Source organism: Candidatus Mycobacterium wuenschmannii (genome assembly GCF_030252325.1).
In the GTDB taxonomy this organism is placed as follows: Bacteria; Actinomycetota; Actinomycetes; order Mycobacteriales; family Mycobacteriaceae; genus Mycobacterium; species Mycobacterium wuenschmannii.
Genome location: NZ_CP126981.1, coordinates 4,736,422 through 4,965,388, shown reverse-complemented (window position 1 = coordinate 4,965,388; position 228,967 = coordinate 4,736,422). Strand labels below are relative to the sequence as shown.

Below are 228,967 nucleotides of genomic sequence, written 5' to 3'. Positions count from 1 at the left end.
GCTCCTCGCGGGTCAGCTCACCGGGCTCGCCGACCGCGTCGTCGTCGATCAGCGTGTGGTGGTCGATGCCGACCGGATACAGCGTCTTGAGGGCCTCCCACAGCTTCTCCAGGTCCCAGTCCTCGGCGTAGCCCGTGGCGGTCGCACCGTCGACATAGGCGGTGATCACCGCGACGAGCATGTCGTGCGCCTGCTGCTGCAGGTTCTCGCCCTCGAGGATGCGGCGGCGCTCGGCGTAGATGACCTTGCGCTGCTGGTTCATCACCTCGTCGTACTTGAGGACGTTCTTGCGGACCTCGAAGTTCTGCTGCTCGACCTGGGTCTGCGCGCTCTTGATCGCGCGGGTGACCATCTTGGCCTCGATCGGCACGTCGTCGGGCAGGTTGAGCCGGGTCAGCAGCGACTCCAGCGCGGCGCCGTTGAACCGTCGCATCAACTCGTCGCCCAACGACAGGTAGAAGCGCGATTCGCCCGGATCACCCTGGCGGCCGGAGCGGCCGCGCAACTGGTTGTCGATGCGGCGCGACTCGTGCCGCTCGGTGCCCAGCACGTAGAGCCCGCCGGCCTCGGTCACCTCGGTGGCCTCGGCGGCGGCTTCTTCCTTGACGATCGGCAGCACTTCGTGCCAGGCCGCGTCGTACTCGTCGGCCGTCTCGACCGGGTCCAGGCCGCGGGCGCGCAGCCGCAGGTCGGTGAGGAAGTCGACGTTGCCGCCGAGCACGATGTCGGTACCGCGCCCGGCCATGTTGGTGGCGACTGTGACGGCGCCGCGGCGGCCGGCCTCGGCGACGATGCTGGCCTCCTGCTCGTGGTACTTCGCATTGAGCACGTTGTGCGGGATGCGGCGCTTCTGGAATTGCCGCGACAGGTATTCCGAGCGCTCGACGCTGGTGGTACCGATCAGCACCGGCTGGCCCTTTTCGTAGCGCTCGCTGACGTCGTCGACGACGGCGATGTACTTGGCTTCCTCGGTCTTGTAGATCAGGTCGGTCTGGTCGGCGCGGACCATCTCTCGGTTGGTGGGAATCGCGACCACGCCGAGCTTGTAGATCTCGTGCAGCTCGGCGGCCTCGGTCTCGGCGGTGCCGGTCATGCCGGAGAGCTTGTCGTAGAGCCGGAAGTAGTTCTGCAGCGTGATGGTGGCCAGCGTCTGGTTCTCGGCCTTGATCTCGACGCGCTCCTTGGCCTCGATGGCCTGGTGCATGCCCTCGTTGTAGCGGCGGCCGACCAGCGTGCGGCCGGTGAACTCGTCGACGATGATCACGTCGCCGTCGCGGACGATGTAATCCTTGTCGCGGGCGAACAGCTCCTTGGCCTTCAGCGCGTTGTTGAGGTAGCTGACCAGCGGCGAGTTGGCAGCCTCGTAGAGGTTGTCGATGCCGAGCTGGTCTTCGACGAACTCGACGCCGAGTTCGTGCACGCCGATCGTGCGCTTGCGGATGTCGACCTCGTAATGGGTGTCCTTCTCCATCAGCGGGGCGAGGCGGGCGAACTCGGTGTACCAGTTGGATGCGCCGTCGGCCGGTCCGGAGATGATCAGCGGGGTGCGGGCCTCGTCGATCAGGATCGAGTCGACCTCGTCGACGATCGCGAAGTTGTGGCCGCGCTGCACGCAGTCGTCCAGGCTGTGGGCCATGTTGTCGCGCAGGTAGTCGAAGCCGAACTCGTTGTTGGTGCCGTAGGTGATGTCGGCGGCGTAGGCGACGCGGCGCTCGTCGGGCGTCATGTGCGCCAGGATGACGCCGACGTCGAGGCCGAGGAAGCGGTGCACCCGGCCCATCCACTCGCTGTCACGTTTGGCGAGATAGTCGTTGACCGTGACGATGTGCACGCCCTTGCCGTTGATGGCGTTGAGGTAGGCCGGCAGCACCGAGGTCAGGGTCTTGCCCTCACCGGTCTTCATCTCCGACACGTTGCCGAAGTGCAGTGCGGCACCGCCCATCACCTGCACGTCGAAGTGCCGCTGATCGAGCACCCGCCAGGCCGCCTCGCGGGCCACCGCGAACGCCTCGGGCAGCAGGTCGTCGAGGCTCTCCCCACTGGCGCGACGCTTCTTGAACTCTGCGGTCTTGGCGCGCAGCTCGTCGTCGGTGAGCTTGGCGATGTCGTCGGAGAGCGTGTTGACGTATTCGGCCACCCGCTTGAGGCGCTTGACCATGCGACCTTCACCAACGCGCAGCAACCTACTCAGCACAGCTTTGTCCCCTAGATCAGATGGCGGTCTTCAAGCGTCTCCCATCCTAGGTGACGAGCTTGTTTACCCATCGAACGTCGACTCGTTGGGCGATATGGCGTGAAATCCCCTCAACAAGTCGACGCTCGGCGTCGTGATCAGGCCAGGCGGATCAGCCCGTAGTCGTAGGCATGCCGCCGGTAGACCACGGTGGGTCGTTCGGTCTGGCTGTCGTAGAACAAGAAGAAGTCGTGGCCGACGAGCTCCATCTCGTAGAGCGCGTCGTCGACCGTCATCGGCTTGGCCTCGTGCTCCTTGGTGCGCACCACCCGACCGGGCTGGTGATGCCCGTTGGTGTCGGGCTCGCCGAAGTGCGGGGTCTCGATGTCGTCGAAGACCGGCTCGGGGTCGGGCAGCACGGCGGTCGCGGCGGCCAGCGATGTCGGCGTCTTGTCGCCGTAGTGCACCTTGCGACGGTCCTTGACCTTGCGCAGCCGTCCTTCCAGCTTGGCGACGGCGGCCTCGAGGGCGGCGTAGAAGCTGTCGGCGCAGGCCTCGCCGCGGACCACCGGTCCGCGGCCGCGAGCGGTGATCTCGACGTGCTGGCAGGACTTACGTTGACGGCGGTTGCGTTCGTGGTCGAGTTCGACGTCGAACAGGTACACGGATCGGTCGAATCGCTCCAGGCGGGCGAGTTTCTGCGAGACGTACAAGCGGAAGTGGTCCGGAATCTCGACGTTGCGGCCCTTGACGACGACCTCGGCGTGCGCCTCCGGTTCGTGTTCGTCGGCGTCGATCGGACGTTCAGCTAGCAGCTGCCCGGAATCCACGGTTTGCCTTGACATACTTGACAACTCGCCTTCTCTCGCATTGCGCGCGTGCTGGCGCGCCCGGCTATCAGATGATCGCGTCGACGGGTTTGTCAGATGTCCAGTTGGCCGCCCGCCGATGCAAGGTGTCGAAGATTCACCCCCTACCGCGACGGTGGCGCTTCGAGGTGCGGTCAGATGCGCTGCCCCGAAGCGTTGTGGTGCTTGCGATCGACGGTAGACCGTCTGGCGGCGGTGGTGCCAGCATTTCGCCCGACCTGTTGCGAGTTCTTCACAATCGCTCACGCCGCTGCTAGCGCCAACACAGCCGTCACTCGTGCACCCGCCGCATGCAGCACCCGGACCGACTCGCGGGCCGTCGCCCCCGTCGTGACGATGTCGTCGACCAGCAACAGGTCGGCGCCAGGCGGCAGGCGGCGGCGCGTCAGCACGACCCGGCCGGCGATATTGCGTTCGCGCGCCGCGCTGTTGAGCCCCGCCGAGTCGCGCGCCAGCGCCTTCATCCGCAATGCGCGGACCACGTCGATGCCGGGGTGCGCCGCGGTGGCCAGGGTGGCGATCCGGGCGACCGGGTCTCCCCCGCGCCGGCGTGCCGACCAACCACGGGTCGGCGCCGCAACGATCGTCAACGGCGTGTCGAGCAGACCCCAGCGCAGCAGCCGGTCGATGCCGAGCGCCAGCGAACGGGCCAGCGGTGCCTGCAGATCGCTGCGCCCGCGGTCCTTCATCGCGACGATCGCGCGCCGCCTGGCGCCGGCGTAGCGGCCCAGCGCGAACACTGGAACCTGTGGGTCGATTCGCGGGGTGATCACCCGCGGCGCGTCGGGACCGGGCGCCCACTCGTCGGCGCAGGCCGCACACCACCGGGTCGACGGCGCGCCGCAGCCGCCGCATTCCAAGGGGAGGATGAGGTCGAGCATGGTTGCAGTGTGGCGGCGGGGTATGACACGGAGGCGAGTATGCGCGCGGACAGAAGGGGTCATTCATGGCTCTGCGGGAAATCGAAAGTCAACATAGCGCACAGCGGAATTCTTGGTTGCGACCGTAACCAGTTCGGCAAAACCTTAAAACACCGGCGTCAATCGACTGTGGTTTGCAGATCTAAGCCCAAATCCTGCAAGCTTGCACGCACTTCAACCGGGTCCGAAGGGCTATACACGTCGACATTTGGCTGGGCTAGTGAGCCGATACGCAAGCCAACTATTTGGCCCGACCGCAGACGTAGGATGAGGATCCGTAATTCTTGGCCGCCCCATTCATAATGGGCGAAGCTACGATAAAGACGACCCTGAACATCTACCGGCCGCGCTGGTATCTGGCCGATTTTCGGCGCTGCCGCTATCGCGCGCCATTCCTCAACCGGCAGTGCCTTAAATGCCGGCTCCGGCCAAGGTCGGCGTTCGTCGAGCACGACCAGCAGGCGCGTAAGCAAATCATGTACAGCGCCTTCGTCTTGGCTATCGTCGAGCCGAATATCCTCGCCAGACTTCAGCGCATCGACCGCCGCTTTGTAGTAGCTCTCGACGGGATCCCTGAAGTAGCGCTGTCGGATCAGTTCATCAGCGAGACGATTGAGTAAATCATCATCGATCGGCGACTGAAGTTCAGTCCCATAAACTATCTGGTTTGTATATCCCCGCCACGGCGATGCTGACTGCCTGGATGACACAGTCCTAGAACCCACTTTCGAAGATTATTCCGCCGATGTCTATTCCCTGCTCGCTGAGCATATCGCGGACCTGTGATAGCTGTTCCTCTGTCGGCAGGTAGTGGCCGCTTTTTCGGGTGATCAAAGTCGCAACGCCGTCGATCACCTCAATCTCTCCCGCTCCCGCCACTGGAGCGCCACCTAGGAAGCTTGAATGGTGAAGTCGGCCCACATCTTGTTCGAGCGACGCGTAGATGTTGCCATGCTCGTCCATGACGAACATGGCTCGCCCATCTCCAGACCAGTGGGTTGCAGCGTTTCGCGTATCGAATGGCATTCCGTCAGATACGCCGTATAGCAAACCATTCCGCGCGAAAAGACGACTCTCTTCTAGTTCGCTGGGCGTCATGTAATGCACCGTCTTTGGCGCGAAAAACCGACCCGGGTTGGTTGGATCGTCTTCGCCTTTGTACTGGTCGAGCAACTCCCCCGTATCTAGTGGTTCATCTCGATAAAGAGGCTCCGGGATCTCGTCGCCCGACCCGTCGGGGCTTAGCGGGTCGCCCTCCCCGGGATGGTGATCGTGATCTTCTGAATGAAGGTGTCCGCCATCGTGGTCACGCCTCGCCCCACCCGACGGATCACCGCCGCTGGCAGGGCCAACGCCATCGGCGCCGTGCGGACCGCCCTCTGTGGGCACAGAGTGCGGTGCGCCCGCACCATGCTCCGCGGGCGACCCGCTGAGGTCGTGGGGTGCACCCGCGGGCGCATACTCGGCGGGCGCTGCAGCAGAACCAGCCAGCGCCGGCTCATGAATGCCGGGCTCGGCCGGCTTCGCGGCACCGGGTTCGGCCGGTTTCACTGGCGACCCAGGCTCTCCCGACTTCGCAGCGCCGCTGAGGTCGGACGGCCTGCCTGGCGCGGGATCGGCCGGCTTCACAGCACCCGGATCGACGGGCTTTACAGCACCGGGCTCCGCCGGGGTGGCCTTGATGCCGTCCAGATCGTGCGCGATCCGCGAACTTTGGCCGACCACATCGGATTTCAAGCCACCGCCGAGCAGCCCCTCCGCCGCCTTCCCGTCGGCTTTGGCCGCTTGCGCGGCCTCGTCGGCAGCCCGGGCGCCTTCCGCGCCAGCCTTGGCCTCACCGGCACCCGGAATGAGGAACTGCAGCCCGGTTCCGACGTTGTCGCCGAGCCCCCGCATCGGATGGTCGCTGGTCCAGTCCTTGGCGTCGACAAGGCCCTTGACCGCGTCGAGGTTGTGCTCGAACGTGCCTTTTGGATCGGCCACCCAGCGAGCGATCTGGTACTCGGGATTGGCCTGCTTCAGCAGGTCGAGAAGCTGCTGGGGGTGGGTGGCCAAATCGCCCAAGCTGCCCACAGTTTCGAAGACACTCTTCCCGAGACCCTCCACGATGTCGACATCGGAGTTGTAGAAGTCGGCGACTGCATTGCCAACCCGATCACCCAGAAAATGGGTGAACTCCTTGCGCGTCCAGTTCTCGAAATCCGTTGTCAAAGTGTCTAGTTCACCCATCGCCGCCTTGAACAACGCCGAGCTGCCGTCCGCCTCGCGGCTGAGGGTATGCAAGATCTGTTTGATGTCGTCAGCGATCTTCTTGATGTCGTCCAACGGATTATGGCCGCTGAAGATGCTGCCCAGTTCCTCCAGGATTCCCGACAGGCTCAATCGGTGCAGTAGGTCGCGGATCGCCTGCTGCGACGCCTCCACCTCGCCGGCGAAGGAGTCCAGCGACGATGCAATCGACTCGCATTGTTTGCCCAAACCACCTACGCCGGAACTCAACTGCGTGACGGCGTTGATGATGCCGGCCAATTCGGGTATGTCGTGTCCGCTCAGTTCCGCCGAACAGCCGCTGATGGCACCCTTCACTCCCGTGACGGCAGCGCCGAAGGTCCGCCACGCGCCCGCCGCGTCACGCAGGGTCTCGGGGTTGCCATCCGGCCAGGGGCTGCCCACGAACTCAGCCACCACCGCCCACAGCAGCGGCTCGCCCACCGCAGGGCCGAAGGGATTGGGCATTTTCGGACCTGAGAACTTGGACGGCTGACCGGGCGGTTGAACCGAAGGTTCGCCACCGCCGATCGTCGACGCCGCCTCGCTGTGGGCGTAGTTCGACGCAGACACTTCTATCCCATATCCGACGTTGTGGCACGCGTTCACGGCCGCCTCTGCCGCCACAAAGACCCCTTGGCCGCCTTGGCGATAACTCAGCGCGAAAGCTTTGCCTGCCGGGTCGTTGCCGCACATCTGACCCGACGACGACAAGGCCGACTCGAGTGCCCGCACGGCGGATGCCAAAGCGTCGGTCTTGGAGTCGAGGCTTCTGCCGGCGCCGGCAAGGCGCGGCGGATCGACGTCGAGCCTAACCACCCCACGTCACCCGCACATCCGACACAGAAAAACCGTAGCCAAAGATTCCGGGCCGACAAGTCACCCAATGTGCCGCCGGGCTGACTCAGCCGGGCATCACCGGCATCGCCCCGCCGGCCATGAACGGCGGCACATCCAGCCAGCCCGACAGGCCCTCGGCACCCGAGATCGACAGCTGCATCACCCCGCGCGGGTCGGCGACGTAGACCGTTGACGGGTTGGCGGCGATCACCCCGACCGGCTGCTGCAAGTTCCCGCTGGGCGCATCGGAGTTGACGCCGTCGATGTTGACATAGGACACCGGGTGCTCGGCGTCGTTGCGGCTGACCGCGATGTCCTCGTCGGTGCGCCAGGCCAGCGACACCACCGACGAACCCAGCCCGAAGCCGAGCCGCCGCGGGTAGGTCAGCGCGAACTGGCCGCCCTGGGTCTGTTCGACGCTGGCGCAGATCACCTGACCGTTGATCACCATCGCCGCGCGGGTGCCGTCGCGGGACAGCTGCAACTCGGCGATCACGCCCGGGAATCGGCTCGACACCCCGGCCGAGTCGACCGGCAGCCGCGCGGGCTGTCCCGACGCGGTCTCCTGGATGGCCCGCAGCACGGTGTTGCCGTCGGCGACCACCCACACCGCGTCGTCCAGCGACCAAGTCGGCCGCGAAAGGGTATGTCCGTCAGCGGCTTCCGCGGCCTCACCGCCGAGGTCACCGATCCACAGCGACGACGCCATGTCCGGCGCGCCTGGCCGCTGCACCACCACCGAGGCCGCCTGATGCCCGTTGCGCGACAACGCCGCCGACGCCTGGTCGGTGGCCCGGCCGAACGCGCCTGGCACCGGGTCGGAGTGCTGACCCTCGAGCGCGACGATCCGCCCGCCGATCAGCGCGTGCACGCCGGCGGCCGCACCCTCGGCAACGCCCGGGTCGGTCGCGGCGACGTCGGTGGTGTTCCAGCCGTCGGCGAACCGCTCGTCGAGCGAGGCGCCGTCAGCCTTGATCACGTACGGGCCCTTGATGTCGGCGCGCGCCAACGTCCAAATGATCTGCGCGGCAACCAATTGCCTGCTGCGCGGGTCGGCGACGGTCATCAGTTCCAGGTCGATGCGGGCACCGCCGTAGCCGCGGCCGATGCCGCTCTTGCCGCCGTCGGCGCGGGTCACCGGGCCGCGCAGCCGCACCGGCGGGTTGAGCATGTTGTGCACGCTTCTGGCCATCTCCGGACGTGGGCCGGCGATCAGCTTGGACACCAATTCCGTTGCCAGCTGGTCACGGTCGGACACCGCGACGTAGCGCGGGTCCGGCACCATCGTCTTGCCGGTCGGGTCGGAGAAGTACAGCGTGTTGCGTTTGTAGGTGGCCTGGAACTGCTGCCAGTCCAGAAAGACCCCGTTGGGCAGCTTGTCGATGCGCCAACCGCCCGGCGTCTTGACGAGTTCGATCGGGCCGGGGTCGGGCAGTTGGCCCTCGGCGGTCTCGAACACCCCCATGTCCGAAAGCGATCCCAAAGTCTCGGCGCGCATCGTGACCGAAACCCGTTCGGCGCTATGGGTTTCGACGAACACCACATGGTCGATCAGCAGCGCACTACCGGCGTCGTCCCACCCGTTGGAGGCCGACTGGGTGAGGAACTGCCGGGCGGCCAGGTGCCGGTTGGCGGGATCGGCGGTGGCCTTGAGGAATTCGCGGAGCAGCACGTCGGGATCCATGCCGGGGGTCGGCTTGGGCAGGTTCGCCGGCGCGGGCCGGTCGACGGTGCCGATGGCTTGCGGCGCCGACCCATTCGGCACGCCCGCACAGCCCGAGAGCACCACCGCGAGCGAGCACAGCAGCGCGGCGATAACTCGCATCAAACGCCCCTCTCGGCGTGCTCGCGTTGCCGCGCCGGGCGCTCTTTGCGGTCCGGCGCAACGGGTTTCATCGGCAGCGGACTGGTGGTGACCTTGTGGCCGCGCACCAGCGGCAGCGTCAGCCGGAAGCAGGCGCCGTTGCCCGGTTCTCCCCAGGCCTCCAGCCGGCCCTGGTGCAGACGGGCGTCCTCGACGCTGATCGCCAAGCCCAGACCGGTTCCGCCGGAGCGGCGCACCCGCGACGGGTCCGAGCGCCAGAATCGGCTGAACACCAGCTTCTCCTCGCCCGGCCGCAATCCGACGCCGTAGTCGCGGACGGTAACCGCGACGGTGTCCTCGTCGTAGCCCATCCGGATCCGCACCGGCTTGTGCTCGGCGTGATCGATCGCGTTGGCGATCAGGTTGCGCAGAATGCGCTCGACGCGGCGCGGATCGACCTCGGCGATGACGTCTTCCTCCGGCATGTCGACGATCATCTGCACGCCGGCGTCCTCGGCCAGGTGACCGACGTTGCCCAGCGCGCTGTTCACCGTCGTCCGCAAATCGACTGCCTCGACCGACAATTCGGCGACACCGGCGTCGTGGCGGGAGATTTCCAGCAGGTCGGACAGCAGCGACTCGAACCGGTCCAGTTCGTTGACCATCAGCTCGGTGGACCGCTGCAGCGCCGGCTCGAGGTCCTCCATGTGGTCGTGGATCAGGTCGGCGGCCATCCGCACGGTGGTCAACGGCGTCCGCAGCTCATGGCTGACGTCAGAAGTGAAGCGGCGCTGCAGGTTTCCGAACTCCTCCAGCTGGGCGATCTGCCGCGACAGGCTTTCGGCCATGTCGTTGAACGACACCGCGAGCCGGGCCATGTCGTCCTCGCCGCGGATCGGAATCCGTTCGGAGAGATGGCCGTCGGCGAATCGCTCGGCGGTCCGGGCCGCCGCCCGCACCGGGACCACCACCTGCCGCGTCACCATCCACGCGATGCCGGCCAGCAGCACCATCAGCACCACACCGCCGGTGGCCATGGTGCCGCGGACGAGCGCGATCGTGCTCTGCTCGTTGCCGAGCGGGAAGACCAGGTACAGCTCGAGGTTGTTCACCCGTGACGTCGTCGGCGTGCCGATCACCAACGCCGGCCCCGAGAAACCGTCGGTGTGCACGCTCGCGTATTGGTAGGCGACCTGCCCGGCCTTGACGAAATCCCTGAGTGAGTCCGGCAATTGGTCGACCGGCCCGGCCGAGGCGGCGGGCCGCGGACCCTGGCCCGGCACCATCAGCACGGCGTCGAACGCGCCGGCCAGCCCGGCCCCGGAGGTCGGATCGGTCTTCGACGTCAGCGTGTTACGGGCCAGCTGCAGGCTGCTGTCCAGCGAGCGCGCCTCTTCCCCGCTGACGATTCCGCTGACCGTGCTGCGGGCCCGCTCGATCTGCTCGGTGGCGGCGCGCAGCTTGACGTCGAGGACGCGGTTGGTGACCTGGCTGGTCAGCACGAAGCCCAGCGCCAGGATCACGGTGAGCGACATGCCCAGAGTCAAGGCGAGAACCCGCAGTTGCAGCGAACGACGCCAGGCGACGCCGAAGGCCCGACTCAGCGTGCCCATGCCTCGCATGACCGGGCCGGAACGGCCCGAACGACCACGAAACCGTGGCCTCGATCCCCAAATCAACGACGCCGCTCCCGGTTGTTGCGGCCTCGATCAGTGTCGCCGCTCCTCCGTCCCGCGCCGCTCATGCGGCGCACGGCACGTCGACGGCGGGGGATCACGGAGGTCCGGCCTTGTAACCCACTCCTCGAACGGTCAGTACAACGGTCGGGTTCTCCGGGTCTTTCTCGACCTTCGCCCGCAGACGCTGGACGTGCACGTTCACCAAACGGGTGTCCGCGGGGTGGCGGTAGCCCCACACCTGTTCGAGCAGCACATCACGAGTAAACACCTGGCGCGGTTTGCGCGCCAACGCCACCAGCAGGTCGAACTCCAGTGGCGTCAGCGAGATCTGTTCGCCGTTGCGGGTCACCTTGTGGGCGGGCACGTCGATGTCGACGTCGGCGATCGACAGCATCTCGGCCGGCTCGTCTTCGTTGCGCCGCAACCGCGCCCGCACGCGGGCGACCAGTTCCTTGGGCTTGAACGGCTTCATGATGTAGTCGTCGGCACCCGACTCCAGCCCAAGCACCACGTCGACGGTGTCGGTCTTGGCCGTGAGCATCACGATCGGGACCCCGGAGTCGGCGCGCAGCACGCGGCACACGTCGATGCCGTTCATGCCCGGCAGCATCAAGTCCAGCAACACCAGGTCGGGCCGCAGTTCGCGCACGGCGGTCAGCGCCTGGGTGCCATCACCAATGACTGCGGTGTCGAATCCTTCTCCCCGCAGCACGATGGTCAGCATCTCGGCCAGCGACGCGTCGTCGTCAACCACGAGAATCCTTTGCCTCATGGGGACCATGGTGTCACCAGATCTTGATAAAACCCGGCTACCACACGCGTGTTTCGTGCACCTTTTACCACAGGAGTCTCAGACGCGGGTGGCAACTAGGGCATTAACTGCCCCGCCAACCCCTGCGGATCGACCGTTTCGTCGACCACCAGCCAGCGTCCGCCCCAGCCCGCCGCGGCTAGACCGGCGTACACCGCGCCGGTGCGCTGCTGCAATCCGGCATCGCGTTCGTAGGCGTCGCGCTCCCGGCTGGCGTCGACGCTGGCCCGGTGCCGGGCCCGCTGGTCGGCCAGTTCGGCCGAGACCCCGAGATACACCTGCCAGTCCGGCGCGGGCAGCCCCAACCGGCCGTACTCGATGTCGTGCACCCAGCCGACCGCATCGCCGTCGGCCGGTTGGTGCAGGCGCGCCGCGCTGTAGGCGGCGTTCGATGCCACGTAGCGGTCGAGGAGCACGACGTCGTGGCCGTCGCGCAGCGCCGCGATCTCGGGGCGGGCATCGGCACGGTCCAACGCGAACAGCATCGCCATCGCATACACCGACGACGCCAGGTCGCCGTGTCGGCCGTGCAGCGCCTCGGCTGCCACGTCAGCGGTTACCGATCGGCCGTAGCGCGGAAAGGCCAGCGACGCCACGGATTTCCCGGTGGCCTCGAAGGTGTTGCGCAGCCCGTCGGTGAGCGTCCGCTTGCCGGCGCCGTCGACGCCCTCGATAGCAATCAGCACGGCGCGAGCCTATCTGCGCCGTGCTGATTGGTGGGCTCGAGTGCCCTGCTCGGCGGGCACTCGGCACCGAACGCCCGGCTGGCCGGGCGGTCGGCACCTGACTCAGTAGCGGTAGTGGTCCGGCTTGTACGGGCCGTCGACGTCGACGCCGATGTACTCGGCCTGATCCTTGGTGAGCTTGGTCAGCTCGCCGCCGAGCGCCTCGACGTGGATCTTGGCGACCTTTTCGTCCAGGTGCTTGGGCAGCCGGTAGACCTCGTTGTCGTACTCGTCGTTCTTGGTCCACAGCTCGATCTGGGCGATGACCTGGTTGGAGAAGCTGTTGCTCATCACGAACGACGGGTGGCCCGTCGCGTTACCCAGGTTCAGCAGCCGGCCCTCGGACAGCAGGATGATCGACTTGCCGGTGTCACCGAACGTCCACAGGTCGACCTGCGGGCGGATGTTGGTCTTCGTCGCACCCGACTTCTCCAGGCGCGCGACCTGGATCTCGTTGTCGAAGTGGCCGATGTTGCCCAGGATCGCCTTGTCCTTCATCGCCTTAATGTGCTCCAAGGTGATGATGTCCTTGTTACCGGTGGTCGTGATGATGATGTCAGCCTCGCCGATGATGTCCTCGACCCGCTTGACGTCGAAGCCCTCCATCAGCGCCTGCAGGGCGTTGATGGGGTCGATCTCGGTCACGGTCACGCGCGCGCCCTGGCCGGCCAGCGACTCCGCCGAACCCTTGCCCACGTCGCCGTAGCCACAGATCAGGGCCTTCTTGCCGCCGATCAGCACGTCGGTGCCGCGGTTGATGCCGTCGATCAGCGAGTGCCGGCAGCCGTACTTGTTGTCGAACTTCGACTTGGTCACCGAGTCGTTGACGTTGATGGCCGGGAACGACAGCTCACCGGCGGCGGCGAACTGGTAGAGCCGCAGGACGCCGGTGGTGGTCTCCTCCGAGACACCCTTGATGGACGCGGCGATCTTGGTCCACTTGTCCTTGTCGGTCTCGAACCGCTTGCGCAGCAGGCTCAGGAAGACGCGGTGCTCGTCCGAGTCGTCGTCCTCGTCGGGCGGAACCACGCCGGCCTTCTCGTACTGCGCGCCGCGCAGCACCAGCATGGTGGCGTCGCCACCGTCGTCGAGGATCATGTTGGCCGGCTCATTGGGCCAGGTCAGGATCTGCTCGGCAGCCCACCAGTACTCCTCGAGGGTCTCGCCCTTCCACGCGAACACCGGCACACCCTGCGGCTTCTCCGGGGTGCCATGCGGGCCGACGACCACCGCGGCGGCCGCGTGGTCCTGGGTGGAGAAGATGTTGCAGCTCGCCCAGCGAACTTCAGCACCGAGGCTGGTCAGAGTCTCGATCAGCACCGCGGTCTGCACGGTCATGTGCAGCGATCCCGAGATGCGGGCGCCCTTGAGCGGCTGGACGTCGTGGTACTCACGACGCAGCGACATCAGGCCGGGCATTTCCTGTTCGGAGAGCTCGATGTCGCGGCGGCCGTAGTCGGCCAGCGACAGGTCGGCCACCTTGAAGTCGAGCCCGTTCACCACGTCGGGCTTCAGTTCGGTCGTCATCTACTACCAATTCCTCCGGTCAACTAATTAGCTTGGGTACATATTAATCGCGACGCGTTCTTGGCCACGATCTGAGGTCAGTCGGAGGTCTAGCCTATTCGCTGGCTTCGCCGCCCTCGCCGGTGGTCCCCGGCTGGTAGTCCTCGCGGAGCTCACCGTAGCGTTCGGCCGCCGGCGTCATCAGTCGTGCCAGGTCAGCTGCCACGTCATGGTCGGCCTCCGGCGGCATCGACACATAGCTCAATGCCAGCCGCACGATGGCGCGCGCGATCATGCCGGCGTCTTCCTCGCTGGCACTCACCCAGCTGTGCATGAACGACGACGTCAGCCGCGCCGAGCAGTGCGTGATGATCGGCCCGCTGTCGGTGGTGATGATCTGCAGCAGATCGGGCTTCGCGACGCCGGTGAGCAGCGAGATCACCAGCGGGTCGGCCGCCGAGTCCGCGAAGAAGGCCCGGAAACCCTGCAGGAAGGCTTCGTAGACGTTGCCGACGTTGGCGTAGATGGCGTCCTCGACCGCGCCGGCGAGCCGGTCGGCCAGCCGCATCGCGTAGCCCTGGGCCAGGCCCTGCCGCGAGCCGAACTCGTTGTAGATGGTCTGCCGGCTGACGCCCGCGGCGCGGGCCACGTCGGCCAGCGTGATCGCCGACCAGTCGCGGCTGGCGAGAAGTTCGCGCATCGCGTCGAGCACCGAGTCGCGCAGCAGGGCCCGCGACGCCTCGGCGTACGGGACCCTTCGCATATGCGCGACCCTAACGCCTGGACCGCCGCGACTATGTATCGCGGCGGTCGGCGTCGGCATGCCGAATGGGCTCACGGGCGGGCGACTTCCACCATCTCGAAGTCCGACTTCGCGGCACCGCAGTCGGGGCAGCTCCAGTCCTCGGGGATGTCGTCCCAGCGGGTGCCCGGGGCGATGCCGTCTTCCGGCCAGCCCTTGGCCTCGTCGTATTCGAAGCCGCACTGCACGCAGACGAAGAGTTTGTAGGCGTCCATGTCGTTGGTCCTCTCTTGCGGGTACTAGATCGGTTGAAAGTCGGGCTTTTCCACTACGGCGCAGTCCGGGCAACCCCAGTCTTCGGGTAGCTCCTCCCAGCGGGTACCCGCCGGAAACCCTTCCCGCTCAGCGCCTTTCGTTTCGTCGTAGACGTAGTCGCAGCCGATGCAACGGTACGCGGCCATCAGGCCGCGGCGCCGTAGCGGGCCAGCACCTTGTTGCGCAGTCGCGGCTGGATGTTCATCCGGGTGACGTCGCCGTCGTAGTGCTCGATGACCCGGTGGTCCATCAGCTTGCGCCACAGCGGCGGAAAGTAGGTCACGCCGATCAGCGCCGCGTAACCGCTGGGCAGGTTCGGCGACCCGTCCATGCTGCGCAGGGTCTGGTAACGACGGGTCGGGTTGGCGTGGTGATCGCTGTGCCGCTGCAGGTGGTAGAGGAACAGGTTCGTGACGATGTGGTCGGAGTTCCAGCTGTGCTCGGGCGTGCAGCGCTCGTAGCGGCCGTTGTCCTTCTTGGCCCGCAGCAGGCCGTAGTGCTCGAGGTAGTTGACCGACTCCAGCAGGCTGAACCCAAAGATGGCCTGCACGATCAGGAACGGGATCAAGGCGGGCCCGAACGCCACGAGCAGCGCGGCCCACAGCACCACCGTCATCAGCCACGCGTTGACGACGTCGTTGGACAGGTACGTCTTGGGGTTCCACGGGTTGCCGCCCTGCCGGCGGATCCGCTGGGCCTCCAGGTGCAACGACGACTTGGCGCTGCCAATCACGCTGCGCGGCAAGAACTCCCAGAACGTCTCACCGAAGCGGGCCGAGGCGGGGTCTTCCGGCGTGGCGACGCGGACGTGGTGGCCGCGGTTGTGCTCGATGTAGAAGTGGCCGTAGCCGGTCTGGGCGAGCGTGATCTTGGACAGCCACCGCTCCAGCGTCTCCTTCTTGTGCCCCATCTCGTGGGCGGTGTTGATGCCGACGCCGCCCAGCGTCCCGACCGACAACGCGAGACCGACCTTGGCCGGCCAGCTGAGCGACCCCTCGAAGCCCAGCCAGCTCAGGTTCGATGCGGTGAACAGGTACGCGCCGAGCACCAGGCTGATGTATTGGAACGGGATGAAGGCGTAGGTGCAGTACCGGTAGTACTTGTCGTTCTCCAGGTACTGCATGGCCTCGTCGGGCGGGTTCTGACCGTCGGCACCGAACCGGAGGTCCAGAGCCGGCAGGACGACGTAGAGCAGGATCGGGCCGATCCAGAACCACACCTGCGAGGCGGTCTGCCAACCGGCCTGGTTCATCGCCCAGACGATCGGCAGGATCGCGATCAGCAGCGTCGGGACGATGAGCCCCATCAGCCACATGTAGCGCTTTCGGTCCTGCCAGACGTTCGGGCCAAGTGCCCCTGCTGCCGCGGTCATATCGCCAACCTCCTTGTGAGCCATAACACCTTGAGGTTGGACATTAGCGCTTTCTGCGTCCCCTGTCTAGACACGAAGGCATAGTTTGTAAAGCAATTGGCCGCAGCACTCTACTGACGTGCGTCGATAGCGAGGAAAAAGAGCGGAAAAGTTGCCGCTAGACCGCGGCGACGGCAGGCGCGACAGTTCGCCGAACGTGCATCCAGTGCGATAAATCGGCGGGAAAACCGCCCTCAGTGCACGCTCGGCGAAGCCGAGTCGTCTGGCCCGCCTCAGATGACCGTCGGGCGGTGGCTACGCGGCGACGGCCCCGTAGCGGGCGAGGGCCTTCTTACGAAGCCGCGGTTGCATGTTGACCTGCGTGATGTCGCCGCCGTAATGCTTCAGCACCCGGTGGTCCATCAACCGGCGCCACAGCGGCGGAAGGTAGACGACCCCGATCAGTGCCCCGTAGCCGCACGGCAGGCTGGGCGACCCGTCCATGCTGCGCAGCGACTGGTAACGCCGCGTCGGGTTGGCGTGGTGATCGCTGTGCCGCTGCAGGTGATACAGCAGCAGGTTGGTGACGAGGTGGTCGGAGTTCCAGCTGTGCTCGGGCGTGCAGCGCTCGTAGCGGCCGTTGGGCCGCTTCTGTCGCAGCAGACCGTAATGCTCGAGGTAGTTGACCGCTTCGAGCAGGCTGACGCCGAACGCCGCCTGGATGAGCAGGAACGGCAGCAGCGCCCAGCCGCACAGCGCCAGCAGCCCGGCCCACAGCACGGCGGTCATCAGCCAGGACGTCAGCGCGTCGTTGGACAGGTAGGTCTTCGGGTGCCACGGATTACCGACCCGCTGGCGGATCCGTTTGGCCTCCAGCTTCAGCGCCGAGCGCAAGCTGCCGAAGACGCTGCGCGGCAAGAACTCCCAATAGGTCTCGCCGAAGCGCGCCGACGACGGATCCTCCGGCGTCGCGACGCGCACGTGATGGCCCCGGTTGTGCTCGATATAGAAGTGGCCGTAACCGGTCTGCGCCAGCGAGATCTTGGACAGCCAGCGCTCCAGCGACTCCTTCTTGTGTCCCAGCTCGTGCGCGGTGTTGATGCCGACGCCGCCGAGCGCGCCGATCGACAACGCCAGGCCGATCTTGGCCGGCCAGCCCAACGGGCCCTCCTGGCCCAGCCAGCTCAGGTTCGGCGCGGTGAAGACACCTGCGGCCATGAACAGGCTGAGGTACTGCAGCGGCACGAACGCGAAAGTGCAGTAGCGGTAGTACTTGTCGTTCTCCAGCTGCTCCGCGATGTCGCCTGGCGGGTTCTGCCCATCCGCCCCGAACTTCAGGTCGAGCGCGGGCATCACGATGTACAGCAGGATCGGGCCGATCCAGAACAGAACCTGGGACGCGGGGTACCAGCCCAGCTGATTCATCCCCCAGATGAACGGCGTGACGGTGATCGTGAGGGTCGGAAAGACCAGCCCCATCATCCAGTAGCGGCGCTTCTTGTCCCGCCACTCGATCGTGCTGCCGACGGATCCATCTGGCATATCGCTAACCTCCGGGCGACTCGTTCCCCCCGAGACGCGACGAGGCGCAACGGCACCTCGAATTGATCTTGAAGCAGCGATATTAAATCGAAGTACCGTCTGGTTAAAGTCCGGTATTCCCCAGTTGGACACCACGTTTGACATCGGCGTCGCGCCTGGCCAGCACCGAATTCCGGCGTCCGTAGGCGGCGTAAATGACGACGCCGGCGGCCATCCAGACACCGAAACGCACCCAGGTGACGACTGTGAGATTGATCATCAACCACACGCACGCGCACACCGAGGCGATCGGCAGCAGCGGCACCAGCGGCGCGCGGAAACCGCGCGGCAGATCCGGGCGGGTGCGGCGTAGGACGATGACGCCCGCCGACACCAGCAGAAACGCGAACAGCGTCCCGACGTTCACCATCTCCTCGAGCTTGTCGGTGGGAAACGCCGATGCTGTCGCGGCGACCAGCACCGCGACCACGGCGGTGATCCGGACCGGGGTGCCGCGGCCGCCGGTCTTGGCGAGCGGTCGCGGCAGCAGGCCGTCACGCGCCATCGCGAACAGCACCCGGCAACCCCCGAGCAGCAGCACCATCACCACGGTGGTGAGCCCGGCGAGCGCGCCGATCGAGATGATGCCCGAGGCCCAGTGCACGCCGTTGGCCGCAAACGCGGTGGCCAGGTTGGCGTGGTGGCCATCGGAGGTGGTGAGTTGGGTATAGGAAACCATGCCGGAGAGCACGACCGACACCGCAACATAGAGAACGGTCACGATGCCGAGCGTGGCGAGGATGCCGCGCGGGACATCGCGCTGCGGATTCCGGGTCTCCTCAGCCATGGTGGCGACGATGTCGAAACCGATGAACGCGAAGAACACGATCGACGCTCCGGCCAGTACCCCGTACCAGCCGTAGTGACTGCTGTGCGCGCCGGTGAGCAGCGACAGCAGCGACTGGTCGATGCCGCTGCCGGAGCGGTCGGCCTGCGGCGGCGGGATGAACGGTGAGTAGTTCGCGGGCTTGATGTAGAACGAGCCGACGACGATCACCAGTAGGACGACTGCAACCTTGATGGCGGTCACCACGGTGGAGAAGTGCGACGACAGCTTGGTGCCGAGCGCGAGCAGCGTGGACACCAGCGCGACGATCAGCAGCGAACCCCAGTCGATGGTGACCGGACCCAAAGTGACTGTGTCGCCGGCGAATCCGAACACGGTTTGCAGGTAACTGGACCAGCCCTTGGCAACGACGGCCGCCCCGATCGCCAACTCCAGAACCAGGTTCCACCCGATGGTCCAGGCGATGAACTCGCCGAACGTCGCATAGGAGAACGTGTACGCGCTGCCGGCCACCGGGAGCATCGACGCGAACTCGGCGTAACAGAGCGCGGCCAGCCCGCAGGTGACGGCGGCGATCAGGAACGAAATCCAGATCGCCGGCCCGGTGATGTCTCCCGCCGTGGAGGCGGTGACGGTGAAGATGCCCGCGCCGATCACCACCGACACCCCGAAGACGCAGAGATGCCACCAGCTGAGGTCTTTCCGCAGCTGCGTGTCGGGATCGTCGGTGTCCGCGATGGACTGCTCGATCGACTTGGTGCGCCAGCGATCAGCCATGTCGCCGGACAGTACCGAGTACGTTGGCGGCATGGGTGGGGAAAACGCACGGAAACATGCAGTGGTCATCGGCGCCAGCATCGGCGGACTGTGCGCGGCCCGGGTGTTGTCGCAGTTTTTCGACCGGGTCACGGTTTTCGAGCGCGACGAGTTGCCGAACGGACCCGGAAATCGCACCGCCGTCCCGCAGGGCCGGCATGTGCACCTGCTGATGGCCCGCGGCGCACAGGAGTTCGACGGCCTGTTCCCGGGTCTGCTCGACGAGATGGTGGCTGCCGGGGTGCCCATCCTGGAGAACCGGCCGGACTGCATCTACTTCGGCGCGGCCGGCCATGTGCTGGGCACTGCGCACACCCTGCAGGACGAGTTCACCGCCTACGTGCCGAGCCGTCCGCAGCTGGAATGGCAGATCCGCCGCCGCGTCCTGGACATTCCCAACGTCGAGATTCAGCACCGCTCGGTCGCACAGCCGAGCTTCGAGGTCGACACTCAACGGGTCACCGGCGTGCTACTCGACAGCGATGACGGCCGGCCCGACTATGTAGCTGCGGACCTGGTGGTCGACGCCGCCGGGCGCGGTACGCGGCTGCCGGTCTGGCTGGAGCAGTGGGGCTACGAGCGGCCGCCGGAGAAGACGGTCGACGTGGGCATTCACTATGCCTCGCAACAGTTTCGGCTGCCGGAGGGCGCGATCCGGGAGCGGGTCGTCGTCGCCGGCGCGTCTCGGGAACAGCCGGTCGGGCTGGGACTGCTGGGCTACGAGGACGGCACCTGGACGCTCACCTCGTTCGGTGTCGGCAAAGTCGAACCGCCGCATACCTTTTCGGAGATGCTGACGCTGGCTGACACGCTCTTGCCGGCGCGGATCGCCGGCGCGCTGCGGGGGGCCGAGCTCGTCGGCGAGGTGGCATTTCACCGCTACCCGGCCAGCCGGTGGCGGCGTTATCACGAACTCGATCGGTTCCCGGCCGGGATCCTGCCGCTCGGCGACGCGGTGGTCAGCTTCGACCCGACGTACGGGCAGGGCATGACGATGACGTCAATCCAGGCGGGGCACCTGCACCGCGCGCTCGCCGACGGCGTCGGCGACGATGTGGCGCGCAGGGTGAACAAGGCAACCGCCAAGACCACCTTCCCGGTGTGGATGATGACGGCGATCGGCGATCACGCGTTCCATCATGCGACCGGCGAAAAACCGTGGTGGTTCGGACCGGTGGGCAATCTGTTCGACCAGTTCCTCGGCGCCGCGGAGACGGATCCCGTTCTGGCCGAATGGTTTTTGCGCCGGTTCTCACTGCTGGACAGCCTCTACATGGTGCCGTCAGCGAAGCTGGTGGGACGCACGATCCGGCACAACATGCGGCTGTGGCTGGCCGAGCGCCGCGCCGGAAAGCCGGCGGGCGAGCTGGTCAGAAGCGCCGCTCCTCCTCATCGCTGACGCTCTGCATCGTCGCCGGCGCGCTACAGGCCGACGGTAGCCCGGAAGATCTTCGTCGGCTGCTGCGCGACGAGCCGGATCGGGCCGTCGTCGGCGGCCACCCAGGCGGCGGCGCCGCGGGCCAGTGTCAACTTCCCGGACTTGCCGTGCACCGCGGTCTCACCCTCGACGCAGAGCAGGATCTGCGGACCGTCGTGGCGGGACGGCGCATCGACCTCGTGGCCGATCTGGTCGTCACCGAGAGTCAGCATCGACGCCGCGAATTCCGTTGTGGGCGTGTCGTAGAACGACGCCAGCCCGTCAGGATGGGTGTCGGCCCGCAACTGCGCCACGGGCGTCGGAGTGAAATTCAAGACGCGTAGCAACTCGGGAACGTCGACGTGCTTGGGGGTCAGACCGCCGCGTAACACGTTGTCGGAGTTGGCCATTACCTCCAGGCCGACGCCACGCAGGTAGGCGTGCAGGTTTCCGGCGGACAGGAAGATACCTTCGCCCGGATTCAGCGTGATCCGATTGAGCAGCAGCGCAGCCAGTACACCGGCATCACCGGGGTAGCGCTCCCCCAGCTCCAGCACGGTTCTGGCCTCGGCCGCGAATTCCGTTGCGCCCGAACTCAAATAGGTGATCGCACCGTCCAGCACCGCGCTGACCAGAACGTCGATGTCGGGCTGCGGCGCGGTGATCCAGGTGGTGAACAACGCCCGCAGCCCATCGGCATCGGACTGGTCGTTGAGCAGGTCGATGTACGGGTCGAGGTCGGACACCGCCAGCGCCCGCAACAGCTCGATGGTCTGCGCTGCGGGCCGGAATCCGGCGAGCGCCTCGAATTGCTGTAGCGCGACCAACAATTCGGGCTTGTGGCTGGCGTCGCGGTAATTGCGCACCGGCGAGTTCACCGGAATCCCGAGCCGCTCCTCGCGCTGGTACCCCTCGGCGGCCTGCTCGGCGCTGGGGTGGGCCTGCAGGGACAGCGGTTCGTCGGCGGCGAGCACCTTGACCAGGAATGGCAGCACATCGCCGAATCGCGCGCGGGCCGCGGCACCGAGTTGGCCTTCGGGGTCGCCGACCACCGCCTGTAGCAGCGAGACCTCGCCGTCCGGTTCCTCCAGCCAGGAGGGATCACCGGGGTTGGCGCCCAGCCAGAGCTCGGCCTCGGGGTGCGCGGCGGGCACCGGGCGACCGGTGAACTCCGCGATGGCGGTCCGTGACCCCCACGCGTATGTCCTAATCGCTCCGCGTAGCAACTGCACTTGGCATTACCTCAGAACCAGTTATCCCCGTACCAGCCGCAAATAAACCGCAGCCATCTCCAACCGGAGAGCTAATATAGCCAGCTGCTGCTCGGCCCGTTGGACCCCCGGTCGAGCGGTCGGGACATCCTGGAGGTCAGGCACGTCTTCGGCGCCGACGAGGTCGACGTCGTCGAACCCGGCCACCCGCGCCGCGACGACGGCCCGCTCCACTTCGAGCGTCAGCAGCAAAATCCGCAGCCGGTCGGCGAGCGGTCCGTCGATCTCCTCGTCGTGGAACAGCGCCTCGGTCGGGTCGACGAAGGCCGGGCCGGCTCCGGTGCGCAACGCGGTCAGCGCGTCCGCCAGCCCGGTGGCCGCGGCCACCTCGTTCGCCGCGCGCAGCAGCACGCCCGATCCGTGCCGGGCCAGCGCCAGCGTCGCGGCGTTGTCGCCGGCGAGCACCACGCGCCGCCTCAGTATGCGCTCGACCAGCGCCTTGGCCGGATTGGTGAAGACTTCGCGACTCGCGCTGTTGCGCAGCGCTTCTGCGTCCAGTTCGTCGGCCAGCGCCGCCAGGTCCACCCGCAACCGTGCGTCGACGCCGCCCAATACCGCGAGCCCGGCGGCGAGGTAGCGGCACAGTCCGAAGTCGCCGACGATCGGCAGCCGCGGCTCCAACACCGCGACTCGGCCGGCGGTGCTGTCCCGCAGCGGACCCTCGAACGGCGCCGCAACGACCACTCGCGCGCCGCGCCGTACCCCGCTGGCGGCGGCGCCGACCAGCGCGGGATCGCCGGGGTCGTCGCCGGCCACGATCAGCACGTCCAGCGGCCCGATCCACGGCGGAGCCTCCGAGGCGGTGACGATCGGCGCGGGCGCCGACCCCCCCGCAGTGGCGGCCAGCATGGATCCAGCGGTCTCGGCGGCGCCGCGACCGGCCACCCAGATCACCGTGCGTGGCCGGTCGTCGGCGCTCAGTACATCCAGCGCGCCCTCGTCCACGGCGGCGGCGACCGCCCGCACGTGCGCGCCGGCCATCGACGCCGCCCGCAGCAGTCCGTCGCGGTCGGCGCCCAGCAGGCCTTCGGTGTCGTCGAGGTCGATCACGGCCTGGACCGCATTCACGTGACGGCCTCCGGCTGGCCGACCTGCCGCTTGATCTCGACGCCTACCTGCTCGACGACGGCGTCGACGTCCTCGACGCATCGACCCTCGACGTTGAGCCGCAACAGCGGCTCGGTGTTGGAGGTGCGCAGGTTGAACCAGCTGCCCTCGCCGAGGTCGACGGTCACGCCGTCGAGGTGGTCGATCGACTGGATCCGGGTACCGAACGCCTTGAGCACGGCCTCGACGCAGGACGCGGAATCGTGGACGGTGAAGTTGATCTCGCCGGACGACTCGTAACGCTGGTAGTCGGCGGTCAGGTCGGAGAGCGGTCGTTCCTGATTGCCGAGCGCGGCCAGCACGTAGAGCGCGGCGAGCATGCCGGAGTCGGCACCCCAGAAGTCGCGGAAGTAATAGTGCGCCGAATGCTCGCCGCCGAAGATCGCGCCGGTCTCGGCCATCAGCGCCTTGATGTAGGAGTGCCCGACCCGCGAGCGGACCGGCGTGCCGCCGCGCTCGATGACCAGCTCGGGCACGGCCTTCGACGTGATCAGGTTGTGGATCACCGTCGCGCCGATCTCACGGCTGAGTTCGCGGGCGGCGACCAGCGCGGTCACCGTCGAGGGCGAGACGGGCAGGCCGCGCTCGTCGATGACGAAGCAGCGGTCGGCGTCGCCGTCGAAGGCCAGCCCGATGTCGGCCTTGGTCTCCCGCACGAAGGCCTGCAGGTCGGTCAGGTTGGCCGGGTCGAGGGGGTTGGCCTCGTGGTTGGGGAACGTGCCGTCGAGCTCGAAGTAGAGCGGCAGCAGTTCCAGCGAGTCGATCGCGCCGAGCACCGCGGGCGCGGTGTGGCCGGCCATTCCGTTGCCCGCATCGACTGCCACCCGCAGCGGCCGCAGCCCGTCGGTGTTGACCAGCGAGCGTAGGAACGCGCCGTACTCGGTCAGCACGTCCCGGTCGGCGACGGATCCGGACGTACCACTGGGCGCCGGGACGCCGGCGATCACCTCGTCGCTGATGGTGGTCAATCCGGTGTCGGCGCCGACGGGTTTGGCGCCGGCCCGGCACAGCTTGATGCCGTTGTAGGCGGCGGGGTTGTGACTCGCGGTGAACATCGCGCCCGGGCAGTCGAGCAGGCCGGAAGCGAAGTACAGCTGGTCGGTCGATGCCAGTCCGATGCGGACCACGTCCAGACCCTGGCCGGTGACTCCCTCGCCGAAGGCCGCCGACAGCGACGGCGAGCTGTCCCGCATGTCGTAGCCGATGACGACCTGGCGGGCGCCTTCGCTGTGCATCAGCCGGGCGAAGGCCGCGCCGACGTCGCGGACGAACGGCCCATCGATCTCTGAGCCGACCAGACCTCGTACGTCATATGCCTTGATCACACGGTGGACAGCCGCAGCGGGCCGAGACATCGAGAAGGCTCCTGACGACGACTGATAGGACGCCGCCAAGTTTAGCCGGGGTGACGCACCCAGTTGGACGCCCCGATGCGCGGCCGCTACTCCGCGGGGTCGGGCAGCACGCGGAGGTGGCCGCGGCGACGGCCGTTGGTGGCCGGGCGGGCTGCGGTCGAGGTCAGCACCCCCGCGGCCGGCACCTCGGCCGGAGCGGCGGTCAGCTGACCGGCGGACTCGTGGAAGCCGTTGAGGGTGCCACCGCCGGCGGCTGCGATGTCGCGGCCCTCCCGGACCGCCTCGGCCAACGCGATCAGGTCGTCCTCGTCGGGGTTGGTGGCCAGCGGGCCGGCGTGCCGAACCAGCTCCCAGCCGCGGGGGGCGGTGATCCGCCCGGCGTGGCTCACGCAGAGGTCCCAGGAGTGTGGCTCACTCGCGACTGCCAGCGGGCCAACCACGGCGGTGGAATCCGAGTACACGAAGGTCAGCGTCGCGACCGCATAATGCGGACACCCTGGCCTGCAGCAGCGACGCGGAACGTTCACGATCGAGAGGTTATCGTGCGAAAACGATCATCCGGCGGCGGACACGCGCATACATCGAAGGCAGGATGCCCAACCGTTACCATCGCCGGGTGAGCGATTCGCGCAGCTCCCCGCGCGGCCGCCGCTCGAGGGGCACCCGGGTCTCGCGCCGCGGCCGGGACATGCGCGGCCCACTGCTGCCGCCGACGGTTCCGGGCTGGCGCAGCCGGGCCGAGCGCTTCGACATGGCGGTGCTGGAGGCCTACGAACCGATCGAGCGACGCTGGCAGGATCGGCTGTCCGGACTCGACGTCGCCGTCGACGAGATCCCGCGCATTTCGGCGAAGGATCCGCACAACGTGCAGTGGCCGCCGGAGGTGGTCGCCGACGGGCCGATCGCGCTGGCCCGGCTGATCGCCGCGGGCGTGGACGTGCGCGGCAGCGCCACCCGGGCGCGAGTCGTGTTGTTTCGCAAGCCAATCGAGCGACGGGCAAAAGACACCGTCGAGCTGGCCGATTTGCTGCATGAAATCCTGGTGGCCCAGGTGGCGACCTATCTGGACGTCGAGCCGTCGGTCATCGACCCGAACATGGAAGACGAATAGCGAGCGACCGCGAGCGCGGCTGCTGCACGCTCAGCGGGTCACCCGCTATTCGATAACCCCGTTAAAGTCAGACGATTCCGCGCTTGAGGCGACGACGCTCGCGCTCGGATAGCCCACCCCAAATGCCGAAGCGTTCGTCATGCCCCAGCGCGTACTCCAGGCATTCGCTCCGAACCTCGCAGCCAAGGCAGATCTTCTTGGCCTCGCGGGTGGAGCCGCCCTTCTCGGGGAAAAACGCCTCTGGATCCGTTTGAGCACACAACGCACGGTCTTGCCACTGATCTGTTGCCTCCTCGATCGCCACGAACTCGTCTTCGATGGCGTCGGGAACCAAACTCAAATGGGGCCTTTGCGATACCCCTGTCAACGGCAGACCGGGAGCGGTGTGCGGTGTTCCTCCCATTAGCCCCCGAAGGTGTTCATAGGACATGCTCCGCCTCCTCACCTGGTTTCGTAGATCGCGAATGTCAACACTGTTCTGATATCGGCCATCTCGATTCGAACATTTGATCGAATCTCGGTCTGCGATACCGAATCCGGCCGGCCAACCGAAATGACACTGCTGTGATTACACACGGGTAAGAACGGATTCGCAAGCGATTCGCGAGATTTCCATATCATCCCGTGACCAATTTTTTGCGGCACTGAGGCCTCCGGGCGAGTGGTGTGTCGGTCACACCTGTCACACAAGGCATTCCGGCATCATCCCGGCGCGTCGTGCACCCGACTCACCTGCGCGTCTGCGCCGTCGTCGCGCGTACTGTCGTGCGGTGTGAAGGTGACGGTTCTGGTCGGCGGCGTCGGCGGTGCGCGCTTCCTGCTCGGGGTGCAGCAGTTGTTCGGACTGGGCCAATTCGCCTCGGGCCCTGCGGGTGACCACGAACTGACCGCGATCGTCAACATCGGCGACGACGCCTGGATGCACGGCGTGCGCATCTGCCCTGATCTGGACACCTGCATGTACACCCTCGGTGGCGGCGTCGACCCGGAGCGCGGCTGGGGGCATCGCGGCGAAACCTGGCACGCCAAAGAGGAACTCGTGGCTTACGGCGTCCAGCCGGACTGGTTTCAACTCGGCGATCGCGACCTGGCCACCCACCTGGTGCGCAGCCAGATGCTGCGGGCCGGCTACCCGCTGTCCGAGGTGACCGCCGCGTTGTGCGACCGCTGGCAGCCCGGCGCTCGGCTGTTGCCCGTCAGCGACGATCGCTGCGAAACACACGTCGTAGTTACCGATCCCGAGAGCGGCAACCAGCGCGCGATCCACTTCCAGGAGTGGTGGGTGCGCTACCGCGCCCAGCTGCCGACCCACAGCTTCGCCTACATCGGGGCCGAAAAGGCGCACACCACAACCGAAGCCACCGACGCCATTGCCGACGCCGACGTGGTGCTCATCGCGCCCTCGAACCCGGTGGTGAGCGTCGGGGCGATCCTGGCGGTGCCGGGCATCCGGGCGGCGCTGCGGTCCACCGGCGCCCCGATCATCGGCTACTCGCCGATCATCGACGGAAAGCCGTTGCGTGGCATGGCCGATGAGTGCCTCAAGGTCATCGGCGTGGAGTCGACCGCCGAGGCGGTCGCGCGCTATCACGGGGCGCGCGCCGGAACCGGGATCCTCGATTACTGGATGATTCACGAGGGCGATCGTGCCGAGATCGACGGCATCGGAGTGCGGTCGGTGCCGCTGCTGATGACCGACCCGAAGGCGACGGCCGAGATGGTCAGTGCCGGTCTCGATCTCGCGGGCGTGGCGGTATGACCGCTTCTCCCGAGCCCGCCGGCGACCCGCCCGTACGCCGCATGAGCGGCGCCGCTGAGGAGGAGCGGCGTGACTGAGCACGGCACCGCGTCGGCGATCGAGATCCTGCCGGTGGCCGGTCTGCCCGAATTCCGGCCCGGCGACGATCTCGGCGCGGCGCTCGCGACGGCCGCACCCTGGCTGCGGGATGGTGACGTCCTCGTCGTCACCAGCAAGGTGCTGTCCAAGTGTGAGGGCCGGCTGGTCTCCGCGCCGGAGGATCCCGACGAGCGAGACACGTTGCGCCGCAAGCTGGTCGATGCGGAGTCCGTGCGGGTGCTCGCTCGCAAAGGCCGCACGCTGATCACCGAGAACGGCCTGGGCGTGGTGCAGGCGGCGTCGGGCGTGGACGGCTCCAACATCGGCACCGACGAATTGGCCTTGCTGCCAGTCGATCCCGACGGTAGCGCCGCTGCGCTGCGCGCCGCGCTGCGCGAACACCTCGGCGTTACTGTCGGCGTCGTCGTCACCGACACCATGGGCCGCGCGTGGCGCAACGGCCAGACCGACGCGGCGATCGGCGCGGCCGGCGTCTCGGTGTTGCACGGTTACCTCGGCGCCGTCGACGGACACGGCAACGAATTGCTGGTCACCGAGGTCGCCGTCGCCGACGAGATCGCGGCGGCGGCCGATCTGGTCAAGGGCAAACTGACCGCGATCCCGGTCGCGGTGGTCCGCGGATTACCGTCCGGCGTGGTAACCGAGACCGACGCCACCGCGCGTCATCTCGTACGGTCCGGAACCGACGACCTGTTCTGGCTGGGCACCGCCGAGGCCCTGGAGCAAGGCCGCCGCGAGGCCCTACTGCTGCGCCGCTCGGTGCGCCAATTCGCCACCGAACCGGTGCCGCCGCAGCTGATCGAGGAATCGGTCGCGGAGGCGCTGACCGCGCCGGCCCCGCATCACACCCGCCCGGTGCGCTTCGTCTGGCTGCAGAACCGCGCGACCCGCGACCGACTCCTCGAGCGGATGCGGGACAAGTGGGTGGCCGACCTGACCGCCGACGGTAAGCCCGCGGACGCGGTGCAGCGGCGGGTGGCCCGCGGCCAGATTCTCTACGACGCACCCGATGTCGTGATCCCGTTCCTGGTGCCCGACGGCGCGCACAGCTATCCCGACGCCGCGCGGACCGACGCCGAGCACACGATGTTCACCGTCGCGGTCGGTGCCGCGGTGCAAGCGTTGTTGGTGGCGCTCGCCGTGCGCGAGGTGGGCAGCTGCTGGATCGGGTCGACGATCTTCGCCGCCGACTTGGTGCGCGACGAACTGGAGCTACCCGCCGACTGGGAACCATTGGGCGCCATAGCCATCGGCTATGCCGTCGAGCCGTCCGGCCCGCGTGATCCGGTGCCCGTCACCGACCTGCTGGTGCGCAAGTGAGCCTACGCGGCTCGGCGATCGCGCTGCTGGCCGACTGGCATCCGCCGGACCACTCGCAGGATTCGCTGCGCAATGCGGTGCTGGCATTCCTCGACGCCCGCGAGGACGCCTGCCTGCGCGCGTGCGTGCCCGGGCACATCACCGCGTCGACGTTGGTGCTCGACGAGACCGGCGGCCGCGTGCTGCTGACGCTGCATCCGCGGCTCGGCCGATGGGTCCAATTGGGCGGGCACTGCGAGGATTCCGATATCGACATCTTCGGCGCGGCGCTGCGCGAGGCCATCGAGGAGTCCGGCGTCGACGACCTGCTGCTCTCCCCCGACCTTGTCGCGATCAACGTGCACGCGCTCACCTGTTCGCTAGGTGTGCCGACGCGGCATCTCGACCTGCAGTTCGTGGCTCGCGCGCCGGCCGGGGCGCAGATCGTGGTCAGCGACGAGTCGGTGGACCTGCGGTGGTGGCCGATCGACGCGTTGCCCGACGGCACCGACGACGGCCTGAGATACCTTGTGTCGCAGGCGGTGTCCCGCGCTCAGACGTCGCTGGAGTAGCGGATTCCGCCGTCGGGAATGCTGACACCGGGCCACACCCGCGCGCCGCGCAACAACTCGCACCGCGCGCCGATGTCGGCGCCGTCGCCGATCACGCCGTCGCGGACCAACGCCCGCGGGCCGATGCGCGCACCGAACCCGATGATCGAGCGTTCGATCACGCTGCCGGCCTCGATGCGCACGCCGTCGAAGACGACCGCGCCGTCCAGCCTTGCGCCAGGACCGATTTCGGCGCCGCGTCCGACGACCGTGCCGCCGATCAGCAGCGCGCCCGGCGACACCGCGGCACCGTCGTGCACCAGCGACTCGCCGCGTTGGCCGCCCAGCGCCGGCGACGGCGCGATGCCGCGAACCAGGTCGGCCGATCCACGGACGAAATCCTCGGGGGTGCCCATGTCGCGCCAATAGCTGGTGTCGACGTAGCCGCACATCTTGATGCCGTCGGCCAGCAGCGCGGGAAACACCTCACGCTCGACGGAGACCTCGCGACCCCGCGGGATCCGGTCGATCATCTCGCGGGAGAAGACGTAGCAGCCGGCGTTGATCTGATCGGTCGGCGGGTCCGCGGTCTTCTCCAGAAACGCTGTGACACGGCCGTCTTCGGTCGGCACGCAGCCGAAGGCCCGCGGGTCGCCGACGCGGACCAGATGCAGGGTCAGGTCGGCCTGCTGCTCGTTGTGATAGTCCAGCAACTGGCCTAGGTCGGCCCCGGAGAGCACGTCGCCGTTGAACACCATCGCGGTGTCGTGGCGCAGATGCTCTGCGACGTTAGCGATTCCACCACCGGTGCCCAGCGGGTTCTGCTCGGTGACGTAGTCGATCTGCAGACCGAGTTTCGACCCGTCGCCGAACTCTGCCTCGAAAACCGTTGGCTTGTAGGACGTTCCGAGGATCACGTGCTCGATGCCCGCCGCGGCTATCCGCGACAGCAGATGCGTCAGGAACGGCAGCCCGGCCGTCGGCAGCATCGGCTTGGGCGCCGACAGCGTCAACGGTCGCAGCCGGGTTCCCTTGCCGCCGACCAGAACAACCGCGTCCACTTGCTTAACCATCGGCGCCGCTCCTCCTCATCGCTGCGCTCTGCATCGTCGTCGGCGCACTCATCGGCGCCGCTCTTCTTCAGCGTTTCGCATCATCAAGCGCGACCGCACCGCCAGGCCGGCCCGGAAGCCCCAGCGCAGCGGCGCGCGCCACGGTCCAGAATGCCGGTCGGCGAGGTAGGTGTAGGTGCTTTTGTGATGAGCGGCCAGATTGCGCGACGACTCCCGTGCGGTGGCGTGGCCCTTGTGGTGCAGCACCTCGGCCATCGGCGCGTAGACGTTGAGCCAGCCGGCCCGGCCCATCCGGTCGCCGAGGTCGACGTCCTCCATGTACATGAAGTAGCGCTCGTCGAAGCCGCCGATCTGCTCGAAAGCGGCTCGACGCACCAACAGGCATGAGCCGGACAACCAGCCGACCGGTCGCTCGCTGGGCTCCAGACGTTCCTGCCGGTAGGCCACCGACCAGGGGTTTTTCTTCCACAACTGGCCGAGCACCGCGTGCATGCCACCGCGGATCAGGCTGGGCAGCTGGCGCGCCGACGGGTACACCGACCCGTCAGGGTCGTGGATCAACGGACCGATGGTGCCCGCACGCGGCCAGCGGGTGGCGGCGTCCAGCAACGCGTCGATGCTGCCGGGGCCCCACTGCACGTCCGGGTTGGCGACGATGATCCATTCGTCGGCGGCATCCCCTTGCTCGTCGAGCAGGGCGACCGCGCGGTTCACGGCGCTGCCATAGCCGAGGTTGGAGCCGGTGGAGTACAACCGCACGCCCGGGTAACGCTCGACCGCCGCCTGCGGCGTGCCGTCGGTGGACCCGTTGTCGGCCATCAGGACGCTGACCGGCCGCTCGGTCGCGTGCGACAGCGACGCCAGGAAACGGTCCAGGTGGACGCCCGGCGAATAGGTCACGGTCACCACCGGCAGGACGTCACTCACGCGTTGAGGGTAACGGTCAGGTGGCCAGCGCCTCGACCAGAGCATCGCGCCACGACCGCAGCGGCGACAGCCCGGCCTCCGCCGACTGCCGCGCGCCCAGCGCCGAATACGTCGGCCGCGGGGCCGGCCGCGGATTGTGGTCGCTGCTGACCGGCCGGATCCGTTCCGGGTCGGCGCCGAGGATCTCGAACACCGCGCGGGCCTGCCCGCAGCGGGTGACCTGGCCGGCATTGGCGGCGTGCACGACGCCGTTCGGGGCGTGTACGCGACCGTCGGCCGCCTCGAGCAGCGCGCCGACGAGGTCACCGGTGTAGGTGGGCGAGCCGGTCTGGTCGTCCACCATGTCGACGATGCCGTCCCCGGCGGCCAGTCGGCGCATGGCCGCGACGAAGTCCTTGCCGTCACCGCCGGTGTAGACCCAGGCGGTGCGGACCACGACGGCCCCCGGCAACGCCTCGAGCACCGCCTGTTCGCCGGCCAGCTTGGTCTGCCCGTAGACGCTCAGCGGCCCGGTCGGGTCGGTCGGCTCGTAGGGGCGCGACCCCGAGCCGTCGAAGACATAGTCGGTGGAGATGTGCACGAGCTGCGCGCCGACCCCGGCGCAGGCCCGCGCGAGGTGACCCGGCCCGGCGGCGTTGATCGCGTGCGCCCGGTCGCGGTCCTGCTCGGCGTCGTCGACGGCGGTGTAGGCCGCGCAGTTGATCACCACGTCGCCGGCCTGCACGATCTCGGTCGCGCGCCGGGGATCGGCGATGTCCCACTGCGACGACGTCAGCGCCAGCACGTCGCGGCCCTGCCTGTCGGCCTCGGCCGCCAGGAAGCTTCCTACCTGTCCCCCGCCGCCGACGATCACAATTCGCTTTGACATTGACTACGAGTCTGGCACGCCGGGAGTTGGCTACCCGAGTTACCGCTGTTACGCAAGTAATCTGTTGTGATGCCTGAGCAACGGGTGACTCGTGTGATTGCGTCCGTGACGGCCGTGCTGGTCGTCCTTGTGACGGGGCTGGCGTGGAGCCAGGTCCGCTCCTTCGAGGACGGGATCTACCACGTGTTCGCGCCTTCGCTGGGTCACGGCGGCGACGACGGCGCGCTCGACATCCTGCTGGTCGGCATGGACAGCCGCACCGACGCGCACGGTAACCCGCTCAGTCAGCAGGAACTCGCGTCGCTGAAGGCCGGCGACGAGGTGGCCAGCAACACCGACACGATCATCTTGGTCCGCATCCCCGACAACGGGAAGTCGGCGACCGCGATCTCCATCCCGCGCGACACCTATGTCTCGGCGCCCGGGCTGGGCAAGACCAAGATCAACGGCGTCTACGGCCAGACCAAGGAGGAGAAGCGGGTCAGCCTGGTCGAATCGGGCGCCGCGCCCGACGAGGCCGAGCGTGAGGGCACCGAGGCCGGCCGTGAGGCGCTGATCAAGACCGTCGCCGACCTGACCGGCGTCACCGTCGACCATTACGCCGAGATCGGCCTGCTTGGCTTCTCGCTGATCACCGACGCTCTCGGCGGCGTCAACGTCTGCCTCAAAGAGCCTGTCTTCGAACCCATGTCGGGTGCGGATTTCCCGGCCGGGCCGCAGAAGCTCACCGGCCCGCAGGCGCTGAGCTTCGTCCGGCAGCGGCACGAACTCCCCCGCGGCGACCTGGATCGCGTCGTACGTCAGCAGGTCGTGATGTCGTCGCTGGCCCACCAGGTGATCTCCGGCAAGACGCTGTCCAGCCCGGCCACACTGAACCGGCTGCAGTCGGCGATCCAGCGCTCGGTGGTGCTGTCATCCGGTTGGGACATCATGGATTTCGTCAACCAGTTGCAGAAGCTGGCGGCCGGCCGGGTGGCCTTCGCGACCATCCCGGTGCTCGACGAGTCCGGGTGGAGCGACGACGGCATGCACAGCGTCGTGCGGGTCGACCCGCATCAGGTGCAGGGTTGGGTCGCCGGCCTGCTCGAGGGCCAGGCCAAGGGCAAGACCGAGGAACTCACCTACGCGCCGGACAAGACCAGCGCCAGCGTCCTCAACGACACCGACATCAACGGTCTCGCCTCGTCGGTGTCACAAGTGTTGAGCTCCAAGGGGTTTGGCGCCGGCAAGGTCGGCAACAACGACGCCGCGCATGTGAAGAACACCCAGGTGCAGGCCGCCAGCGCCGACGACCTCGGCGCCCAGGCCATCGCCAAGGAACTCGGCGGGCTGCCCGTCGTCGCGAACACGTCGGTGCCGCAGGGCTCGGTCCGGGTCGTACTCAGCAGCGACTACACCGGCCCGGGTTCGGGCCTGAGCGACGGCGGCCCACGGCTGGCGGCCGCGTCGCACCCCGACTCGGCCGGCGAGGCTCCCCCGCCATCGCCGATCCTGACCGCCGGCAGCGATCACCCGGAGTGCGTGAACTGATTGACTAACGCGGTGAGCACTCTCAGCGCCGCGATTCTGGATCCGATGCTGCGCGCCGACCCAGTCGGCCCGCGGATCACCTATTACGACGACGCGACCGGCGAGCGCATCGAGTTGTCCGCCGTCACGCTGTTCAACTGGGCGGCCAAGACCGGCAACCTGCTGCGCGACGAGCTGGGCGCGGGCCCCGGCAGCCGGGTGGCGGTGCTGCTGCCGGCGCACTGGCAGACGGCATCGGTGCTGTTCGGGGCGTGGTACATCGGCGCCGAGGTGGTCTTCGGCTCCGACGCCGACGTCGCGCTGTGCACCCTCGACCGGTTGGACGAGGCCGACGCGACGGGTGCGGGCGAGGTGGCGGTGCTGTCGCTCGACGCGTTCGGCCGTCCCGTCGACGACCTGCCGGTCGGCGTAACCGACTACGCAACGGCGGTGCGGGTGCACGGCGACCAGATCGCCGGCGAGCAGCGGCCGGGCCCGGCCTTCGACGGCAGGTCCGTCGATGAGGTGCTGACAGCGTGCCAGAACGCCGCTGCGGCAAAGGGTTTGGCGGGCGGCGACCGGGTGCTCTCGACCGCTGCGTGGGAGTCGCCGGACGACGTGATCGGCGGATTGCTCACCGTGCTGTCGGTGGGCGGGTCGCTGGTCTACGTCGCCAACCCCGACCCCGCCGCGCTGGCCCGCAAGACGGAGACCGAGAAGGTGACGCGGAATTTGTAGCGATGCACTTTATGCCCACCTCTGAGCGAATTCGTCAGCAAATTTCGCTCGAAGGCGGGCACATCGGGTCCCCCGACCCCGGCGAGACGCGTGTGACGGATGGGATTCCAAGGCCGCGCGCGAATCCATGTTGATATCGCTATATGTCGATGCTACGGTCGTCGGAGGGCATAGGCTCGTGCCTACGAGACAACGGGAGGACGTTCGCGATGGTGGTGTCAGGCCTACTGGGAAAGGCAGCCGGGACGGTGGTGACCGGCGTCGTCGGCGTCAGCGCGTACGAACTCCTGCGGAAGGCCCTGAACAAGGCCCCCCTGCACGAGGCCGCGGTGTCCGCGACCGAGTGGAGCCTGCGCGGTACCCGCAAGGCCGAGGAGGCCGCCGAATCCGCCCGGCTGAAACTGGCCGACGTGGTCGCCGAGGCCCGCGAGCGCATCGGCGAGGAGGCCCAGCCGCCCGCGATCGGCGAGCACGATCACGACCACGACCACTGATCGCCGTGTTAGATCGTCCGCCTCCTCTTCATCGCGCTGCGTGCTCTGCATCGTCGGCGGACGCGTGACCGATCTCCAGGTCGTGTCCGACGCCGCAGGGCGGATGCGGGTGAAAGTGCCGTGGGTGCGCGCGAATTCGCGACGCGCGGTCGCGGTGGAAGAAGCCGTCGACCGCGAGCACGGCGTTCGGGCGGTGCACGCCTATCCGCACACCGGGTCCGTCGTGGTCTGGTACTCGCCGAAGCGCACCGATCGCGACCAGGTTCTGAAGTCCATCGCCGAAGCCGAACATGTTGCCGCCGAACTGATTCCGGTGCGCACCCCGCGCTCGGCGGACATCCGCAACACCGAGGTCCTGCGGATGGTGATCGGCGGCGCCGCGCTGACGCTGCTCGGGCTGCGTCGCTACGCATTCAACCGCCCTCCGCTGCTCAATGGGTCGGGCCAGTTGGTCGCCACCGGCGCCACGATTTTCATGGGCTATCCATTCCTGCGCGGCGCGCTGCGCGGGCTGCGCAACGGGCGCGCGGGCACCGACGCCCTGGTGACCGCGGCGACCGTCGCCAGCCTGGTGCTGCGCGAGAACGTCGTCGCGCTCACGGTGCTCTGGCTGCTGAATATCGGTGAGTACCTTCAGGATCTGACGCTGCGCCGGACCCGCCGCGCCATCTCGGACCTGCTGCGCGGCACCGCCGACACCGCCTGGGTCCGGCTCGACGACGGTAACGAGGTGCAGGTGCCGATCGACACCGTGCAGATCGGCGACGACGTGGTGGTGCACGATCACGTGGCGATCCCGGTCGACGGCGAGGTCGTCGACGGCGAGGCGGTCGTCGACCAGTCGGCCATCACCGGCGAGACGCTGCCGGTCAGCGTCGTCACCGGCGCGGCCGTGCACGCCGGGTCGGTGGTGCTGCGTGGGCGGCTGGTGATTCGGGCCCGCGCGGTCGGCAACCAGACCACCATCGGGCGCATCATCTCCCGCGTCGAGGAGGCTCAGCACGACCGCGCGCCGATCCAGACCGTCGGCGAGAACTTCTCCCGCCGCTTCGTCCCGATCTCGTTCATCGTCTCCGCGGTGACGCTGGCGCTGACCGGCGACGTCCGGCGCGCGATGACGATGCTGCTGATCGCCTGCCCGTGCGCGGTCGGCCTGTCTACCCCGACGGCGATCAGCGCCGCGATCGGCAACGGCGCGCGCCGCGGCATCCTGATCAAGGGCGGCTCGCACCTCGAGCAGGCCGGCCGAGTCGACGCGATCGTCTTCGACAAGACCGGCACCCTCACGGTGGGCCGCCCCGTCGTCACGAACATCATTGCGCTGCACGATGATTGGCAGCCCGAGCAGGTACTGGCCTACGCGGCGAGCTCCGAGTTGCACTCCCGGCACCCGCTGGCCGAGGCGGTGATCCGCTCGACCGAGGAGCGCCGCATCACCATCCCGCCGCACGAGGAGTGCGAGGTGCTCGTCGGCCTCGGCATGCGGACCTGGGCCGACGGGCGGACGCTGCTACTGGGCAGCCCGTCGCTACTGCGCTCGGAGAATGTCGCGGTGTCCCAGGAGGCCTCCGACTGGGTCGACAAGCTGCGCCGCCAGGCCGAGACTCCCCTGCTGCTGGCCGTGGACGAGACGCTGGTCGGGCTGATCAGCCTGCGCGACGAGGTGCGGGCCGAGGCACCCGAGGTGCTGACACAGTTGCGCACCAACGGTATTCGCCGCATCGTCATGCTCACCGGCGATCACCCCGACATAGCCACGGTGGTCGCGAGCGAACTCGGCATCGACGAGTGGCGCGCCGAGGTGATGCCCGAGGACAAACTCGAGGTGGTGCGCCAACTCCAGGACGAGGGCTACATCGTCGGAATGGTCGGCGACGGCATCAACGACGCCCCGGCCCTGGCCGCCGCCAACATCGGCATCGCGATGGGCCTGGCCGGCACCGACGTCGCCGTCGAGACCGCCGACGTCGCGCTGGCCAACGACGACCTGCGCCGCCTGCTCGACGTGGGTGACCTGGGCACCCGCGCGGTCGAGGTGATCCGGCAGAACTACGGCATGTCGATCGCCGTCAACGCCGCCGGGCTGCTGATCGGCGCCGGAGGTGCGCTGTCGCCGGTGCTCGCCGCGATCCTGCACAACGCCTCGTCGGTGGCCGTCGTCGCAAACAGTTCACGCCTGATTCGGTATCGCTTGGACTGAACAAGTACACCGACCGTCCGATCGGTGTCATGATGCCCCGATGTCTACTCCCCTCGACCCCGTTGCCAGCGAACGCCTCTCGCACGCCGACAAGGTCTTCACCTCCGACCTGTCCATCAACGAATTCGCGCTCCTGCACGGCGCCGGCTTCGAACCGCTCGACCTCGTGATGGGCGTCTCGGTCTATCACGTCGGGTACCAATTCACCGGCATCCGACAGCAATCCGAGTTGCCGGTGCTCACCGAGGCGACGTACCGGGCGCGCTGGAACGCGATGGCCCGCATGCAGGCCGAGGCCGACGCTCTGGGCGCCGACGGCGTCGTCGGCGTCCGGCTGGAATGGCGTCAGCACGGCGCCGAGGCCGAGCATCTGGAGTTCATCGCGGTCGGCACCGCGGTGCGCTACAGCCCGAAGCCCGGGTCGTTCAAACGCAACAACGGACAGGCGTTTTCGAGCCACCTGTCCGGACAGGATCTCGCCACCCTGCTGCGATCCGGCTGGGCGCCGGTCGCGTTCGTGATGGGCAACTGTGTGTTTCACATTGCCGCGCAAGGCTTTCTGCAGACCCTGCGGCAGATGGGCCGCAACACCGAGATGCCGCAGTGGACGCAGGGCAACTACGAAGCCCGCGAGCTGGCCATGTCGCGGATGCAGGGCGAGGCCGAACGCGACGGCGCCAACGGTGTCGTCGGCGTCCACTTCAACATCCAGAATTACGCGTGGGGCTATCACACCGTCGAGTTCTACGCCGCCGGAACGGCGGTGCGCCGCATCGGCACACCCGAGACGATCACGCCGCAGTTCGTGCTGGCCATGAACGACTGATGGTGGGGTTCGACGCCGACCGGGTCAGCCGCACCGTCCACCACGCCCTTGCCGGACCGGGTGGAATCGGGTTGGTAATCAACGTCTTTGCCGGGTTGCCCGGCGTGACGCACACCGCCGCCAAGCGTGGAATGTTCAAGTCGCAACCGGCGCGACTGCAGATCGGCGACTGGCGCTACGAGGTGACTACCGACCACCGACTCTCGGCGGCACACGTGGTCGGCGGCGTGGTGATCGGCGAGGAGGTGCTGCTGGCCGACGCGGTGGGGCCGCACCTGGCCCGCTCGCTGGGCCAACTGGTCGCCCGCCACGGTTCCGCGGTGGTCCCGAACATCGACGCGGCTGTGGATGCATTGAGCGCCGGCACGGCGTAGCCAACGCAGCGACGTGCGATACTGCCCCGGTAAGGCGACGACGACGTAGGAAGCCGGTGCGAATCCGGCGCGGTCCCGCCACTGTCATCGGGGAGCGAACCTCACGAGCCACGGCCCACCCGGCTGGAAGGCGAGGCGAGCGGCGATCCGAGAGCCAGGACACTCGCGTCGTCGCACACGACCAACCCGGGGCGGTCGACCCCGAGAGAGCTGGCGAGATGTCACGCCGTGCCTGGGTGGCGCTCATGGTGAGCGCGTGGCTGCCGGTGGCCTGCGCCACGCATCCCACCACCACCGCCCACCCCGGACGCGACTGCATCACCGACTTCCGTTCCGGCGCTGACTATTTCCCGGACAAGTCAACGGTCGTCGATGCCACCAACTTCACCCTCAGCTACCACGACAGCTATCAGGTGCTGACCGTCAAACAGCCCTACCCGCACGGCAAGTCCCAGTCCTACGTGCTGGTGCGCTGCGGGGCCCCCGCCCCCGAACTGAGCGGCGATCTGGCCGGGGCACAACGGATCACGGTCCCGGTCGCCGGCCTGTACTCCGGCTCGATCACCCAACTGGGCATGCTCGCCGAACTGGATCGCACGGACACCGTCACCGGAGTCGCCGACGCCGCCGGTGTCGTCGATCCCCAACTGCGCCAGCGGATCAGCAGCGGCGCGGTGGTCGGCTACGCCACGGGCAACCAGCTCAACATCGAAAGCGTCGTCGCCGCCCACCCCGACGTGCTGGTGACCGCCGGCATCGACCAGCCCGCCTACCCGAAGTTGCGCGACGCGGGCGTGCCCGTGCTGGCCGACGCCGAATGGCTGGAGGCCACCCCGCTGGGCCGCGCCGAGTGGATCAAGGTGCTGGCCGCGCTCACCGGGACCGAGAAGAAAGCCGGCGAGGCCTACGCCGCGCTGCGCGGCAACTACGCCGCGGTGGCCGCGAAAACGAGTGGCGCGCGGCCCGTCGAGGTGCTGACGGGGGCCATGTATCAGGGCACCTGGTTCATGCCGTCGGGTGCCGACTACGCCGGGCGCCTGATCGTCGACGCCGGCGGCAGCTATCCATGGGCGAGTGACACCAGCGGCGGTTCGCTGCAGCTGAACTTCGAATCGGTCTATGCCCGTGCCGGGCAGGCGCCGACGTGGTTGGTCGCCAACGACTGGAAGACCACCGGCGACGCCATCGCCGACGACAACCGGTACGGCGAACTCGCGGCGGTGCGCGGCGGTCAGGTGTGGTCGGCGACCGGGGCGGGCAGCGACTACTGGGAGCGCGGCCCGGCCCGACCCGACCTGGTGCTCGGCGATCTGGTCGCGATCCTGCACCCCGAGTTGGCAGCGCAGCACGAGTTCAGCTTCTACCGCCAGGTGCAGCGCGCATGACCGCCGCGGCATCGCCGATCTCGTTGCGGCTCAACCGAACCGCAATCGTCGTGGGCACCCTGACCGCCGCGGTGGTGGTGCTGACCATGCTGGGCCTCGCGCTGGGTCCGGTGCGCGTGCCGCTGCTCGACACCGCCCGAGCGCTGGTGGGCGCGCAGGCGTCCGACCCACGGTGGCAGGTGATCGTGCACTCCGTGCGACTGCCCCGCGTGCTCACCGCGATCGCCGCGGGCGCCGGTCTCGGTGTCGCGGGCCTGCAGATGCAGACCCTGTTCCGCAACACCCTCGCCGACCCCTACGTGCTGGGCGTCAGTTCCGGTGCGGGCTTGGGCGTCGCGGCGGTGGTGATCGCCACCGGATCCGGTTTCACCGCGGGCCTGGCCGGCGGTCGCGCGGCGATGGCCGTCGCCGCCGCGGTGGGCGCCGCGGCCGTGCTGGCACTGATCCTGGTGCTGGCCCATTGGGTCCGGTCGGCGGCGACGCTGCTGCTGATCGGGGTGATGGTGAGCGCCGCGGCTACTGCCGTGGTCAGCGTGCTCCTGGTCTATGCCGACCCGCTGCGGGTGCAGCAGTACCTGCTGTGGGGGCTGGGCAGCTTCGCGGGCACCACCTGGTGGGACCTGAAGCTGCTGCTCCCCGTCGTCGCGGCGGGAATCGCGGTCGCGGCCCTGGCCGTGCGCGCGCTCAACGCGCTGCTGCTGGGCGAAAACTACGCCCGCACACTCGGAATCGACGTGCGGCAGGCGCGACTGATCACGGTGGCGTCGGCGTCGCTGCTCACCGGCGCGACGACGGCGTTCTGCGGGCCGATCGCGTTCCTCGGGCTCGCGGTGCCGCACCTGGCCCGGTTGGCGCTCGGCACGTCGGACCATCGCGCGGTGTTGCCGACGACGGCGTTGATGGGCGCCGCGGTGGCCCTGGCCTGCGGCATCGTCAGCCAGGTACCGGGCAGCGACGCGGTGCTGCCGGTCAACGCGGTGACCGCCCTGGTCGGGGCGCCGATCGTGGTGCTGGTGCTGGTGCGCAGTCGCCACGGCGTGGGGATGCAGCGGTGAGCCTGACCATTCGCGACCTGACGATCGGCTACCGCAACCGGCGACGGGCCACCATCGTCGCCGCGGGGTTGTCGGCGACGGCACGCGGTGGCGAACTCACGGTGCTGCTGGGCCCCAACGGCTGCGGGAAGTCGACGCTCATCCGCACCCTGTGCGGGCTGCAGCCGCCCCTGTCTGGCCAGGTGCTGTTGGACGGCACGCCCCTGGCCGGCGTGCCGGCCGACCGGTTGGCCCGCCGCGTGGCGGTCGTGCTCACCGACGCGATAGACCCCGGGCTGCTGTCGGCCCGCGAACTCGCCGCGCTGGGCCGCATTCCGTATCTCACTGTCACCGGCCGACTTTCGCGCCGTGATTACGAGATCGTGGAACAGGCGCTGGCCGCCGTAGACGCCTTGCACCTGGCCGACCGGCCCGCCGCCGACCTGTCCGACGGTGAACGGCAACGCGTCATGACCGCCCGCGCGCTGGCGCAGCAGCCCGAGGTCCTGGTGCTCGACGAGCCGACCGCGTTTCTGGATGCGCCCTCACGTGCCGCGCTGACCGAGATGCTGCGCCGGCTGGCCCGCGAGCAGGGCCTGACGATCCTGCTGTCCACCCACGACCTGGAACTTGCTCTGCGCCATGCGGATCGGGCCTGGCTGCTCGACGGCGACGGCGCACTCGTCGATGCGAGTCCCGGCGAGCTCACCTCTGACGGGCGGGTCAACACCGTATTCGGTTGCGAGATAACGCCTTCCAGCGACCCGGCGGCGGTCTCGGCGCTTGCCGAATTGGCCGGTGTCAGCCCGTATTTCGCGCTCGGCACCGGACCGCTCGACGGGGGCTGGCGTCCGGTGGATCGGCTCTACCACGATCCCGCGGTACTGGCCGAGATCGTCGAGCGAGTCAGAGCGCGGATGGAGGTCACCGAGCAACGCGTCGCCGCATCGACCTTCTATCTCGGATTCGCCGCGCGACTGTGGTCCATCGGGCTGGGCGCGGCCGCCGGCTATGGGATGGTCGTCGACCTCCCCCCGCAGCAACTGCTGTTCCGCGAGAACGACGGTCAGATCGCGCTGCACCTCGAACACCCCCGGGCGAAACAGGCCGGGGATCTTCGAATCGAGTTGACCGACATGCTCTTCGAGCGTCATCTCGACCCGCTTGCGGCCGCGCTGCGCCGGCTCGGCCCGATCTCCTCGGGACTGCTGCGTGGCAATGCGGCGTCGGCCCTACTCGGCGCCGCGCGGGTGTTCGACAGCGGCGGCGCCACCACCGCGGGATGGCTGCTCGCGCGCGACATCTGCACCGACCCACGGCTCAGCACCGCGGTTCGTTTCAGCGATACGGGCTACCGCCGCACCAGTTGCTGTTTGTATTACCGCACGCCTCGTAGCGGGCTCTGCGGAGATTGCGCCCTGAGCAGGGTGCCGGAAAGGGAACTCGATGATCGACTTTAGCCCCGCCATTCAGGACACCGAGGACAACGGCCGCGAGCAGGTCTGGCCGCTACCGACCGACGAGCAGAATCTGCTCAGCCTGATCACGCTGTGCTTCGAAGAGTATTGGGACGACATCTGGTTCGGCGTGCTGGTCGAGGGCGCCGCCTGGGAGGTCGCCGCGCCCAACCCGCCGAAGCGGATATCGATGTACGACGGGTACGCGACGGTCGACTTCGGCCGCTGGCACTTTCACCTGTGCATCGGGGAGCACAAGGACAGCGGTCCCGAGCTCGGCCGCATCCGTCGCTGCGCGCGCGCCGAGTTGTACCGCCGGATCGGCAAGGACGGCGCCCCGACGTCGTGGGGCGTGCGCCTGTTCAACGGGCGCGACGACCAGCTGATGACGCTGATGCTGCCCGGGCCGTTCCTGACCAACACACAGCAACTGCGCGACGAGCCCGACTGGACGCAACTCGAACTGTGGGACCGCCTGCGGGCCAAGTTCCTCGGGTTGGACCCCGACCCGATTGACCGTTCCGGCAAGGGGTTTCGCCATGGCTGACGCGCGCCACGGCTGAGCCGTCAGCAGCAGTCCTCGCCGCGCCAGGACTTGACGCCCTGCCAGATCGCGGCGGCGGCGATGCCCAGACCGATCGCCGGGTCGAACCACCAGACGCCGGGCCAGATCGCGGCGACCGCCAGGCCGACCAGGACGGCCGCGGCCTGGGCGCCGCACAGGTAGTTCTGCGTGCCCTCCCCCGCGGTGGCCGCCGAGCCCAGTCGCTCGGCCAGCGAATGCTTGGCGCGCCCCAGAATCGGCATCAACACCAGCGACAGGGCCGTCAGGACGATGCCGACGATCGACGTCTCGGCGTCGTGCCGGTCCAGGATGTGGTGGACGGATTCGGCGGCGATGTAGGGGGCGGTCAGCCAGAACGACCAGGCGACACCGAGCTGGGCGCGGCGTTCGGCGGTCGCCGAAGCGGTGCGCGAACCGGAGAATCGCCAGGCCACCATCGCGCTGGCCAATGCCTCCGGCAGGCTGCCCAGCGCCCACCCGGTCAGTGCGATCGACCCGACCGACAGGCCCTGCCACAGCCCGACCACGCCCTCGGTGAGCATCGCGACCATGCTGACCCAGGCCAACCGGTAGGCCCATTTCGCACCGTGCTGCCAGCGCGAATCGTGCGCGACGGCAGGCGCGTGCCCGTGCTCGTGGCCGCAGGCGTCGGCGACGAGGCCGGCCTGATCGGCCATCGAACGGGATTCGGTCACCCAGCGATGTTAGGTCAATTCGCGGCGCCGACGGGACAGCCCGACCGTCAAGCGGGCGTCAAAGGCCGCTTCAGGGTGCAGACGATGCTCCACTCGAAGTAGAACTCGCCACCCTTGTCGTACCCGGCGAAGTGGTGCGACACCTGGACCCGCTGAACCGAGGAGTTCACCACCTCCCAGCCCTCCGCACCGTGGGTGTTGAGGGCCCGGTTCGCCTCGTCGATGACAACCTGCAGGGACTCATTGGTCACGCTGATGAAGGTGGTCTCCCACCGCTGCGGGGACCAGTTGCCGTCCGATGCCACCCCTGAGGCAGGCGAAGGTGCGCTCATAAGGCCGTACCTTATGCCGCCGTAGGCCTCGAAAAGTGAATGGCAACTGACCGGTGCGTTAAGTGATGTCGCTGAATTGTGGCCCAGCGCCACAAGGTAATTGCCAGCATCGGATGGCTACCCTGGCTGGCATGGCGCGCACCGACAACGACACCTGGGATCTGGCAACGAGCGTGGGAGCCACCGCCACCATGGTGGCCGCGGGCCGCGGCCGGGCCACCCGCGAGGGCCAGATCGACGACCCGTTCGCCGAACCGCTGGTCCGCGCGGTCGGCGTGGACTTCTTCACCCGCTGGGCCAACGGCGAGATCAGCGGCGACGAGGTCGACATCCCCGGCCACCCGTGGGGCATGCGGCCGATGACCGACCTGCTGGCCGTGCGAACCCGCCTGATCGACCAGTTCATCGCCGACGCGACGGCCTCCGGCATGCGTCAGGTGGTGGTGCTGGCGTCCGGCCTCGACGCGCGCGGCTACCGACTGTCCTGGCCCGACGACGCCGTGGTGTTCGAAATCGACCAGCAGCAGGTGACCGATTTCAAGACCGCGACCCTGGCCGCCGCCGGCGCCGAGCCCACGGTCGACCTGCGCGCGGTCCCGGTCGATCTGCGCGACGACTGGCCCGCGGCGCTACGGCAGGCGGGCTTCGACGCCGGGGCGCCCACCGCGTGGGTTGCCGAAGGTCTGTTGGCGTTCCTGCCGCCGGATGCTCAGGATCGCTTGCTGGACAACATCACCGAGCTCAGCGCGCCAGGCAGCCACCTGGTGGTGGAGATCTTCCTGAGCACGCCGGAGTCGCTGGAGGTCATGCACGCGACGTCGGAGAAGTGGTATCAGCACGGCCTCGACGCCCGCCTGGACGACCTCTGGTACGGCGGCGAGCGCCATGATGTCGCGCCGTACCTGGACGCGCGCGGCTGGCGGACGACGCGGCACCGGTCGGCTCAGTTGCTGGCCGACGCCGGGCTGTCGGTACCGCAGCGTAACGACGGTCAGACCGAAAACTATTACTGCACAGCGCAACTCGGCTAGTTGCCGGCCAGCAGGCATTGCCAGTAGCCGACGTCATGCCAGGCGTCGTGCTTGAAGCCGGCCTCGCGGACCCGGCCGACGAACTCGAAGCCGTGCCGTTCGTGTAGTCGCACGCTCGGATCGTTCGGCAACGCGATGAGCGCGACCGCGCTGTGAAATCCGCTGTCGCGCAGCCGATTCAGTAGCTCGGCGTAGAGCGCGTCACCGGCGCCCCGGCGATGCGCCGAGGAGTCGACGTAGACGGTGGATTCGACGGTCCATCGATAGGCGGCGCGCTCGTTGTACGGCCCCGCGTACGCGAAACCGATCACCCGCTCGTCGGCGACGGCCACCAGCCACGGGAAACGCTGGTGCCGCAGCGTCCACAGGGCGCGCACCTCGTCCAGGCTCTGCGGCTCCGTCCGGAAATTGAAGACGGAGTGCTCGATGTAGTGGTTGAGGATGTCGCGAACCCGCACCAGGTCGTCCTCGGTGGCCGACCGAATCCGCACGCCGCTCATGTCGGCTTGCCCGTCACGGAGTCACCGTACATTGGCCGCGATACCGGCGCCGGTGTGGCAAAATCATCCCGTTAGGCGATGACGACAGAGGAAGCCGGTGCAAATCCGGCGCGGTCCCGCCACTGTCATCGGGGAGCGACCCTCACCAGCCACGGCCACCCGGCCGGAAGGCGAGGCAAGCAGCGATCCGAGAGCCAGGAGACTCACGTCCTCGCATCCTGCAACCCGGGGCGGTCGACCCCGAGAGCGAGGGTCTCCCATGGCGCGGTTGTTGACTTCACTTCTCGGCGGCCGAAAATGACCGCCCCGATCTGGATGGCGGCGCCACCTGAGGTGCACTCGACGCTGCTCAGCAGCGGGCCGGGGCCGGCGTCGCTGCTCGCGGCCGCGCAGGCCTGGACGACGTTGAGCACCGAATACACCGAGGCCGCGGCCGAACTGACCGCGGTGCTGGACGGCGTACTGGCCGGCGGCTGGGAGGGCCCGAGCGCCGAGTCCTACGCGGCGACGCACGCACCGTACCTGGCGTGGCTGGCGCAGGAGAGCGCGAACAGCGCCGCGATCGCCGCCGAGCAGGAGACCGCGGCAGCCGCCTACACCGCCGCGCTGGCCGCGATGCCGACCCTGGGCGAACTGGCCGCCAACCACACCACGCATGCGGTGTTGTCGGCGACGAATTTCTTTGGCATCAATACGATTCCGATCGCACTCAACGAGGCCGACTACGTCCGGATGTGGGTGCAGGCCGCGACGGTGATGGCCACCTACGAGGGCGTCTCGGACGCGGCGGTCGCGGCGGCGCCGCACTCGCAACCCGCACCGGTGATCATGAAGGCCTCGGCGGCCGATGCCACGACTCCGTCGGCGCCGCCAGCGTGGTTCACCCAACTGCAGCAATATCTGGAAGGCCTGTTCCCGCAGCCGCCGTACCCGAACACCGGCGACTTCCCGCTCTACCAGCAGCTACTCGACTTCTTCAACCAGATCGGCTACACCGGGGTCAACGACCCCATTGGCGCGTGGCTTCAGGGACTCGACCCGTCCTGGTTGCCGCCGATCGGGGTACCGGGGTCGTGGCTGGCCTACACCGGCAACCCGCTGAGCTACCTCAATCCGTTCAGCCTCGCCTACGTGCTGTCGGTACCGCTGGATCCGGGGTCCTACATCGCCTTCACCAGCATCGTCATCATCGATGACCTGCTGGCGATCGTCTACACCGCCGCGGTCAATCCGCAGGCGTTGATCCTGGTGGCACCGTTGGCGCTGGTCGAGATCGTCGGGTCGACGATCGGCAACACCATCCAGGTGTTGCACTACATCCTCGAATCGACGCTGATCCCACTGCTGCCCGCCCTGCTGCCGGCCACGGCCGCCCTGGTTCCGCTGGCCGCCGCCCCGGCCGGGCTGGCGGGACTCGCGGGCCTGGCCGGCCTGGCGGGTCTGGTGCCGCCGCCCACCGCGCCGATCTTGGCTCCCGCCTTCGCGATGGCCCCTACCCCGCCGCCGCCGCCCGCGCCCGCACCGATGGCCCCCGCGGCCGCCCCCGTGACGGTGGCGCACGCCCCGGTCACGGCGCCCACGCCGCCTCCCCACCCACGCCGGCGGGCCCGACGGGCGTGACGATGCCCGCGTACATGTACATGGTCGGCGACCTTGGCCTCGCCTCCCAGGCCGCGAGGGGTGCCAGCAAGCGCGTCGCCGAGACCGCCGTCGACGATGCCGAAATACCCGCTGCGGCAGCGGCTCTCGAGGACAAGCAGCCGGTGCAGCGTCGCCGGCGTTCGAAGGCCACCATGATCGGCCGCGGCTACGAGTACATGGATATCGACCAGGATCTGACGGTGACCGCGTCGGACAGCGGCGCCGGCCCGCTCGGGTTCGCCGGCAGCGCCGCCCGCGCGGGCACGACCGAACCGGGCGGGTTGGCCACGCTGACCAGGGACCAGTACGGCGGCGACTCGACGGTGCCCATGCTGCCGGGGACGTGGAACCCGGACGTCGACTGAGGCCGCCGGGCGGCAGGTCGCTGTAGCGTGCAGCCATGGTGGATTTTGCGCTGCGCTCGTGCGGATTGCGTGGGCACGCGACTTTTGCTCCGGACGAGCCGGAGCTACGCGAACGCTTGACGGTCGAGACCCCGGTGGGTGAGGCGTGGCGGTGCCTGCGGTGCGAAACGTTCGTGGTGGGTCCGCCGCGACGCCGCGGGCCGGCGAACACCGCACCGGAGATCCCCCGCGGGCGGTTCCTGCGCGACCGCACGTTGATGCGTTTGCTCGCCGTCGAGCGCGCATTTCGTGCGGTGATCTTCCTGGTGGTGGCCGCCGGTGTGCTCAAGTTCAGCGGATCACGCGAGCATTGGCAGCGCGTGCTGGACAAGGACATGCCGTTGCTCAAGCCGCTGGCCGACCAGATCGGCTGGAATCCCAAGCATTCGAAGCTCGTTCACCAGATCACCCACGCCTTCGCGTTGTCGTCGTCGACGCTGCAGTGGATAGCGATCGGCCTGGTCGGCTACGCGCTGATCGAACTCATCGAGGCGGTCGGGCTCTGGCTGATGCAACGCTGGGGCGAGTACTTCGCGGTGATCGCCACCAGTGTCTTCCTGCCGTTGGAGATCTACGAGATCACCGAAAAGATCACCGCCCTCAGGATTTTCGCGCTGGTGGTGAATATCGTCGCGGTGGTGTGGCTGTTGTGGAGCAAACGGCTGTTCGGCCTGAACGGTGGCGGCAAGGCCTACCGAGCGGATCACGAGGCGGAGAGCCTGCTCAGCGTCGAGACCGCAGGGCTGAGCGGAATCGCCTCGGGCGCAACGGCCTGACTACGACTCGGGCTGCAACACGTGCGCGACCGCCTGGGTGCGGTTCTGCACGCCCAGCTTCGCCAGGATCGCCTCGACATGGTGGCCGACGGTCTTGGGGCTGATGTGTAGTTCGGCGGCGATCCCCGGGTTGCTCAGTCCCGCGGCCAGCAGATCGAAGACCTGGCGTTGCCGCCCGGTCAGCGCGTGCGGGTCAGACAGCTTGTCCGCCTGCCTTGTTCGCGGTGCCGGCTCGCGCAGGCCGGCCACCCGCTGCTGGGCGCGCCGCGCGGCGGCCTTGGCGCCGAGATCGCGGAAGGTCTCCAGCGCCTGTTTCACCGCGGGCATGTCGCCACCGAGCCTGGCCAGGGCAGCGTCGTAGGCGCAGCCGCGGTCGGCCCACTCCCGGGCGGCGGCCGCCCAGTCGCCGCGGATCTCCAGGTCGAACGGGGTGGGCGCGTCGCCCTCGACGGCATCAATCGGCCTGCCGGACAAATGGATCCAACGACGCAGGCTTCCGAGCAACCACGGGTCGGCGTGCTCACCGGCCGCGGCCAGCCCTGCGCGGGCCTCTGCGACGGCCCGTTCGTCGTCGCCGGCCAGCCAGGCCACCTCGGCCCGCGCCGCCCACACCACGCCGAGATGCACCACATCGCCCGGTGCCGCGCCGTTGACGGCCTCGGCCACCACCGCGACCGCCGGTGACTGGCCGCGCCGCGCCCGCAGCAGGGTCAGCGCCACCAGCGGCAGAATCCGGTGCTGCGGGCTGAGTTCGGGCCGGGTCAGAATCTGCTCCGCGGTGGCGGCGGCGAGATCCCAGTCGCCGCGATGCAACGCGACCAGCGCGGCCGCCGACGTCAGCAGCGAGCTGAACATGTCGAGGTCGTGGTCGTCGCAGAACCGCATGGCCTGCTCCACATAGCTGTCAGCGCGGGCCAATTCGCAGCGCAGCACCGCGTACCAGTAGATCAGCACGCCGAGCACCCCGGCGTGCTCTTCGAGCCCCGGCGCCGACAACGCTTCGTGCCAGACCGCTTCCAACTCCTCCCAGCCGGCGCCGGTGCTGAACACCGTGGTGAGCGCCAGGTACCCGCGAGCCCGCACATCGACTCCCGCATCACGTAATTCGCGGCCCAATGCGTGCGCCCGCATGGCGTAATCGGCGCAGGACGGGTCCAGGGCGAGCGCACTGATGTGGGCCATGTTTATCAGCGACCACGCCAACTGCGGCGACGGGCCGAGGCCTTCGAGCAGCCGCAGCGATGCATGCGCGGCCTCGATCGCCTCGGCGGCGCGCCCCAGCGGCTGCAGCAGCCGCGACAGCCAACGCAGGTCGTCGCCCTCGGCGATCGGGTCGGAAAGCTTGCGGCGCAACTCGATTGCCTCGCGCAGCGAAACGACCGCCGGGTCGGCCTGCCCGCTCAGGTAGCACGCGAAGGCGTGTCGCTCGAGCCAGCCGACGCGCTCGTCGTCGGTCGCGGCCGCCCGCCGAAGGGCGAGCGCGTAGAGGCTCGCCGCCTCCCGGTTGGCGCCCAGTGCCGCGGCCCGCTCGGCCGCGGCAATCGCGTAGCGGACCGCCGCATCGTCGTCACCGGCCTCGTCGGCGTGAAAGGCCAACGCCGCCAGCGTGTTCGGATCGGCCGGCGATTCGGCCAGGACGGTCAGGGCGCGGCGGTGCAACTCGATGCGGTCGAAGTCGGGAATCTGCGCCCGGCCGGCCCGGCGGGCCAGCTCGTGACGGAACCGGATGTGGTCCCCGTCGGCGACCAGCACCCCGGCGCCGAGGCATTCATGCAGGGCCGGGCGGGCACCCGGGCACATCCGATCCAGCAGGGTGATGTCGGTGCGGGGACCGCACACCGCGACCGCATGCGCGATGTCGCGAGCCGGCGCCGACAGCTTGGCAAGTCGGCCACAGACCGCCTCGGAAAGGCTGCGCGGCAACGCTTCCCGTGTCAGCGCGGTCGGCCCCGCCGCCAGCACCTCGGTGACGAAGAACGGGTTGCCGCCGCTCACCGAGTGCAGCTGAGCGGCGTTCACCCCGCTGCCGGCAGCCAGCGTCGCGACCGCCGTCACGCTCAACGCCGCCAACTCGATTCGGTGCACACGGTCGCAGTTCGACAGGTCGCCCAGCGTCACCGCCAGCGGATGGGTCGGCGTCAATTCGTCGTCGCGGAACGAGATCACCAGCAGCAGGCGCAGCGCGCCGATTCGCCGCGACAGGAATCGCACCAGGTCAAGCGTGGCGCCGTCGGCCCAGTGGGCGTCTTCTATCACCCACACCCAGCGACCGCCATTGCCCAACGCGGCCAACAATTGTCGATAGATCCGTGCGGTGTCGCCCGAGTCGACCGCGGCGGCCAACACGGCCTCGGCACCCGCGTCCAAGCCCGACAGCGTGTCGGTCAGCGGACCCAACGGGCGTGGTGTCCCCAACGGGTCACACCAACCGCGCAGCACCCGCAGCGGCGGCTCGAGTTGATCGGCGAACCGGGCCAGCAGCGCGGTCTTGCCGACGCCGGCCTCACCCCGCAGCAGCACGACTTCCCCGGGACCGCCGCGCGCGACGCGGCGCGCCGGCGCGGTCAGCTGCGCCAATGGCGCCTCGCGTTCCAGCAAGGCATTCACCAGAGGGGACATGATGCAGTGCGACTGTAACGCCACCGGCACGCGGACGCTTGCCAACTGCACATTCGTCCAGAATCAGCGCAGCAGCGCGCGCGACATCACTACGCGTTGAATCTGGTTGGTGCCCTCGTAGATCTGGGTGATCTTGGCGTCGCGCATAAAGCGCTCCACCGGGAAGTCGATGGTGTATCCGGCGCCGCCGAAGAGCTGTACCGCGTCGGTGGTGACCTCCATCGCCACGTCGGAGGCGAAGCACTTCGAGGCCGCCGAGATGAAGCCGAGGTTGCCCTCGCCGCGCTCGGCGCGGGCGGCGGCGTTGTAGACCATCAGCCGTGCGGCCTCGACCTTCATCGCCATGTCGGCGAGCATGAACTGCACGCCCTGGAAGTCGCTGATGGATTTGCCGAATTGCTTGCGGTCCTTGGTGTATTCGATCGCGGCGTCGACCGCGCCCTGCGCGATGCCGACGGCCTGCGCACCGATCGTGGGCCGGGTGTGGTCCAGCGTCGCCAGTGCGGTCTTGAAGCCGGTGCCCGGGTCGCCGATCATCCGGTCGCCGGGGATGCGACAGTTCTCGAAGTACAGCTCGGTGGTCGGCGAGCCCTTGATGCCGAGTTTCTTCTCCTTGGGGCCGATGGTGAAGCCCTCGTCGTCGATGTGCACGATGAACGACGAGATGCCGCCTGAGCCCTTGTCGGGGTCGGTCACGGCCATCACGGTGTACCAGGATGACTTGCCGCCGTTGGTGATCCACGCTTTGGCGCCGTTGAGGATCCAGTCGTCGCCGTCGGCCTTCGCGCGGGTCTTCATCGCCGCCGCGTCGCTGCCGGCCTCGCGCTCGCTGAGCGCGTAGGACGCCATCAGGCCGTCCTCGGCCAGCGTCGGGAGCACCTTCTTCTTCAATTCTTCGGAGCCACGCAGGATGAGTCCCATGGTGCCCAGCTTGTTGACGGCGGGGATCAGCGACGCGGAAGCATCGACGCGCGCCACCTCCTCGATCACGATGCAGGCGGCCACCGAGTCGGCGCCCTGACCGCCGTACTCCTCGGGTACGTGCACGGCGTTGAAGCCGGACGTGTTGAGCGCCTTGAGCGCCTCCTCCGGGAAGCGCGACTGCTCGTCGACGTCGGCGGCGTGCGGCGCGATCTCCTTTTCGGCCAACGCGCGGATCGCCGCCCGCAACTCGTTGTGCTCGTCCGGCAACTGGAACAGATCGAACGACGAATCTCCGGCCCACTGCGCCATTGCTGGCCTCCCTCTTTTCTGCCCGACCGCGGGTGCTACTCGCCGGTAACTTTACCGTGACGCTGCTGCAGAGCCGAATCCTTGGCCAGCACCGACTCCGCCAACTCCTTCTGAAAAGCCACGACCCGCCCGCGCAGGGCGGCATCGGACGCGGCGAGGATGCGCACCGCGAGCAGGCCGGCATTACGCGCGCCGCCGATCGACACCGTGGCCACCGGAACCCCGGCCGGCATCTGCACGATCGACAGCAGCGAGTCCAGGCCGTCCAGCTTGGCCAGCGGTACCGGGACGCCGATCACCGGCAGCGGCGTCGCCGAGGCCACCATGCCGGGCAAGTGGGCCGCGCCCCCGGCGCCGGCGATGATCACCTCGATGCCGCGATCGGCGGCTTGCTGCGCGTAGTCGAGCATCCGCTGCGGGGTGCGATGCGCCGAATACACCCCGATCTCGTGGGCGATGTCGAACTCGGCCAGAGCATCCGCTGCGTCGGACATCACCGACCAGTCGCTGTCGCTGCCCATGATCACGCCAACGCGAACAGGCTTACTCATGCGTGCGGGTCCCATCCGTCCGTCCACTCACCGTGTGACAACCAGTGTGCCGCCAGGTCGCCGCGTTCACGCAGAGCCGCGACGTCCTGACCGAGAAAGTTGATGTGACCGATCTTGCGGCCCGGCCGCTCGTCCTTGCCGTACAGGTGCACCCGAGCGTCGGGCATCCGCGCGAACAGATGGTGCAACCGCTCGTCCATCGCCATGGCAGGCGCGTGCGCGGCCCCGAGGACATTGGCCATCACGGTCACCGGGGCGATCACGTCGGTGTCGCCGAGCGGGTAGTCCAGCACGGCCCGCAGGTGCTGCTCGAACTGGCTGGTCCGCGAGCCATCCATGGTCCAGTGCCCGGAGTTGTGCGGGCGCATCGCCAGCTCGTTGACCAGCAACCGCCCGTCGGCGGTCTCGAACAGTTCCACGGCCAGCACGCCAACCACGCCGAGGTCGGCCGCCAGACCCAGGGCCAGCCGCTGCGCTGCGGCGGCGGCGTCGTCGGGCAGGTCCGGGGCCGGCGCGATCACCGTCACACAGATGCCGTCGCGCTGGACCGTCTCGACGACCGGCCAGGCCGCGCCCTGTCCGAACGGTGAGCGTGCCACCAGCGCGGAGAGCTCGCGGCGCATCGCGACCCGCTCCTCGAGCAGCACCGGCACACCAGAATCCAGATACTGACCGGCGATTTCGCGGGCCTCGGCGGCGTCGGCCGCCATCCGCACGCCGCGGCCGTCGTAGCCGCCGCGGCTGGCCTTGACCACGAGGGGGCCGCCCACCAGCTGGGCGAACGCCTCCACCTCGTCGACGTTCTCGACGGCCGCGTGACGCGGCACCGGGGCGCCGAGGGCCTCCAGGCGTCGCCGCATGACGATCTTGTCCTGCGCGTGCACCAGCGCCTCGGGCGGCGGCGCCACATCGATGCCTTCGGCGACCAACTTCTCCAGCAGCTCCGAGGGCACGTGCTCGTGGTCGAATGTCACGACCGTCGCGCCCTCGGCGACCCGGCGCAGGGCGTCGAGGTCGGTATGCGAGCCGATCACCACGTCGGGGCTGACCTGGGCGGCCGGGTCGGCGTCCGATTCGGCAAGCACCCGCAGCGTCTGGCCCAGCGCGATCGCCGCCTGATGGGTCATCCGGGCGAGCTGGCCGCCACCGACCATGGCGACCGTGGGCGCAGCGTTCGGGGTCTTCCGCACGGCAATCATGGTGTCATGGCCGCTAGATGAGTCGTAGAACACAGTCACAGAGCACCCTTAACCACTAGTACGTACACTCCGTCATTGTGTCCTTTGCCGATGCCACGATCGCCCGACTGCCGGGGCCGATCCGCCCCTACGCCGAGCGTCATCACGAGCTGATCAAGTTCGCGATCGTCGGCGCGACGACGTTTGTCATCGACTCGGCGATCTTCTACACCCTGAAGCTGACGATCCTGGAGCCCAAGCCGGTGACCGCGAAGGTCATCGCCGGCATCGTCGCGGTGATCGCGTCCTACATCCTGAACCGGGAATGGAGCTTCCGCGACCGTGGTGGCCGCGAGCGTCACCACGAGGCGCTGCTGTTCTTCGCGTTCAGCGGGGTCGGCGTGCTGCTGAGCATGGCGCCGCTGTGGGTCTCCAGCTACGTGCTGAACCTACGGGTACCGGCGGTGTCACTGACCGCGGAGAACATCGCCGACTTCATCTCCGCCTACATCATCGGCAACCTGCTGCAGATGGCGTTCCGCTTCTGGGCGTTCCGACGCTGGGTGTTCCCGGACTCCTCGGCGCGCAGCGGCGACAAGGCGCTGGAGTCGGCGCTCACCGCGGGCGGCATCGCCGAAGTCTTCGAAGACGTCGAAGAGTCCGGCAACGTCACGCTGATGCGGGCCTGGCGCTCACGCCGCCGGGAGACTCAACTCGGCGATTCCTCGGATCCGAGGGTGTCGAAAACCTCGTGATACAGCAGCGCGTGGACCTGTTCCACGCGCGGAATGTCGTGGAACTCCAACGGGTCTTGTGACGCCGACTCGATCACCAGCGTGCCGGTGCGCAGTATCCGGTCGATCAGCCGGTGCCGGAATTCCACGCTGTTGATGCGGGCCAGTGGAATGTCGATGCCGCTGCGGCTGAGCACCCCGTGCCGGAACATCACCCGGCGATCGGTGATCACGAAATGCGTTGTGAGCCAGTCCAAAAACGGCCACAGCGTCAGCCACCCGAGCAGCACCAGCCAGACCGCCCCGATGACCCAGAACACCACCTGCTTGGCGCTGTGGTCCCAGGCGGTGCCGTTGACCACCGCGCACCCGAACGACGCCGCGGCGCTGGCCAGGATCAGGACGGCAACCGGCCAGAACAGCCGCTTCCAGTGCGGGTGACGATGCAAGACGACCTGCTCGTCACCGGCCAACACATTGTCTGGGTAGCCCACGCTGGCACTTTAAACGCTGGGACGCAGGTGCGTGATGTCTCCGGCAGATATCGCCACCACGTCTGCGCCGGTGTCGACGCACAACCGCCCGGTCTCGTCTATCGCGTTGGCCACGCCGACCACTTCGCGGTCGCCAGGCATGCTCGCCCGCACCCGGGAGTTCAGGGTCAGGCTGTGCCGCTGGTAGTCGGCGAGCAGCGCCGCGTCAGCGCCGCCGGCGGTTCGCCATTGCTCCACCCGCCTCGCGATCTCGCGAAGTATGCTGCGCACCAATGCGTTTCGATCGGTGGCCGGCGATCCGAGCATCAGTAGTGAGGTGGCCCGCGGGTCCGGCGCCTCGTCGGCGGTCAGCGTCACGTTCAGGCCGAGGCCGACGACGATCGTCGGCGACGGCGCGGCCACCTCGGCGAGGATCCCGGCGAGCTTGCCGTCACCGACCAGCACGTCGTTCGGCCACTTCAGGCCCGCATCGACGCCCACCGCCGCCAACGCGTCCGCGACGGCGACGCCAACGGCCAGCGTCAACCACCCCCAGCCCGGGCGGGGTACCGAGGCACCCGCCACCCCGACCGACAGCGCGACCTGAGTCCGCGGAGGCGCCGACCACTGGCGACCATGCCGGCCGCGGCCGGCGCTCTGGTATTCGGCGAGTAACACCGAACCGTCGATGTCCGCGCCTGCTTCGGCTCGCGCGAGCAGATCGGCGTTGGTGGAGCCGGTTTCGGCGACGACGTCGAGCTCGCGCCACGGCAGGCCGGGTCCCACGAGACCGTCGCTCAGGGCGGCGGCATCCAGCGGCGCGCGCGACTCCATCCGTCAGGCGCCGATCTCGGTTTGCTCGGTGAGACCCGTTGGTCGGAAGGGTATTTCGTCCTTCACGCCGTCTTGAGCCACGCCGTCGATCGCACCGGCCAGCGCAATGCGGTTGCCGCCGTTGCGCTTTGCTGCGTACATCGTCTCGTCGGCGGTGGCGTGAATTGCCTCAAAGGCCGCGACGGTGTCGATGTCACCGGTCGCGACCCCGATGCTCGCGGTGGCCTTCGGCGTCTCCGGCGCCTCGATCGCGGCGCGCATGCGCTCGGCGATGCCGGCCGCGGACTGCAGGGTCAGCAGGTCGAGAACGACGAACTCCTCGCCTCCGGTGCGCGCGACGAACGCCGATGGGCCGACCGCGATGCGGATCTGGTCGGCGGTCCGTGCGATCACGGTGTCGCCGATCTTGTGGCCGTAGATGTCGTTGATGTTCTTGAACCCGTCGAGGTCGATCACGAACACGCACAACGGCTGTGACGACGCGGCCAACGTGTCGAGCTTGCGGTCCAGGTAGTTCGCCAGCCCGCGGCGATTGGCCAACTCGGTGAGCGGGTCGGTGAGCGACTCGATCGAGTTGCTGCGGATCAGCCAGAAGCCGAAGTGGATCGGGGGAAGGATCGCGACCGCGACGGTGAGAGCGACGAGTCCTTTGGCCAACGCCACCGCTATCGAGTCCGGGCGATCGGAGAGCGCCAGCCACGTCGCCGCGGACAGGATCGTCGCTGACGCGAAGGCCATGTGCGCGGCATTGGTGCGCGCCCCGAAGTAGAACATGATGCATGCGCCCGGCAGGGCGAACAGCGGCGTGGTGCTCAGCGCCGCCAGCGGGTCGGCGTGCAGACCGGTCGCGATCGCGACGCCGACGTCGGCGAACGCGAATAACAGCGCCGCCTGCCGCGCGCTCGGCCACGGGAAGAACCACCAATACAGTGCCCAGCCCACGGAGCTGACCACCATCCAGGCGACTATCGCGTGACTCAGCCAGTGGGGCTGAATCAGGTCTTCGAAATAGAGGTAGACCGTGCCCAGCGCAGTCACCACACCACCGGCGACATTGGCCCCGCGGAGCGCTTTCATCAGGCCGCGTCGCCGATAGAACTCGACCACCCAGCTGTAGTCGCCAGGTTCGTCCCACCACTGTCGCAGCAGGCGTGCGCTCTCCGACTTCACGGGCGTTCCTCCGACCCTGATCCCACATGGGACAAACAAGGTGACAAGTGACGAAGATTACCTTCGCTGGTCAGCACAACCAAACATCCGGTCCGCGGACACGGCGTCGCGTCGCGGGTGCGGGGTGAGGGCCGGAATTTAAGGGACCGCTAAGATCGCAGCCATGACGAGCACCTCCGATACTTCGGTCGAGGCACACGCCGAGCACGAGATCGACATCCACACCACTGCGGGCAAGCTTGCCGAACTGCGCAAGCGCAGTGAAGAGTCGCTACACCCGGTCGGTGAGGCCGCCGTCGAGCGAGTGCACGAAAAGGGCAAACTCACTGCGCGCGAACGCATTACCGCGCTGCTGGACGAGGGCTCGTTCGTCGAACTCGACGCGCTGGCCCGCCACCGGAGCACCAACTTCGGGCTGGAGAAGAACCGGCCGCTCGGCGACGGGGTGGTCACCGGCTACGGCACCATCGACGGCCGCGACGTCTGCGTCTTCAGCCAGGACGCCACAGTCTTCGGCGGCAGCCTCGGCGAGGTCTACGGCGAGAAGATCGTCAAGGTCCAGGAATTGGCCGTCAAGACCGGCCGCCCGCTGATCGGCATCAACGACGGCGCCGGCGCCCGGATCCAGGAGGGCGTCGTCTCGCTCGGCCTCTACAGCCGGATCTTCCGCAACAACATCCTGGCCTCCGGCGTCATCCCGCAGATCTCGCTGATCCTGGGTGCCGCCGCGGGAGGCCACGTCTACTCCCCCGCGCTCACCGACTTCGTCATCATGGTCGACCAGACCAGCCAGATGTTCATCACCGGACCCGACGTCATCAAGACCGTCACCGGCGAGGACGTCACGATGGAGGAACTGGGTGGCGCGCACACCCACATGTCCAAGTCGGGCACGGTGCATTACGTCGCCTCCGGCGAACAGGACGCCCTCGACTACGTCCGCGACCTGCTCAGCTACCTGCCGCCGAACAACTTCACCGACGCGCCCCGGTATCCGGCGGCCATCCCCGAGGGCGCCATCGAGGACAACCTCACCGAGGAAGACCTCGAGCTCGACACATTGATCCCGGACTCGGCCAACCAGCCGTATGACATGCACGAGGTGATCCGGCGGATCCTCGACGACGACGAGTTCCTGGAGATCCAGGAGGGCTACGCCCAGAACATCGTCGTCGGGTTCGGCCGCATCGAGGGCCGGACGGTGGGCATCGTCGCCAACCAGCCCACCCAGTTCGCCGGCTGCCTGGACATCAACGCCTCCGAAAAGGCCGCCCGTTTCGTGCGCACCTGCGACTGCTTCAACATCCCGATCGTCATGCTGGTCGACGTGCCGGGCTTCCTGCCGGGCACCGGCCAGGAATACAACGGCATCATCCGCCGCGGCGCCAAGCTGCTGTACGCCTACGGCGAGGCCACCGTCCCCAAGATCACCGTGATCACCCGCAAGGCCTACGGGGGCGCGTACTGCGTGATGGGGTCCAAGGATATGGGCTGTGACGTCAACGTGGCCTGGCCGACGGCGCAGATCGCGGTGATGGGCGCCTCGGGCGCGGTCGGCTTCGTCTACCGGCAGAAGCTCAAGGAGGCCGCCGCCAACGGCGAGGACGTCGACGCGCTGCGGCTGGAGCTGCAGCAGGAGTACGAGGACACGTTGGTCAACCCGTACATCGCCGCCGAGCGCGGCTACGTGGACGCGGTGATCCCGCCGTCGCACACCCGCGGCTACATCGGCACGGCGCTGCGGTTGCTCGAGCGCAAGATCGCTCAGGTGCCGCCGAAGAAGCACGGGAACATTCCGCTATGACGGACGAAAACGCGGCCCCCGAGGCCGAGCAGGCGCAGGCACCGCACATCCAGGTGGTCAAGGGCAACCCGACCGACGTCGAGGTCGCCGCGCTGATCGCGGTGCTGGCCGGCGCGTCCGGCGGGCCGGGCGTCCAGGGCGAGCCGGAGTTCTCCCGGTGGGGAATGCCTGTCGACAAGCTGCGCTACGCCGTCCACAGCTGGCAGCGCATGAGCCTGCAGCAGCGGGCCCACTTACGGGGTCGGTGACTCCTCGCCTCGTCCTCGGGTCGGCGTCCGAGGGTCGACGACGAGTGCTGCGCCAGGCCGGGGTCGACCCAATTGTCGTGGTCTCCGGCGTCGACGAGGATGCGATCATCGCCGCTCTGGGCACTGGAGCCGCCCCAGGTGATGTGGTGCTCAGCCTCGCGCAAGCGAAAGCCGAGCACGTCGTGACGCTGCTTGACGCCGACGTGGCCGCGAATTGCGTTGTCATCGGCTGTGATTCGATGCTCTACATCGACGGGCGACTGGCCGGCAAGCCCGCGTCGATCGATGCGGCGCGCCGGGAGTGGCAGTCGATGGGCGGCCGGTCCGGCCAGCTGCACACCGGGCACTGCCTGATCCGACTGCTCGACGGCCTGACCACCCAGGCGGCCGAATCCTTCTACACCACAGTTCATTTCGCGACGCCGACGGCGGCCGACCTGGACACCTACCTGGCCAGCGGCGAATCCCTCGGCGTCGCAGGCGCATTCACCATCGACGGGCTGGGCGGCTGGTTCGTCGACCGCATCGAGGGCGACCCGTCCAATGTGATCGGCCTGAGTCTGCCGCAGACCCGGGCGCTGCTGCAGCGCGTCGGCGTCTCGATCGCCGACCTGTGGGCGGGCAACCCGGTCGCAGGCTAGGGCGTGCCGGCCAGCTTCGGTACGGCGTTGCCCGCTGCCGCCTTGGCCACGACCTGGCCCTCGTAGTTCACGATGTCGCCGTTCGTGAAAACGCTTGCCGCCGGGTCGATTTCAGTACTGACCATCGTGCTGGCCCCGTACGGCGACCAGCGGCCTGTCACCCGACAGCGCTCGTCGTCGCGTGCCGTGTAGTAGCCGTTCGGGTTCGACCAGGACAACCTCAGATCGACGGTGACCGTGCCGGTTCCGATCCCGTTGACTGTTTGCACCACCTCGCACCCCCGGTTCGGGGCGGTGTTCATCCCTCCGGCAACGGCATCGGCATCCTGGGGTGTCAGGTAGGAGATGGTGAGGTACTGCTTACCCTTGTTGGTAGCCATCAACTGGTAGCCCACTATCGGGATCTCGCCACGATCCTGCGGCGCATAGGTCTTGGTCGCCGTTGGACTCGTCGGCGTCGTCGACCGCACCGGCGGCGCGAATCGCTGGCTCGGCGTGCGCGCGGTCAGCATCACCAAGAAAATGGCAACGCCGATCGTCATGATGCCGCTCAATCGCGTCATCAGGTAGCCGGCCTCGCTGGGCTCGTTGGCTTCGGGATTCTTGAACTTCCACGACGACAGCGCCCACCACATCGGCTTCGGTTTGAAGATCATGACCAGCCCGAGCGGGACGAAGATCAGCAGCATCACAATCGCAAGGGCCACGCACGAAATCGTAAGACGGACAGACCCGCAGCCCCATCGGCAACTTCGCGCCGGCAGGTAGGCTCACAACGTGCCACTACCAGCAGATCCCAGCCCGACGCTGAGCGCCTACGCCCACCCGGAACGGCTGGTCACCTCCGACTGGCTGGCCGGCAACCTGGGCCGGCCCGGACTCGCCATCGTCGAGTCCGACGAGGACGTGCTGCTCTACGACGTCGGCCACATTCCCGGCGCGGTCAAGATCGACTGGCACACCGACCTCAACGACCCGCGCGTGCGCGACTACATCGACGGCCGGCAGTTCGCGGAACTCATGGACCGCAAAGGGATTTCGCGTGACGACACGGTCGTCATCTACGGCGACAAGAGCAACTGGTGGGCCGCCTACGCGCTGTGGGTGTTCACGTTGTTCGGTCACCCCGATGTGCGACTGCTCAACGGCGGACGCGACCTGTGGATCCACGACGGGCGCGACACCACGCTCGACGTCCCGAACCGGGCGTCGTCCGGTTATCCGGTCGTCGAGCGCAACGACGCCCCGATCCGCGCCTACAAGGACGACGTGCTCGCGGCGCTGGGCACCGGGCCGCTGATCGACGTGCGGTCCCCCGACGAGTACACCGGCAAGCGCACCCACATGCCCGACTACCCGGAGGAGGGCGCGCTGCGCGCCGGCCACATCCCGTCGGCGCGCTCCATCCCGTGGGCCAAGGCCGCCGACGACAGCGGCCGCTTCCGCAGCCGAGCCGAACTCGAGGAGCTCTACGGCTTCATCGAGCCGGACGACAAGACCATCGTCTACTGCCGCATCGGCGAGCGATCCAGTCACACCTGGTTCGTGCTGACCCATCTGCTGGGCGTCCCCGGCGTGCGCAACTACGACGGCTCGTGGACCGAGTGGGGCAACGCGGTGCGGGTGCCGATCGTCGCCGGCTCGGAACCTGGCCAAGCCGCGGGCGCCGTCCCGGCCTGATGAGCATGCCCGCACCGCTGGCCGAGGTGCTCTCCGACTTCGCCGAAGTCCAAGGCCAGGACAAGCTGAGGCTGCTGCTGGAATTCGCCGACGAGCTTCCCGCGCTGCCGTCCTCGTTGGAGGAGGCCGCGATGGAGCCGGTGCCGGAGTGCCAGTCACCGCTGTTCCTCCATGTCGACGCCGACGACCCGGACCGCGTACGGCTGTATTTCAGTGCGCCCGTCGAGGCCCCGACCACCCGCGGTTTCGCGTCGATCCTGGCGACCGGTCTCGACGAGCAGCCCGCCGCCGACATCCTCGCGGTGCCCGAGGACTTCTACAGCGATCTGGGTTTGGCGGAGTTGATCAGCCCCCTTCGGCTGCGCGGAATGTCGGCGATGCTGGCCCGAATCAAGCGGCGACTGCGGGAGTCCGCGTCGAAGTAGACACCGGGTCTCGCCTCTCACGGCGCGCCGCATAAGCTACCCCGGAAACGACTTGTAAGAATTTCTCTTAGACAACACGAAGACGTGCGCACCAGGAGGCGAAGTGGCCAGTCACGCCAGCTCGACGATCTCGAAAGTTCTTGTCGCCAACCGCGGTGAGATCGCGGTGCGGGTCATCCGCGCGGCCAAGGACGCGGGACTGCCCAGCGTGGCGGTGTACGCCGAGCCCGACGCCGACGCCCCGCACGTGAAGCTCGCCGACGAGGCGTTCGCCCTTGGCGGCCAGACGTCGGCCGAGTCCTACCTCGACTTCGGCAAGCTGCTCGACGCCGCCGAGAAGTCCGGCGCCAACGCGATCCACCCCGGCTACGGCTTCCTGTCGGAGAACGCCGACTTCGCCCAGGCCGTCCTCGACGCCGGCCTGATCTGGATCGGGCCGAGCCCGCAGTCGATCCGCGACCTCGGCGACAAGGTCACCGCGCGCCACATCGCCGCCAAGGCGCAGGCGCCGCTGGTGCCCGGCACCCCCGACCCGGTCAAGGACGCCGACGAGGTGGTCGCCTTCGCCAAGGAGTACGGCGTACCGGTCGCGATCAAGGCCGCGTTCGGTGGTGGTGGCCGCGGCATGAAGGTGGCCCGCACCATCGAGGAGATCCCCGAGCTGTTCGAGTCGGCGACCCGCGAGGCGGTCGCCGCGTTCGGTCGTGGCGAGTGCTTCGTCGAGCGTTACCTGGACAAGCCGCGCCACGTCGAGGCCCAGGTCATCGCCGACACCCACGGCAACGTCGTCGTCGCCGGCACCCGCGACTGCTCGCTGCAGCGCCGCTTCCAGAAGCTGGTCGAGGAGGCCCCCGCGCCCTTCCTCACCGACGCGCAGCGCAAGGAGATCCACGAGTCCGCTAAGCGGATTTGCAAGGAGGCCGGATACTACGGCGCCGGCACGGTTGAGTACCTCGTCGGCCAGGACGGCCTGATTTCCTTCCTCGAGGTCAACACCCGCCTGCAGGTCGAGCACCCGGTGACCGAGGAGACCGCAGGCATCGACCTGGTGCTGCAGCAGTTCAAGATCGCCAACGGCGAGAAGCTGGACATCACCGAGGACCCGACCCCGCGTGGACACGCCATCGAGTTCCGGATCAACGGCGAGGACGCCGGTCGCGGCTTCCTGCCCGCGCCCGGCCCGGTCACCCGTTACGACATCCCCACCGGCCCCGGCGTGCGGCTGGACTCCGGGGTCGAGGCCGGATCGGTGATCGGCGGCCAGTTCGACTCCATGCTGTCGAAGCTGATCGTGTACGGCGCCACCCGCGAAGAGGCGCTGGCCCGCTCGCGTCGTGCGCTGGCCGAGTTCCACGTCGAAGGCCTCGCGACCGTCATCCCGTTCCACCGCGCCGTCGTCTCCGACCCGGCGTTCATCGGCGACGACAACGGCTTCACCGTGCACACCCGCTGGATCGAGACCGAGTGGGACAACACCATCGAGCCGTTCACCGGCGGTGTGCCCATCGATGAAGACGAGAACCTGCCGCGGCAGACCGTCGTCGTTGAGGTCGGTGGCCGACGCCTCGAGGTGTCGCTGCCGGGTGACCTGGCGCTGGGCGGTGGCGGCGGTCCCGCGACCGATTCCGTCGGCGCGATCCGCAAGAAGCCGAAGGCGCGCAAGCGCGGTGCCGGCGGCGGCGCGGCCGCGTCAGGTGACGCGGTGACCGCGCCGATGCAGGGCACCGTCGTGAAGGTGGCCGTCGAAGAGGGCCAAGAGGTGTCGACCGGCGACCTGGTCGTGGTGCTGGAGGCCATGAAGATGGAGAACCCGGTCACCGCGCACAAGGACGGTGTGATCACCGGCCTGGCCGTCGAGCCCGGCGCCGCCATCACTCAGGGCACGGTGCTCGCCGAAATCAAGTAGCTCGGTTTACCTCCGGCGACGATGGATCCGATCGAGATCAACGCCGGGCAGTGGTACCTGCGCGGGCTGCGCGCCGACGACCGTATCGACGACCGGCCCGCGCTGGCCGAACTCGGTGCGTCCGATCCTGACCATGTCGCGCGCAGCGACGCCGCCTGGGCATCGGATGCGCGTTACGCGTGGGCGGTGTGCGAACCCACGACCGGCGAGTTGCTGGCCGAGGTGACGCTGGATCCGGCCACCGGCGACGTCGCCGCGCGGGCGCGCATCGGCCACCGTGACGCGGCCGATGCCGCCGTCGAGTCGGTCCGGCGGTTCGCCGCCGCGGTCGCCCCGCCCCCGAAGAATTCGCGCTGATCAGGCTTTCTTTGAAAGACGCTCAGATGTTGTCGGCCCACAGTGGCCGGAGTAGTGTTTTAACGAGGTTGAGTTTCCAGCCGCCGGAAAAAGCGTTAATTGACGTAAGGGGAGATCGGCCTCCCGAACTCTCCTCGCGCGCGGCACCAAAATCCGCTTGACGTGATCCACAGCACGCTTTGTCGACTGATGGAGTCACACGATGTTTGTTTTAGGTCCTATTTCAGCGACGCCGGTTCGAGGAACGAACGTGGCGCTTCCACCACCCGCATGGGAGGACCACTCGGCGCGCTTCAGCGCCGAGTGGGACACCGCCCGGGTAATCGTCACCGCTCACGGTGAGCTCGACGCGTCCAACGCCACTCACCTCGCCGACTACTTCGATCTCTGCATCACGCACTCGACACCTTTGATCCTGGACCTAAGTGGCCTGAAATTCTTTGGCACAGCAGGGTTTTCGGCGCTGCACCTGATCAACGTCAAGTGCGCGGGCGCCAACCTGCGCTGGGCGGTGGTGCCGAGCAAGGCGGTGTCACGGCTGCTGCGGATCTGCGACCCCGACTGCACCCTGCCATTGATCAAGTCGGTGCATGCAATGCCGGACACGGACGGAGACGAGCCGGGTCGGCTATTCGAGCTCGTCCCGTAGTCGCGCAAGCGATTTCGCCAGCAGCCGCGAGACGTGCATTTGCGAGATGCCGACGCGCTCGGCGATCTGAGTCTGCGTCATCGAGTCGAAGAACCTGAGGACGAGCACGGTGCGCTCCCGCTCCGGCAGTCCCTCGAGGAGGGGCCGGAGCGCCTCACGGTTCTCGATGCGTTCCAGGCCGGTATCCACGTCACCGAGGGTGTCAGCGATCGCCCGAGCCTCTTCGTCGCCGCTGCCGCCGCCGCTGTCGATGGACAGTGTGTTGTACGAGCTGCCCGCCACCAGGCCTTCGATGACCTCGGTGCGGTCCATCTCCAGTTCCTGCGACAACTCGGTCGCCGTCGGCGCGCGGCCCAGCCGTTGCGACAGGTCCGCGGTCGCGGTCCCCAGCCGCAGGTGGAGTTCCTTCAGGCGGCGCGGAACCTTCACCGACCAGCTGTTGTCCCGGAAGTGCCGGCGGACCTCACCCATGATCGTGGGGACCGCGAACGAGACGAAGTCAGAGCCGGTTTCGACGTCGAACCGGGCCACCGCATTGACCAGCCCGACGCGCGCCACCTGAACCAGGTCGTCGCGCGGTTCGCCGCGTCCTTCGAAGCGGCGGGCGATGTGGTCGGCCAGCGGCAGGCAGCGCTGAACGATCTTGTCGCGGTGGCGCTGGAAATCCGATGAGTCGGCGTCGAGCGTAGCCAGCTCACGGAACATGTCGGGAACGTCGGCGTACTCGTTGGGTCGTGAGGACTTCGAACTGCCGACAGCTCGCGCTGTCACCTGGGAGTGCCCGCCCGTCGCGCGGTCAGGGTGACGCCGAATACGCCGTCGCCGTTGCGGGATGTCTGCACGTCGTCGGCCAGCGAGGTCAACACATGCCAACTGAAACTGCCGGGGGTCACCACGTCCTCGGTGGTGCACGCCGTCGATGCCTCGACCCGCAACTCGTCGTCGTGCGGATCGATGACGATTTCCAGGGTGGCGCCGGGGACGGCCGAGCGAATCAGCCTCGTGCAGACCTCGTCGACCGCGAGCCGCAGATCGGCCACCGCGTCGAAGTCGAGATCCTCGAAGGTGCCGACCGCGCCGACCAAGGTGCGCAGCACGGCCAGGTTTTCTAGAGTCGCTGCCACTCGGAGCTCGATGGCGCGATCGCCGCGTTGCTGATCTTTCGCCGGCTTCGCAGCAGCGGTCATCGAGCCTCCCAGCATTGTTTGACTGACAGTACCCTCGCGTTCGAGCTGGTTAGTCATGATCGCCGCCAGGTAATACGCATGCCATTCGTTTCGTCGCATTCGTGATGTCGTCACCCGTTACTCAGGTGACCAGCGGACCATCCGCCGAAATGCTCTCGTGTTCGCCGAGCAGGTACCCACAACCGCGTTGACATCAAACCAGAACGAGCTGTGATGTGCGCGAGTGGAGGCTTCAGCCGGCGAGCACCGGTCCGACGATCGGTGCACCCATCGTAAGCGTCACCAGCATCAGGACCATCAGCAACCAGCCGGCACCCTGCCAGGCCCACCAGGTGCCGTGGTCACGCCAGACGCGGTAGGTGCGGACGAACGCCCAGACCGCGGCAACCAGCAGAATTACCGGGCCGCCGAACGCCAGGATGGTCAGTTGCGGCGCACCGCAGGCGGCGGTGTCGACGGAGAACTTGCCCTGACACGTGCTGTCCCACAGGGCTCCGACGATGAGGTATCCGACGCCCGTCAATCCGGCCAGCACCGCATAGCGAATGGCGTGGTGCACTTCGTTGTCGACTCGCCCGAGGCGGTCGCCCGTGCTGGAGTGTTGTTGAGTCGTCATCTCGAACCTCTATCGCCGCTACACGCATCCCCTTGCGCGAATCGCATATACCCAGCGCAACGGCGGCGAAAACCAGCGCACGCGCGTGTCCGCCGTCACCCAGCGGAGCGCGGCGGGTGACGGACCGCCCAAGCGCCGCGCGGACGTCGGTGCGCGTCGACCGGACGACGTTAGGAAGCCGCGTTCGGCATGGTTCGAACGTTCGCTGAGCGCATCATTTCTTCGGTAGACATGCGACTACAGCCCAGGATGCGGCCCACATTGCGCGGTACACGTGGACAAATGGAAGTTTGCAGGACTTCGGCGAGCGTTGCGGGCCAGCGCAAAGCATCGACAAGTACCATCTGCTCTATGCGAACGCCAAGGCGCCGGTTATCCCCGGACGATCGCCGCGCCGAGTTGCTCGCGTTGGGCGCGGAAGTCTTCGGTCAGCGGCCCTACGACGAAGTCCGCATCGACGAGATCGCGGAGCGCGCCGGTGTCTCGCGGGCGTTGATGTACCACTACTTCCCGGACAAGCGCGCGTTCTTCGCCGCCGTCGTCAAGGGCCAGGCCGACCAACTCTTCGAAACCACGAATACGCCACCGACTCCCGGGCAGAACCTCTTCGAGGAGGTTCGGGGCGGCGTCCTCGCGTACATGCAATATCACCAGGAGCACCCGCACGCGGCGTGGGCGGCGTACGTGGGCCTCGGCCGGTCCGACCCGGTCCTGCTCGGCATCGACGACGAGGCCAAGGACCGCCAGATGGAACACATCATGAGTCGCATCGTCGAGGTCGACGGGTCGGGCAGCAGCCTGGAGCCCGACGTCGAACGCGACCTCCGCATCGTCATCCACGGCTGGCTGGCGCTGACCTTCGAGGTCTGCCGGCAGCGGATCATCCATCCAGAGACCGACTCGGGTCAGCTCAGCGACTCCTGCGCGCATTCGTTGCTCGACGCGATCACCCGAGTGAAGGACATCCCCGGCCCGCTGGCCAAGGCGGTGGCTCCCGACCAGCGCTGATGGTCACTTGTCGGACCCCGTTGTCATGATGTCCGGGTGACATCTGTACCTGCTGGGCTCGAGCGGTTCAGCGTCGTCACCCGCGACTGGTTCGCCGGGACGTTCGCCGAACCGACACCTGCGCAGGCCGACGCCTGGTCGGCGATCGCCGACGGCCACAACACCTTGGTCATCGCGCCGACCGGTTCGGGCAAGACGCTGGCCGCATTCCTGTGGGCGATCGACGCGCTGGCCGCCGCGCCGCGTAGCGAGCGGGAACCCGGCACCCGGGTGCTGTACGTGTCACCGCTCAAGGCGCTGGCCGTCGACGTCGAACGCAACCTGCGCACGCCACTGGCCGGCATGGCCCGCGTCGCCGCGCAGAAGGGTCTGCCGACGCCGGAGATCACCGTCGGCCTGAGGTCCGGCGACACTCCCCCGGCCCAGCGCCGCCAACTGATCAGCAATCCGCCCGACGTGCTGATCACCACGCCCGAGTCGCTGTTCCTGATGCTGACTTCGGCGGCGCGGGAAACCCTGGCCGGCGTGCAGACGGTGATCGTCGACGAGGTCCATGCCATCGCCGCAACCAAGCGCGGCGCACATCTGGCGCTGTCGCTGGAGCGGCTCGACGAGATGCTGCCGAAACCGGCGCAGCGCATCGGTCTGTCGGCGACGGTGCGGCCGGCCGAGGAGGTGGCCCGCTTCCTGTCGGGGTCGTCGCCGGCGACCATCGTCTCCCCGCCCGCGGCGAAGACCTTCGAGCTGGCGGTGCAGGTCCCGATTCCGGACATGGCCAATTTGGAGAACGGCAGCATCTGGCCCGACGTCGAGGCGCAACTGGTCGACCTGGTCGAATCGCACAACTCGACGATCGTGTTCGCCAACTCTCGACGGCTCGCCGAGCGACTGACCGCGCGGCTGAACGAGATTCACGCCGAGCGGATGGATGCGGAGGCGTCGGCGGACGATGTGTCGGCCGTGGCCAACCCGCGCGCGGCGACGCCGCAGAGCGCGGAACGCGATGAGGAGAAGCCGCGCAACCCGAAGGTCGCCGGCGGCGCGCCCGCCCACCTGCTGGGCAGTGGCCAAACCTACGGCGCCCCAACCCTGTTGGCGCGGGCACACCACGGCTCGGTCAGCAAGGAACAGCGCGCAATCGTGGAAGAGGACCTGAAATCCGGGCGGCTCAAGGCGGTGGTGGCGACGTCGAGCCTGGAACTCGGCATCGACATGGGCGCCGTCGATCTGGTCATCCAGGTCGAGGCCCCGCCGTCGGTGGCCAGCGGCCTGCAGCGCATCGGCCGCGCCGGCCACCAGGTCGGCGAGATCTCGCACGGGGTGCTGTTCCCCAAGCACCGCACGGATCTGATTGGTTGCGCGGTGACCGTACAGCGCATGCTGACCGGACAGATCGAAACCATGCGGGTGCCCACCAACCCACTCGACATCCTGGCCCAGCACACCGTGGCGGCGTCGGCGCTCGAACCGCTGGACGTCGACCGCTGGTTCGACACCGTCCGGCGCAGCGCGCCTTTTGCGACGTTGCCGCACAGCGCATTCGAGGCCACTCTGGACCTGCTGTCCGGGAAGTATCCGTCGACCGAGTTCGCCGAACTGCGGCCGCGGCTGGTGTACGACCGCGACAACGGCACCGTCACGGCGCGCCCGGGCGCGCAGCGGCTCGCAGTGACCTCCGGCGGCGCGATCCCCGACCGCGGCCTGTTCACCGTCTACCTGGCCACCGACTCTGAAACGCCCTCGCGGGTAGGCGAACTCGACGAGGAGATGGTCTATGAGTCGCGGCCGGGCGACGTCATCGCGCTGGGTGCCACCAGCTGGCGAATCACCGAGATCACCCACGACCGGGTGCTGGTGATCCCGGCGCCGGGCGAGCCGGCCCGGTTGCCGTTCTGGCGCGGTGACGACTCCGGGCGCCCCGCCGAACTCGGACGCGCGGTGGGCGCGTTCACCGGCGAGCTGGCCGCCCTCGATCGCGGGCCCTTCGAGAGTCGTTGCGCGGAACTGGGTTTCAACGAGTACGCCACCGAGAACCTGTGGCGGTTGCTCGACGATCAGCGCTCCGCGACCAACGTGGTACCCACCGACGCCACCCTGTTGGTCGAGCGGTTCCGCGACGAGCTGGGCGACTGGCGGGTGATCCTGCACTCCCCCTACGGCCTGCGCGTGCACGGTCCGCTCGCCCTGGCGGTGAGCCGACGGCTGCGTGAGCGTTACGGCATCGACGAGAAGCCGACCGCCTCAGACGATGGCATCGTGGTGCGGCTGCCCGACACACCTTCCGAATCCGGAGCCGAAACTCCGCCGGGTGCAGAGCTTTTCGTGTTCGACGCCGACGAGATCGATCCGGTCGTCACCGCGGAGGTCGGCGGCTCGGCGTTGTTCGCCTCCCGCTTCCGGGAATGCGCGGCGCGCGCCCTGCTGCTGCCCCGGCGGCATCCGGGTAAGCGCTCGCCGCTATGGCATCAGCGGCAGCGCGCCGCGCAACTGCTCGACGTGGCCCGCAAGTATCCGGACTTCCCGATCGTGCTGGAGACGGTCCGCGAATGCCTGCAGGACGTCTACGACGTGCCGACCCTGGCCGGGCTGATGACCGACATCGCCACCCGCAAGATCCGCGTCGTCGAGACCGAGACCCAGACCCCGTCACCGTTCGCCGCCTCGCTGCTGTTCGGCTACGTCGGCGCGTTCATGTACGAGGGCGACAGCCCGCTGGCCGAGCGCCGCGCGGCGGCGCTCTCGCTTGACCCCACGTTGCTGGCCGAGTTGCTCGGCCGCGTCGAGCTGCGCGAGCTGCTCGACCCCGAGGTGGTCGCCGGCACCGGTCGACAGCTGCAGCACCTGACGGCGGACCGGGCCGCCCGCGACGCCGAGGCGGTCGCGGACCTGCTGCGCCTGCTCGGCCCGCTGACCGCCGACGAAATCACCGCGCGCGCCGGCGGAGCCGACGTCGGCGGCTGGCTGGAGGCGCTGTACGCCGCCAAGCGGGCGCTGCCGGTGTCGTTCGCCGGCGGCAGCTGGTGGGTGGCGATCGAGGACATCGGCCGACTGCGCGACGGCGTCGGGGTGGCGGTGCCGGTCGGGGTGCCCGCGAGCTTCACCGAGGCGGTGGCCGACCCGCTGGGCGAGCTGCTGAGCCGCTACGCGCGTACCCATGCGCCGTTCACCACCGCCGACGTCGCCACCCGGTTCGGGCTCGGCGTGCGCGTGGCCGCCGACGTGCTGGGCCGGCTGGCCGCCGACGGGAAGCTGGTCCGCGGCGAGTTCTCCACCGACGCGGCCGGCGACGAGTGGTGTGACGCCGACGTGCTGCGGATTCTGCGGCGCCGCTCGCTTGCGGCGTTGCGCGCCCAGGTCGAGCCGGTCACCACCAGCGCGTACGCGCGATTCCTGCCGGCCTGGCACGGGGTGGGCGCGGGCTCGGCGCCCAACTCGGGACTGGACGGCCTGCTCGCGGTGATCGACCAACTCGCCGGAGTGCCACTGCCGGCGTCGGCGGTCGAGTCGCTCGTGCTGGCGCCGCGGGTGCGCGACTACTCCCCCGCGCTGCTCGACGAGTTGCTGGCCTCCGGCGAGGTGATGTGGTCGGGCGCCGGTTCCATCTCCGGCAGCGACGGCTGGGTCGCCTTCCACGCCGCCGACGCCGCTCCGCTGACGCTGGCCGCGGGGTCGGGAATCGAATTCACCGCAACCCACCGGTCGATCCTGGACCTGCTCTCGGGCGGCGGCGCCTTCTTCTTCCGGCAGCTGGGCCAGCCGGGCATCGGCGAAGCCGAGCTGAAAACCGCGCTCTGGGAATTGATCTGGGCCGGCTGGGTCACCGGCGACACGTTCGCTCCGGTGCGCGCGCTGCTGTCCGGCGGCCCGGGTCGCAAACGCTCCGCGCCCGCCCACCGGCAGGCCCGCACCAAGCGCCCACCGCGGCTGAGCCGCTACAGCGTCGCCAACCCACAGGCACGGGCCGCCGATCCGACGGTAGCCGGCCGCTGGTCGGCGCTGCCCGCGCCCGAATCGGATTCCACCACCCGCGCCCACCACCAGGCGGAGCTGCTGCTGAACAGGCACGGGGTGCTCACCCGCGGCGCGGTCGGTGCCGAAGGGATACCGGGCGGCTTCGCGATGCTCTACAAGGTGCTGACGGCGTTCGAGGACGCCGGCCGCTGCCAGCGCGGCTATTTCGTCGAGTCACTGGGCGGCGCCCAGTTCGCGGTGGCATCGACCGTCGACCGCCTGCGCAGCTATCTCGACGGCGTCGACCCCGAGCGGCCGGAGTACCGCGCGGTGGTGCTGGCCGCCGCCGATCCGGCCAACCCGTACGGCGCGGCGCTGCCCTGGCCGACGCGGTCGGCCGAGGACGACGCGGCCCGCCCGGGCCGCAAGGCCGGCGCGTTGGTGGTGCTGGTCGACGGCGAGCTGGTGTGGTTCCTCGAACGCGGCGGCCGGTCGATGCTGAGCTTTGCTGACGACGTCCCGGAGGCCAACCACGCCGCGGCGGCCGCACTGGCCGGGCTGGTCTCGGGCCGCCAGGTCAACTCGATCCTGATCGAGCGGATCAACAGCACCCCGGTGCTGGCGCCCGAGGCACCGGGCGCGGTTGCCACGGCCCTGGCCGAGGCCGGCTTCTCCCGGACCCCGCGCGGTCTGCGGCTGCGGTAGCCGATGCCCGAAGGTGACACGGTCTTCCGGACCGCCGACAAACTGCGTGCGGCCTTGGTCGGGCAGACCCTGACCCGCTGCGACGTCCGGGTGCCCCGGTACGCGACCGCCGACCTCAGCGGCCTGGTCGTCGACGAGGTGCTCAGCCGCGGCAAGCACCTTTTCATCCGCGTCGGACCGGCCAGCGTCCACTCGCACCTGAAGATGGACGGCGCCTGGCGCATCACGTCGAAAGCGCGGCGCGTCGACTACCGCGTTCGAATCATCTTGGAAACAGCCGAGATTCGCGCGATCGGCATCGACCTGGGCATCCTGCAGATCCTCGAGCGCGACCACGACGGCCAGGTCGTCGACCATCTGGGCCCCGATCTGCTGGGCGACGACTGGGACGCCGCGCGGGCCGCGGACAACCTGGTCGCGGACCCGAACCGGCCGATCGCCGAGGCGTTGCTCGACCAGCGGGTGATGGCCGGCATCGGCAATGTGTTCTGCAACGAACTATGTTTCGTCAGCGGGCACCTGCCGACCGCACCGGTGAGCGCGATCCGCGATCCGCACCGCCTGGCCGTCCGCGCTCGCGACATGTTGTGGGTCAACCGGTTACGCCGCACTCGATGCACCACCGGAGATGCCCGGCCCGGACGGCAGTTCTGGGTGTACGGTCGCCGTGCCGAGAACTGCCGTCGCTGCGGATCGCCGATCACCTACGACGACAGCGGCGATCGGGTGGCGTATTGGTGCCCGGCCTGCCAACGCTGAATGCCCAGAGCATGTCCATTCGGTAAACGATCGGAGTTACCTGCGCCGGCACCAGCGCGCGCTTCAAAAGTCCGGGTACGGCATGCAATGATCGCAATGTCAGCAGTCTCTGCTTGCTGCGATGAATACTCGCGATTCTGCTCAGCGGACCGGATGAGAAAGGACGACCACCCGAGTGCGCTTGATCAATCATGTGCGGTCACTGGTGACCGGCTCGGTCCTGGTGGCCCTACCGCTCACTGTCTCAGCCATCGTCGCGCCTGCGGCGCACGCCGACAACGTCGACGCGAGCTTCTTGAATGCGTTGCAGTCCAAGCAGATCACATTCGCTTCCGGCCAGGCGGCGGTCATCGCCGGTCACCAGGTGTGCGACGCGCTCGACGGCGGCAGGCCCTCCGGCGATGTCGCCAACGACGTGATGCAGCAGAGCGGCCTGGACGGCTATCACGCCGGGTTTTTCGTCGGCGTCAGCATCGCCGCGTTCTGCCCGCGGCACACCGGCGCCTGACTGTCGAATTATGGCCTGCTGCAGGCCTTTTGAAGGCTAGCCCGCCGACGGCGGCGGTTTCATCACGTTGCCCTTGAGCTCGGCGCCGATCGAAATGTCTTCGTACTTCTGCGACTTGCGCTTGCGCCAGCCGCTGCCCGCCGAAATCGGCGGCGCCATCAGCGGTGGCAGCATCGGCCCGCTCGCCGCCACCTCACCCGCGCCGAGTGGCGTTGCCGCCGAGGCGAGTTGTACGGGCGCTTGCGAGGTCGCCAGCAGCGTGCCGGCGGCCGGGGGCGCCATCAGGCCGCCCATCGGTACGGCCACACCCGTCGCGGCCGCCGCCGCGGGTGCCGAAAGCCCGGCCGCACCCAGCGCGCCCAGGCCGCCGCCCCCGGCGCCCAGCGCCCCCAATCCTGCTGCCGCGCCGCCTAATCCGCCGCCCAGCGCTTCTTCGCCCTCGGACACGCCCTGGCCGACCTGAGCGCTCACCCCCGACAACGCCTGCGCGGACTGGCTCTGCGCCAGGTAGCTGAGCAGGTTGATCGGGAAGCCGGACGACACGAACTGGTTGGCGTAAGTGTTCGCCAGCCCGATGTACCCCTGGTTGGGGTCGACGGCGATGGGGGCGGCCGGCAGAGCCGAACTCGCCGCCGACTGCGCGGCGGTCTGGGCCGCGTTCGAGCCGGCCGAGTTGGCGGTGGCCGCGTTCTGCGCGGCGGCCTGATCGGCCTGCGCCGACGGGTTGGTCGTCGAGTTCGGCGAGGTGAACTGCGGCAGGTTGGTGGCCTGCGCCGTGGCGGCCTGATAGCGGGTCATCGCGGCGGAATTATTCGCCCACATCTGCTGGTAGGCCGCCTCGTTGGCGGCGATCGCCGGCATGTTCCGGCCGAAGGTGTTGGTGGCCAGCAGCTGCGCCAGTTGCGTGCGGTTGGCGAACACCGTCGCGGTCGGGACCACCGATGCGCTGGCCGCGTTGAACGCCGTCGCCGCGGCCTGAGCCGACGCCGCGACCTGCTGGGCCTGCTGCGAGGTGGTGCGAAGCCAGGTCAGATAGGGCGCGACGGACTGGTTCATCGCCGCCGAGGACGGGCCGTGCCAGGTGTCGGCCATCGACGACACCGCGGCGGCGTAGCTGTCGGCGGCGTCCTCCAGGTCGGCCGCGAGCTGACGCCAGGCCGCCGCCGCATCAACCAGCGACTCCGAGCCGGGCCCGGAATGGATCAACGCCGAGATGACCTCCGGCGGCAGCGTCGTGAACTCCATGATGCAAAACTCAGGAGATCGCGTTGATGGAGTTCAGCAACCGCGGCTTGAACTCGTCGGGAATAGGAATGTATCCGGCGCTGGTCAGGGTTTTCTGACCGGGCCCGATGGCGCTCTGCAGGAAGGCCCGTACGGCCTCGCCCACCTTGGGATCCGGGTATTTGGAGCAGACGATCTCGTAGGTCGCCAGCACGATCGGATACGAGCCCGGCTGATTCGGCCGATAGAACGAGATGGTGTCCAGGGCCAAGTCGTCGCCCTTCTTGATGAACCAGGCCGAGGAGATCGTCTTGCCGACCGACTCCGGGCTGATCGACACCGGCTCGGGGCCGGCCGAGGTGATGATGCTGGCGGCGTTGAGGTGCTGCGCCTGGGCGAACGACCAGGCGAGATAGGTGACCGAGCCCTCGGTGCTCTTGACCTTCTCCGCGGCGCCGTCGTTGCCGACCGCACCCTCGCCGACGCCACCGTTGAACTTCCGGCCGGCCGGGAATCCCCACGTGCCGCGGGAAGCGGTGTCGAGGTAGCGCTGGAAGTTGTCGGTGGTCCCGGACTCGTCGCTGCGGTAGACGACCTTGATCGGCTCGTTGGGCAGCTTCACCCCGAGGTTCTGCAACTGGATGGCGCCGTCGTTCCACATGTCGATCTGGCCGTTGAAGATCTGGGCGGCGGTGAGGCCGTCGAGGTTCAGCGACGTGACACCGTTGACGTTGAAGGCGATCGCGATCGGGCTCACGACCATCGGCAGGTTCCAGGTGGGTGACCCGCACCGCTGCTGGGCACGGTCGTATTCGACACGTGACAGCACCGAGTCCGACCCGCCGAAATCGTTTTTGTTGTCCAGGAATTCGTTGATGCCGGCGCTGGAGTCGTTGGCCGCATAGTCCAGCGACTGCCCGGGGCAGGCGGCGGTGTATGCCTTGACGAACTCGGTCATCGCATTCTTCTGAGCCGTCGAGCCACTGGCCTTCAGATCCGGCTTGCCACCGCAGGTCACCTTCACCGGCGGCACCGTCGTGCTCGAACTGCCGCTTGCGGCGTTGTCGTGACTGCCACACGCCGACAGGATCAGCATGCCTGTCGCGAGAATGCTCAGCGCGGCGCTAAATCGGTTGAAATTCAATCCAATTCCTTCAGACGGTCAGCGGAGTCAATCGCACTGGCGACATGTACGCCACACTGCTGTGTCGCTCGCATCCATGAGGCATGGTAACAAGATTCGCACCGCGGACATTATCCCCGGCAAGCACCGGAGCAGGCGGGTTTTACGATTTCAGCCGCCGTTTGCCACCCGTTCACGCTCGGTGACGGCCGGCGAATTATTCACGCGTTGTTGACGCGTGCCTTCGACCCATCCCTGGCGTACCGAATATTGTGGAATACCAGCAGTCGACTTCTTGTTGTAGTTCACGTGACCTGCGTCGCACGACCCATATGACATGGGATTGATCACAAAAGTCGGCCCTTTTGAGCCAAAGACGGCTCCCCAAACGTTGATGAATTGCCCGCCACTTAGCAAAGGACGGACCTCGTGGTAACACTTCAAGACTTTGTCAGCGCACGATTCGCTGAGCTGACCGCCGCTACCGGCCTCTCCGACTGGGCGCGACAGGTGCTCAGCGCGGTGACCTCGGCCGCTTCGTCGGTGCGGGGGACCCCCGCACCCACCGTGTCAGCCCGGCCCGGCCACATCGTCATCGGCCATGACCTGCCGCTGCTCAGCCCCGGCATGGAACGCTGCTGACAACCGTCGGCGACTGACGAATTCGCGGCGCGCGCCGCTGAGCGGATCTTCGAATTCGATGCGCTGCGCCAGCAATTGCAGCGGTGTCGAGAAATCATCGGCGGCGACGTCAATCACCCTGGGATACAACGGGTCTCCATGAATGGGAAGGCCCAGTGACGCCATGTGCACGCGCAGCTGGTGTGTCCGCCCGGTCCGCGGCGTCAGGCGGTACAGTCCGTCGGCGGACACCAGCTCCACCAGAGTTTCGGCATTGACCTCACCGTCTTCTTCAAAGGCCTGGAAGACGCTGCGCCGCTTGATGATTCGACTGCGTAGTAGCCGCGGCAGCGTGACACCCGGATCGACCGCGGCTCGGGCCAGGTACGTCTTGCGCACCTCGCCGCGGGCGAACATGGTTTGATACGCGCCGCGGACTTCGCGGCGGGCGGTGAACAACAGCACCCCGGCGGTCAGCCGGTCGAGTCGGTGGGCCGGGCTCAACTCGTCGAGTCCGAGTTGGCGCCGCAGTCGCACCAGCGCCGTCTCCGCGACGTGTCGGCCGCGGGGCATGGTGGCCAGAAAGTGCGGCTTGTCGGCGACCACGATGTCGTCGTCGCGATGGAGCACCGGAATGTCGAACGGCACCGTAACCTCGTCGCGCAGATCGCGGTAGAGGTAGACGGCCGCACCGGCGGGCAGTTCCGTCGTCTCGTCGACAACCGAGCCGTCGGCGCACACCACCTCGCCCGCCACCACTCTCGCCCGCGCGCGGTCGCCGAACCGGTCGTGTAGCTCGTCGATCACGGATCCGCCGCGCACCAGCACCCGCGCGGGCCCCAGCCCGTCGCGCACCGGCAGTGGGGCGGGGCGGCGCATGGGCCCAGGTTATCCGCTAGGTCAGTGGCACCGGCTCGAGGATTTCGGCGCGCGCCTCGGGTGCGCTGGCGCGCAGCGCGTCGGCGGAGGCGTCGTCGGGCTGGGCCTGCGAGAGCACCTCGGCCTCGACGCGGGCGACGTAGGTCTCCACCTCGCGGTCCACGTCGGCCGCCGACCAGCCCAGGATGGGCGCGACGATGTCGGCCACCTCGCGGGCGCAGTCGACGCCCCGATGCGAGTACTCGATGGCGATGCGGGTCCGTCGCGCCAGGATGTCCTCGAGGTGCAGCGCCCCCTCGGCGGCGGCGGCGTAGGCCGCCTCGACGCGCAGGTAGCCCGGCGCGGCGGCGATCGGGTTGAGCAGGTCGCGGCGCTCGCCCGCCATCGCCAGCACCTCGTTCATCAACGACCCGTAGCGGTCCAGCAGGTGGCGGACCCGATACGGGTGCAGGCCTTCCTCGGCGCCGACGTGTTCGGTCTGGTTGATCAGCGCGAAGTACCCGTCGGCGCCCAGCAGCGGCACCTTCTCGGTGATCGACGGCGCCACCCTGGCCGGAACGTATTGCGCCGCAGCATCAATCGCGTCCTCACCCATCACCCGGTAGGTGGTGTACTTGCCGCCGGCGATCGCGACCAGACCCGGGGCGGGCACCGCGACCGCGTGCTCGCGGGACAGCTTGGACGTCTCGTCGCTCTCCCCGGCCAGCAGTGGCCGCAGCCCGGCGTAGACGCCGTCGATGTCGTTGTGGCTCAACGGAGTAGCGAGCACGGTGTTGACGGTGCCCAGGATGTAGTCGATGTCGGCCTTGGTGGCGGCCGGGTGCGCGAGGTCGAGATTCCAGTCGGTGTCGGTGGTGCCGATGATCCAGTGGTTGCCCCAGGGGATCACGAACATCACCGACTTCTCGGTCCGCAGGATGATCGCCACATCGCTGACGATCCGGTCCCGTGGCACCACGATGTGCACGCCTTTGGAGGCGCGCACCCGAAAACGCCCGCGCTGCTTGGACAATGCCTGAATCTCGTCGGTCCACACCCCGGTCGCGTTCACCACGACGTGGCCGTGCACGTCTGTGACGGCGCCGTCCTCGGAATCGCGCACCCGCACGCCGGTGACCCGGTCACCCTCGCGCAGTAGCGACACCACCTGTGTCGACGACCGCACCACGGCGCCGTAGTGGGCGGCGGTACGTACCACCGTCAACGTGTGCCGGGCGTCGTCGACGACGGTGTCGTAGTAGCGGATTCCACCGATCAGCGCGCTGCGCTTCAGCCCCGGCGACAGCCGCAGGGCACCGGCCCGCGTCAAATGCTTCTGCGCGGGAACGGATTTCGCGCCGCCGAGTTGGTCGTAGAGCATGATGCCGGACGCCACGTAGGGGCGTTCCCACCACCGGTTGGTCAACGGGTAGAGAAACGGGAGCGGCTTGACCAGGTGTGGCGCGAGCGTGGTGAGCGAGAGCTCGCGCTCGAAGAGCGCCTCGCGGACCAGTCCGAATTCCAGCTGCTCGAGGTAGCGCAGTCCGCCGTGGAACATCTTCGACGAGCGACTCGACGTGCCGGAGGCGAAGTCGCGAGCCTCGACCAGCGCGACCTTGAGGCCGCGAGTGGCGGCGTCGAGCGCAGCTCCCGACCCGACCACTCCGCCGCCGATGACCACCACGTCGAACTGCTCGCTGCCGAGGCGGTTCCAGGCCGCGGCGCGCTGTTCGGGTCCGAGAAACGAAGCCGGATCGCTCACGGCACAGGTCTCCTGTCGGTTACTCGCCAGTAGGTCGCTGGTCCAAGGCTACCGGGTCGGTATTAATCCAGGTCATCGTGCGCCATCAGCCTGCGCGCCGCCTCGGTGATCGATCCGGACAGCGAGGGGTAGACGCTCAGCGTCTGCGCCAGATGGTTGACGGTCAGCCGGGTCTGTACGGCCATCGCGATCGGCAGGATCAGCTCGGAGGCGATCGGCGCCACCACTACCCCGCCGATCACCACGCCGGTGGCCGGACGGCAGAACAGCTTCACGAAGCCGTGCCGCAGGCCGGACATCTTGGCCCGGGCGTTGGTGCGCAGCGGCAGCATGATCGTGCGGGCCTGGACCGTCCCGTCGTCGATGGCCGATTGCGGGACGCCGACGGCGGCCAGTTCGGGCCGGGTGAACACGGCGGCGGCGACGGTACGCAGCCGGATCGGGGTGACGGCCTCACCGAGCGCGTGCCACATCGCGATGCGGCCCTGCATCGCGGCGACCGAGGCCAGCGGCAGCAGCCCGGTGCAGTCGCCGGCGGCGTAGATGTTGGTCACCGGCGTGCGGGACACCCGGTCGACGGTCAGGTAGTTGCCGGGCCCGAGTTCGATGCCGACCCGGTCCAGGCCGAGGCCGCCGGTGTTGGGCACCGACCCGATCGTCATCAGCGCGTGGCTGCCCTCGACGGTCCGGCCGTCCTGCAGTGTGACCAGGACGCCGTTGTCGGTGCGGGTCACCGAGTCGGCGCGGGCGTTCTTGACGAGCTGCACGCCGCGTTCGGCGAAGATCCGTTCCAGCACCTCGGCGGCGTCGGCGTCCTCGTAGGGCAGGATCTGGTCGCGGCTGGCGACCACCGTCACGTCGACGCCCAATTCCGTGTAGGCGTGCACGAATTCGGCGCCGGTGACGCCGGAGCCGACCACGATCAGGTGCTCCGGCAGCGCGTCGAGGTCGTAGAGCTGCCGCCAGTTCAGGATGCGTTCGCCGTCGGTGCGAGCGGTCGGCAACTCGCGGGGGCTGGCGCCGGTGGCGATCAGCACGACGTCGGCGTCGTAGATGGTGGTGCTGCCGTCCGGCGCGGTGGCCTGGACACGGTGTGCGGCCAGGCCCGGTGCCGTGTCGACCAGTTCACCCTTGCCCTCGACGACGTCGACGCCGGCGCCGAGCAGTTGCGCCTTGACGTCAGCGGACTGCTCGGCGGCGAGCCGCTTGACGCGCTGATGGATCTCCGGCAGGGAGATCTTCGCGGCTTCGATGTCGACGCTGAAGCCCAGGTGCGGCCCGCGTCGCAATTCGGTGCGCACGCCGGTCGAGGCGATGAACGCTTTCGATGGGACCACGTCGAACAGCACGGCGGCACCGCCGATGCCCTCGGAGTCGATGACCGTGACGCTGGCGCTGCGCGCTGCCGCGATGAGCGCCGCCTCGTAGCCGGCCGGTCCTCCACCGATGATCACGATGCGGGTCGCCACGTCAACAACCTAGCCCGGCGACGATGCAGCCGCTCAGCGGCTGAGGAGAAGCCGGGCCATCAGCCGAGGAACGTTGCGGATATGCGCCGCGTCTGCGGACGCCGTTTAAGATTTCCCCGTGCCGCTCTACGCCGCCTATGGCTCGAACATGCATCCGGAACAGATGCAGCAGCGTGCACCCCATTCGCCGATGGCCGGAACCGGCTGGTTACACGGCTGGCGGCTGACTTTTGGCGGCGAGGACATCGGCTGGGAAGGCGCGCTGGCCACCGTCGTCGAGGACCCGACGTCGAAGGTGTTCGTCGTGCTCTACGACATGACCTCGGCCGACGAGAGCAACCTCGACCGCTGGGAAGGCTCCGAACTCGGCGTGCACAAGAAGATCCGCTGCCGGGTCGAGCGCGTCGCATCCGACACCGACACCGACCCGGTGCTGGCCTGGCTTTACGTGGTGGACGCCTGGGAGGGCGGACTGCCCTCGGCGCGCTACATCGGCGTCATGGCCGACGCCGCCGAAATCGCGGGCGCGCCAAGCGATTACGTGCACAAGATCCGGACCGGACCGGCCCGCAACGTCGGCCCGGGTCACGGCGAATAGCGCCGTAGTCCCACCCGCCCCACCAGTCCCCCGCCGGTCGGGGCACTCGATGTGCCCGCCTTCGAGCGAAAATCCGGAGCGCCGACGGTGAAATTCGCTACGAGGCGGGCACAGCGGTCATGCCGACCGCGCTGTGACGGGAGTGAAAGCGCTAGCCCAGGGCCGCGGACTGCTCGACGATGTTGACCATCAGTCGCACCCCGATCCCCAGCGCTCGCTCATCGAGGTCGAACGTCGGTTGGTGCAGGTCCAACTGAGGACCGTGGCCCGGCCACACCCCGAGGCGGGCCATCGCGCCGGGCACCTCCTCCAGGTACCAGGAGAAGTCCTCGCCGCCGCCGGACTGTTTGGTGTCGGCCAGGGCTTCCGGGCTGATCGCCTCGATGGCGTGGGTGAGGATGCGCGTCGAGACCTCTTCGTTGACCACCGGCGGCACGCCGCGGTTGTACCGCAGGTGGTGCTCGACGTGTAGCGGGTCCAGCAGCGACGTCACGGTCTCGCGGACGATGGCCTCCATGCCCAGCCAGGCCTCGCGGCTGGCGGTGCGGACCGTGCCGTCGAGCGTCCCGGTCTGTGGGATCGCGTTGGCCGCGACGCCCGCGTTGACCGCGCCCCACACCATGATCGTGCTGTTGCGGGGATCGGTCCGGCGGGACAGCACCCCGGGCAGCCCGGTGATCAGCGTGCCCAGTGCGTAGACCAGATCGCCGGTCAGGTGTGGCCGCGACGTGTGCCCACCCGGTGACGAGAGGCTGATGTGGATCATGTCGGCCGCCGACGTGATCGGCCCCGGCTTCACGGCGATCTTGCCGACCTCCAGGCGGGGGTCGCAGTGCAGCGCGAAGATGCGGCCGACGCCGGACATCGCACCCGCGGCGATGGTGTCGATCGCGCCGCCGGGCATCAACTCCTCGGCGGGCTGGAAGATCAACCGGATCCCGATCGGCAGTTCCGGCGATTGGGCCAGGGCCAACGCCGTGCCCAGCAGGATCGCGGTGTGCCCGTCGTGGCCGCAGGCATGCGCGGCGTTGGGCATCGTCGAGGTGAACGGGAGCGCCGTGCGTTCGGCCATCGGCAACGCGTCCATGTCGGCCCGCAGCGCGACCCGCGCGTCGCCATCCGGGCCGAGGTCGCAGGTCAGCCCCGTGCCGCCGGGCAGTACCTTGGGGTTGAGGCCGGCCTCGGCCAACCGCTCGGCGACGAACTGCGTGGTGGCGAATTCCTGGCGCCCCAACTCCGGGTAGCGGTGGATGTGCCGCCGCCAGCCGACCAGGTCGTCGTGGTGGCCGGCCAGCCAGGTGGTAGCGAGATCCGACAGGCTCATGAGGCCACCCGCTGGGCATGCGCGGCCAGCACCCGGTCGCGTTGCTCGCCGCACTCGGCGAGGTGAACCACTGTGCGCGCCAACATCATCGCGCCGTCGAGCACCGCCTTGTCGGCGCTGGGACTCGCGGCCGCCGCGGCGAAATCAGGCTGATGCAAAGACGCGCCACCGGCATCGACCGCGACCATCGGGTGGATGCCCGGCAGCAACTGGGTCACGTTGCCCATGTCGGTGCTGCCCAGCGGCAGGGCCGCTTCCAGCGCGGCGTCGACGGGGGCGCGGCCCAGCCGCGTCATTTCCGCGCGAACGGTGTCGGCCAGCCACGGATCGGGCTTGAGCGCGTCGTAGATCGGCTCGGTTTGTTCCACCGCGTAGTCGCAGCCGGTGGCCACCGCGCCGGCCAGAAAGCAGTTGTTCACTTTGGTTTCCAGGTCGGCCAGCGATGTCGCGTCGGTGGCCCGCAAGGTGTACTGCAATTCGGTCCGCCCTGGAATGACGTTCGCCACCTGCCCGCCCTGCGTGACGATGCCGTGCACCTGCTGCCCCGGCGCCAGTTGCTGGCGCAGCAATCCGATCGCGACCTGTGCGACGGTGACCGCGTCGGCGGCGTTGATTCCCAGGAACGGCGCGGCTGAAGCGTGGGATTCCTTGCCGCGGTAGATAACTCGCACCGCGGACAAGGTCAGCGAGCGAGCGGCGGCGATGTCCACCGGGCCGGGATGCACCATCACCGACACGGCCACGTCGTCGAACACACCGGCGTTGAGCAGCAACACTTTTCCGCCGCCGAACTCCTCGGCCGGCGTGCCCAGCAGCGACACCCGCAGCCCCAGTTCGTCGGCGACGTCGGCCAGCGCCAGCGCCGCCCCGACCGCCGAGGCCGCAATGATGTTGTGTCCGCAGGCGTGCCCGATCTCGGGCAGCGCATCGTATTCGGCGCAGATGCCGACGGTCAGCGGGCCGCTACCGAAGTCGGCGCGAAAAGCGGTGTCCAGTCCCCCCGCAGCGGCGGTGACGTCGAAACCGCGCTCAGCGACCAGTGTTTGAGCCTTGGCGCAACTGCGATGCTCGGCGAACGCCAACTCCGGCTCGGCGTGAATCGCATGCGACAGCTCGACGAGGTCGGTGCCGCGACGCCGCACCGTGTCGTCGACGCGATCCAGCGCCGGGGTGGAAGCCATCGTCGCAGTATCTCACCGCCGGTCGGGCTCCCACCGCGGGGCGCGACCCAGATGGGCGACGATGCGGTCGAGGTCACTCCCCGAATCAGACGCCGCTACCGCCGGGCCGAACGGCGCGTTCGCGACGGCGCGAAAGTCGCCGTCCGGAACGAAGAGCGCCAACGGCAACGCGGCAGCCAGCACGTCGGCCGGCAATTCGTAGCCACGCCGCAGGCTGCGGGCCACGTCCCAGCCGTGCACGACGTAGTCGATGTAGTGAAAGCCGATCGCCATCGCGCCCGGGAAGGGCGCGTCCGGCGCTAACTCCGGCAGCCGGAACGGCGCCTCGAGCACGTCGCCGGCGAAGGCGTCGAGAACGTCGGCGGCGGCCGCGGCGTAGGCACCCGCGGGATCGGCCAGCACCTGCGCCCTGACGGTCTCGGGATCCCACAACCCAACCTGCGCCCCGTTGCCGCGGGCCGCGGCGGCAAAGCCGAGGTGCTGGACGGTCATGTGTGCGAGTAGCTCGGCGAGATCCCAGCCGGTGCAGGGGGTGGGCCGGGCCAGGTCCTCAGCGGTGACTTCCGAGACGACGTCCACGGACGTCTGCACGACAACGTGGTGCAACGGGCGGAGGTCTTCGTTCGTATGCATTTGCTTATCGTATGTACGCGCATACGATATGTCCAGCTCTATCATCACCGGATGGCGCGCAGGGCATCTCGTCGGGACCTCGCGGAGATGCTGGCGGAACTGGGCCGCCAGGCCGTGGCGGCCGAGCTGCCCGTGCTGGAGTCGCACGGATTGTCGATGTGGGGCTACGTCGTGCTCACCGCGTTGGACCGCTCCCCGATTCGCACCCAGGCGGCGCTCGCGAAGGCGATCGGCGCCGACAAGACCCGCATCATCCCCACACTCGACGAGCTGCAGCGGCACGGACACATCGAACGAGCGCCCGATCCCGACGACCGTCGCGCCCGGTTACTCGCCATCACCGAAGCGGGCCGCGCCGTCAAGGACGCGGTGCAGGCGGACATCCAGCGCGGCGAGGAGCACTGGCTCGGGCAGCTCTCCGCCGACGAGCGCAACGTCTTCTTGCGCGTGCTGAACCAACTCAGCGAACGCGTCGCCGATTAGGCTGCCCTCTGTGTATGACGTTCGGCTCGGCCCTGACGCGCTCGCGAGCACCGCGGCACAGTTCATCGCCGACCACATCGGGTTTACCGACCACAGCGTCGCGATCGTGTTGGGATCCGGCTGGGCACCCGCGGTGTCCGCCCTGGGTCGGCCGATCGCGACCGTGCCGATGGCCGAGGTGCCGGGATTCACCCCGCCCTCGGCCGAGGGCCACACCGGCCAGGTGCTGTCGGTGTCGATCGGCGTGCACCGCGTGTTGGTGTTGGCCGGTCGCGTGCACGCCTACGAGGGCCACGACCTGCAGCACGTGGTCCATCCGGTGCGCACCGCCTGCGCGGCGGGCGCACGCGTCGTCGTGCTGACCAACGCCGCCGGCGCCGTGCGCCCGGATTTCGCGGTGGGCCAGCCGGTGCTGATCAGCGACCACCTCAACCTGACCGCGCGGTCGCCACTGGTCGGAGCGCAGTTCGTCGACATGGTCGACGCGTACTCCCCGCGGCTGCGCACGATCGCCCGGACGGTCGACCCGAACCTGGCCGAGGGCGTGTACGCCGGCCTGCCCGGCCCGCACTTCGAGACGCCCGCCGAGATCCGGATGCTGCGCACGCTGGGCGCCGACCTGGTCGGCATGTCAACCGTGCACGAGACGATCGCGGCGCGCGCCGCCGGCGCCGAGGTGCTCGGCATATCGCTGGTCACCAACATGGCCGCCGGAATCACCGGCGGGCCACTCAGCCATGTCGAGGTGCTGGAGACCGGCGCCGCATCGGCGGCGCGGCTGGGCGCGCTACTCGCCGACGTGGTCGCGCGCCTGTAGTGCACCCCACCGAGTGGATCGCTCACGATCCCGACCCGGTGACGGCGGCCGAGCTCGCCGACTGCGACGCGGACGAGCTGGCCGCGCGATTCGCCCGCCCGCTGTCCTTCGGCACCGCGGGCCTACGCGGCCCGATCCGTGGCGGCCCGGACGCGATGAACCTCGCGGTGGTGCTGCGGGCCAGCTGGGCGGTGGCGCGGGTGCTCACCGAGCGGGGCGCGGGCGGGTCGACGGTGATCGTCGGTCGCGACGCCCGGCACGGGTCCGCGACATTCGCCACCGCAACCGCCGAAGTGTTTGCCGCCCAGGGTTTTTCGGTGACACTTCTGCCCCATCCGGCGCCGACACCGGTGCTGGCGTTCGCGGTCCGGGAAACGAACGCCGCAGCCGGAATTCAGATCACCGCCTCGCACAATCCGCCCGCCGACAACGGTTACAAGGTCTACCTCGACGGCGGCATCCAGATCGTCCCTCCCGTCGACCGGGACATCGAAACCACCATCGCCGCAGCGCCGTTCGCCGACCAGATCGCCCGCACCCCCGTCAGCCCCACCGACGCGGGCCTGCTGGAGCGCTACATCGAGCGCGCCGCGCGAGTCCGGCGCGGCACCGCGGGCGCGATCCGCGTGGCGCTGACACCCCTGCACGGCGTCGGCGGGCAGGTGGCCGTCGAGACGCTGCGGCGCGCGGGCTTCGACGACGTGCACACGGTCGCCGCCCAGTTCGCACCCGACCCGGACTTTCCCACCGTCGCGTTTCCCAACCCCGAGGAACCGGGCGCCACCGACGCGCTGCTGACACTGGCCGCCGAGATCGGCGCCGACGTGGCGATCGCGCTCGACCCCGACGCGGACCGATGCGCAGTCGGCATCCCGACCCCGGCCGGTTGGCGAATGCTGTCCGGTGACGAAACCGGTTGGCTCCTCGGCGATTACATCTTGTCGCAGCTCGACACCGCGCACGCCGTGGTGGCCAGCACGGTGGTGTCGTCGCGCATGCTGGCGGCGATCGCCGCGCGGTACGGGGCGCGGCACGTGGAGACGCTGACCGGTTTCAAATGGCTGGCCCGCGCCGACGCCGACCAGCCCGGCAGCACGCTGGCGTATGCGTACGAGGAGGCCATCGGACATTGCGTCGACCCCGAGGCGGTCCGGGACAAGGACGGGATCAGCGCCGCGGTGCTGGCCTGCGACCTGGTCGCGACGCGCAAGGAGGCTGGCCGCCCGGTGCTCGATGCGCTCGATGACCTGGGCCGCCGCTTCGGGTACCACCTCGGCGGCGCGGTATCACGTCCGGTCGCCAACGCCGACGAAGCCGCCGCGCTGATGCGCCGCCTGCGATCCGACCCGCCCGCTCGAATCGCCGGATTCGACTGCACGACAGAGGATCTAGTGCCGCGGACCGATGCGCTGCTCTTCACCGGCGGCGACGACGCCGCAACGGCCCGGGTGGTAGTGCGGCCGTCCGGGACCGAGCCGAAGGTCAAGTTCTACCTGGAAGCCTGCTCGGGCGAGCGCCGTCGCGCCACCGCGCTGCGCGACGAGCTGAACGCCGCCGTCCGCGACTGGTGATCCTCAGCGGGGTCCGAATTGCCGGTCGCCGGCATCACCGAGCCCAGGCACGATGTACGCGTCGGCGTCGAGACCCCGGTCGACGGCCGCGGTGAACAGCCGCGCGGTCGGTGCCGCGTTCTCCAGCGCCGCAACACCTTCCGGCGCCGCGACCACGCACAACACGGTGATGTCGTCGGCGCCGCGACGCTGCAGCAGCGCAACGGTGTGGGCCATCGAGCCGCCGGTGGCCAGCATCGGGTCCAGCACGATCACCGGCCGGCCGGCCAGATCGCCCGGCAGCGACTCCAAATACTCTGTGGGAAGGGCGGTCTCCTCGTCGCGAGCCACACCGACGAATCCGACCGACGCTTCCGGCAGCAGCACATGGGCCGACTCGACCATGCCCATGCCGGCCCGTAGCACCGCGACCAGCAGCGGCGGGGTGGCCAGCCGCGCGCCGGTGGTCTCGGCCAATGGTGTTCGGACACTGATGTTCTCGCGTGCCAGCCCACGGGTCGCCTCGTAGACCAGCATCAGCGTCAACTCGCTCAGCGCGGCGCGAAACGTCGCACTGTCGGTGTTCGCGTCCCGCAGCGTGGTCAGCCGGATAGCGGCCAACGGGTGATCGACGACGCGCACATCCACGCGTCAGACCCTAGCCCCCTAGGCGCCGAACCCGTTGAAGATGTCGAACCCGTATCCGACGAGGTCGATCAGCGGCTGAGCGGAGATCAGCGGGGAGCCGTCGAAGAGCACGTCAGGCGCCAGCGACGGGAAAGTTGCCGACAGCATCTCGAGCTGGGCGAGAAACATCGTGTCGAGCTGGTTTGTGAAGTCGTAGCCCGACATGAGCGAGTCGACGACGGACGGGGACAGGTCTGGCTGCCCGAGAGCGGAGAGGATGTCGTTGGTCGGGCCGATAATCGTCTGCGCCGCAGCGTATTGCATCCCGGCGAGCATCTGCAGCGGGTCCATCTTCAAGAAGAACCCGGCCACACCGGACTCCATCAGCTGGCCGTACGCATCGACCTGCCACGGTCCGATCGCATCGGTGCCGTTGACGCCGACGAACGGGTCGCCCGGGTTGCCGTAGGCCCAGTTGTTCATCAGCGTCGCGTACGGGCTGAAGCTGTCGTAGAAGAACCGACCCACGGGCCCGCCGTCGTACATGAAGGCCAACGTCGGCAGGGGCGCGGGAATCGAATAGAAGTTGGTGTCGCCGATCTTGCCGAGGTCGATGACGTTGCCGATGTCGAGGTTCACGCCCGCCTCGGGATCCGGGTAGTACGGGTGCACCGTCTGGATGCCGATCAATGCGTTCAGCACCGCGTACAGGTTGCTCGGGTCGGACGGGAAGCTGTTCCAGCCGTCGTACTGGCCGATGAAGACATCGGTGTCGATGCCCTCGGTCGGCGTCGGGCTGAGGTCCAGCGGAATGTTGAGGAACGGAAGATGCGTGCCGTCGGCGAATTGGAAGCGGTCGAGGATGCCGCTGACCACGTTGTTGGGATCGCCGAGCAACGTGACGTGCAGGTTGTCCAGGTTCGGGTTGTTGCTGTCGATCAGTTGGTTCATCCACACGGTGGCAACGGTCGCGCTCTGCGAGTAGCCGAGCACCGAGACCTCGTTGTCGGCCAGAGCCGGGAGGACGGTGGTATTCAGGTTCCCGACGCCCACATCGACCGAGTCGCCAAAGGTCAGGTAGGGCTGGTCGGGCGAGCAGATGATCGGGCAGAACTGCTCCGGTGTGGTCAGTCCGACGAAGGAGTAGCTGTCCGCATTGGGCAGATAGCTGTCGTTGAGATAGAGGGTCTCGACGTTGCCGAGGTAGTTCGAGTCCGGGATCGGGTTGCCGGTGCCGCCCATGATCCAGCCCAGGTTGGCGGCCAGGCCGACCTCGGTGGCCAGGGTCCGAAGGCCGGACTGAACGGCCGGGGTCATGCCGATCGCGGTGGCGCACGCCGCGGCCAGCACTACAGCGCTCATCGAACGGGTCCGGACAGCCGTCGTCATCGGATTCTCCCTTGTCCGCGGACGGCACCCCCGACCCTGCGTGGCTGAATCTTAAACGCCGCACGGCAAATCCACAGGTATTTTTCATTAAAATGCCAGCCGCGGACACCCGCCCGAGCGCGTGTTCGCCGCGGCCCTCGCTATTGTGTGCCGCATGGCTGCTGACCTCGTGCCTATCCGCTTGAGCCTGACCGACGGCGACCGTTACACCGTGTGGGCGCCCCGCTGGCGCGACTCCGGCGACGAGTGGGAGGCGTTCCTGGGCAAGGACGAAGACCTCTACATCTTCGAGTCGCCCGCCGATCTGGCCGGGTTTGTGCGGACCAACTCCGACAACGACCTGGTCGACCACCCGGCATGGCCGGCGCTGACCGAGGCCAACGCCCACAAGCTGGATCCCCCCGAGGACAAGCAGTTCGACCTCGTCGCGGTCGAAGACCTGGTGTCGGACAAGCCGACCGCCGAGTCGGTCGAGACGCTGGCCAACGCGCTGACGATCGTCTCGTCGATCGGGTCGGTGTGCGAGCTGCCCGCGGTGCTGAAGTTCTTCAACGGCAATCCGACGTTGGGCTCGCTCAGCGGCGGCATCGACCACTTCAGCGGCAAGGCCGGACTCAAGCGCTGGCACGCGATCGCCGACGTCGTCGGACGCGGCTGGGACGACGTGCTCAGCGCCGTCGACGCGATCGTCAGCATCCCCGACGTCGACTCCAAGGCTTCCGAAGCGGCGGCGGCGGAACTGGCCGAGCCGTACGAGGAAGAGGTGGCCGAACCGGAGGCCGAGACCGCGGTCGAGCCCGAACCCGAGCCCGTGGTCGACGAGACCGCCCGCGCGGCCGGCGACCCGGTGGTGCTCGGAGCCGACGAGGACTTCTGGGCCAAGGTCGGCATCGACCCGATCCGGATCATGACCGGCACCAGCAACCACTACACGCTGCGGTGCTACTTCGACGATCGACCGATCTTCTTGGGCCGCAACGGAAGAATCAGCGTGTTCAGCTCGGAGCGCGCCCTGGCCCGTTACCTCGCCGACGAGCACGATCACGACCTGTCCGACCTGAGCACCTACGACGACATCCGTACCGCGGCCACCGACGGCTCACTGCACGTCGACATCACCGAGGACAACGTCTACGTGCTGAGCGGGCTGGCCGACGACCTCGCCGGCGGACCCGACGCGGTCGACCACGAGCAGCTCGACCTGGCCGTCGAGTTCCTCCGCGACCTCGGCGAGTATTCCGAGGACACCACGGTCGAGAAAGCGCTGGCCGCCGATCAGCCGCTGGGCACGCTGATCACCTACATCCTCGAACCCGACTCGGCCACAAGCAGGCCCGCGTCCCCATACCTCGACGCGGTCGAGGCGTGGGAGGAACTCGAGCGCTTCGTGGACTCACGGCTCCGGAGCGAGTGACGCCGGGCGCGAAAACGCCCTACGGGTCCGGGAAGTTCACGTCCTTGGTGACCGCTTTCCACTCCTCGATCGACGCGGACAGCGCGGTTATTTTGTCGCGCATCGCCTTGAGTACGTCGCGGCCGAGCAGCAACCGAAGCGGAGGCTCGTCCAGCTTGGTCACCATCAGCACCGCTTCGGCGACCTTGCGCGGGTCGCCCGGGAGGTGGTCGGCGAACTGCTTGATCAGATCCTTGCGGGCAGCCACGTCGTGATAATCGTCGATCGGGCGGCCGGACTCCTTCATCGACCGCGTTGCCCAGTCGGTGCGAAAGGCACCCGGCTCGATCGCGGTGACGTTGATACCCAAGGGCCGAACCTCGGTGGCCAACGCCTCGGTCACGGCCTCCAGCGCGAACTTGGTCGAGGAGTAGTAGGCGTTGGGCGGATTGGCCACCAGCCCGGTCATCGACGACATGTTGATGATGTGCCCGGACCCCCTCGCCCGCATCCCCGGCAGCACCGCCTTAATCATGTCGACCGAACCGAAGAAGTTGACGTCGAACAACTTTCGGACTTCGGCATCCTCGCCCTCCTCGACGGCGGACAGATACCCGTGGCCGGCGTTGTTGACCAGCACGTCGATTCCACCGAACGCCTGCTCGGCCGCCGCGATCGCGGCGGCGATCTGTCCGGCGTCGGTCACGTCCAGAGCGACGGCAAGCGCACTGTCGCCGAACTCGTCGACCACATCCTGGACCGCCTCGGCCCGTCGCGCGGTCACCACCACACGGTGGCCGTCCGCGAGCGCGGCCCGGGCGATTTCGCGACCGAAGCCGGTGGAGCATCCGGTGATCAACCAGCGTGTCATCAGGCCGTTCCCTCCGGCAGCCGGCGCAAATACGACCGGCGTCGCTCGGCAAGCTGAGTCGCCCTGTCCTGCGGGCTGATTCGCGGCAGGTGCGGCACCTCGTCGTCGAGCCGATCCAGCATGATGACCCGTCCGTGGGCGCCGAGATCCGGCTGTGGACCGGCGTCGCCGAACTCGGCCATTCTCAGCGTCAGGATGCCTTCCCGCAGGCCGTCGGAGTCAATCCAGTTCGCGACGCCCGGGTCCTCGGGCGAGATCACGTAGGTGTAGCTACCGTCTTCGTTGGCGACCGACTGGGCCTTGTTCAGGCTGCCGGTGCGGTCGACGAGCTCGAGCGTGGTGCCCCAGATGTTGCTCAGCGGAACGGTGAAGTACTCGGCCCCGCCGTCGCTGACGTCGACCACGAACGCCTCGCCGGGGGCGAGCTCGAAGCGGCCCATCACGTACACCTGGTTGCGCATCGCCCCGACCCTGTCCGCCGACCAACCCAGGTCGAAGTGGTTCGGCGGCATCTTGTAGACGCCGTGACTCAGCTTCCCCGTGAAGTTGGCGAAGTACGACATCATCGCCGCGGTCGCGTCGGCCTGTTCGTCGAGCGTGCGGGCCGGCGTACTGGACGCGCCGCCGAGTCGTTGCACCTCAATGTGATTCGGGTCGTCGTGAGCCCAGTCGAGCAGCACGTCGCGAATGTAGAACTCGTGTGCCGCGGCCGTGCTGCGCACATGGTTCGGCCGACCGTCGGCGGGTTCGGAGTCCACCGTGATCGTGTAGCTGCCGTCGGAATCAATCTGCATGGTTCGGCCATTGAGGACGTCGACAGTGCCCATGTTGGCGTCCCAGAGCGTGAAGTAGTTCTCGGTCATGCGGTGCTCGCCGACCCTGCCGTGAATCTCGTAGCGCTCGTCACCAGATATCGGAATGACTCGATACACGCTGTCGGGATTGTCGATCCCCCAACGTGATCCGGGAATGCGGTGGCCGTCGAGCGGGTGGGCCAGCCGGGTGATGCAGCTGACTTTCGGCCGCAGCTTGTCCTGGTTGGACGACCACATCGCGGCCGAGAACATCACCTCGGCGAAGGCGTCGTCGAAGCGATCGCGCATCGCGTCGGACGCTTTGGCTCGACCCAGCCACGTTTCGGCGACGCTCTTGTAGGCCGCCGCGACGACGGGATGCTTGATCAACTCAAGCGCGGCAAGTTCCTGCTCGTGCTGGGCTTCGGTCGCAACCGGATCGACTGTCATACCACTCCTCGCTTACCGATGTATTCATCAAACCTCTTGTTGTACAACGCAAACCGATCATCGACCTGATCTGGACGCAGCCCGTAGGCGTCCAGGGCGTAGGGCGGGCGCGCCGCTTCCCGGGGCCGTTCATCGAGCCAGCGCCGCATGGCGACCTCCGCCTCGGCGGTCAGCTCCAGGCCCGCTGCGGCATAGACCCGGGCCACCTGCCCGATCGGATCCCGGACCGCGTCCTCGAATCCGATGTCGGTGACGCGGCCCGCCTCATCGGGCCAGCCGGCGCGGACGGCCATCGCGCGGTCGTTGGTCCAGCCCATCCGCTGCAGCCATTGCGCGCCGACCCGGTGCGGGTCGACGCGATCGGCGTGCATGGCGTGCAGGGTCGAATTGAGGCTCGCGCCCGACGCGATCGTGGCGCAGGGATCGCGGTGCATGTGCACGAGGTGCAGGTCCGCGAACTGCGCTCGCAGCGCGTCCAGATAGCCGAGGTGGGCCGGCGACTTCAGCACCCAGCGCCGCGCCGCGGCTTCGCCGTCGCAACGCTGCCGCTTCTGCCATTGCAGGAATTGCAGCATCCGGTGCAGGTAGCTGTAAGCGGGGGCGAAATCCTGCGCGTCGAGCCACGATCGGTACCGCGGCAGGTGTGCGCCGGACTCGGGCACGTGCGACAGGAACGCGTCCGCGAGGAACACGATCTCCTCTTCGGCCTCGCGCGCATACATCGGGTGGATGACGAACAGGTCCGGCGCGAGTTCGCGGGACTTCGCCTCGCGCAACTCGCTGACCGCGATGCGCGGATCGGTGCCGCCGAAACGGTAATCGAGGCGCGGAGCGACCTCCACCACCTCCCAGCCGTAGGCACAATGGAACCGCGGATCGGCGGCCAACAGCCGCTGCAGCAACGTGGTGCCGCTGCGCATCATGCCGACGACGACGATCGGCGCCAGGATGCGCTCCTGCAGAATCTCCGGGTGCCGCCGGACCCACTCCTGGGTACGCAGCCGCATGCGCAGGCTGTGCACAATGCCCGAGCGCAGGATGTGCTCCCCGACGGCGTTCAGGTCCGCCGCGGCGTAGTCGTCCAGCAACACGGTCAGGGCGGGCGCGAAATCGCCGGGCCCCCAATCGGTCAGCGACTCCTTGCGCTGCGCGTCCGCCAGCACGGTGGCGATGTCGAAAGTATCGGCCACGCGGTCAGAACTTCAGGTGCTGACTGACGTCGCCCAGCTGGTCGACGAACATGGTGCGGGTGTCGAACCACCAGTCCCCGTCGACGCGGTGAAAGGTGTCCTTGTAATGCCCGGTGACGATCACCTGCAGCGGTAGCGTCGGCGTCGCCTGAGTGACGCTGTAGTACGACGTACTGCGGGCACTGCCGCCATCCTCGTCGATGTCCAGCTGCACATTGCTGGTGTGGTGCTTGGTCTTTGGCGTGCCGTCGTCGTAGATGCGGGTGGCCATCTCGTACATCTGTCGCACTCCGGCGGCGCCGGTGAACACCGTCTCCGGCGGACCGTCCTCGACGCCGCAGATCCTGCCGTGCGTGAACAGACCGGCCACCCCGTCCAGATCGCCGGAGTCCAGGAGTTCGGCGTAGCGGTAGATCAGGTTGGCAATCCGCACTGCGCTGCTGTCCGTCATATCTCTGGCATCGTGACAGACCCCGTCCCCGATCTCGGCCGGTTTGGGTCGAATCGACAGGTACGTTTCCGGTCATGGGTGAACTCGAGAACACCGTCGCGGTCATCACCGGCGCCGCGCGCGGCCAAGGGCGCAGCCACGCCGTCGCGCTGGCGGAACAAGGCGCCGACATCATCGCGGTCGACATCTGCGCCGACGTCGAGGCAATCCCATACCCGTTGGCGCGCCGATCCGACCTCGACAAGACGGCGCAGCTGGTGCGGGACGCCGGTCGCAGAGTGGTGTCCGTCGTCGCCGACGTCCGCGACCTGACTGCACTGGAGGCCGGCGTGCAGGCGGGCATCGACGAGCTCGGCGAGATCGACATCGTCGTCGCCAACGCCGGAGTGGTGGCCATCGGCGACCCGGCAGCGCGCGCCGAACCGGTGTTCGCCGCTGTCGTCGACACCAACCTCACCGGGACGTGGCATACGTTGTTGGCTACCGTGCCGTCGATCATTCGCAAGGGGCGCGGAGGCTCGATCGTGCTGGTCAGCTCGTCGCAAGGGCTGGTGGGCCGCGGCGGCGACGGCAGCGCCGCGATGTTCGCCTACGCCGCGTCCAAGCACGGCGTGGTCGGCATGATGCGGTCGGCCGCGAATGCCTATGCGCCGCACAAGATCCGCGTCAACTCGGTGAATCCCAGCGGTGTCGCGACGCCGATGATCATCAACGACTTCGTGATCAACGGAATGACGGCGAACCCCAACCCGGCGATCTCGTCGACTCTGCTGCCCGACGTACCGCTGGTGGAGGCGCAGGACGTCACCGAGGCGGTGCTCTGGCTGGTCAGCCCGCGGACCCGCTACGTCACGGGCATCGCGGTGCCTGTCGACGCCGGCCACATCGTGATGTAGCCGGGTCAGCCCACCAGCACCGCGTAGCGCGGCTTGATCACCTCGTCGATGAGCGCCAGCCGCTCGTCGAACGGGATGAACGCCGACTTCATCGCGTTGACGGTGAAACGCAGCAGATCACTCCACCCGTAGCCGAAAGCATCGACAAGCAGCGCCATTTCGCGGGTCATCGTCGTGTCGCTCATCAACCGGTTGTCGGTGTTGACGGTGACGCGGAACCGGGTGCGGGCCAGCAGGTCGAACGGGTGCTCGGCGATGCTGTCGACCGCACCGGTCTGCACATTCGAACTCGGGCACATCTCGAGCGGAATCCGCTTGTCCCGCAGGATCGATGCGAGCCGGCCGAGCCGCACCTCGCCGTCATCGGCAACCTCGATGTCGTCGACGATCCGCACACCGTGGCCGAGGCGGTCGGCGCCGCAGAACGCGATGGCCTCCTGAATCGACGGCAGTCCGAACGCCTCACCCGCATGAATCGTGAAGCGCGCATTGTAATTTCGCATGTACTCGAAGGCGTCCAGGTGCCGGGTGGGCGGATACCCGGCCTCGGCGCCGGCGATGTCGAAACCGACCACGCCCTTGTCGCGGAAACGGATCGCCAGCTCGGCGATCTCCCGGGACAGCGCCGCGTGTCGCATCGCGGTGACCAGGCAGCGCACCACGATCGGACGGCCGGCGGCGGCGGCGGCCTTTTCGCCGTCGGCAAAACCGGCGAGCACCGCGTCGACCACGGCGTCGAACGACAGGCCGCGGTTGATGTGCAACTCGGGGGCGAACCGCACCTCGGCGTAGACCACGGCGTCCGCCGACAGGTCTTCGACGCATTCGAAGGCCACGCGGTGCAACGACTCGGGGGTCTGCATCACCGCGACCGTGTGCGAGAACGGCTCGAGGTAGCGCTCCAGCGATCCGCTGTGCGAGGCCGTGCGGAACCACTCCGCGAGGGTGTCGACGTCGGTGGCAGGCAGGCCGTCGTACCCGATCTGGCCGGCGATGTCGAGGACGGTCGAGGGCCGCAGGCCGCCGTCGAGGTGGTCGTGCAGCAGCGCCTTCGGCGCCCGCGTGATCGTCTCGAGGCTCGGCGGCGTCGTCATGGCGTGATCCGATCGATGATCAGCGGCCGTCCGGCCGGCGGCGTGTCGGTGATCGCGTAGCCCGCGCTCAGTTCGGCCAGCGCGGCCGGCAGGCGTTCCGGGGTGTCGGTGTAGAGGGTGAACAAGGCGTCGCCGGCCGATACCGGGCTGCCCGAGCGGCGGTGGATCTGTATCCCGGCGCCGGCCTGAACCTGTTCACCCGGGCGGGATCTACCCGCGCCGAGCCGCCACACCGCGAGCCCCACTGCCATTGCGTCGATGTCTCCCATTGTGCCGTTGCGATTGGTGGTGACGGTTTCGGAGTGCTGACCGACCGGCAACGGGACGGACAAGTCGCCGCCTTGGGCGGCGATCAACGCGCGGAACCGGTCCATCGCGGTCCCGTCACGCAGCGTCTGCTCGGGATCGCGCCGGTCGATGCCGGCCAGTTCGAGCATCTCGCGGGCCAGGCCGATGGTCAGGCCCACCACGTCCGGCGGGCCGCCGCCGGACAGCACCTCCAGCGCTTCGGCGACTTCGAGCGCGTTGCCGACGGCCGCGCCCAGTGGCCGGTTCATGTCGGTCAGCACCGCGCTGGTCGGCAGGCCGTGCTCGGCGCCCAGCGCGACCATGGTTTCGGCTAGCTCGCGGCAGCGCGCTTCCGAGCTCATCAGTGCGCCCGAGCCGACCTTGACGTCGAGCACCAGGGCGCCGGTGCCCTCGGCGATCTTCTTACTCATCACCGAGCTCGCGATCAGCGGCAGCGATTCGACCGTGGCCGTGATGTCGCGCAGCGCATACAGTTTCGCGTCCGCAGGAGCCAACTGCCCGGCCGCGAAGATGGCCGCGCCGACGTCGCAAAGCTGTTGACGGACTTGCGCATTGGTGATCGACCCGGTGAATCCGGCGATCGACTCCAGCTTGTCCAGCGTCCCGCCGGTGTGGCCGAGCCCGCGCCCGGACGCCTGCGGCACCACCCCGCCGCACGCGGCGATCACCGACACCAGCGGCAGCGTGATCTTGTCGCCCACTCCGCCGGTCGAGTGCTTGTCGACGGTCTGCACGGGACGTCCGTCGCGGCGTAGGTCGCTGAAATCCAGTTGCGCACCGGAGTTCACCATCGCGGACGTCCAGCGCGCGATCTCGGCGTAGTCCATGCCGCGCAGAAAGATCGCCATCAGCAAAGCCGACATCTGCTCGTCGGCGACCTGCCCACGGGTGTAGGCGTCGATGATCCAGTCGATCGCGTCGTCGGTCAGCCGGCCGCCGTCGCGTTTGGTGCGGATCACCGTCGGCGCGTCGTGACTCACCCGCGGCTCCGGTAGTTCGCCAGATCCTGCGGGCCGAAGGCGTACGGCAACAGATCGCCGAGTCGCCGAGGGCCGTCGGGGTGGCCGATCAGCAGGTCAGGTCCGCCGTGCTCGAGCAGCACCTGACGGCATCGGCCGCACGGCATCAGCGCGGCCCCCCCGCCATCGACGCATGCGACTGCGATGAGCCGGCCGCCTCCGCTGGCATGCAGCGCGCAAACCACAGCGCACTCCGCGCAGAGACCTAGGCCATATGAGACATTCTCCACATTGCAGCCCGTGACCAGGCGGCCGTCGTCGACCAGCGCGGCCGCGCCCACCGGGAAACCCGAGTAGGGCGCGTAGGCCCCCCGTGCCACCTGAATCGCACTGTCGCGCAGCAACTTCCAGTCAATCGCGTCAGCCACGGCCGCGACCCTCCGCGCCATTGCACTGCATCCGGCAAACCCCGTCCACTGTTGGCTAATTCACATGGCCAGCCTAGATTCTGCGCGGCCAAAAGCGCGGGGGGACACGAAGCGCTTCATTCGGCCGCAAGAATGGGCAGTCGGCCGTGAAAGTTGGGGCTACATTGAATTGCCCGCCACTACAGGGGAGACGCTGATGACGACGACGTCCGCGAATCCGGCTACACCGGAAGAGTCATCGCGGCTACGGCGTCTGCGTCGCACCCTCTATCGCGGTGATCCAGGAATGTGGTCGTGGGTGCTGCACCGGATCACCGGCGCCACCGTCTTCTTCTTTCTCTTCATCCATGTGCTCGACACCGCGTTGGTACGCATCAGCCCGCAGGCCTACGACGAAGTCATCTCGACTTACAAGACCCCACTGGTCGGATTGATGGAACTCGGACTTGTCGCCGCGGTCCTGTTCCACGCGCTCAACGGCATCCGCGTCATCCTGATCGACTTCTGGGGTCAGGGCCCGCGCTATCAGCGACAGATGCTCTGGGCGATCGCCGTCGTCTGGATCCTGGTGGTGGTGCCCGCCGCGGTCGTCGTCGGCATCCACATGACGGAGCACTTCCGATGACCTCACCTGATCTTCAACTCGGCCGGGGTGACGCAGCGCCGATCCGTCAGCGCAGCCACGACCGCCCGGCCAGCCTGGACAACCCACGATCCCCGCGGCGTCGCGGTGGCATGCCGAACTTCGAGAAGTACGCGTGGTTGTTCATGCGGTTCTCCGGCATCGTGCTGGTGTTCCTGGCGCTCGGGCACCTGTTCGTGATGCTGATGTGGGAGGACGGCGTCTACCGCATCGACTTCAATTACGTTGCGCAGCGCTGGCATTCGCCATTCTGGCAGACGTGGGATCTGCTGCTGCTCTGGCTGGCTCAGCTGCACGGCGGCAATGGGTTACGCACCATCATCGACGACTACAGCCGCAAGGACTCCACCCGTTTTTGGTTGAACAGCCTGCTCGTGCTGTCGATGGCCTTCACGTTGGTGCTCGGGACCTACGTGCTGCTGACGTTCGACCCGAACATTTCCTCCTGAGATAGATCGAGAGCGGCGACATGATCAGCGAACACCGATACGACGTGGTGATCGTCGGGGCCGGCGGCGCCGGGATGCGCGCCGCCGTCGAGGCCGGACCACGGGTCCGCACAGCGGTTTTGACGAAGCTCTACCCCACCCGCAGCCACACCGGCGCGGCCCAGGGCGGCATGTGCGCGGCGCTGGCCAACGTCGAGGACGACAACTGGGAGTGGCACACCTTCGACACCGTCAAGGGCGGCGACTACCTCGCCGACCAGGACGCGGTCGAGGTGATGTGCAAGGAAGCCATTGACGCGGTGCTCGACCTGGAGAAGATGGGGATGCCGTTCAACCGCACCCCCGAGGGTCGCATCGATCAGCGTCGTTTCGGCGGGCACACCCGCGACCACGGCAAGGCGCCGGTGCGCCGATCCTGTTATGCCGCAGACCGAACCGGCCACATGATCCTGCAGACGCTGTACCAGAACTGCGTCAAGCACGACGTCGAGTTCTTCAACGAGTTCTACGCGCTCGACCTGGTGCTCACCGACACCAAGAACGGCCCGGTGGCCACCGGAGTCGTCGCTTACGAATTGGCAACCGGGAATATCCATGTATTCCACGCCAAGGCCGTCGTGCTCGCCACCGGCGGATCGGGCCGGATGTACAAGACCACCTCCAACGCGCACACGCTGACCGGCGACGGCATCGGCATTGTGTTCCGCAAGGGACTTCCGTTGGAGGACATGGAGTTTCATCAGTTCCACCCGACCGGCCTGGCCGGCCTGGGCATCCTGATCTCCGAGGCCGTGCGAGGCGAGGGCGGCCGGTTGCTCAACGGCGAAGGCGAGCGCTTCATGGAACGCTATGCGCCGACGATCGTCGACCTGGCACCGCGCGACATCGTCGCCCGTTCGATGGTCCGCGAGGTCCTGGAAGGCCGCGGCGCCGGTCCACACAAGGACTACGTCTACATAGATGTCCGCCATCTCGGCGAGGAGGTGCTCAACGCCAAGCTGCCCGACATCACCGAGTTCGCCCGCACCTACCTCGGCGTCGACCCGGTCAAGGAGCTCGTCCCGGTGTACCCCACCTGCCACTACGTGATGGGCGGCATTCCGACCACGATCACCGGACAGGTGTTGCGGGACAACACCAATGCGGTGCCCGGCCTGTACGCCGCCGGCGAGTGTGCGTGTGTGTCGGTGCACGGCGCCAACCGGCTCGGCACCAATTCGCTGTTGGACATCAACGTATTCGGCCGTCGCGCCGGAATCGCCGCGGCCGCCTACGCCAAGGGCCACGACTTCGTCGAGATGCCACCGGACCCGGCGACCATGGTGGTCGGCTGGGTCGGTGACATCCTGTCCGAGCACGGCAACGAGCGGGTCGCCGACATCCGTGGCGCGCTGCAGCAGACGATGGACAACAACGCCGCGGTGTTCCGCACCGAGGAGACGCTGAAGCAAGCGCTGACCGACATTCACACGCTCAAGGAGCGCTACTCGCGAATCTCGGTGCACGACAAGGGGAAGCGGTTCAACAGTGACCTGCTGGAGGCCATCGAACTCGGTTTCCTGCTGGAGCTCGCCGAGGTCACCGTCGTCGGTGCGTTGAACCGCAAGGAATCCCGCGGCGGTCACGCCCGCGAGGACTACCCCAACCGCGACGACGTCAACTTCATGCGCCACACCATGGCCTACAAGGAAATCGGGTCCGACAAGCAGCGCCCCGACCTGCTCAGCGACATCCGGCTGGACTTCAAACCGGTGGTGCAGACCCGATACGAACCCAAGGAGCGTAAGTACTGATGGATTCGGAGTACTGATGACCGACCTCCAGGAAGCGCCCGCCGGCGATCCGCCGCTCCCGGCCGTCCCCGAGGGTGCGGTCATGGTTACGCTCAAGATCGCCCGGTACAACCCGGAAAATCCGGAGCAGTACGCCGATTCGGGTGGCTGGCAGAGCTTCCGGGTGCCGTGCCTGCCCACCGACCGCGTGCTCAACCTGCTGATCTACGTGAAGAGCTACCTGGACGGCTCGCTGACATTCCGCCGGTCCTGCGCGCACGGTGTGTGCGGCTCCGACGCGGTGCGGATCAACGGCCACAACCGCCTGGCCTGCAAGATGCTGATGCGCGATCTGCTGCCCAAGAAGCCCAGGAAGGACTTCACCATCACGATCGAGCCGATCCGCGGGCTGCCCGTCGAGAAGGACCTGATCGTCGACATGGAGCCGTTTTTCGACGCCTACCGCGCGATCAAGCCGTATCTGATGACGAGTGGCAATCCCCCGACGCGGGAACGGATTCAGAGCCAGACCGACCGCGCCCGCTACGACGACACCACGAAGTGCATCCTGTGCGCGGCGTGCACGACGAGTTGCCCGGTGTTCTGGAACGAGGGCAGCTACTTCGGGCCGGCCGCGATCGTCAACGCGCACCGGTTCATCTTCGACAGCCGCGACGAGGGCGCCGCCGAGCGACTCGACATCCTCAACGAGGTCGACGGGGTATGGCGCTGCCGCACGACGTTCAACTGCACCGACGCCTGCCCGCGCGGCATCGAGGTGACCAAGGCGATCCAAGAGGTCAAGCGCGCGCTGATGTTCGCTCGCTGACGGCTGACGAGTGCGCGGCTGGCTTCACATTCGACGCGGCACCGCCGTCAGGCACGCACTCATCACTGATTCATAGCTTCCCTATCGAATTGCCATAGCTGCGGCCCATACCGTTGTCGGCATCTGTGACAACGAGGTCGATAAAGGAGAGCAATATATGCGCGGCGCAAGGGTTTTCACCAAGTACACGTGGTTCACGATTCCTGCGACGACGGCATGGCTGCTGTGCGGCGCCACCGCTCAGGCGTTCGCATCGCCTCCCCTGGACGATCCCATCACCGGTCCGGGAGACCCGCGATGCGTGGCGAACCCCGCCATCTCGATCCTGTGCGCGAGCGACCATCGCATTCCCCCGGATAATTCGCCGCAGGTCATCCATCCCACCGGTCCCCAAGACCCGGCATGCATCGGCACCGGTAACGCGGTATGCGTTGGTGGACCATACGATTCGTCACGCCAGCAGCCGATGCCACAGCCGGTGACCGGAGGGGGTCCGGCGCCCGGCGATCCTGGACACCACACGCCACCACCCGCCGACGGCGGTCACCCCGGCGGCGGCACCCCGCCCGCTGACGGCGGCCATCCCGGTGGTGGTGGCGCTTCAGCGGGCGGCGGAGGCATGTCCGGCGGCGACGGCGGCCACGCCGGCGGCGGCGCATCAGCAGGTGGCGGTGCCTCGGCAGGCGGCGGCATGTCGGGTGGCGGCGCCTCGGCAGGCGGCGGCATGTCGGGCGGCGGCGGCGGCGGGATCTCCAGCGGCGGGGGCAGCACGTCCTCCGGCGGCGCTGGAGGCAGCCACAAGTAGCCCGCGCCGTCGACGCGGCAGCCTGTCACACAGTGGCGGGCTGCCTCGTCTGATCTGTATGACACAGAAAACGCGAATCGAACCCCTGCCACCCAACCGCGCGAACTGGCTGGTCCGCGCAATGTACCGGTACACCAAGCGGCGCTTCGGCGAAGTGCCCGAGCCGTTCGCCGTCGAGGCACACCATCCCCGGCTGATGGTCGCCAACGCCGTCCACGAGGCGATGCTGCAGTCGGCGTCGCGGCGGCTGCCCGCCAACGTCCGCGAACTGGCGGTGTTCTGGACCGCGCGCTCCATCGGCTGCTCGTGGTGCGTCGACTTCGGGTCGATGCTGCAGCGCCTCGACGGGCTGGACATCGACCGTCTCAAAGAGATCGACAACTACGCCACCTCAGCGCTTTTCACCGACGACGAGCGCGCCGCGATCGCCTACGCCGACGCGATGACGGCCGACCCACACACCGTCACCGACGAGCAGGTAGCCGACCTGCGCGCCCGCTTCGGCGACGACGGGGTGATCGAGCTGACCTACCAGGTCGGTATCGAAAACATGCGTGCCCGAATGAATTCCGCGCTCGGCATCACCGAGCAGGGCTTCAACTCCGGCGACTCCTGCCGGGTGCCTTGGACGACTGCGCCTGATCCTTCAGAGGCGAACCACTGAACTTCTCGGGGTTGGCGATATCCCAGAGGGCGATGACCTTGCCGTCGCGCACGGTCATCGCGGTGATGCGCGGCATCATCGGCTGATGCCCGTCGTCGCCCGGCGACCCTGATGTGTACGCGCCGAGTTCGCCGTTGATCAGCGCCAGCTGGCTCGCCGTCATGAACGAAGGCCCGTACCGCTGAGCGAGACCGAACAGGAACCGCGCGACCTTGTCCGGGCCGTGGATGACGCGGGCCGCCGTCGGTGCCGCGCGGTTGGAGTCGCCGGTGAATGTGACGCCCGGGTGCAGCAGCGCGACGGTGGCGGCCATGTCGCCGGACATGATTGCGGCCATCAGCTTGCCGACGACCTCGTCGTGGGCCGGGTCGGGCGTCGGCGGCGGTTCGGCGCTCACCGCCCGGCGCGCGCGCGACGCCAACTGACGGGCCGCGGCCGCGGTGGTACCCAGCACCTCGGCCACGTCGGCGAACGGCACGGCGAACCCGTCGTGCAACACGAACGCGACCCGCTGATCTGGCGACAGCCGCTCCAGCACGACCATCGCCGCGAAACGCGCATCCTCGTGGGAGACGACCACCGAAAGCGGGTCGCTGCCGTCGAAACCGGTCACGACCGGCTCCGGTAACCATTGGCCCACATAGCTTTCCCGGCGCCGAGGCGCCGACCGCAGCCAATCCAGCCCTAGCCGGCTGACGATCGTCGTCAACCACGCCCGCAGATCCCGGATGTCGTCGTCGCGCCCCGCCCAGCGCAGCCACGCGTCCTGCACGATGTCTTCGGCGTCGGCCACCGAGCCGGTCAGCCGATAGGCGACCGACAGCAGATGCGGCCGCAACGCCTCGAATTCGGTGACCTGCTGCGCGGAGGTCATCTGACGAGCCTAACCCCCAATCCGTGGCACCTGGCGCCGCTATGGTGGACGAATGCACGTCTTGTCGGTCAACGTGGCGCGGCCGCGCACCAACCCCGATCCTCGGGCCCAGTCGCCGCTGACCGGGATCGACAAAAAGCCGGTCGAGGACGCCGTTGCGGTTCGCGCGCCGGGACATTCACAGAGCGACGCCAGCGGGCTGATCGGCGACACCATCGGCAACCCGAAGCTGCACGGCGGACCCGACCAGGCGGTCTACGCCTACGCCCGCGAGGATCTCGACACCTGGCAGGACCAGCTCGGGGTCCGACTCGACAACGGCATGTTCGGCGAGAATCTCACCACCGTCGGTGTCGACCTCACCCAGACCCGCATCGGCGAACGATGGCGGATCGGGTCCGGCACATTGCTATTGGAAGTCACCGCGCCCCGCACGCCGTGCCGGACGTTCGCCTCGTTTCTGGACCGCCCGAGGTGGATCAAGACCTTCACCGACGCCGGCGTGCCCGGCGCCTACTTCCGCGTCCTGAACCCCGGCGAGGTCCGCGCGGGTGACGCCATCACGATCGAATACCGCCCCGAGCACGACGTGACGATCGGACTGGTCTTCACCGCCCGGATGAAAGACCCCAGCCTGGCGCCCGAACTCCTGAAGGCCGACGCGCTGTCTGCGGAGCTGAAAAGCTTTGCGCGGCAACGTGCCACATGAGCGATCACCTCTGGCTGCATTTCGCCAAGCACGGGCCTGGCATCACACCTCCGGTCATCGTCCGCGGCGAGGGCGTGACGATCTTCGACGACGCCGGCAAGAGTTACCTCGACGGGCTGTCCGGGCTCTTCGTGGTGCAGGTCGGGCACGGCCGGGCCGAGCTGGCCGAGGCGGCCGCGCGGCAGGCAGGCACGCTGGCCTATTTTCCGCTGTGGGGATACGCCACCCCGCCCGCGATCGAACTGGCCGACCGGATCGCGGGCTACGCCCCGGGCGACCTGAACCGGGTCTTTTTCACCAGCGGCGGCGGCGAAGCGGTCGAGTCAGCCTGGAAGCTGGCCAAGCAGTACTTCAAGCTGACCGGCAAACCCGGCAAGTACAAAGTCATTTCGCGCGCGGTGGCCTACCACGGCACCCCGCAGGGCGCACTGGCGATCACCGGCCTGCCGGCCTACAAGACGCCGTTCGAACCGCTGACGCCCGGCGGCTTTCGCGTACCCAACACCAATTTCTACCGCGCGTCGGACCTATTGCGTTCGGATGCAAAGGAATTCGGACGATGGGCCGCGGACCGCATCGCCGAGGCGATCGAGTTCGAGGGGCCCGACACCGTCGCCGCGGTGTTCCTCGAACCGGTGCAAAACGCGGGCGGCTCGATCCCGCCGCCGCCCGGCTACTTCGACCGGGTCCGGGAGATCTGCGACCACTACGACGTCCTGCTGGTCTCCGATGAGGTGATCTGCGCCTGGGGTCGCATCGGATCGATGTTCGCCTGCAACGACTTCGGCTATCAGCCCGACATGATCACCTGCGCCAAGGGGCTGACGTCGGGCTACTCACCGATCGGCGCGATGGTCGCCAGCGACCGGCTGTTCGAACCCTTCGACGACGGCGCGACGGTGTTTCCGCACGGCTACACCTTCGGCGGCCATCCGGTGTCGGCGGCGGTCGCGCTGGCCAACCTCGACATCTTCGAACGCGAAGGCATCAACGCCCACGTCACGCGGCAGGCACCGGCCCTGCGGGCCACCCTCGAGCGGCTCTACGACCTGCCGATCGTCGGCGACGTGCGCGGCGAGGGCTACTTCTACTCGATCGAGTTGGTCAAGGACCAGGCGACGCGGGAGACCTTCACCCGCGCCGAGGCCGCAAAGCTGTTGCCGCACATCGCATCGTCGTTGTTCGCGGCTGGGCTGTACTGCCGCACCGACGATCGCGGCGACCCGGTGGTCGTCATCGCTCCCCCGCTGATCAGCGGGCAAACCGAGTTCGACACCATCGAGAGCATCCTGCGCCGGGTGCTGAAGGACGCGCCATGAGTAAACCGCGCCAGCGACGATGCAGAGCGAAGCGATGAGGAGGAGTGGCGCCATCAAGCCCAGTATCGATCCGATCCGCTGGCAGCCGCCGGGGTCACGCCCGCTGCCCGAGCCGAGCTTCACTGCGGCGCTGCACATTGTCGACATCCCCGGCACCGCCGCCGAGGACGTCGTGGCCGACGCCGACGGCAACATCTTCACCGGCGTCGAGGACGGCCGCATCGTGCGGGTCAGCCCCGACGGCGGCTCCGTGGACGTAATCGCCGACACCGGCGGTCGCCCGCTGGGGTTGGCGGTCGCCCACGACGGCCGACTGCTGATCTGCGACAGCCACCGCGGTCTGCTGCGCTACGACCCGACCGGCGACGCCATCGAGACCCTGGTCAGCGAAATCGACGGCCGGCCGCTCACTTTCTGCTCGAACGTCGTTGAATCATCAGACGGCACAATCTTTTTCACCGAGTCGACCAGCCGCTTCTACTATGAGCACTACAAGGGCTCAGTCATCGAGGGCCGCCCGACCGGCGCGCTGTTCCGCCGCGACACCGACGGCACCGTCACCCGACTGGTCGACGACCTGTACTTCGCCAACGGCGTCACGCTGACCGCCGACGAATCCGCGGTGGTGTACGCCGAGAGCGCCGGCTGTCGGGTGTCGAAGTACTGGCTGACCGGTGAGCGGGCCGGCACCGTCACCGCGCTGGTCACCGAATTGCCGGGCTTCCCCGACAACATCTCCACCGGCCTGGACGGCCGGATCTGGGTGGCGTTGGTCTCCGACCGCAACGCGTTCAACGAATGGCTGGGCCCGCGGGCGCCGATCATCCGCAGCATCATGTGGAAGCTGCTGCCCTACAGCTGGCTGCCCAACCCGAAGGCCACGGTGTGGGTGGCGGGGTTCGACCCCGACGACGGGCGCGTGGTGGCCCAGGCGCACACGCAGCATCCCGACTTCGGGTTGGTCACCGGACTGGTGGAAGTGCCCGGTCGGTTGTGGCTCGGTCGCATCGCCGGGCCCGGCATCGCCTACCTCGATCTGCCACATCCGTAACACCAGTCACAGCGCGGCTCCCCGGAATCGGGCGGCCGATCGCCTACTCTGCACACATCATGGCGATCTTCAGGACTGCGTCGTGCCTGGCAGCAGCGGGTTTCATGCTCGGCTCCCCGGCTCTGCTCGGCATGCCCGTGGCGTTCGCGGAGCCCAACCCCGGGCCCGGAGTCGTCCACGACCTCTGCCCCTACAAGGTGGCGACCCCGGCGGCTGTCGACTCATCGGAGGTCCCGCAGGCCGGCGAGCCGCCGTTGCCGCTCCCGGTGCCGACGAAGCCGATCGGCGGTAACGAACTCAGCGGCTGCGGCGTCGTCACAGCGGCCGGCACGCCGCCGGTGCCCGGCGACATCTCCGCCGAAGCCTGGGTGGTGGCCGACCTCGACACCGGCGCGATCGTCGCCGCCCGTGACCCGCACGGGCGACACCGCCCGGCCAGCGTGATCAAGGTGCTGGTCGCGACAGCGGCACTGCGCGAACTCAACCTCAACAAGATTGTCGACGGCACGCCCGAGGACGCCTCCGCGGAGGGCACCAAGGTCGGCGTTGCCCCGGGCGGCATCTACACCGTGAACCAGTTGCTGCACGGGCTGCTGATGCACTCCGGCAACGACGCGGCGCACTCGCTGGCCATGCAACTGGGCGGGATGCCGGCGGCGCTGGACAAGATCAACGCACTCGCCGCCAAACTCGGCGGCAAGGACACCCGCGCCGCCACACCGTCGGGCCTGGACGGCCCCGGCATGAGCACGTCGGCGTACGACATCGGACTGTTCTACCGATATGCCTGGGAGAACTCGACTTTCGCCGACATCGTGCACACCGAGAAGTTCGACTTCCCCGGCCACGGCGACAGCCCCGGCTACGAGCTCGAGAACGACAACCAGTTGCTCTACCACTACCCGGGCGCGCTCGGCGGCAAGACCGGATACACCGACGACGCCGGACAGACATTCGTCGGCGCCGCCAACCGGGACGGCCGCCGGCTGATGGCAGTGCTGCTGCACGGCACCCGTCAGCCGATCGCGCCGTGGCAGCAGGCCGCCCATCTGCTGGACTACGGCTTCGCCACCGCGCCGGGCACCCGGGTCGGCACGCTGATCGAACCCGACCCGTCGCTGGTGGCCCCGAAGGCCGCCGCTGCCGGTGACTCCGGGCCCGCGACAAATGCGGCCGCGCTAATACCGAGCGTCGACGCATTGCCGGTTAGGGTCGGTGTCGCGGTGATCGGTACGGTCATCGTGTTTGGCTTGATCATGGTGGCGCGCTCGATGAACCGACGGCCGCAGCACTAAGCAGCGGCCTGGAGAACCCGGGGCGGCCCACTCCGGAGGGGAGACTGTGAGCCGCATCGGCGAGTCACTGCGCACGCGACGGCGATTACTCATCGCCGTCACCGCGGCGGCTCTCGGAATCATCTGCGGCTACGACCTGTCCAACATCGCCGGTGCCTTGCTGTTCATCACAAACGATTTCAGCCTGACCGTTCGCAAGCAGGAACTGCTCACCACGATGGTGGTGATCGGCGAGATCTGCGGCGCCCTGAGTGGCGGGTTTCTGGCCAACGCCATCGGTCGCAAGAAGTCGATGATGCTGGTGGCGGGCGGCTACGCCGTCTTCTCGCTGCTCGGCGCGGCCGCGGTGTCCATGCCGTGGCTGATGACGGCGCGGATGCTGCTGGGCATGACGATCGGACTGTCCGCGACTGTGACGCCGGTGTACATCGCCGAGTCGGCGCCGGCCCGGCTGCGGGGTTCGCTGTTGGTCACCTACCAGGTGGCGACCATTCTCGGGATCATCGGCGGGTACCTGTCGGCTTTCGCGCTTGCGGATTCGGGCAGCTGGCGATGGATGCTCGGGCTGGCGGCGGTGCCGGCGCTGCTCGTACTCCCGCTGCTGGCGACGATGCCGGACACCGCGCGCTGGTATCTATTCAAGAACCGGGTCGACGATGCCCGCACCGCGCTGCTGCGGGTCGAGCCGAATCGGGATGTCGAAACGGAGCTGGCCGAGATCGCCGACGCGATGCGCGAGGAGCGCGGCGGCTCGCTGCTCGAGATGCTGCGCCTGCCCTACCTGCGCGCCACCGCCTTCGTCGTCGGCCTCGGCTTCTTCGCGGAGCTCAGTGGCATCAACGGGATCATCTATTACAGCCCTTTGTTGTTCCAGGCCATGGGATTCGAAGGCAACTTCTCCCTGCTCGTGCTGCCGGCGCTCATTCAGCTGGCCTCGCTGGGTGCGGTGTTGACCTCCCTGGTGCTGGTCGACCGCGTGGGGCGTCGACCCATCCTGTTGTCCGGCATCTCCGCGATGATTCTCGGCGATTTGGTGCTGGTCGGCGTGTTCGCCGCGAGGTCGGAAGCGACCTCCGGGCTCGGCTATGCCGGCCTGTTGCTGTTCACCATGGGCTTCACCTTCGGCTTCGGCGCGCTGGTCTGGGTCTACGCCGGCGAGAGCTTCCCGGCGCACCTGCGATCGCTGGGGTCGAGCGCGATGCTCACCGCGAACCTGACAGCGAACGCCTTGATCGAAGCCGTCTTCTTGACGATGCTGAATTCACTCGGCGGCGCCGGGATGTTCATGGTGTTCGCCGGCCTCGCGACCGTCGGGCTCTTCCTGGTCTATCGGTTCGCCCCCGAAACCAAGGGCCGACAGCTCGAGGACATCCGCCGCTTCTGGGAGAACAACGGCCACTGGCCCGACGAAACCGCGGACGCGGCAACGGATGTGCCGGCATGCCGCTGATCGCGGCCGGCACCGTCGTACTCGAACAAGGCATCTGCCACCCGGGCTGGGTGCAGACCATGGACGCCGCCATCACCGGATGCGGCGCGGGTGCACCGCCGCGAACCCCGGACGTCGATCTGCCCGACGGGCTCGTGGTCCCGGGCTTCGTCGACATCCACGTGCATGGCGGCGGCGGCGCGTCCTACCTCACCGGCGACGCCGCGGAGGTGTTGCGGGCGGCCGACTTTCATCGTCGGCATGGCACCACCACGACATTGGCCAGCCTGGTCACCGCGTCGCCCGCGGACCTGCTGGCCGCGGTGCGCGGACTCGCCGACGCCACCCGCGACGGCGTCATCGCCGGCATTCATCTCGAGGGGCCCTGGCTGAGCGCGGCGCACTGCGGGGCACACGATCGCGCGCAGATGCGGGACGCCACCGCGACCGAGATCGACGCCCTGCTGACCGCCGCGGACGGCGCGATCCGGATGGTCACGCTCGCGCCCGAACGTCCCGGCAGCGACGACGCGATCCGCCGACTGATCGACGCCGGAGTGGTTGTGGCGCTGGGACATACGGACGGCACGTACGACCTGACCCGGCACGCCATCGGCCTGGGCGCCACCCTCGCCACCCACCTGTTCAACGCGATGCGGACGCTGCATCACCGCGAACCCGGGCCCGCGCTGGCGCTGCTGGAAGATCAGGGAGTGACCGTCGAACTGATCGCCGACGGCGTGCACGTCCATCCGGCAATGGTGCAGGCGGCGATCGCGACGGCCGGCGCCGACCGGGTCGCGCTGGTCACCGACGCCACCGCCGCGGCGGGCCTGCCCGACGGCGAATTCGCGCTCGGGTCGGTACCGGTCGACGTGGTCGACGGGGTGGCCCGGGTCCGCGGCACGTCGACCATCGCGGGTAGCACCGCGACCATGGATCGACTGTTCGCCACCACCGCCGGGTTCGGACCCGATCGCGATGCCGCGCTGTTGGCGGCCGTAACGATGTCGTCGACGACGCCCGCGCGGGCCGTCGGTCTCGACACCGGCCTACGCGTCGGCGGTAGGGCGAATCTGGTTGTGCTAGAACACGATATGACGGTACACCGCGTGCTGGCCCACGGCGACTGGGTCGGCGAGACATGAGAAGGAGCGTGCGATGGCCTGGCTGATCCTGGTGGCCTCCGGTGTGCTCGAAGCGGTGTGGGCGACGGCACTGGACCGCTCCGACGGGTTCACCCGGCTGGTCCCCTCGCTGATTTTCGCTGCGTCCCTGGTGTTCTCGATGGCCGGGTTGGCCTTCGCCATGCGCAGCCTGCCCACCGGTACCAGCTACGCGGTCTGGGTCGGCATCGGTGCGGCGCTCACCGTCGGCTACGCGATGGCGACCGGCGCGGAGCCGTCGTCGCCGGTGAAGGTGCTGCTGATCATCGGCGTCATCGGCTGCATTGCGGGCCTGAAACTGGTGGGCTAGCTAGCCGTCCTTGCCGCGCCGGGTGAGCCGCGAAAGACCAAGCGCGCCAATGGCGCCCACCACCGCAGCAGTGGTGATTTGCCGCGCCTTGAGTGCGTCGACGGGTGGCAGCCTCGGCACCGTCACCGAGATCTCCGGCGAAGCCCGGGGCGGATCTTCGCGATCCGCGAGCGGATGACCGTCGGCCGTCGCCGCCCAGGCCGTCGCGTACAGCAACAGCCGCGCGGTGACGTACGCGAACACCATCAACCCCAGCACCGGGCCGAAGGTCGCGCCGGCCGGACTGCGCAGCACGGATTTCAGATAGATCGTGGCGACCAACTTGAACAGCTCGAATCCGACCGCGGCGAGCAACGCCGCCCGGACGGAACTGCGAAAGTCGACCGGATACCGCGGCAGCCGCGCGATCATCCAGCCGAACACCAACCAGGACAACAGGAATGACACCAGCAGCGAGGCCCCACGCAGCAGCGCGTCCAGGACCGGCAGGTCGTGGACCCCCACCGTGCGCAGCAGTCGGGCCATCGGCGCCGCCCCGGCCAAGGCGCTGAGCGCCAGCGTCGCGAAGATCGCCACGAACGACGACACCATGGCGCCCAGGTCGGAGAACTTGGTGCGAACGTAACCGTGCGACCCGTTGCTCTGCCGCCACAGTTCGGTCAGCGCCACCCGCAGATTGCTCATCCAGCTCAGCCCGACCCAAACCGCGACGGTCAGGCCGATCACCCCGACCGAGGTGCGGGCCTCGATCGCCGAGTTCATCAGGTCGAGCATCTGCTGCCCCAGCACGCCGGGCACCGCGTGCCGGACCTTCTTGTCGATCGCATCCAGCACCTCAGGATGCTGAAACAGCAGGAAGCCGGCGACGCTGAAACCGACCATCAGCAAAGGGAACAACGCGAAGATGGTGTAGTACGTCAGCCCGGCCGCGAAGAAGTTGCCCTGGCATTCGTCGAACCAGTCATTGGCCCGAATGGCGTGGTCCAGCCAGGCATACCGCGTCCGGAGTCGCTGCAGAACGCTTGCTTTGGCCGGTTCGCTCATGCCCCACTCGCTACGGACGTCTTGGTAGAAAGCCTAACCGGTCGTATACCCGGTCCACGGTCTTGCTAGCCACGTCCTCGGCGCGGGCGGCGCCGGTGGCGAGCACGCCCTCCAGTTCGGCTGGATCGGTGAGCAATTCGTCCACCCGCGTCTTGATCGGGGTGACGAACTCGACGACGGCCTCCGCGGTGTCTTTCTTCAGGTCGCCGTAGCCGCGGCCGGCATAGCCGTCGACCAGCTTCCCGATGTCGGCGCCGGTGACCGCGGCCTGGATGCTCAGCAGGTTCGAGACGCCGGCCTTGGCCTCCGGGTCGTAGCGGATCTCGCGTTCGCTGTCGGTCACCGCGGAGCGAATCTTCTTGGCGGACTTGGCCGGATCGTCCAACAGGCTGATCAGTCCGGCGTCGGTGGCCGCCGACTTGCTCATCTTCGACGTCGGGTCCTGCAGGTCGTAGATCTTCGCTGTCGCCTTGGGGATCAACACCTCCGGCACCACGAACGTGTCCGGGTAGCGGCTGTTGAAGCGCTGCGCCACATCGCGGGCCAACTCCAAGTGCTGCCGCTGGTCTTCCCCGACCGGCACCAACTCGGCGTCGTAGGCCAGCACGTCGGCGGCTTGCAACACCGGATAGGTGAACAGGCCGACCGTGGTCGCGTCGCTGCCCTGCTTGGTCGACTTGTCCTTGAACTGCGTCATCCGGGAAGCCTGACCGAATCCGGTGAAGCAGCCCAGCACCCAGGCCAGTTGCGTGTGCGCGGCGACGTGGCTCTGCACGAAGATCGTGCTGCGCGCGGGGTCGACCCCGAGCGCCAGGTACTGAGCGGCGGTGACCAGGGTGCGACGTCGCAGCGTCGCGGGATCCTGCGGGATCGTGATCGCGTGCAGGTCGACGACGCAGAAGAACGCGTCGTGGTCGTCCTGCAGCTGCGCCCACTGGGTAACGGCGCCCAGCGCGTTTCCGAGGTGGAGCGAGTCGGAGGTGGGCTGCACACCGGAGAAAACCCGGCTGGCCCCAGAGGCGCTACTCATGATGGTCCAATCTTTCCACGCCCACTTGAACCCTCCTTGCAGTACCGGCGGTATCGCCCCTACTGTCGCTGCATGACCAACCGCGCGCCCATCCACGTCGGCTCTGGCGAACCGGTCCTGCTGCTGCATCCGTTCCTGATCTCCCAGCTGGTCTGGAACGACGTCGCGCAGCAACTCGCCGACACCGGCTCCTACGAGGTGTTCGCCCCGACCATGGCGGGCCACAACGGTGGTCCCAGGTCCGGCACCTGGTTCCTCAGCTCGTCGGTGCTGGCCGATCACGTCGAACGTCAGCTCGACCAATTGGGTTGGGAGACGGCCCATATCGTCGGCAATTCGCTCGGCGGCTGGGTTGCGTTCGAACTCGAGCGGCGCGGGCGGGCCCGCACCGTCACCGGCATCGCCCCCGCCGGCGGCTGGACCCGCTGGACGCCGGCCAAGTTCGAGGTGATCGCGAAGTTCGTCTCGGGCATGCCGTTCTGGGCGTTCGCCCGGCTGCTGGGAACGAAGGCGCTGCGCCTGCCCGGCACCCGCTCGCTGGCCACCCTGCCGATCAGCGGGACCCCCGACGGCGTCACCGACGAACAGCTGGCTGCCATCGTCGACGACGTGGCGCACTGCCCGGCCTACTTCCAGCTACTGGTCAAGTCGCTGTGGAACCCCGGCCTGCTCGAGCTGGCCCGCACCGACGTGCCCGCGCACCTGGTGCTCTGCCAGAAGGACCGGGTCTTCCCGGGGCCGCGCTCACATCGCTACTTCCAGGCCCAGTTGCCACCCGGCACCCGCATCACCGAGCTCGACGGCGTCGGGCACATCCCCATGTTCGAGGACCCGGACCGGGTGACCAAGGTGATCAACGACTTCCTGAGCGAGCACATCCAGCGCCCGCGGGCGGTCGACAGCCCGCCCGCCAGCTAGGCGCCGGCAGGTACGACGTGCGGTCGCGCGGCCGGAGCCGTCCACCTGGCCAGCGCGTCCAGCCACCGCGAGCAGTCGGCCGAGTCACCGGCCCACGCGATGTAGCCGTCGGGCCGCACCAGCACCGCGGGTCCGGCGTCGGCCCGCTCCGCCTGGTGCAGATCGGTCACACCGATTGCGGCCCGGCCACATTCGCGGATCAATACGAACCCCGGTTCGCGCTGGATATGCGTCAACCGATCGCCGATCAACGGGATTTGCGTCGCGCGAGTGCCGACCAAGGCGTTCTCGTCGGCCCGGTGCCCGTAGCGCAGCGTGGTGCCGGCGAAGCTGCCGGCGAACGCGTCGCGCACCTTGGATACCCCAAGCAGTCTGGGCACCAACATGTTTCGGATGGCTCGCGCAATTCGCGGATGTAGCGTGACGCCGCGCGCCATCATCCCGGACTGCAGCAGCACCCGCTTGCCGATCGGATGCCGCTCGGTCTGATAGCTGTCCAGCACGGCGTCGTCGGCTCCGGCCAAAACGGCGTCGATCTTCCAGGCCAGGTTGGCGGCGTCCTGAATTCCAGTATTCATCCCCTGACCGCCCATCGGCGAGTGCACGTGTGCCGCGTCGCCGGCCAGAAACACCCTGCCGTGCCGGTACTGCACGACTTGCCGTTCGTCGCAATGGAATCGGGAGGTCCAACTGACGTCGAGCAGTCCGAGGTCGGCCTTCATCGCGCGGGCAAGTATCCGCGCGATCTCGTCGCGCTGCACAGGCTCGCCGTCCGGGACCTGATGATTGCGGTCCCACACCATCGCCCGGTACCAACGACCATCCCCCTCGTGACGGTCGTAGGGCGCCAGGAACCCCAACTCGTTGCGGGTGCTCCCCACTGTCAGCCCGCCGGTCGGGCCGTGGGCCAGCTTCACGTCGGCCAGCACCACGGACCTCAGTACCGTCTTGCCTGGGAAGTCGACACCGAGCAATTTGCGGACCGTGCTGTGCGCCCCGTCGGCGCCGATCAAATACTCTGCTCGCCAACGGTTCTGGTCGCTGGTGGTCACCCACACCCCGTCGGCGTCCTGCTCGACACCGACGACCTCGGTGCCGCGGCGGATGTCGACGCCCTGCGCGACGGCGTAGTCCGCGATCGCCTGGTCGACGTTGGTCTGCGGGGTGATCATCGCGAACCGATAGGGCGAATCGAGGTGAGTCAGGTCGAGCCGGGCACCGCCGAAAAGCGTTACCCCCGAAGCCTTGTACGAGCGGGCCAGCAGATCGTCGGCGAGGCCGCGAGCGTCCAGCACCTCCAGCGTGCGGGCCTGGGTGGCGAACGCGCGGCTGGACGGGTTGACCGATGGCCAGCGCTCCAGCACCACGACCGACCGTCCGGATCGCGCGAGATCACCGGCCGCGGTCAGGCCCGTCGGGCCCGCACCCACCACCACGACGTCGAATTCGAAGGCCGTCATCACGCCACCGCCTCGGGGTTGGGGTACCAGCGCCGGATGTCGTCGGGAGTGGATACCGCCGCGCGGTTGAACACGAACCGGCAGCCGGGCTGGGTCTCATGGGCGGCGTTGACGATCGCCTCGAACAGCAACGTGTTGCCCGGCACCAACCGCACCCCAGCGCCGATCAGCACGGCGTCATAGCGCTTGGCCGCCAACGACTTCCGCGCCTTGTCGACGCCGGCCGCACCGAAATCGATGAGGCAGTTGTCGACGTCGTAGCCGGCGGCGCGCAGGCCGGCGAGGTTCTCGTCGTTGGCGGTTCGGAGTTTCTCCTTCGACAGGCCCGGAAACTGCGCGAAGTCGGCCGAGGAGTAATCGATGACGTCCGGGTCGAGTCCGATCTGGATGGCGGTGACGGTCATGAGCGTGACCTCTCGTCGGAGTGGTTCAACAACTGTTGAACTCGAAGCTAGGCCGATTCGCCTCCGATGTCAACAGTTGTTGAATACACTGCGGCGCATGCCTTCGAAAGCGCGCGACGGCCGCGACGGCCCGGCCACCCGGGCCGCGATTCTGGACATCGCCCGAACCCAGTTCGGCATGCACGGATTCGAGCGCACCACAATCCGTTCGGTCGCGTCCGCGGCCGAGGTCGACCCGGCGCTGGTCATGCACTACTTCGGCAGCAAATCAGGGCTGTTCGCGGCGGCGTCGCAGTTCGTCATCACATTCCCGGACCTGGCCGGGGTCCCGCCCGATCAGCTTGCCGACGTGCTGCTGCCGGTGTTCGTCGACGCCTGGGGCCCGCAGGGCCCGCTGCTCCCACTGCTGCGCGCCGCAGCGACCAACCGGGCCGCCGCGGACGCGCTGCTGACCGTGTTCGTCAGCCAGGTGGCGCCCGCGCTGGCGGCTGTCACCCCCGACCGCGCAGCCGAGCGGGCCTCGCTGGTCGGCTCGCAACTGCTCGGCGTCGCAGTGGCCCGCTACATCCTCGGCGTCCCACCGCTGGTCTCGATGTCCGATGCCCAGCTCGTCGAGTGGCTGCGCCCCGTGCTCGCCCGCTACCTGACCGAGCCGGCGCCCTGACGCTGCTCGACGATCGCCAGCGCCCGCTCGGCCCACCGGACGTTCTCTTCCTCGTAGGAGATGCCCCGCAGCAGCGTCAGATATGGGCCGACCCGCGGCGCGTCGGCGAGGAACTCGTCCTCGCTGCGGCCATCCAGAATCCGCGACCGAAGCCGTTCGTACCGTTCGACTTTCGCCACGGCCCGGTCGCGGCGCTCGGCGATCAGGTCGCGCACGGCGGCCGCATCGCCAACATCGAAGGCCGACACCTTGATCAGTAGTTCGTCGCGGATCGCCGACGGCTTGGGCGATCGCGCGGTGAACTCGCGGATCGCCTCGTAGCCGGCCTCGGTCAGCGAGAACATCCGCTTGTTGGGCCGACGCTCCTGCTCGACGACGCGGGCCTGGATCAAGCCCTGCTCGGCGAGGCGCTCGAGTTCCTTGTACAGCTGCTGCGGCGTGGCCATCCAGAAGTTCGCCACCGACGCGTCGAAGTCCTTGGCCAAGTCATAGCCGGACGACTCCCCCGCCAGCAGGGCGGCCAGCACGGCGTCACGCAGCGACATTTGTCGATCGTATCTCAGTGATAGTAAAAAAGTTGATTAATCACCTATGGACATATCGAGGTCTACGTTCTACTGTCGAGCAGACCCAACTCCACACATTCGAGGTATCCGATGCATCCGTTCCGCAAAGCGGTCGAAGATCGCGACGAAGACGCCATCCAGGCCCTGCTCGCCGACGACGTCGTGTTCACCAGCCCGGTCGCGTTCAAGCCCTACGAGGGCAAGCCGATCACGGCGGCGATCCTGCGCGGTGTGCTGCGGGTGTTCGAAAACTTCAGTTACGTACGCGAATTCGACGACAGCGCGCACGGCCTGCATGCCCTCGAATTCGAGACCGGCATCGTCGGCGCCCCCGGCGTCACGATCAACGGCTGCGACTTCATCCACGTCAATGCGGACGGCCTGATCGACGACTTTAAGGTGATGGTGCGACCGCTTTCCGGAGCGACGGCCTTGTCCGAAGCGATGGGCGCACAATTTCCGAGAATTCAGCAAGAAGCCGTCGAACTGGCCGGCCAGTTCGCTCAGGCTTAAGCGTTAGGGAGCAGCCAGACATGCGAATCGGACTAGGGATCAACTACGCGGGCGGCTTCAAAGAGGTCGCCGCCGAGGTGGCCGACCTCGAGCGCGCCGGCCTCGACATTGTCTTTGTCCCCGAGGCGTATTCGTTCGACGCGGTGAGCGCGCTCGGCTACCTGGCCGCCAGCACCGAGCGGGTTGAACTGGCGTCGGGCATCCTGCAGCTCTACACCCGCACGCCCACCCTGACCGCGATGACCGCCGCCGGTCTGGACTACGTCTCCGACGGTCGATACACCCTGGGCCTCGGCGCGTCCGGCCCGCAGGTGATCGAGGGTTTCCACGGCGTCCGCTACGACGCACCGATCGCCCGCACCCGCGAGGTCATCGAGATCTGCCGCCAGGTCTGGCGGCGCGAGAAGCTGCAGTATCAGGGTGAGCACTACGAGATCCCGCTTCCGGCCGAGCAGGGCACCGGCCTGGGCAAGTCGCTGAAGCTGATCAACAAGCCTGTCCGCGAACGCATTCCGATCCTGATCGCCGCGCTCGGACCCAAGAACGTCGAGCTGGCGGCCGAGCTCGCCGAGGGCTGGCAGCCCATCTTCTTCCTCCCCGAGAAGGCCAACGACGTCTGGGGTAAGGCGCTCGACGCCGGCAAGGCCAAGCGCGACGCCGCCCTGGGCGACCTCGAGGTGTTCGCCGGCCCGACGCTCGCCATCGGCGACAACGTCGAGCCGCTGCGCGAGATCGTCAAGCCGCACCTGGCGCTCTACATCGGCGGCATGGGCGCCAAGGGCAAGAACTTCTACCACACGCTGGCCACCCGCTACGGCTACGGAGCGCAGGCCGACCGCATCCAGGAGCTGTATCTGGACGGCGACAAGGAAGCCGCCGCCAAGGCGGTGCCCGACGAGTTGGTGCGCGACGTGTCGCTGATCGGCACGCCCGGATTCGTCAAGGAGCGCATCGCCGCGTTCCGCGAGGCCGGCGTCACCACACTGAACGTGGTGCCCGTCGCCGAGACCGCCCACGAGCGGGTCAAGCTGATCGAGACCCTCCGCGGTTTGGTCGACTGAGTCAGTCGCGGACGTCCGCCAGGGCGGCGTTCAGCGTCTTGCTCGGCCGCATCACCGCGGTGGTCTTCTCGTCGTCGGGCCGGTAGTAGCCGCCGATGTCGACGGACTCTCCCTGTACCTCGTTGAGTTCCGCGATGATGGTGTCTTCGTTCTTGGCCAGTTCCTCGGCCAGCGGGGCGAAGTGCTTGCGCAGTTCCTCGTCGTCGTGCTGGTCGGCCAGTTCCTGCGCCCAGTACCGCGCCAGGTAGTACTGGCTGCCGCGGTTGTCCAGCTCGCCGGTCTTGCGCGACGGACTCTTGTTGTTGTCCAACAACTTTCCGATCGCATCGTCGAGCGTCTTGCCCAGGATCTTGGCCCGCTCGTTGCCGGTCTTGATCCCGATGTCCTCGAAACACGCACCGAGGGCCAGGAATTCGCCGAGCGAGTCCCACCGCAGGTGGTTCTCCTCGACGAGTTGGTGTACGTGCTTGGGCGCCGATCCACCCGCGCCGGTCTCGTACATCCCGCCGCCGGCCATCAACGGCACGATCGACAGCATCTTGGCGCTGGTGCCCAGCTCCAGGATCGGGAACAGGTCGGTCAGGTAGTCACGCAAGATGTTCCCGGTCGCCGCGATGGTGTCCTGTCCGCGCATGGCGCGTTCGATGCTGTGCCGCATCGCCCGCTCCTGCGACATCGTCTGGATGTCAAGGCCTTCGGTGTCGTAGTCGGCCAGATACTTGTTGACCTTCTTGCGCAGTTCGTTCTCGTGCGGACGTTCCTGGTCCAGCCAGAACACCACCGGCATCCCGGAGTTCTTCGCCCGGTTGACGGCCAGCTTGACCCAGTCGCGGATCGGGTCGTCCTTGACGATCGGCATCCGCCAGATGTCACCGGCTTCGACGTTCTGGGTGAGCAGCACCTCGCCGGTCTCGATGTCGACGATGTCGGCGACACCGGCCTCAGGGATCTCGAAAGTCTTGTCGTGCGAGCCGTATTCCTCGGCCTGCTGCGCCATCAGGCCGACGTTGGGCACGGTGCCCATGGTGGTCGGATCAAACTGCCCGTGAGTCTTGCAGAAGTTGATGATCTCCTGGTAAATCCGCGAGAACGTGGACTCCGGGTTGACCGCCTTGGTGTCCTTCTGGCGGCCGTCGGCGCCGTACATCTTGCCGCCGGCGCGGATCATCGCCGGCATCGAGGCGTCCACGATCACGTCGCTGGGCGAGTGAAAGTTGCTGATGCCCTTGGCCGAATCGACCATCGCGAGCTCCGGCCGGTGCTCGTGGCAGGCGTGCAGGTCGCGGATGATCTCGTCGTGCAGTGACGCCGGCAGCGACTCGATCCTGTTGTAGAGATCGACCAGGCCGTTGTTGACGTTGACGCCGAGTTCCTCGAACAGGTCGTGGTGCTTCTCGAAGGCTTCCTTGTAGAAGATCTTCACCGCGTGCCCGAACACGATCGGGTGCGACACCCGCATCATGGTGGCCTTGACGTGCAGCGAGAACATCACGCCCGTCTTGTAGGCGTCGTCCATCTCGGCTTCGTAGAACTCGCAGAGCGCCTTCTTGCTCATGAACATGCTGTCGATGACGTCGCCGTCGAGCAGCGACACCTTCGGCTTGAGCACCAAGGTCTCGCCGCTGTCGGTCTTGAGCTCCATCTTCACGTCGCGCGCGTGATCCAGAGTCATCGACTTCTCGCCGTGGTAGAAGTCGCCGTGCCGCATCGTCGCCACGTGGGTGCGCGAGGCCTGCGACCAGTCCCCCATGCTGTGCGGATGCTTGCGGGCGTACTCCTTGACCGCCTTGGGCGCGCGACGGTCCGAGTTACCTTGCCGGAGAACGGGGTTCACCGCGCTACCGGTGCACTTGGTGTACCGGTCGCGAATTTCCTTGTCCTCGTCGGTCTTCGGGCTCTGCGGGTAGTCGGGGATCTTGAATCCCTTGCCCTGCAGCTCCTTGACCGCCTCGACCAACTGCGGCACCGATGCGCTGATGTTCGGCAGCTTGATGATGTTGGTGTCGGGTTCCTTGGTCAGCCGGCCCAGCTCGGCCAGGTTGTCGGGCACCTTCTGCTCGTCGGTCAGGTAGTCCGAGAACTCGGCAAGGATGCGGGCGGCCACCGAGATGTCGCTGGTCTTGACCGTGATTCCGGCGGGTTCCGCGAACGCGCGCACGATCGGCAGGAAGGCGTAGGTCGCCAGTAGGGGCGCCTCGTCGGTCAGCGTGTAGATGATGGTCGGCTGGTCGGCGCTCACGGTGTTTCTCCCGGTGTCGGTCAGATCCTGACGGGGTTCGCGGTGAATCTGGCTGTCACGTTATCAAGGGTGTTTCCGCTGTTGTCGACCTCGATCGGGGGTCGAGGTGACGGCTGGCACCGGATCGCCTTGATAAGCTAAGCTTCTTTTCGGTCATGAGTGCCAGCGTTTAGCCCCGGCTTGCTGGCCGGCAACCCTCCAACCGCGGTGGGGTGCTCCGGGTGAGGACCAGGTTTCGTAGCCGAGCAGCGGCTACGCGGCAAGCGCGGGTCCGCCGTGATGGGCCCCTGAGTCAGACAGGGAACGCTTCACATGAGCATCGATGACAGCTCCAGCGAGAATTGGTCGTTCGAGACCAAACAGATCCACGTGGGCCAGCAGCCGTGCGCCGCGACCGGCGCCCGCGCCCTGCCGATCTTCCAGACCACGTCCTACGTCTTCAACGACACTTCGCACGCCGCCGCCCTGTTCGGCCTCGAGGAGCCCGGCAACATCTACACCCGGATCGGCAACCCGACCACCGACGTCGTCGAGCAACGCATCGCCGCGCTGGAAGGCGGAGTGGCCGCGCTGTTCCTGTCCTCGGGTCAAGCCGCCGAGACGTTCGCAATCCTGAACCTGGCCGCGGCCGGGGACCACATCGTGTCAAGCCCGCGGCTCTACGGCGGCACTTACAACCTCTTCCACTACTCGTTGGCCAAGCTCGGCATCGAGGTCAGCTTCGTCGACGACCCAGACGATCTGGACTCGTGGCGGGCCGCGGTCCGACCCAACACCAAGGCCTTCTTCGCCGAGACGATCTCCAACCCGAAGATCGACATCCTGGACATCCCGGGCGTCTCGGCGGTGGCCCATGCCAACGGTGTCCCGTTGATCGTCGACAACACCGTCGCCACCCCTTACCTGATCCAGCCGATCAGCCACGGCGCCGACATCGTCGTGCACTCGGCCACCAAATACCTCGGTGGGCACGGTTCCGCGATCGCCGGCGTGCTGGTCGACGGCGGCACTTTCGACTGGACGAACGGCCACTTCCCCGGCTTCACCACCCCTGACCCGAGCTACCACGGGGTGGTCTACGCCGAGCTCGGGCCGCCCGCGTTCGCGCTCAAGGCGCGGGTGCAACTGCTGCGCGACCTGGGGTCGGCGGCGTCGCCGTTCAACGCGTTCCTGGTGGCCCAAGGTCTGGAGACACTGAGCCTGCGCATCGAGCGGCACGTCGCCAACGCGCAGCGGGTGGCGGAGTACCTGGACCGCCACGACGGCGTGCTGTCGGTCAATTACGCCGGGTTGGTGAGTTCGCCGTGGTTCGCGCGTGGAAAGCAGCTGGCGCCCAAGGGAACCGGGGCCGTGCTGTCGTTCGAGCTGGCCGGTGGCGTCGAGGCGGGCAAGGCGTTCGTCAACGCGCTGAAGCTGCACAGCCACGTCGCCAACATCGGTGACGTACGGTCACTGGTGATCCACCCGGCGTCGACGACGCACGCGCAGCTCAGCCCCACGGAGCAACTCTCGGCCGGCGTCAGCCCCGGGTTGGTGCGGCTGGCGGTCGGTATCGAGGGCATCGACGACATCGTGGCCGACCTCGAACTCGGTTTCGCCGCCGCCCGCAAGCACTTCGGAGCCGGCGATCCGCATGCCGCGGCGGCGTTCTGAGGGGCCCGCAGGTGACAATCTCTGACATGCCCACGCAGACTCTGCCCGCCGAAGGCGAGGTCGGCATCGTCGACGTGGGATCGCTGACGCTGGAGAACGGCACGGTGCTCGACGACGTCAGCATCGCCGTCCAGCGCTGGGGCGAACTGTCGCCGACCCGCGACAACGTCGTCGTCGTACTGCACGCGCTGACCGGCGACTCGCACATCACCGGCCCCGCCGGGCCCGGGCACCCCACGCCGGGCTGGTGGGACGGCATCGCCGGACCGGGCGCCCCGATCGACACCAACCGCTGGTGCGCGGTGTCCACCAACGTGTTGGGCGGCTGCCGCGGCTCAACCGGGCCGGGCTCGACCGGACCCGACGGAAAACCCTGGGGCTCAAGGTTTCCGCTGGTGTCGATCCGCGACCAGGTCGAGGCCGACGTGACGGCACTGGCCGCCCTGGGCATCACCGAGGTGGCCGCGGTGCTCGGCGGGTCGATGGGCGGTGCGCGGGCGCTGGAGTGGATGGTCTCCCATCCCGACCGGGTCGGCGCGGGTTTGCTGCTGGCGGTGGGCGCGCGAGCCACCGCCGACCAGATCGGCACCCAGTGCACCCAGACCGCGGCGATCAAGGCCGACCCGAACTGGCAGGGCGGTGACTATCACGGCACCGGCCGTGCGCCGGACGCCGGCCTGGAAATCGCGAGGCGTTTCGCGCACCTGACCTATCGCGGCGAGGAGGAGCTGGACACCCGGTTCTCGAACGAGGCACAGGCTGACGAGGACCCGGCGGCCGGAGGGCGCTACGCCGTGCAGAGCTACCTGCAGCATCAGGGCGCCAAGCTGGTGTCGCGCTTCGACGCCGGCAGCTACGTGGTGCTCACCGATTCGCTGTCGAGCCACGACGTCGGTCGGGGTCGCGGCGGCGTCGAAGCCGCGTTGCGTGGTTGCCCGGTGCCGGCGGTCGTCGGTGGGATTACCTCCGACCGGCTCTATCCCCTGCGGCTACAGGAAAAGCTCGCCTCGCTGCTGCCCGGCTGCGACGGGCTACGGGTGGTCGACTCGATCTACGGGCACGACGGGTTCCTGGTCGAGACGGATTCGGTTGGGGCGCTGGTGCAAGAGACCCTTGATCTGGCCGCGGCGAAGGGTGCGTGTTCGCGGTGACTCAGTCTTCACAGGCCCGCTCATTGTCGTTCGGCTCTGAAGCGGCCGCGTACGAGCGTGGGCGCCCGTCGTATCCGCCGGACGCGATCGACTGGTTGCTGCCGTCGGGCGCGCGCGACGTGCTGGACCTCGGCGCCGGGACCGGAAAGCTGACCAGCCGGCTCGTCGAGCGGGGGCTGGACGTGGTGGCCGTCGATCCGATCGCCGAGATGCTGGAGACGCTGCGCGTATCGCTGCCCGGCACGCCGGCGCTGTTGGGTACCGCCGAAGATATTCCGTTGGCGGACAACAGTGTTGACGCGGTGCTGGTGGCGCAGGCCTGGCACTGGTTCAACCCGGCCCGCGCGATTCCCGAGCTGGCGCGGGTGCTGCGGCCCGGCGGGCGGCTGGGCCTGGTGTGGAACACGCGCGACGAGCGGTCCGGCTGGGTGCGCGAACTCGGCCGCATCATCGGCCGCGACGGCGATCCGATGCGCGATCACGTGACGCTGCCGGAGCCGTTCACCGATGTGCAGCGCCATCAGGTCGAGTGGACGAATTACCTGACGCCGCAGGCGTTGATCGATTTGGTCGCCTCGCGCAGCTACTGCATCACCTCACCGACCCAGGTGCGGACCAAGGTGCTGGGTGAGGTGCGTGAACTGCTCGCGACGCATCCGGCCCTGGCCAACGCGGGCGGGCTTGCGTTGCCGTATGTGACGGTGTGCGTACGCGCGACGCTGTCGTAGCTATTCTTCGAGGCGTGAAACTCGTTGCGTTCTTGTGTGCCCTCGCGGTGGGCGCCGCACCGCTCGCCCATGCCGACGACGGTGACGCCGCCTACCTCTCGGGGGTTCAATCGGTCGGCGTGCCAGCCGGCCTTCCCGCGACGAACGCCGCGTACGGCCGGCAGTTGTGCGATCGACTGCCTGCGGTCGCTTTTGATCCACTGGTCGCCGCGGTGAACCAGGAGAACGCGGGACTGAACATGCATCAGTCCGCTCTGGTCATTGGCGCGGCAGTCGCGAACTTCTGCCTCGAGAGATCAAACCTGCTTCCCCAGACGCTGCCGTACTAAGGCCCCTCGTCGTCGTCGCTGTCTCGGAGGAGTTTTTCGGGGTGGTGGTAGGTGTTGGTGCGGGGTTGGCCGTGGTCGAGGTGGGCTGGTGGGATCCATTCGGTTTCATACCGGTGGTTTTTGCGGGTGGTCCAGCCTTTTTCGGTCATGTCGTGGTTGGGGTGGCAGGTCAGGGTGAGGTGGTTGACGTCGGTGACGGGGTTGTTTCGGTAGGGGTCGTCGTGGTGGACCTCGCACCGGTCGGCGGGCGTAGGGCAGCCGGGGAAGGTGCAGCCGCGATCCCTGGCGTGGAGGACGAGGCGTTGTGCCGGGGTGGCCAGGCGCTTCGTGTGATACAGCGCCAACGCTTTGCCGTTGTGGAAGATCGCCAGGTAGTGATGCGCGTGGGAGGCCAGCCGGATCACATCCGACATGGGAAGCAGGGTGCCGCCGGCGGTCAATCCGCGGCCGGCGCCGGCTTCCAGGTCTTGCAACGTCGTGGTGACGATGATCGAGGTGGGCAGGCCGTTGTGCTGACCGAGATCGCCGGAGGCCAGCAGCGCGCGGCCGGCGGCGACGAGCGCGTCGTGGGTGCGCTGCGCCAGGCTGCGGGTGTCGCCCTGTATCTGCGCCTCCGAGGGCGTTCCGCTCACGCAGGGCTCGAGGTCGTCGGGGTTGCACATGCCGGGGGCAGCCAATTTCGCGAACATCGCATCCCACGTCGCCCGCGCCTCCGGCGTCAGGTAGCCGGTGATCGGTGACATCCCGTCGATGTCCTGCTTGCCGACCACCACCCCGCGCCGTTTGGCGCGGTCGATGTCGGTGAAGTCGCCGTCGGGATTGATGCAGTCCATCAACTTCTGCGCCAACCGCGACAGTTCGTCGGGGCGGTGCTCCCCGGCACGCCGGGCCAGGTCGGCTTCAGCGCGGGCCCGGGTGTCGACGTCGACGAAGTCGGGGATGCGGTGCCAGAACGACCGGATCACCGCGACGTGCCCGGCGCCGATCTTCCCGTCGCGCTGGGCCTGAGCGGTCGCGGCCAGCACCGGGGCCATCGCCTCCCCAGTCAACGCGGTCCGCTCGCCGAGTTCGGCGGCCTCGTGCATCCGCCGCGACGCCTCAGCCCGGGTGATCCGCAATCGGTCGGCCAACACGGCGGGCAGTTTGCCGCCCAACACTTCAGGCTCCACCCGGGCCAGTTCGTTGACGAGTGCGTGCTCGACGGCCGGAATCTGGCGGCGGAACACCTCGAAGGTCTCCAGGACGTTGAGCCGCTCGGGTGTGGTCAGCGCATCGAAGGTCAGGTCCACGACGCTCTTCCAAGCAGCCCGCAGCGCGTCGAGACGCTCGACCACCTCAATCTGACTACTCGAACGCATGTTCGAATTATAACGACGCCCACCGACAACCGCACCCCACCGCAGCCACCCTGTGGATAACCAAATGTGCGCGAACCTTGACCGCGTCGCGCTCTGAATGTGACTGCGGTAGAGCACAGTTCGTGACTATGCCGATGCTCAGCAATCAACCCTTGGCCGTCCGGGCACTGCTGGGCGTCGCATGCCTGATCACCGTCGCCACCGCACTCTCGATACCGGGCGGCGCAGACCCCAGCGACGACAACTTCATCGACGCACTCAGCCACGCCGGCATCGAGTACGGCGAACCGGGCAATGCGATGGCGGTGGGCCAGTCGATCTGCCCGATGCTGGAGCAGCCCGGCGGCAGCTTCGCCGTGGCCGCGTCGGGTGTCGCGCGGCGCGGCGTGTCGCCTCAGGTGGCGCGTGCGTTTACCACCATCGCAATTCAGACATACTGCCCAGAAAGACTGGGCGGCAACGGCGTAACCGGGGTACCGGGCGTCTAGCGCGTCCCCAGCGGGTCGATCGTCCACGCGATGTAGACCATCGCCGTCGCGACCGTCGCCAGCATGGCGAAGTCAATTCCCTTGCTGCGCACCACCAGCAGCCCGGCGCGTTGGTCGTTCAGAGCCAGCCGCAGCACCGCCGCCACGCCGACGCCAATGCCGATCAGCAGCGCGCCACGGCGCCAGAAGTTGGCCGCCACCAAGCTGAATGCCACCACATAGATGAGCACCACCCCGACGATCGGCCATTGCGGCCGAAGCCTTCGCATGCCTACCGGCCTTCGGCCAACTCGACGACGTTGCTCAACAAGAACGCCCGCGTCAGCGGCCCGACGCCACCCGGGTTCGGCGACACCGCCCCGGCCACCTCCCACACATCGGGATGCACGTCGCCGGTGAGCTTGTCGTCGACCCGGCTCACGCCGACGTCGATTACGGCGGCGCCCGGGCGCACCATGTCGGCGGTCAGCATGTGCGGCACCCCGACACCGGCGACGATGATGTCGGCCTGCCGCGTCAGCTCGGCGAGATCGCGAGTTCCGGTGTGGCACAACGTCACCGTCGCGTTCTCGGAACGACGGGTCAGCAACAGCCCGAGCGGGCGTCCTACCGTCACACCACGGCCGATCACCACGACGTGCGCGCCGGCGATCTCGACGTCGAAGCGCCGCAACAGGTGCACGATTCCGCGCGGCGTGCAGGGTAGCGGCGCCGGGTCCATCAGCACCAGGCGCCCGAGGTTCGTCGGGTGCAATCCGTCGGCGTCCTTCGCCGGGTCGATTCGCTCCAGCGCCGCGTTCTCGTCGAGGTGCTTGGGCAGCGGCAACTGGACGATGTAGCCGGTGCACTCGGGGTTGGCGTTCAGTTCGTCGATGGTCTCGTTCAGCTTGGCCTGGGTGATGTCGGCGGGCAGGTCGCGGCGCAGCGAGGTGATACCGACCTTGGCGCAGTCGGCGTGCTTGCCGCGGACGTAGGCCTGCGACCCCGGATCGTCGCCCACCAGCACGGTGCCCAAGCCGGGCGTCTTGCCCGCCGCGGTCAGCGCCTCGACCCGCTCCTTGAGGTCGACGAAGATTTCATCGCGGGTGAGTTTGCCGTCCAACGTGATTGCAGCCACGCCGTCCAGTCTGGCATGCCAGCCGACACCGGCTAGTACGCTCCTGACCATGTCCGAAGCCCCGGACGTGCTGGCACCGGCGAAGCTCGGGCCCATCACGCTGCGCAATCGCACGATCAAATCCGCGACCTTCGAAGCCCGCACGCCCGGCGCGCTGGTCAGCGACGACCTCATCGAGTACCACCGATTGCCGGCCGCCGGCGGCGTCGGCATGACCACCGTCGCCTACTGCGCGGTCTCGCAGGGCGGCCGCACCGAAGGCAACGGCATCTGGATGCGTCCGGAGGCCGTGCCCGGTTTCCGCAAGCTGACCGACGCAATCCACGCCGAGGGCGCGGCGGTCAGCGCGCAGATCGGCCATGCCGGACCGGTCGCCAACGCGAAATCCAACAAGGCCACAGCGCTGGCACCGGTCCGCTTCTTCAACCCGATCGGCATGCGGTTCGCCAAGAAAGCCAGCCGCGACGACATCGACACCGTGATCGCCGACCACGCCAACGCGGCCAGGCTGGCTGTCGACGCCGGATTCGACGCCGTGGAAGTGCATTTGGGCCACAACTATCTAGCCAGCTCGTTCCTGAGCCCGCTGATCAACCGCCGCAACGACGAGTTCGGCGGATCGCTGGAGAACCGCGCCAAGGTGGCCCGCGGGATGGTCATGGCGGTCCGACGAGCGGTCAAAGACCAGATCGCGGTGACCGCGAAGCTCAACATGTCCGACGGCGTGCGCGGCGGCATCTCGGTCGAGGAGGCGATCACCACCGCAAAGTGGTTGGAGGGCGACGGCGCCCTGGACGCCATCGAGCTCACCGCGGGCAGCTCGCTGGTCAACCCGATGTATCTGTTCCGCGGCGACGCGCCGCTCAAGGAATTTGCCGGTGCCTTCAAGCCACCGCTGCGCTGGGGCATGCGGATGACCGGCAACAAGTTCCTGCGCGAATACCCCTACCGCGAGGCGTACTTGCTGCGCGAGGCCAGGCAGTTCCGCGCCGAGCTGACCATCCCGCTGATCCTGTTGGGCGGCATCACCAATCGCGAGACGATGGACCTGGCGATGGCCGAAGGCTTCCAATTCGTCGCGATGGGCCGCGCGCTGTTGGCCGAGCCCGATCTGATCAACCGGATCGCCCGCGACGGCGCCGCCGTCCACTCGGCGTGCACGCACTGCAACCGCTGCATGCCGACGATCTACACACGCACCCGCTGCGTGGTCACCGGAGCCCCGGACAGCGTGCCGAGCAGCTAATGTTGGGGCGATGAATTCTGCAGCCCCGCCCGCGCTGACAGTCCGCTACGACGGATCCCAACGCACGTTCGCCGCAGGACACGACATCGTGGTCGGCCGCGATCTGCGCGCCGACATGCGCATCACCCATCCGCTGATCTCGCGGGCGCACCTATTACTGCGCTTCGAGCAGGGCCGCTGGCGGGCGATCGACAACGGCTCGCTCAACGGGACCTACGTCAACGGCCGGCGCGCCCCGACGATCGACCTGCACGACGGGCAAACGGTCAACATCGGCAACCCCGACGGCCCGGCGCTCAGCTTCGAGATCGGCCGCCACGACGGCGTTGCCGGCCGGCCGCCCCAGACCACATCGATGCCGATCGCCCGCGCCGGCGCTCCGCTACGACCCGGACCCGGCCCCGGCCCCCAGCAGCCGCACCGTCCGCCGCCGGGACCTCGGCAGGGACCGCCGCCCGGACCGGGCCCTCGGCCATACCCCGGCGGACCGCCCCAGCAGCCCCACCCGGGACAGCGCCCGCCCGCCTACCCGCAGCACCAGGCGCCACCGCCGATCCGGCAGCCCGCACCGGTACCGGTCGACGCCGCGCCCAAGACCCAGATGGGCCCCGCACCGGTTATCAGCACGCCGCCGGAGGCGGGCAACCTGGCCACCAAGATGATCCAGGCGATCCTGCCCGGCTCGTCCACGCCGAACAAGCCCGCCGGGTCGATGACGATCGGGCGCGCCAACGACAACGACATCGTGATCCAGGACGTGCTGGCCTCGCGCCATCACGCATTCCTCGTCGACTCGCCGCTGGGCACCGAGATCCGCGACGCCAGCAGCGTCAACGGCACCTTCGTCAACGGCGTGCGTGTCGGGTCGGCGGTGCTCAACGAGGGCGACATCGTCACGATCGGCAACATCGACCTCGCCTTCAACGACGGCACCCTGGTCCGGCGCACCGAGGCGGCCACCCGCACCGGCGGCCTCGAGGTCAATGGGGTGCACTTCCGCATCGACGGCAAGGAACTGCTGGACGGCATTTCGCTGACCGCGCGCCCCGGCACCCTGACGGCCATCATCGGCGGCTCGGGTGCGGGCAAGACGACACTGTCGCGGCTGATCGCGGGATACACCCGGCCCAGTTCGGGCAATGTGACCTTCGAAGGTCACGACCTGCATGCCGAATACGCGACGATGCGCAGCCGCATCGGGATGGTGCCGCAGGACGACGTGGTGCACCGTCAGTTGACGGTCAACCAGGCACTCGGCTACGCGGCCGAGCTGCGGTTGCCGCCCGACACCAGCAAAGAGGAACGCGCGCAGGTCGTCGCGCAGGTGCTCGAAGAACTCGACATGACCAAGCACGCCAACACCCGCGTCGACAAGCTGTCCGGTGGTCAGCGCAAGCGTGCGTCGGTCGCCCTCGAGCTGCTGACCCAGCCGTCGCTGCTGCTGCTCGACGAGCCCACCTCCGGCCTCGACCCGGCACTGGACCGGCAGGTCATGCTCATGCTGCGGCAACTCGCCGACGCCGGGCGTGTGGTTCTGGTCGTCACGCACTCGGTGTCCTACCTGGACGTCTGCGATCAGATCCTGCTGCTGGCCCCCGGCGGCAGGATGGCCTTCAACGGGCCGCCGAGCCAGGTCGGCGAGGCGCTGGGCACCACCAACTGGGCCGACATCTTCGCCAACGTCGGCGCCGACCCGGATGAGGCCAATCGCCGCTTCGTGGAACGCGGCGGGAGGTCAGAGGCCAAGCCGCCGGACAAACAAAGTCCGGCCGACCTCGGCGAACCCGTGCACACCGACCTGTTCCGTCAGCTCTCGACGATCGCCCGACGACAGGTCCGGCTGGTCATCTCCGACCGGGGCTACTCGATATTCCTGGCGGTGCTGCCGTTCCTGATCGGCGCGCTGTCGCTGACCGTGAAGGGCCCGAAACCCGGTCTGGGACCGGCAGATCCATTAGGTCTGGCGCCCACGCAGCCGCAGTACATCATGGTGCTGCTCAATATCGGCGCCGTGTTCATGGGCACGGCGCTGACCATCCGAGACCTGATCGGCGAGCGGCCGATCTTCCGGCGAGAACAGGCAGTCGGGTTGTCGACGACGGCCTATCTGCTGGCGAAGGTGTCGGTGTTCTGCCTCTTCGCGACGACACAGGCCGCGATTGCGACGTTCATCGTGCGCCTCGGAAAGGGTGCTCCCACAGCGCATCCGCCGTTCTTCGGCGACTCCACCTTCGCGCTCTTCATCACCGTCGCCGGAACCTGTGTCGCCTCAGCCATTCTCGGCATGTTGATGTCCGCGGTGGCGCAGACGACCGAGCAGATCATGCCGCTGCTGGTGGTGACGATCATGTCCCAGCTGGTGCTGGCCGGCGGCATGATTCCGGTGACCGGCCGCGCGGGGCTGAACCAACTGTCGTGGATCACCCCCGGACGTTGGGGCTACGCCGCTGGTGCGTCGTCGATCGACTTCCCGAGCCTGGTGAAGGTCAAGCAGATTCCGACCAACGACCCGATCTGGCAACACTCCCAGCACATCTTCTTCTTCGACCTGGGCATGCTGCTGGCGCTGTCACTGGCCTACGCCGGCTACGTGCGGTGGAGCATCCGGCTGAAACGCTAGGCGTCCAGCCGCAATCCGTGCGCGACGGCGTAGGCCAGGCCCTGCTCGACGTCGATGCGCGCCCCGGTCAGCGACGCCGTCGTCCACAGCGACGGGTCCACCCGCGCGCCGCGCAGGTCCGCCTCGTCCAGCCGGGTTCCGGTGGTCCGGGCGCCGGACAGGTCGGCGCCGCGCAGCACGGTCTTGCGCAGGTCGGCCTCGACCAGGTTGGCCTCCCTCAGCCTGCAACCGCTGAAGTCGATGCCGCGCAGGTCATTTCCGCCGAGCACGGTCAGCGTGAAGTCGACCTCATCGAGCGTCAGCGGCCGAAACCGGCAGCGTACGAAGACCGAGCCCAGCATGCTGCACTGACGAAAAGTACTGTGCCACAGCGTCGTCAGGTTGAACGAGCAGTTGCGGAACGCCGACCCCACGTGCTCGGACTCGGCCATGTTGACGCCGCGGAAATCGCATTCGGTGAACACCACCCGTTCGGTGCGCAGCCGACTGAGGTCGTCGTCGCGAAAGTCACGGCCGACGAATTCGCTATCGCTCCAATCCACTACGCGGTGGGCGACAGACTCGCCAGCGCGTACTCGCTGACCGCGATCAGGGCGTCGGTCGCCGATCGGCGATCGCGGGCGTCGACGTTTATCACCGGGACATGGGCAGGCAGCGTCAGCGCCTTGCGCACTTCGGCCGCGGGATACCTTGGTGTGCCATCGAATTCGTTGACGGCGATGAGGAACGGCAGGTTGCGGTGCTCGAAGAAGTCGACCGCGGCGAAACAGTCCTCCAGCCGCCGGCAGTCCACCAGGATCACCGCGCCGATCGCGCCGCGCACCAGGTCGTCCCACATGAACCAGAAGCGGCGCTGCCCGGGCGTCCCGAACAGGTAGAGCACCAAATCCTCGTCCAGGGTGATCCGACCGAAATCCATGGCGACCGTGGTGGTCTTCTTGTCCGGGGTGGCGTCGACCATGTCGACACCGGCGGATGCGTCGGTGACCATCGCCTCGGTACGCAGCGGCATGATCTCCGACACCGCACCGACGAAAGTTGTCTTGCCCGCACCGAATCCACCGGCGATGACGATCTTCGTGGACGCGGTATCGCGCGACTTCGGCTGCGGGGCGGACCCCGCGTCAAAGCGCTCGTAGGCCACGGAGCGTCCTTCCTATCAGTTCGCGGCGTTCATCACGGGTGGAGCGTTCGGTCAACGTCCGATTGATTCGAAGGTAACCCGAAGTCACCAGATCGCCGACCAACACGCGCGTGACACCCAGCGGCAAATCCAGCCGGGCCGATATTTCGGCGACCGACGGGCTCTTGACGCACAGTTGCACAATCCTGCCGCGGACGTCGTGCAGCGGCCACCGATGGAACATCGCCGACTGCAGCGCCTGCACCGGCGCTTCCAGCGGGATCTCGACGGTTGCCTTCGTCCGGCCGGCAGTCAGCGTGTACGGGCGAACGAGGCTCGCCTCCGGGGGCGGCGGCTCGAAGTGCGGGCCTTCTCGGTTGTCCATGCGCGGTTACCGTGTCGGGGCGCGTCGGGTCGATTGCACGACGTTGCCCACCCGCTCGACGAGGACGGCCATCTCGTAGCCGATCTGTCCGATGTCACACGACGTCGAGGCCAGGGTCGCCAGGTGCGAGCCGTCACCGACCTGCATCAGCAGCAGGTAGCCGTTCTGCATCTCCACCACCGACTGCAGCACCTGGCCGCCGTCGAACAGCTGCGCGGCGCCGTTGGCGAGGCTGGCCAGGCCCGACGAGACCGCGGCAAGCTGGTCGGCCCGTTCCTTGGGCAGGCGCTCGCTGGCCGCCATCAGCAACCCGTCGACCGACACCAGGATCGCGTGCGAGACTCCGCGGACTTCGCGGGCGAAATTCGACACCAGCCAGTCCAGTGAATTGTCGGAGCCAGCGGGGTGGTGGCCAGAGGTCATTCGGGATCGGATCCTTGATCGTTGTCGCGGGCATGGGCGCGTCCAGCGCGGACGCCGCCGAAATGGCTGCTCATCGAGGCGCGGATGGCCTCAGGGTCGCGGGCGGGCGGCTGGGCGTGCCCGCCGTTGGTGGTCGTTCCGTTCTCGTCGCCGGCGCGGTGGTGCGCGGTGCCATTCTGCTCGTCGCGGGCGCCGCCGGGCACCAGGCGGGCGCCGGGGTCGCGCACCGGCAGGCCCTGCTCGGTGTGGGTCTGCACCGGGGTGTTGTCCACCTCGGCGGCGGCCGACCAGCCGCGGTCCCACACCGACTGCCAATCGAGATCCGGGCTCTGCGCCAAGTCGGTCGGATCGACCAGCCATTCGGAAAGCATCCGCTGGTAGATCAGATCGTCTTCGGCGGGACGGGCGGCCACCGGCGCAGGGGTTTCAGCGGCCCACACGTCCTCGGCCTCGGGCTCGGGTTGCGGGACGGGCGGCACTTCCGGTTCCGGCCGTTTGCGGCTCTCCTTGTTGAACCGGACCCGAGAACCGAAGAACGACGACGTGTTCGAAACCGGCTGTGCCGCGGGCCTTTCCGGTACCGGTTCGGCGTCTTCCGCCGGCAGCGCGGCCGGGCCGCCGGTGATGCCGCTGCCTCCGGGCCGTCGCCGCGGCAGCAGGCTGACCGAGGACTCGGTCGCGGGCGAGCCGCTGCGGTCGCCGGTGTCCTCCTCGGGGGCGAGGTCGGCCACGTAGTCCGGCTCGTCGACCGGCAGGGCGGGCACGGCGGCGACGGTCGGCGCCGCGGCTTCGGGCTCGCTCGGCGGCGCCTTTCCCGCGTCGGCGCCCGCCAGCACCGTCGCCGGCAGGTAGACCTCAGCCGTCGACCCCGACCGCGCTTCCTCCAGTGAGGTCCCGCGCAACCGCACCCGGATCCCATGCCGGTCCGCCAACCGGCCGACCACGAAAAGGCCCATGTGCCGGGCGCTGTCGGGGCTGACCTCTCCCCCGGCACGCAACCGCATGTTGGCGATTCGGCGGTCGCCGTCGGTCATGCCCAAGCCGACGTCGACGATCTGCAGCAGGACTGCGCCGTCGCTGCGGAACCCGGCCGACACCCGGACCGGCGAGGCCGGCGGCGAGTAGCGCAGCGCGTTGTCGATCAACTCGGCGAGCAGGTGCACGATGTCGCCGGACGCGGCGCCGGAGAGCGTGCAGTCCGGCACCATCGACGTCTCGACGCGGCGGTAGTCCTCGACTTCGGAGGCGGCGGCGTGGATGACCGACGACAGCGGGACGCTGGTGCGCTGGTCGCCGCGGGAACCCTGCGCGCCCGCCAACACCAGCAGGTTCGAGCCGTTGCGCCGCATGCGGGCGGCCAGGTGGTCCAGCCGGAACAGGCTGTCGAGGCGCTCGGGGTCTTCCTCATTGCGCTCGAGGCGGTCGATGAGCGACAACTGTTGGTCGACCAGCGACCGGTTGCGCCGCGACATCGTCTCGAACATGTCGTTGACCAGCAGCCGCAACCGCGCCTCGTCGCCAGCCAGAAGCAGTGCCTGCGTGTGCAATTCGTCGACGGCGTGCGCGACCTGGCCAATCTCCTCGGTGGTGTGCACCGGCAGCGGCTGAGGCGGCGACTCGTCACCGGCGCGGACCCGGGCGATTTCGCGCTCGAGGTCCTCGTGGGCCACCTTCAGCGCGCCGTCGCGCAGCACGCGCAGCGGCCGGACCAGCGACCTGGCGACAAGCAACACGGGGATCAGCGCGGCGATGATAGCGGACAGCACCAGCACGGTGTCGCGGATCGCCGCGTTGCGCCGCTCGTGCGCCTGCCCCTCGACGGCCTTGGTGACCTTCGCGCTGATGTCCTCGATGATCTTCGCGGCGATGCTGTCGGTGGTCTGCACCGACTTCAGCAAGCCCGGATTGTTGACCAGCTTCTGCGCCGGGTCCGACATCAGGCCCATCCGGGTCACCATCTGCTGCTGCAGCGACTTGGCCTCCGGCGAACCGACGCCGAGTACCTCGGCCATCCCGAACAGGGTCGACGGCTCGGTTCCGGCGAGCGTGATCATCGACGTCCGCAGTTCGGGTTCGGGCAGATCGGCACCCCGCCCGATCAGCACCTGCTGCATCATCATCTGGCCGCGGGCCCCGATCGCGCGGCTCAGGCCCTGCGCCTCGGCCCGGATCTGCTCGTTGTCGACGCGCACCGAACCGTCGATCGCGTTCTCGGCGGTCAACAGAATCGGCGCGTAGGTGGTCACTCGCGGCCGCAGGCCGAGCGTGTTCGACGCGACGTTGTCCAGCAACGACTGCCCGCCGTCCAGAATGGCGTCGACGCCGGCGCTCACGTCGGGCGCGACGTCGGTTCCGCGCAGCCGGGCCTCGAGTTCGTTCCGGCGGGCGTCGAAGTTCTTCTTGGCCCCCTCGGCGTCACCGCCGGTCGAACTGGCCAGCAAAGCGACGTCGAGCGCCGACATGTATTTGGCGATTGCCGGAACCATCTCGGCCCGGTCGGCGGCCAGACGGAGCCGGTGCGCGTCGTTCAGCGCTGCAGCAATGCGAAATCCACCGAACACCATTGCCAGCACCAAAGGCACCGCGACAATGGCGACGATTTTCCATCGGACCGGCCAATTGCGCAGCGACCAGGACGGGGGCCGTTTCATCGACGCGGATTCGACGCCTTCGCCATCCGCGGCCGGATTCTTCGACGACGAGCGGGCCCGCGTGGCACGGGCAAAGATGGTCACTGGACTAGCGCGGTGTTAGCGTCCGCTCCGCTGAATCGCAGTGTTAGCGCGTCGTTCATGGGACTTCCTGCTAATTGCGCTCACCCCGAGCGACGGGCAAGCGATATACGCCTGGCAATTCAGCGAGTATGCCAGGCTGTGGCTGGTGTGACCAGAATTCTTACTGAACAGACAGAGTTCACCGACGTCCCTCAGACGTGGCCTGACGTGACCGAGCAAACTAATTCCGGTTACCGTGTGTTGTGTTCAGGCTGCTGTTTTTCTCCTCGGGCATGACGAAGCGCAGAAAGCTGGACAGGGCAGGTTGTCAGATGCCGTCTATACGTTGAGAGGATGGCTGAGCAACTAGAGCGTTTCCTCAATTTGGACATCCCGGAAGAGCTGAATCTCTCGCGAAACATCCAGACGATGGTCGCACGAGCGACCGCCGCCAACGTCTCCCCCGACGAGACCGCGAAAGTGGTCGTCGCCGTCGTTGTCGGCAACTTGATGGAGATCGAAAATCGTCTCGTTGCGCTAGAGAAGCAGGCCGGGATTACGCCCGCGCCGCCGCGCTACTCGATTGGTTAGCCCGACGCGCCCCCGGCCGTCGTGGACAAGCCGGCCGAAAGAGGCCGACGACGGTCATGGCCACCACCCGGCCCCGCTCACTAGAGCCGCACGACACGGAGCACCCCCTGGGTTTTCGCCCAGGGGGTGTTTCGCGTGATCGGCGTTACGGCCCTACAGCCGTCCTGGCGTTGACTCGGACGTTCTCAGCTGCGCGCTTGGCGTTGAACTCGCTGTAGAACGACTCGCCCGAAGAGGCGACCTTGTCGCTCGACCTCCACGCACGCCAGCGGTAGTGGCCGCCGGTGTCCTTGTACACCTCGTACCTAGCGGTTGCGGCGCCCGCTTTGAATGACTCCGCCGCACGCTTGGCACTGCTGAGCGAGGCGAAGGATTGCCCTGCCCACCCAACCTCTTCGCCGTTGCTGCTTGTGAGCCACCAACTTGGGTGGCCCCCTCGGTCGTAGTCGGCCTTAAAGGTCAACACGTTTCAGTATCCTTCCGTTTACGGTCGGGCCCAATTTGGGCGCGACCAGCAACGCGGCAAGGTGAAACCCTGGTCACAATGTGCTGGAAATCCTTCCACGACACATTGTTTCCTGTTAGCTTGGCTTTCTACACTCCAAGTAGAAGCACAAGCCTCAGGAACCCGAGCCTCCCAGGCATGGACCTGGGGCTTGCTGCGCTGAGGAGATCGTACCCTTAGCACCCGACCGGATCGAGTGCTAAATCACACTCTTAGTATTTTTTGCTGAAACTGCCCGGCCGCTCACACACAATCCAGCGCTAGGAGGCGGAGCCGGCCTCATCGCGTTTGCGTTGCGCGGCGCCTGCGGCGCGGATGATCTCGACCGCCTTCATGGTGAGGAGTCCGCCTGCCTTGCCCGAGATTGCCGTCAGCATTCCCTCTTTGCGGACTCGATGTAGGTGTTGCTTGATCGTGTCAGGGGATCTTCCGGTTGCCTCCGCGAGCCGCTTGGACACCGAGCTCTCACCCGCTCGGGTCAACTGAATGTAAGCGTTCGCCAGAAGCGCCAGATATGTGTCGGTGACCCCATCGCGTTCTAACACCTTCCGCAGTTGAGCGTCCCGGAGCGTTGCCAATCCGTCAGGCCGGTCAAGGCCATGAGCTTTGATCGCCACCCACTTCTCACGGGCAGCCCGAAAGTCGATATGCCGCAGAACGGTAGACGAGAGTCCGCCGATCAATTCATCGTCGGTGGCATCGGCGTAGGGCTTAATCGAGATTTCAACTGGCCCGCCTTGGTCCGCATCGTCAGGCCACGCCAGGGCGACTTGCCAGGGGCCGATCCGCTGCTCGATAACCACTTTGGGGTTTTGCCTGCCCGCCATGAGTCGATACTACCTTGGCCGACATGGGTTGACCAAAGCGTTAGCAACGATGTAACGTCGGTCACGCACTAACGGCCTGCCAAGCATATGTTGGACGGGCTAGTAGCGGTCAGGGCACATCGACAGAAAGAGCAGACATGGACACGGTAGAAAGACTTTTGCACTTCGCCGAGACGGCGGCGTGGGACGCGCTCGACGAGGCCGGCTACCCGCCCCGAGGCTCGGCGCAGCCGGGAACCGTCCGGGGCATCGGTATCGAGCTGGCGATCTGCGAGCCGCATTGGCTGTTCGCCGGGTGGGTGACTGAGCGGGCTACAGGTACCCGCCGGGCGTTCACCTACCGCAGCGTTCAACTACGGGACCACGATGAGCTGGACGGCCCGCGCTACAAGCGGCTGGCCGACTTCACCGAGGGACTAGTTCCCGGTGACCTGTCCCGTGAGTTGGCTGACTCCGGCGTCATGGTGTTCGGCCGTGCCGAGCTGACGGTCTACGAGGTGGCGGCGTGATGACTGACACCGACAGCAAGTTCGTTCTGACCTTTCGGGGCGGCCAGAGACCGGACGCCCCTCGGGTCGAGGTCCACGGCAACAGCATTCAAGAACTGTTGGACGTGATAACCGGCGACGGCGCAAAGGAATTGGCCGCGCTGATGGAGAAGATGGGTCGGCGAGAGGGGTGAACTACGACCGTGACGGGATGCGGATGGCAGTGATTCTGGAGGACAACCCCGTCGACCAGATCCATGTGTCGGCTGACGCCGGCGGAACGCATCTGTGGGTAGAGCGCGGGCCGCTGTCGATGGACAGCGACGACTCGTGGCAGCGTGCCCAGGCGTACGTCCGCCAGTTCGGGTTGCTGCTTCTCGCCGAGTGGGAACAACCCCCCGGCGAGTACAACCCCGACTATCCGATCCGGATCGCGTTCTACGCAGGACCGCAGTGGCGGATGGTCGCCAACGACCACAGCATCACCCGAGTCATACGGGATGCGTGGGAGGCGGCGCACGGCGTCATGCGGGAGCCGCAGAAGTGAAAGCCGCAGCGATCGAAGGGAACTCACCAGAGCGCGGGACTTCGGCGCCACACTCTCTGGTCGCCTACGACGACCGAGGCTTCGAACGGTGGGCGGAGGCCGGCTGCACAGCCTGGCCGACCGGAGTGGGCGTTGCCAGCAAGCCCTACACGTACCGCCAGGTGCTCCGGGACGCGAAGGGGGCTGGAAGCCCTGACTACTGCCAACCGGGACGGGCGTGGCAAGACGACGAGCGTGACGCGGGCAGCGGTGGAGGCTGGGGTTTCAGCGGCGAGAGGGATTACTGGCACGGCGAGGACATCGGGCACCGCGTCCGCCGAGCGCGGTACGGCGGGAAGCGTGCCGATGATCAAAGAGTCACGATGCCTCGCGGAACGTGGCACGTGGACCAGCACGCCCGGTGGTCCGTCGCGGCAGCCCTGTGCGCCGTGTGCGGGTCAGCATTGCCGAACGACAAGACCAGGCGTAGGTACTGCCCAGGAGAGTGCACGCGTATCGGAAACAACCTCAGGCGTCAGCCGGGGCGACGTAAGGGACGCGCGTGGCCCGTCGATGAGGACGGGTGGTACCAGCAGCACGAGTTATCGAGCTGCCGGCGACAGGTCCGTTATCCCGAGACGCGGTGCTGGAGGGACAACCGCCAGGCCAACGACATGAAGCCGGCCCATATCGAGGTCCGGCACCGGGCGCGGCTGGCGTGTAACCGAGATCGCAGTTCGGTGCGGCTCGAAATGGTCGATTTGCTCACTAAGGGTGCAGAGGGCAAGCGCCGGTTAGGTCGCTAGCCCTCCGTGCGCTCCGGGTGGTCTTCCTGGGCACAACCTGTCGAGCGCCCGCCCGTCACCGGACCAGACGAACTCCGTTGGCGGGCTTGGCTTTCATTTCCGAAATAACGATGAGTCATCGAGAAGGAGGGCTCCATTGCCTCAACCGCAACTGTGCCGCAGCGGGCGGCACGTCATCCGAGGGCCGCAGGACCGCCGCGCCAACGGCGGGTGTCTCCACTGCGCCCGGATCAACGAGTCGAAGTACCGCTTCGCGCTGCGAGACTCACGCCAAAGGCTGGCCGTGATCGAGGCGGCGTTGATCGCGTGACGATCGAGAAACGGTGGGACCGCGATCGCCGAGCAACGACGTATCGCGTTTCCCCCGTTGGCACTTCGCGATTCCTACTGTTCGATGCGCCGGCCCTGGCCGCGCTGCGAGATGAGATCGACGTGGCCTTGAAAGGCACCGAGCATGTCCGGGCTACCTGATCGGACGCTGCGGCTGCTCGACGGCAGCCTCACGCTCCAAACCACCTGGGCGGCAGTCTCGTCGGTGGCGTGGACGTGTTACGGCCAGGACTGGACCTTCGAGCAGTTCTCGGACCTGCTTTGGAACTCGGAGCTGGGCCGGACCTACCGCACCGGCGCGAAGACCGACTTCAAGACCCGGGGGCAGTTCGATAAGAACCTTCGGGGCGCTTGGAACAACGCCGACGAGCGGTACGACTGGGGTTACCCCGAGCGCGCCGTCAGAGCGCGGCTCGGAGAGCTGCTGATGCGGTTGCAAGCTGCGCCGTGGCCAGGACGAGGAGGTTCTTCCGAACGGGCCGTGGCGCTCGCGTTGGTGACGCTCGGCCACGAGACCAACCGGTACACCGTGGACGCCAGCGTTCGAGAGCTGGCACTACGAGCGGTGCTCGGGCTCGACACCGTGAGCCGCGCTCTGGCGCGTCTCGTCCGCAAGGGACTAGTCACCCCGTCCTCTGATCGGGACGGGGATGACGCCGGGACCTACAGGGTCAACCTCGACTGGTTGCCCCCCGTTAAGGGCAATACCCGAACACACAGAGTTGTTACATCCCCCACTACTCTGTGTGTCCCACTATTGCCCCTAACAACGCATCCGTGCTGGTCGCAGAAGGCCCTTGGCAAGAGCGCTCAACGCATCTGGGAGTACCTGCTGGAGCACCCCGAGGGTGCGACCCGCAAGGTACTGGGCGATGCAACGGGGATATGCCTTCGGACCGTCAGAACGCAGACGGACCGATTGGTGGATCACGGGCTGCTGACCCGGCAAGGACAACGGAACGCCGTGTACAAGCTGGACCCGAACGGAGACCGCGATCGGGTAGCCGAGGAGTACGGCGTGGCGGACTGGCACGACCGAGCAACCGAACGGTTCGACCGCGAACGAAAGGGATACCGAGAGGTGCGAGCGCAGCGAGCAGCGCAGGACACGCCGCAGGAGTGGGCGGCGCCCGATCTGGCGACGGCCGAACCCTTCTGGGAGTTGCCGTCGTGGAACGAGGGCGGCGCCCGGTTGGACTGGCCCGATCCTTTCGCCGAGACGGCGGCGGCCTCCCAAGCCATATAGGCCGCAAACGAATACCGAACACCACCCGAGCCCGTCAGCAATTCCGCTGGCGGGCTTCTCATTTCAACACCCAGGAGAAACCCATGTACGGATACGCCACGCCAACCCACATCGCCGGCAACGTCGCGGACTGGCCGCAACTCGGCGTCAAGCTGCCGAAGCCGCTCACGGCGGCGATAGACATCCTTGAGTCGTTGCGCTGGGTCGAAATCGGACACCAGCCGGTGTTCGACCTGAGCGGGATCACCCCCGAGAACGCCGAGCGGGCGATTTACGACTACGCCAACGAGCTCTTGCCGTCGCTGAGCCAAGCGGAGGAACGTCCGGTGTTAGAGGTCGCCAAGGCGACCGCTGTCGACACCGCCGCCCGCGCGGTGCTCCGCGAGGCGAGCGCCGCCGTCCCCGGCATCATCGAGCAGTTGACCCCGGATTTCGTCAGGCACGCTGCCGCCTACGTTGACGCGGTGAGCGTCCTTCCCGAGGACCTCAACGACCGATCGCTGATCGAGGCCGGCCCGTCCGCGCTGTCCGCGTTCGGTGCCGCACAAGACGCAGCCCGATACCTGCGCGCCGTCGCCGCGTGGGTCCAGTCGGTCGCCAGCCTGCCCGGTCAGCAGACCGAGCCGGACCCCGCGCTGCGCGGAGTCCTGCGACCCGCAGACGGACGCCAGCTCTCCCGTCTGGATGAAGCGCACCGGGCCAACGGCAACCAGACGTTGGAGGCGCTGGACAAGGTTCTGTTCGTCGCCGCTCGCGAGGGTGTCGCCTTCGAGCTGACCACGCTGAGGGAGTCCGCCGTGATCCGCCACGAGATCATCGCCCGGAACCGCCCGGCGCCGGTCGCGAACTCCCCGGCATCACGGCGATGACCCCCGACGAGCGCCGCCGCGCGCTGTTCATGCGGCACCGCACCGACCCGAAAGATCGATAGGAGAACGCGATGTCTACAGGATCAGCGAGACGATTTGTCAGGATGCTCAACCGCACTCCGTCGACGGCCCCGACGACCATCGGCGGCGAGTTCGAGCTGGAAGCGATGCGCCGGATGGAGCAGCGCGGGATAGTCAGCGGCGTCGTCGATTCCGAGCCCGAGCCTGATCGACGGGGCGAGGCTGTTCGCGCCCTCCTCGAAGATCGCCGTTGGCAGGATCAATACGCGGCCGACCGCGCCCAGCGCGAAGCCGAGGAAGAGGCTGAACCACCGTTGACGTTGCCCGAGCAGCTCACGCAGGCCATCGGCGGAGGGGCCGCATCGGGGCATCTGGCCCTTAACGGACTTGAATTGCTCCAAGCCGCTCTCGGCGGCTCAGGCGGAACGATCAACGGCGGTCGGCCAGCGTGACGGCAGATGCTTCGATCTTCCCGCCCGGGGATGAACCACGACGCCGCCCCCGCCGGGGCCGACGAGGCCGGGGCGGAAATCCGAAGTGCGTCCGTGAAGGTTGTGGCCGGGGACTACGCACCGGCCGTGACCGAGGCAAGGCGTGCAGCGTGATCTGCTCGGTAGTCCACTACGAGCTGGAACGAGCTCAACGGCTATGCGAGGCAACGAAAGACACCGAGCATTGGCTAGCCGCCGTGGCGTTGAACGACGCCCTAACCGAGTTCTACCGGTCCGACAGGCGGATCTACGAAGCCGCCCGCGAGGTTGGGGTGTCTGATCAGCAGTGGCATGCACTCAAGCACGGGACGGACGAGCGGCGTTCCACCGGTCGATAGTCGCCGGCTTCCAGCCCCGGACGGCGCCGATCACGGCGAGTCCTACCGCCTCAGCCGTTCTTGGTTAGCTGGATAGCCCAGGTGTTGGCCGTTCCAGCGAGAGTGTCGTTGTTGATTGTCTTCGTACCGTCAGAAGTGGTCCATGCGTTTCCGTTTAGGTGATACTGCTCAGGCGTGTATGGGCCTTCAATTTGGACCTGTTTGCAATCGACGCCACACGAAGTGACGAGGAGAGTTCTCGGTGCCGGCCCTGAGCTAGCTAAGTACGTCATCTGGTAGGTGCCGTCAGTAAGTTCGGCCGATGCCGGGGACGCCAACCCGACAGCGGCCCAAGCCATGACAACGGCAGGCGCTAAAGCCCGAACAATCACCATCACCTACTCCTATCTAAGCGACCGGCCTACTGTTGCGGCTTGTTGTTCGATCCGGGCGCCCCAATCGAATTGAACATGCACTTGAAGTCACCCGCCGGGCAGCCGTATTTGGTGGGGTCAGGCACGCCCGCGCATCCCGATCCGTCTGTTGTGGGGTATTGGCCCTGGGAACACTGAGGAGGTTCATCTCCGCTTGCCATCGGAGTGGTGAACAGGCCAACCGCTGTTACGCCTGCCGCTGCGGCGAGGATCGCGAATCGCGTGATTTTCATGGTTTTGAGGTCTCCCGTCTGGCCGAAGGCGGTGGATCGCCTCCCTGTACAGACGGTATGCCGACCGGACTCCTACGGGATACAGGGATTTCCCTGGTAATTGGGAGCCTCCGTGTCGCGCGCTCCGCTCCGTGCTCTGCATCGTGGGCGCATGGGGTGGCAGCACCACAGACAGGAGTGGTGTGGGGTGCACAAGGGGGCGTAAGGCCAAGGGCGGGGCACACCGCACCCCACCCTCGGGGTGCGGGGTGTAGGCGTAGGGGTAGGGGCATAGAGGCGGGGGTGTGCAGGGGCAGGGCTGGGCCAGGGATGGCAGGCACCCCGCACCCTCGGCAAGGGCAGCACGCACCTCTCGGGGTGGCCGCCGGCAGGCGGGTCGGCGTTGGGGGTGTGTGCGCGGGGGTGCAGGGGATGGGGTACGTGGCTCGGCATCAGGGGGTGCGCTCGGGGTCGGGGGTCCTGCCGGCATCGGGGCAGCGCCGCTTGCCGGGCGGCCTCCGGCCGCCTGGGGTACCCCAGGGGGGTACCCCTCCCCCTCCGGGGGTGCGATCGGTCGGTAATCCGTCCGCCCTCACATGTACGGGTTACGAAGTCGTCGAGACCGAATCGTTACATTCACCAGGAGGAAGAGATGGCTGGGATCAGCCAGGCCGAGCGCGACTACCGCGATCGGCTCTATCAGCGCGGCTTGAAGCAGTGCACCACGTACAAAGAGCCGCTGACGCTGGACAAATTCACGCTGCGCCCGGATGGGTGGCGCGGTCTCAACGGCAGTTGCCGACCGTGCTGCAACGCACGTACCGCCAACCACCAGAACCGGACGCCTGACTACCAGGCGTACCGCCAACGACGCTGGCGCCACGCCAATCCGGTGGCGTGGCTGGCGATCTCCCGCCGCCGCGACGTACGGCAGCGATGGCGGCGAGGCGAGGTGCTGGTGTGACGGCCCGCGAACCGTGGCCCGAGGAGTACGTGCCGGAGCCGCCCCCGCCCAGAGCCCAGCCCCAGGGCGGCGACCGACCACCGTGGAAGAAGTCCACAGAGTCGGTCGACAGCATCGAGTACACCGACGAGGAGCGCTTGATCAACGCTCGCGTCCAAGGTGCTCGCCGCTGGCACAGGTAGCCGCCGCCGCGACCGCACCACAGTCTTAGGCCCGCCACCCAAAGACCGTGCAGCCCCTCAGCTTTCGAGCTGGGGGGCTTTTGTATGCCCGAAAGACACTATATGACAACTACTTTGGCCGAGCCTGGACTCTCGACTCTCGACGAGTCGCAGGCTCTCTTCGACAGGATCGTGGCCTCAGAGCCCGATCAGGGGCCTGCATCAGGCGCCATCTTGCCGTACTACGGCAAGCCCCCGACGAAGCTCGACGGGCCGTACGACACGACCCGGCTGACCGAGCACGAGCGGCTCTGGCAGGACGTCCTGAAGCGCGACGAGAAGCTGGAGAAGATCCGGCTCGCGCCGCCGCTGATCCAGCTCTACGACGGCGACTACCGCCTGCGTGGCGAGGTCGCCGGCTGGCGGGCGGTGAACTACGAGTGGATCGAGAACGACACCGGCACTTGCTCTCTGAAGCTCTCGCTGAGCCACTACCTGGCTCGGTGGGTCATGAATTTCAGCGGACGCGAGAAGCGGAACGTCCACATCACGATCGACAAACAGGGCACCCGCTGGTCCGGCTACATGGTCAGCTACACGATCAAGAAGGACAAGTCGAACGACGCCTACCTAGAGGTCGTGTTCAAACACGACTTCGAGCAGGCGAAGCACATCCTCTGCTGGGCGAACCCGTTCCTGCGTCCGGAGCTCCAGTTCCCGAAGCTGTGGGTGGTCTTCGGCCCCGCGAAGTGGTGCTTGCTACTTACGTTGTTCGTCAACATACTTCGGCTCGAAACGTCGCTGTGGACGCTGCCGGATAATCCGCTCGACATCAACGAGTGGATGCCGGCGTCGTTCAACCCGGGGACGTGGCGGAACATCGTCAAGCCGTTCCCGTTCTTCGCCGACAACTCCAACCTCGTCATCGTCTTCTCGCGCTTCAAGTCGTGGTTCGACGTGGCGAAGAAGGTGCTGGAGGACGCTCAGCTCACCGTCGTGTGCCGTCGCTACCTGCCGTCGCAAGGTGACCACCACCCGTTCTCGGATCTCCAGGGGGAGCTGGACAACGACTTCATCGAGACCATCGCGCAGGCCATCCCGCTCAGGGAGGGCTGCCTGGTCTGGGACATCGTGGACAACTCGGAGTGGGGCACCGGAACGTCGTTCGGCGGATCGCTGATGACCGGCCTCATCCGGGCCGCCGTGAACGTCGGCTCGGACGGCACCACCGAGGGCATCGACGTATTCACCGGGGACCCAACGTTTCCCGAGCAGTACTACCGACCCGAGTACCTCGGCACCAGCCCGGGCTACCCGCACGTCATCTTCGAGGACGGCGCGGGGACCGGCATCGAGTCCTCCGAGTTCACCTACAACGAAGCCGGAGACACGTCCTTCCTGACCGGCGGGCAGTCGATGCCTGGCGTGAACGACGGCATCAGTGCTGGTGTGAACATGGCCGGGGACTTCCTGACGTCGCTGGTGAACTCAGCTCTCGCGCCGACGGGTGGGCTGGGTACCGCGATCGACCTGCCGCCGCTGGGCGGGGTGATGGACGCTATCGCCAAGATCCTCTACGAGAACGTGTTTCTCGCGTTTATGGAGGTCGGCACCGACCGCGCCGCGCAAGACGGGATCAACCTCCCGCTGGCCGGCCTGGAGTCCACCAAGACCTCCCTCGGGGACTTCCACCTCTTCGAGGGCTGGGCCGACGGCGCCGAGCGTGCGTTCACGCTCTCGGCCGTCATGGCGATCCGGGCGAAGATCTGGGCTACGCGGGCTCGCATCACGCACACCATCAAGGTGTCCGACGCGGGTCCCTACCTGATCGGTGAGCAAGGCTACGGCCACTTCTGGCTCGGAAACCGGGTCGGCACAACGGTTGCCGAGTTCCCGGTTCCGTTCACGGTGTTCGTCGAGCGGGTCACCAAGCTCGGATACGGCTGGGACCAAGACGGTTCCAAAGGCTGGGACATCACGATCGGCTACCGCGAACCGCAGGACCCGGCGTTCAAAGCGCTGGAGTGGATTCGAGAGATCAACCAAGGTCTCGGCCAGATTGGGATTCTCTAAGGCATATCAAGGGGATTCAACAGCGCGCTATTACCCTACAAAGGAGGGTTTGTCGCGCGCGACACGCCGACTACACAAGTTGTTGTGTTGCGCCTTGATGTCGCATCCCAGGGGTAGTGTTCGACCCGTTCGGAAGCGAAACCCCCGACCACTGGCCGAGGGTTACCGCCCCTACCTCGCATTGGGGAATGCCAGTAGGACGGTACACCTTGGTCAACTTCATGGCCTATAGGAGGGCATGAAGGTGGCGTCGTGTTTCTAAACCCTTCCGGCGAAGGAATAGAGATGCAGCACCTTAAGTTCGATCTCGGTTACCAGGATCGCGGCGCGGTCGTCCGCGTCAATCTGGAAGGCAACGCGGCAAACGTCCGGTTGTTGGATAGCTCGAATTACCGCTCCTACCAGCGCGGAGAGCAGCATCGCTGCTGGGGCGGGAACTACACGCGGTCCCCGGCGGTGCTCACGGTGCCGAATTACGGGCACTGGTTCATCGCCGTGGACTACGGCGGTTATGCCGGCCGTGGGCGGGCGTCCGTTGAGGTGCTCTCACCGCAGGGCGTCTAGCGAAACTCCCTGGTGGGCGGCTCCATTCGGGGCCGCCCGCCTCGGGGCGCCGCTCGAAACGGAGGTAACCAACCATGACAACGTCAAACAACCCGAGCAGTCCGGCAGCGGCATCCGGCGGTCGGCTGAAGCGGACAAGAGATCGGCTGTATGGCTGGTGGCCGCGCGTGAAGCCGGTGCTGGCCGGGTTGGGGGCCGTGCTCACTTCGACCGCGTCAATCTTCGCCGCCATCGCAGCGTGGCTTTCGTGGCAGACGGCTCAAGCGTCGGAGCGGACGGCCGAGGAGTCAGCGCGGATCGCTAAGCAACAGGCCGACCTCTCCGTCGACATGGCACGAAAGTCGGGCGTTTTCATGAAGATTGACTCCGAGATCGCGCTTCGCGGTCGCTGCGAAGAGGGGCATGACACCCTCACTGCTATCGCGGGTGTCTGGAACGAGGGGCTAGTGGCTGGCAGGCTCAACAAGGTGATCATCGGAGTTGATGTCCCGCAGAACCTCCAGAGCAAGCTCGGTGACCACCCCGCTGATCCGACGATGGCTCCGATCGGTGGGTGGAAAGAGGATCTCGTCTTACCGCCTCAGGACAGCGCCGAGATCGAGATGCCGCTCGGTTGTCCTGAACTCCGGGAGCTTGGGATCGACACCACCCGCGCACCCGAGCAGATCAAGGAATCCATCGCCAAGAAGGCGTTGCACTGGAAACTCTGGCCGTGGTGGGCCTTCAACCCCACGCGCATGAGTCCTGTGATCGACATCGAAGCGGCGCACATAGTCCCCGAGCCGCACCGCTAACGACGGCTCAGGATTGCTCAGCATCCGGAGCGGACGACCGTCACCGAACCGTCCGGGTTGGTATTTGCTCCAGTGCCGTTTGGATCAGCCAACCCCTCCCTGATGGCTCGTTGCTGATCTGTCAGCTCCGGCTCTGTGTAGACCCCGGCAGGGATGTTGATGTCAGTATTCAGAGATTTGCCTCCAGGACTGCTGGCGGAGAAGGTAATCCCCGATCGCTGAAGCAGCGCTCGCCTACCTTCGGTGCCAGCCGACTCCCACGCATCGCCGTAGGTGCCGCCCGTTGCAACCCACTCCCAGCGCGCCTGCTGGGCGGGCTGGGCCTCCAGTTCGGCTATCCGAGCGTCGAGCGCGTCGAGTTGCTTCTGAAGGCGTTGGCGCATCGTGGCCGATGTCGCCCTCCCCGCTGCCGCTGAAAGTTCGTCCACAGCCCGCACAGCCTCGGCCAGCGCCTCTTGGTTGCTGTCGCCGGGCACCCACACACGTTCTCGGACTTCGCGGTGCCCTAAGTGTTTAAGAAACTCCTCCTCGGCCCACAACTCCAACTTCTCAGCCGGAATCTGAGGAGAGCACCTGTTCTTGCATCGGAGGTACCGGTACTCGTACGTCCGGTACGGGCGTTTCACGACGTTCAGATCGTGGTGCAGCGCGCCGCCACAAGCGAAGCAGAACGCGAGCCCCGACAACAGACTGGTCTCGGATCGGCGGTCGTCCTTTCGGGCATCCCGGTTGCCCTGTACGAACGCCTGTATCCGGTCCCACTCATCCAGCGAGACAAGCGGTTCCGCGAACTGAATCGGCTGGCCCTCGTCATCGCGGACCAACTCGCCGTCGTGGTGTACGCGGCCCAACAGGGCCGGGGACGTGAGCAGATTCCGCAGCGGCGTTGTCCGCCAACGGCGCCCGAGGGGCTGTAGGCCTCGCTGGGCTCGGTAATGGTCAGCCGGTGTGCAGACACCCTCGGCGGTCAACGTGCGGGCTTCTCCGGTCATCGTGGCCCCGCTCAGTAGGTCCCGAACGATCCTCTGGACCACGGAGGCGGCCTCCCGGTCCTGGGTTAGCATCCACCCCCCGCCATCGCGGGGCACGGCCTTGAACCCGTAAGGGGGTTTGCCTCCTGGCCACCGCGCGGACTGCCGCAGCTTCGCACGGCTCGCGCGGGTGCGCTCCCGGATAGCTTCCAACTCCCCCTCAGCCAGGAAGCCGATTACGTTCGCAATCAGCCGGCCGACCGGCGTACCGAGGTCTATCGCCTCGGTGGCCGACACGACCGTCTTGCCGTGTTCGACGCACCACCCGAAGAGCTTGTTGAGCCTGATCGCATCTCGTCCGAGTCGATCCAACTTCCACGCGCAGATCACATCCCACTCGGGTGCTCGGTCGTTCAGCCATGGCCCCAGCGACGGGGTGTCGAACGGGTCGACCGATCCGCTCACGTTGACGTCTTCGGCCCACCCGACGATCAGGTGCCCGTGGGTTGTGGCCCACTGCACTATGACCTCGCGTTGCCGCTCGACCGACGTGCTTTCTTCCCGGTCGGCGGACAACCGAACTCGCCCGAGGACCCGAAGTTGCTGAGATACGCTCCGCGACATGGATGACATGCTACGCGGTGTTCCGTGTAAGGTGATGTTTGTCTCGCCCCGAATCCCGCCCAATACCGGTAATGCAATCCGGACGGCGGCGGCAACTGGAGCCGAATTGCATCTGGTCGAGCCGTTGGGTTTCGATTTGTCCGAGCCGAATCTGCGCCGCGCCGGATTGGACTACCACGACCTGGCGTCGGTCACCGTCCACCCGGCACTGGACGACGCGTGGGCGGCGATTGCGCCGCAGCGGGTGTTCGCGTTCACCGCGCATGCGACGACGTTGTTCACCGATGTCAGCTACGAGCCCGACGACGTGCTGATGTTCGGCCCGGAGCCCACCGGACTGGACGCCGCGACGCTGGCCGATCCACACATCACCCAGCGGGTGCGCATCCCGATGCTGGACGGCCGACGGTCGCTGAACTTGGCCAACGCCGCCGCGGTTGCGGTCTACGAGGCGTGGCGACAGCAGAATTTTGCGGGCGCGGTCTGACCTACCAGGTGTTCCAGTGGGTGAGCTGGTCGGCGGGAAGCCGCTTGGCCGGCTTGAAGTCGGTGCCCTTGGTGTAGGCGATCGGGAAAAGGCCGCCCTGACTGAACTTTTCGTGCGGGATGCCGACGATGTCGGCGACTTTTTGCTCGCCGCCACGGATCAGGTGCAACGTCGTCCAGCAGGTGCCCAGCCCGCGTGAGCGCAGAGCGAGACAGAAACTCCAGACGGCGGGATGCAATGACGCCCAGAACCCCGCACCGCCCATGGGGGTCTGGTCTTCGCGGCCCTCGATGCACGGAATCATCAGCACCGGCGCTTCGTGAATGTGCTCGGCCAGGTAGGACGCCGAGTCGCGAACCGCGGGCATCCGCTCGCCGCGGGTGTCGCCGTCGGCGTACTCCTGCGCCGGCGCCTTCAGGTAGCCCCGGGCGTTGTCCAGGTAGATATCGCCGATCGCCTTCTTCTCGGCCTCGTCCTCGATGAAAACCCATTGCCAGCCTTGGGAATTGGAGCCGGTCGGCGCCTGCAGCGCCAGGTCGAGACATTCCATCAGGACCTCGCGCGATACCGGCTTCTCGAAGTCGAGACGCTTGCGGACTGAGCGAGTGGTGGTGAGCAGTTCGTCGACTGAAAGGTTGAGGGCCATGCTTGGAGACTACTCATCCCGCCGACACCTCCCGCGAGTGTGCGTTCTACGACGCGTACTCGGTGTGTTGCGTCGCGAAATTCACTCTCGATCGGACACCTCACCGGAAATCGCGGGACTTCGATCCGACTTTCAAGCTGAGCTTGGCGATCCGCTCGGCCATGACAGTGACTGCGCCACTGGCGTTTTGGACCTGGCCGCGAATCAGCAGCGCCGGCGACGTCTGGGCCACCTTGCGGTGCCGCGCCCACACCCCGGGGGTGCACAGCACGTTGACCATCCCGGTCTCGTCCTCGAGGTTGACGAACGTCACCCCCTGTGCGGTACCGGGCCGCTGCCGATGGGTGACCGCCCCGGCGACCAGCACCCGATCTCCGTCGGGCACCGACAGCAGATCGGCCGCGGGAATCACCCCCAGCCCGTCGAGGTCCGAGCGCAGGAACTGAGTCGGGTAGCTGTCCGGCGAGATGCCGGTGGCCCATACGTCGGCGGCGGCCAACTCCACCTCGCTCATTCCGGGCAGCGACGGGACATGCGACGACGAGCCGACACCCGGCAGCCGGTCCGGCCGTTGGGTGGCGGCCGCGCCGGACGCCCACAGCGCCTCGCGCCGCGACATGTCGAAGCAGTTCAGCGCGCCCGCGGTGGCCAGCGCCTCGGTCTGCGGCACGGACAGCTGGACCCGGGTCGTCATGTCCAGCAGAGAAGTGAAGGGGCCATGTGCTTTTCGCTCCTCGACCAGCTTCTCGGCCAGCTCGTCGCCGATATGACGGACCCCGGCGAGACCCAGTCGCACCTCGGTCCCGGCGTTCTCCAGCGTGGCGTGCACGACGCTGGCCGCGACGCACGGTCCGTGCACGGTCACGCCGTGCCGTCGGGCGTCGGCCACCAGCGACTGCGGCGAGTAGAACCCCATCGGCTGCGCCCGCAGCAGCGCCGCGCAGAACGCCGCCGGGTGATGCAGCTTGAACCACGACGAGTAGAACACCAGCGACGCGAAGCTCAGCGAATGACTTTCCGGGAAGCCGAAATTCGCAAAGGCCTCTAGCTTTTCGTAAACCCGGTCGATCACGTCGTCGGGGACACCGTGCAGATCCCGCATGCCGTCGAAGAACCGGTCGCGCAACCGCTGCATGCGTTCGGTCGACCGCTTGGATCCCATGGCCCGGCGCAGCTGATCGGCCTCAGCGCCGGAAAAGCCGGCGCAGTCCACCGCGAGTTGCATCAACTGCTCCTGAAACAGCGGCACTCCCAACGTCTTCCGCAACGCCGGCTCCATCGACGGGTGGTCGTACTCGACCGGGTCGAGGCCGTTGCGTCGCCGGATGTAGGGGTGCACCGACCCGCCCTGGATGGGCCCGGGGCGGATCAACGCGACCTCGACCACCAGGTCGTAGAACACCCGCGGCTTGAGCCGCGGCAGCGTGGCCATCTGCGCGCGCGACTCGACCTGGAACACCCCGACGGAGTCGGCGCGCTGCAGCATCTCGTAGACCGCGGGTTCGGACAGGTCCAGCGTGGACAGGTCGACCTTGAGGCCCTTGTGCTCGTCGACCAGGTCGATGACGTAGTGCAGCGCCGAGAGCATGCCCAGCCCGAGCAGGTCGAACTTCACCAAACCGATTGCCGCGCAGTCATCTTTGTCCCACTGCAGCACGCTGCGGTTCGCCATGCGCGCCCATTCGACCGGGCAGACGTCGGCGATCGGCCGGTCACAGATCACCATGCCGCCGGAGTGGATGCCCATGTGCCGCGGCAGGTTCTGGATCTGCTCGGCCAGGTCGATAACCTGCTCGGGGATGCCCTCGATGTCCGACGGACGTCCACTCCAGTGGCTGATCTGCTTGCTCCACGCGTCCTGCTGGCCCTGGGAGAACCCGAGGGCTCGTGCCATGTCGCGCACCGCGATTCGGCTGCGATAGGTGATCACGTTGGCGACCTGTGCGGCGTAGTCGCGACCGTACTTGTCGTAGACGTACTGGATGACGTTCTCGCGCAGGTCCGACTCGATGTCGATGTCGATGTCGGGCGGCCCGTCGCGCTCCGGCGACAGGAACCGCTCGAACAGCAACTCGTTGGCCACCGGGTCGACCGCGGTGACGCCGAGCGCGAAGCAGACCGCCGAGTTGGCCGCCGATCCCCTGCCCTGGCACAGGATGTTGTTCTCCCGGCAGAACCGGGTGATGTCGTAGACCACCAGGAAGTAGCCCGGAAACTTCAGTTGCTCAATGATTCTCAGCTCGTGCTCGATCTGGGTATACGCCTGGCGCGCCCGGGCCCGCGGACCGTAACGAAGCAGCGCCCCCGCCATCGTCAGCTCGCGCAACCAGCTGTCCTCGGTGTGTCCGGCCGGGACGTCAAACGGCGGCAACTGCGGGGCGATCAGCGCCAGGCCGAAGGAGCACTGCTCGCCGAGTTCGGCGGCGGCGGTCACCGCGTCGGGGTGCTGCGCGAACAGCCGCGCCATCTCCTCACCGGAGCGCAGATGCGAACCGCCCAGCGGCGCGAGCCAGCCCGCCGCCTCGTCCAGCGACTGCCGGGCCCGGATCGCACCCATCGCCATCGCCAGCCTTCGCCGCGACGGCCCGGCGAAATGCGCGCCGGTGGTAGCCACGCAAGCGAGCCCGAATCGCTGCGCCAGCACGGCCATGTCGGCGTTGACGTCGTCGTCACCCGGGCAGCCGTGCTGGGTCAATTCGACGCTGACACGCCTCCGCCCGAACCGGTCCACCAAATCGGCCAGGGCCGCCGACGCCGCCTCCAGTCCACCGGCGACCAACGCGGAGCGGACATGGCCCTTGCGGCACCCGGTCAGGATCTGCCAGTGGCCACCCGCCGCCGCGGTGAGCGCGTCGTAGTCGAAGCGCAGCTTGCCCTTCTCACCGCCGGCCAGGTGTGCCGCGGCCAGCTGTCGCGACAACCGGCGGTAGCCCTCCGGTCCGCGGGCCAGCACCAGCAGATGCGGGCCGGCCGGGTCGGGGTCCTCGGTCCGGGCGATGGATCCCAACGAGAGTTCGGCACCGAACACCGTGCGCATGTCCAACTCGACGGCGGCCTCGGCGAACCGCACCGCGCCGTACAGCCCGTTGTGATCGGTGAGCGCGATGGCACGCAGGCCAAGCCGCACCGCCTCTTCGACCAGCTCCTCGGGGGCACTGGCCCCGTCGAGAAAGCTGTACGCCGAATGCGCATGCAGTTCGGCGTACGGGACGGCCGAACGGCTCGGCCGGTCTTCGTCCGGCGGCTGGTAGGCGACTCGCTTAGGCGACCGCGGCGCCTCGTCCGCCGGCGTCCACACCGTCGGCGTGCCCGCACGGCGCGGCTTGCCGGAGAGCACCCGCTCCATCTCCGACCAACCCGGCGGCCCATTGCTCCACCCCACCGCAACAGTGTATCGAACTCATGTTCGAATAGCTCGCATGCCGTCGCGCCTCGTTTGACCCGGCCCGGCTGACAAGCGGTTCGCCCGCGCGGGCTCGTCATCCGCAAAGACTCAAAATCCGCGCGCCGCCAATTCGCTTGAATCTCAGAGAATCTCAGCCTCTACCCTCTTGAACGCGAGTCCAACTGCGTTGCCACACAACCGACTCCAGTTGTTTACACGAATTAATCTGGCCGCCACCTCTGACCGCCGGTCACCGCCAATACTCGTAGGCATCCCAAAGTCGAACGGCGGTGATGATTCGTGGAGCAGCTCAACACGCTCGATGCCGGCTTCCTCATGGCCGAGGATTCAGACCGCAATGTCAGCCTGGCGATCGGTGGCATCGCCATCGTCGACGGTAAGTTACCCAATCACGAGAAGTTCAAAGCCGTTCTGGCAGAACGTGTTCAGTCCATTCCCCGCTGCATGCAGATGCTGCGTACCCAACCCTTCGATCTCGGCGCCCCACAGTGGGTGGCAGATCCAGCATTCGACATCGACCGCCATGTTCGCCGGATCGCCGTACCGCGCCCCGGCGACGACAACGAATTGTTCCGCGTCGTCGCCGACGTGCTCGAGCGTCGCCTCGATCGCGATCGGCCACTGTGGGAATGCTGGGTGATCGAGGGCCTCAAGGGCAACCGGTGGGCGATCTTGATGAAGGTCCACCACTGCATGGCCGACGGGATCTCGGCGACCCGCATCCTCGCCCGGCTCTGCGACGAGATGGACGGCGACGTGTTCGCCCGCCCAGTCGTCGCCAAGCGGGGCGGCCGTCGCCCCAAACACCTGGCATCGGTGCCGGAGAACCCGGCGCGCTCCCACCCGCTGAACAACCTCTGGCGGACCGCCACCGGACTCACCAACACGGTGACCCGGACGGTCGGCGGCGCGACCGAGATCGCGGCCGGCCTGATGCGCCCGACGGCCGGATCGTCGCTGGTGGGCCCCGTGACGGCGATGCGCAAATATCGCGCCGTCCGCGTCCCGCTGACCGATGTCGAGCAGATCTGCAACAAGTTCGACGTCACCATCAATGACGTCGCGCTGGCGGCGATCACCGAGGGCTACCGATCCGTCCTGCTGCATCGCGGCGAGCAGCCGCGGCCAGACTCGTTACGGACCCTGGTGCCGGTGTCGGTCCGCGGCGGCGAGTCGGCGGACCAGCCGGGCAACAAGATCTCCATCATGCTGCCCTACCTCCCGGTCGAGGAAGACGATCCGCTGCAGCAGCTGCGCGCGGTGCACAGCCGGATGACCCGCACCAAGCAGGGCGGGCAGAAGCAGGCCGGCAACATGGCGGTCTCGGTGACCGGATACGTGCCATTCATGTTCTCCTCGTGGCTGATTCGACTGCTCACCCGGTTACCGCAGCGCGGCATCGTCACCCTCGCCACCAACGTCCCGGGACCGCATCGCCGGCTGGAGATGATGGGCGGCACGGTCAGCCGGCTGCTGCCCATTCCGCCGATCGCGCTGCAACTGCGCACCGGCGTCGCGATCATGAGCTATGCCGACGACCTGGTGTTCGGGATCACCGCCGACTACGACGCGGGATCCGACATCGAGGTGCTCGCCGACGGCATCAAGATCGCCGTGTCGCGGCTGGACATGCTCAGCCAGGACTCGATCCTGCTGTTCGACCGCAAATCTGTCTGACGGTCACCGACTAATCTGGCTTCCGGCGCCGCGACCGCGGGCCGGGAAGGCGGGGCATGCCGGTCACCATCGACCCACGCCGCATCGACACCGTGTTGTTCGACGACGAACCCGATGCCACGTTCGCGGCACGCCTTGCAGACGCGGGCATTCGCGTCGGTCGATCTGACGACGCGCAATCGGTGCGGATCGGCCGCAGCGCCGTGGTCGCGTCCACCGAAGACTCGGCGGAAGCCGCCCGGGCCGCCGGTTTCGCGTTGGTGATCGGCAGGGGCGACGTCGCTGACGTCGACATCCGCACCGGGGATCGCCGGATGTCCGAATTGCCCGACGGTATGCAGGCTCTCGACGTCGCCCGCAAGCCCGCCGTGTTCTACGACTTCGACGGGACGCTGTCCGAGATCGTCAACGACCCCGCCGCCGCGCGGTTGGTCGACGGCGCGGCCGACGCACTGACAGCGCTATGCAACCAGTGCCCGGTGGCGATTCTGAGCGGTCGGGATCTGGCCGACGTGCGGGATCGGGTGGGCCTGCCCGGCCTGTGGTACGCGGGCAGTCACGGCTTCGAGCTGACCGGACCCGACGGACAGCATCACCAGAATGCTGAAGCAGCCGCGTCAATACCGGTGTTGACCGAAGCCGCCCGCGAGCTGGCCGATCAGCTCGGCGGCATTGCCGGAGTTGCCGTGGAGCACAAGCAATTTGGTGTAGCGGTGCACTACCGCAACGCTGCGCGCGACCGGGTCGGTGAGGTGCTGGCGACGGTGCGACAGGCCGGGCAGCGCACGTCGCTGCGGGTGACGACGGGCCGCGAGGTCATCGAGCTGCGCCCGGATGTGGACTGGGACAAAGGAAAAACGTTGCGCTGGGTGCTCGACTACATCCGCGACAACCAGGGCGGCGGCCCGCTACTGCCGATCTACCTCGGCGACGACATCACCGACGAGGACGCCTTCGACGCGGTCGCCGACGACGGCGTCGCGATCCTGGTGCGTCACGACGACGACGGCGACCGTGCCACCGCCGCCCGCTACGCGCTGGAAAGCCCCGACAAAGCTCGCGAATTCACCGCGCGGCTAGCGGACCGGGTCGATCACAAAACCGCTTGCGACTGAATGGTTTTGGCGGCCAACTTGCCGTTCTCACCGCGAATCTCGGTCTCCACCACGATGACGCGCCGCCCGACATGCAGTGGGCGGCTGTGCGCCTTGACCGTGCCCGACCTGGTCGCACCGAGAAAGTTCGTCTTGGATTCGATCGTCGTGGTACCGGCACCTTCGGGAAGGTTGAGAAACGCGCACACCGCACCGCTCGTGTCGGCCAGGGCCATCACGATGCCGCCGTGCAGCACACCCCCGCCGGTCGTCAGACCTTCCGCCCAATCCAGGCTCAGCACAACCTCTTCCGGGCTTGCGGCGTCGGCGGTGATGCCCAGCGTGACGGCCAGTGGAACCAGGCCGTGAATCATCTCGGTGGCTGCGCTGTCGGTCATCGGCTCACTTCCTCAGTGCGTGCAAGACCTCGGCGGTCTCGGCGTCGGCCGGATAGAACGATTCGATCGCCAGCTCGGCGACCGTGACGTCCAACGGCGCCCCGACTACAGCGATCATGCTGAAGAAGGCGAGCTCTTTTCCGTTGTGCCGCAACCGAAGCGGTACCGCGACGTCGGTCGGTTCGGGACGCTCGGCCTCGCCGCCCGGGTAGGCCGACACCTCGTCCAACAGTTCGGCCAGTCGCGGATCGCGCGTCGCGAGCACCTGCCGATGCACCCGCTCGAGCGCGTGCGCCCGCCACTCGGGCAGGTTGACGATACGGGGCGCCATGCCGTCCGGGTGCAGCGACACCCGCAGGGCGTTGATCGGCGGCGTCAACAGCGCGGGGTCGCAGCTTTCGATGAGCACCGCGATGGCGGCGTTGCCGTCGAGCATGTCCCACCATCGATTGATCACCAGCGCCGGATACGGCTCGTGGCCGGTGAGGATCTGTCGCATAGCGGCGCGAAACCGGGTCAGCTCCGGCTCGTCGAGCGCATGCTCGGGATAGGCAGGCGCGTACCCGCCGGCCAGTAGCAGCGCATTGCGCTCCCGCAGCGGGACATCGAGTTGTTCGCTGAGCCGCAAGATCATCCCCGACGTCGGCTGCGAACGTCCGGTCTCCACGAAGCTCAGGTGCCGCGCCGAGATCTCGGCCTGAATCGACAAGTCCAGCTGGCTGATTCGGCGGCGCTCACGCCACTCCCGCAGCAGCTGACCGACTGCCGGCGTCGCACGCGAGCCGCGGGTCAGGGTCGTCATCGCCCCGATGCTAGCCGCGCGGCACCGGCGCCACGATTACCTGACAGGTAATGCCTCAGCTGTCCTTGTCGTCGTCAGACTTGTCGTCATCAGGCTTTTTGTCGTCAGACTTCTTGTCGTCCGACTTCTCGCTCTTGCCGGTGTCGAGTTCGAGCGTCGCCCAGTGACTCGGCGAGATGAAAACCGTCCAGTCGCCCTCGTCGCGGCCCAGCTTGACGACCCCGTTGTCGACTTCCCACTTGGTGCTGTCGTCGTAATCGGTCGACTGTCCGTCGCTGTAAGTGAGTTTGAATGCCATGCCCGGGACTGCCACGCGGACGACCGGGCTAAACCTCGGTGTATTCCACCGCGCCGTCTTCGAGCACCAGTCGGGCATTGCTGCCGTCGGGCCCGGCCGCTTCGGTGCGGAACACCGCCCTGCCGGGCTCGGTGCGCCAGATCAGCGTCGTCAGCGTCTCGCCGGGAAACACGGGCTTGGTGAACCGGGCGTCGATCGCGGTGATCGCGTCGGCGTTGCCCTTGCCGAGCTCGGCGATCAGCGCGCGACCGGAGAACCCGTAGGTGCATAGTCCGTGCATGATCGGCTCGGGAAAGCCGGCCAGCTCCTTGGCGAACCACGGGTCGCTGTGCAGCGGATTGCGGTCGCCGGAGAGCCGGTAGATCAGCGGCTGGTCCTTGCGGGTGGGCAGCGCGACCCGGGCGTCGGGCTCGCGGTCGGGCACCTCCGGCGCGACGGGACGCTCGCCCGGCTGTCCGCCGAACCCGCCCTCGCCGCGGATCACCAGCGTGGTCAGCGTCTCGGCGACCAGCGCGCCGGTGTCGGGATCGGTGCCGCGACCGCGCAGCATCAGGATCGCGTTCTTGCCCTCCCCCTTGTCCTGGATGTCGGCCACCTCGGTGGTCACCGAAAGTTTGCCCGCGGGTGGCAGCGGCGCATGCAGCCGGATGCCCTGCGAACCGTGCAGCAGCATCGCCCAGTTGAACGACCCGACCTTGCCGGCCGCCCCGAATGCCGGGCAGCAGATCACCGCGTACGTCGGCAGCACCTGCTGGTCGATGTCGTGGCTGTTCTCGGTGGTGAATTTGAGATCGTCGAGACCGGCCCCCACCCCGAGCGCGTAGAGCAGGGTGTCGCGGTCGGTCCACTCGAACAACTGGGGCTCGGTGGTCGCGCCGACGGCATTCGGGTCGATCGCCATGCGGGTCTCCTCTTCGGTCGGCCGGGTCTCATTGATTTGGCAACGCCATTTCATCACCCGCCCACCGGTGTGATTTATTCAGCCAACCCTGGCAAACGTGCCCCGCCGAGGGCCCCGGCAAGGCAGGCTGTCCGCATGCGCAATCGCACTGTCGCCTGGAAGGTGGCTGCCGTCCTCGCCGCCGTGATCACCGTCGCCGCCTGCTCGAGTTCGCCGAAGGTGCGCAGCATCACGCTGACGTTCATCCGGCACGCCGAGTCGACCAGCAACGCCGAGCACGTCATCAACACCGACGTTCCCGGCCCGGGACTCACCGCGGACGGCAAGGGGCAGGCCGAGCAACTCGCGCATCAGCTGTCGCGCAACAACTTCGACGGCGTCTACGCGTCCAACATGGTCCGCACCTCGGAGACGGCGGAACCGCTGGCCCACGCGTTGGGCAAGCACGTCGAAATCCTGCCTGGCTTACGGGAAATCGATGCGGGCCGCTACAACAACTCCCCATCCAAGCGGGCCGACCTCACTTACCTGATCGCCCCGTCGCTGTGGTTGAAGGGCGACGTCAAGGACGCGGTCCCCGGCTCGATCAGCGGTGTTGAGTTCAACGACCAGTTCAGCGCGGCGGTGCAGAAGATCTACGACAGCGGCAACAGCAGGCCGGTGGCGTTCGCGCACGCCGAGTCGATCATGTACTGGACGCTGATGAACGTGAAGAACCCCAAGGACAGCCTCGCGACCAGCCATCCGCTGCCCAACCTCGGCCGCGTGGTGATCACCGGCAGCCCGGTGCTGGGCTGGACATTGGTCGAGTGGGACGGGATCAAGGACTTCAGCTACTGACGTAGCGAATTCATCCGTTCGGTACGGTACTGGACAGTACTACCCCTGCCCTCTAGGGTTATCCGCTGTGACCGGGACGGTTCAGCACGGCGTGACTGCTTCGCCCTGGTCGCCGCGCGAAACCGAGTTGCTCGACGTGACTCTGCAGCTACTGCAGGAGCACGGGTACGACCGTCTCACCCTGGACGCCGTGGCCGCCCGGGCCCGGGCCAGCAAGGCCACCGTGTACCGGCGCTGGCCGTCGAAGGCCGAACTGGTGTTGGCCGCCTTTATCGAGGGTGTCCGGCAGGTCGCGGTGCATCCGCACACCGGCAGCCTGCGCGGCGACCTCATCGCATTCGGGGAGGCGTGCCGCGAGCAGGCCTCCGCCCAGGCCGGCACCATCCGCGCGGTGCTCGTCGAGACCTCGCGCCACCCCGCCCTAAACGAGGCGCTGCAGCATCAGTTCCTCGACCAACGCAAGGCGCTGATCGACGAGGTGTTGCACGACGCAGTCAAGCGCGGCGAGATCGACGCCGCGGCGATCAGCGACGAACTCTGGGATCTGCTGCCCGGCTACCTGATCTTCCGGATCATCATGCCGAACAACCCGCCGACCAAGGCAACGGTGGCGGCCCTCGTCGACGAGGTTCTGCTCCCGAGCCTCAGCCGAAAGGTGAACCGGTGAAAAGCTTTTCGCCGACGGCATTCGTCCGGCGACGATGGATGCTCATCGTCGCGGTCGTCGTGATCGTCCTCGCCGCTTTCGGAGTCGACCGACTGCACGGCGCCTTCGACTCGGGCAAGAACGCCGCACACGGCGCCAGCGCCTCCGACGAGATCGTCCCGTTCAACCCCAAGCACGTGGTGTACGAGGTCTTCGGCACACCCGGGGCCACCGCGACCATCAACTACCAGGACGTGCACGCCGCTCCGCAACGGATCGACAACGCCCCGCTGCCATGGTCGTACACCATCACCACCACCGACCCCGCGGTGATCGCCAACGTCGTCGCCCAGGGCAACGGCAACACACTCGGGTGCCGAATCACCGTCAACGGCGTCGTCAAGGACGAGAGGACCGTCAACGAATTGAGCGCCTACACCTTCTGTCTGGACAAGTCCGGATGAGCGACCACAGCGCGCGGCGGCCCCGCGTCCCGCATCTCATTCACCGGCTTGCATTGCCGATCCTGCTGTTCTGGGTGGCGGCGGCGATGATCCCGAACATCGTCATCCCCCAACTGGAAGAGGTCGGGCGGCTGCACAACGTCGGCATCAGTTCCCCCGATGCGCCGTCGTACCAGTCGATCAAGCACATCGGAAAGGTGTTCCACGAGTTCGACTCCGACAGTTCGGCGATGATCGTGCTCGAGGGCGACAAGCCCCTCGGCCCGGACGCGCACAAGTTCTACGACCAGATGGTCCACAAGCTGGAGCGCGACACCGCGCACGTCGAGCACATCCAGGACTTCTGGGGTGACACCCTGACCGCGGCCGGGTCACAGAGCACCGACGGTAAGGCCGCCTACGTCCAGCTGTTCCTCGCCGGGGCCCAGGGCGACGCGAAGGCCAACGATTCCGTCGACGCCATCCGCAACACCATCGACCACATGCAGGCGCCGCCCGGCGTCAAGGTCTACCTGACCGGCGCCGCGCCGGCGATCGCCGACCAGTTCACCGCGGGCAACAAGGGCAACAACAAAGTCACCGGGCTCACCGTTGCCGTGATTGCGGTGATGCTGTTCTTCGTCTACCGGTCGTTCGCCACCACCGGACTGGTTCTTGCCACCGTGCTGATCGAAATGGCCGCCGCGCGTGGGTTTGTCGCATTTTTGGGCAACGCGGGAGTTCTGCCGCTGTCGACCTACGCGACGAATCTGCTCACGCTGCTGGTGATCGCGGCCGGCACCGACTACGCCATATTCTTCGTCGGCCGCTACCAGGAGGCCCGGTCGGCCGGCGACGAGCGTGAAGACGCGTACTACAAAATGTACGAGGGCACGTCGCATGTCGTGCTGGGCTCGGGCCTGACCGTCGCCAGCGCGGTGGCCTGCCTCGCCTTCACCCGACTGCCCTACTTCCAGAGCCTGGGCATCCCCGCCGCGATCGGCATCGTCATCGCGCTCGTCGCTTCGCTGACGCTGGGTCCGGCCATCCTCGTGATCGCCAGCCGCTTCGGGCTGTTCGATCCCAAACGCGCGCTACAGACTCGCGGCTGGCGCCGCATCGGGACCGCGATCGTCCGGTGGCCGGGCCCAATTCTGGTGGTGTCCATCGCAGTTGCCCTCATTGGACTGCTCGCCCTGCCCGGCTACAAAACCAGCTACGACATCCGTCCCTACATTCCGTCGGACGCGCCGGCCAACGTGGGGTACACCGCCGCCGAGCGGCATTTCTCCCGCGCTCGGTTAGAGCCCGAGCTGCTGATGGTCGAGGCCGACCACGACCTGCGCAACCCGGCCGACATGCTGGTGCTGGAGAAGATCGCCAAAGGCATCTTCCACATTCCCGGAATCGCTCAGGTGCAGTCGATTACGCGTCCGCTGGGCGCACCGCTGGACCACAGTTCGATCGCGTTCCAGATCAGCCAGCAGAGTGTCGGTCAGGTGCAGAACCTGAAGTATCAGGCGGACCGCGCGCGCGACTTGCTCACGCAGTCACAGGAACTCGACAAGACCATCGGAATCCTGCAGCAGCAGTACACGCTGCAGCAGCAACTCGCCACCGCTACCCACGACGAGACGCAGAAGTTCCACGAGACGCTGGCGATCATCAACGAGGTCCGGGACAAGCTCGCGAACTTCGACGACTTCTTTCGGCCGTTGCACAGCTACTTCTACTGGGAGAAGCACTGCTACGACATCCCGATCTGCTTCGCGCTGCGCAATACCTTCGAGTCGATCGACAGCATCGACGAGCTCACCGAGAAGTTCGGCGACCTGACGACCAGCCTGGACAAGCTCGACGCGATCCAACCGCAACTGGTCGGGCTCATCCCGCAGCAGATCGCCAGCCAAGAGGTCAATCGCGAACTGGCGCTGAAGAACTACGCCACCAACCTCGGCATCAACAAGCAGTCGGAACTGGCGAACGACAACCCGGCCGCGCTGGGGCAGGCGTTCGACAAGTCGAAGAACGACGACCTGTTCTATCTGCCGCCGGAAGTCTTCTCCAACCCCGATTTCCAGCGCGGACTCAAGCTGTTCCTGTCGCCGGACGGCAAGGCGGCGCGGCTGATCATCACCCACGAGGGCGATCCCGCTGAGCCGCCGGCCATCGCGCGCGTCGAACCGATCAAACTGGCCGCGCACGAGGCCGCCAAGGGCACTCCGCTGGCGAACGCCAACTTTTATCTCGGCGGCACCGCGTCGACCTACAAAGACATCATGGACATGGCGAACTACGACATGTTGATCGTCGCGATCGCGTCGCTGAGCCTGATCCTGTTGATCATGATGCTGATCACCCGCAGCCTCGTCGCTGCCATCGTGATCGTGGGCACCGTGGCGCTGTCGCTGGGCGCCTCGTTCGGGCTGTCAGTACTGGTGTGGCAATACCTTGCCGGCATCGAATTATGTTGGGTCGTATTACCTTTGGCGGTCATTCTGCTGTTGGCGGTGGGATCCGACTACAACTTGCTGTTGATCTCCCGGTTCAAGGAGGAGATCCATGCGGGGTTGAAGACCGGGATCATCCGCGCGATGGCGGGATCCGGCTCGGTGGTGACCGCCGCCGGGCTGGTCTTCGCGGTGACCATGTGCGGGTTCATCTTCAGCGGCCTGCGGACGCTCGGCCAGATCGGTACCACCATCGGCCTCGGCCTGCTGTTCGACACGTTGATCGTGCGGTCGTTCATGACGCCGGCGATCGCCACGCTGCTCGGCCGGTGGTTCTGGTGGCCGCTGCGGGTGCGCCCGCGCCCGGCCAGCTCGATGCTGCAGCCGTACGGATCGCGCCCGGCGGTGCGCCAGCTGCTGCTGTGGGACGACCCGGACGACGAACACGTCACAGTGCGTTGACACGCCGCGCTACCAGGCGCACCCTGTCCTTCATGCGTTATGTCGTTACCGGCGGTACCGGGTTTATTGGGCGCCGCGTGGTGGCCCGTTTGTTGGACGCCCACCCGGACGCCGAAGTGTGGATCCTGGTCCGTCGCTCCTCGCTCGGCCGGTTCGAACGCCTGGCCAAAGCCTGGGGTGAGCGGGCGAAGCCGCTGGTCGGCGAGCTGACCGAGCCGAACCTTGGGCTGACCGACGACGCCCTGGCCGAGCTGGGCTCCGTCGACCACGTCGTGCACTGTGCGGCGATCTACGACATCACCGTCGGGGAGGCCGAGCAGCGCGCGGCCAACGTCGAGGGGACCCAGGCCGTCATCGAACTCGCTCGCCGACTCGACGCGACGCTGCACCACGTGTCGTCGATCGCGGTGGCCGGCGACTTCCACGGCGAGTACACCGAGGACGACTTCGACATCGGCCAACAGCTGCCAACGCCGTATCACCAGACGAAGTTCGAGGCCGAGCTGCTGGTGCGCTCTACATCGGGGCTGCGCTACCGGATCTACCGCCCCGCGGTGGTGGTGGGCGACTCGCGGACCGGTGAGATGGACAAGGTCGACGGCCCGTACTACTTCTTCGGCATGCTGGCCAAGCTGGCCGTGCTCCCCCGGCTGACGCCGATCATGTTGCCCGACACCGGCCGTACCAACATCGTGCCGGTCGACTATGTCGTCGACGCACTGGTCGAGCTGCTGCATGCCAACGGCCGCGACGGCCAGACCTTCCATCTGACATCTCCGAAAACCATTGGGCTGCGCGGCATTTACCGCGGCGTGGCCGGAGCCGCCGGCCTGCCGCCGCTGCGCGGGTCGCTGCCCCGGTCGGTTGCGGCGCCGGTGCTCAAGGTGCGGGGCCGGCCCAAGGTGTGGCGCAACATGGTCGCGACCCAGCTGGGCATCCCGGGCGAGGTGCTCGACGTCGTCGACCTGGCGCCTACCTTCTTCTCCGAGCACACGCAGAAAGCCTTGCGCGGCAGCGGAATCGCGGTCCCCGAGTTCGGCAGCTACGCACCGGCGCTGTGGCGGTACTGGGCCGAACATCTCGACCCCGATCGGGCCCGCCGCGACGACCCGGACGGCCCCCTGGTCGGCCGGCACGTGATCATCACCGGTGCGTCCAGCGGTATCGGCCGGGCATCCGCGATTGCGGTCGCCGAGCGTGGCGGATGCGTCTTCGCGCTGGCCCGCAACGGCGACGCGCTCGACGACCTGGTCGCCGAGATTCGCGCCAACGGCGGGCAGGCGTACGCGTTCACCTGCGACGTCACCGATACCGGGTCGGTCGAGCACACCGTCAAGGACATCCTGGGCCGCTTCGGTCACGTCGACTACCTGGTCAACAACGCGGGCCGGTCGATCCGCCGTTCGGTGGTCAACCAGACCGATCGACTGCACGACTACGAACGGGTGATGGCGGTCAACTACTTCGGCGCGGTTCGCATGGTGCTCGCGCTGCTGCCGCACTGGCGGGAGCGCCGGTTCGGGCACGTCGTCAACGTGTCCAGCGCGGGGGTTCAGGCGCGCAGCCCGAAATACAGCGCCTACCTCCCGACCAAGGCCGCACTGGACGCGTTCTCCGAAGTGGTTGCGACCGAGACACTCTCCGATCACGTCACGTTCACCAACGTGCACATGCCGTTGGTGGCCACCCCGATGATCAAGCCCTCGCGGCGGCTCAATCCCGTTCCGCCGATCACCGCCGAGCACGCGGCCGCGATGGTCGTCCGCGGCTTGATCGACAAGCCGCTTCGGATCGACACCCCGCTGGGCACGCTGTCCGAGGCCGGTCATTACTTCACCCCTAAGTTGTCGCGCCGCATCCTGCACCAGGTCTATCTCGGCTATCCGGATTCGGCCGCGGCGCGTGGCGAGATGACGCAGCAAACCCCGGAAAGCGTTGGGAAACAGCAGTCGTCGCGCAGGCCGAAACCGCCTGTTCGCGCGGCGGTGGCCAGCATGCGGGTCCCCGGTCCGGTAAAGCGGTTGGTACGTCTGGTTCCTGGAGTGCACTGGTAATCGCACCGTTGGCGATTCCGCTCGGGTTACCCTGAGAACCGTGGGGGATGATCCGGACCTGGACAGCACGGTCGGCGAAGCCGATCTGGTCCGGCGGGCTTTTGACAGCCTTCCCGTGTTCATCGTCGCCTTCGCAGGTCCGGAGCACCATTACGTCGCAGCCAACGCGGCAACCCGAACCGCTTTTCCGGCGGTGCGGCTGGGAGTACCGGCGCGCGAGCTGTTTCCCGAATTCGAAAGCCAGAACCTGATCGAGATCCTCAATCGGGTCTATCGCACCGGCGAAATCCAGCACGGCCGCGAGTGGCGTTTCCAGTTCGACTTCGACGGATCGGGAACGATGCAGGAAATCTGCGGCGACATCGTGGTCAGCCCCCGGATAGCCCGCGACGGCAGCATCGAGGGCACCCAAGTGATGTTGTCCGATGCCACCGCCCGGGTCCAGGAGCGCCGGGCCGCCGAGGACCGCGAGGCAGAACTGTCCGAGCGCTACACCCAGGTGCGCGATCTCGGCATTCTGGTCCAACGCGCTCTACTCTCACCGGCGCTGCCGGTGCTGCCTAGCGTGGACATCGCCGCCGAATACCTGGTCGCGACCCAGGACGCCGGCGCCGGCGGTGACTGGTTCGAGGCGATGCCCGGTGCATCCGGGAGCGTGTACCTCGTGGTCGGCGACGTGGTCGGCCACGGGGTCGAGGCCGCTGCGGTGATGGCGCAGCTGCGCACCGCGATCCGGATGGCCCTGTTGCGCGGCCAGGACATCGCCGAAAGCCTTACGGCAGTAGACGAATTCAGCGCGTTCATCCCGGGTTCGAAGGCCGCGACACTGTGCATCGGCCGCCTCGACACGACCGACGGGACCTTCGAGTACTGCACGGCGGGGCACCCTCCCCCACTGCTGATCAGCGGTGGCACAACGCAATTCCTCGAGCCGACCGGTGCGGGCCCGTTGGGTAGCGGCACGGGTTTCTCCACCCGCCGCCAGAACCTGGAGGTCGGTGACGCCGTGCTGCTGTACAGCGACGGCATCATCGAGCGACCCGGCCGGCCGGTGGCCGCCAGCACCGCCGAGTTCGCCGACATCGCCGTGCGCGTATTCGGCGACTCGGCGTTCCCGATCGAATCGACGCGACCCGTCGAGCGACTGTGCTCCCAGACGCTGGAATTGATGCTGCGCACCACCGGCTACAACGACGACGTGACTTTGCTTGCGGCGCAGCGTCGTACACCGCCCGCCCCGTTGGCGCTGACCGTTCAGGCCAGCGTGCAGGCCGCGCGCGAAGTACGCGCACCCCTGCGGGCCTGGCTGGCCGACATCGGCGCCGACGATGTCGACGTGATGATCATCGTCCAGATCTTGTGCGAATTCGTGGAGAACTCGTTCGAGCACGGATACCGTTCGGCGACCACCGAGTCCATCGACGTCGAGGCGTCGCTCGACGACCAGGGTCTGCTGCACGCGTCGGTGTCGGACCGCGGGCAGTGGAAGCCGCCGTCGGCGGATCCGGGCATGCGGGGCCGCGGTCTGATGCTGGCCGATGCCCTGGCCACCGACAGTCGCATCGTCGGCAGCGAAACCGGTACCACGGCGTCGATTTCGCACCGACTGAACCGGCCCGCGCGCATCGTGATCGACCCGAACGTCGTGCCCGCCGTCGAACCGTCCGGCGCGCCCGAGTTCTCCACCGAGGTCACCGGCGATCGCCTGATCGTCAAGGGCGACGTCGACAATGCGACCGCCCCAACGCTGGGCACCCAGATCGCCCGCCAAAGCCGTTCCGGCACACATCCTTTGACCGTCGACATGGCCTCGGTGACGCACCTGGGCTCGGCCGGTCTACGGGTGCTGGCCGAGGCACAGCAGCGCGCACGCCAGAACGGCACCGAGCTCGGTCTGGTCGCACCGCCGGGAAGCCCGGCCCATCACGTGCTGATGCTCGTTGGTCTGCCGCTTTCGACCGACACGATCGCCAACGATTCGACCCGGCAGTAGCGGGTAACGTCTGCGCGGTGGCCGCCGCACCCGTCTTCGCCGACGTCGACACCGGTGTCGACGACGCCATCGCGCTGATCTACCTGCTGGCCAGTCCGGACGCCGAACTGGTGGGCATCGCCTCGACCGCCGGCAACGTACCGGTGGACCAGGTATGCGACAACAACCTCGGCCTGCTCGACCTGTGCCGCGTCGGCGGGGTGCCCGTCTCACGCGGGTCCGAGCGACCGCTGAACGCATCCGTCCGCGCCGACAGCGCGGTGCACGGTCCGCAAGGTCTGGGCTACGCCGAGCTGGCGCCGAGTTCCCGGCGGCTGGCCGGCGACGACGCCGCGACGGCCTGGGTGCGTGCCGCCCATGCGGCCCCCGGCGAGCTCATCGGGGTGGCCACCGGGCCGCTGACCAACCTGGCACTGGCGCTGCGCCAGGAGCCGGCGCTGCCGAAGCTGTTGCGCCAGTTGGTGATCATGGGCGGCGCCTACGACCACCGCGGCAACACCACTCCGGCCGCGGAATGGAACATCGCCTTCGACCCGGAGGCCGCGGCCGAAGTGTTCGCGGCGTGGTCGGCGACGATAGCCCCAGAAGACCCGGAAAGCATTGGGCCACTCAGCCTTCCGATCCTGTGCGGCCTCGACGTGACCCGGCAGATCGAACTCACGCCCGAGATTCTTGCCCGGCTGGCGGCCGCGGCGAATTCCACGACGGTCGCGCTGAGCCTCGACGACGAACGCGGCAGACGATCGTCAGCATCGAACCCGCTGATCCGGGTGATCGAGGACGCGACGCGGTTCTACCTCGAGTCGTACCACGATCTGGGCCACGGCTACCTCGCGCATCTGCACGATCCGCTTGCGGCCGCCGTCGCGCTGGATCCCCGACTCGTCGAGTTGCAGCCGGCCACGGTGGACGTCGAGCTGACCGGAACGTTGACGCGCGGCATGACCGTCACCGACTGGACCGGCCAATGGGCCCGAAAACCCAACGCGCTGATCGCCGTTCGGGCCGACTCGGCGCGGTTCTTCGACCTGTTCGTCGACCGGGTGGGGCGGTTCGCCGGCGGCCTGGACTAAAAGCCGCCCTTGTCGGAGGCGATCAGCCGCTATCGTTAGGCCACTTGGGAGGTGCGGGTGCTCACAATCCTGCGGCGGACGGTCAGCCTGTGGTGGCAGACCTGGCCATGGCTTGTCGCCATCTACCTCATCGGCTGGTTCTTGAGGTACTGGGCGATCCACCTGGCAATCCAGATCGCCTTCAGCCACGGCGACTTTTGGGGAAGCCTGGTTCTGCCGCTGGCTCCGTTGGTCCGGCTTCTGATGTATCTCGCCATGTTCCTGGTGATCCGGTCCGCCGCACCGGGGCTGCAGGGGGTCGAAACCGACGGCGAGCAGGCCAAGGGCGTCTTCGACGTGGTGATGACCGCCATTCTGCCGTTCTTGGTCATCTACACCGCGTGGAAACTGCTCGTCGAGGACTACTACGTCTACGTCACGAGCGTGACCCATGCACTGCTCAACGACTGGAAGACGGCGGCGGCCCACGAGATCTACGGCTCGGCAATCGGCCCCAAACTGTGGCTGGCGATCCTGATCGCTTTCGTCCTGCGCCAACTGATGACTCGTTTTCGCGAGCGGCTGCCCCGCTGGACGATGATTGTCGCCGCCTACCTCGAAGTGGTGTGGCTGTACTTCGCCCTCAAGGCGTCGGCGGTGCTGCTGTTCGGTTCGCCGCAATGGATCCGGGAACGGCGAATCGTGGTGTGGCTAGGCACGGTTCGCGATGCGGCGCTCGCACACGTCGCCTGGCTCGCGCACATCTGGAACACGGCGGGAACCGTCCTGGGAGCGATGATCTCGGTGGTGGCCCTGGCGTTGGCATGGCTGGCCATCGGCGCCGCGATCTACGGCACGCCATTCCGGCCGACGTGGGCCAGCGCGCGCCGGGTCCTGCTGGGAGAGCGCGCGGCGACGGTTGTCAGTTCGGCGATCGAACGCGGCCGCCACGCGGCACAGCCTCGATGGCAACGGGTACCGGCCGAGATCCGCCGGCGCGCGGGCGAGTTCGCCCGATCACAGTTGGGCCGGTTCGGGCCGATCGCGGATGCCTGGCGACTGATCCTGCACGGCGGAGCGTTGCCCATCGCGTTTTTCGTGCTGGCCTATACGGCGCTGGTGCTCCTGGCGCCGAACGGGGCCTACTGGGACGCGAAGGTGACCGACGGCTACCTGTGGCGGGGTGTCGCGCTGCTCATCGGGCCGCACGACTGGCCCTGGTGGCAGACCTACGATCAACTGATCAGGGCGTTGATCGGCGCGGTGGTCGACCCGCTGCGCATCTCGCTGGTCGCCGCCACGTACTGGTTCTGCGTCGACCGGGTACGCGTCGAGGCGACCCGCGAAGAAGCAGCCGGCGATCACACTCCCGACGACGAATTATCCAGTGTTGAAACGGATCACGAGTAGGTCCGTCGCCTTCGACATCTGCTTCTTGTTGTCCCAGGATTCGGGAAGAAACTGAACGTCGACGGACGTCAGTGTGACGTCCTTGGGAACGATGATTGCCACCAGCAAAGGCTCGGTGTGCCGCGGCGAGCAGATGGCGGAGACACCACCGTTGATCTCCCACTCGGTGACCCCGAGCGAGAACGAAGCCCTCGTCCACTGCCGATCGCCGGAGTTGACGGCGGCGGTGCAGGCGGGGTAGCCGTCCGGAACGCCCACCGGCTTACCGTTTTTGGTGCGGCGCAGCAGATAGGTGGCCAGTCGCCCGTCCGGCGGGATGTCGTATGGATCGTCGGGCAGGAAGCCCCTCTTCTTACGCAACTCTTGGACGCTCGGCGCGGTGACCGGAGACAACTGCCAGCGAGTGTTGCCAATCACGATTGAACTACCGTAGGGCACTACGTGTTTGGGCAGTCGGTAGCCGATGTTCTCCCGCCAGGCCGGCAGGGTGACGGTAATTCCGATGAGGCCGACGACGAGCACGCTGATCACGATCGCCCTGCCGTTGCGACGAATCCACGAGTTCATCGATCGGCCAGTTCGTCCAGGTTGAGCGAAGCGACTGGAACCAGGCCCGACAACGACATGTCTACGGCAACACGAGAATCGAGTGGCGCAGTGTCCATCTCCGCCATGCTGCTCTCCACCCGCACGTTGCTGACCAATAGCGTGGCGCTCGTGGGAGTGGTCGGCAGTTCGAATGCCATAGGACTGCTCAGTGGCATACCTGGTTGCACCATGCTGTGAAAACCCGACAGGTTGGTGTCATAGGTGCTGTCACCGACACGGAGGTCGAAGTGCGGCGATTGGGGCGTGAACAATGGCTCGTAGCTGACCATCATGACCAGCCAGACACCCTTCGTCGAAAAAACGTTCAATCCGTTTGGGCTCTTGGCGGTTACCGCGCGAGCGAGGTAGGTGCGGGCGACGGTGACCGCGATATCGCGACCGGTAATTCGTTGCCCAAGCTGCCCGTGGACGTCTATTGGGGCCCACGACTGCAACTTCGTCGGTAGCAGTGACCACATCGCTCCCGCGCAGACCAGTAGCGCAGCGGCCAGAATTCCGCGAACCGCTGGCGGCAGCGCCATCCGTACGGTCATGCCGACTCCACATTCGAGATCCGCAACTCCCCGAAGCGGTCGTAGTCGCCGCCCCAGCGCCGGCTGAGGACGAGCGTGGAGATGAACGAATACATCCGGTAGAAGCGGATCGAGATCACCGGGCGATGCGCCAGGTCGGCCTTCGACACCGCCCACAGCACCGAGTAGTCGTAGGTGAACCCGGCGCTGATGGTGGGGACCGTGATGGTCTCCTTGCCGCGAAATGTTGCCGCGAATTGATTGGCGACACCGGTGAGCCCGAAGGCCTCGGTGTCTGCGCGCGGGTGTGGCGGGGCACAGTCGCTGGGCCGACCCGCCAGCGGTCCGGTAAGCGGATAGGGAACGGATTCGTGCGCAGTGTTCTGGATCGTCACCTTGAGCACGAGGTAGCGACACTGCGGCGCGAGACGGGGCAGCCCTGTCCAGCGGTCGACCAGTGAGACCGAGCGCGGGGTGACCGTGAGCGCTCCGGCGGTGTACGACTGGCCGAGGGAGATGAGCGTGCTGTGGTGAGCCGTCTTCAAGCCACCGAACGCCGCGGTGGCGACCAGAATGAGCGCAAGGGCCGTCCAGCGCAGTTGCTTGAGCGAAAGTCGCTGCCAGACAGAGGACTGTGCACCCTCGGCAGCGACCCGCTGCTCGTCGTCAACGACGGCATTCCGTTCGTCCTCGGTCTCCGACACGACGCGTCTTCCTCTTGGCCGCCGATAGATTGACGCTGATCGTACCTGCGTACGGCGGGCCCACGAGACGCATTTTCACTCGTAGATCCCCTCCAGGTACCACCTCCTCTGCCGATAACAGAGCAGCAGCGCGGTGCCGGGATCGGACGACCGCTCACCCTGCAGCAGCACCTGCACCCGAGCCGTCCGGCCCCCTACGGAGTCCGGGTCCCACCACCGTTCGTCGACCGGCCACGGGCCCGCCCACCAGTGCAGCCGGTTGTCGCGGCCGCGGGCGGTCAGTCGTGTCGGGTCGGCGGAGAACAGCCCGCGACTGGTCACTCGAATCGAATTGCCCTGGGAATCAAACAGTTCCACCGGATCGTCGAGCAGCACCGTCGGCGACGGCTCCGGCAGCTGACCGGGCCAGGGGCGATCCGGGTCGGCACGTGGCACCGGCTCGTCACCCAGCGGTGTCAGCGTGATGCGTTCGGCCGGCCCGCGACCACCCGACAGCATCGGCACCTGGACCGCCTCCTGGCCGAGCAGACCCTGCACCCGGACCAGCGCGCGACGGGCCCGCATCCGGTCCTCTTCGCCGAGACCGCCCCACAGTGGTAGCTGCAGCGCCCCGGCCGACACCACCTCCACCGCCTGCAGCCGCAACTGGACCACCGGCGCGGTGGGCCGATCGACGACGACACGGGTGTTCAACCAGCCGTCCAGCTGCCAGCGCACCCGGTCGGCGGTGGCGTCCTCGGTCAACGGCTCGGCACAGCGCCAAACCCGGCTCAGCTCTTCGCCATTGGCGGTGACCGCGTGGACGGCCAGCCGGGTGCAGCCCACCCCGGCGGCCAGCAACGTCTGGTGCAACGCACTGGCCAGCGAGCGTCCTGCGAACGCGGCGGCGTCGACCCGGTCGATCGGCGGATCGCACGGCAGCACCGCATCTAGCTCGGCCGGCGTCTCGCGACCGGACGGCGCACGCTCCGGCTCGCCGCGGGCGAACCGGTGCGCGCTCACCGCGTCCGCGCCGAACCGGGAGGCCACGTCCGTGCGGGACAGCGCGGCGAACTGCCCGATCGTGCGAATACCCATCCGCCACAACAGGTCCGCAAGGTCGTCCCGGCCCGGTCCGGCCAGGCTGGGCTCGGTGGCGAGCTGCCGGATCGACAGCGCCGCCAGAAACCGCGCGTCCTCCCCCGGCGTCAGGACGCGACCGGCGCGGGCGGCGAAGACCGCGGTCGGCAGTTGATCGGCGATGCCGACCTGACACTCGGCACCCGCCGCCGCCACCGCATCGGTCAACCGCTCGGCGACCTGTTGCTCGGGCCCGAAGAACCGGGCCGCCCCGCGGACCGGCAGCACCACCAGGCCGGGACGCAGCACCTCGGCGCGGGGCACCAGGTCGTCGACCGCCGCGACGACCCCCTCGAAGTAGCGGGCGTCGCGGTCGGGGTCGGCGGCGACGACATGCAGTTGCGGACAGCGGGCCGACGCCTCGCGCCGCCGCAGCCCGCGCCGCACGCCGACCGCGCGAGCCGCCGACGAGCAGGCGATCACCCGGTTGGCCAACGCGACGGCGACCGGGGACGTGGCGGGCAGTCCCGCCGCGGCCGCCGCCGCGACCGCCGGCCAGTCCATGCACCAGATCGCCAATACCCGGGACGCCGCGCTCATCCCGCCCGGGCCCGCCTGGTCGCCCGCCCCGCGGCGCACACCTCGAGCCGCACCTTGCTGATCCGCCCGAAACCCGGCCTCTCCGAGGTGGTTTCGTAGCCGCTGACCCGGGCCTTCAACCGCATCGACGCGCCCTGCCAGTCGCCGTCGGTGACCAGCAGCGTGCAGCCTTTCTGTTGGGCCCGCGCCACCACGGCCCGGGCCCGGGTCATCGGCACCGTGCGCCCTTTCAGCGCCAGCACGATCAGGTCCATCCCGTCCATCAGCACCGCCGCCACCTCGACGGGGTCGGTGCCGGGATCCGGGATCACCGCGACCCGGCTCAGATCGGCCCCCATCTCCACCGCGGCCAGCAGACCGGTGTCCGGTTGCCCGACGATGGCCGCGTTTCCACCGGCGGCCGTCACCGCGGCGACCATGCTCAGCGGCAGCGAACGGGCACCCGACAGCACCGCGACCGTTCCTCGTGGCAACGCATGAGGCAACAGCTCCGACAGCAACGGCGGAACCGGGAGTCTGGCTTCCGAATCCGGCAGCAGGTCGGCGACGTGGACGGGGCCGCGCCGGGCAGCGCCGACCTTCCCGGAAACCGCAGCCATCTGCCGACGCAGCTGTTTTAGCTGTTCAGCGCGGTCGAGATGCGGCTGTTCGGAAGCGAGCATCGCCGTCATCGACTACTCCTGCGGTACGGGTGTGACTAATGATGTTCGAATGTATGTTCGAATACTCGTAGTCAATACCCAGCCACCGACAAGGTCAAGCGAAAGCCGGCCCACGGCCCCGGCCAGCAAACCTCAGACGGGCACGCGCATGCTTAGCCCATGGCACTCGATCCGGCAGGCATCTATCTGAACGACCGCGTCGCAGTGGTCACCGGCGGCGGGGCCGGCATCGGCCGCGGTATCGCCGCGGGGCTGAAGGCCTTCGGCGCGACGGTGGCGATCTGGGAGCGGGACCCCGAGTCGTGCGCCGCGGCCGCCGACGAGATCGGCGCGCTCGGCATTCCCACCGACGTCCGGGACAGCGCCTCGGTGGACGCGGCGCTCGCACACACCGTCGCCGAACTCGGGCCCGTCACGATCCTGGTCAACAACGCCGGCGGGGTGTTCTGGTCCGGAATCCTCGACACCAGCGAGAACGGCTGGGACGCGCTGTACAAGTCGAACCTGCGGCACGTCTACCTGTGCACCCAGCGGGTGGCCCGTGGCCTGGTGGAAAAGCAGTTGCCGGGCAGCATCATCAGCGTCACCTCGATCGAAGGTGTCCGCGCCGCACCGGGTTACGCCACCTACGCCGCGGCCAAGGCCGGGGTGATCAACTACACCAAGACCGCCGCGCTCGAACTCGCGCCGCACGGTATTCGGGTCAACGCGCTGGCACCTGACATCACCTTGACCGAGGGGATCATGAACATCGCACCCCCGGGCTCCGAAGAGCGGTTCGGCCGCACCGTGCCGATGGGACGCGCCGGTCACGTCGACGAGATGGCAGGCGCCGCAGTCTTTCTCGCCTCCGACCTGTCCAGCTACGTCACCGGGCAGACAATCCATGTCGACGGTGGAACGCACGCCGCCAGCGGCTGGTACCACCACCCGGAGACCGGCGCCTACGCGCTGGGACCGACCTAGGAGTCCACAACGCCAAGCGCCGCATCGATCGCTTCCGGCGTCAGTCCCAGCCCGCCGAGGCAGAACCGTTGCACGCGATCGCGGATCGCATCGGGCTCGCGCGCGGCCGTCGCCCAGTGCCGCTCGACGTTCGCCCACACCACGCCGTGGATGGACAGCGCCTCACCTTCCGGGTCGATCTCGGTGAAGGTCCCCAAAGCCTTTCCGCGCGTGAGCTGTTCGACGAGCGGCCGCAGGATCTCCCGATAGGCCGGTGCGACGAGTTCGGGTGCCAGGAACATCTGCGTCTGCGCCTCGAGGGACAGCTGCCGCAGATCGGAGCGGACCCGCTGATCGAAGGCGATGTCGAGCCGTCCGTCGATCCAGGCCGCCACCGCGCGGGCCGGGTCGCGACGACCGGACATCCGCTTCTCCAGCCGGGCGACCTCGGCGTGCGCCATCTCGAGGAACGCCGCGGCGACCAGTTGATCCTTGGAGTCGAAATGGCGGTAGAACGCCCGGGTGCTCAGGTTGGTCCTGCCGAGTAGCTGGGCGACCGACACGGCCTGAACCCCTTGGGCGCGAATCACTTCGGTGGCAGCGGCCACAAATGCCGCGCGGACCTGCGGGTCCGGTTCGACCTTCTTGCGCCCGCCGGCCCGGCCGATCTCGGTCCGATCAGGCAGACGCATCGTAGGTCGCGATGTAGTCGGCGAACGCCTCGTGCACTCGCTCGGGAGTCAGCCCGTAGTCGGCCAGCTCGTAGCTGTGCGTGCCGCGGTGACCGGGCTGGTGTTCGTCGGCCCACGCTTGCACCGTCGCGCGCGCCGCATCGGTGAACGTGAGACCGAGCTTGTCGTAGCTGTCAGCGACGGTCTTGACCGAGTCGTTCTGCAGGTCGGCGAAGGAGACATCGACGAACCGGTCGTCGCCGAACTTCTTACGAAAGTCCATGGCCCGCCGCATTCCCTCGGACCACCACGCGAGTTGTTCGGCGCCGAGCTCTTCGGGGTCTGCGCGGTCGCTGCTCCAACTGCGGACGTAGGCGATCAGGCTGCACACCGACCCCAGCACCTTGGCCGGATCGCGATGGCTCCACAGAAATTTCGCGTTCGGATAAGCGTCGACGAACGCGTCGATCGCGAACATGTGCACCGGCGTGCGCAAATGCCACAGGTTCGGTTTGCAGTGCCACTGAAGCAGTTTCAGGACGTCCTTGTGGAAGGCGTACGTCTCGCGCATGTCGGTCTGCAGCAGCCACTCCACATAACTGGGGACCCGAACCACGCCGTCGAAGTGGAACGTCCGAAAGCTCATCCCCATCAGGTCCTGACATTCGGTCGCCGCCTCGGCTTCGGAACTGACCATCGTCTGGAAATCGGGGAACATCTGCGAGATCATCCCGATGCCCTCCGCGGCCTGCGCGATCCGCGGGTCGTTGTGCTGCGTCGCCGACTCGGGCGGCGGCGTGGGGGCCTGCGACTCCCATGTCCGCAGCGACCTGAATTGTGGGTCGGCAGCGATCAATTGGCCCAGCGCCGTGGTGCCGGTGCGGGGCAGGCCGAGGATGACGACCGGCCCGTCGACCACCTCGTCGCCGATCTCCGGGTGCTGCTTGTAGGTGTCCACGATCTTGAGCCGTTGGATCAGGGCGTTGCTGATCGTCGCGTGCTGCATGACGTCGCCGAGGTCGTTGAGTTCGGCTTCGCTGTTCAGCGCCTCGACGGTCCGCTCGAGACCCTCGCGGTAGTAAGGCGAGCCGAAATCGTCGAGACCGGTAGCGGCACGCGCACCGTCTTCGAGTTCGTCAGCGGAGAAGCTCATCGGTAGAACCTTTCGTGTACGGCGCGACGACGTGCGTCGAGGACGCGGGCGCGCTCCTCGGGGGCGGTCATGGCGGTGCCGGCCGGCAACGACGCCCGGACCTCGTCGACCCTGACCACCCGAGTGCTCGGCATCGGCGCGGATTCGGTTCGCACGCAACGCAAGAGCATTGCGCCGTTGCTGTGGCCCGCGGTGTCCAACCAGTTCGCCACCCCGGGATCGGTTGCGGCGATGACGGCCCGGAACATCCCGTCGGCGTCGAGGACGGCCTGATGGCCGTTGAGGCTGGACTGATGGCGCCCGTAGTGGATGGTCTCCAGCCAGGGATTGCCCAACGAGATGCTCCAGTAGACGCCGACCGGCGGTTGCACCTCGAGGATCAGCGCCTCGTCGGGCTCCAGCTCGAATCTGCCTATGACGGGCCGGTTTTCGGCCGCGGCACCCATCTCACTCATGTCCATCGGCGGAATGAAGCCGTTGGCCGGCGGCATCGCACCGAAGTCGAGGAAGAACTTCAGGTTGTCATAGACGAAGTCGCCCAACGCGTGGAGTTGACGCGAGACCGATACATCGAATGCGACCGAGTGCTCGGGTGGCGTCGCCTCGTCGCCGACCCGCTCGATCCGCAGGCTCGCCAAAACCTCGGTGTCCCAGTCGTAGAGGAAGTTTCGCACGGTCAGAGTCGGATGATCGCCGGCCAGGCGCAGCCAGTTGCCGTCGTGCTCGTCGGCGGACAGGATCGCCTCGAAGTTGCCGTCGGCTCCGACGTCGAGATCGTCGACGAGGCAGTTCGCCGTCGCCGCGATGCCGTCCATCGTCTGCAACCCGACGTAGCGGGCCGTCCCCCGGTTGCCGACGAGCCGGTACGTCTCGCCGGGCCGCAGGCTCGCGTTCATGTACACGCAGTCCGGGCATTCCAGCCCCCAGGTGACGATGTCGTCCATGCTGGCGCGGTTGACCGCGAGGACCGGGTCGGGGTCGACGCGCAGCGCGACGTCCGTACCGACCGCGAGCAGCACCATCAGGTGGCGCATTCCGGCGGCATAGTCGAGACGATTCTTGTTGACCGGAGCGGTGCGGACGAGTTGCTCGGCGGCAGACAGCCGCTCCTGCAGGTGTTTCCACGCGTCCGCGAGGTCCACCGCGCCGCCGTCGGCATCCGACAGAGCCGCTTCCGCGATGGTGTGCGGCAGCCACGCCATCGAGTTCTTCCAGGCATCTTCGGCCACGTCGTCACTCCAGCCAGGTCGCTCACCAGCAATTGAAAATGCTGTTTTCAATTGCTTAGTTGGTACCACGCCCCCGAAGCCCGGGTCAATAGACGGGTCAGGTCACTCCCACTCGATGGTGCCCGGCGGCTTGCTGGTCACGTCTAGCACCACCCGGTTGACCTCGGCCACCTCATTGGTGATCCGCGTCGAGATTCGCTCGAGCACGTCGTAGGGCACCCGCGTCCAGTCGGCGGTCATGGCGTCCTCGCTCGACACCGGCCGCAACACGATCGGGTGACCGTACGTTCGGCCATCGCCCTGCACGCCCACCGATCGGACATCGGCGAGCAGCACCACTGGGCACTGCCAGATCTGCTGATCCAAACCGGCGGCAGTCAACTCTTCACGGGCGATCGAGTCGGCGCGCCGCAGGGTGTCCAGCCGCGATGCGGTGACCTCACCCACGATGCGAATCGCCAGCCCCGGACCCGGGAAGGGTTGGCGCGCAACGATGTCCTCGGGCAGACCCAGTTCACGCCCGACCGCGCGCACCTCGTCCTTGAACAACAGTCGCAGCGGCTCGACGAGCTTGAACTTCAGATCATCGGGCAGGCCGCCGACGTTGTGGTGGCTCTTGATGTTGGCGGCGCCGGTACCGCCGCCGGACTCCACCACGTCGGGATACAACGTGCCCTGCACCAAGAACTCGGTCTCGTTGTCGTTGTGTCCCAGCGCATCTCGAACCGCGCCTTCGAACGATCGGATGAACTGCCGGCCGATGATCTTGCGCTTGCCTTCCGGGTCGGAGACCCCGGACAGCGCGTCCAGGAACGTCTTCTCGGCGTCGACGGTGATCAGGTTGGCGCCGGTGGCCGCGACGAAGTCGCGCTGCACCTGGCCGCGCTCCCCCGCCCGCAACAGACCGTGGTCGACGAACACACACGTGAGCCGGTCGCCGATGGCGCGTTGCACCAGTGCGGCGGCCACCGCCGAGTCCACGCCGCCGGACAGGCCGCAGATCGCGTGACCGTCGCCGACCTGAGTGCGAACCTGTTCGATCAGCGCCTCCGCGATGCCGGCCGGCGTCCAATCCGGTGTGATAGCGGCGAATTCGTGCAGGAACCGGGTGAGCACCTGCTGCCCGTGCGGACTGTGCAACACCTCCGGGTGGTACTGCACGCCGGCCAGTCGCCGCGACTTGTTCTCGAACCCGGCCACCGGGGCGCCCGCACTGGTGGCTACCACCTCGAAACCCTCGGGCGCAGCGGTCACCGCGTCGCCGTGACTCATCCACACCGGCTGCGCATCGGGCAGATCCGAATGCAATTCGCCACCAACGACTTTCAGTTCGGTTCGGCCGTACTCGCTGGTCCCGGTCCTCTCGACGGCACCACCGAGCGCTTGGGCCATCGCCTGAAATCCGTAGCAGATGCCGAAGACCGGCACGCCGAGGTCGAACAGGCTCGGGTCGAGTCGCGGGGCGCCGTCGGCGTAGACGCTTGCCGGTCCGCCGGACAGCACCACCGCGAGCGGATCGCGGGCCTTGATCTCGTCGACCGATGCGGTGTGCGGGACCACCTCCGAGAACACCCGCGCCTCGCGCACCCGACGGGCGATCAGCTGGGCGTATTGCGCGCCGAAGTCGACGACCAGTACGGGGCGGGGCGTTGCGGACTCCACCGGCACAGTCTAGAGCCGCACCCGCCGTTGCCGATCGCTTGACGCGACTGTAGTCATATGTCTACACTTTCGATCGTGATGGTGTAGTCAAATGACTACAGTGAAGGTGAAAGGACCTCCCGTGGCACTGACCATGACCCAGCTCGGCAGCCGCATCGGCGCTCGCATCGATGGCGTGAAACTGTCCGGCGATCTCGATGCCGGCACCGTCGCGGATATCCGAAAGGCGTTGCTGCGCCACAAGGTGGTCTTCTTCCGCGACCAGCACCACCTCGACGACAACGGGCAGCACGCCTTCGCCGCGCGCCTGGGCACTCCCATCGCCCACCCCGCGGTGCAGCAGGAGAACATGCCCGTCATCACGCCGATCGACTCGGAGTACGGCAAGGCCAACCGCTGGCACACCGACGTGACGTTCGTGGCGAACTACCCGGCCGCGTCGGTGTTGCGCGCGGTGACGCTCCCGAGTTACGGCGGGTCGACACTGTGGACCAACACCGCCGCGGCCTACGACCATCTGCCCGAGTCGTTCAAGCATCTCGCCGACAATCTCTGGGCCGTGCACAGCAATCGGTTCGACTACGTCGCAGCGCCGCAAGCCCAGACCGACGACCAGGCGTCCTACCGCGCCCGCTTCGAGAAGATCGACTTTCGCACCGAGCACCCGGTCGTCCGCGTGCACCCCGAGACCGGCGAACGGACGCTGGTGGCCGGTGACTTCGTCCGTGGCTTCGTCGGGCTCGACAGCTTCGAGTCACAGACGATGCTCGAGTTGCTGCAACGCCGAATCACCATGCCGGAGAACACCGTTCGCTGGAACTGGGCGCCCGGCGATGTCGCGATCTGGGACAACCGCGCGACCCAGCACCGGGCGGTCGACGACTACGACGACCAGTACCGGCTGATGAACCGGGTCACCGTGCAGGGCGACGTTCCCGTCGACGTGCACGGCCAACGCAGCCGGGTGGTCAGCGGCGCACCCCTGCAGGCGGCGAGCTGAACCAGGACCGCCCTGGGTGAGAGGTCATTCACCACGAGTGAATCCGGGGTACGGTCACGCCCATGACAGCGCCGGATGCCAGCACTCGGGACCGCCTGCTCGACGCGGCTATGACGTTGTTCGCCCGGCAGGGATACGCCTCGACCTCGATCGCCGACATCCAGCAGGCCTGCGGTCTGTCGCCAGGATCCGGCGCGCTCTACAAGCACTTCCCGTCCAAGAAGGCGCTGCTGCAGGAAGCCGCCCGGCGGCAGATGGAACAGATGGCCGTCATGCACGACGACTACGTCCGAACCCGTCCCACCGATGTCCAGGGCGCCCTACGCCAGGGCGCCGAGCAGATCTGGGCCAGCATCGACAACAACACCGCGCTGCTGCGGATCATGTTCCGCGAACCCGAGGCACTCGGCGACATGCTCGACGAGGTCTGGTCGACGGTGGCCACCACCGCCTACAACCGGATGGGCCGGGCGCTGACTGCCACCCGGGACGCAGGTCTGTCGCCGGCCCAGGACCCCCAGGCGACCGCCAGCGTGCTGGTCGCGGCGCTGGCCTATCTGCCGATCGCGCGGATGCTCATCGGACACACCCCCGGCAACATCGACGCCGAGCAATTCCTCGAAGCCTGGCTCAGGTTGGCCGAAGGGGTGTTCACCGGCACGCCGCCGACCTGACGTTGCCAACCTGACACTGCCGACTCAAAAACGGCCGGTAGGCCGGAACGGATGGCGAACCCGGTTCGGGCATGGTGAGGTAGTAGCCGACCCGCGGCCGAAATCACCTGGGAAGGGGTCCGTTGTGCTCGGTTTACCCGAAGCGGTACGCGCCTGCCTGTTCGATCTCGACGGTGTATTGACCGACACCGCCAGCGTGCACACCAAGGCATGGAAGGTGATGTTCGATTCCTTCCTCGAGGAGCACGCCGAAGCCAACGGCGAGAAGTTCGTGCCGTTCGACGCGGTCGAGGACTACCTCAAGTACGTCGACGGCAAGAAGCGCGAAGACGGCGTGCGGTCGTTTCTGGCCAGCCGTGACATCGAACTGCCCGACGGCGATCCCGACGACACCGGCGACAAAGACACCGTCTACGGGCTGGGTACGCGCAAAAACGATGCGTTCCAAGAGACTTTGCACAAGGACGGTGTGAAGGTGTTCGAGGGTTCGCGCCGCTACCTCGAAGAGGTGACGGCCGCCGGCCTGGCCACCGCGGTGGTGTCGTCGAGTGCGAACACCCGCGAGGTGCTGAAGATCACCGGCCTCGAGCAGTTCATCCAGGAGCGCGTCGACGGCGTGACACTGCGCGAGGAGCACATCGCGGGCAAGCCGGCGCCGGACTCGTACCTGCGCGCGGCGGAGTTGCTGAACGTGGAGCCCGCGGCGGCGGCGGTGTTCGAGGACGCGCTGTCCGGTGTCGAATCCGGCCGGGCGGGCAAGTTTTTCGTGGTCGGTGTCGACCGTGTCGGCCAGGCCGACGAATTACGCAGCCACGGGGCCGATGTCGTGGTTGCCGACCTCAGCGAACTACTTTAGGAGGCCGTGATGATTCCCGATGACACGTTGCCCGTCGAACCGTGGCAGATCCGCGAACCCAAGCTGAACCTCGACGTGCTGGCGCAGTCGGAGTCGCTGTTCGCATTGTCCAACGGGCACATCGGAATTCGCGGAAACCTCGACGAAGGCGAGCCACACGGCTTTCCCGGCACCTACCTCAACTCGTTCTACGAGGTGCGGCCGCTGCCCTACGCCGAAGCGGGCTACGGCTATCCGGAGGCCGGCCAGACCGTCGTCGACGTCACCAACGGCAAGATTCTGCGCCTGCTGGTCGACGACGAACCGTTCGACGTGCGCTACGGAAAGCTGATCAGCCATGAACGGATCCTCGACCTGCGCGCTGGGACGCTGACCCGCGACGCGCACTGGCAGTCGCCGGTCGGCAAGCAGGTCAAGGTGACCTCGACCCGGCTGGTGTCGCTGTCGCAGCGCAGCGTCGTCGCGATCGAGTACGTGGTCGAAGCCGTCGACCAATTCGTCCGTGTCACAGTGCAATCCGAGCTCGTCGCCAACGAGGAGCAGCCGGTCACGTCCGGCGATCCGCGCGTTGCGGCCATCCTCGACAACCCGCTGGAGGCCGTGCAGCACGAGGACACCGAGTGCGGCGCGCTGCTGATGCACCGAACCCGCGCCAGTGCGTTGATGATGGCCGCGGCGATGGACCATGAGATCGAGGTCGAGGGCCGCTACGAGATCAGCAACGACGCCAGCGGCGACCTCGCCCGCACCACCGTGATCTGCGGCCTGCGCCCGGGCCAGAAACTGCGCATCGTGAAATACCTGGCCTACGGCTGGTCCAGCCAGCGGTCCCGCCCCGCGCTGCGCGACCAGGCCGCCGCCGCATTGCACAGCGCGCGCTACAGCGGCTGGCAGGGCCTACTCGACGCGCAGCGCAAAATTCTCGACGACTTCTGGGACGGCGCCGACGTCGAGGTCGAGGGCGACCCGATCTGTCAGCAGGCCGTCCGCTTCGGGCTGTTCCACCTGCTGCAGGCCAGTGCCCGCGCCGAGGGCCGCGGCATCGCCAGCAAGGGGCTGACCGGCACCGGGTACGACGGCCACGTCTTCTGGGACACCGACGGGTTCGTCCTGCCGGTGCTCACCTACACCTGGCCGCAGGCCGCGGCCGACGCATTGCGTTGGCGCGCTTCCACTTTGGACCTGGCCAAAGAGCGCGCCGCACAACTCGACCTCAAAGGCGCCAGTTACCCGTGGCGGACCATCCGCGGTCAGGAATGTTCGGCCTACTGGCCGGCCGGCACCGCGGCGTGGCATATCAACGCCGACATCGCGATGGCGTTCGAGCGCTATCGCATTGTCACCGGCGACGACTCGCTGGAACTGGAATGCGGTCTGGAAGTGCTCGTCGAGACGGCCCGGCTGTGGCATTCGCTGGGCCATCACGACCGGCACGGCGTTTGGCACCTCGACGGGGTGACCGGTCCGGACGAATACACCGCGATCGTGCGGGACAACGTCTTCACCAACATGATGGCCGCGCACAACCTCCGCGTCGCCGCCGATGCGTGCTCGCGTCACTCCGAAAGAGCCCGCGAGATGGGCGTTTCCAGCGACGAGACCGCCACGTGGCGGGCCGCCGCGGACGCCGCACACATTCCCTACGATGAAGAACTCGGCGTGCATCCGCAGTCCGAAGGATTCACCACCTACGCCGAGTGGGATTTCGAGAACCGCAACAAGTATCCGCTGCTGCTGCACGAACCCTACGCGCTGCTGTACTCGGCGCAGGTGGTCAAGCAGACCGACCTGGTGCTCGCAATGTATTGGCAGAGCCACAAATTCAGCGACGAGCAGAAGGCCCGAAACGTCGACTACTACGAGCGGCGCACCGTGCGCGACTCGTCACTGTCGGCCTGCACCCAGGCGGTGATGTGCGCCAACGTCGGCCATGTCGAGTTGGCGCACGACTACACCTACGAGGCGGCGCTGGTCGACCTGCGCGATCTGCACCACAACACCAAGGACGGCCTGCACATGGCGTCGCTGGCCGGCGCCTGGACAGCGCTGGTCGCCGGCTTCGGCGGCCTGCGCGACGACGAAGGCGTGCTCGCGCTCAACCCCTATCTGCCCGACGCCATCTCGCGACTGCGATTCCGGTTGCGCTGGCGTGATTTTCGGCTCACCGTCGACGTCGAGCACGAAAAGGTCACCTACACGCTGCGCGACGGCCCCACCGATCAGCAGTTGACCATCCGGCACGCCAACGAGGACATCGAGCTCAGCACCACCGAACCGACGACGATCGAGTTGGTCAAGCGCGAACCGTTACTGCCCACGCCTCAGCAGCCGCCCGGCCGCGCCCCGATGCACCGGAACGCGTACCGGTCGGTCAACCAGCCGAGCTGAGGCCGGACGCTTCCTGCTTCTTCACCGAATCGATCGATTCGATCGGCAGCCAGCGCAGCGCGCCGGGCGCCGACTCGGGCACCACCGGGTGGGCAGGCGCGATCGGGTCGAGCCGGCGGTAGGCCTCACCCTGCTGCGGTCGAATGTCGTTCTCTCCCTTGTTGGGCCACAGCGACGCGGCCCGCTCGGCCTGCGCGGTGATCGACAGCGACGGGTTCACCCCGAGATTCGCGGAGATCGCGGCGCCGTCGACGACGAACAACGTCGGGTAGCCGTAGGCCCGGTGGTAGGGGTCGATGACGCCGGCCTCGCGGCTGTCGCCGATCGCCGCACCGCCGAGGTAGTGCGCGGTCAGCGGGATGTTGAACAGCTCGCCCCACGTTCCGCCGGCGACGCCGTCGATCTTCTCGGCGATGCGACGGGTGGCCTCGTTGCCGGCCGGGATCCAGCTCGGGTTCGGCACGCCGTGGCCCTGCTTGCTGACGACGCGGCGGCGACCCAGCTTGGTCCGCTTGGTGTAGGTGGTGATCGAGTTGTCCAGGTTCTGCATGACCAGTGCGATCATCGTGCGCTCGCTCCAGCGCCGAGGGTTGAGCAGCCGCAGCGTGCCGCGCGGGTCATGACCGGCGTTGTCCAACAATTGCTTCCACCGCGGGACATCGCTGCCGCCTTCGCCCGGGCCGTCGGTCATCAGGGTCTGCAGCAGGCCCATCGCATTGGAGCCCTTGCCGTAGCGGCACGGCTCGATGTGGGTGTCCGAGGAGGGATGGATCGACGACGTGATCGCCACCCCGTGCGTCAGGTCCAGGTCGTCGCTGACCTTCAAACGCCCTGCGCCGACGATTGATTCGGAGTTGGTCCGGGTCAGCTCGCCCAGCCTGTCCGACAGCTTGTCCAGTTTCCCGGCGTCGCGCATCTTGAACAGCAGCTGCTGGGTTCCCCAGGTGCCGGCGGCCAGCACCACATGCTTGGCGGTGAAGGTGCGCTTCTTGCGGCGCAACGCCCGACCGGTACGCGCGGTGCGGACCTCCCAGATCCCATCCTCGCGCTGCTCGAAGTTGGTGACGGTGGTCATCGGAATCACTTCTGCGCCATTGCGTTCCGCCAGGCCCAGGTAATTCTTCAGCAGCGTGTTCTTGGCGCCGAAGCGGCAGCCCGTCATACAACTGCCGCACTCCAGGCAGCCGGTACGGTCCGGACCGGCACCACCGAAGTACGGGTCGGGCACCGTCTGGCCGGGCGCCTTGGTGCCGTCGGGTCCGAAGAACACCCCGACCGGGGTCGGTACGAAGGTGTCGCCGCAGCCCATGTCCTCGGCGACCTCTTTGAGGATGCGGTCGGCGTCGGTGAAGGTCGGATTGGTGACCACGCCCAGCATCCGCTTGGCCTGGTCGTAGTGCGGCAGCAACTCCGACTGCCAGTCCGTGATGTGCGACCACTGCTTGTCCTCGAAAAACGGCTTCGACGGCACATACAGCGTGTTCGCGTAGTTCAGCGATCCCCCGCCGACTCCCGCGCCGGCCAGGATCATCACGTTGCGCAACAGGTGGATGCGCTGGATGCCGTACATGCCGAATTTCGGCGCCCACAGGAACTTGCGGAGGTTCCAGGAGGTCTTCGCCATGTCCTCATCGGAGAAGCGGCGGCCGGCCTCGAGCACACCTACGCGGTAGCCCTTCTCGGTCAGTCGCAGCGCCGTGACGCTGCCACCAAAACCCGAACCGATGATCAAGACGTCGTAGTCAGCTTCCACGCCGTCCAGTATGTACTTACCGGCGGGTAATGAGCCAGAAAGCCTGGATTAGGGGGCTAGTTCCACTGGCCCGGCTCCTCCTCATCGCGCTGCGCGCTCTGCATCGTCGCCGGGCTAGCTCCCGACCGTCAGCCCGACCTTCTGGAATTCCTTCAAGTCGCAGTAGCCCGACTTGGCCATCGAACGGCGCAGACCGCCGACGAGGTTGAGCGAGCCGAACGGGTCGTCGGACGGCCCGTTGAGCACCTGGTCCAGGGGCAGCCGCTCGCCGACCGCGATCTGCAGCAGGGCCCCGCGCGGCAGCGACGGGTGCGCGGCCGCGGACGGCCAGTACCAACCCTCGCCCTGCGCCTCGGCGGCCTCGGCCAGCGGCGTGCCCAGCACCACCGCGTCGGCGCCGCAGGCGATGGCCTTCGCGAGATCGCCGGAGGTGTGGATGTCGCCGTCGGCGAGCACGTGCACGTAGCGGCCGCCGGTCTCGTCGAGGTACTCGCGACGGGCCGCGGCGGCGTCGGCGATCGCGGTGGCCATCGGCACGCTGATCCCGAGGACCTCGTCGCTGGTGGTCACTCCCCTGGTCGAGCCGTAGCCGACGATGACGCCCGCGGCGCCGGTGCGCATCAGGTGCAGCGCACTGCGGTGGTCGATCACGCCGCCGGCCACCACCGGGACGTCGAGTTCGGAGATGAAGGTCTTGAGATTGAGCGGCTGGCCGTGACTGTCGACCCGTTCGGCGGAGACGATGGTGCCCTGGATGACCAGCAGGTCGATGCCGGCCGCCAGCAGCGCCGGTGTGAGCGCCTCGGCGTTCTGCGGGCTCACCCGGACCGCGGTGGTGACGCCGGCCTCGCGGATGCGGGCCACCGCGGCACCCAGCAGGTCGGGGTCCAGCGGCGCGGCGTGGAACTGTTGCAGCAGCCGGATCGCCGCCGACGGCTCGGGCTCTTTGGACGCCGCCTCGATGACCTGAGCGATCTTGGCTTCGACATCGGCGTGCCGGCCGATCAGCCCCTCGCCGTTGAGCACGCCCAAGCCGCCTCGACGACCGAGTTCGATGGCGAACTCGGTCGACACCAACGCGTCGCTCGGGTGGGCCACGATCGGAATCTCGAACCGGTAGGCGTCGAGCTGCCAGGCCGTCGTGACGTCCTGCGATGAGCGGGTGCGTCGCGACGGGACGATGTTGATGTCGTCGAGTTCGTAAGTGCGCCGGGCGGTTCGGCCCATGCCGATCTCAACCATGTCACGCATGAGCGGTCCTCAGTTCAATTCACCGCGCGTAGTAATTGGGCGCTTCGGCGGTCATCGTGATGTCGTGCGGATGGCTTTCTTTCAAACCCGCCGCGGTGATGCGGACGAACTGCGCCCGCTGCAGTTGCTCGATGGTCTCGGCGCCGGTGTAACCCATCGCGGCGCGCAGGCCGCCGGTCAGCTGGTGGATCACCGATGACAGCGGGCCGCGGAACGGCACCCGGCCCTCGATGCCCTCCGGCACCAGCTTGTCCTCGGAGAGCGCGTCGTCCTGGAAGTAGCGGTCCTTGGAATACGACTTGGCCTCGCCGCGGCCCTGCATCGCGCCGAGCGATCCCATGCCGCGGTAGCTCTTGTACTGCTTGCCGTTGACGAAGATCAGCTCGCCGGGCGCCTCGCCGGTGCCGGCCAGCAGCGACCCGAGCATCGCGGTCGACGCCCCGGCCGCCAGTGCCTTGGCGATGTCGCCGGAGTACTGCAGCCCGCCGTCGGCGATCACCGGCACACCGGCCGGGCCGCAGACCGCGACCGCCTCGAGGATCGCGGTGATCTGTGGCGCGCCGACGCCGGCGACCACGCGGGTGGTGCAGATCGAGCCGGGTCCGACACCGACCTTGACGGCGTCCGCGCCGGCCTCGACGAGCGCCGCGGCACCTGAGCGGGTCGCGACGTTACCGCCGACGATCTCGACGCGATCGCCGACTTCGCCTTTGAGCTGGCGGACCATGTCGAGCACCAGCCGGTTGTGGGCGTGCGCGGTGTCGACCACGAGGATGTCGGCGCCGGCGTCGGCGAGTGTCATCGCCCGCACCCAGGCGTCGTCGCCGACACCGACGGCGGCGGCGACCAGCAGCCGGCCGTCACTGTCCTTGGTCGCATACGGGTGCTGCTCGGTCTTGACGAAGTCCTTGACGGTGATCAGGCCGGTCAACCGGCCGTGGCCGTCGACGATCGGCAGCTTCTCGATCTTGTGCCGGCGCAGCAGGCCCAGCGCCGCGTCCGCGCTGACCCCCTCCTGGGCGGTGATCAGCGGGGCTTTCGTCATCACCTCGGCGACGGGCCGGGACTGGTCGACCTCGAAGCGCATGTCGCGGTTGGTGATGATGCCGACCAGCTGGCCGCCGTCGTCGATCACCGGCAGCCCGGAGATGCGGAAGCGGGCGCACATCGCGTCGACCTCGGCCAGCGTGTGGTCCGGCCTGCAGGTGACCGGGTCGGTGACCATGCCGGCTTCGGAGCGCTTCACGGTCTCGACCTGGCCGGCCTGCTCGGAGATCGGCAGGTTGCGATGCAGGACGCCGAGGCCGCCGGCGCGGGCCATCGCGATTGCCATCCGCGACTCGGTCACGGTGTCCATCGCGGAGCTGACCAGCGGCACCTTCAGCCGGATGTTCTTGGTGAGCTGACTCGACGTGTCGGCGGTCGCGGGCACCACGTCGGAGGCAGCAGGCAGCAATAGGACGTCGTCGAAGGTCAGTCCCAGCATCGCGATCTTCTGCGGATCGTCACCGCCGGTCGGCACCGGGTCTTCCGGGAAACCACCGACCCGGGGGTAGGAGGTGACGAGCAGGTCGCCGCTGCCTTCGAGACGGGACAAGCCAGATGACATAGCCGGGGCCCTCCCAATACGAGCGCGGAGTGATTGAGTCATCCTATCGGCTCGACCAGACGCCGCTGCCGACGCGCGCCGCGCGCGCCGTGCCGGACCCCGACATGGCGGCTGGACTGCGAGGTAGCGCTGGCGTGATACCGGCCGGGCTGCGTACTGTGGACCCGTGCGCGACCACCTCCCGCCCGGGCTGCCGCCTGACCCGTTTGCCGACGACCCGTGCGATCCGTCAGCGGCGTTGGACGCTGTCGAGCCCGGTCAGCCACTGGACCCTCAGGAGCGGATGGCAGTGGAGGCCGATCTGGCCGACCTCGCGGTATACGAGGCCCTGCTGGCGCACAAGGGCATTCGCGGCCTGGTGGTGTGTTGCGACGAATGCCAGCAGGATCACTACCACGACTGGGACATGCTGCGCGCCAACCTGCTTCAGCTGCTGGTCGACGGCACGGTCCGGCCGCACGAGCCGGCCTACGATCCCGAGCCCGACTCCTACGTCACCTGGGATTACTGCCGGGGATACGCCGACGCGTCGCTCAACGAGGCGACCTCGGACACCGAAGGATTCCACGGCCGCCGCTGATTTGGGCGCCACCCGATTCCAGCTCTACCGCCAGGTCCCGCCCCATCGCACGACGCGGGCGGCACAGTCATCGCGCACCGCGCGCAGGTCAGCGGCCCGCGCACCGGTGTCGGCGAGGTCGACCAGCAAGCAGGCCAGCGCCCAGCGCAACGGCACCAGCCCCAACTCCTCGGTGAGCTCCAGCGCCGCCTCTGCCACGCCGCGCGCCCGGTCGAGCGCCCCGGCACTGCACAGCGCCGCGGCCAGCACCACCTGACTCTTGGCGCGATGCCGCGCCGCGCCGTCGAGGGTGTTCGCCGTCAGCTCGACCGCCTGCTCGGCATTGCGCACCGCGACCTCGCCCCGCCCACCGACCATCGCCAGTTCGGCGGTGACCCATGCCCGCCGCACGGCCAGCCGCGGCGGTCCGGCCGCGACGAACTCGTCCGCGCGCGCCAGCAGCGTCGCCGATAAGGCCAGCCGCCCGACGCCGAGCGCGTCGGCCGCCAACCCCGTCAGCGCGTCACCGGTCGCCTCCGGGTCGCCGCTGGCCGCCGCGAGCGCGCGTCCGTCCCAGCCGCGAGCCAGACCGTGCCAGCCGAGCTGCCGCAGAAACGACGCGCGGGCACTGTGCGCCAGCGAGGCCGGCGGCCCCGAGGGCGCATCTCGAGTCAGAACCGCAAGATCGGCGTAGGCACTGCCGTAGCGCCCCTGCCCCGCGGCGGCCACCGCGCGCAGCCACCGCTGCCGGGGAGTCGAGGCGATGGGCAGAGGCCAGCGCCCTGGCTGGTCGCCGAAAGCGGCGGCCGTTAAGTCTGGCTCGCCGGACGAGTCGTAGGAGAGATGTATCACGGTCCGTTACCCGTTAAGACTTCATGGTTTCTGAGTTACACCGGTATTAAATCCAACGAGGATCGAATTTAGTGTGCATGCCCCAGGATTCGGCCGCGAGCAGGCACATTCCCGTGTTGCACGCGCCTCACATGCGCACTCTGCGCGCGGCGAGATTTTGAGACGTATGAACACGCGGTAAATTGCCAAGCCGCACAGGGTCATTCGGCAGATCAGAGCATGTTGACGGGAAATCCCTAGCGCCCCTACGTTAATCCCGACGAGTAGTCACCGACGACCCGCTCGACCGAGAACATGGGCGCGTAGAGAGGGACTTCAATGCCGCAACCGGAGCAACTACCAGGTCCCAATGCCGACATCTGGGATTGGCAATTACAGGGCCTTTGCCGCGGCGTGGATTCGTCCGTCTTCTTCCACCCGGACGGCGAGCGCGGCCGCGCCCGCCTGCAGCGCGAGCGTCGCGCCAAGGAGATGTGCCGCAGCTGCCCGGTGATGGCGCAGTGCCGCACCCACGCCCTCGATGTGGGCGAGCCCTACGGCATCTGGGGCGGCCTGTCGGAGGCCGAGCGCGAACTGCTGCTCAAGCGCGACATCAGCAGGGCGCGCGGCATTCGTCGCAGCGCCTAGCTGTACTCGGCTAAGACGTTGTTGTCAGTCGGCTGATCGGGGGTTGGCCTCCGAGTGCTGTGTGGCGTCGTTGATTGTTGTAGTGGTCAAGCCAGGGGGCAAGGGCTGCGCTGCGGGCGTCATTGGTGGTGAAGATCTGGCGGTAGGCCCATTCGGTTTGCAGGGTTCGGTTGAAGCGCTCGACTTTGCCGTTCTGCCAAGGGCAATGCGGACGGATGAATTTGTGCGTGGCATTGAGCGAGGCGATCACGTCGGCCACGGCGGCTGATCGCCGGTAACTGAAGTGGTTGTCGGTGATGACGCGCTCGATGCTGGTGACGCCGTACGCCGCGAAATACGTGGCGGCCCGGGTGAGAAACGCCGCGCACGTTTGGCCTTTCTCGTCAGCAAGGATCTCGGAATACGCCAAACGGGAGTGGTCATCGACAGCTGAGTGCACGTAATCGAATCCGGTGCCGGCGACCTTGTGGGCGTAGGTATCTCCGGCAGCCCGGCCGTTGGCCTTCCATCCACCGCCGGCCGGGATGCGGCCAATCTTTTTGACGTCCATATGGATTAGCTCGCCAGGTCGTGCTCGTTCATAGCGGACCGCGGTGGTTTTCGATGCGCGGATTGGTGTGCCGGTGAGCGGATCACAGTCACGCAGATACGGCACCTGGTGGCGTCGCAGGATCGTACTGACGGTGCGCGGCGAGACTCCAAGCTCGGCCCCGATCCAGTCTTGGCCGCGGCGCTCGCGCAGACGCAGGGCGATCACCTGAGCTTCGATCTCGGGTGCCGTACGGCGCGGGCACCGCTGCGGCCGTGACGATCGATCCGCCAAACCCGCCGATCCGAGCTCGCGGAAACGCCGCACCCAGCGATGCGCGCACTGTCGTGAAACACCCAGTTCGGCCGCGACATGGGCAACCGGTCGTCGACCACCGATGATTCGATCGACGAGCAAAGCGCGGCCGTGAACGGTCAAACGGGCATTAGCGTGGGACACGAGGACCTCCGTGTGGTCGTGAAGACGTCAGATATCTCCACTAAGCCCGGAGGTCCTCCTCTCAATCAACAACCGTCACCAACGTGTCCGCCGAGTACACCTAGCGGCGAGTGTTCGTGCCTTCGGCGGGCGCAGTGTCGCCGAGGTCGAGGGGCTGGTGCGCCGGATCTCAGGGCCCTCCCACCGGAGGCGTAGCCACCCGGTGCTGTCGTCACGATCTGCCTGTAGCGCAGCCCGGCACGACGTGGTCACCGGAAATGCGGCTGACGAACCAGTCGAATTTTCGCCCCTACGCAAGGTGAAAGTGACAACCGACGCGCCTGGCACGGCATGATCATGAAGGTGCGGCCATTCGCTGCGAGCGGTGAAATCGCACGTGTAGCAACCGTAGGCCAATCACTGTGGTGAAGCGGTCGATCAATTTCGATTCTTCAGATACACGTGTCTCCGGCGGTGACTTGTCTACGCTCGGCGAACTGCACCCCGTGCACATCATGATCAGGGCAGCGGCCGCTTTCGCTATCCAAGCGACACTTGTCGCGGCTGGAGCTACCCTGACGCGGCGAAGTACTGCCCACATCGATTGCAGCGCAGAGCTTTCAGTGTTGTGGTAGTTGGCCGGTGATGTCGGTATCGCCGCCACTTCTGTCGTCGCGATGATTCGTCGTATTGCGGCATTCGCCGTAGATGAGTATTTGGCCGTAGTCGTGGTTGGACGGGACGAAGCCGATGTTGGCGACCACACCATCTTTGTTCAGGGTGGTGCCGAACGAGTGCTGGCCGGGTGGATCTCCCCGATTCCAGCCGCTGGCGGCCATGGCGTCGGCGACGTTGCGAAAATAGACATCAGGTTCGCCGTGAATCAGGAAACTCATGGTGACACGGCCTTGATACGGCGGGTCTCCCTGGTCATTACAGGAGGTGAGAGAGGCGCCTCCGCTGACACCGTCAAGGTGAGCGGCGTTGTCAATCTGTTTGGCCGGCTCGACGACTTGTGCGAGCGTCTGCTCATCGGTGAGAGGGTGCGCCGGATGGTCTCTCGGATCAGAACGCCATGCGAACGGGTTGAGAAGGGTGCAGCCCGCCCCTGACATCGCGATCCAGCTTGCGGCACAGACTATTTCGAGCACGCGCAGCGGCCGTGACCGATCTTCCCAGGCGGCGGGGCGGGCATGCATGACGAAATGCTACGCAGTCAGGCTCACGCGCAGCCACGTATCGGGTCGGACTGACCTCAATAGCCGGCCCTCACAGCAGTTGGTGCACGGCACATAAGAGCCGTCGTCGAGACCAGCAGAACACCGCTACCAGGTTGATAGCGGGTCCGCCGGTGGCCAACAATGACCGGGTGAGCGCCGACGACGACAGTCGAGTTGTAGTTGCACATATTCGTGCTGTCAGCCCGGATTGGGCAGTGACGGGATACAAATTCTTCCCCTACGCCGCGCGTCAAGGCGGGCGCTGGTGGGTCCTGCGGATGAACTACGACTTTCCCGAACACGACCTTTACACGGTCTTCATCGACGGCACGGCCACCGCCGACGTGAGCGGCAACCGGCACAGCCAGGTGCCACTGATTGCCAGCGTCGGACTGTTGCAGCCGTGCGCGCCCGCACCGGATCGCCCGCTGATGCCCGTTGACGAAGCCGAGGCGGTGGTGCGACCGTGCACTCCGTTCCTGGTCTATGGCTCCGAGATTGGCGATCCGTGCGATTGGTGCGAGCATCTGGCGGACCGCGATCCGTTCGAGTTGCGCCCGGGAATCCGCCAGTCGCCCAGGTGAATTCGCGCCGAACGCGCAGGTCAATGTCATCGACCTAGCGGCCCGTGAGCCGGCCGATCTTGTCGACGGTGGCGTGCGCGACAGCCGCGGCATCGAAGTGGTCGTACTCAGGCGTATCGAGCATGCCGAAGACCTCGACGTCGACGACATACTGGGCCGTGGTGGTGAGTGCGCGCCGGCTCAGGCTCGGCGTCATCACGTCGTCGGCGGTCGACACGGCCAGTTCCGCGGTCAACATGCCGTCGGCATCGCCCACGCTGCGGATCTGTTCGATGAACGTCAATGCGCTGAGTCGTTCGTTGACGGTGACGCCGCGGCAGCGGCCCCAGCGGGTGGCGGTCGTGGTGTATCGGGTTAAATTGCTTGCCGCAGAGTCCATCTCGACCACCACCACGGTGACGGTGACACCATTTTCGACGGATGGCGGCGTCTTCCAGGATTCACGGGCGGCGATGCGCAGGGGTGCACCCCGGTAACTGCGCTGGTTACCGGCGTGAGTCCAGACCGCACAGTCCGCGGGAGTCGCGGCGTCATTGTCCGGCCTGAGCGCCTCCAACCCGCCTACCTGTGCGATCGAATCGCGCAGCATCGGTTGTCGCACGCTGTCGGCGAGTTCGGCCGGGCTAGGGAGAGCCCGCTCAGCGACCGTCGGCAGCGTTGGGTTGCCATGGCCGGCAACGGTCGTGGTACACCCGACCAGCCCGGCGAACAGCAGCGCGACGGCTGGCGATACGCGGCTCACCGGTCCAGGCTAGTGGGCGCGGACGGTGTTGCCGCGCGGGAATTTCGCCGGCGTCGCGGGCGACTCCTACAGAATCGACCCGTCCTGCTTGTACTGCTCGATCTTGTCCCAGTCGACCCCGGCATCGAGAAGGATCTCCTCGGTGTGCTGACCATGCTCGGGTGCGCCGGTCGGCTGCACGTGCTGGCCGTTGAACTGCACCGGGTTGGTCGGCAGGATGTAAGGCTTGCCGTTCATCGCCGTCACCTCGGGGATGTAGCCGTTGGCGATCACGGCTGGGTCTTCATGTAGCTCGCTGCTCTTCTGCAACACACCCCAGGCGCCCGTCAGCGGCTTGAGGATGTCGCGCCACTGGTCGAGTGTCTTGGAGCCGAACTCCTCGTCCATGATGTCGATCAGCTCACCGCGATTCATGAAGCGCGAATGCCCGTCGGCGAAGCGCTCGTCGGTGATCAAGTCGGTACGGCCGATGACCGTCATGAACTCGGGGTAGAACTTGTCGCCCTGCAGCATCATCAGCGTGATGTAGCGGTCGTCCTTGGTCTTGTAGTTGCCGACCAGCGGGTTGGGCATCTCACGGTGGGTGAACGTCGGAATCGGGTCGCCGCCATACAGATTCGCGGCGGTCACCTGCGGCGTCATTGCCCACGCCGCGAGGCCGAGCAGTGAGACGTCCACGATCGAGGTCTCACCGGTGGCCTTGCGCTTGAACAACGCCGCGGCGATTCCGCCGGCGATGGTCAGCCCGCCCATCAGGTCACCGAAGGCCGGGGTCTGCATGACGGGCTCCGGCAGTTCGCGAGTGAGCGCGTCGGCGATCCCGCCGCGCGACCAGAAGGAGACGCCGTCGTACCCGGGCCGGTCGGCATCGGGACCCTCAGGGCCGTAACCGGATCCGCGGACATAGATGATGTCGGGGTTGGCGGCGCGAATCTGATCGATCTCGATGCCGAAGTGCTTGCGGCGGCTGGGCAGATAACTGGTGAGGAAAACGTCGCTGCTCTTGGCCAGTTCGTGGACGACCTCCTGACCACCAGGCGTGGTGAGGTCGATACCGATGGATTTCTTTCCACGGTTGGGCATTTCGATCATGTAGTTGACGGCGGTCGGACCGCCGGGGATGAGTCCCATGGTGACCAGACCACGTTGCGGATCGCCGCCTTCACGCGGCTCGACCTTGATCACGTCGGCGCCCCACTCGGCCAGCACCGCGCCGGCTGCCGGGACGAACGTCCAGGCCGCGACTTCCAGCACCCGGATGCCGCTGAGCGGTTTGGCGTCTGTCATTACGAGTCCTCCAATTTCACAATCGTTTTCAGTTATTCGCTGATGAGCCCGAACCGGCGGTAGGCCGCCCGGATGTCGGTGCGCGCCTGCTCGGGCAGCTTCGCTTGCGGCGGGCGGGATTCCGGATACGACCCGATCGGCAACCCCAGCACCGACGCCGCATACTTGAACGCCCCGCCCCAGTGGGTGAAGTAGTCCGGCCGGCCGGGGTACCGGGTGAACCAGCCGCGCATGTCGAGCTCGAATTGGTCGAGACCGGACTCTTTGGCGAAGTCCATCGCCTCGACCAGCTTGTCGTTCCACACCATGTCCCAGTATTGCGACAGCGCACGCTTTTCCGCGGTCTCGAAGAGGTAGCCGGTGGTGCCGAGTTGCCCGGGTCCGACGATGCCGGCTCGCAGCCACCCGGCCCGGTACACCGTCGTATCGCACTCCCAGATCACCAGATCCGGCGCGAGCTCGTGCAGCATGCGACTCTGGTGCGGCCGAAACGATCCCTCCTTGGTTGCGCACACCGCGGGAATCTCCTCGACGATCCGGGCGCCTTCCTGCGCCGAGAGCACGTAACCAGAGCTGGGCGAGTTGAACATGCCCAGCGCGATGTCGGTCCGGTCGGCGATATAGCGGAAGAAGCCCAAAACGCCTTCGCCACCGTGCAATTCCATCATCGGTGTCTGGATGTAGACGATGTCGGCGCCGACGTCCTGCGCATGCCGGGTCAACTCGAGGCAGTCCTTCGCCGACATCGCGGCGGTACAGGCCTGGACGATGACCTCCGGGTTGAGGCCGCGGGCCTCGTCGATCGCCACTTCCAGCAGCTGCTTTCGTTCCGCGATCGTCAATGACCAGAACTCCGCCACGCCGCTGGTGACCCAGAGCATCGGGTGATGCAGCGTGCCCACACAGTGCCGGACCAGCGTGCGATAAGCGTCCCAGTCGATGTCGTCGCCGTCGCGGCCGCTGAACGGGGTGTAGAGCGAGTCCCCGATACCGTGCAGCGAATGGCGCGCCCACTGACGAGCGTCCTTGGCGTTGACCATCTCTCACTCCCTGGTATCAGCCGACGATCTCGAAGGTGGCCGCCGCCGACGTCACCGGTTTGTCGGCGTTGCCTTCGTCGTGCAGCAGCATCCGCACGCCGACGCGGCCCGATCCGCTGGCGTGCGCGGTGCCCTCGACTCGAAACGGCCCGACCTTGCCACGTGACATGAACATCACGTGCCAGCTGACCACCTGCAGCTTGCGGGTGCCGACGGCATCGGCGGCGAGGTCGATCGCGGCGGTTTCCAGCAGCACGTGCTGCGGGCCGATGTGCAGCGCCGCATCGGGCGACGCCAGTTCGGCGCTGAGCGCGGGCAGTTGCCACCGGCTGTCGGGTCGCTTGGTGGCACCGAACGCCTGCCACAGCGGCGGGAGATCGGGCGAGTCCTCGATCACCAGTTCGGTGCCCGAAACATCCATCTTGCCAAGGCCTTCCGGGGGGATGCCGATGATCGCGCCCTGACCCTCGTTGAACGCGATGACCCGTTCGGGGTTGTCGGCGTCGACGATCTTGCACCGCCCGTAGCCCATCATCCGACCCTGGTGGACGTTGCCGGAGTCGACGATCTCGACCCGTTTGACGTCGTATCCGGGGTCGACGATCTGCACCGAGGCGATCACCGGGTTGGGCACCGCCACCATGTCGGTCTGGCAGCCTTCCGGCGAGGCAATCGCCAACGGCGCGACCATGATTCCGCCGGCCTCGTTGCGCATGTCGCGGCGGATGACGACCGTGTCATCGGTGTCGCCGACGTTCATCGAAGAGTGGTTGCGCCCGATGTAGCGGTAGCTGAGCAACCCTGTCCAGCGTCGGTACAGCTCATCCCGGTACGCGTCGGCATCGTCGAGAAAGTCCCGGATGTCGCGCAGCGGCTCGGTCACTCGCGTCGTCCCTCCTGAGCGGAAAGTTGAGCAGACGCTCAGAGAGGACTTTACGGCTGCGCCTGTCGATGTAAAGGCGTATCGGCGATCTACTGCGGATCGAAGAGCACCGGCACCGCGGTCGGCGACCGGAACACCTGCCCACGAACGTGCGGGTCGTCGGCGTCCGGATCCAGCCGCAGGTTGGGCAGCCGGTCGAGCAGCAGGTTGATCGCCGTGCGCATCTCCAGCCGGGCCAGATGCATGCCGAGACAGACGTGGACGCCATGCCCCCAGCCCAGGTTGGCCTTGGCCTGACGGAAGATGTCGAAAGTGTCGGGGTCTTCGTATCGGTCGTCCTGGCGGTTGGCCGCACCCAGCATCGGCATCACCGTGCAGCCGGCCGGGATGTCAACCCCGCCGAGCACGGTGTCCTTGGTCGCGACCCGGGTAATGGTCAGCAGTGGCGGCTCCCAGCGCACGCCCTCCTCGATCGCCTGCGGGATCAGCGAGCGGTCCGCGCGGATGGCCTCGAGTTGCTCCGGGTTAGACAACAACCCGAGCAGCAGGCTGCCCAGCGAGCGGTAGGTCGTCTCCACCCCGGCGGGCAGCAGCAGCCGCAGGAACGAGAAGATCTCCTCGTTGGTCAGCTTCTCGCCGTCGATCTCGGCGGCGCCCAGCGCGCTGATCAGATCGTCCTTGGGCTCGGCGCGGCGGGCCTCCAGGATCGGCTCGAAGTACTCGCACAGGGCGGCCGAGGCGGCCAGTCCGCGCTCGGGGTTCATCAGCCAGCTCAGCAGGGAGATGGACCAGCGCTGGAACTGCGGGTAGTCCTGCTCCGGCAGGCCGAGCAGGCCGGCGATGATCTGGCTCGGGTAGTCGAAGGTGAATTCCTTGACCAGGTCGGCCTTGCCGTTGGCCGCGAAGTTGTCGATCAGCCCGTTGGCCACCCGGCCGACCAGCTCGTCCTGCCACTTCGCCAACGCCTTCTGCGAGAACGCTTTCGACACCAGTGAGCGCAACCGGCCGTGCCGGGGCTCGTCCATGCCGAGCATCACGCCCTCGCCGAGCACGGGCCCGAACGCCGCGATGACCGCCGCCGAGGAGAACGTCTCGTTGTCACGCAACATCTGTTGGACGTCCTCGTGGCGGTACACGATGAACATCGGCAGCGACTCCTCGTGCGGCAGAGCGCCCGAGGTGTCGAGCCGTTGCACGGGCTCCTCGCGGCGCAACCGCGCCAATTCGGTGTACGGGTCGCGCACATCGCCGGAGATCGCGTCGTCGAACGCCCCGAAGTCTTCGAGGTCGTCGAAAAGCTGTTCCATCGCTACCTACTCCTCATTTCCCTTGTTCCGCTTGGCCGCCAACGCCACCAGGCGCTGCATCACCGGCTGCGGGATGACTTTCGTCGCGAACACCATGGCCTTCTGAGCTGTAGTGAGCGGCCAGGCGCCGTCGCGCATCGAACCCTGTTTGGGGATGCCGAGCACCACCCGCGACATGTGGTGCATGCCGATCGCCGGCAGAATTCGGTTGGATACCAACAACATCGACGCATCGGGTCCCACGCCGCGGCGACGGAACGACCCAGTGTCGCCGAGGGCCTTGAGCACGCCGTCGGCAAACTTCTCCGGCGGCCGGGCCAGCTTCATCGCGGCCCGTCCGCGACTGTTCATGGTGTTGTGCAGTCGCGCGTAAGGGCCGGCGAAATCGCGATCGTCGGTGGTGCCCGCGTCGGTGATGATCTCGGTGTCGTACGTGCCGGCCACGAGCACGGTGACGCCCAGGCCGAACGGCGCGATCTCGACGGCCATCGACTCACCCCAGCGCTCCAGCGCGCCCTTGGCCGCGGAGTACGGCGCGGTGGCGGGCTGACCGCGCACTCCGGCCGCGCTGGACACCAGCACGATGCGGCCGTGACCGGTGGCCCGCATCGACGGCAGCAGCGCCTGGGTCAGTGCGACGGGGCCCAGCACGCTGGTCGCAAACAGCCGCTGCCACAACGCCATATCGGTCTCCTCGACCATTCCGGCGGCGGAGATGCCGGCGTTGTGCACGATCGCGAACGGCGCACCGACCGCCTCGATGATCGCCTTCGCGGCGGCCGTGACCGAGGCCTGGTCCGTCAGATCGAGTTGGACCCCGATCAGCCGGTCGTCGTCGGCGCCGGCACCAGTCAGCTGGCGCAGTTGCGCCATCCCGGCGTCGGGGGTACGCATCGCGGCCACCACGCGCCACCCCTCGCGGTACAGCCGCGCGGCCGTCGCGAGGCCGAGTCCCCGGGATGCGCCGGTGACGACGACGCTGTGTGGCTCAGCCATTCTTGCTCGCGCAGGCCCCGACGCCCGGAGGCGGAGCATCGACGTGCGGGCGGCCGTTGGGCTCGCCGCTGGCCCACGTCGACCAGATGCCGACCGAGTACGGGCCTTGCGCGCCGGCCTTCTCGTAGAAGCCTTGCGGGTCATAGACTTTGGCTTCCGGGTACGGCCATGGGCACGCGACCGAGGTGGCGGCGTGGCTGACCTTGATGACCCAGAACCAGCCGCCGTAGGCGAAGTACGACACGTTGATGATCGCAAACATCACCAGGAACGTGCCGAGCACCGGACGGGTCGGGAACAACTTCGCCTTGGCGGCAAGCTTTTCCGCAACCGACTTTCCGGTGTCGTCGCGATAGCACAGGATCGCGGCCGGCACCATCACGAAGCACACCGAGAACGACTCCCAGATCAACGGGAACTGGAATGTGGTGCCGGTGAATACCGAACCCCACGGGATCACCTGCGAGTAGATGTACATCCCGGTGTGCACGAGCTGGATCTCCAGCCATGCGTCGAAGATGAAGCCGATCACCAGCGCGAGCAGACCGAGGCTGACCAGTGGATGGCGCGAGACATAGCTCGTAGGGCCATATTTCGCCTGCAGCTTGCGCAGGATCCACACCGCCGGGAAGTACGGGCCGAAGTAGAACATCACATAGCCGAACACCACGAACGGCTCGACGGTCGGTGACAGCGACACCAGCGGCCACGACTCGGGCCAGTGGATCAGGTCGGGGTTGTAGACCGCGAACGGCGACCAGTTCATGATCGGGTCCTGCCACACGATCAATGTGGTGCACAGGAACATCAGCATCGCCGGGCTGCCCGGATTACGTCGCCAGCCCCTGATGAAGACGATCAAGAGGATGGCCAACGCGACGCAGGTGGCCGCGTCGAGGAAGCCGATGTAGTCCAACCCGAAGATGAACTTCACCGGCCGCGGGCGGCCGTGCACGTTCGGGTTGGCGACGCGCGGGTCGAGCACCCAGCGCCGATTGGCGATGAAGAACAGTGCAAACGCGGCCAACGCCGCGCCGGCGATCCAGCCGCCCCATTTACGTTGCGGTGCAGCGGTTTTAGCACCGGCATCGACCGGTGTGGATTGATCGGTACTCATGTGTTCCTCACCCTTCTTCCCCGAAGCGGTCCACAAGGTGCGAGTTGACGCCGTCGGCGTCCAGCGTGCGGGCGACCAGGTAGCCGGCGCCCATCCAGGCGCGGCGGGTCCACTTGCCGAACGACACCCGGGTGCCGGGTGCGCCGGACGCGGCGGGCAGCATCTTCACCCGCTCCAGCGCCTCCTTGACGCCGCGCGGGCTCAGCGGGTGAGCATCGCTGAAGGCCCGCACCAGAGTGGCGGCGACGTCGCGGTTGACCACCGTCACGCAGAACTCGGGACGGCTGCCGTCGTACTTCTTCGCATACGCGTCGAGGTAGTCCTGTCCGATCTTGTTCGCCTCGTCGTACTGGTCGACGCCGGTCCAGCCCATGAACGCGTTCCACATGATCGGGTTGACCCAGGCGTTCTGCCACGCCGTGGTGGTGAAGCGCGGCGGGTCCCAGTCGACGGCCTCCAAGGCCGGGTTGATGAACACGATTCCGAAGCCGAAGCCCAGGTGGACGATCGCTTCGGCCTTCGCGTCGTGCAGAGTGCGCACGGCTTCGTTGATGTCCTGCGCGGTCTGCGCCACCGCGACTTCGGCGACGATCCGAATACCCTTGCGCTGACACGCGGTTCGCAGATTCGCGAGATAGCTCTGCCCGATCAGGCTCTGCTCCATCAGCACGCCGATCTCGGTGATCCCCCGCTTGCCGATCAGGTCGGCCAGAAAGATCGGCTCGTCGGTCATCGAGCCCTGCGGGAACGCGAACGTCCACTCGCCGAGCCAGTCGTCGGTCCCCGTGACGCTGATCGCGGGAACCTTGAATCGCTCCTCGATCGCTTCCTTCACGGCGACGCAGTTGTCGGTGATGTTGGGACCGAACACGACCAGACACCCCTCGTCGACCAGCTCGCCGTAGGCATCGATGACGGCCTTGACCGAACCCTTAGGCAGGCCCTCCACCTCGCGGTAGATCATCTGCACCGGACGGTCCAGCAGGCCCTGCTCCAGCGCCTCTTCGAAGATCAGGTCGAAGGTCTGGGTGAAGGAGGCGAACAGCTCCTCGGGGAAACCGGGCGGCAGCGTGAAGTCCATCAGATATCCGACTTTGATCGGCTCGGCTGTGCTCTCGTAGGACATGTGACCTCCACGTGGTCGCGCCCACCACGTTGTCGAGCGCGACCTAATATTTGTTCAGACCCTAGTCTGGCCGCTCAACGGCGTCAATCATCGGACGGGGTTGCTGTCCCCGAGGTAGACGGTGATCAGCTGTTTGAGGCTGCGGTTGACCGCGACGTCGTCGGTCAGCGGCCCGGCGATCGCCGCTTCCGCCGCCGCGTCGGCCGGCAGACCCTCAGCCATCAGCCGGCCCGCGGCGATCAGCACCCTGGTGGACGCGACCTCTCGCAGGCCACCCGCCTCCAGTCGACGGATGGCCTGGCCGAACTTCACCAGCTCGGCCGCCGTGGTGGCGTCCACACCCGCTTCGTGGGCGACAATGCCCTCCTCCACGTCGGGCGCCGGGAAGCCGAACTCGATGGCCACCATCCGCTGTCGCGTCGAGTCCTTGAGGTCCTTCAGCACGCTCTGGTAGCCGGGGTTGTAGGACACGACAAGTCCGAATCCCGGTGCCGCAGAGAGCGTCTCGCCTAGTCGTTCAATGGGCAGTTGACGCCGGTGGTCGGCGAGCGGGTGCAGCACCACGGTGGTGTCCTGACGAGCTTCGACCACCTCGTCGAGGTAGCAGATCGCGCCGTCACGCACCGCCCGCGTCAACGGGCCGTCGACCCAGACCGTCTCGCCGCCGCGCAGTAGATACCGGCCGACGAGATCGGCGGCTGTCAGGTCGTCGTGGCAGGCCACCGTGATCAGCGGCCGACCCAGATCGTGGGCCATCGCCTCGACGAAGCGGGTCTTGCCACACCCGGTCGGACCCTTGAGCACCAGCGACAGACCCTGCCGGTAGGCGGCCTTGAAGACGGCCTCTTCGTTGCCGACGGCCTGGTAGTAGGGCCGCGTCGCGGAGGACGCGCCGTTGTGGTGAGCGAGTGTGGGCTCGGTGGCCATAACTACCCTTCCGCCGACCGCTGCGATGCGGTGAATGGAGCGTAAGTGGAACAGATGTTAGTTTCAAGGCGACGTCTCGTCATGACACCCGCCTCCGCACTTCGGCCGATCGGATCGCCGAACGGAACAGCGGCCCAATGACATTCGTGAGCTCATCGGGGCGCGCGACGCTGGCGTGCGCGGTGCTGCCGAACACCCTGCGCAGAGACTCGACGTCGGTGCCCGCTCCCACCGTCAAGCACACACATCCGGTGCCGCGCCGGCGAGCCTCGCTCAACGCGCGCCGCGCGTCGGCCGCCCCATAGGCGCGCTCGTACCCGTGGTCGTAGGCCAGCCCGTCGGACAGCACCACCAGCAGCCGTCGCGAGGTGCCCCCGCGAGCCTCCAGCACGGCGGAGCCGTGGCGGATCGCCGCGCCCAACCGCGAATATGCCCCGGGCTCCAAGCTGTTCAGCCGCCTGAGCACCTGGCTGTCGAGATGATGGTCGAAACGCTTGACCGGAACCATGCTCACCGCGCCGCGCCCCTGCGAGTAGTAGGCGTAGAGCGCCACGCGATCGCCGAGATCGTGCAGCGCGACGGTGAGGTTGGCGACCGCGGCGCGCTGCTGCTCGTGCACGGTGCGGCCCACCGTGCCGGCCTCGGCCGTCGAACCCGAGATGTCCAGCAACAACAGCACCGACAGGTCGCGGCGTCGTCGCATGCTGTCGAGGTACACCGCCTCGTCGGGCACCGACCCGGCCATCGCCTCGACGCGGGCTTCGACCACAGCGTCGATGTCGAGGTCGTCACCCTGGGGCTGGCGGTGTGAGCGGTGCAGACCCATCCCGAGCCGAGCTAGCGGGCGCCGCACGCCGATGGCGGCGTCGATGGCCGAACTCGCCGATCCCTTTGTGACAGGCTCGGTTTCGACGACGGTGCACCAATCGTGCCGGTAGCTCTTGCGACCGGCATCCCATTCCGGATATTTCACGCCGCGGGAGCGCAGGTCCGCTTCGTGGTCGATGACGTTCTCGCTAGATGCCGACGCCAGCGATGAGACGGCGTAGGCGCCCCGGGTTCCGGAGTTCGTACGATGGGTCGGGGTGTCCGCTCCGGGCGGGCCGCCCCCGCTACCCGTCTTGCGGGCCGAGGACAGCATCTTCTTGAGCCACTTGCCGATGAAACCGCCACCGCCCACCGGACTGGTGAACAGATCGGGATCGTCGGTGTCGTCGACGGCATCGTCGTCGAGTTCTTCGAGTTCCTGCCGCTGCCCGCGACGCGGTACGTGCGCCGGCGCCTCCTGCTCGGCCTGCTTGGTTGCGCGCGCGCCGGCGGCCAGCACCTTGTTCGCGCGGATCGCACCGAACACGGCGGGTGGTTCGTCGATCGGGTCCTTGCTACCGGCCAGCGCCAGCGAATCCTGCGGCGAGCCAGTGCGTTCGGCGATACCGGTGCTGCCCAGCGATGCCAGCTGACGCGGCAGCACCTCGGCGTTCGCCACCAGGGCGCGATGTCCTTCAACCGCCAGGTAACGCCGGGCCAATCTCGAATGCCGGCCCAACTGCCGCGCGATCTCCGGATCGAAGCTTCCCGCAGCGATCATCGACGCCTGGACGGCGATCGCCTCAAGGTTGGTGTCGAGCGACGCTGACGGATCGACATAGATCGTCTGGCCGTCGGTCCACGTCGGCTCGCCCGGGCGCTGCGCGTCCACCCCGATTGCGCGCCCGGCGAAAGCAGAGGCGAACACGCCGAGATCGTGCAGCAGGTCGGCTTCGTTGACAGTCACCACTGTTTTCAGCGAATCAGCCTATCCCCCAGGCCCGTTGGGCCACTTCAGCAACGAGCCGCCATCCACCCTGATCTGCTGACCGGTGATGTAGCGGCTGTCGTCGCTCGCCAGGAAGACGCCGAGGTTTGCCATGTCCTCGGGCTCGACATAGGGAATGGGCATCGCCTGGAAGAGGGTGAACAGCGGTTCGGCGTCCTCGCGGCTCGCCTGCTTGCCCTGCTGAGTGAGGTCCGGACGGAACATGCTGTACATGCCGTCGTTCTGCAGCAGGTGGGTGTTGCAGTTCGTCGGGTGGATGGCGTTGACGCGAATCATCCTGTCCGCCAAAGCCAGCGACATCTCCTCGACGTACTCGATGATCACCCGCTTGCTCCAGCCGTACCCGCGGCCGCCGGGGCCCATGTTCGGGTTGTCGGTCGTCCCCCGGATCATGCCCGCCGTCGACCCGGTGATGATCACCGACGATCCGTTGGGCAGGTGCGGCACCGTGACCGCGACGGTGTTCATCACGCCGAGCAGGTCGACGTCGGAGGCGTCGACGAACGACATCGCGTCGTGCGGCCGGCCCATGGCCATTGGGAGGATGCCGGCGTTAGCGACGACGATGTCGATCTTGCCGAGGTCGGCCACGCCCGCCTCGACGGCCTCTCGCAGCTCGTGCCGCTCGCGGACATCGGCGACGCGCGCCAGCACGCGACGGCCGAGTTCCTTGACGGCGCGCTCGGTTTCGGACAAATCGTCGGGTGTCGCGAGCGGGTACGGGTTCGAGGGGATGTCGCGGCAGATGTCGACCGCGATGATGTCGGCACCTTCCTGCGCCATGGCGATGGCGTGGGCCCTGCCCTGACCGCGCGCCGCCCCCGTGATGAAAGCGACCTTGCCTTCGAGCTTTCCGGACATCCCTCTCCGTCCCTGGCGATCGTCGAGCGTGGGAACGGCCCAGGCTCGGATGTGCACCGAACCTAAGGGAGCATTCCGCGCAGAGTCAACCATAGCAGGACAAATATTTGGTTTTAGGCTCGGTGGGAGTCCGCACCTGCCCCACGACGTCGCGCACCACCCGTGATTGTTAACACCCTGGCCCGTACCAGCATCAGCACACAGGAAGCCACTCAACAGCGGGCGACGCGCGCACGGTCCGGGCTCCGCCATCTGAACATATATTTGGTTGCAGGCGCGGCACGCGGCCTTATAGGCCAGCGTTGCCGACGCTCCTGTTCAACGCCCGGCCGCGATCAGGCGGCGCACGGTGGCAGGAAGCCGGGTCCGTAGCTGCACATCATCGGCCCCTGGACGATCTGTTGATGCGGCGCGTTCTTGTCGTCGTGGAACGAGTAGTGCCAGTCGTGGCAGCTGTTCATGTCCCAGTCGCCCGCGATGTTTCCCGGAATTGGTTGCCCCGGGCACCAACACGCGTAACTGGTACACCCCGGCGGGCCCGAGGCCGACGCGGTTCCGGTGGTGACCGCTGTGATGCCGCCGATCAGTACGGCGCTGGCGAGGATCATGCGGTGGAGTTTCATGCGCCGGCCCCTTTGCTCCGCGCGGCAGCGCAGGCCGCGCACGGCACATTGTTCTCCTATCTGGCGCCTAAAACATGGGGCGGTTGCCCCATTCAGCGCTGCGCGACGACAGGGGCGAGGCCGAAAAGTGTTGTCGCTGCCGACTTTCCCTTCAGTGCATGGGAGCCCCGGTCGCCGAGCCCGCTGGGTCGCACCGCCAAGGCATCCACGGTCTGCCGAGTTAGGAGGATGGCGTCGCCGGTGGACTTCGTCAGCTGCTCTACCCGGGCGGCGACGTTGACGGTATCGCCAATCAGCGTGAACTCGAGCTTGCCGGCGCCGCCGATGGTGCCGGCGATCACGACACCGGTGTTGATCCCGATGCCGATACGAAGCCCACCTTCGAATCGCTCAGCGACGAGGCGATCGATCGCCATCGCTGCGCCCACCGCCGCGTCGGCATGACCGGCGACATCGTTCGGGGCGCCGAACACCGCAAGCGCACCGTCACCGAGGAATTTGTTGACGTGCCCCCCGGCTTCGACGACGGCGGGCACCACGATCTCGAACAACGCATTCAGCCGTGCGACGGTGTCCTCGGCACTGTGCGCCTCGGCGAACGGGGTGAAGTCGCGGATGTCGACGAACATCACGGTCACCTCGCGGCGCTCGCCGGTGAAGACATGGTCACCCTGCTTGAGCAGTCGTTCCGCCAGCCCCGGATCAACGTAGGTGCCAAACGCCGCCTGAAGTCGTTGCCGCTCAGCCAATCCCGCCTGCATGCGGTTGAAAGATGCTGCCAACGCGCCGAGGTCGTCATCCTGCACCACCGGCAGTCGTTGACCGTAATCACCGGCCGCGACACGCTCGGTCCCGTCGGTGAGGTCGCGAATCGATTGCAGCAGTGGCGAATACGCGGCCCACAGTGATGGGCCGACGACGAGCACCAACAGGCCGCCGATCACCAGGGCCAGGCCGGGACCGTGACCGGCCGCGTCGAGCACCACTGCCAGAATCGCGCCCGCCACGGCAAAGACGAACGCCACCGCAAGGATGGCCACGTTGTTCCACGTGGCGAACCCCGGGCGAGAGCGAGGCAGGGAACCGCCGATTTCGATATCCGAGGTGAGGGCAGCCCTGGCTGGCCGCATCGTTGCCTCGATGAGGCTGTGCAGCGTGATCAGCTGGCTTGCGGTTCCGGCGATGGCCCCCAAGAGGGCGTACTGAACGACCCGCGACCCGCTGGCCCCGGCGATCGTCCCGACGCCAGCGAACAGCGCGGCGATCGACGCGCTGGTTACGACCACTCCTCGCACGATCAACTTCCGGCCATGGCTATAGGTGGCGCGCAGCGCGCTCTCTCGATCAACCTCGGCGCCGGCGGCCCATCGCTCGATGGGGCGGCCGTCTCGTCCGCCTGGAAGCGCCCCCATATACAGGTATGCGGGCACAGCGATCATCGTCACCGCGGCCGCCTCGGCGTAGCAATGAGATCCCTCTAGCGCGACGATGCCCAACGTCCAGGCGAGAAAGACCGGGAGGGCTAGTGGGAGGGTGAGCGCCCAGCACGCCCACGAGTACCGGGTTTTGTGGTGATCCCACGCCCATTGCCAAATGCGGTCCATGGCGAAACGACTACGGCCGCAACGCCGTTAGCCGCCGAGCCCCTTTTTGACGGCCGCATCCTGTTTGTGGCCGACGTCGATGACGAAGTCCGGCGGCGGCGGAGGCGAATCGACCCCGCCGACAAATTCCAGCGTGACGAAGCCTCGGCCCTCGGTGAACAGCAACGCCGTCACGCTCTTCGACCCGTCTGGCGATGTGCCCGACAACAGCGTTCCGCCGGTGCCCACATCGGCCGAATCGGTTTTCGGATCTTTCACCAAAGCCTGACCCGACTTTGCGGAGTTCAGCGCGCTCGCGGCAGCGGCCGGATCCGACAGCACGTGGATGGTGTCGACGATCTGGACGTCTTTCACCGTGATGCCGCTCTGATCCTCGGGGTGGGGTTGGCTGCTGAACGTGATCGCGGCGCCCGGCTGGCCGTTGGGGTTGCTCGTCGCCGGGCCGGCGACGAACGGCATCGGCGCGTCGATGTCTCTCGCCTTGATCAATAGGGCGGTGTAGTCGCTCGGCTGGGCGGGCGCCGAGGAACTGGAAGCCGGTACCGCAGTCGTCGACTTCGCTGCCGGTGGTGATGGATGACCGCCGCAGGCAGCCACCGATACAACCAGCGCCGCTGTCAGTGGGCCGACGAACATCGTCTGAGAAACCCGCATCGCGTCTTGCTCCTTCGTGAGGCCCCCGACGTGCGGGATCGTACGTGGTCCAACGGCCTGACAGCGCAGCTCAAGCAAAAAACACCCCCGGCCGCGTGACCGGGGGTGTTTCTAGACTGCTGCGTTCTAGTGGTGGTGATGCCCGTGGCCGTGACCGTCGTCTGCCTCCTCGGCCGGCTTGTCCACGACGGCCGTTTCCGTCGTCAGCACCATGCGCGCCACCGACGCGGCGTTGAGCACCGCCGAGCGGGTGACCTTGACCGGGTCGATGACGCCCTGGGCACCCAGGTCGCCATACTCGAGCGTCGCCGCGTTCAGGCCGTGCCCAACCGGCTGCTCGCTGACCTTGCTGACCGCAACCGCACCGTCGAGGCCGGCGTTGGTGGCGATCCAGTACAGCGGAGCGCTCAGCGCGTTGGAGAACACCTCGACACCGGCAGCCTCGTCGCCGGACAGCGATTTCCGCAAGTCCGCCAACGCCTTTCGGGCGTGCACCAGCGCCGAACCGCCGCCGGCAACAATGCCCTCCTCAACCGCCGCCTTGGCCGCGGCGACCGCGTCCTCGACGGCCTCCTTGCGCTTCTTCAACGCGGTCTCCGTCGCGGCACCCACCTTGATCACCGCAACGCCGCCGGCCAGCTTGGCCAGCCGCTCCTGCAGCTTCTCGCGGTCCCAGTCGGAGTCGGTCGACTCGATCTCGGCGCGCAACTGCTTGGCCCGGTTGGAGATGGCCTCGGGGCCGCCGCCGCCCTCGACGATCACGGTGTCGTCCTTGCTGACCACCACGCGTCGGGCCGAACCCAGCACGTCGAGGCCGGCCTCGCGCAGCGACAGGCCGACATCGGGGTTGATCACCTGACCACCGGTGACAATCGCCAGGTCCTCCAGGAACGCCTTGCGCCGGTCACCGAAGAACGGCGCCTTGACCGCGACGGCCTTCAGCGTCTTGCGGATCGCATTGACCACCAGCGTCGACAGCGGCTCACCCTCGACGTCCTCGGCGATCACCAGCAGCGGCTTGCCCGCCTCGGCGACCTTCTCCAACAACGGCAGCAGGTCGGGCAGCGAGCTGATCTTGTCGCGGTGCAACAGGATCAGGGCGTCCTCGAGCACGGCCTGCTGGGCGTCGAAGTCGGTGACGAAGTAGGCCGACAGGAAGCCCTTGTCGAAGCCGACGCCCTCGGTGAAGTCGAGCTCGGTGTTCAGCGTCGAGGACTCCTCGACGCTGACGACGCCGTCGTCGCCGACCTTGCTGATGGCCTCGCCGACCAGCTCGCCGACTTCCTCGTCACGCGACGAGACGGTGGCGACCTGCGCGATGCCGGTCTTTCCGGACACCGGGGTGGCGGCGGCCAGCAGCGCCTCGGACACCGCGTCCGCCGCCTTGCTGATGCCCTGCCCCAGCGCGATGGGGTTGGCCCCGGCCGCCACATTGCGCAGACCGTGCTTGATGATGGCCTGCGCCAAAACCGTTGCGGTGGTGGTGCCGTCGCCGGCGATGTCGTTGGTCTTGGTGGCGACCGACTTCACCAGCTGGGCGCCCAGGTTCTCGAACGGGTCTTCCAGGTCGATCTCGCGCGCGACGGTGACGCCGTCGTTGGTGATGGACGGACCGCCAAAGGCCTTGGCCAGCACCACATTGCGGCCACGCGGGCCCAGCGTCACACGGACCGCGTCGGCGAGCTTGTCGACGCCCGCCTCCATCGCGCGGCGCGCGGTCTCGTTGAACTCAATCTGCTTGCTCATGAATGTCCTTTATGGCTAACGAGTACCGCCCCGGAACTCACCCGTCGTAACGGGAAGCTCCGGGGCGGGACACGAATGCTTACTTGTTGACGACAGCCAGCACGTCGCGGGCCGAGAGGATCAGGTACTCCTCGCCGCCGTACTTGATCTCGGTGCCGCCGTACTTGCTGTAGATGACGGTGTCGCCTTCGGACACGTCCAGCGGAATCCGCTTCGAGCCGTCCTCATCCCACCGGCCGGGGCCGACGGCGACGACTTTGCCCTCTTGGGGCTTTTCCTTAGCGGTGTCGGGAATGACCAGACCGGATGCGGTCGTGGTCTCGGCCTCGTTGGCCTGTACGAGGATCTTGTCCTCGAGTGGCTTGATGTTGACGCTCGCCACGATTGGAGCCCTCCACTTAGTTAGTCAGGTTCGGAGCGGTTGCCCCGATCTACCAGGTGTTTTGGCTTTCGTCCGTGCCTAAGCGTCGTCGTCGCGGGTGCCGACGCCCGGATCGTCCGATTGCCACCTAGCACTCTATACATGCGAGTGCTAGCACTCAAGGTTGGGCTGGTGCTCCTTCGCTGTCAGCTGATGTGGCCCGTGACCACCGGCAGGCCCGGATTGCTGGCGACGTCGAGGGCAGAAGGCGACGCCCCAGCGGCGAGCAAATGCGCGGCGAACGCCGCGATCATCGCGCCGTTGTCGGTGCACAGCCGCAACCTGGGGATACGCAGGGTCAACCCGGCGGCCTCGCAGCGCTGCGCGGCGAGCTCCCGCAGCCGCGAGTTCGCCGCGACCCCGCCTGCGATCAACAGGGTGGACACCCCGAGCTCGGTGGCGGCGCGGACGGCCTTCATGGTCAGCACATCGGCCACCGACTCCTGGAAGCCGGCGGCGACATCGGCCGTCGAGGCGTCGGGGTGGCTCTCCACGTAGCGGGCGACGGCGGTCTTGAGGCCGGAGAAGCTGAACGCGTGCGGCTCGTCGCGTGGGCCGGTCATACCGCGCGGGAACACGATCGCGTCGCGGTCGCCGGTCTGCGCGAGGTCGTCGAGCACCTTGCCGCCGGGATAACCCAGCCCGAGCAGCCGGGCCACCTTGTCGTAGGCCTCCCCCGCGGCGTCGTCGACGGTGCTGCCGAGCTCGACGATCGGCTGATCGAGCGAGCGGACGTGCAGCAGATGGGTGTGCCCGCCGGAGACCAGCAGCGCGACACTTTCGGGCAGCGGTCCGTGCTCGTAGACGTCGGCGGCCAGGTGCCCGCCGAGATGGTTGACCGCGTAGAACGGCACGTCCCAGGCGGCCGAATACGCTTTGGCCGCAGCCACTCCCACGAGCAGGGCGCCCGCCAGCCCCGGCCCGATCGTGGCGGCGACAACGTCGGGCTTGTCCAGTCCCGCGGTGTCCAGGGCCCGGCGCATCGCCGGGCCTAGGGCCTCCAGGTGGGCCCGCGACGCGACCTCGGGGACGACGCCGCCGTAGCGGACGTGCTCGTCGACGCTGGAGGCCACCTCGTCGGCCAGTAGCGTCACGGTTCCGTCGTCGTCGAGCCGGGCGATGCCGACTCCTGTTTCGTCGCAGGATGTTTCGATTGCGAGGATGGTTGTCATATGGCTTCCCTGCGCATGGTGTAGGCGTCCGCGCCGCTGATGCGGTAATACCGCCTGCGCACGCCGACTTCGGTGAAACCCACGCTGCGATACAGCGCGATCGCCGGCTCGTTGTCGGTGCGGACCTCGAGATGCACGACGGAGTCAGCGGCGATGTTCAGCAGCGCATCGAGCATCCGGCGGCCGATGCCACGGCCCTGGAATTCAGGGTCGACGCCGATGGTGTGGATTTCGTATTCGAACGGCGGCGTGCGGCCCAGGCGGGAGATGCCGCCATAGCCGACCAGCGTGTCGGACTCTCGGGCCGCGACGTAGTGGTTGTGCTCGGCCGCCAGCTCGCGGACGAAAGCAACTGTGGGCCACGGGTCGTCGCCGGGAAACAGGATCGCCTCCAGCTCGGCGCAGCGGGCGGCGTCGGCCTCGGTCAGGCCGTCGATCATCACGGTCACTGCTTGGCCCGCTCGGCAAGGGTCTTGGCGTCCGGCCGACGGAGGTACAACGGCACCAACGCATCCGGCGGCTGCGACCAGTCCACCGAGGCCACCAGGCCCATCGAGTTCGGATACGACGGCTCCACACGAGGCAAACCGAACAGCGCCGCGTGATCCGGTGATCCGGCCACCGCCGGCGCTCCTCCGGTGTCGACGTCGGCCGGCGCACTGACCGCCGGACCGTCGACACGCACCCCGTCGCGATAACGGGCCCAGTAGATCTCGCGCCGACGCGCATCGGTGACCACCAGCACCTCGCCGCTGGTCTGCACTCCGATCGCGTCGAGGCTGCACACCCCATAAACCGGGATGCCCAGGGCGTGACCATAGGCCGACGCGGTCGCCATACCCACGCGCAGGCCGGTGAACGGACCCGGACCGCAGCCGACCACCACCGCCTCGAGGTCGGCCATCGAGCGGTTGGCATCGGCCAACGCGGCCAACACATTCGGCGTGATGCGTTCGGCGTGCGCGCGGGCATCAAGGCTGACCCGCTCGGCCAGCAACGCGCTGTCGACGACGATGCCCGCGGTCACCGCGGGGGTCGAGGTATCGATCGCCAATACTGTCACCGCCGGCTCCACTGCCACGTCGCAGTCCTGGTGTCGGAGTTGCTGATTCGCTCGAGCCGAACGTCGAGGTGCCGGTCGGACAGCCGCTCGGCCAGGCCCTCACCCCATTCGACGACAACGACGGCGTCGTCGAGTTCGGTGTCGAGGTCGAGGCTCTCCAACTCGTCGAGCAAGTCCGTGCCGGTGTGCTCGAGCAGGCGGTAGACGTCGACGTGGATCAGCGCGGGGGCGCCGGTCCGACGGGCGGGGTGCACGCGCGCCAGCACGAACGTCGGCGAGGTCACCGGTCCATCCACGTCCATCGCAGCGGCAATACCCTTGGCCAGAACGGTCTTTCCCGCGCCCAGCGGACCGGAGAGCACCACAACGTCGCCGGCTCGCAATTCGCTGCCCAGTTGCGAGCCCAACGCCACCGTGTCCTCGACGCTCGGCAGTGTCGCGATGCCTGGCGATTGCGAGCGCGGCGGAGCCGGGCGCGGCAGGTCGCCAGCGATGTCACGCTCATTCACGGCGCAGCACCCGATCGCGCAATCGTTGGCCCAGCACGGTGAGCCGGCCGGGGCTGGCATGCTTGACCAATCGCTCCAGCCCGTCGCTGACCGACGCCGGTTTGTCCAGCAGCACCAGGTGGCCGGCCTTCGCGACGATCACCAGCTCCGACTCGGGCAACACCTCCGCCATTTTCCTCGAATACTCGGCGGGTGTGACCAAATCGCGGTCGCCGCACACGATCAGCGTCGGAATCTTGGCCAGCGTCGGCAGTGCCGCGGTCTCGTCATGCACCTGCAGGGCGTGCAGGAATTCGATCATCGTCGGAATCGGGGTGCCGAGCATCATCTTCTCGGAGAACGCGACGATGCTGGGGCTGACCCGCCGATCGGTGTAGGACGCCGCCCGCAGGATGGGCCCGATCAACGACCGGGCGGCGGTTCGGCCGCGGTCCACCAGCTTGGGCGCCGTGCGCGCCGCACGCCGAACAGCTTCCAGCGCAGGGTTATTCAAGACCTCACCCAACGGCGACTTCGCGACGCCTTCGGCCGCCGACGAGATCAGGGCCGCCCCGGTGATCCGGCTCCCGTAATGCTCGGGGAACTGCCGGGCATGCGAGAGGACCGTCATGCCGCCCATCGAATGGCCGACGAGCACGATCGACCCACGCGGGGCGATCACCTGCAGCACGGTCTCGAGGTCCTTGCCCAACTGGCTGATCGTGTAGGTCTCCGGCGCCGCGTCGTCGGAACGACCGTGACCGCGCTGGTCGTAGAAGATCATCCGTACCTGCGAGCCCCACTGCTCGGAGAGTCGCATGCGCTGAAAGTGAAAGGCGCCCATCCGAAGACAGAAACCGTGAGCGAACACCACGGTCAACGGCGCGTCGGTGGGCCCGACTTCGCGCACGGCCAGGTGCACGCCGTCCGGTGTGGTGACCAGATAGCTGCGATCCCCGTCGAGGCTCTCGAAATCTTCATGGGCGAACGGGTCGTCGATCACCGCGCGCCGATTGAGCATCGACCGTGCCACGGTCGCTCCGGCGATGGTTCCCACCGCACCGACGCCGGCCGCCCCGGCCAGCCAGCGCCTCCGTCGCGGCCCACCGAGGTGCAGGCCGTCAAAGTGATCGTCGCTCAATGCTTTTCAGCCTCGCGATGGGTCCGGAGGATGCGTCCGCGGGGGCTCGTCACCACCTCGTAGTGGATGGTGTCCAGGAGGTCGGCCCATTCCTGCGCGGTGGACTCACCGCCAGTGCCCGGACCGAACAGGATCGCCTCGTCGCCCTCGGAAACGTCGACGGGCCCGGGGCCGAGGTCCACCAGGAACTGATCCATGCAGACCCGGCCCACGCCGGGTCGGCGGCGGCCGTTGATCTGTACTTCCAGCCGTCCACCCAGCGACCGGAAGACGCCGTCCGCGTAGCCGACCGGCATCAGCGCCACGGTGGTGTCCTGCTGCGCGATCCAGGTGTGCCCATACGACACACCTTCGCCGGCCTTGATCGATTTGACCAGCGCAACAGTGCATTTCGCGGTCATGGCGGGCACCAGGCCCATGTCGCCCAGCGTGGGCACCGGACTCAGCCCGTACACCGCGATGCCGGGGCGGACGAAGTCGAAGGCCAGATCCGGACGCGTCATGGTGGCCGACGAGTTCGCCAAGTGCGCGACCTCGAATGGCACTCTCTTCTCCCGGGTCATCGTCACGATATCGGTAAAGCGTTGCACCTGAAGGTTGTTGATCGGGCTGTTCGGCTGATCGGCGTGCACCATGTGCGACATCAAGCCGCGCAACCGGATGGCACCCTCGGCGATCACCGGTCCCAGCGCCTGCAGTATCGACGGGTACTGCGCCAGCGGAACGCCGTTGCGATTCAAACCGGTGTCCACCTTGAGAGTCACCGCGGCGGCGCGTCCGGTGGCGCGCACCGCACCCAACAACTCGTCGAGTTGCCGCGCCGACGACACCGCGATCTGCACGTCGTTCAGCAGCGCCGGGCCGTAATCGATCCCGGGCGGATGCAACCACGCCAGCACCGGCGCGGTGATACCGGCGGCCCGCAACGCCAACGCCTCGTCGACGGTGGCGACGCCCAACTCGGCGGCACCGGCCGCCAGCGCGGCGCGGGCCACCTCAACGGCGCCGTGGCCGTAGCCGTCGGCCTTGACCACGGCCATCACCTGCGCGCTGCCGGCGCGCTCGCGCAGCACCCGCACGTTGTGCTGGATGGCACCCAGGTCCACGACGGCCTCGGCGAGGACGCCCGGAGTCAGGGAGATCGCAGTCATAGCCCGACCATTCTCCCAGAAGCCGCGGCGGCTACCCGCCGGCGAGTCACAGCAGTCTCAGCAGCACCTAGGCCAGTCGACGCTCCATGTGTCCACCTCATAGCGACAGCGCAGCGCATTGTCGCTGTGAGGTGGACACATCGGGCATCCCTTTTGCCAGATGCGGGTGTGTCGGATGTGAACGTCAGTGCGCGAAGTGCTCGGCCTGGTAGTGCCCGCCCGGCTTCAGCTTGTCCAGCGAGGCCAGCGCGCTACGGGCATCGTCGTGCAGGGCACGGGCCAGGTCGGCCGACAGCCCCTCGCGCACCACGATGCGCAGCACCGAGACGTCGGTCGCGTTGTCGGGCATCGTGTAGGCCGGCACCTGCCAGCCGTATCCGCGCAACTCGTGGGAGACGTCGAACTCGGTGTAGCCGCGGTCGCGGGCCAGCCGGAAGCTGACCACCGGAATCGCCGAGCCGTCCGAGATCAGCTCGCAGTGATCCCCCACCCGCAACTGCTCGCCCAGCCAGCGCGCGGTCTGCGACAGCGCCTGCATCACCTGGGTGTAGCCCTCACGGCCCAGCCGTAGGAAGTTGTAGTACTGGCCGACCACCTGGTTGCCGGCGCGGGAGAAGTTCAGCGTGAACGTCGGCATGTCGCCGCCGAGGTAGTTGACGTGGAACACCAGATCCTCGGGCAGGTGCTCCTTGCTGCGCCACACCACGAAGCCGACGCCGGGGTAGGTCAGCCCGTACTTGTGCCCGCTGACGTTGATCGACACCACCCGCGGCAGCCGGAAGTCCCACCGCAACTCGGGATGCAGGAACGGCACCACGAAACCACCACTGGCCGCGTCCACGTGCACCGGCACGTCGACGCCACCGCTTGCGGCCAATTTGTCCAGCGCGGCGCAGATTTCGGCGATCGGTTCCAGCTCGCCGGTGTAGGTGGTGCCGAGGATCCCGACCACCCCGATGGTGTCTTCGTCGACCGCGTCGACCACCTGCTCGGGGGTGATGACGTAGCGCCCCTCCTCCATCGGCAGGTAGCGGGGTTCGACATCGAAGTAGCGACAGAACTTCTCCCAGACCACCTGGACGTTGGAGCCCATCACCAGGTTCGGGGTGCGCTTCTTCCAGTCCTTACCGATCTTCTCGCGCCACCGCCACTTCAACGCCAGGCCGCCGAGCATCACCGCTTCGCTGGACCCGATCGTCGACACCCCGATCGCACTGGACGGGTCGTCGTCGCGCAGCCCGTCGGCGTGGAACAGGTCGGCCACCATGCACACGCAGCGCTGCTCGATCGCCGCGGTCGCCGGGTATTCGTCCTTGTCGATCATGTTCTTGTCGAAGGTCTCGGCCATCAGCCGGCCCGCCTGCGGGTCCATCCAGGTGGTGACGAATGTCGCGAGGTTCAGCCGCGAACTGCCGTCGAGCATCAGTTCGTCGTGGATGAACCGGTAGGCGGCGTCGGGGTCCATCGATTCCTCGGGCATCCGCAGCGCGGGAACCGGGGTGGTGAACAACCGGCTGGTGTAGGCGGGTGCGACGGTGTGCGACGGGACGGACGGGTGATTCATCGGGATCCTTTCGACGGAAGCGCGGCGACGGCAGAGCGGATGTGGGCGAGGATGCGCGACGCCGACGTCGGTGCGGCGCCGGGTCCGGGGTCGGCGGCCGACAGGGCCGCGGCACGGGCGTGTACGTACGCCCCGGCCGCGGCGGCCTCGGCGGGCGGCAGACCGGCGGCCAACAGCGCACCGATCATTCCGGACAGCACGTCACCGGAGCCGGCCGTCGCCGCCCAGGACTGCCCGGCCGGGCTGAGGTACGCCCGCCCACCGGGTTCGGCGACGACGGTGACGTTGCCCTTCAACAGCACGGTGGCACCGAGCGCGTCGGCCAGCCTGCGAGTGGCACCGACCCGGTCGTCGCCGGGCGGGGCGCCGGCCAGCCGCGCGAATTCACCGGCGTGCGGCGTCAGCACGGTCGGTGCGGTACGCGATGCGAGCATATCCGGGTGCGCGGCCAGGATCGTCAGCCCGTCGGCGTCGATGAGCACCGGCAGATCGGTCTGGAGTGCGAAATACAGTGCAGCAGCGCCGGTTTCGTCGGTACCTAGGCCCGGGCCGACGACCCAGGACTGCACGCGTCCGGCCGATGCCGGGGTGGGCGAAGCGATCACCTCGGGCCACTGGCTGAGCACTTCGCTGTGCGCGCTGCCTGAGTAGCGGACCATGCCCGACGTCGCGGCGACGGCGGCGCCGGTGCACAACACCGCGGCCCCCGGATAGGTTGACGATCCGGCCATGACGCCGGTGACGCCCTGGGTGTACTTGTCGTCGCGCGGTCCCGGTACGGGCCAGCGCCGGCCGACGTCGGCCGCGTCGAAGCCGACAAGGTCGGTGTCGGGTAGGTCCAGTCCGATGTCGACCAGCGTCACCCGGCCGCAGTCGGCCAACGCGTGCACCGGCTTGAGTCCACCGAAGGTGACGGTCAGCGCGGCGCGCACGGCGGGGCCGTCGGTGGCGCCGGTCGCGACGTCGACGCCGCTGGGGATGTCGACCGCGACCACCGGAATGCCATGTGCCGCTTCGAAGACCGCGGCCGCATCCGGTCGCAGCGGTCCCGACCCGGAGATGCCGACGACCCCGTCGATCACCAGGTCGGTCGCGGGGTCGACGTGATCGACGATTCGGCCGCCGGCCTTGCGAAGCGCCGCCAAACCCTTTTGGTGTGTCCGTTCGGGCTTGAGCAGTATCGCCTCCGCGGCGGCACCGCGGCGGCGTAGGTAGGTCGCGGCCCACAGCGCGTCTCCGCCGTTGTCGCCGGAACCGACCACCGCGCACACCCGCCGCCCGGCGACTCCCCCGGTGCGAGCGGTCAATTCGGCGATGATCGCGGCCGCCAATCCGTATGCGGCACGGGCCATCAGGGCGCCGTCGGGCAGGCTGGCCAGCAACGGCGCTTCGGCCTCGCGGATCGCGTCTGCCGAGTAGTAGTGCCGCATTGTGCCCAGATTACTCACGGCGTTCACCCACGCGGGAGGCTCTTGATCACCTGGTGCGCCCCGCGTAACGTTGAGGCCTAATTACGCAACTGGGCGTAGCGAAAGGATCTGCCTTGGTGCGCAGCCGCTACGCGGGCCGACCCTTCACCACCTCCGACACCGACATCGCCGCCGCGCTCGAGCAGGTCAGCATCCCGACCTTGCTGCTGTCGCTAGTGCACATCACCGGCGACGCCCGCTTCGTCCGCGACTTCAAGCAGGCCGGCGTCTTTCTCAACGAGGTGCAGGGCTTCATGTCCGAGGAGGACAAGGCGCGCGCCCGCGCCGAAGCGCTGCCGGTGATCGCCGACTACCGAGACCGCGGCTGCCCGGAGCTCCCCCCGCTGACACCCGAGCTCATCAGGGAAATGATCGATTGGACGGCGTGCGAGACCGTGCCCGACGATTACCTGTCGCTGCTCGCCGAGGAGATGGACCTCGACGGCGTCGATCCGCGCCACCCGGAGCCGTTGGACCCCGACCGCGCCGCGCAGCTGCCGGTGGTCGTCATCGGGTGTGGCGAGTCCGGCATACTTGCCGGTATTCGCCTGCGGCAGGCCAACATTCCTTTCACCATCCTGGAGAAGAACGCTGGACCCGGCGGAACATGGTGGGAGAACAGCTATCCCGGCGCGCGGGTCGACGTCGCCAATCACTTCTACTGTTACAGCTTTGAGCCCAGCAACGACTGGTCGCACTTCTTCGCCGAGCAGCCGGAGTTGCAGGGCTACTTCACCCGGGTGATGGACAAGCACCATCTGGGCGACCACGTCCGCTGGCAGAGCGAGGTCGTCGCGGTCGAGTGGGACGACGAAGACGGACTGTGGACGATCACCACCCGTGAGGACGACGAGGGCCTCACCACGCTGCAGGCCCGCGCCGTCATCACCGCGCTGGGCCAGCTCAATCGCCCGAACATTCCAGAGTTAGCGGGCGCCAACACCTTTCGCGGCCCGGCGTTTCACTCTGCGGCGTGGGACCACTCGGTCGACCTGACCGGTAAACGTGTCGCGCTGATCGGCGCCGGGGCCAGCGGCTTCCAGATCGCGCCGGCCATCGCCGACGACGCCGAGCACGTCACGGTCTTCCAGCGCACCGCGCAGTGGATGTTCCCCAACCCGATGTACCACGACGAGGTCGGCGACGGCGTGCGGTGGGCGATGGATCACCTGCCATACTACGGCCGCTGGTACCGACTTCTGGTGCTGTGGCCCGGATCTGACAAGGGCCTCGACGCGGCGCGCGTCGACCCGGACTATCCCGACCAGGACCACGCGGTCAGCGAGATCAACGCCATCGCCCGGGTGATGTTCACCGACTGGATCACCGGCCAGGTCGACGGCGACGAGGCCCTGCTCGCCAAGGTGCTGCCGGACTATCCGGCCACCGGCAAACGCACGCTGCAGGACAACGGAACCTGGCTGCGCACGCTGCGCCGCGACGACGTCGACCTGGTGCGCACGCCCATTAGCAAGATCACCGAAGACGGCGTCGTCACCGACGACGGCGTTGCGCATGACGTCGATATCATCGTCTACGCCACCGGTTTTCGGCACACCGATGTGCTGTGGCCGATGGCGGTCACCGGCCGCGACGGCATAGACTTGCACGACGTCTGGGGCAGCAGGCCGTTCGCCCACCTGGGTATCACCGTCCCGCGGTTTCCCAACTTCTTCGTCCTGTACGGCCCGGGCGCACACCTGGCCCACGGCGGCAGCCTGATCTTCAACTCCGAACTGCAGATGCGCTACATCGACGCCTGCCTCGCGAAACTGGCTGAGCCGACGGTGCATTCGATCGAGCCGACCGAAGAGGCCGCCGCGGACTGGCACCGGCGCACCCAGCACGAGATCAACCAGATGGTGTGGGCACACCCGGCGGTCAAGCACTCGTACTTCAAGAACGCCGACGGTGAGATCCACACTGTCAGCCCGTGGCGGCTCAACGAATACTGGGCGGCGACCCGCGAACCCGACTGGTCGGAGTTCGTCGTGCGAACTACTCGACGGTGACCGACTTGGCGAGGTTGCGCGGCTTGTCGACGTCGTAGCCGCGGGCCTGTGCCACCGCCGCGGCGAACACCTGCAGCGGGATCGTCGACAGCAGCGGCTGCAAAAGCGTTGACACCGACGGAAGTTCGAAGAGGTGGTCGGCGTAGGGACGTACCGTGTCGTCCCCCTCCTCGGCGATCACGATGGTGACCGCGCCGCGGGTCTGGATCTCGCGAATGTTGGACAGCAGCTTGCCGTGCAGCATCGCCGAACTCTTCGGTGACGGCATCACGATGATCACCGGCAGCTCGTCTTCGATCAGCGCGATCGGGCCGTGCTTGAGCTCACCGGCGGCGAATCCCTCGGCGTGCATGTAAGCCAATTCCTTGAGCTTCAGCGCGCCTTCGAGCGCCACCGGGTAGCCGACGTGGCGGCCCAAGAACAGGATCGTCGACGCCTGCGCGAACCGGTGCGCCAGATCGGCGAACGGCTGAATCTCGTTGATGACGCGCTCGACCAGGTCGGGCATCGCCTCGAGGTCGCGGTATTCGCGTTCGACCTCGTCGGGGTACTTGGTCCCGCGCGCCTGCGCAAGCGCCAGTCCGACAAGGTAATTCGCGGCGACCTGCGCCAAGAACGTCTTGGTCGACGCGACGCCGATCTCGGGCCCGGCACGGGTATAGAGCACCGCGTCGCACTCACGCGGAATCTGCGAGCCGTTGGTGTTGCAGATCGCCAGCACCTTGGCCTTCTGCTCCTTGGCGTGCCGCACGGCCTCCAGGGTGTCGGCGGTCTCCCCCGACTGCGAAATCGCTATCACCAGCGTGCTGCGGTCCAAAACCGGGTCGCGGTAACGGAATTCACTGGCCAGCTCGACTTCGACGGGCAGTCGCGTCCAGTGCTCGATCGCGTACTTCGCCAGCAGCCCGGAGTGATACGCCGTGCCGCAGGCGACGATGAAGACCTTGTCGATCTCGCGCAGTTCCTGATCGGACAGGCGCTGCTCGTCTAGCACGATGCGGCCGTCGACGAAGTGTCCGAGCAGGGTGTCGGCCACCGCGGTGGGCTGCTCGGCGATCTCCTTGAGCATGAAGTACTCGTAGCCACCCTTTTCCGCGGCGTCGAGGTCCCAGTCGATGTGAAACTCGCGGTACTCGACATCCGTGTTGCCGTGGAAGTCGGTGATCCGGTAGCCGTCGGCGGTGATAGCGACGGCCTGGTCCTGGCCGAGTTCGACCGCGTCGCGGGTGTGGCCGATGAACGCGGCGACATCGGAGCCGACGAACATCTCGCCCTTGCCGATCCCGACCACCAAGGGGGTCGAGCGACGGGCCGCGATGATCGTGCCCGGATCGTCGGCGTTGGTGAAGACCAGAGTGAAGTGGCCCTCGAGGCGGCGCAGCACGGCGAGCACGGACGCGGTGAAGTCGCCGGCCGTCGCGCCAAGGTGATACTCACGGGCAACCAGGTGGACGGCGACCTCGGTGTCGGTGTCGCTGGCAAACTCCACGCCGGCCTGCTCCAGCTCCAGGCGCAGCGGCGCGTAGTTCTCGATGATGCCGTTGTGGACGACGGCGATCTTGCCTGCCGCGTCGCGGTGCGGGTGCGCGTTGCGATCGGTGGGGCGGCCGTGCGTCGCCCAGCGGGTGTGGCCCACCCCGGTGGTTCCGCGTAGCGACTCCGGGTCGGTGTCGGCGAGCGCGGCCTCCAGGTTGGCCAAACGTCCGGCGCGGCGCCGAACGGTCAGGTCACCGTCCCCGTCGACCAATGCGATGCCGGCCGAGTCGTAGCCGCGGTACTCCATGCGGCGAAGCGCGTCGACGACGACACCCAAAGCGGGCTGGTGCCCGACGTAGCCGACGATTCCGCACATAGCCCATCAGGGTAGTGCAGACACTGCGCTCGGGACGCCTTGAAGGGGTCCCGATACAGCAGTGCAGCCGCCCCACCTGGGGCGGCTGCACGCCTACGACCTGCGCGAGGTCGGGTAATTATGGAACTGTCGGGACCCGTCAGGGGGTCAGTGGTGATCCCAGCCACCGTGGTTGTTGTCCCAGCCATTCGGGCCGTGGTTGTCCCAGCCGTTCGGCCCGTGGTTGTCCCAGCCACCCGGGTGACCGTCGTTCCAAGGACCCTGCCCGTGCCAGTGGCCGCCGTCGCGTGGCTCGCCGTCGAAGAAGCCGTCGTCGTGGCAACGGTCGCCACCCCAGTTGAAGCCCCAGGCCGGGTCCCAGAACTGCCCGGGGCACCAGTGGTAGTCCGGCATCGGGGCCATCGGCATGGCCTCCGCTACGCTCGCCGCGCCGACGCCGGCGAGTCCGAGACCCGTGGCGATGGCGGTCGCAGCTGCGATTCGTTTGATGTTTATCACGAGTCTGTTCGTACCACCCGGATGTGGTCAGCTAAACCCTTAGCCAGCAAAACTTGTTGTGAATCACTGTGAATATTGTTGGTATAAAATGTGTCTACAACCTGTGCGTGAACGATGTTCGGCGGCGTACGTGCCCTGGGCTGCGAAGGCGCGGAGCGCGCGGCCCGGCAGAGAATTCACCTTGCCAACTGCTGTCAATCTGCTTGATATTGGCTGGACCGCTCGTGGCTGAGCCGTGAGTGCGGACGGGCCGGTGCGCTACCGTCATCTGGTGGCGAAGACCAGCAAGCTCGTCGGGACTCTGAGCAGGTCCGGCCCGCATCGGGTTTTACGGGGCGACTTGGCCTTTGCCGGTCTGCCGGGGGTGGTCTACACGCCCGAGGCCGGGCTGCATCTGCCGGCCGTCGCGTTCGGCCACGACTGGCTCACCGGCGTCGCCCGGTATGCGGGCCTCCTCGAACACCTGGCGTCCTGGGGCATCGTCGCGGCTGCGCCCGACACCGAGCGCGGCGTCGCCCCGTCCGTGTTGACCCTCGCCTTCGACATGGGCACCGCGCTGGACATCGCCGCAGGCGTGCGACTTGGGCCCGGCAAGATCAGCGTGAGCCCCAGCAAGCTCGGCGTGATCGGCCACGGCTTCGGCGCCTCGGCCGCGGTGTTCGCCGCCGCCGGGATGAAGGCCAAGCCGGCCGCGGCCGCCGCGATCTTCCCCGCGGTCACCACTCCCTCGGCTGAGCAACCGGCCGCGTCGCTGCGGGTACCCGGCGTAGTGTTCAGCGCGCCGGGTTCGGCAAAGGCATTGCGGTCCAACGCCATTGAGCTCTGGCAGGCGTGGGACACCGCCGACCTGCGGATCGTGAACAAGGCTCAAGCGGACGGGCTGGCCGAGGGCCGCCGGCTGACGACGGCATTCGGCCTGGGTAGCCCGGATCGCAAGACACAGAGAACGATTCGTGCCCTGCTGACCGGCTATCTGCTGTACACCCTCGGCGGCGACAAGACGTATCGCGACTTCGCCGACCCCGACGTTCAGCTACCCAGGACCTCGCCGATCGGCGACGAGATCGTCCCCCTGACGCCCGAAGAGAAGTTCGTCGCGCTGATCAAGGGCTGAGCTACTGGCCCACCTGCGGCAGTTGATCCTCGGCGATCTCACACGGAGTCGACCCATCGGCCGCCGGCGCTGCAGCGGGTGGTGGCGGCTGCTCGGCGGGAGGTGGGGCGTCCGGCGGCTGGATCGGTTGCGCCGTCGGCTCGGCTTCGGCCGGGGCGGAAGCACTCTCGACAACCGGTGGATCCGGCAGGGCCGCATCCGCCGGTTCGGCCACGTCGTCGGGCTCGTCGACGTCATCGATGAGCGGGTCGTCGACGTCGCGGAGGTCTGTCGGGCCATCCTCGAGTCCCGACGTCCCGCCCGCGCCACCGGCCAGCGAGCCGATCAGGTTGCCGATGCTGTCGACAATGCTCCCGAGCACGCTGCCGATTCCGCCCGTCATACCGCCGAGCCCGCCGAGACCGCCTGCACCGGAGGATAATCCGCTGGGATCGCTCAGCGGCGAGACAGCCTCCGGCGGCACATCGTCGGGGGGTAGCGGCTCGGGCTGTAGCGGCTCGGGCGGTGGGGCGGGCGCGGCCGCGGGCACAGTCGGCAACGGAGCGGCCGGCAACGCCATCGCGGGTGTGACATCCGCGACCGGACGCTCCTCGGGTGCCGGTTGCCACCTCGGCCCCAAGTCGCCCGGAACGTCGAACGACGTGTCGCGCGCGGAGGCCAGCGCGTGGATGGCCGCGTCGTAGGACGCCGCCACCGTGGCGTTGGCCGAACTCATCGCGGCGAGCCAGTCGTTGCGAATGTCGTTGTCCACGAATGGCATTACCCGCTGGTGAATCACGACCTGCGACTCGGGTGAGCCCGTGGCATGCGAAGCGCTCAGCCAGGTGGATCGCTCGGCCGCGCTGCGGTCGTCGATGGCGACTGTGGTCGCTACCTTGCCGTCGACCGCCTGCCACACGTCGTCGCGCAACGTCGCGCAGTGCTCCGCAGCCGCGCGCACGTGCGCGACCACCTCCGTGGCGGCGTCGCAGTGCCGCTGCAGGAACCGCCGTGCCGACTCCGCGCCCGAACCTCGCCAAGCCGCGGCCAATTCGGTGACCTGGCTACGCTGCACCCACAACGCCTCCTCGATCGCCGTGAGCGCAGCGCGTAATTCACCGACATCGCCGTCAAGGACCCGCAGGTCGAGCCCGGCCTCGGTCGCATACCAGTCCCCCACCTGCGACGGACGCGCGGTGAGATCCGGTTGCTGATAACCGAGCGCCTGACACGCCTGCACGTAGGTCTCGATGTGGCCAACCGCCGTCTCACCCTCGGCGAGGCGTCCCGCTACGTCGTAGCGCTCTGCCATGGCTCAGGCTATCCGCGCGGCGGCGAGCTGGTCGGCGTCGTCGTAGCGATCCGCGCTGGCCCGCAGCGCGGCGGCGACCTCCATGGTGGCCCGGGCCCACTGCGTGAGTTCGCCGCCCAGCCGATGCAACGCAAACCGCAGCGCATCACCCTGGCCGATGTAGGCGCGACCTGCTGTCGTCCCGTCGAAGGCCAGCCTGCCGAACTGGGCGCGGACCGCGCCGTCGACCAGATGGGCCGCGTCGTCGCATCGATTCGCGACGGCACGGACCGCTGCAACGTCGACGAATGCGTTTCGTTGTGCCATACCAAGTTCGACGCGACTGCTCGCGCGACGGTTCCCGCGGGTTTCAGCGGGTGGCGCGCACCGTGTCCGCGACGTGGGCGGCAAGCCGGTGGGCGACGTGCTCGTCGTCCGCTTCCACCATCACGCGGATCATCTGCTCGGTTCCCGACGGCCGCAACAGGATTCGACCGGTGTCACCGAGTTCGTCCTCGACTTCCTGCACCGCGGTCTGCACCGACGGCGCGGCGACGGCGGCGGCCTTGTCGGCGACGTCGACGTTGATCAGCACCTGCGGCAGCGTGTGCATCGCCGAGGCCAGGTCGGCCAGCGACGTGCCGGTCTGCGCGATCCGTGACATCAGCCGCAGGCCGGTCAGGATGCCGTCACCGGTGGTCGACAGACCGGGCAGGACGATGTGGCCGGACTGCTCACCGCCGAGGCTGAACTTGCCGGATCGCAACTCCTCCAACACGTATCGGTCGCCCACGCTGGTGGTGCGGACCTCGACGCCGGCCGCGCGCATCGCCAGGTGCAGGCCGAGATTGCTCATGACCGTCGCGACCAGCGTGTTGCCGGCCAGCTCGCCGGACTCCTGCATCGCCAGCGCGAGGACGACCATGATCGCGTCGCCGTCGATGACCTCGCCGGTGGCGTCGATCGCCAGGCAGCGGTCGGCATCGCCGTCGTGCGCAAGGCCGACGTCGGCGCCGTGCTCCAGCACGGCCGCGCGAACCACATCCAAATGCGTTGAGCCGCAACGGTCGTTGATGTTGAGGCCGGTGGGTTCGGCGTTGATCGCGATGACGCGGGCCCCCGCAGCACGGTAGGCGCGCGGCGCGGCGGCCGAGGCGGCGCCGTGCGCGCAGTCCACCACGACGGTCAGCCCGTCGAGCGGGACCGTCGTGCCGGCCTTGCCGACCTGACGCAGGTAGCGGTCGAGGGCGTCCTCGGCGTCGACCACACGGCCGATGTCGGAGCCGACGGGCCGCAGCCCGGGCCCGCCGGCGACGAGGTCCTCGATCTGGTCTTCGGTCGCGTCGTCGAGCTTGTGCCCGCCGGGACCGAAGATCTTGATGCCGTTGTCGGGCATCGGGTTGTGCGACGCGGAGATCATCACGCCGAAGTCGGCGTCATAGGCGTGGGTGAGGTAGGCGACCGCGGGGGTGGGCAGGACGCCGCAGCGCAGCGCGTCGACGCCTTCGCTGGTGAGACCGGCAATGACCGCGGCTTCCAGCATCTCGCCGCTGGCGCGGGGGTCGCGGCCGATCACCGCGACGCGGCGGCGACCACTTCCAGCTCTGGTCAGACGGCGTGCGGCGGCGGCCCCGAGGGCCAACGCGAGCTCGGCGGTGAGCTCGCGATTGGCTACTCCCCGGACGCCGTCAGTGCCGAATAGTCGACCCATAACTCTCCTTTATGCCGCGAGCGTGCGCA

The 228,967-nt window shown here is 67.6% G+C and carries 218 protein-coding genes, 2 pseudogenes and 3 riboswitches (1 of these 223 cut by a window edge); of the genes and pseudogenes, 95 read left to right on the top strand and 125 right to left on the bottom strand.

The genetic code is table 11. The features are described from left to right. The 16 genes from secA to PT015_RS23870 form a co-directional block, all read right to left on the bottom strand. Positions 1-2,194: the 5' portion of a preprotein translocase subunit SecA gene (gene secA, locus PT015_RS23945; RefSeq protein WP_285187754.1), read on the bottom strand. Its footprint begins 608 nt before the window's first position; 2,194 of the gene's 2,802 nt are visible here — the first part of the coding sequence; the start codon lies at positions 2,192-2,194; its stop codon lies off the left edge, out of view. A gap of 137 nt (positions 2,195-2,331) precedes the next feature. Next, positions 2,332-3,003: a ribosome hibernation-promoting factor, HPF/YfiA family gene (hpf, locus tag PT015_RS23940; RefSeq protein WP_390888053.1), complete on the bottom strand. Its 672-nt coding sequence runs from the start codon at positions 3,001-3,003 to the stop codon at positions 2,332-2,334. A gap of 281 nt (positions 3,004-3,284) precedes the next feature. Continuing rightward, positions 3,285-3,923: a ComF family protein gene (locus PT015_RS23935; RefSeq protein ID WP_285187751.1), complete on the bottom strand. Its 639-nt coding sequence runs from the start codon at positions 3,921-3,923 to the stop codon at positions 3,285-3,287. Positions 3,924-4,081: 158 nt separating this feature from the next. Beyond that, positions 4,082-4,672, bottom strand: coding sequence for a hypothetical protein (locus PT015_RS23930; RefSeq protein ID WP_285187749.1), 591 nt, complete (start codon positions 4,670-4,672; stop codon positions 4,082-4,084). A gap of 4 nt (positions 4,673-4,676) precedes the next feature. After that, positions 4,677-7,049 (bottom strand): WXG100-like domain-containing protein, encoded by a 2,373-nt coding sequence (locus PT015_RS23925; RefSeq protein ID WP_285187747.1) that lies wholly within the window; start codon positions 7,047-7,049, stop codon positions 4,677-4,679. An 85-nt stretch (positions 7,050-7,134) separates the two neighbouring features. After that, complete coding sequence (gene lpqB / locus PT015_RS23920) at positions 7,135-8,895, bottom strand: MtrAB system accessory lipoprotein LpqB (protein WP_285187745.1); 1,761 nt, start codon at positions 8,893-8,895, stop codon at positions 7,135-7,137. Next, positions 8,895-10,553, bottom strand: coding sequence for an MtrAB system histidine kinase MtrB (mtrB, locus tag PT015_RS23915; RefSeq protein WP_285187744.1), 1,659 nt, complete (start codon positions 10,551-10,553; stop codon positions 8,895-8,897). Before mtrB ends, lpqB begins: the two co-directional genes overlap by 1 nt. Before the next feature lie 94 nt (positions 10,554-10,647). Next, positions 10,648-11,334, bottom strand: coding sequence for a two-component system response regulator MtrA (gene mtrA, locus PT015_RS23910; RefSeq protein WP_285187743.1), 687 nt, complete (start codon positions 11,332-11,334; stop codon positions 10,648-10,650). 86 nt (positions 11,335-11,420) lie between these two features. After that, positions 11,421-12,050 (bottom strand): dTMP kinase, encoded by a 630-nt coding sequence (locus PT015_RS23905; RefSeq protein WP_285187742.1) that lies wholly within the window; start codon positions 12,048-12,050, stop codon positions 11,421-11,423. 102 nt (positions 12,051-12,152) lie between these two features. Next, complete coding sequence (ahcY, locus tag PT015_RS23900) at positions 12,153-13,616, bottom strand: adenosylhomocysteinase (RefSeq protein WP_285187741.1); 1,464 nt, start codon at positions 13,614-13,616, stop codon at positions 12,153-12,155. Positions 13,617-13,710: 94 nt separating this feature from the next. Continuing rightward, positions 13,711-14,418, bottom strand: a complete 708-nt coding sequence (locus PT015_RS23895) for a TetR family transcriptional regulator (RefSeq protein ID WP_285191258.1) — start codon at positions 14,416-14,418, stop codon at positions 13,711-13,713. An 11-nt stretch (positions 14,419-14,429) separates the two neighbouring features. After that, positions 14,430-14,612 carry a rubredoxin gene (locus PT015_RS23890; protein WP_285187740.1) on the bottom strand — a complete coding sequence of 61 codons (183 nt, stop codon included), beginning with the start codon at positions 14,610-14,612 and terminating at the stop codon, positions 14,430-14,432. A gap of 24 nt (positions 14,613-14,636) precedes the next feature. After that, on the bottom strand, positions 14,637-14,798 hold the full coding sequence (locus tag PT015_RS23885; protein WP_285187739.1) for a rubredoxin: 162 nt from the start codon (positions 14,796-14,798) through the stop codon (positions 14,637-14,639). Then, the gene (locus PT015_RS23880; RefSeq protein WP_285187738.1) at positions 14,798-16,024 is read right to left on the bottom strand and encodes an alkane 1-monooxygenase; all 1,227 of its coding nucleotides are present in this window, start codon (positions 16,022-16,024) and stop codon (positions 14,798-14,800) included. The genes PT015_RS23885 and PT015_RS23880 overlap by 1 nt, the downstream gene beginning before the upstream one ends. Positions 16,025-16,318: 294 nt before the next feature. Continuing rightward, positions 16,319-17,545: an alkane 1-monooxygenase gene (locus PT015_RS23875; RefSeq protein WP_285187737.1), complete on the bottom strand. Its 1,227-nt coding sequence runs from the start codon at positions 17,543-17,545 to the stop codon at positions 16,319-16,321. 103 nt (positions 17,546-17,648) lie between these two features. Continuing rightward, complete coding sequence (locus tag PT015_RS23870; RefSeq protein ID WP_285187736.1) at positions 17,649-19,148, bottom strand: amino acid permease; 1,500 nt, start codon at positions 19,146-19,148, stop codon at positions 17,649-17,651. A gap of 61 nt (positions 19,149-19,209) precedes the next feature. Between PT015_RS23870 and PT015_RS23865 the strand changes: the two genes are divergently transcribed. Continuing rightward, positions 19,210-20,586 (top strand): FAD-dependent oxidoreductase, encoded by a 1,377-nt coding sequence (locus PT015_RS23865; RefSeq protein ID WP_285191257.1) that lies wholly within the window; start codon positions 19,210-19,212, stop codon positions 20,584-20,586. Positions 20,587-20,609: 23 nt separating this feature from the next. Here the strand turns inward: PT015_RS23865 and manA are convergent, their stop codons facing one another. From manA to PT015_RS23845, 4 genes are all read right to left on the bottom strand, one after another. Then, positions 20,610-21,836 carry a mannose-6-phosphate isomerase, class I gene (manA, locus tag PT015_RS23860; protein WP_285187735.1) on the bottom strand — a complete coding sequence of 409 codons (1,227 nt, stop codon included), beginning with the start codon at positions 21,834-21,836 and terminating at the stop codon, positions 20,610-20,612. 21 nt (positions 21,837-21,857) lie between these two features. Continuing rightward, on the bottom strand, positions 21,858-22,943 hold the full coding sequence (locus tag PT015_RS23855; protein WP_285187734.1) for a TobH protein: 1,086 nt from the start codon (positions 22,941-22,943) through the stop codon (positions 21,858-21,860). Next, a complete protein-coding gene (locus PT015_RS23850) occupies positions 22,940-24,337 on the bottom strand; it encodes a phosphomannomutase/phosphoglucomutase (RefSeq protein ID WP_285187733.1) in 1,398 nt (465 codons plus the stop codon). Before PT015_RS23850 ends, PT015_RS23855 begins: the two co-directional genes overlap by 4 nt. 86 nt (positions 24,338-24,423) lie before the next feature. Next, entirely contained in the window at positions 24,424-24,864 is a 441-nt protein-coding gene (locus tag PT015_RS23845; protein ID WP_285187732.1) for a DUF3499 domain-containing protein, read from the bottom strand. Between the two features lie 161 nt (positions 24,865-25,025). Between PT015_RS23845 and PT015_RS23840 the strand changes: the two genes are divergently transcribed. Beyond that, on the top strand, positions 25,026-25,448 hold the full coding sequence (locus tag PT015_RS23840; RefSeq protein WP_285191256.1) for a metallopeptidase family protein: 423 nt from the start codon (positions 25,026-25,028) through the stop codon (positions 25,446-25,448). Between the two features lie 67 nt (positions 25,449-25,515). Here the strand turns inward: PT015_RS23840 and PT015_RS23835 are convergent, their stop codons facing one another. Beyond that, positions 25,516-25,851 carry a WhiB family transcriptional regulator gene (locus PT015_RS23835; protein ID WP_285191255.1) on the bottom strand — a complete coding sequence of 112 codons (336 nt, stop codon included), beginning with the start codon at positions 25,849-25,851 and terminating at the stop codon, positions 25,516-25,518. Between the two features lie 369 nt (positions 25,852-26,220). On the opposite strand from PT015_RS23835, the gene cofD reads away from it, so the two are divergent. From cofD to PT015_RS23820, 3 genes are all read left to right on the top strand, one after another. Continuing rightward, positions 26,221-27,207, top strand: coding sequence for a 2-phospho-L-lactate transferase (cofD, locus tag PT015_RS23830; protein ID WP_285187730.1), 987 nt, complete (start codon positions 26,221-26,223; stop codon positions 27,205-27,207). Positions 27,208-27,276: 69 nt separating this feature from the next. Then, positions 27,277-28,626 carry a coenzyme F420-0:L-glutamate ligase gene (locus PT015_RS23825; RefSeq protein WP_285187728.1) on the top strand — a complete coding sequence of 450 codons (1,350 nt, stop codon included), beginning with the start codon at positions 27,277-27,279 and terminating at the stop codon, positions 28,624-28,626. Continuing rightward, a complete protein-coding gene (locus PT015_RS23820) occupies positions 28,623-29,177 on the top strand; it encodes an NUDIX hydrolase (protein WP_285187727.1) in 555 nt (184 codons plus the stop codon). Before PT015_RS23825 ends, PT015_RS23820 begins: the two co-directional genes overlap by 4 nt. On the opposite strand, the gene PT015_RS23815 is transcribed toward PT015_RS23820, so the two are convergent. From PT015_RS23815 to rfbD, 3 genes are read right to left on the bottom strand one after another with little or no spacing between them, the layout of a single operon-like run. Further along, on the bottom strand, positions 29,159-30,229 hold the full coding sequence (locus PT015_RS23815) for a mannose-1-phosphate guanylyltransferase (RefSeq protein ID WP_285187726.1): 1,071 nt from the start codon (positions 30,227-30,229) through the stop codon (positions 29,159-29,161). The genes PT015_RS23820 and PT015_RS23815 overlap by 19 nt on opposite strands. Before the next feature lie 48 nt (positions 30,230-30,277). Then, the gene (locus PT015_RS23810) at positions 30,278-31,138 is read right to left on the bottom strand and encodes a glycosyltransferase family 2 protein (RefSeq protein WP_285191254.1); all 861 of its coding nucleotides are present in this window, start codon (positions 31,136-31,138) and stop codon (positions 30,278-30,280) included. 34 nt (positions 31,139-31,172) lie between these two features. After that, positions 31,173-32,024 carry a dTDP-4-dehydrorhamnose reductase gene (gene rfbD, locus PT015_RS23805; protein ID WP_285187724.1) on the bottom strand — a complete coding sequence of 284 codons (852 nt, stop codon included), beginning with the start codon at positions 32,022-32,024 and terminating at the stop codon, positions 31,173-31,175. Between the two features lie 69 nt (positions 32,025-32,093). Here rfbD and PT015_RS23800 point away from each other — a divergent pair, with 69 nt between their 5' ends. The 10 genes from PT015_RS23800 to PT015_RS23755 all read left to right on the top strand — a co-directional run bounded on the left by PT015_RS23800 (position 32,094) and on the right by PT015_RS23755 (position 42,588). Next, positions 32,094-33,554 carry an LCP family protein gene (locus tag PT015_RS23800; RefSeq protein WP_285187722.1) on the top strand — a complete coding sequence of 487 codons (1,461 nt, stop codon included), beginning with the start codon at positions 32,094-32,096 and terminating at the stop codon, positions 33,552-33,554. Between the two features lie 45 nt (positions 33,555-33,599). Then, positions 33,600-34,271 carry a TIGR03089 family protein gene (locus PT015_RS23795; RefSeq protein WP_285191253.1) on the top strand — a complete coding sequence of 224 codons (672 nt, stop codon included), beginning with the start codon at positions 33,600-33,602 and terminating at the stop codon, positions 34,269-34,271. A 209-nt stretch (positions 34,272-34,480) separates the two neighbouring features. After that, the gene (locus PT015_RS23790; RefSeq protein WP_285187720.1) at positions 34,481-34,765 is read left to right on the top strand and encodes a DUF1490 family protein; all 285 of its coding nucleotides are present in this window, start codon (positions 34,481-34,483) and stop codon (positions 34,763-34,765) included. 103 nt (positions 34,766-34,868) lie between these two features. Further along, positions 34,869-36,965 (top strand): manganese-exporting P-type ATPase CtpC, encoded by a 2,097-nt coding sequence (gene ctpC, locus PT015_RS23785; RefSeq protein WP_285191252.1) that lies wholly within the window; start codon positions 34,869-34,871, stop codon positions 36,963-36,965. 40 nt (positions 36,966-37,005) lie between these two features. Further along, a complete protein-coding gene (locus tag PT015_RS23780; protein ID WP_285187718.1) occupies positions 37,006-37,791 on the top strand; it encodes a heavy metal-binding domain-containing protein in 786 nt (261 codons plus the stop codon). Then, positions 37,791-38,165, top strand: coding sequence for a DUF5073 family protein (locus PT015_RS23775; RefSeq protein WP_285187717.1), 375 nt, complete (start codon positions 37,791-37,793; stop codon positions 38,163-38,165). Before PT015_RS23780 ends, PT015_RS23775 begins: the two co-directional genes overlap by 1 nt. A 47-nt stretch (positions 38,166-38,212) precedes the next feature. Then, positions 38,213-38,329, top strand: a riboswitch (cobalamin riboswitch). 54 nt (positions 38,330-38,383) lie between these two features. Then, positions 38,384-39,550: an ABC transporter substrate-binding protein gene (locus PT015_RS23770; protein WP_285187715.1), complete on the top strand. Its 1,167-nt coding sequence runs from the start codon at positions 38,384-38,386 to the stop codon at positions 39,548-39,550. Beyond that, positions 39,547-40,605 carry a FecCD family ABC transporter permease gene (locus PT015_RS23765; protein WP_285187713.1) on the top strand — a complete coding sequence of 353 codons (1,059 nt, stop codon included), beginning with the start codon at positions 39,547-39,549 and terminating at the stop codon, positions 40,603-40,605. Before PT015_RS23770 ends, PT015_RS23765 begins: the two co-directional genes overlap by 4 nt. Continuing rightward, a complete protein-coding gene (locus PT015_RS23760; RefSeq protein ID WP_285187711.1) occupies positions 40,602-42,044 on the top strand; it encodes an ATP-binding cassette domain-containing protein in 1,443 nt (480 codons plus the stop codon). The genes PT015_RS23765 and PT015_RS23760 overlap by 4 nt, the downstream gene beginning before the upstream one ends. After that, a complete protein-coding gene (locus PT015_RS23755; protein WP_285187710.1) occupies positions 42,031-42,588 on the top strand; it encodes a DUF7676 family protein in 558 nt (185 codons plus the stop codon). Before PT015_RS23760 ends, PT015_RS23755 begins: the two co-directional genes overlap by 14 nt. Positions 42,589-42,608: 20 nt before the next feature. Here PT015_RS23755 and PT015_RS23750 read toward each other — a convergent pair whose 3' ends face one another. Together PT015_RS23750 and PT015_RS23745 are read right to left on the bottom strand one after the other, a co-directional pair. Further along, complete coding sequence (locus tag PT015_RS23750; RefSeq protein ID WP_390887894.1) at positions 42,609-43,301, bottom strand: cation transporter; 693 nt, start codon at positions 43,299-43,301, stop codon at positions 42,609-42,611. A 47-nt stretch (positions 43,302-43,348) separates the two neighbouring features. Further along, a complete protein-coding gene (locus PT015_RS23745; protein WP_285187708.1) occupies positions 43,349-43,633 on the bottom strand; it encodes a hypothetical protein in 285 nt (94 codons plus the stop codon). A gap of 131 nt (positions 43,634-43,764) precedes the next feature. Here PT015_RS23745 and PT015_RS23740 point away from each other — a divergent pair, with 131 nt between their 5' ends. Next, a complete protein-coding gene (locus PT015_RS23740) occupies positions 43,765-44,664 on the top strand; it encodes a class I SAM-dependent methyltransferase (RefSeq protein ID WP_285187707.1) in 900 nt (299 codons plus the stop codon). Here the strand turns inward: PT015_RS23740 and PT015_RS23735 are convergent. Beyond that, positions 44,661-45,164 carry a GNAT family N-acetyltransferase gene (locus tag PT015_RS23735; RefSeq protein WP_285187706.1) on the bottom strand — a complete coding sequence of 168 codons (504 nt, stop codon included), beginning with the start codon at positions 45,162-45,164 and terminating at the stop codon, positions 44,661-44,663. The genes PT015_RS23740 and PT015_RS23735 overlap by 4 nt on opposite strands. A 63-nt stretch (positions 45,165-45,227) precedes the next feature. Continuing rightward, a riboswitch (cobalamin riboswitch) is annotated at positions 45,228-45,369 on the top strand. Between the two features lie 92 nt (positions 45,370-45,461). Between PT015_RS23735 and PT015_RS23730 the strand changes: the two genes are divergently transcribed. The 3 genes from PT015_RS23730 to PT015_RS23725 are packed head-to-tail and all read left to right on the top strand — an operon-like array spanning position 45,462 to position 47,985. Beyond that, the gene (locus PT015_RS23730; RefSeq protein ID WP_390887893.1) at positions 45,462-46,784 is read left to right on the top strand and encodes a PPE family protein; all 1,323 of its coding nucleotides are present in this window, start codon (positions 45,462-45,464) and stop codon (positions 46,782-46,784) included. 2 nt (positions 46,785-46,786) lie between these two features. Next, positions 46,787-47,170 (top strand): PPW family C-terminal domain-containing PPE protein, encoded by a 384-nt coding sequence (locus PT015_RS24780; RefSeq protein WP_390887892.1) that lies wholly within the window; start codon positions 46,787-46,789, stop codon positions 47,168-47,170. Between the two features lie 35 nt (positions 47,171-47,205). After that, a complete protein-coding gene (locus PT015_RS23725) occupies positions 47,206-47,985 on the top strand; it encodes a DUF2127 domain-containing protein (RefSeq protein ID WP_285187705.1) in 780 nt (259 codons plus the stop codon). Here PT015_RS23725 and PT015_RS23720 read toward each other — a convergent pair whose 3' ends face one another. The 4 genes from PT015_RS23720 to PT015_RS23705 all read right to left on the bottom strand — a co-directional run bounded on the left by PT015_RS23720 (position 47,986) and on the right by PT015_RS23705 (position 53,587). Continuing rightward, positions 47,986-50,604 (bottom strand): helix-turn-helix transcriptional regulator, encoded by a 2,619-nt coding sequence (locus PT015_RS23720; protein ID WP_285187704.1) that lies wholly within the window; start codon positions 50,602-50,604, stop codon positions 47,986-47,988. Between the two features lie 63 nt (positions 50,605-50,667). After that, entirely contained in the window at positions 50,668-51,837 is a 1,170-nt protein-coding gene (locus tag PT015_RS23715; RefSeq protein WP_285187703.1) for an acyl-CoA dehydrogenase, read from the bottom strand. A gap of 35 nt (positions 51,838-51,872) precedes the next feature. Further along, complete coding sequence (gene purE / locus PT015_RS23710; RefSeq protein WP_285187702.1) at positions 51,873-52,388, bottom strand: 5-(carboxyamino)imidazole ribonucleotide mutase; 516 nt, start codon at positions 52,386-52,388, stop codon at positions 51,873-51,875. Beyond that, the gene (locus tag PT015_RS23705) at positions 52,385-53,587 is read right to left on the bottom strand and encodes a 5-(carboxyamino)imidazole ribonucleotide synthase (RefSeq protein ID WP_285187700.1); all 1,203 of its coding nucleotides are present in this window, start codon (positions 53,585-53,587) and stop codon (positions 52,385-52,387) included. The genes purE and PT015_RS23705 overlap by 4 nt, the downstream gene beginning before the upstream one ends. A 77-nt stretch (positions 53,588-53,664) precedes the next feature. Between PT015_RS23705 and PT015_RS23700 the strand changes: the two genes are divergently transcribed. Beyond that, positions 53,665-54,321, top strand: a complete 657-nt coding sequence (locus PT015_RS23700) for a GtrA family protein (RefSeq protein ID WP_285187698.1) — start codon at positions 53,665-53,667, stop codon at positions 54,319-54,321. Here the strand turns inward: PT015_RS23700 and PT015_RS23695 are convergent. Genes PT015_RS23695 through PT015_RS23685 form a run of 3 tightly spaced genes read right to left on the bottom strand, consistent with a single transcriptional unit; the run spans position 54,276 to position 56,777 of the window. Beyond that, entirely contained in the window at positions 54,276-54,794 is a 519-nt protein-coding gene (locus PT015_RS23695) for a PH domain-containing protein (protein ID WP_285187696.1), read from the bottom strand. The genes PT015_RS23700 and PT015_RS23695 overlap by 46 nt on opposite strands. Before the next feature lie 9 nt (positions 54,795-54,803). Then, entirely contained in the window at positions 54,804-55,607 is an 804-nt protein-coding gene (locus PT015_RS23690) for a biotin--[acetyl-CoA-carboxylase] ligase (protein WP_285187695.1), read from the bottom strand. A 3-nt stretch (positions 55,608-55,610) separates the two neighbouring features. Then, entirely contained in the window at positions 55,611-56,777 is a 1,167-nt protein-coding gene (locus PT015_RS23685; protein ID WP_285187694.1) for a GGDEF domain-containing protein, read from the bottom strand. Positions 56,778-56,940: 163 nt separating this feature from the next. On the opposite strand from PT015_RS23685, the gene PT015_RS23680 reads away from it, so the two are divergent. The 3 genes from PT015_RS23680 to PT015_RS23670 are packed head-to-tail and all read left to right on the top strand — an operon-like array spanning position 56,941 to position 59,470. After that, positions 56,941-58,581 (top strand): acyl-CoA carboxylase subunit beta, encoded by a 1,641-nt coding sequence (locus PT015_RS23680; protein WP_285187693.1) that lies wholly within the window; start codon positions 56,941-56,943, stop codon positions 58,579-58,581. After that, the gene (locus PT015_RS23675) at positions 58,578-58,829 is read left to right on the top strand and encodes an acyl-CoA carboxylase subunit epsilon (protein WP_285187691.1); all 252 of its coding nucleotides are present in this window, start codon (positions 58,578-58,580) and stop codon (positions 58,827-58,829) included. Before PT015_RS23680 ends, PT015_RS23675 begins: the two co-directional genes overlap by 4 nt. Further along, positions 58,826-59,470, top strand: a complete 645-nt coding sequence (locus PT015_RS23670) for a Maf family protein (RefSeq protein WP_285187689.1) — start codon at positions 58,826-58,828, stop codon at positions 59,468-59,470. The genes PT015_RS23675 and PT015_RS23670 overlap by 4 nt, the downstream gene beginning before the upstream one ends. Here the strand turns inward: PT015_RS23670 and PT015_RS23665 are convergent. Beyond that, the gene (locus PT015_RS23665; RefSeq protein WP_285187688.1) at positions 59,467-60,177 is read right to left on the bottom strand and encodes a DUF6199 family natural product biosynthesis protein; all 711 of its coding nucleotides are present in this window, start codon (positions 60,175-60,177) and stop codon (positions 59,467-59,469) included. The two genes, PT015_RS23670 and PT015_RS23665, sit on opposite strands and share 4 nt — an antisense overlap. 70 nt (positions 60,178-60,247) lie before the next feature. Between PT015_RS23665 and PT015_RS23660 the strand changes: the two genes are divergently transcribed. The 5 genes from PT015_RS23660 (at position 60,248) to PT015_RS23640 (ending at position 64,487) form a co-directional block, all read left to right on the top strand. Next, positions 60,248-61,150, top strand: coding sequence for a sulfurtransferase (locus PT015_RS23660; protein WP_285187686.1), 903 nt, complete (start codon positions 60,248-60,250; stop codon positions 61,148-61,150). Next, on the top strand, positions 61,150-61,575 hold the full coding sequence (locus PT015_RS23655) for a SufE family protein (RefSeq protein ID WP_285187685.1): 426 nt from the start codon (positions 61,150-61,152) through the stop codon (positions 61,573-61,575). Before PT015_RS23660 ends, PT015_RS23655 begins: the two co-directional genes overlap by 1 nt. A 103-nt stretch (positions 61,576-61,678) precedes the next feature. Next, the gene (locus PT015_RS23650; RefSeq protein ID WP_285187684.1) at positions 61,679-63,481 is read left to right on the top strand and encodes an acetyl-CoA carboxylase biotin carboxylase subunit; all 1,803 of its coding nucleotides are present in this window, start codon (positions 61,679-61,681) and stop codon (positions 63,479-63,481) included. 21 nt (positions 63,482-63,502) lie between these two features. Continuing rightward, positions 63,503-63,838, top strand: a complete 336-nt coding sequence (locus PT015_RS23645; RefSeq protein ID WP_285187682.1) for a hypothetical protein — start codon at positions 63,503-63,505, stop codon at positions 63,836-63,838. Positions 63,839-64,088: 250 nt separating this feature from the next. Next, positions 64,089-64,487 carry an STAS domain-containing protein gene (locus PT015_RS23640; RefSeq protein ID WP_285187680.1) on the top strand — a complete coding sequence of 133 codons (399 nt, stop codon included), beginning with the start codon at positions 64,089-64,091 and terminating at the stop codon, positions 64,485-64,487. Here the strand turns inward: PT015_RS23640 and PT015_RS23635 are convergent. The 3 genes from PT015_RS23635 to PT015_RS23625 form a co-directional block, all read right to left on the bottom strand. Beyond that, the gene (locus PT015_RS23635) at positions 64,467-65,258 is read right to left on the bottom strand and encodes an RNA polymerase sigma factor SigF (RefSeq protein WP_285187678.1); all 792 of its coding nucleotides are present in this window, start codon (positions 65,256-65,258) and stop codon (positions 64,467-64,469) included. The two genes, PT015_RS23640 and PT015_RS23635, sit on opposite strands and share 21 nt — an antisense overlap. After that, entirely contained in the window at positions 65,255-65,674 is a 420-nt protein-coding gene (locus PT015_RS23630; protein WP_285187677.1) for an ATP-binding protein, read from the bottom strand. The genes PT015_RS23635 and PT015_RS23630 overlap by 4 nt, the downstream gene beginning before the upstream one ends. Before the next feature lie 232 nt (positions 65,675-65,906). Then, positions 65,907-66,290, bottom strand: a complete 384-nt coding sequence (locus PT015_RS23625; RefSeq protein ID WP_285187676.1) for a hypothetical protein — start codon at positions 66,288-66,290, stop codon at positions 65,907-65,909. A gap of 351 nt (positions 66,291-66,641) precedes the next feature. Here PT015_RS23625 and PT015_RS23620 point away from each other — a divergent pair, with 351 nt between their 5' ends. The 4 genes from PT015_RS23620 to PT015_RS23605 all read left to right on the top strand — a co-directional run bounded on the left by PT015_RS23620 (position 66,642) and on the right by PT015_RS23605 (position 73,221). Beyond that, positions 66,642-67,298, top strand: coding sequence for a TetR/AcrR family transcriptional regulator (locus PT015_RS23620; protein WP_285187674.1), 657 nt, complete (start codon positions 66,642-66,644; stop codon positions 67,296-67,298). Positions 67,299-67,334: 36 nt separating this feature from the next. Then, positions 67,335-71,954, top strand: coding sequence for an ATP-dependent helicase (locus PT015_RS23615; protein ID WP_285187673.1), 4,620 nt, complete (start codon positions 67,335-67,337; stop codon positions 71,952-71,954). A 3-nt stretch (positions 71,955-71,957) separates the two neighbouring features. Next, on the top strand, positions 71,958-72,713 hold the full coding sequence (gene nei2 / locus PT015_RS23610) for an endonuclease VIII Nei2 (RefSeq protein ID WP_285187671.1): 756 nt from the start codon (positions 71,958-71,960) through the stop codon (positions 72,711-72,713). 175 nt (positions 72,714-72,888) lie between these two features. Next, a complete protein-coding gene (locus tag PT015_RS23605) occupies positions 72,889-73,221 on the top strand; it encodes a DUF732 domain-containing protein (protein WP_285187669.1) in 333 nt (110 codons plus the stop codon). A 36-nt stretch (positions 73,222-73,257) separates the two neighbouring features. On the opposite strand, the gene PT015_RS23600 is transcribed toward PT015_RS23605, so the two are convergent. The 6 genes from PT015_RS23600 to PT015_RS23575 all read right to left on the bottom strand — a co-directional run bounded on the left by PT015_RS23600 (position 73,258) and on the right by PT015_RS23575 (position 80,278). Next, positions 73,258-74,466 (bottom strand): PPE family protein, encoded by a 1,209-nt coding sequence (locus PT015_RS23600; protein ID WP_285187668.1) that lies wholly within the window; start codon positions 74,464-74,466, stop codon positions 73,258-73,260. A 10-nt stretch (positions 74,467-74,476) separates the two neighbouring features. Continuing rightward, positions 74,477-75,589, bottom strand: a complete 1,113-nt coding sequence (gene pstS, locus PT015_RS23595; protein WP_285187667.1) for a phosphate ABC transporter substrate-binding protein PstS — start codon at positions 75,587-75,589, stop codon at positions 74,477-74,479. 150 nt (positions 75,590-75,739) lie between these two features. Then, entirely contained in the window at positions 75,740-75,877 is a 138-nt protein-coding gene (locus PT015_RS23590) for a hypothetical protein (protein WP_285187666.1), read from the bottom strand. A 261-nt stretch (positions 75,878-76,138) separates the two neighbouring features. Further along, positions 76,139-77,068 (bottom strand): pseudouridine synthase, encoded by a 930-nt coding sequence (locus PT015_RS23585; RefSeq protein WP_285187665.1) that lies wholly within the window; start codon positions 77,066-77,068, stop codon positions 76,139-76,141. A 16-nt stretch (positions 77,069-77,084) separates the two neighbouring features. Then, on the bottom strand, positions 77,085-78,809 hold the full coding sequence (locus PT015_RS23580) for a glycerol-3-phosphate dehydrogenase/oxidase (protein WP_285187664.1): 1,725 nt from the start codon (positions 78,807-78,809) through the stop codon (positions 77,085-77,087). A gap of 62 nt (positions 78,810-78,871) precedes the next feature. Further along, complete coding sequence (locus PT015_RS23575; protein WP_285187663.1) at positions 78,872-80,278, bottom strand: NAD(P)H-quinone dehydrogenase; 1,407 nt, start codon at positions 80,276-80,278, stop codon at positions 78,872-78,874. Positions 80,279-80,396: 118 nt separating this feature from the next. On the opposite strand from PT015_RS23575, the gene PT015_RS23570 reads away from it, so the two are divergent. Then, positions 80,397-80,876, top strand: a complete 480-nt coding sequence (locus PT015_RS23570) for a gamma-glutamylcyclotransferase (RefSeq protein WP_285187662.1) — start codon at positions 80,397-80,399, stop codon at positions 80,874-80,876. 151 nt (positions 80,877-81,027) lie between these two features. Here PT015_RS23570 and PT015_RS23565 read toward each other — a convergent pair whose 3' ends face one another. The 3 genes from PT015_RS23565 to PT015_RS23555 are packed head-to-tail and all read right to left on the bottom strand — an operon-like array spanning position 81,028 to position 84,014. Further along, complete coding sequence (locus tag PT015_RS23565; RefSeq protein ID WP_285187661.1) at positions 81,028-82,200, bottom strand: amidohydrolase; 1,173 nt, start codon at positions 82,198-82,200, stop codon at positions 81,028-81,030. Further along, positions 82,197-83,381 carry a M20 family metallopeptidase gene (locus PT015_RS23560; protein ID WP_285187660.1) on the bottom strand — a complete coding sequence of 395 codons (1,185 nt, stop codon included), beginning with the start codon at positions 83,379-83,381 and terminating at the stop codon, positions 82,197-82,199. Before PT015_RS23560 ends, PT015_RS23565 begins: the two co-directional genes overlap by 4 nt. 12 nt (positions 83,382-83,393) lie before the next feature. Continuing rightward, complete coding sequence (locus tag PT015_RS23555; protein WP_285187659.1) at positions 83,394-84,014, bottom strand: TIGR03086 family metal-binding protein; 621 nt, start codon at positions 84,012-84,014, stop codon at positions 83,394-83,396. A 51-nt stretch (positions 84,015-84,065) separates the two neighbouring features. Between PT015_RS23555 and PT015_RS23550 the strand changes: the two genes are divergently transcribed. The 3 genes from PT015_RS23550 to PT015_RS23540 are packed head-to-tail and all read left to right on the top strand — an operon-like array spanning position 84,066 to position 86,885. Further along, entirely contained in the window at positions 84,066-84,497 is a 432-nt protein-coding gene (locus tag PT015_RS23550; protein WP_285187658.1) for a MarR family winged helix-turn-helix transcriptional regulator, read from the top strand. 10 nt (positions 84,498-84,507) lie between these two features. Continuing rightward, complete coding sequence (locus tag PT015_RS23545) at positions 84,508-85,314, top strand: purine-nucleoside phosphorylase (RefSeq protein WP_285187657.1); 807 nt, start codon at positions 84,508-84,510, stop codon at positions 85,312-85,314. Continuing rightward, positions 85,314-86,885 carry a phospho-sugar mutase gene (locus tag PT015_RS23540; RefSeq protein WP_285187656.1) on the top strand — a complete coding sequence of 524 codons (1,572 nt, stop codon included), beginning with the start codon at positions 85,314-85,316 and terminating at the stop codon, positions 86,883-86,885. The genes PT015_RS23545 and PT015_RS23540 overlap by 1 nt, the downstream gene beginning before the upstream one ends. 3 nt (positions 86,886-86,888) lie before the next feature. Here PT015_RS23540 and upp read toward each other — a convergent pair whose 3' ends face one another. Beyond that, positions 86,889-87,512 carry a uracil phosphoribosyltransferase gene (gene upp / locus PT015_RS23535; protein WP_285187655.1) on the bottom strand — a complete coding sequence of 208 codons (624 nt, stop codon included), beginning with the start codon at positions 87,510-87,512 and terminating at the stop codon, positions 86,889-86,891. 18 nt (positions 87,513-87,530) lie between these two features. Beyond that, entirely contained in the window at positions 87,531-88,880 is a 1,350-nt protein-coding gene (locus PT015_RS23530; RefSeq protein WP_285187653.1) for a PE-PPE domain-containing protein, read from the bottom strand. A gap of 154 nt (positions 88,881-89,034) precedes the next feature. On the opposite strand from PT015_RS23530, the gene satS reads away from it, so the two are divergent. After that, positions 89,035-90,294 (top strand): protein export chaperone SatS, encoded by a 1,260-nt coding sequence (satS, locus tag PT015_RS23525; RefSeq protein WP_285187652.1) that lies wholly within the window; start codon positions 89,035-89,037, stop codon positions 90,292-90,294. Between the two features lie 19 nt (positions 90,295-90,313). Here satS and PT015_RS23520 read toward each other — a convergent pair whose 3' ends face one another. Genes PT015_RS23520 through PT015_RS23505 form a run of 4 tightly spaced genes read right to left on the bottom strand, consistent with a single transcriptional unit; the run spans position 90,314 to position 94,029 of the window. Then, positions 90,314-91,144, bottom strand: coding sequence for an oxidoreductase (locus PT015_RS23520; protein ID WP_285187651.1), 831 nt, complete (start codon positions 91,142-91,144; stop codon positions 90,314-90,316). Beyond that, entirely contained in the window at positions 91,144-92,388 is a 1,245-nt protein-coding gene (locus PT015_RS23515) for a DUF1214 domain-containing protein (RefSeq protein WP_285187650.1), read from the bottom strand. The genes PT015_RS23520 and PT015_RS23515 overlap by 1 nt, the downstream gene beginning before the upstream one ends. After that, the gene (locus tag PT015_RS23510) at positions 92,385-93,578 is read right to left on the bottom strand and encodes a sulfotransferase family protein (protein WP_285187648.1); all 1,194 of its coding nucleotides are present in this window, start codon (positions 93,576-93,578) and stop codon (positions 92,385-92,387) included. The genes PT015_RS23515 and PT015_RS23510 overlap by 4 nt, the downstream gene beginning before the upstream one ends. 4 nt (positions 93,579-93,582) lie before the next feature. Further along, complete coding sequence (locus PT015_RS23505) at positions 93,583-94,029, bottom strand: nuclear transport factor 2 family protein (RefSeq protein WP_285187647.1); 447 nt, start codon at positions 94,027-94,029, stop codon at positions 93,583-93,585. Positions 94,030-94,103: 74 nt separating this feature from the next. Between PT015_RS23505 and PT015_RS23500 the strand changes: the two genes are divergently transcribed. Continuing rightward, positions 94,104-94,925 carry a mycofactocin-coupled SDR family oxidoreductase gene (locus tag PT015_RS23500; RefSeq protein ID WP_285187646.1) on the top strand — a complete coding sequence of 274 codons (822 nt, stop codon included), beginning with the start codon at positions 94,104-94,106 and terminating at the stop codon, positions 94,923-94,925. Between the two features lie 5 nt (positions 94,926-94,930). On the opposite strand, the gene PT015_RS23495 is transcribed toward PT015_RS23500, so the two are convergent. From PT015_RS23495 to PT015_RS23485, 3 genes are read right to left on the bottom strand one after another with little or no spacing between them, the layout of a single operon-like run. Further along, positions 94,931-96,019, bottom strand: a complete 1,089-nt coding sequence (locus tag PT015_RS23495; protein ID WP_285187645.1) for an adenosine deaminase — start codon at positions 96,017-96,019, stop codon at positions 94,931-94,933. Then, on the bottom strand, positions 96,016-97,308 hold the full coding sequence (locus PT015_RS23490) for a thymidine phosphorylase (RefSeq protein ID WP_285187643.1): 1,293 nt from the start codon (positions 97,306-97,308) through the stop codon (positions 96,016-96,018). Before PT015_RS23490 ends, PT015_RS23495 begins: the two co-directional genes overlap by 4 nt. Beyond that, entirely contained in the window at positions 97,305-97,715 is a 411-nt protein-coding gene (locus PT015_RS23485) for a cytidine deaminase (protein ID WP_285187641.1), read from the bottom strand. Before PT015_RS23485 ends, PT015_RS23490 begins: the two co-directional genes overlap by 4 nt. A 286-nt stretch (positions 97,716-98,001) precedes the next feature. Between PT015_RS23485 and sdhC the strand changes: the two genes are divergently transcribed. The 6 genes and pseudogenes from sdhC to PT015_RS23455 form a co-directional block, all read left to right on the top strand. Continuing rightward, complete coding sequence (sdhC, locus tag PT015_RS23480) at positions 98,002-98,340, top strand: succinate dehydrogenase, cytochrome b556 subunit (RefSeq protein WP_285191250.1); 339 nt, start codon at positions 98,002-98,004, stop codon at positions 98,338-98,340. Continuing rightward, on the top strand, positions 98,337-98,807 hold the full coding sequence (locus tag PT015_RS23475) for a succinate dehydrogenase hydrophobic membrane anchor subunit (protein ID WP_285187639.1): 471 nt from the start codon (positions 98,337-98,339) through the stop codon (positions 98,805-98,807). Before sdhC ends, PT015_RS23475 begins: the two co-directional genes overlap by 4 nt. Positions 98,808-98,827: 20 nt before the next feature. Further along, a complete protein-coding gene (gene sdhA / locus PT015_RS23470; protein WP_285187637.1) occupies positions 98,828-100,600 on the top strand; it encodes a succinate dehydrogenase flavoprotein subunit in 1,773 nt (590 codons plus the stop codon). Positions 100,601-100,616: 16 nt separating this feature from the next. Then, a complete protein-coding gene (locus tag PT015_RS23465; RefSeq protein ID WP_285187634.1) occupies positions 100,617-101,408 on the top strand; it encodes a succinate dehydrogenase iron-sulfur subunit in 792 nt (263 codons plus the stop codon). A gap of 157 nt (positions 101,409-101,565) precedes the next feature. After that, the gene (locus PT015_RS23460; RefSeq protein ID WP_285187632.1) at positions 101,566-102,213 is read left to right on the top strand and encodes a hypothetical protein; all 648 of its coding nucleotides are present in this window, start codon (positions 101,566-101,568) and stop codon (positions 102,211-102,213) included. Between the two features lie 25 nt (positions 102,214-102,238). Beyond that, positions 102,239-102,877: pseudogene (locus tag PT015_RS23455) on the top strand (carboxymuconolactone decarboxylase family protein); the annotation flags it as partial. On the opposite strand, the gene PT015_RS23450 reads toward PT015_RS23455, so the two are convergent. Then, entirely contained in the window at positions 102,810-103,751 is a 942-nt protein-coding gene (locus PT015_RS23450) for a sigma-70 family RNA polymerase sigma factor (protein ID WP_285187630.1), read from the bottom strand. The pseudogene PT015_RS23455 and the gene PT015_RS23450 overlap by 68 nt on opposite strands. A gap of 52 nt (positions 103,752-103,803) precedes the next feature. Between PT015_RS23450 and PT015_RS23445 the strand changes: the two genes are divergently transcribed. Genes PT015_RS23445 through PT015_RS23415 form a run of 7 tightly spaced genes read left to right on the top strand, consistent with a single transcriptional unit; the run spans position 103,804 to position 111,030 of the window. Then, complete coding sequence (locus PT015_RS23445; protein WP_285187628.1) at positions 103,804-104,460, top strand: MOSC domain-containing protein; 657 nt, start codon at positions 103,804-103,806, stop codon at positions 104,458-104,460. Beyond that, positions 104,457-105,779 (top strand): aspartate aminotransferase family protein, encoded by a 1,323-nt coding sequence (locus PT015_RS23440; RefSeq protein WP_285187626.1) that lies wholly within the window; start codon positions 104,457-104,459, stop codon positions 105,777-105,779. The genes PT015_RS23445 and PT015_RS23440 overlap by 4 nt, the downstream gene beginning before the upstream one ends. 34 nt (positions 105,780-105,813) lie before the next feature. After that, positions 105,814-106,830, top strand: coding sequence for an SMP-30/gluconolactonase/LRE family protein (locus tag PT015_RS23435; protein ID WP_285187624.1), 1,017 nt, complete (start codon positions 105,814-105,816; stop codon positions 106,828-106,830). Positions 106,831-106,889: 59 nt separating this feature from the next. Next, complete coding sequence (locus PT015_RS23430; protein WP_285187622.1) at positions 106,890-108,125, top strand: D-alanyl-D-alanine carboxypeptidase family protein; 1,236 nt, start codon at positions 106,890-106,892, stop codon at positions 108,123-108,125. 46 nt (positions 108,126-108,171) lie between these two features. Next, positions 108,172-109,575: a sugar porter family MFS transporter gene (locus PT015_RS23425; protein WP_285187621.1), complete on the top strand. Its 1,404-nt coding sequence runs from the start codon at positions 108,172-108,174 to the stop codon at positions 109,573-109,575. Next, positions 109,566-110,702: an N-acetylglucosamine-6-phosphate deacetylase gene (nagA, locus tag PT015_RS23420; protein WP_285187620.1), complete on the top strand. Its 1,137-nt coding sequence runs from the start codon at positions 109,566-109,568 to the stop codon at positions 110,700-110,702. The genes PT015_RS23425 and nagA overlap by 10 nt, the downstream gene beginning before the upstream one ends. Positions 110,703-110,715: 13 nt before the next feature. Further along, a complete protein-coding gene (locus PT015_RS23415; protein WP_285187619.1) occupies positions 110,716-111,030 on the top strand; it encodes a DMT family transporter in 315 nt (104 codons plus the stop codon). Here PT015_RS23415 and yhjD read toward each other — a convergent pair whose 3' ends face one another. Next, positions 111,031-112,074 carry an inner membrane protein YhjD gene (yhjD, locus tag PT015_RS23410; RefSeq protein WP_285187617.1) on the bottom strand — a complete coding sequence of 348 codons (1,044 nt, stop codon included), beginning with the start codon at positions 112,072-112,074 and terminating at the stop codon, positions 111,031-111,033. A 10-nt stretch (positions 112,075-112,084) separates the two neighbouring features. Continuing rightward, positions 112,085-113,104 carry a tryptophan--tRNA ligase gene (trpS, locus tag PT015_RS23405; protein ID WP_285187615.1) on the bottom strand — a complete coding sequence of 340 codons (1,020 nt, stop codon included), beginning with the start codon at positions 113,102-113,104 and terminating at the stop codon, positions 112,085-112,087. Positions 113,105-113,176: 72 nt separating this feature from the next. On the opposite strand from trpS, the gene PT015_RS23400 reads away from it, so the two are divergent. Then, entirely contained in the window at positions 113,177-114,022 is an 846-nt protein-coding gene (locus PT015_RS23400; RefSeq protein ID WP_285187613.1) for an alpha/beta fold hydrolase, read from the top strand. Here PT015_RS23400 and PT015_RS23395 read toward each other — a convergent pair. Next, positions 114,019-115,482, bottom strand: a complete 1,464-nt coding sequence (locus PT015_RS23395; protein ID WP_285187611.1) for an FAD-dependent oxidoreductase — start codon at positions 115,480-115,482, stop codon at positions 114,019-114,021. The genes PT015_RS23400 and PT015_RS23395 overlap by 4 nt on opposite strands. Beyond that, the gene (locus PT015_RS23390) at positions 115,482-115,886 is read right to left on the bottom strand and encodes a hypothetical protein (protein WP_285187610.1); all 405 of its coding nucleotides are present in this window, start codon (positions 115,884-115,886) and stop codon (positions 115,482-115,484) included. The genes PT015_RS23395 and PT015_RS23390 overlap by 1 nt, the downstream gene beginning before the upstream one ends. Positions 115,887-115,983: 97 nt before the next feature. Here PT015_RS23390 and PT015_RS23385 point away from each other — a divergent pair, with 97 nt between their 5' ends. Next, the gene (locus tag PT015_RS23385) at positions 115,984-116,550 is read left to right on the top strand and encodes a TetR/AcrR family transcriptional regulator (protein ID WP_285187608.1); all 567 of its coding nucleotides are present in this window, start codon (positions 115,984-115,986) and stop codon (positions 116,548-116,550) included. Here the strand turns inward: PT015_RS23385 and PT015_RS23380 are convergent. After that, entirely contained in the window at positions 116,526-117,095 is a 570-nt protein-coding gene (locus tag PT015_RS23380; RefSeq protein WP_285187606.1) for a PadR family transcriptional regulator, read from the bottom strand. The genes PT015_RS23385 and PT015_RS23380 overlap by 25 nt on opposite strands. 111 nt (positions 117,096-117,206) lie before the next feature. Here PT015_RS23380 and PT015_RS23375 point away from each other — a divergent pair, with 111 nt between their 5' ends. Beyond that, positions 117,207-117,629 carry a nuclear transport factor 2 family protein gene (locus PT015_RS23375; RefSeq protein ID WP_285187605.1) on the top strand — a complete coding sequence of 141 codons (423 nt, stop codon included), beginning with the start codon at positions 117,207-117,209 and terminating at the stop codon, positions 117,627-117,629. 20 nt (positions 117,630-117,649) lie between these two features. Beyond that, on the top strand, positions 117,650-118,690 hold the full coding sequence (locus PT015_RS23370) for an LLM class F420-dependent oxidoreductase (protein ID WP_285187604.1): 1,041 nt from the start codon (positions 117,650-117,652) through the stop codon (positions 118,688-118,690). A 1-nt stretch (position 118,691) separates the two neighbouring features. Here PT015_RS23370 and PT015_RS23365 read toward each other — a convergent pair whose 3' ends face one another. Next, entirely contained in the window at positions 118,692-120,929 is a 2,238-nt protein-coding gene (locus tag PT015_RS23365; protein WP_285187603.1) for an NADP-dependent isocitrate dehydrogenase, read from the bottom strand. A 151-nt stretch (positions 120,930-121,080) separates the two neighbouring features. Further along, positions 121,081-121,201: riboswitch (SAM riboswitch) on the top strand. A 40-nt stretch (positions 121,202-121,241) separates the two neighbouring features. Here PT015_RS23365 and PT015_RS23360 point away from each other — a divergent pair. Genes PT015_RS23360 through PT015_RS23345 form a run of 4 tightly spaced genes read left to right on the top strand, consistent with a single transcriptional unit; the run spans position 121,242 to position 124,790 of the window. Beyond that, positions 121,242-122,582 (top strand): bifunctional o-acetylhomoserine/o-acetylserine sulfhydrylase, encoded by a 1,341-nt coding sequence (locus tag PT015_RS23360; RefSeq protein ID WP_285187601.1) that lies wholly within the window; start codon positions 121,242-121,244, stop codon positions 122,580-122,582. 11 nt (positions 122,583-122,593) lie between these two features. Further along, positions 122,594-123,733, top strand: a complete 1,140-nt coding sequence (gene metX / locus PT015_RS23355; protein ID WP_285187600.1) for a homoserine O-acetyltransferase MetX — start codon at positions 122,594-122,596, stop codon at positions 123,731-123,733. Next, positions 123,730-124,461, top strand: coding sequence for a class I SAM-dependent methyltransferase (locus PT015_RS23350; protein ID WP_285187599.1), 732 nt, complete (start codon positions 123,730-123,732; stop codon positions 124,459-124,461). Before metX ends, PT015_RS23350 begins: the two co-directional genes overlap by 4 nt. A gap of 14 nt (positions 124,462-124,475) precedes the next feature. After that, a complete protein-coding gene (locus tag PT015_RS23345; protein ID WP_285187598.1) occupies positions 124,476-124,790 on the top strand; it encodes a DUF732 domain-containing protein in 315 nt (104 codons plus the stop codon). Here PT015_RS23345 and PT015_RS23340 read toward each other — a convergent pair. Then, complete coding sequence (locus PT015_RS23340) at positions 124,787-126,148, bottom strand: HNH endonuclease signature motif containing protein (RefSeq protein ID WP_285187597.1); 1,362 nt, start codon at positions 126,146-126,148, stop codon at positions 124,787-124,789. The two genes, PT015_RS23345 and PT015_RS23340, sit on opposite strands and share 4 nt — an antisense overlap. A 128-nt stretch (positions 126,149-126,276) precedes the next feature. On the opposite strand from PT015_RS23340, the pseudogene PT015_RS23335 reads away from it, so the two are divergent. Further along, a pseudogene (locus PT015_RS23335) lies at positions 126,277-126,630 on the top strand (DUF732 domain-containing protein); the annotation flags it as partial. Between the two features lie 2 nt (positions 126,631-126,632). On the opposite strand, the gene PT015_RS23330 reads toward PT015_RS23335, so the two are convergent. Then, positions 126,633-126,905 carry a DUF3017 domain-containing protein gene (locus PT015_RS23330; RefSeq protein ID WP_285187596.1) on the bottom strand — a complete coding sequence of 91 codons (273 nt, stop codon included), beginning with the start codon at positions 126,903-126,905 and terminating at the stop codon, positions 126,633-126,635. Positions 126,906-126,907: 2 nt separating this feature from the next. Then, positions 126,908-127,753 (bottom strand): bifunctional methylenetetrahydrofolate dehydrogenase/methenyltetrahydrofolate cyclohydrolase, encoded by an 846-nt coding sequence (locus PT015_RS23325; RefSeq protein ID WP_285187595.1) that lies wholly within the window; start codon positions 127,751-127,753, stop codon positions 126,908-126,910. A 49-nt stretch (positions 127,754-127,802) separates the two neighbouring features. Here PT015_RS23325 and PT015_RS23320 point away from each other — a divergent pair, with 49 nt between their 5' ends. Both PT015_RS23320 and PT015_RS23315 read left to right on the top strand, forming a co-directional pair. Next, entirely contained in the window at positions 127,803-128,999 is a 1,197-nt protein-coding gene (locus PT015_RS23320) for an NADH:flavin oxidoreductase (RefSeq protein WP_285187593.1), read from the top strand. Positions 129,000-129,009: 10 nt separating this feature from the next. Next, positions 129,010-131,619, top strand: a complete 2,610-nt coding sequence (locus tag PT015_RS23315; RefSeq protein ID WP_285187592.1) for an FHA domain-containing protein — start codon at positions 129,010-129,012, stop codon at positions 131,617-131,619. Here the strand turns inward: PT015_RS23315 and PT015_RS23310 are convergent. The 5 genes from PT015_RS23310 to PT015_RS23290 are packed head-to-tail and all read right to left on the bottom strand — an operon-like array spanning position 131,616 to position 136,285. After that, positions 131,616-132,161, bottom strand: a complete 546-nt coding sequence (locus PT015_RS23310; RefSeq protein WP_285187591.1) for a pentapeptide repeat-containing protein — start codon at positions 132,159-132,161, stop codon at positions 131,616-131,618. The two genes, PT015_RS23315 and PT015_RS23310, sit on opposite strands and share 4 nt — an antisense overlap. Beyond that, the gene (locus PT015_RS23305) at positions 132,161-132,763 is read right to left on the bottom strand and encodes a GTP-binding protein (RefSeq protein WP_285187590.1); all 603 of its coding nucleotides are present in this window, start codon (positions 132,761-132,763) and stop codon (positions 132,161-132,163) included. Before PT015_RS23305 ends, PT015_RS23310 begins: the two co-directional genes overlap by 1 nt. Further along, complete coding sequence (locus PT015_RS23300) at positions 132,744-133,127, bottom strand: DUF742 domain-containing protein (protein WP_285187589.1); 384 nt, start codon at positions 133,125-133,127, stop codon at positions 132,744-132,746. The genes PT015_RS23305 and PT015_RS23300 overlap by 20 nt, the downstream gene beginning before the upstream one ends. A gap of 6 nt (positions 133,128-133,133) precedes the next feature. Then, a complete protein-coding gene (locus tag PT015_RS23295) occupies positions 133,134-133,550 on the bottom strand; it encodes a roadblock/LC7 domain-containing protein (protein ID WP_285187588.1) in 417 nt (138 codons plus the stop codon). Further along, the gene (locus PT015_RS23290; RefSeq protein WP_285187586.1) at positions 133,547-136,285 is read right to left on the bottom strand and encodes an ATP-binding protein; all 2,739 of its coding nucleotides are present in this window, start codon (positions 136,283-136,285) and stop codon (positions 133,547-133,549) included. Before PT015_RS23290 ends, PT015_RS23295 begins: the two co-directional genes overlap by 4 nt. A gap of 333 nt (positions 136,286-136,618) precedes the next feature. Between PT015_RS23290 and PT015_RS23285 the strand changes: the two genes are divergently transcribed. Further along, complete coding sequence (locus PT015_RS23285) at positions 136,619-136,855, top strand: hypothetical protein (protein WP_285187585.1); 237 nt, start codon at positions 136,619-136,621, stop codon at positions 136,853-136,855. Between the two features lie 145 nt (positions 136,856-137,000). On the opposite strand, the gene PT015_RS23280 is transcribed toward PT015_RS23285, so the two are convergent. Together PT015_RS23280 and PT015_RS23275 are read right to left on the bottom strand one after the other, a co-directional pair. Beyond that, positions 137,001-137,321 (bottom strand): DUF1508 domain-containing protein, encoded by a 321-nt coding sequence (locus tag PT015_RS23280; protein ID WP_285187584.1) that lies wholly within the window; start codon positions 137,319-137,321, stop codon positions 137,001-137,003. A 299-nt stretch (positions 137,322-137,620) separates the two neighbouring features. Then, complete coding sequence (locus tag PT015_RS23275; RefSeq protein ID WP_285187583.1) at positions 137,621-138,187, bottom strand: helix-turn-helix domain-containing protein; 567 nt, start codon at positions 138,185-138,187, stop codon at positions 137,621-137,623. Between the two features lie 137 nt (positions 138,188-138,324). Here PT015_RS23275 and PT015_RS23270 point away from each other — a divergent pair, with 137 nt between their 5' ends. The 6 genes from PT015_RS23270 (at position 138,325) to PT015_RS23245 (ending at position 142,452) form a co-directional block, all read left to right on the top strand. After that, on the top strand, positions 138,325-138,696 hold the full coding sequence (locus PT015_RS23270) for a hypothetical protein (RefSeq protein ID WP_285187582.1): 372 nt from the start codon (positions 138,325-138,327) through the stop codon (positions 138,694-138,696). Beyond that, entirely contained in the window at positions 138,696-138,869 is a 174-nt protein-coding gene (locus tag PT015_RS23265; RefSeq protein ID WP_285187581.1) for a hypothetical protein, read from the top strand. The genes PT015_RS23270 and PT015_RS23265 overlap by 1 nt, the downstream gene beginning before the upstream one ends. Further along, a complete protein-coding gene (locus tag PT015_RS23260) occupies positions 138,866-139,222 on the top strand; it encodes a hypothetical protein (protein WP_285187580.1) in 357 nt (118 codons plus the stop codon). Before PT015_RS23265 ends, PT015_RS23260 begins: the two co-directional genes overlap by 4 nt. A gap of 921 nt (positions 139,223-140,143) precedes the next feature. After that, on the top strand, positions 140,144-140,317 hold the full coding sequence (locus PT015_RS23255) for a hypothetical protein (protein WP_285187579.1): 174 nt from the start codon (positions 140,144-140,146) through the stop codon (positions 140,315-140,317). Between the two features lie 144 nt (positions 140,318-140,461). Continuing rightward, on the top strand, positions 140,462-141,583 hold the full coding sequence (locus tag PT015_RS23250; protein WP_285187577.1) for a hypothetical protein: 1,122 nt from the start codon (positions 140,462-140,464) through the stop codon (positions 141,581-141,583). An 83-nt stretch (positions 141,584-141,666) separates the two neighbouring features. After that, the gene (locus tag PT015_RS23245) at positions 141,667-142,452 is read left to right on the top strand and encodes a hypothetical protein (RefSeq protein WP_285187574.1); all 786 of its coding nucleotides are present in this window, start codon (positions 141,667-141,669) and stop codon (positions 142,450-142,452) included. 83 nt (positions 142,453-142,535) lie between these two features. Here PT015_RS23245 and PT015_RS23240 read toward each other — a convergent pair whose 3' ends face one another. Next, positions 142,536-142,874, bottom strand: coding sequence for a hypothetical protein (locus tag PT015_RS23240; protein ID WP_285187572.1), 339 nt, complete (start codon positions 142,872-142,874; stop codon positions 142,536-142,538). Between the two features lie 1,705 nt (positions 142,875-144,579). Between PT015_RS23240 and PT015_RS23235 the strand changes: the two genes are divergently transcribed. The 5 genes from PT015_RS23235 (at position 144,580) to PT015_RS23215 (ending at position 148,483) form a co-directional block, all read left to right on the top strand. Next, complete coding sequence (locus PT015_RS23235; RefSeq protein WP_285187571.1) at positions 144,580-144,891, top strand: hypothetical protein; 312 nt, start codon at positions 144,580-144,582, stop codon at positions 144,889-144,891. Then, the gene (locus PT015_RS23230; protein ID WP_285187569.1) at positions 144,888-145,073 is read left to right on the top strand and encodes a hypothetical protein; all 186 of its coding nucleotides are present in this window, start codon (positions 144,888-144,890) and stop codon (positions 145,071-145,073) included. The genes PT015_RS23235 and PT015_RS23230 overlap by 4 nt, the downstream gene beginning before the upstream one ends. 102 nt (positions 145,074-145,175) lie before the next feature. Next, entirely contained in the window at positions 145,176-147,125 is a 1,950-nt protein-coding gene (locus tag PT015_RS23225; protein ID WP_285187568.1) for a Gp37-like protein, read from the top strand. Positions 147,126-147,410: 285 nt separating this feature from the next. Continuing rightward, a complete protein-coding gene (locus PT015_RS23220; RefSeq protein WP_285187567.1) occupies positions 147,411-147,689 on the top strand; it encodes a DUF1883 domain-containing protein in 279 nt (92 codons plus the stop codon). Positions 147,690-147,856: 167 nt separating this feature from the next. Then, positions 147,857-148,483, top strand: a complete 627-nt coding sequence (locus PT015_RS23215; protein WP_285187566.1) for a hypothetical protein — start codon at positions 147,857-147,859, stop codon at positions 148,481-148,483. 17 nt (positions 148,484-148,500) lie between these two features. Here the strand turns inward: PT015_RS23215 and PT015_RS23210 are convergent, their stop codons facing one another. Then, the gene (locus PT015_RS23210) at positions 148,501-150,030 is read right to left on the bottom strand and encodes a recombinase family protein (protein WP_285187565.1); all 1,530 of its coding nucleotides are present in this window, start codon (positions 150,028-150,030) and stop codon (positions 148,501-148,503) included. Between the two features lie 55 nt (positions 150,031-150,085). Between PT015_RS23210 and PT015_RS23205 the strand changes: the two genes are divergently transcribed. Next, positions 150,086-150,565 carry a tRNA (cytidine(34)-2'-O)-methyltransferase gene (locus tag PT015_RS23205; protein WP_285191249.1) on the top strand — a complete coding sequence of 160 codons (480 nt, stop codon included), beginning with the start codon at positions 150,086-150,088 and terminating at the stop codon, positions 150,563-150,565. A gap of 1 nt (position 150,566) precedes the next feature. On the opposite strand, the gene PT015_RS23200 is transcribed toward PT015_RS23205, so the two are convergent. Beyond that, on the bottom strand, positions 150,567-151,211 hold the full coding sequence (locus tag PT015_RS23200) for a nitroreductase family protein (RefSeq protein WP_285187563.1): 645 nt from the start codon (positions 151,209-151,211) through the stop codon (positions 150,567-150,569). Between the two features lie 100 nt (positions 151,212-151,311). Next, positions 151,312-154,593, bottom strand: a complete 3,282-nt coding sequence (locus PT015_RS23195) for an error-prone DNA polymerase (protein WP_285187562.1) — start codon at positions 154,591-154,593, stop codon at positions 151,312-151,314. Positions 154,594-154,896: 303 nt separating this feature from the next. On the opposite strand from PT015_RS23195, the gene PT015_RS23190 reads away from it, so the two are divergent. Further along, complete coding sequence (locus tag PT015_RS23190; RefSeq protein WP_285187560.1) at positions 154,897-156,294, top strand: WS/DGAT/MGAT family O-acyltransferase; 1,398 nt, start codon at positions 154,897-154,899, stop codon at positions 156,292-156,294. A gap of 56 nt (positions 156,295-156,350) precedes the next feature. After that, positions 156,351-157,409, top strand: a complete 1,059-nt coding sequence (gene otsB / locus PT015_RS23185; protein WP_285187558.1) for a trehalose-phosphatase — start codon at positions 156,351-156,353, stop codon at positions 157,407-157,409. Here the strand turns inward: otsB and PT015_RS23180 are convergent. Genes PT015_RS23180 through PT015_RS23165 form a run of 4 tightly spaced genes read right to left on the bottom strand, consistent with a single transcriptional unit; the run spans position 157,388 to position 159,787 of the window. Beyond that, positions 157,388-157,786, bottom strand: coding sequence for a PaaI family thioesterase (locus tag PT015_RS23180; RefSeq protein ID WP_285187556.1), 399 nt, complete (start codon positions 157,784-157,786; stop codon positions 157,388-157,390). The genes otsB and PT015_RS23180 overlap by 22 nt on opposite strands. Before the next feature lie 4 nt (positions 157,787-157,790). Beyond that, a complete protein-coding gene (locus PT015_RS23175; RefSeq protein WP_285187554.1) occupies positions 157,791-158,588 on the bottom strand; it encodes a helix-turn-helix domain-containing protein in 798 nt (265 codons plus the stop codon). A 55-nt stretch (positions 158,589-158,643) separates the two neighbouring features. Continuing rightward, positions 158,644-158,886, bottom strand: coding sequence for a hypothetical protein (locus tag PT015_RS23170; RefSeq protein WP_285187552.1), 243 nt, complete (start codon positions 158,884-158,886; stop codon positions 158,644-158,646). Between the two features lie 28 nt (positions 158,887-158,914). Further along, positions 158,915-159,787 (bottom strand): MaoC/PaaZ C-terminal domain-containing protein, encoded by an 873-nt coding sequence (locus PT015_RS23165; protein ID WP_285187551.1) that lies wholly within the window; start codon positions 159,785-159,787, stop codon positions 158,915-158,917. A 135-nt stretch (positions 159,788-159,922) separates the two neighbouring features. Between PT015_RS23165 and PT015_RS23160 the strand changes: the two genes are divergently transcribed. The 8 genes from PT015_RS23160 (at position 159,923) to PT015_RS23125 (ending at position 171,137) form a co-directional block, all read left to right on the top strand. Then, positions 159,923-160,627 (top strand): histidine phosphatase family protein, encoded by a 705-nt coding sequence (locus PT015_RS23160; RefSeq protein ID WP_285185389.1) that lies wholly within the window; start codon positions 159,923-159,925, stop codon positions 160,625-160,627. Between the two features lie 67 nt (positions 160,628-160,694). Continuing rightward, positions 160,695-161,294: a TetR/AcrR family transcriptional regulator gene (locus PT015_RS23155; RefSeq protein WP_285187550.1), complete on the top strand. Its 600-nt coding sequence runs from the start codon at positions 160,695-160,697 to the stop codon at positions 161,292-161,294. After that, complete coding sequence (locus tag PT015_RS23150; RefSeq protein WP_285187548.1) at positions 161,291-161,737, top strand: MmpS family transport accessory protein; 447 nt, start codon at positions 161,291-161,293, stop codon at positions 161,735-161,737. Before PT015_RS23155 ends, PT015_RS23150 begins: the two co-directional genes overlap by 4 nt. Then, complete coding sequence (locus tag PT015_RS23145; RefSeq protein ID WP_285187547.1) at positions 161,734-164,628, top strand: MMPL/RND family transporter; 2,895 nt, start codon at positions 161,734-161,736, stop codon at positions 164,626-164,628. Before PT015_RS23150 ends, PT015_RS23145 begins: the two co-directional genes overlap by 4 nt. A gap of 32 nt (positions 164,629-164,660) precedes the next feature. Then, entirely contained in the window at positions 164,661-166,682 is a 2,022-nt protein-coding gene (locus PT015_RS23140; RefSeq protein WP_285187546.1) for an SDR family oxidoreductase, read from the top strand. Between the two features lie 40 nt (positions 166,683-166,722). Continuing rightward, a complete protein-coding gene (locus PT015_RS23135) occupies positions 166,723-168,675 on the top strand; it encodes a SpoIIE family protein phosphatase (protein WP_285187544.1) in 1,953 nt (650 codons plus the stop codon). A gap of 17 nt (positions 168,676-168,692) precedes the next feature. Next, the gene (locus PT015_RS23130) at positions 168,693-169,748 is read left to right on the top strand and encodes a nucleoside hydrolase (protein ID WP_285187541.1); all 1,056 of its coding nucleotides are present in this window, start codon (positions 168,693-168,695) and stop codon (positions 169,746-169,748) included. A gap of 57 nt (positions 169,749-169,805) precedes the next feature. Then, complete coding sequence (locus tag PT015_RS23125; protein ID WP_285187540.1) at positions 169,806-171,137, top strand: hypothetical protein; 1,332 nt, start codon at positions 169,806-169,808, stop codon at positions 171,135-171,137. Here the strand turns inward: PT015_RS23125 and PT015_RS23120 are convergent. The 5 genes from PT015_RS23120 to PT015_RS23100 form a co-directional block, all read right to left on the bottom strand. Continuing rightward, positions 171,108-171,704 (bottom strand): hypothetical protein, encoded by a 597-nt coding sequence (locus PT015_RS23120; RefSeq protein WP_285187538.1) that lies wholly within the window; start codon positions 171,702-171,704, stop codon positions 171,108-171,110. The genes PT015_RS23125 and PT015_RS23120 overlap by 30 nt on opposite strands. Next, positions 171,701-172,279 carry a hypothetical protein gene (locus PT015_RS23115; RefSeq protein ID WP_285187536.1) on the bottom strand — a complete coding sequence of 193 codons (579 nt, stop codon included), beginning with the start codon at positions 172,277-172,279 and terminating at the stop codon, positions 171,701-171,703. Before PT015_RS23115 ends, PT015_RS23120 begins: the two co-directional genes overlap by 4 nt. Further along, positions 172,276-172,962, bottom strand: coding sequence for a hypothetical protein (locus PT015_RS23110; RefSeq protein WP_285187535.1), 687 nt, complete (start codon positions 172,960-172,962; stop codon positions 172,276-172,278). Before PT015_RS23110 ends, PT015_RS23115 begins: the two co-directional genes overlap by 4 nt. A gap of 75 nt (positions 172,963-173,037) precedes the next feature. Further along, the gene (locus PT015_RS23105; protein WP_285191248.1) at positions 173,038-174,621 is read right to left on the bottom strand and encodes a DNA polymerase Y family protein; all 1,584 of its coding nucleotides are present in this window, start codon (positions 174,619-174,621) and stop codon (positions 173,038-173,040) included. Further along, on the bottom strand, positions 174,618-175,292 hold the full coding sequence (locus PT015_RS23100) for a hypothetical protein (protein ID WP_285187533.1): 675 nt from the start codon (positions 175,290-175,292) through the stop codon (positions 174,618-174,620). Before PT015_RS23100 ends, PT015_RS23105 begins: the two co-directional genes overlap by 4 nt. A gap of 150 nt (positions 175,293-175,442) precedes the next feature. Between PT015_RS23100 and PT015_RS23095 the strand changes: the two genes are divergently transcribed. After that, entirely contained in the window at positions 175,443-176,249 is an 807-nt protein-coding gene (locus PT015_RS23095; RefSeq protein WP_285187532.1) for an SDR family NAD(P)-dependent oxidoreductase, read from the top strand. On the opposite strand, the gene PT015_RS23090 is transcribed toward PT015_RS23095, so the two are convergent. From PT015_RS23090 to guaA, 4 genes are all read right to left on the bottom strand, one after another. Continuing rightward, positions 176,246-176,920, bottom strand: a complete 675-nt coding sequence (locus tag PT015_RS23090) for a TetR/AcrR family transcriptional regulator (protein WP_285187531.1) — start codon at positions 176,918-176,920, stop codon at positions 176,246-176,248. The genes PT015_RS23095 and PT015_RS23090 overlap by 4 nt on opposite strands. Then, the gene (locus PT015_RS23085) at positions 176,907-178,052 is read right to left on the bottom strand and encodes a sulfotransferase family protein (RefSeq protein ID WP_285187530.1); all 1,146 of its coding nucleotides are present in this window, start codon (positions 178,050-178,052) and stop codon (positions 176,907-176,909) included. The genes PT015_RS23090 and PT015_RS23085 overlap by 14 nt, the downstream gene beginning before the upstream one ends. Continuing rightward, positions 178,049-179,254, bottom strand: coding sequence for a DUF1214 domain-containing protein (locus PT015_RS23080; protein ID WP_285191247.1), 1,206 nt, complete (start codon positions 179,252-179,254; stop codon positions 178,049-178,051). Before PT015_RS23080 ends, PT015_RS23085 begins: the two co-directional genes overlap by 4 nt. A gap of 129 nt (positions 179,255-179,383) precedes the next feature. Continuing rightward, positions 179,384-180,943 (bottom strand): glutamine-hydrolyzing GMP synthase, encoded by a 1,560-nt coding sequence (guaA, locus tag PT015_RS23075; protein WP_285187529.1) that lies wholly within the window; start codon positions 180,941-180,943, stop codon positions 179,384-179,386. Between the two features lie 133 nt (positions 180,944-181,076). Here guaA and PT015_RS23070 point away from each other — a divergent pair, with 133 nt between their 5' ends. From PT015_RS23070 to PT015_RS23055, 4 genes are all read left to right on the top strand, one after another. Further along, positions 181,077-181,943, top strand: a complete 867-nt coding sequence (locus PT015_RS23070; RefSeq protein WP_285191246.1) for a TauD/TfdA dioxygenase family protein — start codon at positions 181,077-181,079, stop codon at positions 181,941-181,943. A gap of 62 nt (positions 181,944-182,005) precedes the next feature. Continuing rightward, positions 182,006-182,617, top strand: a complete 612-nt coding sequence (locus PT015_RS23065) for a TetR/AcrR family transcriptional regulator (RefSeq protein WP_285187528.1) — start codon at positions 182,006-182,008, stop codon at positions 182,615-182,617. 124 nt (positions 182,618-182,741) lie between these two features. Then, positions 182,742-183,473 (top strand): beta-phosphoglucomutase family hydrolase, encoded by a 732-nt coding sequence (locus PT015_RS23060; RefSeq protein ID WP_285187527.1) that lies wholly within the window; start codon positions 182,742-182,744, stop codon positions 183,471-183,473. Positions 183,474-183,482: 9 nt separating this feature from the next. Further along, positions 183,483-185,861 carry a glycoside hydrolase family 65 protein gene (locus tag PT015_RS23055; RefSeq protein ID WP_285187526.1) on the top strand — a complete coding sequence of 793 codons (2,379 nt, stop codon included), beginning with the start codon at positions 183,483-183,485 and terminating at the stop codon, positions 185,859-185,861. Here the strand turns inward: PT015_RS23055 and PT015_RS23050 are convergent. The 3 genes from PT015_RS23050 to guaB all read right to left on the bottom strand — a co-directional run bounded on the left by PT015_RS23050 (position 185,845) and on the right by guaB (position 190,474). Then, positions 185,845-187,614 carry an FAD-dependent oxidoreductase gene (locus PT015_RS23050; protein ID WP_285187525.1) on the bottom strand — a complete coding sequence of 590 codons (1,770 nt, stop codon included), beginning with the start codon at positions 187,612-187,614 and terminating at the stop codon, positions 185,845-185,847. The genes PT015_RS23055 and PT015_RS23050 overlap by 17 nt on opposite strands. 114 nt (positions 187,615-187,728) lie before the next feature. Next, the gene (locus PT015_RS23045) at positions 187,729-188,856 is read right to left on the bottom strand and encodes a GuaB3 family IMP dehydrogenase-related protein (protein WP_285191245.1); all 1,128 of its coding nucleotides are present in this window, start codon (positions 188,854-188,856) and stop codon (positions 187,729-187,731) included. 28 nt (positions 188,857-188,884) lie between these two features. Continuing rightward, positions 188,885-190,474 carry an IMP dehydrogenase gene (gene guaB / locus PT015_RS23040; RefSeq protein ID WP_285187524.1) on the bottom strand — a complete coding sequence of 530 codons (1,590 nt, stop codon included), beginning with the start codon at positions 190,472-190,474 and terminating at the stop codon, positions 188,885-188,887. A gap of 166 nt (positions 190,475-190,640) precedes the next feature. On the opposite strand from guaB, the gene PT015_RS23035 reads away from it, so the two are divergent. Continuing rightward, positions 190,641-191,054, top strand: coding sequence for a DUF5319 domain-containing protein (locus PT015_RS23035; protein WP_285187523.1), 414 nt, complete (start codon positions 190,641-190,643; stop codon positions 191,052-191,054). Between the two features lie 24 nt (positions 191,055-191,078). On the opposite strand, the gene PT015_RS23030 is transcribed toward PT015_RS23035, so the two are convergent. After that, positions 191,079-191,882 carry a hypothetical protein gene (locus PT015_RS23030; RefSeq protein WP_390888052.1) on the bottom strand — a complete coding sequence of 268 codons (804 nt, stop codon included), beginning with the start codon at positions 191,880-191,882 and terminating at the stop codon, positions 191,079-191,081. Between the two features lie 321 nt (positions 191,883-192,203). On the opposite strand from PT015_RS23030, the gene PT015_RS23025 reads away from it, so the two are divergent. Further along, positions 192,204-192,512: a WhiB family transcriptional regulator gene (locus PT015_RS23025; protein WP_285187521.1), complete on the top strand. Its 309-nt coding sequence runs from the start codon at positions 192,204-192,206 to the stop codon at positions 192,510-192,512. 10 nt (positions 192,513-192,522) lie between these two features. Here PT015_RS23025 and PT015_RS23020 read toward each other — a convergent pair whose 3' ends face one another. Together PT015_RS23020 and PT015_RS23015 are read right to left on the bottom strand one after the other, a co-directional pair. Then, a complete protein-coding gene (locus PT015_RS23020; protein WP_285187520.1) occupies positions 192,523-193,500 on the bottom strand; it encodes an IS481 family transposase in 978 nt (325 codons plus the stop codon). Positions 193,501-194,099: 599 nt separating this feature from the next. Further along, entirely contained in the window at positions 194,100-194,678 is a 579-nt protein-coding gene (locus PT015_RS23015; protein WP_285187519.1) for a hypothetical protein, read from the bottom strand. Positions 194,679-194,848: 170 nt separating this feature from the next. On the opposite strand from PT015_RS23015, the gene PT015_RS23010 reads away from it, so the two are divergent. Then, positions 194,849-195,283, top strand: a complete 435-nt coding sequence (locus tag PT015_RS23010) for a hypothetical protein (protein ID WP_285187518.1) — start codon at positions 194,849-194,851, stop codon at positions 195,281-195,283. A gap of 34 nt (positions 195,284-195,317) precedes the next feature. Here PT015_RS23010 and PT015_RS23005 read toward each other — a convergent pair whose 3' ends face one another. From PT015_RS23005 to PT015_RS22890, 24 genes are all read right to left on the bottom strand, one after another. After that, the gene (locus tag PT015_RS23005) at positions 195,318-196,025 is read right to left on the bottom strand and encodes a sensor domain-containing protein (protein WP_285187517.1); all 708 of its coding nucleotides are present in this window, start codon (positions 196,023-196,025) and stop codon (positions 195,318-195,320) included. 66 nt (positions 196,026-196,091) lie between these two features. Next, complete coding sequence (locus PT015_RS23000) at positions 196,092-197,312, bottom strand: CaiB/BaiF CoA transferase family protein (protein ID WP_285187516.1); 1,221 nt, start codon at positions 197,310-197,312, stop codon at positions 196,092-196,094. Between the two features lie 32 nt (positions 197,313-197,344). Continuing rightward, positions 197,345-198,352 (bottom strand): dihydrodipicolinate synthase family protein, encoded by a 1,008-nt coding sequence (locus PT015_RS22995; RefSeq protein WP_285187515.1) that lies wholly within the window; start codon positions 198,350-198,352, stop codon positions 197,345-197,347. Positions 198,353-198,368: 16 nt separating this feature from the next. Then, complete coding sequence (locus PT015_RS22990; RefSeq protein WP_285187514.1) at positions 198,369-199,235, bottom strand: hypothetical protein; 867 nt, start codon at positions 199,233-199,235, stop codon at positions 198,369-198,371. An 89-nt stretch (positions 199,236-199,324) separates the two neighbouring features. Beyond that, positions 199,325-200,542, bottom strand: a complete 1,218-nt coding sequence (locus PT015_RS22985; protein ID WP_285187513.1) for a cytochrome P450 — start codon at positions 200,540-200,542, stop codon at positions 199,325-199,327. Positions 200,543-200,548: 6 nt separating this feature from the next. Further along, positions 200,549-201,538 (bottom strand): SDR family oxidoreductase, encoded by a 990-nt coding sequence (locus tag PT015_RS22980; protein WP_285187512.1) that lies wholly within the window; start codon positions 201,536-201,538, stop codon positions 200,549-200,551. Continuing rightward, positions 201,531-202,655, bottom strand: a complete 1,125-nt coding sequence (locus PT015_RS22975; RefSeq protein WP_285187511.1) for a spirocyclase AveC family protein — start codon at positions 202,653-202,655, stop codon at positions 201,531-201,533. The genes PT015_RS22980 and PT015_RS22975 overlap by 8 nt, the downstream gene beginning before the upstream one ends. 7 nt (positions 202,656-202,662) lie before the next feature. Next, a complete protein-coding gene (locus PT015_RS22970) occupies positions 202,663-203,781 on the bottom strand; it encodes an ABC transporter substrate-binding protein (protein ID WP_285187510.1) in 1,119 nt (372 codons plus the stop codon). Between the two features lie 87 nt (positions 203,782-203,868). Continuing rightward, on the bottom strand, positions 203,869-204,708 hold the full coding sequence (locus PT015_RS22965) for a CbbQ/NirQ/NorQ/GpvN family protein (protein ID WP_285187488.1): 840 nt from the start codon (positions 204,706-204,708) through the stop codon (positions 203,869-203,871). Positions 204,709-204,787: 79 nt separating this feature from the next. After that, on the bottom strand, positions 204,788-206,485 hold the full coding sequence (locus tag PT015_RS22960) for a nitric oxide reductase activation protein NorD (protein ID WP_390887890.1): 1,698 nt from the start codon (positions 206,483-206,485) through the stop codon (positions 204,788-204,790). 18 nt (positions 206,486-206,503) lie between these two features. Next, positions 206,504-207,385 carry a mycofactocin-coupled SDR family oxidoreductase gene (locus PT015_RS22955; protein ID WP_285187487.1) on the bottom strand — a complete coding sequence of 294 codons (882 nt, stop codon included), beginning with the start codon at positions 207,383-207,385 and terminating at the stop codon, positions 206,504-206,506. Between the two features lie 335 nt (positions 207,386-207,720). Continuing rightward, positions 207,721-208,008 (bottom strand): hypothetical protein, encoded by a 288-nt coding sequence (locus PT015_RS22950; RefSeq protein ID WP_285187486.1) that lies wholly within the window; start codon positions 208,006-208,008, stop codon positions 207,721-207,723. A gap of 92 nt (positions 208,009-208,100) precedes the next feature. Further along, positions 208,101-209,612, bottom strand: a complete 1,512-nt coding sequence (locus tag PT015_RS22945) for an adenylate/guanylate cyclase domain-containing protein (protein WP_285187485.1) — start codon at positions 209,610-209,612, stop codon at positions 208,101-208,103. Positions 209,613-209,639: 27 nt separating this feature from the next. Further along, complete coding sequence (locus PT015_RS22940) at positions 209,640-210,266, bottom strand: hypothetical protein (RefSeq protein WP_285187483.1); 627 nt, start codon at positions 210,264-210,266, stop codon at positions 209,640-209,642. A 126-nt stretch (positions 210,267-210,392) separates the two neighbouring features. Then, positions 210,393-212,012: a chaperonin GroEL gene (groL, locus tag PT015_RS22935; protein WP_285187481.1), complete on the bottom strand. Its 1,620-nt coding sequence runs from the start codon at positions 212,010-212,012 to the stop codon at positions 210,393-210,395. A 79-nt stretch (positions 212,013-212,091) separates the two neighbouring features. Further along, the gene (gene groES, locus PT015_RS22930) at positions 212,092-212,394 is read right to left on the bottom strand and encodes a co-chaperone GroES (RefSeq protein WP_163779981.1); all 303 of its coding nucleotides are present in this window, start codon (positions 212,392-212,394) and stop codon (positions 212,092-212,094) included. Between the two features lie 185 nt (positions 212,395-212,579). Beyond that, entirely contained in the window at positions 212,580-213,605 is a 1,026-nt protein-coding gene (gene tsaD, locus PT015_RS22925) for a tRNA (adenosine(37)-N6)-threonylcarbamoyltransferase complex transferase subunit TsaD (RefSeq protein ID WP_285187475.1), read from the bottom strand. Next, positions 213,602-214,045: a ribosomal protein S18-alanine N-acetyltransferase gene (rimI, locus tag PT015_RS22920; protein WP_285191243.1), complete on the bottom strand. Its 444-nt coding sequence runs from the start codon at positions 214,043-214,045 to the stop codon at positions 213,602-213,604. The genes tsaD and rimI overlap by 4 nt, the downstream gene beginning before the upstream one ends. A gap of 5 nt (positions 214,046-214,050) precedes the next feature. Continuing rightward, positions 214,051-214,686 carry a tRNA (adenosine(37)-N6)-threonylcarbamoyltransferase complex dimerization subunit type 1 TsaB gene (tsaB, locus tag PT015_RS22915; protein WP_390887889.1) on the bottom strand — a complete coding sequence of 212 codons (636 nt, stop codon included), beginning with the start codon at positions 214,684-214,686 and terminating at the stop codon, positions 214,051-214,053. Next, positions 214,665-215,162 carry a tRNA (adenosine(37)-N6)-threonylcarbamoyltransferase complex ATPase subunit type 1 TsaE gene (tsaE, locus tag PT015_RS22910; protein ID WP_285191242.1) on the bottom strand — a complete coding sequence of 166 codons (498 nt, stop codon included), beginning with the start codon at positions 215,160-215,162 and terminating at the stop codon, positions 214,665-214,667. Before tsaE ends, tsaB begins: the two co-directional genes overlap by 22 nt. Positions 215,163-215,169: 7 nt before the next feature. Beyond that, the gene (locus PT015_RS22905) at positions 215,170-216,297 is read right to left on the bottom strand and encodes an alpha/beta fold hydrolase (protein ID WP_285187471.1); all 1,128 of its coding nucleotides are present in this window, start codon (positions 216,295-216,297) and stop codon (positions 215,170-215,172) included. Continuing rightward, positions 216,294-217,448, bottom strand: a complete 1,155-nt coding sequence (gene alr, locus PT015_RS22900) for an alanine racemase (protein ID WP_285187470.1) — start codon at positions 217,446-217,448, stop codon at positions 216,294-216,296. Before alr ends, PT015_RS22905 begins: the two co-directional genes overlap by 4 nt. A 184-nt stretch (positions 217,449-217,632) precedes the next feature. Further along, on the bottom strand, positions 217,633-219,018 hold the full coding sequence (locus PT015_RS22895) for a glutamate decarboxylase (protein ID WP_285191241.1): 1,386 nt from the start codon (positions 219,016-219,018) through the stop codon (positions 217,633-217,635). Further along, the gene (locus tag PT015_RS22890; RefSeq protein WP_285187468.1) at positions 219,009-220,442 is read right to left on the bottom strand and encodes an NAD(P)H-hydrate dehydratase; all 1,434 of its coding nucleotides are present in this window, start codon (positions 220,440-220,442) and stop codon (positions 219,009-219,011) included. The genes PT015_RS22895 and PT015_RS22890 overlap by 10 nt, the downstream gene beginning before the upstream one ends. Before the next feature lie 116 nt (positions 220,443-220,558). On the opposite strand from PT015_RS22890, the gene PT015_RS22885 reads away from it, so the two are divergent. Continuing rightward, positions 220,559-222,493: a flavin-containing monooxygenase gene (locus PT015_RS22885; RefSeq protein WP_285187466.1), complete on the top strand. Its 1,935-nt coding sequence runs from the start codon at positions 220,559-220,561 to the stop codon at positions 222,491-222,493. On the opposite strand, the gene glmS is transcribed toward PT015_RS22885, so the two are convergent. Both glmS and PT015_RS22875 read right to left on the bottom strand, forming a co-directional pair. Continuing rightward, a complete protein-coding gene (gene glmS / locus PT015_RS22880) occupies positions 222,480-224,345 on the bottom strand; it encodes a glutamine--fructose-6-phosphate transaminase (isomerizing) (RefSeq protein WP_285187464.1) in 1,866 nt (621 codons plus the stop codon). The genes PT015_RS22885 and glmS overlap by 14 nt on opposite strands. A 147-nt stretch (positions 224,346-224,492) precedes the next feature. Continuing rightward, a complete protein-coding gene (locus PT015_RS22875; protein WP_285187463.1) occupies positions 224,493-224,843 on the bottom strand; it encodes a hypothetical protein in 351 nt (116 codons plus the stop codon). A 271-nt stretch (positions 224,844-225,114) separates the two neighbouring features. Between PT015_RS22875 and PT015_RS22870 the strand changes: the two genes are divergently transcribed. Next, entirely contained in the window at positions 225,115-225,957 is an 843-nt protein-coding gene (locus PT015_RS22870) for a dienelactone hydrolase family protein (protein ID WP_285187461.1), read from the top strand. A 1-nt stretch (position 225,958) separates the two neighbouring features. On the opposite strand, the gene PT015_RS22865 is transcribed toward PT015_RS22870, so the two are convergent. Genes PT015_RS22865 through glmM form a run of 3 tightly spaced genes read right to left on the bottom strand, consistent with a single transcriptional unit; the run spans position 225,959 to position 228,938 of the window. Beyond that, positions 225,959-227,248: a hypothetical protein gene (locus PT015_RS22865; RefSeq protein ID WP_285187459.1), complete on the bottom strand. Its 1,290-nt coding sequence runs from the start codon at positions 227,246-227,248 to the stop codon at positions 225,959-225,961. A 3-nt stretch (positions 227,249-227,251) separates the two neighbouring features. After that, positions 227,252-227,554, bottom strand: a complete 303-nt coding sequence (locus PT015_RS22860) for a type VII secretion target (RefSeq protein WP_285187456.1) — start codon at positions 227,552-227,554, stop codon at positions 227,252-227,254. A 43-nt stretch (positions 227,555-227,597) separates the two neighbouring features. Continuing rightward, a complete protein-coding gene (glmM, locus tag PT015_RS22855; RefSeq protein ID WP_285187455.1) occupies positions 227,598-228,938 on the bottom strand; it encodes a phosphoglucosamine mutase in 1,341 nt (446 codons plus the stop codon). Between the last annotated feature and the right edge of the window lie 29 nt (positions 228,939-228,967).

What these genes read in the sequence shown, in the direction of transcription:
- PT015_RS23625 (WP_285187676.1), bottom strand. Translation starts at nt 66,290, where the DNA reads ATGACGACTCAACAACACTCCAGCACGGGCGACCGCCTCGGGCGAGTC.
- PT015_RS23460 (WP_285187632.1), top strand. Translation starts at nt 101,566, where the DNA reads ATGCGCGGCGCAAGGGTTTTCACCAAGTACACGTGGTTCACGATTCCT.
- PT015_RS23250 (WP_285187577.1), top strand. Translation starts at nt 140,462, where the DNA reads ATGTCCGGGCTACCTGATCGGACGCTGCGGCTGCTCGACGGCAGCCTC.
- PT015_RS23620 (WP_285187674.1), top strand. Translation starts at nt 66,642, where the DNA reads ATGCGAACGCCAAGGCGCCGGTTATCCCCGGACGATCGCCGCGCCGAG.
- PT015_RS23755 (WP_285187710.1), top strand. Translation starts at nt 42,031, where the DNA reads ATGATCGACTTTAGCCCCGCCATTCAGGACACCGAGGACAACGGCCGC.
- PT015_RS23225 (WP_285187568.1), top strand. Translation starts at nt 145,176, where the DNA reads ATGACAACTACTTTGGCCGAGCCTGGACTCTCGACTCTCGACGAGTCG.
- PT015_RS23000 (WP_285187516.1), bottom strand. Translation starts at nt 197,312, where the DNA reads ATGACAGACGCCAAACCGCTCAGCGGCATCCGGGTGCTGGAAGTCGCG.
- PT015_RS23415 (WP_285187619.1), top strand. Translation starts at nt 110,716, where the DNA reads ATGGCCTGGCTGATCCTGGTGGCCTCCGGTGTGCTCGAAGCGGTGTGG.
- PT015_RS22985 (WP_285187513.1), bottom strand. Translation starts at nt 200,542, where the DNA reads ATGGAACAGCTTTTCGACGACCTCGAAGACTTCGGGGCGTTCGACGAC.
- PT015_RS23880 (WP_285187738.1), bottom strand. Translation starts at nt 16,024, where the DNA reads ATGACCGCGGCAGCAGGGGCACTTGGCCCGAACGTCTGGCAGGACCGA.
- PT015_RS22965 (WP_285187488.1), bottom strand. Translation starts at nt 204,708, where the DNA reads ATGGCCACCGAGCCCACACTCGCTCACCACAACGGCGCGTCCTCCGCG.
- satS (WP_285187652.1), top strand. Translation starts at nt 89,035, where the DNA reads ATGGCTGCTGACCTCGTGCCTATCCGCTTGAGCCTGACCGACGGCGAC.
- PT015_RS23630 (WP_285187677.1), bottom strand. Translation starts at nt 65,674, where the DNA reads ATGACCGCTGCTGCGAAGCCGGCGAAAGATCAGCAACGCGGCGATCGC.
- rfbD (WP_285187724.1), bottom strand. Translation starts at nt 32,024, where the DNA reads ATGTCAAAGCGAATTGTGATCGTCGGCGGCGGGGGACAGGTAGGAAGC.
- PT015_RS23735 (WP_285187706.1), bottom strand. Translation starts at nt 45,164, where the DNA reads ATGAGCGGCGTGCGGATTCGGTCGGCCACCGAGGACGACCTGGTGCGG.
- alr (WP_285187470.1), bottom strand. Translation starts at nt 217,448, where the DNA reads ATGACTGCGATCTCCCTGACTCCGGGCGTCCTCGCCGAGGCCGTCGTG.
- PT015_RS23390 (WP_285187610.1), bottom strand. Translation starts at nt 115,886, where the DNA reads ATGACCGTCACCGCCATCCAGATCGGACTCGACCCGGACGTCATCGAT.
- PT015_RS23080 (WP_285191247.1), bottom strand. Translation starts at nt 179,254, where the DNA reads ATGGCGTGGCTGCCGCACACCATCGCGGAAGCGGCTCTGTCGGATGCC.
- PT015_RS23720 (WP_285187704.1), bottom strand. Translation starts at nt 50,604, where the DNA reads ATGTCCCCTCTGGTGAATGCCTTGCTGGAACGCGAGGCGCCATTGGCG.
- PT015_RS23725 (WP_285187705.1), top strand. Translation starts at nt 47,206, where the DNA reads ATGGTGGATTTTGCGCTGCGCTCGTGCGGATTGCGTGGGCACGCGACT.
- PT015_RS22865 (WP_285187459.1), bottom strand. Translation starts at nt 227,248, where the DNA reads ATGGCAGAGCGCTACGACGTAGCGGGACGCCTCGCCGAGGGTGAGACG.
- PT015_RS23870 (WP_285187736.1), bottom strand. Translation starts at nt 19,148, where the DNA reads ATGGCTGATCGCTGGCGCACCAAGTCGATCGAGCAGTCCATCGCGGAC.
- PT015_RS23115 (WP_285187536.1), bottom strand. Translation starts at nt 172,279, where the DNA reads ATGACCGTACGGATGGCGCTGCCGCCAGCGGTTCGCGGAATTCTGGCC.
- PT015_RS22980 (WP_285187512.1), bottom strand. Translation starts at nt 201,538, where the DNA reads ATGGCTGAGCCACACAGCGTCGTCGTCACCGGCGCATCCCGGGGACTC.
- PT015_RS23300 (WP_285187589.1), bottom strand. Translation starts at nt 133,127, where the DNA reads ATGGACAACCGAGAAGGCCCGCACTTCGAGCCGCCGCCCCCGGAGGCG.
- PT015_RS23885 (WP_285187739.1), bottom strand. Translation starts at nt 14,798, where the DNA reads ATGGCCGCGTACCGTTGCATCGGCTGCGACTACGTCTACGACGAAACG.
- PT015_RS23330 (WP_285187596.1), bottom strand. Translation starts at nt 126,905, where the DNA reads ATGCGAAGGCTTCGGCCGCAATGGCCGATCGTCGGGGTGGTGCTCATC.
- PT015_RS22950 (WP_285187486.1), bottom strand. Translation starts at nt 208,008, where the DNA reads ATGAAACTCCACCGCATGATCCTCGCCAGCGCCGTACTGATCGGCGGC.
- PT015_RS23450 (WP_285187630.1), bottom strand. Translation starts at nt 103,751, where the DNA reads ATGACCTCCGCGCAGCAGGTCACCGAATTCGAGGCGTTGCGGCCGCAT.
- PT015_RS23515 (WP_285187650.1), bottom strand. Translation starts at nt 92,388, where the DNA reads ATGACAGTCGATCCGGTTGCGACCGAAGCCCAGCACGAGCAGGAACTT.
- PT015_RS23745 (WP_285187708.1), bottom strand. Translation starts at nt 43,633, where the DNA reads ATGAGCGCACCTTCGCCTGCCTCAGGGGTGGCATCGGACGGCAACTGG.
- PT015_RS23220 (WP_285187567.1), top strand. Translation starts at nt 147,411, where the DNA reads ATGCAGCACCTTAAGTTCGATCTCGGTTACCAGGATCGCGGCGCGGTC.
- PT015_RS23380 (WP_285187606.1), bottom strand. Translation starts at nt 117,095, where the DNA reads ATGTCGCTGCGTGACGCCGTGCTGGCCGCCCTGCTGGCGGGGGAGTCG.
- sdhC (WP_285191250.1), top strand. Translation starts at nt 98,002, where the DNA reads ATGTGGTCGTGGGTGCTGCACCGGATCACCGGCGCCACCGTCTTCTTC.
- groL (WP_285187481.1), bottom strand. Translation starts at nt 212,012, where the DNA reads ATGAGCAAGCAGATTGAGTTCAACGAGACCGCGCGCCGCGCGATGGAG.
- PT015_RS23835 (WP_285191255.1), bottom strand. Translation starts at nt 25,851, where the DNA reads ATGGGAGGAACACCGCACACCGCTCCCGGTCTGCCGTTGACAGGGGTA.
- PT015_RS24780 (WP_390887892.1), top strand. Translation starts at nt 46,787, where the DNA reads ATGCCCGCGTACATGTACATGGTCGGCGACCTTGGCCTCGCCTCCCAG.
- PT015_RS23895 (WP_285191258.1), bottom strand. Translation starts at nt 14,418, where the DNA reads ATGCCGACGCCGACCGCCGCGATACATAGTCGCGGCGGTCCAGGCGTT.
- PT015_RS23780 (WP_285187718.1), top strand. Translation starts at nt 37,006, where the DNA reads ATGTCTACTCCCCTCGACCCCGTTGCCAGCGAACGCCTCTCGCACGCC.
- guaB (WP_285187524.1), bottom strand. Translation starts at nt 190,474, where the DNA reads ATGTCATCTGGCTTGTCCCGTCTCGAAGGCAGCGGCGACCTGCTCGTC.
- mtrA (WP_285187743.1), bottom strand. Translation starts at nt 11,334, where the DNA reads ATGGTCCCCATGAGGCAAAGGATTCTCGTGGTTGACGACGACGCGTCG.
- PT015_RS23145 (WP_285187547.1), top strand. Translation starts at nt 161,734, where the DNA reads ATGAGCGACCACAGCGCGCGGCGGCCCCGCGTCCCGCATCTCATTCAC.
- PT015_RS23025 (WP_285187521.1), top strand. Translation starts at nt 192,204, where the DNA reads ATGCCGCAACCGGAGCAACTACCAGGTCCCAATGCCGACATCTGGGAT.
- PT015_RS23675 (WP_285187691.1), top strand. Translation starts at nt 58,578, where the DNA reads ATGACGGACGAAAACGCGGCCCCCGAGGCCGAGCAGGCGCAGGCACCG.
- glmM (WP_285187455.1), bottom strand. Translation starts at nt 228,938, where the DNA reads ATGGGTCGACTATTCGGCACTGACGGCGTCCGGGGAGTAGCCAATCGC.
- PT015_RS23200 (WP_285187563.1), bottom strand. Translation starts at nt 151,211, where the DNA reads ATGGCCCTCAACCTTTCAGTCGACGAACTGCTCACCACCACTCGCTCA.
- PT015_RS23095 (WP_285187532.1), top strand. Translation starts at nt 175,443, where the DNA reads ATGGCACTCGATCCGGCAGGCATCTATCTGAACGACCGCGTCGCAGTG.
- PT015_RS23600 (WP_285187668.1), bottom strand. Translation starts at nt 74,466, where the DNA reads ATGGAGTTCACGACGCTGCCGCCGGAGGTCATCTCGGCGTTGATCCAT.
- PT015_RS23090 (WP_285187531.1), bottom strand. Translation starts at nt 176,920, where the DNA reads ATGCGTCTGCCTGATCGGACCGAGATCGGCCGGGCCGGCGGGCGCAAG.
- sdhA (WP_285187637.1), top strand. Translation starts at nt 98,828, where the DNA reads ATGATCAGCGAACACCGATACGACGTGGTGATCGTCGGGGCCGGCGGC.
- PT015_RS23235 (WP_285187571.1), top strand. Translation starts at nt 144,580, where the DNA reads ATGGCTGGGATCAGCCAGGCCGAGCGCGACTACCGCGATCGGCTCTAT.
- PT015_RS23205 (WP_285191249.1), top strand. Translation starts at nt 150,086, where the DNA reads ATGCTACGCGGTGTTCCGTGTAAGGTGATGTTTGTCTCGCCCCGAATC.
- PT015_RS23555 (WP_285187659.1), bottom strand. Translation starts at nt 84,014, where the DNA reads ATGCATACGAACGAAGACCTCCGCCCGTTGCACCACGTTGTCGTGCAG.
- rimI (WP_285191243.1), bottom strand. Translation starts at nt 214,045, where the DNA reads ATGATCGACGGCCTGACCGAGGCCGACGCCGCCCGCTGCGCCGAGCTG.
- PT015_RS23400 (WP_285187613.1), top strand. Translation starts at nt 113,177, where the DNA reads ATGACCAACCGCGCGCCCATCCACGTCGGCTCTGGCGAACCGGTCCTG.
- PT015_RS23500 (WP_285187646.1), top strand. Translation starts at nt 94,104, where the DNA reads ATGGGTGAACTCGAGAACACCGTCGCGGTCATCACCGGCGCCGCGCGC.
- PT015_RS23265 (WP_285187581.1), top strand. Translation starts at nt 138,696, where the DNA reads ATGACTGACACCGACAGCAAGTTCGTTCTGACCTTTCGGGGCGGCCAG.
- PT015_RS23775 (WP_285187717.1), top strand. Translation starts at nt 37,791, where the DNA reads ATGGTGGGGTTCGACGCCGACCGGGTCAGCCGCACCGTCCACCACGCC.
- PT015_RS23465 (WP_285187634.1), top strand. Translation starts at nt 100,617, where the DNA reads ATGACCGACCTCCAGGAAGCGCCCGCCGGCGATCCGCCGCTCCCGGCC.
- PT015_RS23340 (WP_285187597.1), bottom strand. Translation starts at nt 126,148, where the DNA reads ATGCGTTCGAGTAGTCAGATTGAGGTGGTCGAGCGTCTCGACGCGCTG.
- PT015_RS22970 (WP_285187510.1), bottom strand. Translation starts at nt 203,781, where the DNA reads ATGTCCTACGAGAGCACAGCCGAGCCGATCAAAGTCGGATATCTGATG.
- PT015_RS23850 (WP_285187733.1), bottom strand. Translation starts at nt 24,337, where the DNA reads ATGTCTCGGCCCGCTGCGGCTGTCCACCGTGTGATCAAGGCATATGAC.
- tsaD (WP_285187475.1), bottom strand. Translation starts at nt 213,605, where the DNA reads ATGACAACCATCCTCGCAATCGAAACATCCTGCGACGAAACAGGAGTC.
- PT015_RS23690 (WP_285187695.1), bottom strand. Translation starts at nt 55,607, where the DNA reads ATGGAGTCGCGCGCGCCGCTGGATGCCGCCGCCCTGAGCGACGGTCTC.
- PT015_RS23495 (WP_285187645.1), bottom strand. Translation starts at nt 96,019, where the DNA reads ATGACGACGCCGCCGAGCCTCGAGACGATCACGCGGGCGCCGAAGGCG.
- PT015_RS23315 (WP_285187592.1), top strand. Translation starts at nt 129,010, where the DNA reads ATGAATTCTGCAGCCCCGCCCGCGCTGACAGTCCGCTACGACGGATCC.
- PT015_RS23375 (WP_285187605.1), top strand. Translation starts at nt 117,207, where the DNA reads ATGCATCCGTTCCGCAAAGCGGTCGAAGATCGCGACGAAGACGCCATC.
- PT015_RS22995 (WP_285187515.1), bottom strand. Translation starts at nt 198,352, where the DNA reads ATGGTCAACGCCAAGGACGCTCGTCAGTGGGCGCGCCATTCGCTGCAC.
- ctpC (WP_285191252.1), top strand. Translation starts at nt 34,869, where the DNA reads ATGCGGGTGAAAGTGCCGTGGGTGCGCGCGAATTCGCGACGCGCGGTC.
- PT015_RS23815 (WP_285187726.1), bottom strand. Translation starts at nt 30,229, where the DNA reads ATGGTTAAGCAAGTGGACGCGGTTGTTCTGGTCGGCGGCAAGGGAACC.
- PT015_RS22890 (WP_285187468.1), bottom strand. Translation starts at nt 220,442, where the DNA reads ATGCGGCACTACTACTCGGCAGACGCGATCCGCGAGGCCGAAGCGCCG.
- PT015_RS23840 (WP_285191256.1), top strand. Translation starts at nt 25,026, where the DNA reads ATGCGCGGCCCACTGCTGCCGCCGACGGTTCCGGGCTGGCGCAGCCGG.
- PT015_RS23435 (WP_285187624.1), top strand. Translation starts at nt 105,814, where the DNA reads ATGAGGAGGAGTGGCGCCATCAAGCCCAGTATCGATCCGATCCGCTGG.
- PT015_RS23160 (WP_285185389.1), top strand. Translation starts at nt 159,923, where the DNA reads ATGCGCAATCGCACTGTCGCCTGGAAGGTGGCTGCCGTCCTCGCCGCC.
- PT015_RS23730 (WP_390887893.1), top strand. Translation starts at nt 45,462, where the DNA reads ATGACCGCCCCGATCTGGATGGCGGCGCCACCTGAGGTGCACTCGACG.
- PT015_RS23445 (WP_285187628.1), top strand. Translation starts at nt 103,804, where the DNA reads ATGCACGTCTTGTCGGTCAACGTGGCGCGGCCGCGCACCAACCCCGAT.
- nei2 (WP_285187671.1), top strand. Translation starts at nt 71,958, where the DNA reads ATGCCCGAAGGTGACACGGTCTTCCGGACCGCCGACAAACTGCGTGCG.
- ahcY (WP_285187741.1), bottom strand. Translation starts at nt 13,616, where the DNA reads ATGACGACCGAACTGAAGCCCGACGTGGTGAACGGGCTCGACTTCAAG.
- PT015_RS23655 (WP_285187685.1), top strand. Translation starts at nt 61,150, where the DNA reads ATGAGCATGCCCGCACCGCTGGCCGAGGTGCTCTCCGACTTCGCCGAA.
- PT015_RS22945 (WP_285187485.1), bottom strand. Translation starts at nt 209,612, where the DNA reads ATGGACCGCATTTGGCAATGGGCGTGGGATCACCACAAAACCCGGTAC.
- PT015_RS23680 (WP_285187693.1), top strand. Translation starts at nt 56,941, where the DNA reads ATGACGAGCACCTCCGATACTTCGGTCGAGGCACACGCCGAGCACGAG.
- PT015_RS23055 (WP_285187526.1), top strand. Translation starts at nt 183,483, where the DNA reads ATGATTCCCGATGACACGTTGCCCGTCGAACCGTGGCAGATCCGCGAA.
- PT015_RS23875 (WP_285187737.1), bottom strand. Translation starts at nt 17,545, where the DNA reads ATGCCAGATGGATCCGTCGGCAGCACGATCGAGTGGCGGGACAAGAAG.
- PT015_RS23085 (WP_285187530.1), bottom strand. Translation starts at nt 178,052, where the DNA reads ATGAGCTTCTCCGCTGACGAACTCGAAGACGGTGCGCGTGCCGCTACC.
- PT015_RS23645 (WP_285187682.1), top strand. Translation starts at nt 63,503, where the DNA reads ATGGATCCGATCGAGATCAACGCCGGGCAGTGGTACCTGCGCGGGCTG.
- PT015_RS23170 (WP_285187552.1), bottom strand. Translation starts at nt 158,886, where the DNA reads ATGGCATTCAAACTCACTTACAGCGACGGACAGTCGACCGATTACGAC.
- PT015_RS23320 (WP_285187593.1), top strand. Translation starts at nt 127,803, where the DNA reads ATGTCCGAAGCCCCGGACGTGCTGGCACCGGCGAAGCTCGGGCCCATC.
- PT015_RS22955 (WP_285187487.1), bottom strand. Translation starts at nt 207,385, where the DNA reads ATGTCCGGAAAGCTCGAAGGCAAGGTCGCTTTCATCACGGGGGCGGCG.
- PT015_RS23140 (WP_285187546.1), top strand. Translation starts at nt 164,661, where the DNA reads ATGCGTTATGTCGTTACCGGCGGTACCGGGTTTATTGGGCGCCGCGTG.
- PT015_RS23935 (WP_285187751.1), bottom strand. Translation starts at nt 3,923, where the DNA reads ATGCTCGACCTCATCCTCCCCTTGGAATGCGGCGGCTGCGGCGCGCCG.
- PT015_RS23245 (WP_285187574.1), top strand. Translation starts at nt 141,667, where the DNA reads ATGTACGGATACGCCACGCCAACCCACATCGCCGGCAACGTCGCGGAC.
- PT015_RS23285 (WP_285187585.1), top strand. Translation starts at nt 136,619, where the DNA reads ATGGCTGAGCAACTAGAGCGTTTCCTCAATTTGGACATCCCGGAAGAG.
- PT015_RS23505 (WP_285187647.1), bottom strand. Translation starts at nt 94,029, where the DNA reads ATGACGGACAGCAGCGCAGTGCGGATTGCCAACCTGATCTACCGCTAC.
- PT015_RS23070 (WP_285191246.1), top strand. Translation starts at nt 181,077, where the DNA reads ATGACCCAGCTCGGCAGCCGCATCGGCGCTCGCATCGATGGCGTGAAA.
- PT015_RS23175 (WP_285187554.1), bottom strand. Translation starts at nt 158,588, where the DNA reads ATGACGACCCTGACCCGCGGCTCGCGTGCGACGCCGGCAGTCGGTCAG.
- trpS (WP_285187615.1), bottom strand. Translation starts at nt 113,104, where the DNA reads ATGAGTAGCGCCTCTGGGGCCAGCCGGGTTTTCTCCGGTGTGCAGCCC.
- PT015_RS23565 (WP_285187661.1), bottom strand. Translation starts at nt 82,200, where the DNA reads ATGAGCCTGTCGGATCTCGCTACCACCTGGCTGGCCGGCCACCACGAC.
- PT015_RS23440 (WP_285187626.1), top strand. Translation starts at nt 104,457, where the DNA reads ATGAGCGATCACCTCTGGCTGCATTTCGCCAAGCACGGGCCTGGCATC.
- PT015_RS23105 (WP_285191248.1), bottom strand. Translation starts at nt 174,621, where the DNA reads ATGAGCGCGGCGTCCCGGGTATTGGCGATCTGGTGCATGGACTGGCCG.
- PT015_RS23550 (WP_285187658.1), top strand. Translation starts at nt 84,066, where the DNA reads ATGGCGCGCAGGGCATCTCGTCGGGACCTCGCGGAGATGCTGGCGGAA.
- PT015_RS23045 (WP_285191245.1), bottom strand. Translation starts at nt 188,856, where the DNA reads ATGGTTGAGATCGGCATGGGCCGAACCGCCCGGCGCACTTACGAACTC.
- PT015_RS23120 (WP_285187538.1), bottom strand. Translation starts at nt 171,704, where the DNA reads ATGAACTCGTGGATTCGTCGCAACGGCAGGGCGATCGTGATCAGCGTG.
- PT015_RS23740 (WP_285187707.1), top strand. Translation starts at nt 43,765, where the DNA reads ATGGCGCGCACCGACAACGACACCTGGGATCTGGCAACGAGCGTGGGA.
- PT015_RS23370 (WP_285187604.1), top strand. Translation starts at nt 117,650, where the DNA reads ATGCGAATCGGACTAGGGATCAACTACGCGGGCGGCTTCAAAGAGGTC.
- PT015_RS23705 (WP_285187700.1), bottom strand. Translation starts at nt 53,587, where the DNA reads ATGATTGCCGTGCGGAAGACCCCGAACGCTGCGCCCACGGTCGCCATG.
- purE (WP_285187702.1), bottom strand. Translation starts at nt 52,388, where the DNA reads ATGAGTAAGCCTGTTCGCGTTGGCGTGATCATGGGCAGCGACAGCGAC.
- PT015_RS23800 (WP_285187722.1), top strand. Translation starts at nt 32,094, where the DNA reads ATGCCTGAGCAACGGGTGACTCGTGTGATTGCGTCCGTGACGGCCGTG.
- PT015_RS23790 (WP_285187720.1), top strand. Translation starts at nt 34,481, where the DNA reads ATGGTGGTGTCAGGCCTACTGGGAAAGGCAGCCGGGACGGTGGTGACC.
- PT015_RS23165 (WP_285187551.1), bottom strand. Translation starts at nt 159,787, where the DNA reads ATGGCGATCGACCCGAATGCCGTCGGCGCGACCACCGAGCCCCAGTTG.
- yhjD (WP_285187617.1), bottom strand. Translation starts at nt 112,074, where the DNA reads ATGAGCGAACCGGCCAAAGCAAGCGTTCTGCAGCGACTCCGGACGCGG.
- PT015_RS23475 (WP_285187639.1), top strand. Translation starts at nt 98,337, where the DNA reads ATGACCTCACCTGATCTTCAACTCGGCCGGGGTGACGCAGCGCCGATC.
- PT015_RS23395 (WP_285187611.1), bottom strand. Translation starts at nt 115,482, where the DNA reads ATGACGGCCTTCGAATTCGACGTCGTGGTGGTGGGTGCGGGCCCGACG.
- lpqB (WP_285187745.1), bottom strand. Translation starts at nt 8,895, where the DNA reads ATGCGAGTTATCGCCGCGCTGCTGTGCTCGCTCGCGGTGGTGCTCTCG.
- PT015_RS23015 (WP_285187519.1), bottom strand. Translation starts at nt 194,678, where the DNA reads ATGCATGCCCGCCCCGCCGCCTGGGAAGATCGGTCACGGCCGCTGCGC.
- PT015_RS22940 (WP_285187483.1), bottom strand. Translation starts at nt 210,266, where the DNA reads ATGCGGGTTTCTCAGACGATGTTCGTCGGCCCACTGACAGCGGCGCTG.
- glmS (WP_285187464.1), bottom strand. Translation starts at nt 224,345, where the DNA reads ATGTGCGGAATCGTCGGCTACGTCGGGCACCAGCCCGCTTTGGGTGTC.
- PT015_RS22975 (WP_285187511.1), bottom strand. Translation starts at nt 202,655, where the DNA reads ATGAGTACCGATCAATCCACACCGGTCGATGCCGGTGCTAAAACCGCT.
- PT015_RS23530 (WP_285187653.1), bottom strand. Translation starts at nt 88,880, where the DNA reads ATGACGACGGCTGTCCGGACCCGTTCGATGAGCGCTGTAGTGCTGGCC.
- PT015_RS23360 (WP_285187601.1), top strand. Translation starts at nt 121,242, where the DNA reads ATGAGCATCGATGACAGCTCCAGCGAGAATTGGTCGTTCGAGACCAAA.
- PT015_RS23770 (WP_285187715.1), top strand. Translation starts at nt 38,384, where the DNA reads ATGTCACGCCGTGCCTGGGTGGCGCTCATGGTGAGCGCGTGGCTGCCG.
- PT015_RS23180 (WP_285187556.1), bottom strand. Translation starts at nt 157,786, where the DNA reads ATGACCGACAGCGCAGCCACCGAGATGATTCACGGCCTGGTTCCACTG.
- PT015_RS22860 (WP_285187456.1), bottom strand. Translation starts at nt 227,554, where the DNA reads ATGGCACAACGAAACGCATTCGTCGACGTTGCAGCGGTCCGTGCCGTC.
- PT015_RS23585 (WP_285187665.1), bottom strand. Translation starts at nt 77,068, where the DNA reads ATGCGCCGCCCCGCCCCACTGCCGGTGCGCGACGGGCTGGGGCCCGCG.
- PT015_RS23520 (WP_285187651.1), bottom strand. Translation starts at nt 91,144, where the DNA reads ATGACACGCTGGTTGATCACCGGATGCTCCACCGGCTTCGGTCGCGAA.
- PT015_RS23100 (WP_285187533.1), bottom strand. Translation starts at nt 175,292, where the DNA reads ATGACGGCGATGCTCGCTTCCGAACAGCCGCATCTCGACCGCGCTGAA.
- PT015_RS23065 (WP_285187528.1), top strand. Translation starts at nt 182,006, where the DNA reads ATGACAGCGCCGGATGCCAGCACTCGGGACCGCCTGCTCGACGCGGCT.
- PT015_RS23715 (WP_285187703.1), bottom strand. Translation starts at nt 51,837, where the DNA reads ATGGCGCAGTGGGCCGGAGATTCGTCGTTCGATCTGTTCCAGTTGCCG.
- PT015_RS23295 (WP_285187588.1), bottom strand. Translation starts at nt 133,550, where the DNA reads ATGACCTCTGGCCACCACCCCGCTGGCTCCGACAATTCACTGGACTGG.
- PT015_RS23430 (WP_285187622.1), top strand. Translation starts at nt 106,890, where the DNA reads ATGGCGATCTTCAGGACTGCGTCGTGCCTGGCAGCAGCGGGTTTCATG.
- PT015_RS23270 (WP_285187582.1), top strand. Translation starts at nt 138,325, where the DNA reads ATGGACACGGTAGAAAGACTTTTGCACTTCGCCGAGACGGCGGCGTGG.
- PT015_RS23275 (WP_285187583.1), bottom strand. Translation starts at nt 138,187, where the DNA reads ATGGCGGGCAGGCAAAACCCCAAAGTGGTTATCGAGCAGCGGATCGGC.
- PT015_RS23560 (WP_285187660.1), bottom strand. Translation starts at nt 83,381, where the DNA reads ATGGCTTCCACCCCGGCGCTGGATCGCGTCGACGACACGGTGCGGCGT.
- PT015_RS23795 (WP_285191253.1), top strand. Translation starts at nt 33,600, where the DNA reads ATGCTGCGCGCCGACCCAGTCGGCCCGCGGATCACCTATTACGACGAC.
- otsB (WP_285187558.1), top strand. Translation starts at nt 156,351, where the DNA reads ATGCCGGTCACCATCGACCCACGCCGCATCGACACCGTGTTGTTCGAC.
- PT015_RS23890 (WP_285187740.1), bottom strand. Translation starts at nt 14,612, where the DNA reads ATGGACGCCTACAAACTCTTCGTCTGCGTGCAGTGCGGCTTCGAATAC.
- PT015_RS23385 (WP_285187608.1), top strand. Translation starts at nt 115,984, where the DNA reads ATGCCTTCGAAAGCGCGCGACGGCCGCGACGGCCCGGCCACCCGGGCC.
- nagA (WP_285187620.1), top strand. Translation starts at nt 109,566, where the DNA reads ATGCCGCTGATCGCGGCCGGCACCGTCGTACTCGAACAAGGCATCTGC.
- PT015_RS23765 (WP_285187713.1), top strand. Translation starts at nt 39,547, where the DNA reads ATGACCGCCGCGGCATCGCCGATCTCGTTGCGGCTCAACCGAACCGCA.